Raw genomic sequence first — 224,472 nt, forward strand, 5'->3', positions numbered from 1 at the left:
GCCGAAAGCTGCGATCTTTTGCATTTATTGTGACGCAACACTCGGAGATAGAGCTTCTGGTTCCCGGTTCTGGCTCTTTCCTGTTTCTCGTCGTAATCTCAAGCCCATGCCTTTGATCACGCAGTTAATCGCCGTGCTTGTCTTCACTTGCCTGAGCTTTGCCGCTCGGGGCGAGAAATTGCGCATTGTCACGGAACCGTGGGCTCCTTACGTGTATGAGGAGAACGGCAAATCCCTCGGGCTCGACTACGAAACCACCGCGATAGTCTTCAAGCGCCTGGGGATCGAAGTCGAGTGGCAATTCCTGCCATGGAAACGTTGCCTGTCGATGCTCGAAACCGGCCAGGCCGATGGCGCCCTGGACATTTTCCACAGCGATGAGCGCGATGCGACCCTGCTCTACCCCAGCGAACCGCTCTCGGAAGTGCAATTCGTGATGTTCTACGCCAACGCACGGCCGCACCCGTTCCGCACGCTCGACGAACTGCGCGGGCTGACCATCGGCACCTCACCGGGCTACCTGTACAGCCAGAATTTCAGGGACTCGACGCTGTTCACCCGGGAACCAGCACCCAGTCATGAAGCCAACTTCGGCAAACTGGTGCGTGGGCGGATCGACCTGCTGATCACTGATCGCCGGGTCGGCCAGCATTTGCTCGACGAGCTGAACATTCGCGACAAGATCACCGAGAACCCGATCGTCATCAGCCAACAAAGCCAGTTTCTGGCAGTTCGTCGCAATGCCGGCATGGATTTGCTGGTACAGCGCTTCGGTGCCGAACTCAAACGCTTCAAACGCGAACCGGCCTACGCAGAGCTAAGCGCCCGTTATGGCGCCGACCCGGCCTCTGTCGTGAACCCGGCACGCGCCACCGCCACGACGGCGAAAACCGTTGAGCAGCAGGAAAGCGGCGCGCAGTGATTGCTCTGTTATACTCCGGCCTTCCCGCCAGGCTCACGCCCGGACGCTCGGACTTGTTCAAGGCATCTCGACCCCGCTACGGCGCAGCTTTCCAGCCCGCGCGAGCACTCCAGACGAGCTTTCAAGGCCCAGCAGGACCGGACGGGATTGCGTTCCTCTTAAACGCCATTCGCGCCAGGCAAGACTCCCATTGGGCCAAGCCCTAACTAAAACAGGATTACTCATGTCCTTTGCTTCCCTCGGTCTCTCCGAGGCTTTAGTCCGCGCCATCGAGGCAGCGGGCTATACCGAGCCTACTCCGGTGCAACAGCGGGCCATTCCCGCCGTGTTGCAAGGTCGCGACCTGATGGTCGCGGCACAGACAGGTACTGGTAAAACCGGCGGTTTCGCCCTTCCGATTCTGGAGCGGTTGTTCCCCAACGGTCACCCGGACAAATCCCAGCGTCACGGCCCGCGCCAACCGCGCGTACTGGTCCTGACCCCTACTCGCGAACTCGCGGCCCAGGTACACGAAAGCTTCAAGGTTTATGCCCGTGACCTGAAGTTCGTCAGCGCCTGCATCTTCGGCGGCGTCGGCATGAACCCGCAGGTTCAAGCCATGTCCCGTGGCGTAGACGTGCTGGTGGCCTGCCCTGGCCGCCTGCTCGATCTGGCCGGCCAAGGCAGCGTCGACTTGTCCCACGTGGAAATCCTCGTGCTGGACGAAGCCGACCGCATGCTCGACATGGGCTTCGTCCATGACGTGAAGAAGGTCCTGGCGCGTCTGCCGGCCAAACGGCAGAACCTGCTGTTCTCGGCGACCTTCTCCAAGGACATCACCGACCTCGCTGGCAAACTGCTGCACAACCCGGAACGCATCGAAGTCACGCCGCCGAACACCACGGTCGAGCGCATCGAACAGCGCGTGTTCCGCCTGCCGGCCAGCCACAAACGTTCGTTGCTGGCACACCTGATCACCGCTGGCGCCTGGGAACAGGTTCTGGTCTTCACCCGCACCAAGCACGGCGCCAACCGCCTGGCCGAGTACCTGGACAAACACGGCCTGAGCGCCGTCGCGATCCACGGCAACAAGAGCCAGAACGCCCGCACCAAAGCCCTGGCCGACTTCAAGGCCGGTGACGTGCGCATCCTGGTGGCCACCGACATCGCCGCGCGCGGCCTGGACATCGATCAGTTGCCACACGTGGTCAACTTCGAACTGCCGAACGTCGATGAAGACTACGTACACCGTATCGGCCGTACCGGCCGTGCCGGTCGTTCAGGCGAGGCGATTTCGCTGGTCGCTCCGGACGAAGAGAAGCTGCTGAAAAGCATCGAACGCATGACCAAGCAGAAAATCGCCGACGGCGACCTGATGGGCTTCGATTCGAGCGCCGTGGAAGCCGAGAAACCGGAAGTCCGCGAGCGTCCGGATGTGCGTAACCCGCGCAATCCACGTGGCCCGCGCGGCGATGGTCCGAACGGCGGCGGTGGGGGTGGCGGTCGTAAAGACAAAGGCAAGGACAAGGGCAAGGAAAAACCGGCGTCGGGCGAACGTGGCGAGCGTCCAGCCCGTCAACAAAAGCCCCGCGAAGGCACCCCGGCCCGCGAACAGCGCCAGCCAAGCCAGCCTCCACGCGCCGCGGCTGATCGCGCCCCGGACGAGTTCCTGGACGACGATGTCGATAACTTCGGTAACCGCGTCGACTACGTTCCGCAGCAGAAACCTGCCCAGGGCCGTGGTCGTCGTCCGGGTGCTCCGGCACAAGGCACGGCAGCGGGTTCGGGCGCACCACGTGGCGGCAAGCCACAGGGTCGCCAGAGCGGTCCGCGCAGCAGCGATGGCGCCAGCACCGGCACGCCGCCAGCCAAGCGCAGCGGCCCACGTAATGGCGCACCACGTGACGGCCAGGCCCGTCGCGAAGATTCGCGCAACCGCCGCCCGGCCCGTGACGAGCAGCCTCGTTCGGAACCAGCGATACAGAACCCGCGTGGCCCGGCGCCGAAGATCATGCACAAGGAGTCGAAGGCGGATCGCTTCCCGACACCTGAGCAGCTCGATCAACTGCCAAGCCGTCCTCGCGGTGAAAAACCGGCATTGCTGACCCGCAATCGCTGAGTTATCGCTGCAATAAAAATGCCCCGTACCGAAAGGTCCGGGGCATTTTTATTGACCCGCTTTTGTAGGAGCTGCCGAAGGCTGCGATCTTTTGATTTTGCTTTTTTAAATACAAGATCAAAAGATCGCAGCCTTCGGCAGCTCCTACAGGGGTTTTGTGTACGGCAATAAAAAACGCCCGCGCTCTGGAGAGCAACGGGCGTTTTTTTGTCAGGCGCGAAAGTTATTTCGCTTTGACACCTTCAAACGTTACGTACAGATCAACTGCGTCGGACGATGGGCCCAGGTCTTTCTGCTTGCCAAAATCGGAACGCTTGAGGCTGAAGGTACCCTCGAAGCCTGCACGGTAGCCGCCCCATGGATCCTTGCCTTCACCCAGGAAAGTGGCCTTGACCACGATCGGCTTGGTGACACCGAGGATCGTCAGGTCGCCAGCCACATCGGCCGTGTCTTTGCCGGCGGCGTTTTTACCGGTCGACTTGACGCTGGTGGAAACGAAGGTGGCCTTGCTGCCGTTCAGGAAGTCTTTGCTGGAGATGTGCTTGTCACGCTCAGCATTGTTGGTGAAAACGCTGGCGGTGTTCACATTGAACTCGATCTTGCTGTCTTCAGGCTTGGCGGCGTCGAAGCTGAACTTGCCGTCGATGTCCTTGAAGGTACCGGTGATGTAGCTGTAGCCCAGGTGGCTGATCTTGAAGTCAACGAAGGCGTGCTGGCCTTCTTTGTCGACGACGTAGTCAGCGGCCATTACGTTACCGGCGGACAACAGGGCGGAGCCGATTGCCAGAGCGGCCAGAGTCTTTTTCAACATACTTTGTTTTCCTTTGGAGTCGAGGTTGAACGTCAGGCTTTGCGACCCAGCATTCGCTTGAGGGTCACATCACGGTCGATAAAGTGGTGCTTCAATGCTGCCAACGCATGGAGGCCGGAAAAAATTACCAGCACCCACGCCAGGTAGAGGTGAATCACGCCAGCGGTATCTGCCTGGTCCGGTAGCCCGGAAACCAGCGCAGGTACTTCAAACAGTCCAAACACCGGGATCCCGACACCTTCTGCGGTGGAAATCAGGTAACCGGCAATCATCACAGCGAACAGACTGAGATACAGAAAGCCATGGCCGAACTTGGCGCCCAGGCGCGTCATGCGGCTATAGCTGGACAGGGTTGGCGGCGGTGGGCTGATGAAACGCCACAACACTCGCAGCAGCATCACGCCGAGCAACACCAGACCAATGCTCTTGTGCAGGTCCGGCGCGTCTTTACGCCAGGTGCTGTAGTAGTCGAGACCGACCATCCACAGCCCGAGGGCAAACAAACCGAACACGGCCAATGCCACGCCCCAATGCATGAAGATGCTGACCAAACCATAGCGGGAAGTTGAGTTACGTAGTTGCATTGCCCAAATCCTGTGAGAACTGCGACCAAGACTAAAGAGTTATCTATCGAATTAAAGCGGAAAAATTTGCTTTGAAATATCGAGAAATACGATCAAGAGTTTGAAATCGGTGAGTTAAGGAAAGATTAAAGGCGAAAGTTGGGCGGGACGCGAAACCAAATTCACAAGAACTCAATGTGGCGAGGTAGCTTGCTCCCGCTCGACTGCGCAGCAGTCGCAAACCATGTAGATAATTTCAGCTGAAAACTGCGGTTGTCGATTGTTAGGGGCCGCTTCGCAACCCAGCGGGAGAAAGCTCCCTCGCCACGGGGGATTGTTGCAGGCAAAAAAAAGCGCGGCCCTTGAGCCGCGCTTCTGTTTAACCCAAAGCCTTACTGCACTTTGGTTTCGGTAGTCGTTGCAGGCTTCTTGGCCACTTCAGCTTTTTTCGCTGGTGCCTTGGCAGGTGCCTTTTTCGCTTCAGTCTTGGCCGCTGGTTTTTTCGCCGGGGCTTTGGCCGGTGCCTTTTTGGCTGGCTCGGCTTTCACCGGTGCCGCCGGCTTCGGCGCTTCGACCGGAGCAGGTGCTGGCGTCGGTGCCGGGGCGGGTGCAGGGGCCGGAGCTGCCGGGGCAGGTTCAGGCGCCTTCACTGGCTCCGGTTTCTTCGCGTCATCCGAACCGCCAAACAGGTTGCTGAAGAAATTGCCCTTCTTCGCCGCCACCGCACCAGCGCCTGCCGCTGCAGCCGCAGTCGCTGCCGGACCGACCTTCGCCGGTTCAAACGACTTGCCCGCCGCCAGGTCTTCAACCTGACTGGCCGCGCGCTGACCGGTGCGCAGTGCACCTTCCAGAGTGCCCGGGTACATGGTATCGGTGTGCTCCCCCGCAAAGGCTACACGCTGAATCGGACGTTCCCACAGGCGCCAGAACTTGCTGATCTGACCCGGACCGAACGCCAGGTATGCGCCGCCCATCGAAGGGTCGGTGCTGTAGCGACGGATTTCATAACCGGTAAACGAGCCGCGCGCCTGTGGATAAAACGCGTGCAGGCGAATCAGTACCTGATCGACCATCTGCTTGTCGCCGAACGCCTGCATCACCCGTGCGTTGTCGCCGGACAGGTTGATCACCACGTTGGCGCCACCCTTCAAGGCAGGCTCGATCCACAACATACCGAGGCCGGTGTTGCTGTAGATCTCGCCGGACATGCGTGCTTTCGGTTCCCACACCGGGGTCTTGAACTTCAGCATGATCTGGTCGCGCCAGCCGTAGTTGGTGCCCTTGATCGCCGCCAGGTGCTGGGCGTCCAGCGACGGGGTCATCTGGATCTTGTTCAGTGCGCGCAACGGCACGGCCAGCACGACATAGTCAGCCTGATAGCCAACGCTGCCGACCTTGACGGTGACGCCGTCTTTGTCCTGGGTGATCGACGAAACCGGGGAGCTGGTCTTGATGGTTTTCAGTTGCTTGACGAAAGCCTGGGCCAGCACGGGGCTGCCACCAACCAGACGCGAAGCACGCAGGTCACGGTCGGAGACGCCACGGTAGACACTGCTTTGCTGTGCGAAGTACAGCAGCGACAGGCGCGAAGGTTCGTCATAGCGGGTACGAATCTGCTGGTTAACCAACTGACGGGCAGTGGGTGGCAGTGTCAGCCGATCCAGCCAGTTGGACACGTTGATCTGGTCCAGCGAGTGCAGCGTGTTGTTCGCCGCCGGGTTCTGCGGGTCTTCGACCGAGCGTGCCAGGTCGTCCACGGTCTTTTCGTAGCGCTTGAGCGCTTCGGCAGTGGTGGGATCCTTGGTCGCCAGGTCGGCGGCGGTGTAATACACGCCGTCGATCAGGTAGCTCGGGGTCCGAACGAATTCAGGTGCTGGCGTGGTGCTCAGCTTGAACTCCGAGACGTACTTGTTCAAAACCGGCTGGGCCTTGTCGTTGCCGATCCACTCGCTGGTCGCCATGCCGGAACGACCGCCCGGGCTCGTCTTGGCTTCCAGCAGCGTGACCTGCCAGCCCTTTTTCTGCAGTTCATAAGCAGCCGTGAGGCCCGAAACCCCGCCGCCGATCACGATCACGGTTTTATCCTTGGCCAGCGCAGACACGCTGAACAGCCCCAACATCACCAGCGCACAGGCGCGCAGCCAACCGACAGACATTCAGCGAACTCCGGAAATACACGAGAAAAATAGCGGTTTTGCGAGCCAGACGACTCAAGAACCGCGAAGGATACGTCAGCCTTCAAACGCCCGCCAGCAACGTCTATCGGCCTATACAAAGTAGCTCATTCGACACAATGGGTTGTCCCCGTGCGACGCATTGCATAGGCTTGCGCGATTGCATGTCCGCGCGCGTCACGGACCGCCTCGAGGAGAGTGAAAATGGGCCTGAATAAACAGTGGATGGAACGCGATCTCGCGGTGTTGTGGCATCCCTGCACCCAGATGAAAGATCACGAACAACTGCCGCTGATCCCGATCAAGCGCGGTGAAGGGGTCTGGCTGGAAGATTTCGAAGGCAAACGCTACCTCGACGCGGTCAGTTCCTGGTGGGTCAATGTATTCGGCCACGCCAACCCGCGCATCAACCAGCGCATCAAGGATCAGGTCGATCAACTGGAACACGTGATCCTCGCCGGTTTCAGCCATCAGCCGGTGATCGAGTTGTCCGAGCGCCTGGTGAAGATGACGCCGGAAGGCCTGACGCGGTGCTTCTACGCCGATAACGGCTCGTCCTGCATCGAAGTCGCGCTGAAAATGAGCTTTCACTACTGGCTCAACCGCGGCCAGCCGAACAAGAAGCGCTTTGTCACCCTGACCAACAGCTACCACGGCGAAACCATGGCGGCGATGTCGGTGGGCGACGTGCCGCTGTTCACCGAAACCTACAAAGCCCTGCTGCTCGACACCATCAAGGTGCCAAGTCCCGATTGCTACTTGCGCCCGGAAGGCATGAGCTGGGAAGAACACTCGCGCAATATGTTCGCGGCGATGGAACAAACCCTGGCCGAGAACCATGACACCGTTGCAGCAGTGATCGTCGAGCCGCTGATCCAGGGCGCTGGCGGCATGCGCATGTACCACCCGGTGTATCTCAAGTTGCTGCGTGAAGCCTGTGATCGCTACGGCGTGCACCTGATCCACGACGAAATCGCCGTCGGCTTCGGCCGCACCGGCACCATGTTCGCCTGCGAACAGGCCGGCATTCGCCCGGACTTCCTTTGCCTGTCCAAGGCGCTGACCGGCGGCTACCTGCCGTTGGCCGCGTGCCTGACCACCGAAGACGTCTACAGCGCTTTCTACGACGACTACCCGACCCTGCGCGCCTTCCTGCATTCCCACAGCTACACCGGCAATCCGCTGGCCTGCGCGGCGGCATTGGCGACGCTGGATATCTTCGAAGAAGACAACGTCATCGAGAACAACAAGGTGTTGGCGCAGCGTATGGCCTCCTCCACTGCGCATCTGGTCGATCATCCGAACGTCAGCGAAGTGCGCCAGACCGGCATGGTCCTGGCCATCGAGATGGTCAAGGACAAGGCCAGCAAAGAAGCTTATCCATGGCAGGAACGTCGCGGTCTGAAGGTGTTCCAGCATGCGCTGGAGCGTGGTGCCTTGCTGCGGCCGTTGGGCAGCGTGGTGTATTTCCTGCCGCCGTATGTGGTGACACCGGAGCAGATCGACTTTCTGGCTGAAGTGGCCAGCGAAGGGATCGACATTGCCACGCGTGACAGCGTCAGTGTTTCAGTCCCGAAGGACTTCCATCCGGGGTTCCGTGATCCGGGTTGACAGTCATTGCACAACCCCTGTGGCGAGGGAGCTTGCTCCCGCTGGGCTGCGAAGCGGCCCCAAAAAGAGGGACTGCTGCGCAGTCCACCGGGAGCAAGCTCCCTCGCCACAAAAGCGACTCCGATTGAATTGAGTAGAGAACCAAAATGAGACTGTCCCGCTTCTTCATCGACGCCCCCCTGAGCACCGGCGAGCACGAACTGCCCGAGGCCCAGGCCCACTACATCAGCCGCGTGCTGCGCATGGCCGAGGGCGATGCGCTGCAATTGTTCGACGGCTCGGGCCAGGAGTTTCGCGCCACGCTGGTCGAAGTCGGCAAGAAGCGCGTGGTGGTGCAAATCGATGAGCAGTTCGCCGGCCAGGTTGAGTCACCGTTGCAGATCCACCTCGGCCAGGGCCTGTCCCGTGGCGAGCGCATGGACTGGGCGATTCAGAAAGCCACCGAACTGGGCGTCACCGAAATCACACCGATTTTCAGCGACCGCTGTGAAGTCCGGCTCAAGGACGAGCGTGCCGACAAACGCCTGCTGCACTGGCGCCAGGTGGCGATCAGCGCGTGCGAGCAATGCGGGCGTTCACGGGTGCCAGTGATTCATCCGCCGGTGCTGTTGGCGGATTGGTTGAAACAGACTGAAGCTGAGTTGAAGTTGGTGCTGCATCCGGTGGCCGAGCCATTGGTGAGTCATGCCAAGCCTTCAAGCCTGGCCTTCCTGATCGGTCCTGAGGGAGGTTTGTCCGATGCCGAAGTCGAGCTGGCCAAGGCCAACCGCTTCCACGCCGCCCGCCTCGGCCCGCGGGTGTTGCGAACCGAAACGGCGCCGGTAGTTGCCCTTGCGGTTGCCCAGCAGCTTTGGGGCGATTTTTAGGCCGCCGTTGCCAGACAGCCCAGAGGACTATTGCACCGGATCACTCACTGGCTTGGCAATGATCGCCTTGAGTTCACTGGTCATCGGGAACTCAAGGTTCAAGCCCTTTGGCGGGATCGGCTGTTCAAACCAGCGTTTGTAGATACCGTTGATTTCCCCTGAACTGTAAAGATCACCCAGCGCGCTGTTAACCAGCGCAATGAATTGCGGATCGTCCTTGCGCACCACGCAGCTGTAGATTTCCCGCGACTGCTCTTCCCCGACCACCACCCACTTATGCGGGTCGTGGGCCTTGGCGCGTTCGCCGTAGAGCAGCGCATCGTCCATATAAAACGCCGCCGCCCGTCCCGTTTGCAACATCTGGAACGCTTCGCCGTGATCCTTGGCGCTAATCACGAACATGTCGATCTTGTGGTCGACGTTATAGCTCTTCAGGTAGCGCTCATTGGTGGTGCCGGCAGTGGTTACCACGTTCTTGCCACGCAGGTCGGCGAAACTCTTGATGCCGCTGTCTCTGGCCGTGAGCAACTGGCCTTTGACGTAAATGAAACCGTAGGAGAACGCCACCTGCTTCTGCCGCTCGGCGGTCACGCCTGTGGAACCACACTCCAGATCTACGGTGCCGTTCTGCACCAGCGGAATGCGGGTTTGAGAAGTCACCAGGTTGTACTGAACGTTGAGATCGGGCAACGCCAGTTGCTGCTGGATGCGTTCGACGATCTTGCCCGCCAGATCCACCGAATAACCCATCGGCTTGCCCGTGTGGTCACCCACGTAGGAGAACGGTACTGACGCATCTCGATAGCCCAGGGTGATGCTCTTGGTACTGGCGATTTTGCCCAACGTTCCGCTCAAAGGTGGTTCAGTGGCCTGGACCTGACTGCCCATCAGCAAGCCCAGGGTGCAGCCAAGCAACGTGATTTTTTTTTGCATTGTTATTCTCCGTTGTGGGTAGAGCGGTTAACGGCGGGCGGCGATCACAGTGATTTCCACCAGGATTTCAGGGCGGGCCAGTTGCGCCTGCACGGTAGTGCGGGTCGGTGCCTGGCCCGGTGACAACCACTGCGACCAGACCTCGTTCATCGCGGCGAAATCCGCGTTGATGTCCTTGAGGTAAATGGTCGCATTGAGCAGATGACTCTTGTCGCTGCCGGCCTCGGTCAACAAAGCGTCGATTTTCGCCAACACTTCACGGGTCTGGTTGCTGGCGTCAGTGGCCTCGCCCGGTACCTGTCCGGAGAGAAACACCAGATCGCCGAAAGTCACGACGCCGGACAGTCGCGAGTTGCTGTGGAGACGTTGAATGGTCATTGCAGAGTCCTCTGGAGAAACAGGAATTCACGCAGCCCGATGGCTGAAACCGTGCAGTTCGATGGAAGGTTGACCCTTGCCGATCAGCTCGCAGAGCAAGCGCGCGCTGCCACATGCCAGGGTAAAGCCCAGCGCACCATGGCCGAGATTGAGCCACAGGTTGCGATAGGCCGTGGCACCCAGCAATGGCACGCCACTGGGGGTTGCCGGACGCATTCCGGCCCATTCGACGGCCTCATCATAGGCGCCAGCATTGGCGAAGGTGTCACGAGCCTGACGCTTGATCAGGGCCAAGCGCTGCGGGTCAATCGCCGGGTCGAAACCGACGATGTCGACCATCGCCGCGATACGCAATTGCTCGCCGATGCGCGCATACACAATCTTTCGGTCGTAGTCGGTGATGCTCACATCCGGTGCCCGGTGTTCCGGGCCAATCGGTACTGTCAGGCTGTAGCCCTTGAGCGGGTACAGCGGCAATTGCAGGCCGGGTAACGCCAGCGCCGGGCTGCGATGCCCGGCGGCAATCACCAGTTGCTCCACCTCCAGGATTTCACTGCCCAATTCGATGGCGTTGACCGCGCCATTGGCGTGACGAATGCCGGTCACCGCCTGGCCCAATCGGAACTCGCAACGGCCGGAGGCTTTCAGTCGCGTTGCCAATTGCTGACAAAAGCCATGGCAATCGCCGACTTCTTCGTCCGGGGTATAAATCGCTCCGACGAAGGGTGCATCGGTTAGCGCCGGTTCCAATTGCGTACATTCGGCAGGCGACAACACCTGCTGTTGCTGCGGATCGGCCAGCCCCTTGCGGGCATGATCAAAGCTACCGGGGTTACGGAAGGTCACCAGCTTGCCGTTGCGCCGCCACTCGAAACCCGCCAGCCCATCGTCTTCTCGCCACGTCTTCAAGATGCTCTGGCTGAACAGCGCCAGCCGCAACAGATGGGCGGCATTCTCACGGTTGACCGATCGGCGGCAAGCGTTGAGGAACGACGCCATCCAGCGCCACTGTGCCGGATCCAGACGCGGACGCAGCTTCAACGGCGAGTCACCGCGCAGCATCCAGCCGATGGCTTGCAACGGCACACCGGCATCAGCCAGGGGCGCCACATAGCGATAGGACAACTGGCCACCGTTGGCGAAACTGGTTTCGCTGCCCAGGCTATCCCGGGCTTCGATCACGGTCACTTCGAATCCGTCACGCACCAGCGCATAGGCCGTTGCCAGGCCAATCACGCCACCGCCGATAATGCACACACGCTGAGCCATGTCCGTCCTTAAAACCGTTGTGAAGACGAAGTGCAGGTTAGAGCCAGGTGACAGACGCTGAACAATGCATAAAGATGCCAAACCCATAGACAAAGGTTATGGACTAGCCATGCGCCTCCGTCACATCGAGATTTTCCAGGCCATTCGCCAGACCGGCTCGATCAGCGCCGCCGCGCAGTTGCTGCACGTCTCCCAGCCGGCGGTGAGCAAGGTGCTGCAACACGCCGAGCAGCAACTGGGATTCCCGTTGTTCTTGCGGGTACGCGGTAAATTGCAAGCCACACCCGAAGCGCTGGAGTTAGAGCGCGAGGTCGACAAGGTCAGCGAAAGCCTGCAAGGCGTGCGGCGCCTGGCCCAGAGCCTGCGTCGCGAGCCGGGTCATAGCCTGCGGATTGGCGCTACCCCGGCGCTGGCCCTGTCATTGCTGCCGCCGGCCATTCACGAGTGGACCGAGCGCTATCCGGACATCGCCTGCGAACTGTCCAGCGCCCATAGCCGCGAACTGGTGCAGAACCTGCTGATGCGTGAAATTGATCTCGCCCTGACCCTGCAACGACCGGATCATCCGGGGCTCAAGGCTCAGGCGCTGGCGTCCGGTGTGCTGGTGGCTCTGGCACCATCGGGGTACTGGTCGGCGGTAGAGGCAGGCACGCCGTTGCCCCTGATGGCCCTGGCCGGCGCACCCTTGATAGGCCTGTCCAGCGCCGACCCGTTGGCGGCCCGCCTCGACAGTTACCTCGAAGCGGTCGAGCCGCCGCCCCGGGTACGCATCGCGGTGCAGACCTATTCATTGGCCCGGGCGATGGTGGAATCCGGCGCCGGTTTGGCAGTGATCGATCCGTTCACCGCACTTGGCGCCTCCTGTGCCGCGACGACGATTCGCCCGTTGACTCCGCCGCTGCCCATCACCTTGTACGCAGTCACCCGCGCTGCCGAGCCTCCTCCCCACACCTTGAATGACCTGTTGCAGGTGTTCAGCCGTCGGGCCCAGGAGCAACTGGATCGCTTGATCCCGTCGCAGCGTTAATGTGGGAACTAGCCTGTTAGCGATTGGCGGCGACGCGGTCTAAAGGACATAAAAGAAAATCGCCACAAAGTGCAGCAAACTCCCGGCGATCACGAACAAATGCCAGATCCCGTGGGCATGCCGCAGGCGATGGTCGAGGGCAAAAAAGACAATCCCCACGGTGTACAAAACCCCGCCAGTCGCCAACCACGCAAACCCGGCACTGCCCAGCGCCGCCAGCAACGGCTTGACCGCCACCAGCACAATCCAGCCCATCACCGCGTAAATCACGATCGACAGAACCCGTGCTTCGGAACGCGGCTTGATTTCCTGCAGGATGCCAATCAGCGCCAGCCCCCAAACAATCCCGAACAACGTCCAGCCCCACGGCCCGCGCAGGGTCACCAGGCAGAACGGCGTGTAACTGCCGGCGATCAGCAGGTAGATCGAAAAGTGATCGACCTTCTGCATGATCGCTTTCTTGCGCCCGCGCACGCTGTGGTACACGGTCGATGCGCTGTAAAGGGCCATCAAGGTAAAACCGTAGATCGCCACGCTGACGATCTTCCACGGGCTGCCGTCCATGCTGGCGAGCACCAGCATCCACACCACCCCGACCGTCGCCGCCACCGCCCCGACCAAATGCGTCCAGGCGTTCAATCTTTCCCCGTGATACATCGTTTACCCACCTCGACATTCATTCCCGCAGTGCGCAAGGCTCAGGCCTCAAGCGTAAAAGCGCAATGTTTCAGAAAACAAACCCTCCTGTAGGAGCCGGCTTGCTGGCGATAGGACCTCAAGTTTTACCTTGATCCTCAAGACGCCATCGCTGGCAAGCCAGCTCCCACAAAGGTCTGCGCACATCAATGTAAATAGGCACAATCGAGCCATTCGAATAAGAGTCCGCGCCATGTTGATCGACGAAGAGTTGACCCTGAAAAAACTCGAGGTGTTCCTTGCCTTCATGCGCACCGGCAACCTGGCCCGGGCCGCGGCCGAATTACAGACCAGCAATGTCAGCGTGCACCGGGCGATCCATTCCCTGGAAAGCGCCCTGCGCTGCCCGCTGTTCAAACATGAAGGCCGCAACCTGACGCCGCTGGAAAGCGCCTATGTGCTGGAAGAACGTGCGCAGAAGCTGATTCAGGACGTCGTGGAAAGCGTGCGCCTGACCCGCGAGGCCGCCGGATTTTCCGCTGAACGCTTCAAACTCGGCTCGCTGTATTCGCTGACGGTGAAGACTGTGCCGCAGCTGATCATGGGCCTGAAAATCCGCCGCAGCGAACTCAACATCGACCTGATCCTCGGCTCGAATTTCGACCTGTTGTACAAGCTCAAGAACATGGAAGTCGATGCGATCCTGGTGTCCCTGGACGACAGCATCATCGACCCGGACCTGGAGCACATTCCGCTGTTCTCCGACGATATCTTCCTCGCCACGCCCGCCGATTCGAAATTTGCCCACAGGACCGAAGTCGACCTTGCAGAAGTGCGCGACGAAACCTTCATCACCCTCACCCAGGGCTTCGCCACGCACCAGGACGGCAAACGGGTATTCGAGCAGGCGGGGTTCGAGCCGAAAGTGGCGATGCAGGTCAACGACATCTTCACCCTGCTGAGTATGGTCAGCTCGGGCGTCGGTTATGCGTTGCTGCCGGGGAGGATTGCGGCGGTGTATGAGAACCGGGTGAAGCTGATTCCATTGCAGGAGAAGTACCGGTTGCAGCAGCACATTGGTGTGGTGTTTCTCAAAGCCAAGGAGCGCGATCCAAATCTGCTGGCGTTACTGGCGGAGTGTCGGATGTATGCCAATCGCCAGGCATAAAACCCTGTGGCGAGGGAGCTTGCTCCCGCTGGGCTGCGCAGCAGACCCTTTTTTGCGGGCGCTTCGCACCCGAGCGGGAGCAAGCTCCCTCGCCACAAAAGCATTCTGGTAATTAGCCAACAATCCCGCGAACAATGAAGTACAACAACGAAGGCCCCAACAAGCACCCAAGACCGGTGTGGAACGTCGCCGTCAACGCGCCATAAGGCACCAGCCGCCGATCCGTCGCCGCCAGCCCCGCCGTCACACCGCTGACAGTCCCGGCCAAGCCGCCAAACACCATCGCCGAACGCGGGTTATCCAGGCCCATCCAGCGCGCTGCCATCGGCGTGCCGACCATCACCAGAATCGCCTTGATCAGCCCGGTGGCGATCGACAACGCCATCACATCCGAGGTCGCGCCAATCGCCGCCCCGGTCACCGGGCCGACAATGTAAGTCACCGCACCGGCACCGATGGTGGTCATGCTCACCGCATCGCGATAACCAAACACCCAGGCGATGCTCGCGCCGACAATGAACGGCAGCACCGTGCCCAACAGCAGCGCGATCACACCAATCATCCCGGCCTTTTTCGCTTCAGTGGCCTGCACTTCGAACGCCGTGGCGACGATGGCAAAGTCCCGCAGCATGGCGCCGCCCATCAGGCCAATACCGGAGAACAGCGTCAGGTCCGCCAGGCCTTTTTGCCCGCCGGTCAGGGTGCCGCCGACCCAGGCCAGGACCAGGCCAATGACAATGGCAATCGCCGAGCCGTGAATGCGCCCGAAGGTCAGGCGTTTCGAGAGGATGACCGACACCCACATGATCACGCCGACGAAGGCGAATGCAGTGACCAGGCCGTTATGTTCCAGCCCTTTCTCGATGAGATCCCACATATCAGCGACCTCCTACGGGTGTGCCAACGGGGCTCAACTCTTCGGGCTCATCGGGCAAGGGTTCGCCCTTGTGGGTCCGACTGATCAAGGCAATGGTGCAACCGCAGATCACCACCGAACCAATCGCCGCCAGCACCGCTACCGGGCCGCCGTGCAGCGCCGTGACGACGTTCTGTTGCGCGGCCATTGCCACCACCACCGGAATGTACATGGCGCCCCAGAAGCCGACGCCCATCTCGCAATCCTTGGTCATGCCGCCGCGCTTTTGCATCCACAACCGCGCGCAGATCAACAGGATCATCGCGATCCCGACCCCGCCGACATTGGACTTCACGCCCAGCAACACGCCGAGCATGTCACCCATGATCACCCCTGCCAGCGTACAAATCGCCAACAGCGCCACACCGTAAATAATCATTGTTGTTGTCCTCGAAGTGCATCGTCGAATGTTGTTTTTGTTGTTCGAAGCCTTGGGTCGAAGCTCTAGGGTTGGCGGCTTCCCTCCTCACGCAACAGCGCCTGCAAGGTATCGAGACGGGCACCGTCGAAAGCCATCACGGTGCCTTGCTCGAACATCCGGCGCGCCAGCCCGGTCAGCACCGCACCGGGCGGCAGTTCGATCTGTAGACGTACGCCGCGCTCGTAAGCGCTTTGCACCGTGCCGCGCCAATCCACCACGCGGCACATGTTGAAAGCCAGGTCGTCGCGCAAGGCTTCGGTGTTGATCACCGGCCGGGCGCGACTGCCGCTGAGGTAACCGAGGGTCGGCGTATTCAGCGGCACCTTGGCGAACGCTTCAGCCAGAAGCTTTGCGGGCGCATCCAGTAACGGGCAGTGCGACGGCACGCTGACTGCCAAGCGCTTGGCCAGCCCTGCACCGCAATCTTTCGCCAACCCGGCGACGGCTTTCATCGCGGCGTCGCTGCCTGCAATGACGACCTGGTTGTCGGCATTGATGTTGGCCAGGTAAACCGGCGTGTCGATGCTGTGCACCTGCGCCAGCAAACCTTCCACCGTCGCAAGGTCCAGACCAATGATCGCGGTCATGCCGTAGCCCCGTGGATAAGCCTGCTGCATCAACTCACCGCGCAGGCTGACCAGATGCAGCGCATCGCTGAAGCTCAACGCGCCCGCCACCACCGCAGCCGGATAGGCACCGATGGACAACCCGGCGACGTAATCGGCTGGCAACGACAACTGCCGCGCAGCCGCCACGCCGGCGATCAACAGGCACAACTGAACGGCCCGCGTCGATTGCAACGCTTCGGCAGAATCCAGCAGCAGTACATCTTCACCGAGCACGTCACTTGCTTCGTTCAACGTTTCCCGAGGCAAACGCTGAAGCATGCCCGGCTGCTGCGCGCCCTGACCGGGGAACACCAACAAGCTGCTCACGCTGCTTGCTCCTGCGGGTTCCACGGATCGAGCACCAGACAGGCCTGGCTGGCGTTTTTGAGCAACACGCGATGCGACGAACCGGCCCATTCGCGCAAGGCGACGGCACCGAATGGCGTTTGCAGTTGCATGTCCACCACACAGGTGACGGTGTCGAGCGTCGCGACCAACGCCCGGGATTCGGCACGGCTCAGCGGCTGCGGTGTACGCAGGATCAAGTCGAGGTCGCTACCTTCGTGCAACGCCGTAAAACCACTCGCCAGTTCAAACCCGGCACTGCCGCTGACACCCCAGACCCAGCCGCACTTATCCAGCATTGGCCGCAGTTGCGTCAGGGCTCGAACGGCCGGCAATTCCCGGTCGATGTCGGCGTGGCAGAGCTCTTCCGGCGATACGCGACGGCTGATCGACGCGATCGCCATCGACGTCGCATAACGCTGCTCACGCAAACGTCCACGCACGCCGACTGCAACCTGCCCTGCCACCGACAATGCGCGCCGAACCACGACTGGCTGACCGGCACGGAGGGACTCAACCACCCACGCAGGCGCATCCGCAGGCAGTTGTTCCGGGGTCATGCCCCAGAGCAGATCGTGGGCCAGAAGCATGTTCACCACTGTTCCCTCAACAACTGGCGAACCTTGCTCGACGCCGCACGATTGGCTGCGCCGAGACGACCACTCAGGTCGTGTCCCTTCGCCGCCACATCGTCGATCGCCAGATTCAGGCATTCAGTCACCCGCGCCAGATCGCTCGCCGACGGCTGTTCGATCTGCTCCACCGATAAGGTTTCCCAGAGCAAACCAAGGCTGGCATAGCTGTCGATGTCATACGCCATTGGCGGCACGCTGGCGGCCAGGGTTTCCAGTTCTTCGACGCTGCGCAGCGTCACGCGCGCCGCCGATGCCTTGCCCATGGCATGCACCATCACGCCCGGATCACGCAGGGCAATCAACCGATTAGCCTGATAACCGTGGGCGAGAAACGCCCCGGACATGGCCTTGCCCACCAGCAAACCAATCACGGCATGCCCCGCCAGACGGGCGCGAGCATAACTGTCAGCGGCACCGGCCAGGGCTTGATGAATGCCGAGTGCTTCCTCACGGCGGCCATAAGCCTGACTCGGCACATCGACGATGGCGATCACGGCGCGTTTTTGCGGCTTGTCCTGATCAGCGGCGATGACTTCATCCACAACCTTGGCCAGACCCCAGCCTTCGAGCAAACCAACCTCGCCGTTACGGGCGCGTACAAACCGATTGTCGGGATCAGCCACCACAGCGATAAACCGCACCGGTTGCTCACCCAGAAATCCATCAGCCACTTTCAGCGACGCTGTCAAACCGTCGACCGCTTTGGCGCCAGCGCTCAAGGCGTTGAACCAGTTCAAGCCTCTCAGGGAATACGAACTCATGAGCGCTCTCCTTGATACAGATCGCGAACCACTGAAGGCTCGATTTGCGGTTCGGCGTCCAGACGCGCCAGCCGTTGCAGGAACAGTTCGGCCTGAGTGCTGCGCTGCTGCGCAGGCAAACCTTGCTGGAGCAATTCGCTGACCTGTTGGCGGATCTGCGCCACGTCGTCAGAGGCGTAGCGATCTACCAGCCCTGTGGCAAAACGCTGCTCGCCACCGGTCAGGCTCCAGATAAACGGACGATCCCGGGAGTCGTACTCCTCAAGCCCGGCTTCTTGTTCAATCACTTGCGGGCCGTTCAACCCGAGGCGCGCTTCCTGGGTCACCAGCAAGTAGCTGCACAACCCGGCGGCAATCGACATGCCGCCGAAGCAACCCACGCTACCCGCAACCACACCGACCACTGGTTGGTACTGGCGCAGGTCGACAATCGCCGCGTGAATATCGGCAATCGCCGCCAACCCGAGATTGGCCTCCTGCAAACGCACGCCACCGGTCTCCAGCAGCAACACGGCTCGGGTCGCAATGCCCTTGCGGTTATCTTCGGCGGCCAGTTCCAGCGAGCCGGCAATTTTCGCCCCGCCGACTTCACCGAGGCTGCCCCCCTGGAACGCGCCTTCGATGGCGGCGATCACCACCGGCAACCCGTCAATGCTGCCCTTGGCGATGATCACGCCGTCATCGGCCTGTGGCACCACACCTTGGCGCGACAGCCAGGGCGACATGACGCGTTGGAACGGGTCGAGCAATTCACGGAACGTGCCCGCATCGAGCAAGGCTTTCGCCCGTTGCCGCGCACCGAGTTCGACGAAGCTGTGTTTGGTCAGCAACGCTGCGCTGTCAGTCATGGCCGATCTCCTCGAAGCCTTGTTCCAGACGCAGGCGCACCACACCGGGGGTCGCGCCGAAATCGTGGATATCGATGTCCATTGCCGGTGGGGTCTGCCCGTCGAACATCCGCGCAAACAGGTGCTGCCAGCGTTGTTCGCTGCCATTGACCGAGGTCTGCACGGTGATGGTCAACTTGCCGGCCTGACCCGGTTCGATCAGCACTTCCAGATCGCCCGAACCGACACACCCCACCAGCGTGCGGCCGCGAGGCGGCTGCCCGGCTGGGAATTCAAAGGATAAGGTTTCCATCAAAATGCTCCCTGGATGAGGCCGTCGCCAGACTCGATGCGGTCGATGAACAGGCAGGCTGCGAGCAGGTCGGCAGCGCCGCCGGGCGAGGCATTCAACGCGATTAATTGTTGGTCCAGCTCATGCAACCGACGACGTCCGGCGAGGCTGGCACTGCCGCCCGCGTCGAGCACCGCTTGGGCACCGAGTTGCATGGTGTGCAGGCCTTCTTCCCCGGCGCGATACAGCACGCAGGTGTCGGCCAGGTTTGTCATGATCGCCAGCAGCGCATCGAGCCGGGCGTTCTGTTCGCCATGGCCGGTAGCGCGGCTGCGTTTGAGTTGCGGCAGTGCGCGTTGGGTCACGGCCGGGAACCCGAGTTGGGCTTCTTCACGGGCACCGCGCGCGCCGTAGCGAAGAGTGACCTGCGCGCCGTGACTCAGCGGACGCGGCGCGTAACGATCATCAAGCAAGGCAAGGCGTGCGGCGCGTAGAGAAATGGAGCTCGCGGCGGTGGATTGCGGCTCAAGCGCAACCGCGACGACCAGCAAGCCCAAGGCCCAGATCGCGCCACGGTGGGTGTTCACGCCGCTGGTGGTTGCGAGCATCGCTTGCTCGCCTTCACGACCGATCAGGCCAATCGCTTCGCGCAGCGGCAAACCAATCTCACCCATCTCAATGGCGGCTTCAGCCATTTCCTTGAACGCCGGCAACAACGCCAACGCCGAGGCGTGCATCAGCCCAAGGTGCAAATCGGTGTGGGCACCGTTGCCGCGACGGTCGACCAGTGCCGGTTTCGGCGACAGGTCGGCTTCGTCGATCAGCGCGTCCACCGCCAGGTCCGCCAGCCGTTCGGCCAGGGTCAGGGTTTTCGGTTGCAGGTTGAATGCGTGCATTACCAGCTCCTGAACTTGGCGGGCGGGTTGTAGAGGCCACCCGACCACTCGACCAGATCGGCCACGCTTTTCGCCGCGAGCAGTTCGCGGGTGGCGTCGGTGCGGCGAATGCCGAGGTCTTCGGGCAAGGCGATCAAGCCTTCGCGGCGCATGCGCGCGGTGTCTTTCGGGTTGTGGCGCAAGCCGATGGCGGTGACGCCAGCGACGGCGGCGATCATCGCCTGGCGCTCTTCCAGCGAGCGCGCCTTGTACAGATAGGCGATGCCTTCTTCGGTCAGCAGATGGGTGACGTCGTCGCCGTAGATCATGATCGGCGCCAGCGGCATGCCGCTTTTCTTCGCCACTTCAACGGCGTCGAGGGTTTCGACGAAGGTCGGTTTGCCGCCCTCCTGGAAGGTCTCGACCATTTGCACCACAAGTTTCTTGCCACGTTCGAGCATCGGTTCGGCCGCGTCGCCGTGGCGCATGTCGAGCCAGGCCGGCGTGCCGTGACGGCGACCGCGTGGGTCGTGGCCCATGTTCGGTGCCCCACCAAATCCGGCCAGGCGTCCCCGGGTCACCGTGGAAGAGTGACCATCGCCATCGACTTGCAGCGTGGCGCCGATGAACAGGTCCACCGCGTACTGTCCGGCAAGCTGACTGAACATCCGGTTGGAACGCATGGAGCCGTCACGTCCGGTGAAGAACACGTCAGGCCGGGCGGCGATGTAGTTTTCCATGCCCAATTCGGTGCCGAAACAATGCACGCTTTCGACCCAGCCGCTTTCAATCGCCGGGATCAACGTCGGGTGCGGATTGAGCGTCCAGTTGCGGCAGATTTTGCCTTTGAGGCCGAGGGATTCGCCGTAGGTCGGCAGGATCAATTCGATGGCGGCGGTATTGAAACCGATGCCGTGGTTGAGCGACTGCACATTGTGTTTTTCGTAGATCCCGCGAATCGCCATCATCGCCATCAACACATGCACAGGCTTGATGTGGCGCGGGTCGCGGGTGAACAGCGGTTCGATGTAGAACGGCTTGTCAGCCACCACCACGAAATCGACCCAGGAGGCGGGAATGTCGACGCGAGGCAGTTCGCTGACGTCGTCCACCAATTGGTTGACCTGGACGATGACGATGCCGTCGCTGAACGCGGCCGGTTCGATCAGGGCGGGGGTGTCTTCGGTACTCGCGCCGGTGTAGATATTGCCAGCGCGGTCGGCCATGAAACCGGCCGAGAGCACGACGTTGGGAATCAGGTCCACCACCAGCCGTGCGTAAAGCTCGATGTAGGTGTGGATCGCGCCGATTTCCAGCAGGCCGTCTTCAAGCAATTGGCTGATGCGCAGGCTTTGGGTGCCGCCGAAGGCGAAATCGAGTTTGCGGGCGATACCGCGTTCGAACAGGTCCAGGTGCTCGGCGCGACCGACGCTGGGCATGATCATGTGCAAATCATGCAGCTTGGCCGGGTCAGCCTTCACCAGTGAACGGGAAAGAAAATCCGCCTGCTTCTGGTTGTTGCCCTCCAGCACCACGCGGTCGCCGGGCAGGATCAACGCCTCGAGCGCCGCCACGATCTTGTCGGTGGGCAACACCACACCATCGGCGAGACCTCGCACCAGTTCGAGACGCCGCTGCTTCTCGCTGCGCCGCCGCGTCCATCGCGAGTCGGGGGATATTGTTGTTGTCATGACCACTCCACGGGTTCGCTGTCGTGGGGTCACCTTAGGAGCGTTGGGTGCGGGGCATCAATCAAGCAGAGCGGTGGATTGTTACGGTCAAAGTAATGGTTGCTCAATTTGACGCTATCGCGAGCAGGCTCGCCCCACGCAGGATCTACGTCACGCATTAAACCTGTGGGAGCGAGCCTGCTCGCGATGGGGACATCAAATCGTTTCGAAGCTTCCATTAAAGAATCACAGTCCAGCCATTTGCTGCTCCACGCGGATCAACAATTGCGCCGTGCATTCCAGCAACTGCCCCAGCAACGCCTCATCTTCATCCATATAGCCTTCGTACTCCGCCAGGTTGCGTCGTTCATGGCAAAGGGCGAATAGCCGAACCTGCACTTTGCCGAAGCCCGCAGTGTGAATCAGGCACTGGAAAACCAGGTAACGCTTGTCCGAACGGTAACCACACAGCCTAAGCGCCGTCAGCGCCATCCCATGGGCAGCGTTGTAGGCCAGATCAAATCGACTTGCGAACGAAAGCGACGGGGTTAGTGCATCCTTCAAGCGATCCGTTGCCGAACGCATCAAACCCTCACATTCCTTGCGATCCGGCGCCTCGGCCTTCAATCCACCACTACGTAAAAGATTCTCCAGATTCTCGTTGCTGCCCATCCTTGGACTCCAAAGGGCTTTCACCCATCAGGTTGATCTTTTCCTGCTGCGCAACCCGCATGACGAAGCTGTTTTCGGCCGACAGTTTTGCGACCCAGTCTTCTGGGGTATAGAGCGTCGGATTAAGGGTGCGGCCCAGATGTTCTTCCAGAGGCAAGAGCCGCTCCATCACATCACTGTAGTGCAGACCTTCACCGATGAGCATGAGATCAATGTCACTGGATGCGTTTGCCTGATCCTTGGCGATGGAACCGTAAACAAACGCCCATGTGAGTTGTTCGGCGAAGGGTTGTAGCGCGTCACGTAACGGCTCGGCGATACCGAACGTTTTCCGGGTGATACCCAGTAGTTCGGTATAAATCGGGCAATCGGGATTGGCTTGATAGTGGGTCTGGTTACCCAGTCGTGACATCGTCAGCACGCCCGCTCGTTGCAAGCGTTCCAGTTCGCGCATGAGGCTGCCTTTACCGACCTGAGCCCAGCGGGCTATTTCATTGGCGTAAAAACTTCGGTCAGGTTTGCCAAACAACAGGCCCAACACTTTTTGCTGGGTAGTGGTGAACAAAGCTTCACTCAGCGACAGGTTTTCCATGGCAACAACCGAAAGTCCCAAAAAGGGAACTTTAGGTCCCCTTATGGGAATCTTCAACCTTCAGATCAACCCCGCCCCCACCAGCAATTCCTCCAACGCCAACAAATCCGGCACCTTGGCCACTTGATCACCCACCTGCACCGCCGCTTTTTCCAGCGAGCACAACGGCACGTCGACATAGCTCAACTGGCTGTCGAGCTTGTAGGAGCGTGGGATCCCCTGAATCAGCATCGCCATGAATTTCACTTCAGGCCGACCGCCCAATGCATTGAGAATGACGATCCGCGCGCGCTCGCCAATGGCGATTTTGTGGCCGCACGCCGACTCGAAACTGAGTAATGGGATCTGCCGGTTACGCCACGTCACCCGGCCGAGATACCAGGGTGGCGTATCGAGGTCGAATGCCGCCGGTTGGTAATCGATCAGCTCGGCGACCGCGACGTTGGGCAGGATCAGGTTACGGTCGGCCAGGGGCAGCAGCAGGCCGGTGAGGTTACTGGTGCGCTGGCTCATTAGCCGTTCAAGCATGGGTTTTGCTCCACAGGGCAATGCTTTCGAGCAGTACCGATTCCTGGTACGGCTTGCCGAGGTAGTCGTTGACACCGATGGCCATGGCGCGGTCGCGGTGTTTTTGCCCGGTGCGCGAGGTGATCATGATGATCGGCAGGTGCTGCAAGCGCTCATCGTTGCGCACTTGGGTCGCCACTTCGAAGCCGTCCATGCGCGGCATTTCGATGTCCAGCAGCATCACGTCCGGCAGGTGCTCTTCGAGCAGCAGCATGGCATCGACACCGTCCTTGGCCGTCAGCACGTTCATGCCGTGACGTTCGAGCAAACGGCTGGTGACCTTGCGCACGGTGACCGAGTCGTCGACCACCATGACCAGCAACGGCCGCTGCGGTTCGACCTCCAGTTCATGGGTTGCCGGGCGCTGTGGCACGCGCGCTTGCAAGGCGCGGATGGGCGCCAGCAAATCCAGAATCAGCACCACCCGGCCATCGCCCAGAATCGTCGCCCCGGACACGCCCTGCACCGCCGAAAACTGTGGGCCGAGGCTCTTGACCACGATCTCGCGGGTGCCGGCCATGGCGTCGACCTGCACGGCGATGTGGCGCTCGTTGCATTGCACCAGCAACACTGGCAGCGGCAAGCTCTGGCCCAGCAATTTTGGCCGTGGACTGGTTTTCAGCAGCTCGCCCAGATAGCACAGCTCATAGCGTTGCCCGGCGTATTCATACGTCGGTGGATCAAGGCGGAAATGCCCTTCGAGTTCATTGGGCAAGACGCGGACGATGCCTTCGATGGTGTTCAGCGGGATCGCGTATTGATCTTCCCCGCAGTGCACCATCAGCGCACGGTTGACCGACACCGTGAACGGCAGGCGAATACGGAAATGCACGCCCTGCCCAGGCACCGAGTCGATGCTCATGCTGCCGCCCAGTTGCCGCACCTCTTCATGCACCACGTCCATGCCGACGCCACGCCCGGAAATCTGGGTAATTTTTTCGGCAGTGGAGAACCCCGGTTGCAGGATGAATTGCAGTACGTCGCGGTCGCCGATTTCACTGTTCGGATCGAGCAAGCCGCGCTTGATGGCTTTGCGTCGCACTGCTTCCAGCGGCACACCGGCGCCGTCGTCGCGGATATCGAAAATGATGTCGCCGCCCTCGCGCAACAGGTCGAGGGTGATCCGTCCCTGTGCCGGTTTGCCCGCTGCGACCCGCACTTCGGCGGATTCCAGGCCATGGTCCACGGCGTTGCGCAGCATGTGCTCCAGCGGCGCGGCCATGCGTTCGAGGACGTTGCGGTCCATTTCACCCTCGGCGTTGCCGACGATGAACTCGACGTCCTTGCCCAACTCCTCGGACACCTGACGGACGATGCGCTTCAAGCGCGGCAGCATCCGTTCGAACGGCACCATGCGCGTGCGCATCAGCCCTTCCTGCAACTCGGTGTTGATGCGGCCCTGCTGCTGGAGCAGGTTTTCCGCGTCGTGGTTGCGACGGTCCAGGGTTTCCTTGAGATCGAGCAAGTCGGAGGCGGATTCGAACAAGGCGCGCGACAGTTGCTGCAATTGTGAGTGGCGGTCCATTTCCAGCGGATCGAATTCTTCGTAGCCCTGGCGTTCGGCGTCGACTTGCTGACGGCTGAGGATCCGGCCCTGGGTTTCGGTATCGAGGCGGCGTAACTGGTCGCGCATCCGCTCGATGGTGGTTTCCATCTCGTTTAGCGTCACTTGAGCATCACTGACCTGCTGCTCGATTCGCCCTCGGAAAATCGACGTCTCGCCGGCCAGGTTGACCAGATCGTCGAGCAGCTCCGCCGAGACCTTGACCATGTCTGCACCGGCGTCGGGTTGCAGTACCGGGGTTTCGGTTTTTATGGCGGCGGGCAGCACGATGGGCGCAGTGGCAGCGCCAGGCACCACCGGATGGCTGAAATTCTTGATCGCATCGATCAGTCGGTCGGCTGGCGGCAATGGCTCACCGGCACGGGTGGCGTCGAGCATTTGCGCCAGTCGGTCATGGCTGCGTTGCAGCAACTCGAACAACGCCGAAGAGGGTTTCAGAACACCCGCGGACAAGCCTTCGTAGAGGAATTCCAGTTCATGGGCCAAATCGCCGATCGGCGCGATTTCCACCATGCGCGCACCGCCCTTGAGGGTGTGCAAGTCGCGCAACAGGGTTTCCACTTCCTGACGGCTCGAAGGCTCGGCCTGCCAACGCACCAGCGCCGCACCCGAGCTTTCGATGATGTCGAAACCTTCCTCGAGGAAGATGTCCAGCAACTCACTGTCGTGATGAGTCGAGTCGTCGCTCGCGGCGGGTTCGGCAACATCGGCACTGCCCACGTGGCCTTGCCTGAACGCTCGGATCGCTTCAATCAGTTCGTTTGGGTCGCCCAAGGGTTGATGCTGTTGCAACTGTTCAAGCATCAGTGCCAGACGGTCATGGCTCTGTTGGAGCAACTGCGCCAGCTCTTCGCTTTGGCTGTAACGGCGGTCCACCAGCCCTTGGTAAAGGCTCTCCAGTTCATGGGCCAGATCGCCGACCGGTCCGACCTCGGCCATCCGCGCGCCACCCTTGAGGGTGTGCAGGTCGCGTTGCAAGGACGACAACGGTGCGGCGTTGTGCGGCTCGCTCAACCAGCGCTGCAAGGCCTGGTTGGCGCTTTCGAGGATATCCACCGCTTCTTCGAGGAAGATCGAAACGATCTCGTCGTCCAGTTCTATTGTGGGAGCTGGCTTGCCAGCGATGGGCGTTAACGATGACGCGTTTTCATTGGATAAACGTGGCGCCTGTGAATCCATCGCTGGCAAGCCAGCTCCCACAGTGGTCTGTGCCGGTTTTTCCACAGCGGTTTGTGCCAATTCGGCGGTGGCATCGGACAGGTCGCGAATGCTCAGCGAACGGCTGCCGTCGCTGCGAATCAGCCCCATCGCCGACGGGTCGAGGCTCTGGTCGAGCAAACCGTGCAAGGCGCGAATCCGCTCCGGCTGCGGGCTGACTTCCTGGCCGGCAGCCAGCTCGTCGAGCATGTTGATCAGCGCTTCGTGGGCACTTTGCGCCTCATGGAAAAACGCTTCGCTAACCGCCAGGCTGCTTTCCTCCACGGCGCCGTACAGGTCAAGCAAGGCTTCGCAGAGTTCATCCACCGGATGCAAATCGGCCAGGTGCGCGCCTTCGCCAAGAGTGGTCAATTCGTCCAGCAACGCGCTGAGTTCCTGGCGCTCGCCGGGGTGCTGTTGCCAGCGCTGCAGCAGGCTTTCGGCGTCGAGCAGGATGTCCATGCCCTGGGCCAGAAAGTTGTTGATCAACTGCGGATCGCGCTTGATCCGTAGCCCGCTGCTCGGTGTGTTCGACAGGCTGGCCAGGCGTTCGACAAGCAAGGCCTGGGTGCGCTCAATCAACGATGCAGCGTCTGGAATCTCGGCCAACGGATCGCTCTTGAGCTGGCGCAAGCCGAGCCGGAACAAGCCTTCGGCTTCCAGCAGCACTTCGACTTCATCAAGGTCGAGGGCGATTTGGTGGGCCTTGTATTCCCGGGCCAGTTGATCGAGCGGCGCGGCCAGCTCGGCAATCGGCAAAACTCCGGCCATCGATGCGCTGCCCTTGAGGGTGTGCAAGGCGCGCTGTAATTCGTCGCTGGCCTGCAACGGCACGTGCTCGGCGGCCTGATCGAGAAAGCGATTGAGACTGGCCAAGTGGGTTTCGGCTTCTTTGCGGAAGATCTCCAGCAACAGCGGATCGAGGGCCGAGACGTCCTGGGTGTCTTCATCGGCAGCCAACTCCTCGCCCTTGGCCAGGGCATGGGCGTGGGCGGCCAATTGGTCGACGTCGTTGCGCTGGCGCTGGGCGTCGGCGGCATATTCAGCCACCAGCTCCGGCAGCAGCTCCACGACCTCGCCCAGGAGTTGCTGCACCGCAGCGCCCGGCGCGACGCTGTGTTCCAGCACCCGATTAAGCAGGTTTTCCATGGCCCAGGCCAGTTCGCCCAACACCAGCGCACGGACCATCCGGCCACTGCCCTTGAGGGTGTGGAAGGCACGGCGCACCTCACTCAGGGCTGAGGTGTTTTCAGGATTGGCCGACCAACGCGGCAAGTATTCGCGAAGAATCTCAAGGACCTCGTCAGTCTCTTCGAGGAACACTTCGCGCAATTCTTCATCCACCGGCTCTTCACCGGCAGGCGGCGGCAACAGGCTGCCCGGTGTGGTCAGGGCCGGAGGGTTCAGGGCGGAAACCGGACTGGCGAGCACATCGGCCAGGGTCTGCACGATGGCCGGACCATCCAGCTCCTGCATTTGTTGCATGACCTGTGCTTCGCTGGGGCTCAACACGTCCTCAAGCACCGGCACATGCTGTTCAGAGGGGAAGAAACCGAGGGACGCCAGGCTTTGTTCGGCGATATCGAGCAACTGCTCACCCGGCGCTTCCGGGTCATCGTTGAGGCGCTCAAGGTAGTATTCGAGGCTGGCGATCACGTCGGCCAGGCTGTCCAGTTCCTGCCAACCGGGCTGCCCCGGATCAAGCAGCAGATGCTCGCGGATGAAGTGGTTGCAGGTTTCGATCAGGCCCGCCGCGCGGCTCAGCGGAATCATCGCCAGCGCACCGCGCACTTGGGTCAACAAGGCCGGCAACGCCTGCAAATGCTGGCGGTCCCAATCGGCGTCGATGTAGTCGACGATCATGTCCTTGGCCTGTTGCAGGCAGATGCGTGCTTCCTTGATCACGATCTGATGGATCTGCGTCAGGTCGGTGGTCGGCAGGCGGCTTTCTTCCTGGCTTTCGGGTTCTACGGTGCCGACCATTCCGGCCAGTGTCGCCTCGACGTAAAGCAAGGCCCCGGCGACGTCCATGAGAATCGCATCATCGGGCGCACGCTGGCCCTGGGCGAGGCTCAGCACCACCGCCAGTTGATCGATGATGACTTTGCGCGGCTGGCCGAAGCCCAGCACCGCCAGGGTGTCGGCGATTTGCCGCAGCGGTGCCAACAGGCTCTCGAGATCGGAGGTGTGTTGCCGGTCACTGCGTACGAACAGGTCAAGGCGCTCCTTGACCCGCACCAGCTCTTCGCAGAGCGCCGCCAATACCGAGCGCATGGCGTCGCGGTCAGGACCGGCCAGCCGTGCGCGTTCTTCATCGACCATCGCGCTGTCCGGCAGCGCCTCGTCCAGTCCGTAGCGATCTTTCATGGTCAGCATCTGCCCGGTGGGGTGTTCGGCTTTGGCTATGTAGAACAGCAAGCTTTTGAGCAACTCCGGCGGTGCCGGTTGATTGATTGCGCGCATGCCCTGTTCGAGCAGGCGCTTGAGTTCTTTGTCGGCGTCCTTGAACAGGCTGCGCAAGGCCGGACTGTTGGCGATAGCACCGCCGCGCATGCCCTCGACCAGCGCCGAAGCGACCTGCCACAGCGGGCTCAGGGGCGCGCTGCCGCACAGGCTTTCGAGTCGGCTGAACACGGTCGCCAGATAACCGAGATGCGTGTCGTCATCCTGCTCGCGCAGCAAACCGACCAGAGCCATCTGCAACATCTGCCGCAACTTGCGCAGCACACTCGGCAGGTCTGCCGGTTCCAGCCGCTTCAGCGCTTCTTCATCCAGCGCTGGCAGGTCGGGCAGTTGCGGGCTGAACAGGCTGGTTTCCGACAACAGACTTTCACCACGAGCACTGCGCAAATCGTTGATCAGCGGCAGCACCACCAGCGGCAAATCGCGGCGGGCGCTCTGCACCCTGTCGAGGTAGATCGGCAGCTGGCCGAGCGCTTGCAGCATCAGGTGCAGCGCCTCGTCACGATGGCTGACGCGGTTCTGTTGCAGGGCGGTGGTCAACCGTTCCATCTCTTCGGCGAGCAGGGCCGCGCCGTAGAATTCGACCATCTGCAAACTGCCGTGAACCTGATGGATGCACGCCAGGCATTCGCTCAGGGCGTGCGTCGCCTGCGGGTCATCAAGCTGGGTTTCGATCGCGTGATGAGCCTGCTTCAGCGTTTCGGCAATCTCGCCTTTGACCCATTCAAGGGCCACATAGTCGTGCCGATCACCCATAACCACTCCAGTTCCCGCTTCAGTCAAAATGCCAATCAAGACGCCAAGGCCCGAGGGCGGTTCAAGCTTCGTCCGCCACTTGCGCCTTGGCGGCCGGCAAGGTGAAACCGGACACCGAGCGCCGCAGCTGGCTGGCCATTTTCGCCAGGTTGCCGATGCTCTCGGCGGTGGCAGTGGAGCCGGACGAAGTCTGCGAGGTGATCTGCTGGATCACGTTCATCGTCAGGGAAATCTGCCCGGCAGACGACGTCTGTTGCTGGGCGGCGTTGGAAATACTCTGGATCAGCGCCGCGAGGGTTTTGGAAACCCCTTCGATTTCTTCCAGGGCCACACCGGCATCCTGCGCCAGACGCGCGCCGCGCACCACTTCGGTGGTGGTCTGTTCCATGGAAATAACCGCTTCGTTGGTGTCGGTTTGAATCGCACGCACCAGGGTTTCGATTTGCCGGGTGGCGGCGGACGAACGCTCGGCCAGCCGTTGCACTTCGTCGGCGACCACCGCAAAACCGCGCCCCGCGTCACCGGCCATGGAAGCCTGGATGGCCGCGTTAAGGGCAAGGATGTTGGTTTGATCGGCGATGTCATCGATCAGGCTGACAATGTCACCGATTTCCTGGGAAGACTCACCGAGGCGCTTGATGCGCTTGGCGGTGTCCTGAATCTGCTCGCGGATGTTGTCCATGCCGTGGATGGTGTTGTGCACGACCTCGTTGCCCTTGTTCGCGATCTCTACCGAACGCTCGGCCACCGCTGAGGATTCGGCGGCGTTGGCCGACACCTGATCGATGGACTGGGCCATGTCGTTGATCGCGGTGGAGGCTTCGGAAATCTGCTGCGCCTGATGCTCCGACGCCTGCGCCAGGTGCATGGCGGTGGCCTGGGTTTCCTGCACGGCGGCGGCGACCTGGCCAGCGGTAAGGTTGATGGTCGCCACGAGATCGCGCAATTGGTCCACGGAATAGTTGATCGAATCGGCGATAGTCCCGGTGAAGTCTTCGGTCACCGAAGCGGTTACCGTCAGGTCGCCATCGGCGAGGTCTTCGATCTCGTCGAGCAGGCGCATGATCGCGTTCTGGTTGCGCTCGTTTTTCTCGGCGGTTTCCCGCAGTTGGCGATTGGTTTCGCGCACCATCACCAGACCGATGAGGATGATCGACATCAATGCCGCCAGGCCCAGCACGTAACCACCGATGGTGTCGGTCTTGCGTCCGCCGGCAAGGTTTTCGAAACCGCTGGCCAGGTGCGAGGCTTCGTCGAGCAAGGTTTGCGACAGGCTGAAAATGTTGCTGGCCGACTCCCGGACCTTGAACAGTTCCGGCGAGGTTTCGAGGATTTCATCGACGGAGCCGGAGACGAATTCGAACAGTTCGGAAATTTCCATCAAGCGCGCACGCGCATCGCGGTCTTCGACCTGGCTGACCCGCAGCGCTGTGTTGCCCTGCAGCATGCCGTTGAGAACCTGGCCGAAACGCGCCGCATCGCGACCGAAGGCGTCAGCGGCCTGCTGTGAACTTTCGTCGCCGGACAGCACGGTATTCACCGCGCCGAGAATCCGTTCGGCCAGCAGCGATTGACGCTGGGCCATCGCCACCTGGGCCGCCGGAGCGCCGCGCTGCAAGAGGATTTCCACCACTTTTTCGTACTCGACCTGCAACTGCGGCACGGTTTCGCCCAGAGTCGAGGCGACTTGGTGCAGCGACAAAACGGTCTGTTCGCTGGAGAGGATGGCGTCGGTGTTTTTCAGCAGGCGTTCCCAGTCCATCTGCACGGCGCGCATTTCCGGACGCACCTCGGACGGTGCCGGTGGCAGGCCGGTGGCCGGGTCGCCTTTCTTCAGATAGCTCCAGCGCTGGGCAAAATCGTTGCGCGCGTCGCTGAGCAATTTGAATGCCGCGGCCTTGCCGGCGGCGGCTTCGGTGGCGTTCTTGGCGATGCGCTGGGACAGCACGCGCAGCTCACCGGCGTGGCCGATGTATTGTTTGTCGTAAGTGGCCTGGGTGTTGAGGTACGCGAAGTTGGCGAACAACAGCATGATGAAGATGATCAGTGCGATAAACAGCACGATGATCTGCGAACGACTGCGCGACCCTTCCATTGGCTTGCCTGTTTTTGCTTTTATCATCGGTCTTCGCCTGTTAATCCACGCTTTCCAAGACTTGCCCAAACCCCCTGTGGGAGCGGGCTTGCCCGCGATAGCGGTATGTCAGTCGACACATGTGTCGGCTTTGAGTCCCTCATCGCGAGCAAGCTCGGCTCCCACAGGTCCTCTGTTGTACCGGCTATAGCGCCACGTTCATGAATCCCTGCGCCCGCGCCAGCGCAAACGGGCTGAACACCTGCCAGCTCTGCTCTCGCTGAAACCGGCCCTCGATAAACGCTGAAATCGGCCCACTCGAATGATCTGCCGGCTTCAGGCTGTCCTGGGCAAAGTGCTGCAAGCCGAAGACCTCATCGACCAACAACCCGGCAAACACCTCGTTATGCTCCACCACCAACACCCGCCGTTGCTTGCGCGCCGTCGAGACTTCGTGACCAAAGAAACCGCACAAATCCATGATCGGCAACAAACGCCCACGCAAATTGGCCACGCCCTTGACCCAGGGCTTGACCCCCGGCACTTGAGTGAAGCGCGGCTCGTGCAGCACTTCACTGACTTCGCCCATGGGGGCGACGTACCAGTGCTCGCCCAGGCGAAAGCCGATGCCGCTCCAGCTATCCTGCCGGGTTGGTTGAGACGGCAGATCCGCTGCCAGCAGACGACAGCGCTGGTCGATCTGCAGCAGCAGTTCAAAAGCCGTCAGCGACTCGTTCATGGCCGGCTGATCAACCGGCCAGCACGCTGTTCAGGGTCTTGATCAGGGTTTCTTCGTCGACTGGTTTGGTCAGGTAGTCCTTGGCGCCCTGGCGCGTGCCCCAGACCTTGTCGGTTTCCTGATCCTTGGTGGTGATGATGATCACCGGGATGTGCCCGGTTTCCGGGTCTTTGGTCAACTGACGGGTCGCCTGGAAACCGTTGAGGCCGGGCATCACAATGTCCATCAGCACTGCGTCGGGTTTTTCCTGGCGGGCCAGGGCCACGCCGTCCGCGCCGTTTTCGGCTTTCAAGACTTCATGACCGTGCTTTTCCAGCATGCCGGTCAGTTTGTACATTTCGGTCGGCGAATCATCGACGATCAGAATACGTGCCATGGTCTTCCCCATTTTTCTTGTCGACATCCGGCCCGCTGGCCGAGCGTCACTGTGCGTGTCTTACTGCGGCAAAACAGCGGCGAAGCCCGGAACATGGGCCTGGATCGCGTTGAGCAGTTCTTCCTTGCTGAAAGGCTTGGTCAGAAACTGATCGGAGCCGACGATGCGCCCCTTGGCCTTGTCGAACAGCCCGTCCTTGGACGACAGCATAATCACTGGCGTGGACTTGAATGCACTGTTGTTCTTGATTAAAGCGCAGGTCTGATAGCCATCCAGACGCGGCATCATGATGTCGACGAAGATGATGCCGGGGTGATTGTCGGCAATCTTGGCCAGCGCATCGAAACCGTCGATGGCCGTGATGACCTCACAACCCACGTTCTTGAGCAGCGTTTCGGCGGTGCGGCGAATCGTCTTCGAATCGTCGATCACCATGACCTTCAAGGCGCTGGGTTGCTGGTCCATAAATGCTCTGCCGTCGCCTTTGTGAAACAATTTGTCCGTTTGGCCGCTCGAAACCCTTGAAGCTCAAGGCCCGGCGCCACTTGGCAGCCTTTTTAGCACAGTCTCCAAACGCAATCTATCGGCCGGCCCTGGCAGTGGTTTTTCCTTGACCGGGAACACACTCAGCGCCACTCTGACGCCACTTTTATATGGTCCTTACCTTCTGTAGGAGCAAGCTTGCTCGCGATGAACGTTGACATGGTCTATCTGAACAACCGCGTCGACTCTATCGCGAGCAAGCTTGCTCCTACAGACTGATTTCGCCCCCTAATTTCGAGGAAACACCCATGAGCGTTCGCGTCGGGATTGTCATGGATCCTATTGCCGGCATCTCCTATAAAAAGGATAGCTCGCTGGCCATGCTGCTGGCCGCGCAGAAGCGTGGCTGGGAACTGTTCTATATGGAACAGCGCGACCTGTACCAGGGCGAAGGTGAAGCCAGAGCGCGGATGCGTCCGCTGAAAGTGTTCGCCAACCCGGAAAAATGGTTCGAACTGGAAGCCGAGCAGGATGCGCTGCTTAGCGACCTGGACGTGATCCTGATGCGCAAGGATCCGCCGTTCGACATGGAGTTCGTTTACTCCACGTACTTGCTGGAGCAAGCCGAGAGCGCTGGCGTGCTGGTGGTCAACAAACCGCAGAGCCTGCGTGACTGCAACGAGAAACTGTTCGCCACGCTGTTCCCGCAGTGCACGCCGCCGACCGTGGTCAGCCGCCGCGCCGATGTGCTGCGTGAATTTGCCGCCAAACACGGCGACGTGATTCTCAAGCCGCTGGACGGCATGGGCGGCACATCGATCTTCCGTCACCGCGCGGGCGACCCGAACCTGTCAGTGATTCTCGAAACCCTGACCGCACTCGGCACCCAGCAGATCATGGGCCAGGCCTACCTGCCGGCGATCAAGGATGGCGACAAACGCATCCTGATGATCGACGGCGAGCCGGTGGATTACTGCCTGGCGCGTATTCCCGCTGCTGGCGAAACCCGTGGCAACCTCGCCGCTGGTGGCCGTGGCGAAGCGCGTCCGCTGAGCGAGAAGGATCGCTGGATCGCCGCCCAGGTCGGCCCGACCCTGCGCGAGAAAGGCCTGCTGTTCGTCGGCCTCGACGTGATCGGCGAGCACCTGACGGAAATCAACGTCACCAGCCCGACCTGCATTCGCGAAATCGACAATGCCTTTGGCACCGACATTGGCAGCTTGTTGATGGATGCCATAGAGAAGCAGCTGAAAGCTGCAAGCCTCAAGCGGCAAGGTTGAAGCGTGCCGAATGCAGCTTGTCGCTTGAAGCCTGGAGCTTGAAGCTAAAAACCAACATTGCGTTATCATGCCGGGCTCGTAAAAACGCGATGTTGGTTTTTTTGCCATGACCCTCCCGTCCGATCTGCCTCCCGAACTCGCCCATTACGGCGTGCGCCCGGCCGATCGCCTCGGTTTTACCCTGTTTCTGGCAGCGTTGATTCACCTCGCTTTGCTGTTGGGTGTCGGCTTTACCATGGTCGAACCCAAGCAGATCAGCAAAACCCTGGAAATCACCCTCGCCACCTTCAAAAGCGAAAAGAAGCCTGAAAAAGCTGATTTTCTTGCCCAGGAAAACCAGCAAGGCAGTGGCACCCTGGATAAAAAGGCGATCCCCAAGACCACTGAGGTCGCGCCTTTCCAGGACAACAAGGTGCAGAAAGTCACGCCACCGCCAGCCGCCAAGCCTGAAGTCCAGGAGGCTGCGCCCAAGGCCGCCGTGACCACCGTCGCGCCGAAGCCGAAAAAAGCCCCGGCGAAAACCGAAGAACCCAAACCCGTCACCAAACCCGCCGTGGCCGCGCCGACCTTCGACAGTGAACAGCTGTCCAGCGACATCGCCAGCCTGGAAGCGGAATTGGCCCAGGAACAACAGCTGTACGCCAAACGCCCGCGCATCCACCGTCTGAGCGCCGCTTCGACCATGAAAGACAAGGGCGCCTGGTACAAGGACGAATGGCGCAAGAAGGTCGAGCGCATCGGCAACCTCAATTACCCCGACGAAGCCCGGCGCAAACAGATTTACGGCAACTTGCGCCTGATGGTGTCGATCAACCGCGACGGCTCGCTGTATGAAGTGCTGGTGCTGGAGTCGTCCGGGCAACCGCTGCTGGATCAGGCGGCCCAGCGCATCGTGCGGCTGGCGGCGCCATTTGCGCCGTTTACCGGGGACTTGTCGGATATCGACCGGCTGGAAATCATCCGCACGTGGAAATTTGCGCGTGGGGATCGCCTCTCAAGCAACTGACTGAAGATCAAAAGATCGCAGCCTGCGGCAGCTCCTACATTTGGAACGCGTTTCCCTGTAGGAGCTGCCGCAGGCTGCGATCTTTTGGCTCACTCAAGCTTGTCAGTTCGCCCCTCCAACGCCACACTAGCGCTCATGAAAAACGTCAGCCCCAGCTACCTCAAGCATCACTTCCTGATCGCCATGCCGCACATGGTCGACCCGAACTTTGCGCACACCTTGACCTACATCGTCGAGCACACGGCCAATGGTGCCATGGGGCTGGTGGTCAACCGTCCGCAAGACCTGAACCTGGCCGATATCCTCGAGCAACTGCGCCCGGATATCGAACCTCCAGCGCTCTGCCAGCACGTGCCGATCTTCATCGGCGGGCCGGTGCAGACCGATCGCGGATTCGTTCTGCACCCTTCGGGGCAGAGCTTTCAGGCGACCGTTGATCTGGAAGGCGAGCTGTCCCTGTCGACCTCCCAGGACGTGCTGTTCGCCATCGCCGATGGCGTCGGTCCGGCGAAAAGCGTGATTACCCTGGGTTATGCCGGTTGGGAAGCCGGGCAACTGGAAGCCGAACTGGCGCAAAACGCCTGGCTGACCTGCCCGTTCGACGCCGACATCCTGTTCAACACCAGCAGTGAACTGCGCCTCGAAGCGGCGGCCAGACACCTGGGCGTCAACCTCAGCCTGCTCACCAGCCAGGCGGGGCACGCCTGATGGCCCTGCGGTTGATCCTGGGTTTCGACTACGGCACCAAACAAATCGGCGTTGCGGTCGGCCAGGTCATTACCGGCCAGGCCCGCGAGCTGTGCACCTTGAAAGCGCAGAACGGCATTCCCGACTGGGACCAGGTCGAAGCCCTGATTAAAGAGTGGAAGCCCGACGCCGTGGTGGTCGGCCTGCCGCTGAACATGGACGGCACCCCCAGCGACATGTGCGCCCGCGCGGAAAAATTCGCCCGGCGCCTCAACGGCCGCTTCAACCTGCCCTTCTATACTCACGACGAACGCCTGACCACCTTCGAGGCCAAGGGCGAACGCCTGGCCCGTGGCGGGCAGAAAGGCAGTTACCGCGACAACCCGGTCGACGCCATCGCCGCCGCCCTGCTGCTGCAAGGCTGGCTCGACGAAAATGGCGCGCTGTTCGAATCCTGATGCGCCCAATCCTGAAGAGTCGCAATGCGGCTCTTTTAGTAACAACCCGAGCCACCTCAAGCACAAGCCGCCTCGGGCCCAAGAAGGAGCAACCATGAGCCTGCCCAATCCCGCCGAACTGATCCGCCAGATGGCGACCGATCTCAAGGCCCACCTGGAACACCGTGGCATCAGCGAACCGCGTTACATCGGAATCCGCAGCGGCGGCGTCTGGGTCGCCCAGGCTTTGCTGAAAGAGCTGGGCAGCGCTGAACCGCTTGGCACGCTCGACGTTTCCTTCTACCGCGACGATTTCAGCCAGAACGGCCTGCACCCGCAAGTGCGCCCGTCCGCCCTGCCGTTCGAGATCGAAGGCCAGCACCTGGTGCTGATCGACGACGTACTGATGAGCGGCCGCACCATCCGCGCCGCCATGAACGAACTCTTCGACTACGGCCGCCCGGCCAGCGTGACGCTGGTGTGCCTGCTGGACCTGGACGCCGGTGAACTGCCGATCCGCCCGAACGTGGTCGGCGCGACCTTGTCCCTGGCAGCCCACGAACGGGTGAAGCTGTCCGGTCCGGAGCTTGCGCTCGAAGTGCAAGACCTCGCCCTTTAATTCGCCCTATTGAGAGTCCCCCTCGCGATGACGCCTCTAGAAACCAAGCGCCCGCTGCAGCTCAATGATCAGGGCCAGCTGCGCCACTTCCTCTCGCTCGACGGCTTGCGCCGCGAGCTGCTGACGGAAATCCTCGACACCGCCGACTCGTTCCTCGAAGTCGGCGCCCGGGCGGTGAAGAAAGTCCCGTTGCTGCGCGGCAAGACCGTGTGCAACGTGTTCTTCGAGAACTCCACCCGCACCCGCACCACCTTCGAACTGGCGGCCCAGCGCCTGTCGGCGGACGTGATCACCCTGAACGTGTCGACATCGTCGGCGAGCAAGGGGGAAACACTGCTCGACACGCTACGTAACCTGGAAGCCATGGCTGCCGACATGTTCGTCGTGCGCCACGGTGATTCGGGTGCCGCGCACTTCATCGCCGAACACGTGTGCCCGCAAGTAGCGATCATCAACGGCGGCGACGGCCGTCATGCGCACCCGACCCAGGGCATGCTCGACATGCTGACGATCCGCCGGCACAAGGGCGGTTTCGAGAATCTTTCGGTGGCCATCGTCGGCGACATCCTGCACTCGCGGGTCGCACGCTCGAACATGCTGGCGCTGAAAACCCTCGGCTGCCCGGACATCCGCGTGATCGCGCCGAAAACCCTGCTGCCGATCGGCATCGAGCAATACGGCGTGAAGGTCTACACCGACATGACCGAAGGCCTGAAGGACGTCGATGTGGTGATCATGTTGCGCCTGCAACGTGAACGCATGACCGGTGGCCTGTTGCCGAGCGAGGGCGAGTTCTATCGCCTGTTCGGACTGACCACCGCGCGCCTGGCCGGGGCCAAACCCGATGCCATCGTCATGCACCCGGGGCCGATCAACCGTGGCGTGGAGATTGAGTCGGCGGTGGCCGACGGCCCGCACTCGGTGATCCTCAACCAGGTCACCTACGGCATCGCGATTCGTATGGCGGTGCTGTCCATGGCCATGAGCGGGCAAACAGCCCAGCGCCAATTCGAGCAGGAGAACGCCCAGTGAAGCTCAGCATTCTCGGCGCACGCGTCATCGACCCGGCCAGTGGCCTGGATCAAGTCACCGATATTCACATTGAAGCCTGCAAGATCGTCGGCCTTGGCGCCGCGCCGGCCGGTTTTGTCGCCGTCGACACCATCGACGCCCAAGGCCTGGTAGCCGCTCCCGGCCTGGTTGACCTCAACGTCGCCCTGCGCGAACCGGGTTACAGCCGTAAAGGCTCGATCGCCAGCGAAACCCGCGCCGCCGCCGCTGGTGGCGTGACCAGCCTGTGCTGCCCGCCGAAAACCAAACCGGTGCTGGACACCTCGGCGGTGGCCGAACTGATCCTCGACCGCGCCCGCGAGGCCGGCAACGCCAAAGTCTTCCCGATCGGCGCCCTGAGCAAAGGCCTGGATGGCGAACAGCTGGCCGAACTGGTCGCGTTGCGCGATGCCGGCTGCGTGGCCTTCGGCAACGGATTGGAGAGCTTCCGCAATACCCGCACCCTGTGCCGGGCGCTGGACTATGCGGCGACCTTCGACCTGACGGTGATTTTCAATTCGCAGGATCATGACCTGGCCGAAGGTGGGCTGGCCCATGAAGGCCCGACCGCCAGTTTCCTCGGTTTGCCGGGCATTCCGGAAACGGCCGAAACCGTGGCCCTGGCGCGGGATCTGCTGTTGGTCGAGCAAACCGGCGTGCGCGCGCACTTCAGCCAACTCACCAGCGCTCGCGGTGTGGCCCTGATCGCCCAGGCCCAGGCACGTGGTCTGAAGGTTACGGCGGATGTGGCGTTGTACCAACTGATCCTGACCGATGAAGCGCTGATTGATTTCAGCAGCCTCTATCACGTCCAGCCACCACTGCGCACCCGCGCCGACCGTGAGGGTCTGCGTGCGGCCGTGAAGTCGGGCGTGGTTTCGGCGATTTCCAGCCATCACCAACCCCACGAGCGCGACGCCAAACTGGCGCCGTTCGGTGCCACCGAACCGGGCATCAGCAGCGTTGAGTTGTTGTTGCCACTGGCGATGACACTGGTGGAAGACGGTCTGCTGGACTTGCCGACGCTGCTGGCGCGCCTCGGTGCCGGGCCTGCCGAAGCTTTGCGTCTGCCGGCGGGCAAACTGGCGGTGGGTGGCGCGGCGGATATCGTGCTGTTCGACCCGGCGGCTTCGACCGTGGCCGGTGAGACCTGGCGGTCCAAGGGCGAGAACTGCCCGTTCATTGGGCACAGCTTGCCGGGCGTAGTGCGCTACACACTGGTGGATGGGCGGATCAGCCACCAGGCATAAGACCGCGTCGCCCCAATCGCCAGCAAGCCGACTCCTGCGGAATTTGTAGGAGCCGGCTTGCTGGCGATGCTTTTACTGGAAGGCGCCGCGATTCTGCGCGTTGCGCACGGACACCTGATCATTCAACGTCCAGAAGTCATACAGCACCCCCACGAAGAACAACCCGCCCGTCACCAGGTACAGCAGCCCGCTGATCCATTTCCCTTGATACATCCGGTGCACGCCGAACACGCCAAGAAACGTCAACAGAATCCACGCGACGTTGTATTCGATCGGCCCGGCCGTGAACCGAAAGTCTGCTTCACGGTCCATGGACGGGATCAGGAACAAGTCGATCAGCCAGCCGATGCCCAGCAAACCGAAAGTGAAGAACCAGATCGTTCCAGTCACCGGTTTGCCGTAATAGAAGCGGTGAGCGCCGGTAAAGCCGAAAATCCACAGCAGATATCCGATCACTTTACTGTGCGTGTCTTGATGCGGAACGGGGGACTGATAGGTGTTCATGGATGACCTCGATTCACACGATAGATAAATATTCTTTAAATCTTTGTGACTTTTTTACGATCACCCGACGTATGGCAAATGCTACTTTGTCCACCGTCGAAGCCCCGTGGCGTCTGCGTTCTGTCCGACAATTGCGTCAATTTGCCGCTTATTTGGTTCCGTTGACCACAAGTTGAATCGACCAACGGCCTCGGAAGGGACAAAAAAGCTGTTATAAAGTTGCGCGTTCACACATTCGAGCCCTGCCTAATGCGTTCATTTTTCAAGACATGGCTAACCATTTGCCTTTTGATGCCACTGGCCGCCCACGCCACCAATCGTGAGCAACGTCTTCCAAACGTTAATGGTTACACCCCAAAATCCCACGCTTCTGCCCCTTCCAGCAAAAGCAAAAAAACGGTCAAGCTCGCGCCTCAGCTGACCAGCAACAGCAGCCTGGTCCCGCCGATGGCGACCAAGGAAAGCAGCAACGTGCTGAGCCGCGCTGTTAACGTCCTCGGTACGCCCTACCGTTGGGGCGGCAGCAGCCCGAGCAAAGGCTTCGACTGCAGCGGCCTGGTGAAATACGCGTTCAACGACGCCACGTTTGACCTGCCACGCACCTCCAATGCCATGGCCAGCGGTCACGGCGAGAAAGTCGATCGCGAAGACTTGAAGCCGGGCGACCTGATTTTCTTCAACATCAAGAGTCGCCGAGTCAATCACGTTGCCATCTACTTGGGCAACGACCGCTTCATCCACGCACCGCGCCGTGGCAAGTCGGTCTCCATCGACACCTTGAAGAAACCGTATTGGGAAAAACACTACGTAGTGGCCAAGCGGGTTCTTCCAAAAGAACAGAACGCGATGCGGGTTGTTCAGCGCTGATTTGAAAGCGCCCGTCCTCTGAGGCGGGCACTTGTGGCGAGGGAGCTTGCTCCCGCTGGATTGCGAAGCGACCCCAAAAAACGCGAGCGCTGCGCACTCGAGCGGGAGCAAGCTCCCTCGCCACAGTGCTGTATTCCATCCCTCAAAAATTGTCCGGTGACCGCGCCTTCTCCCGCGCGTGCTCACGACTGACCAGCCCTTTGGTCACCAAATCCTTCAAACCCATATCCAGCGTCTGCATCCCCAGCGATCCTCCTGCCTGAATCGACGAGTACATCTGCGCCACCTTGTCTTCGCGGATCAGGTTACGAATCGCCGACGTCCCCAGCATGATCTCGTGGGCAGCAATGCGCCCACCGCCGATCTTCTTCACCAGCGTCTGCGACACCACCGCCAGCAACGACTCGGAAAGCATCGAGCGCACCATGGATTTTTCGTCCCCCGGAAACACGTCCACGATCCGGTCGATGGTTTTCGCCGCCGATGTGGTGTGCAGCGTGCCGAACACCAGGTGACCGGTTTCGGCGGCAGTCAGGGCCAGGCGAATGGTTTCCAGATCGCGCATCTCCCCCACCAGAATCACGTCCGGATCTTCTCGCAGCGCCGAGCGCAGGGCCGTGGCGAAGCTGCGGGTATCGCGGTGCACCTCACGCTGATTGATCAGGCATTTGCGAGATTCGTGGACGAACTCGATGGGGTCTTCGATGGTGAGGATGTGGTGATGGCGATGGTTGTTCAGGTGATCGATCATCGCCGCCAGCGTGGTGGACTTGCCGGAGCCGGTGGGGCCCGTCACCAGCACCAGGCCACGGGGTGCGTCGGTCATCTTGCGGAATACGTCGCCCATCCCCAGCTCCTCCATGCTCAGGACCCTGGAGGGAATCGTACGGAACACCGCGCCGGCACCGCGGCTCTGGTTGAAGGCATTAACCCGAAAGCGCGCCACGCCGGGCACATCAAAGGAAAAGTCGGTTTCCAGGTGCTTTTCGAAGTCGACCCGCTGGGTGTCGTTCATGATGTCGTAGATCAGCGCCTGTACTTCCTTGTGATCCAGTGCCGGTAAATTGATCCGCCGCACATCGCCGTCGACACGAATCATCGGCGGCAGGCCGGCGGACAGATGCAGATCGGAAGCTCCTTGTTTGGCGCTGAACGCCAGCAGTTCAGTGATATCCATAGCGCTCCTCAATTCCAGTAGAATGCCGCGAACCTTCAGCCGCTGGCGCCAAATCCTGCCTGAAAAGTCGCCGAGCGATGATCAGGCAAGGCAAAAGTCAGCGAAGAAGCGGAGTTGACGTCAGTCAATGAGCATTCTGAGGTGACTTTTAACGCCGCATGATCGAGTGCAGGCACTTTTTCAGGCAGGATTTGATGTCCACCATAGCAGACAACATTTCACTGGTTAGTTCGCGCATACACGCTGCAACACTCGCCGCCAACCGCGCCGAAAACAGCGTCCAGCTGCTGGCCGTAAGCAAGACCAAACCCGCACAAGCCCTGCGTGAAGCCTATGCCGCCGGCCTGCGCGACTTTGGCGAGAACTACTTGCAGGAAGCACTGGGCAAACAGCTCGAATTGGCCGACCTGCCCTTGATCTGGCACTTCATCGGCCCCATTCAATCGAACAAGACTCGCGCCATTGCCGAGCATTTCGACTGGGTGCATTCCGTGGATCGTTTGAAAATCGCACAACGCCTTTCCGAACAACGTCCTGCCGATCTGCCACCGTTGAACATCTGCATCCAGGTCAACGTCAGTGGTGAAGCCAGCAAATCGGGCTGTGCCCCGGCCGATCTGCCGGCCCTGGCCAATGCCATCAGCGAGCTGCCGCGCCTGAAGTTGCGCGGGTTGATGGCCATTCCCGAGCCGACCGAAGATCGCGCCGCACAGGATGCCGCCTTTGCTGCCGTGCAAAGCCTGCAAACCAGCCTCAATTTGCCGCTCGACACACTTTCCATGGGCATGAGCCACGACCTCGAGTCGGCCATTGCCATGGGCGCCACGTGGGTGCGGATCGGTACCGCCCTGTTTGGTGCCCGCGACTATAGCCAACCATGATCCATGGCTGACTCTTCTATTTATAAGGACCTGACATGAGCAAGACGCGTATTGCCTTTATCGGTGCCGGCAACATGGCGGCCAGTTTGATCGGCGGCCTGCGGGCCAAAGGTCTGGACGCCGCGCAGATCCGCGCCAGCGATCCGGGTGAAGAAACACGTGTGCGCGTGAAGGCCGAGCACGGCATAGAGGTGTTCGCCGACAACGCCGAAGCCATCCAGGATGCCGACGTGGTCGTACTGGCGGTCAAACCCCAGGCGATGAAATCCGTTTGTGAGGCGATCCGTCCGAGCCTCAAACCGAATCAACTGGTGGTGTCGATTGCCGCCGGCATCACCTGCGCCAGCATGAACAACTGGCTCGGCGCCCAGCCGATCGTGCGCTGCATGCCCAACACCCCGGCGCTGCTGCGCCAAGGCGTGAGCGGCTTGTTCGCCACCGCCGAAGTGAATGCCGATCAGCGCCAGCAAGCACAAGAGCTGCTGTCGGCTGTGGGCATCGCCCTGTGGTTGACCGAAGAACAGCAACTGGATGCCGTCACTGCCGTGTCCGGCTCCGGCCCGGCGTACTTCTTCCTGCTGATCGAAGCCATGACCGCTGCCGGGGTGAAACTCGGGCTGCCTGCGGACATTGCCGCGCAACTGACCTTGCAGACCGCATTGGGCGCTGCGCACATGGCCGTGGCCAGCGATGTTGACGCCGCAGAACTACGTCGCCGCGTCACCTCGCCTGCGGGCACCACTGAAGCGGCGATCAAGTCGTTCCAGGCCGACGGGTTCGAAGCATTGGTAGAAAAAGCACTCGGCGCCGCTGCGCACCGCTCCGCCGAAATGGCTGAGCAACTCGGCCGCTAATCAGCTCTTACAAAGGAATCAATAATGCTCGGACTCAATGACGCTGCCATTTTTGTGATTCAAACCCTGGGCAGCCTGTATTTGCTGATCGTACTGCTGCGGTTCATCCTGCAACTGGTGCGGGCGAACTTCTACAACCCGCTCTGCCAATTCGCCGTGAAGGCCACTCAACCATTGCTCAAGCCACTGCGCCGGGTGATTCCGAGCATGTTCGGGCTGGACATGTCGTCGCTGGTCTTGGCGCTGATCGTGCAAATGGTACTGTTCGCGGTGATCCTGCTGCTTAGCGGCTACTCGGTCGACGTACTGTTCCTGGCGCCGTGGGCCTTGATCGGCATCTTCGCGTTGTTTTTGAAGATTCTGTTCTGGGCAATGATCATCAGCGTGATCCTGTCCTGGGTCGCTCCGGGCAGCCACAACCCGGGTGCGGAACTGGTCCAGCAAATCACCGAACCGGTACTCGCGCCGTTCCGCCGGATCATCCCGAACCTGGGCGGCCTCGACATCTCGCCGATCTTTGCCTTCATCGCGTTGCAATTGCTGCAGAGCTGGCTGATTCCGCGCCTTGCTTACTACGCGTTGATGCCGAAGGAATTGTTCGGGCTGATCTAAGACCGCGTTATCGTTCATCGCCAGCAAGCCGGTTCCTACAAGGGTACGCGTTCCCCCTGTAGGAGCCGGCTTGCTGGCGATGGTAGCGCCTCGGTCTAACAGGGAAACAATAAGCCCCGGCCTTTGCTTGCCGCTAACCCCACTGGTCTTTAGACTTACGCCTCATTTCAACGAGAGCAGGGTCGATGCCAGCTGCCTTTCCCCCCGATTCTGTTGGTCTGGTGACGCCGCAAGTGGCGCACTTCAGCGAACCCCTGGCATTGGCCTGCGGTCGTTCGCTTCCGGCCTATGACCTGATTTACGAGACCTACGGCACGCTGAACGCCACGGCGAGCAACGCCGTGCTGATCTGCCACGCCTTGTCCGGCCACCACCACGCGGCCGGCTATCACAGCGCCGACGACCGCAAACCCGGTTGGTGGGACAGCTGCATCGGCCCCGGCAAGCCCATCGACACCAGCAAGTTCTTCGTGGTCAGCCTGAACAACCTCGGCGGCTGCAACGGCTCCACCGGCCCGAGCAGCGTCAACCCGGAAACCGGCAAGCCGTTCGGCGCCGATTTCCCGGTGCTGACAGTCGAAGATTGGGTGCACAGCCAGGCGCGTCTCGCCGACCTGCTCGGCATCGGCCAATGGGCCGCCGTCATCGGCGGCAGCCTGGGGGGTATGCAGGCCTTGCAGTGGACCATCACCTACCCGGATCGCGTGCGGCACTGCCTGGCCATCGCCTCGGCGCCCAAGTTGTCGGCGCAGAACATCGCCTTCAACGAAGTGGCGCGCCAGGCGATCCTGACAGACCCCGAGTTCCACGGCGGTTCGTTCCAGGAACAAGGCGTGATCCCCAAGCGTGGGCTGATGCTGGCGCGGATGGTCGGGCACATCACCTACCTGTCCGACGACTCCATGGGCGAGAAATTCGGTCGCGGCCTGAAAAGCGAGAAGCTCAATTACGACTTCCACAGCGTTGAGTTCCAGGTGGAAAGCTACCTGCGCTATCAGGGAGAAGAGTTCTCCGGACGTTTCGACGCCAATACCTATCTGTTGATGACCAAGGCGCTGGACTACTTCGATCCGGCAGCGAATTTCGACGATAACCTGGCAAAAACCTTCGAAAACGCCAAAGCCAAGTTCTGCGTGATGTCGTTCACCACCGACTGGCGCTTCTCCCCTGCCCGTTCCCGGGAACTGGTGGATGCGCTGATGGCCGCGCGCAAGGACGTCTGCTACCTGGAAATCGATGCACCCCAGGGCCACGACGCCTTCCTGATTCCGATCCCACGCTATTTGCAGGCGTTCGGCAATTACATGAACCGCATTACGTTGTGAGAAAGCCATGAGAGCTGATCTGGAAATCATCCAGGAATGGATCCCCGCTGGCAGCCGCGTGCTCGACCTCGGCTGCGGCGACGGCGAACTGCTGACCTGGCTGCGCGACAACAAACAAGTCACCGGCTATGGCCTGGAAAACGACCCGGACAACATTGCCGAGTGCGTGGCCAAAGGCATCAACGTCATCGAGCAGGACCTGGACAAGGGCCTGGGTAACTTTGCCAGCAACAGCTTCGACATCGTGGTCATGACCCAGGCACTGCAAGCGGTGCATTACCCGGACAAGATCCTCGATGAAATGCTGCGGGTCGGCCGCCAATGCATCATCACCTTCCCCAACTTCGGCCACTGGCGCTGCCGTTGGTACCTGGCGAGCAAGGGGCGGATGCCGGTTTCCGAGTTCCTGCCGTACACCTGGTACAACACGCCGAACATCCACTTTTGCACCTTCGCAGACTTTGAAGCCTTGTGCCGCGAACGTGAAGCCAAGGTCATTGATCGGCTTGCCGTGGATCAACAGCATCGGCACGGGTGGGCCAGTAAGCTATGGCCTAATCTGTTAGGTGAGATCGGTATTTACCGCGTCAGCAGCCCGGGGCTTGCAGACCACAAGGTCGCGGTCTGAATCACCACTTTTCGAGGAGAATGATCATGGGTCGTCTAGCGCTGCTTTTGCTTACCGCCTGCCTGAGCGTCACCGCCATGGCCGCTGATGCCATCAAAGGTGAACGCCAGGAAAAATTCGGCGATGTGACGGTGCACTACAACACGTTCAACTCCACCTTCCTGACACCCGACATCGCCAAAGCCGCGGAGCTCACCCGCAGCAAGAACCAGGGCGTGATCAACATTTCGGTGCTCAAGGACGGCAAGCCGCAGATGGCCCAGGTCAGCGGTACGATCAAAGACCTGACCAGCCAGAGCGTGAACCTGAACTTCCGCCAGATCACCGAGCAAGGCGCGATTTACTACATCGCCCAGTTCCCGGTGGAACAACAGGAAACCCGCACCTTCGACATCAAGGTGCAGACCGGTGACAAAATCAACACCATCAATTTCAACCAAGAGCTCTTCCCCGGCGAATGATCAATTTCACGCAACTCGTATTGGCCAGCCATAACGCCGGCAAACTCAAGGAACTCCAGGCCATGCTCGGCGACTCGGTGCAACTGCGCTCGATCGGCGAGTTCAGCCAGGTCGAGCCTGAAGAAACCGGCCTGTCGTTCGTCGAGAACGCCATCCTCAAGGCCCGTAATGCCGCGCGTATTTCCGGCTTGCCGGCGCTGGCCGACGATTCCGGGCTGGCGGTGGATTTCCTTGGCGGGGCACCGGGCATCTACTCGGCACGTTATGCCGACGGCAAGGGCGACGCGGCGAACAACGCCAAATTGCTCGACGTGTTGAAGGACGTACCCGAAGCCGAACGCGGCGCGCAGTTTGTCTGCGTGCTGGCGCTGGTGCGGCATGCCGATGATCCGCTGCCGATCCTCTGCGAAGGCCTGTGGCACGGGCGCATCCTGACCGAGGCCAGCGGCGAACACGGTTTTGGCTATGACCCGCTGTTCTGGGTGCCGGAGCGCGATTGCTCCAGCGCCGAGTTGAGCCCGGGCGACAAGAACCAGATCAGCCACCGCGCCCGTGCAATGGATCTGCTGCACCAGCGTCTGGGCTTGAAATGACCGGTGAATCATCCGCGTCGCCGCTGATCTTCGGCGGCGACGCACAATCGCCTCGGGCGGCCCTGCCTGTGCTGCCGCCCTTGGCGCTGTACATCCACATTCCGTGGTGTGTACGCAAATGCCCTTATTGCGACTTCAACTCCCACACCGCCAGCCCCGTTTTGCCGGAAGAAGAGTACGTCGACGCGTTGCTGGCAGATCTCGATCAGGATCTGCACGCCGTTTACGGCCGCGAACTGAGCTCGATTTTCTTCGGTGGCGGCACGCCAAGCCTGTTCAGCGCCGAAGCCTTGGGGCGTTTGCTCAAGGGCGTCGAACAGCGCATCGCGTTTGCCAGTGACATCGAAATCACGCTGGAAGCCAATCCGGGGACGTTCGAGCAAGACAAGTTCGTGGCGTACAGGAAACTGGGGATCAATCGCCTGTCGATCGGCATCCAGAGTTTCCAGCAGGAAAAACTCCAGGCCTTGGGCCGCATCCACAACGGCGACGAGGCGGTACGCGCCGCAGGGATGGCGCGTCAGGCCGGGTTCGATAACTTCAACCTGGATTTGATGCATGGCTTGCCAAATCAGTCCCTGGACGATGCCCTCTCCGACCTGCGCACCGCTATCGCCCTGAAGCCGACACATTTATCCTGGTATCAACTGACCCTGGAGCCGAACACGGTGTTCTGGAACCAGCCGCCGACGCTGCCGGAAGACGACACGCTGTGGGACATTCAGGAGGCGGGGCAAGCGCTGCTGGCCGAACACGGTTACGCGCAATACGAAGTCTCGGCTTATGCCCAGCCCGGTCGTCCGGCGCGGCATAACCTAAATTACTGGAGTTTCGGCGACTTCATCGGCATCGGTGCCGGTGCGCACGGCAAGCTGAGCCATCCGGACGGGCGCATCGTGCGTACCTGGAAAACGCGCCTGCCGAAGGATTACCTCAACCCGGCGAAAAGCTTCCAGGCTGGCGAGAAAGCCCTGGCCAACGACGAGATGCCGTTCGAATTCCTCATGAACGCCTTGCGCCTGACCGATGGCGTCGAATCGCGCCTGTACCCGGAACGCACCGGCCTATCACTGGAAAGCCTTGCCGAAGCTCGCTGCGAAGCCGAACAAAGCGGTCTGTTGCAGGTCGAACCGTCACGTCTGGCGGCCACCGAGCGCGGACAGCTATTCCTCAACGACTTGCTGCAGAAATTTCTGAGCTGATTTCAGCCTTAAGGGAAAACGAATGGATTTGGTACTCGACCTGCTCGCCACCGTGTCTCGCTGGAGCCGCAGCAACCTCTCGGAAATCGCCCTGGCCCTGGTGGGTTGCCTGCTGGTGCTGTTTGGTGCGGATTTCAAAGGCTGGGTCGAGCAACGCCTGGGCAGCATCGCCGGCGCCTTGCGCGTACCGCTGATGTCCCTGCTGTGCATGGTCGGCAGCGGGGCTGCGCTGATCTACGCCACGCCGTGGATCGTCAAAGGCTTGAGCCAGTTCAACAACTACAGCCTGGCGCCGGTGTTGTTGGTGGTGTTGGTGTTGATTGGCGTCGTCGCAGACCGCCGCTGATTTCCAGACACAAAAAAACCTGTAGGAGCCGGCTTGCTGGCGATGGTGTGTCAGTGGACATTGATGTGTCTGACACCCATCGCCAGCAAGCCGGCTCCTACAGGTTTGGATCGTGACGCTTAAGACTGTTTTTCGAACTTCAAATCCCACACGCCATGCCCAAGTCGTTCGCCACGGCGTTCGAACTTGGTGATCGGCCGCTCGGCCGGGCGTGGTACGCACTTGCCGTCTTCAGCCAGGTTGCGGTAACCCGGCGCAACGCTCATCACTTCCAGCATGTATTCGGCATACGGCTCCCAGTCGGTGGCCATGTGCAGAATGCCGCCAACCTTCAACTTGCTGCGCACCAGCTCAGCGAACGATGCCTGAACGATACGACGCTTGTGGTGACGGCTCTTGTGCCACGGGTCCGGGAAAAACAGCATCAGGCGATCCAGGCTGTTGTCGGCGATGCAGCGGTTAAGCACTTCAATCGCGTCGCAATCGTAGACCCGCAGGTTGGTCAGGTCCTGAGTCAGCACGCCATTGAGCAACGCACCCACGCCCGGACGGTGCACTTCCACGCCAATGAAATCCTGCTCCGGCGAAGCGGCGGCCATTTCCAGCAGCGAATGGCCCATGCCGAAACCGATTTCCAGCGAGCGCGGTGCCGAGCGACCGAACACCTGGTCGAAGTCCACCGGCGCGTCGGCCAATGGCAGCACGAACAGCGGCGTGCCCTGCTCCAGGCCTTTTTGCTGGCCTTCGGTCATGCGCCCGGCGCGCATCACGAAACTCTTGATGCGGCGGTGTTGGCGCTCGTCGCCTTCTTCCGTCTGGATTGGCGTGTCGTTCGATTCAGTCATCAATGGCTCTTACTTGATCAGACCATCCAGCGGCGAAGAGGCGCTGGCATAGAGTTTTTTCGGCATGCGGCCGGCGAGGTAGGCCAGGCGGCCCGCGACGATCGCGTGTTTCATGGCTTCGGCCATCATGATCGGCTGCTGGGCGTGGGCGATCGCCGAGTTCATCAGCACCGCGTCACAGCCCAGTTCCATGGCAATGGTAGCGTCGGAAGCGGTACCGACACCGGCATCCACCAGCACCGGGATCTTGGCTTCTTCAAGGATGATCTGCAGGTTGTACGGGTTGCAGATCCCCAGGCCCGAACCGATCAGACCGGCCAGCGGCATCACCGCGATGCAGCCGATTTCCGCCAATTGACGAGCGATAATCGGGTCATCACTGGTGTAAACCATCACGTCGAAGCCTTCCTTGACCAGCGTTTCAGCGGCCTTGAGGGTTTCGATCACGTTGGGGAACAGGGTTTTCTGGTCAGCCAGCACTTCCAGCTTCACCAGGTTGTGGCCATCGAGCAGCTCACGAGCGAGGCGGCAGGTGCGCACGGCTTCGATAGCGTCGTAGCAACCGGCGGTGTTCGGCAGGAAGGTGTAGCGATCCGGCGACAGCACTTCGAGCAGGTTCGGCTCGCCCTCGATCTGGCCAAGGTTGGTGCGACGCACGGCGAAGGTGACGATCTCGGCACCCGAGGCCTCGATGGCCAGACGGGTTTCTTCCATGTCACGGTACTTGCCGGTACCGACCAGCAAACGCGACTGGTAAGTACGACCGGCCAGGACGAAAGGCTTGTCGCTACGAACGATGCTCATGGGAAATCCTCTGTAGGGGTGAGGGTCTTGCAGAATTCTCGGCCCATACGGGCCAAACGGCTAGCCGCCGCCGATGGCGTGCACGACTTCCACGTTGTCGCCGTCGTTGAGCGTGGTGTCTGCATGCTGACTGCGCGGAACGATATCCAGATTGAGCTCGACCGCCACCCGGCGTCCGGTCAAGTCCAGACGGGTCAGCAGGGCCGCAACGGTTTCACCGTCGGGCAGTTCAAAGGATTCGCCGTTCAACTGAATGCGCATGCCGGATGCCGCCATCATTTTTAGGGGCTGGCATTCTAGCCCGATCAGTCAGGCCGACCCAAGCCATTCGTCTTGTAATGGTCGGACGCACGATGCTCTTGTAGAAGCCGGCTTGCTGGCGATGCAGGCAACTCGGCAGCTCTGTATCACCGCGGCGCCTGTATCGCCAGCAAGCCGGCTCCTACAGATCAGGTCAGACGCCAGGCGGCGAGGCCGAGGCAGAACCAGCCAATCAGGAATGCAAGGCCGCCGAATGGCGTGATGATGCCTAGCTTGCTGACACCGGTCAGCGTCAATACATAGAGGCTTCCGGAAAACAGCAAAATGCCAATGGCAAAGGATGCGCCGGCCCATGTGACCAGCCGACCCGGAATCTGTGTGGCCAGCAGCGCCACGCCAAACAACGCCAGGGTGTGCACCAGCTGATAGGTGACGCCGGTATGGAAAATCGTCAGGTATTCAGCGCTCAAACGGTTTTTCAGGCCATGGGCGGCGAATGCGCCAAGACCGACACCGGTGAAACCGAAAAAAGCGGCCAGCATCAAAAAGCCACGCAGCATGAAGAACTCCAGTCAGACTCGATCAACAGGGTCTGTATAATGGCCCGCTCAATGGGTTCGGCCAAGCCATCTCTATGCTGCGTATCTATTTCCGTCGTTTCACCAAGGCCGTGCTCTGGTTCATGGGCGGCAGCGTATTGCTGGTGCTGATTTTTCGCGTGGTGCCGCCTCCCGGGACAACGCTGATGGTCGAGCGCAAGATCGAATCCTGGATCGACGGCGAGCCTATTGACCTGCAACGCACATGGAAGCCGTGGGATGAAATCTCCGACGACTTGAAAGTCGCGGTGATTGCCGGTGAAGACCAGAAATTTCCCGAGCATTGGGGCTTTGACTTCGGCGCGATCCAGAAAGCCCTGGCCCACAATGAGCTCGGCGGCACCATCCGCGGTGCAAGCACCCTGAGCCAGCAAGTCTCGAAGAACCTTTTCCTGTGGTCCGGCCGTAGCTGGATTCGCAAGGGTCTGGAAGCCTGGTTTACCGCGTTGATCGAAGTGTTCTGGCCCAAGCAGCGAATTCTTGAGGTGTACCTCAACAGTGTCGAGTGGGATGACGGCGTGTTTGGCGCCGAAGCCGCAGCGCGGCATCACTTCGGCGTTGGCGCCAGGTCATTGTCTCGGCAACAGGCCAGCTTGCTGGCAGCGGTGCTGCCTAACCCGCGAGTGTGGAGCGCGAGCCATCCGACCAATTACGTGGCCCGGCGCGCGGGCTGGATACGGCGGCAGATGAGTCAGTTGGGTGGTGACAGTTATCTGGTTGGCCTTAACGATTCGCGCCGGGCGCCTTGGGCGCAATAACATCGCCGCCCTGTAGGAGCTGGCTTGCCAGCGATTTCGATTTGTCTGATACACCGTGCCGCCTGGATCGCCAGCAAGCCGGCTCCTACAAAAAGCTGCGCTGAACCCAAGTTTCGTACACAAACAAAAACGCCCCGATCGATGATCGGGGCGTTTTTTTGTTGCTGCTTTGCCGGTTATGCGGCGATCGACAACTTGAGCTTGTTCATCGCGCTCTTCTCAAGCTGACGAATACGCTCGGCCGACACGTTGTACTTCTGCGCCAGGTCGTGCAGCGTGGCTTTCTCTTCAGCCAACCAGCGCTGATAAAGGATGTCACGGCTGCGGTCGTCCAGCACTTCCAGCGCTTCGTGCAGGTTGTGGTTGGAGTTGTCGCTCCAGTCGGCATCTTCCAGTTGACGGGCCGGGTCGTACCGGTGGTCTTCCAGATAGTTGGCCGGCGACTGGAAAGCACTGTCATCGTCAGCTTCTGCCGCCGGATCGAAAGCCATGTCATGGCCGGTCAGGCGACTTTCCATCTCACGCACTTCCCGAGGCTCTACGCCGAGGCTTTCCGCCACACGGTGGACTTCCTCGTTGTTCAGCCACGCCAGACGCTTTTTCTGGCTGCGCAGGTTGAAGAACAACTTGCGCTGGGCCTTGGTGGTTGCAACTTTCACGATGCGCCAGTTGCGCAGGATGAACTCGTGAATCTCAGCCTTGATCCAGTGCACCGCAAAGGACACCAGGCGTACGCCCATTTCCGGGTTGAAACGCTTCACAGCCTTCATCAGGCCGACGTTGCCTTCCTGGATCAGGTCAGCCTGAGCCAGACCGTAGCCGGAATAGCTACGGGCGATATGTACGACAAAACGCAGGTGGGCGAGCACCATCTGCCGAGCCGCCCCCAAATCCTGCTCATAATAGAGACTCTCGGCCAGTTCACGCTCCTGCTCCGGCGTCAGCAATGGAATGCTGTTGACGGTGTGCACATAAGCCTCCAGGTTCGCACCCGGGACCAGAGCATATGCAGGTTGCAAAGAATTGGTCATACGAAAAAACCTCCCACTTACAAACTCGTGCAGTTCAGCACTGCGAAAATTGACCGGAAACCGAAAGACAAGTTCCCAAAAACGCTGAAAGGTCAATACGAGCAAAATGATACTACTTAGGCGCAAGCTCCCTCAGGTGGCGTGCGACTGCAATCCATGCACCGATATACCCCAACAGCACCGCGCCAAGCAAGAGAGACAGACCGTCGGCAACTGGCACTCCAGCCAGCGCAAAATCACTGCCGTATAAACCGGCCAGACCAACCACCGCGTCGTTCAGCCAGTTGAGGCCGAACGCAAGCACACCCCAGGAAAGAATCCCCGCACCGAAGCCATACAGCGCGCCCATGTACAGAAAGGGCCTGCGCACATAACTGTCAGTGCCGCCGACCAGTTTAATCACTTCTATCTCGGTGCGGCGGTTTTCAATATGAAGACGAATGGTATTGCCTATCACCAAAAGTAATGCAGAAACCAGAAGCACGGTCAGACCGAAGACAAAACGATCACCCAGCTTGAGGATGGCTGCCAGACGCTCGACCCAGACTAGATCAAGCTGCGCCTGTTGTACCTTCGGCAGCTCGGAAAGTTTTTGTCTTAATGCTTCAAGCGCAGGCTTGTCGACTTCGTTCGGTGTCACCAGGACCACGCCGGGCAGCGGATTTTCCGGCAGTTCCTTGAGCGCTTCACCCAGGCCGGACTGTTGCTGGAACTCTTCCAGCGCCTGATCCCGCCCCACGTATTCAGCCTCGGCCACGCCAGGCATGCCTTTGATCTGCTCGCGCAACGCTTCGCCTTGCGCAGGGCTTGCCTCGATTTCCAGATACAGGGAAATCTGCGCCGCTCGCTGCCAGGAACCGCCCAGGCGTTCGACATTACTTAGCAAAAGTGACAGCCCCATGGGCAAGCTCAGCGCTACTGCCATCACCATGCAGGTGAAAAAACTGCCGATGGGCTGTTTGCCCAAACGACGCAAGCTGTCCAGCAAGCTGGCGCGATGACTTTCGATCCAGGCGCGGAACAGCGTGGCGAAGTCCGGCCCGTCATCGTCGTCGCGTTTTTTTTTGGTCGGTTGAGGGTCGGCGGCTTTTGGCGCCACACGCTCGGACACTTTTGGACTGCGAGTTGCACTCATACTCCAGCCTCCCCGTCGCCGATCAATCGACCACGTTGCAGGGTCAGCATGCGGTGGCGCATGCGGGCGATCAGTGCCAGGTCGTGACTGGCGATCAACACGCTGGTGCCCAGACGGTTGATGTCTTCGAACACGCCCATGATTTCTGCCGCCAGGCGCGGGTCGAGGTTACCGGTCGGTTCGTCCGCCAGCAGCAGGGCCGGGCGGTGAACGATGGCGCGGGCAATGCCGACACGCTGTTGCTGACCGGTGGACAGGTCGCCAGGGTACAAATCGGTCTTGTCCGAGAGCGCCACGCGCTCCAGGGCCGAATCCACGCGCTTGGCGATTTCAGCCTTGGACAGACCAAGAATCTGCAACGGCAGCGCGACGTTGTTAAACACCGTGCGATCGAACAGCAACTGATGGTTCTGGAACACCACGCCGATCTGCCGACGCAGAAATGGAATCTGTGCGTTGCTGATGGTGCTCAGATCCTGCCCGGCCAGCAGCAATTTGCCGGTGGTTGGACGCTCCATCGCCAGCAGCAGGCGCAACAGGGTGCTTTTACCGGCGCCAGAATGGCCGGTGACAAACAAAAACTCGCCCCGACGGACTCGAAAGCTCAGCTCATGCAAGCCGACGTGACCGTTCGGGTAGCGTTTACCGACCTGTTCGAAACGAATCATGAACGCTCCCGCTCGGCAAATAGTGCCTGGACAAAGGGTTCTGCTTCAAAGGTGCGCAAATCGTCGATGCCTTCGCCGACGCCGATGTAGCGAATCGGTAGACCGAACTGCTTGGCCAGGGCGAAAATCACCCCACCCTTGGCGGTGCCATCAAGCTTGGTCAGAGCCAGGCCGGTCAGTTCGACGGTCTGGTTGAACTGTTTGGCCTGGTTGATGGCGTTCTGGCCGGTACCGGCGTCGAGCACCAACAACACCTCGTGCGGCGCGTCGGCATCGAGTTTGCTGATGACCCGGCGAACCTTTTTCAGCTCTTCCATCAGGTTGTCTTTGGTGTGCAGGCGGCCGGCGGTATCGGCGATCAGTACATCGATGCCACGGGCCTTGGCGGCCTGCACAGCGTCGAAGATTACCGAAGCCGAGTCGGCACCAGTGTGCTGGGCAATGACCGGAATCTTGTTGCGCTCACCCCAGACCTGCAATTGCTCGACCGCTGCGGCGCGGAAAGTGTCGCCGGCAGCGAGCATGACTTTCTTGCCTTCCAGCTGCAGCTTCTTCGCCAGCTTGCCGATGGTGGTGGTCTTGCCGGCGCCGTTGACGCCAACCACCAGAATCACGAACGGCTTGTTCTGCGAGGAGATTTTCAGCGGCTGCTCGACGGGCTTGAGCATCGCCGCCAGCTCGGCTTGCAGGGATTTGTACAGTGCATCGGAATCGGCCAGCTCTTTGCGCGCGACCTTCTGGGTCAGGCGCTGAATGATCACCGACGTGGCTTCGACGCCGACGTCGGCGGTCAGCAGGCGGGTTTCGAGGTCATCGAGCAATTCGTCATCGATGGCTTTCTTGCCCAGAAACAGGCTGGCCATGCCTTCGCCGATGCTGGCGCTGGTCTTGGACAGGCCTTGCTTGAGGCGGGCGAAGAAACCGGCTTTGGTTTCTTCGGTGCGTACCGGTTCTACCGGGGCTTCGACGGGGGCGGCGACAACCGGGGTAATAACAGGTGCAGGTGCAGGTGCAGGTGCAGGTGCAGGTGCAGGTGCAGGTGCAGGTGCAGGCTCTGGCGCTTGAACAATCGGCGCAACGGGCGGAGAAACGAATGCAGGGACCGCCGGCTCAGGCGCAACTTCAACGACTGGCGCAACAACCGGTTCAACCACTGGCGCGTGAATCGGCTCCGGCGCCAAAACAGCCTGCGCAGGAATCGGCGGCGTCACATGCGGCGCCTGCTCTTCGACCAGCGCCACCGGCTCTTCCGCCACCGGCAACGTCAGCCAAGGCTCAGCGGCCGGGGTCAGCGGCAGTTCGGCCACGATTTCAGGTTCAGGCTCGGCTACCGGCTGCAGCACCGGCTCGGCGATTGGCAACACAACGGGCGCTGGCTCTGCATCTATTACCGGCGCGGGAGTCGGCTCAGGAAGTGGCTGTGGCTGTTCGACGACGGGTTCCTGCGGTTTTTTACGCAGCCATCCGAACAGGCTTTTCTTTTCGCCAGCCGCAGCTGGGGTCTTCTTGTCGTCGTTGGAACCAAACATGGAGGACGGCTATCTCACGGTAGCGACGCGCCAATGGCGCCCCGGCAAATAAAAATTCGATGCAGAACAGACTGCGATTGACCCAGCTTGTTCACGCGCAACATTTTGTCGAGGTACCAACAGCACCTCAAAGGTCGATTAATACGAAGGACTGGAACGGCATCGTCGGCGAAAACACAGAGTTTAGCTGACAAACTCAAAGCTTCTGCCGGTAACCCATACAACCTTCCGGCCGATCAAAGGCCTGATAGGCGTGGCCGCCAGTAAAACGGATCAGTATCCTAGCACCCTCTCGCCCGCTGACGCTAAGAACAAGCGGGCAGCCCCAAAGGTTTAAAAACGAATGAATGCTCTAGCCCGCCGCGCCGCAGGCCTGCTGCTCAGCACAGTTTGCCTGCCTCTTTCAGCCCTGGCTGCCGACCCGCAACCCACCCATGAATTCACCCTCGACAACGGATTGAAGGTCGTCGTGCGCGAAGACCATCGTGCGCCGGTGGTGGTTTCCCAGGTCTGGTACAAAGTCGGCTCCAGCTACGAGACGCCCGGTCAAACCGGTTTGTCCCACGCACTGGAACACATGATGTTCAAGGGCAGCGAGAAAGTCGGCCCCGGCGAAGCCTCGCTGATCCTGCGCGACCTCGGCGCCGAAGAGAACGCTTTCACCAGCGACGACTTCACCGCGTATTACCAGGTGCTGGCCCGCGACCGTCTGGGTGTGGCCTTCGAGCTGGAAGCTGACCGCATGGCCAGCCTGCGCCTGCCGGCCGACGAGTTCGCCCGGGAAATCGAAGTCATTAAAGAAGAACGTCGCCTGCGCACCGACGACAAACCGATGTCCAAGGCCTATGAGCGCTTCAAGGCCATGGCTTACCCGGCCAGCGGCTATCACACGCCCACCATCGGCTGGATGGCGGATCTGGATCGCATGAAGGTCGAAGAGCTGCGCCATTGGTACCAATCCTGGTACGTGCCGAATAACGCCACGCTGGTGGTGGTTGGCGACGTGACCCCGGACGAAGTCAAAACCCTGGCCCAGCGCTACTTCGGCCCGATCGCCAAACGCGACGTGCCATCAGCGAAGATTCCGCTGGAACTGGCCGAGCCCGGCGAACGCCAGATCACCCTGCACGTGAAGACCCAATTGCCCAGCCTGATGCTGGCCTTCAACGTGCCGAGCATCGCTACCGCCGAAGACAAACGCTCGGTGAATGCCTTGCGCCTGATTTCGGCCCTGCTCGACGGCGGCTACAGCGCACGTATCCCGACGCAACTGGAACGCGGCGAAGAGCTGGTGTCCGGTGGATCGTCGAGCTACGACGCCTACACCCGTGGTGACAGCCTGTTCACCTTGTCGGCTTCGCCAAACACGCAGAAAAACAAAACCATCGACCAGGCGGAAGCCGGTTTGTGGAAGCTGCTCGAACAGCTGAAAACCACTGCGCCGTCCGCCGAAGAACTGGAGCGCGTGCGTGCACAGGTCATCGCCGGACTGGTCTACGAGCGCGACTCGATCACCAGCCAGGCCACCGCTATCGGCCAACTGGAGACCGTCGGCCTGTCCTGGAAACTGATGGACACCGAACTCGCCGATCTGGAAAGCGTGACACCGCAAGACATCCAGAACGCCGCCAAGCTGTATTTCACCCGCGAACGTCTCAGCGTCGCCCATGTACTGCCAGAGGAGACGACTCATGAGTGAGCGTAAAAAACCACGCCTGGCCCTGCTCGGCCTGATCGTCGTCGCCCTGATCGGGTCCGCCGCGTTCTATTTCTCGAAAACCGATGAGTCCAATGCCAGCGAAGCGCTGGACAAAGCCAAGGCCAGCCAGAAGCTGCAATCGCTGACCGAACTCAACGGCAAGGCGCCGAGCCATCGCAAACTCGACGTGCAGACCTGGAACACCGCCGAAGGCGCCAAGGTACTGTTTGTCGAAGCGCGTGAGTTGCCGATGTTCGACATGCGCCTGATCTTTGCCGCCGGCAGTAGCCAGGACGGCGACGCGCCCGGTTTGGCACTGCTAACCAACGCCATGCTTAACGAAGGCGTGGCCGGCAAGGACGTCAGCGTCATCGCCCAGGGCTTCGAAGGCCTGGGCGCCGATTTCGGCAATGGCGCTTACAAAGACATGGCCGTTGCGTCCCTGCGCAGCCTCAGCGCTGTGGATAAACGTGAACCGGCGTTAAAGCTGTTTACCGAAGTCGTCGGCAAACCCACCTTCCCTGCCGACTCGTTTGCCCGTATCAAGAACCAGATGCTCGCCGGTTTCGAGTATCAGAAACAGAACCCCGGCAAACTGGCCAGCCTGGAACTGATGAACCGCTTGTACGGCGATCATCCGTACGCGCATGCCAGCGACGGCGCCGCCAACACCGTTCCAGGCATAACCGTTGCGCAATTGCGGGCCTTCCACGAGAAAGCCTACGCAGCAGGCAACGTGGTGATCGCGCTGGTTGGTGACTTGTCCCGCGCCGAAGCCGAAGCCATTGCCGCGCAGGTTTCCGCTGGCCTGCCCAAGGGCCCGGCGCTGCCGAAGATCGCACAACCGGCCGAACCCAAGGCCAGCATCGGTCACATCGAATTCCCGTCGAAGCAGACCAACCTGATGCTCGCCCAACTGGGCATCGACCGTGACGATCCCGACTACGCGGCACTGTCCATGGGCAACCAGATTCTTGGCGGCGGCGGTTTCGGTACTCGACTGATGAGCGAAGTGCGCGAGAAGCGTGGCCTGGCTTACGGCGTGTATTCGGGCTTCACCCCGATGCAGGCGCGCGGCCCGTTCCTGATCAACCTGCAAACCCGCGCCGAAATGAGCGAGGGCACCCTGAAACTGGTGCAGGACGTTCTCGCGGACTACCTTAAAACCGGGCCGACCGAAAAAGAGCTCGACGACGCCAAGCGCGAACTGGCTGGCAGTTTCCCACTGTCCACCGCCAGCAACGCCGATATCGTCGGCCAACTGGGCGCCATCGGCTTCTATAATCTGCCGCTGAGTCATCTGGAAGACTTCATGCAACAGTCCCAGAACCTGACCGTCGAGCAAGTCAAAGCTGCACTGAACAAACACCTGAGCACGGACAAAATGGTCATCGTCAGCGCTGGCCCGACCGTGCCGCAAAAGCCGTTACCGGCCCCTACTGATAAACCTGCCGAGCAACCGCTCGGGGTTCCGGAGCATTAATGGCTACTTCCCGTCCTAAAAAACCTGTTCACAACGTGCACAACGGCGTGAACCAATTGCGCATCATCGGCGGCGAATGGCGCAGCCGTAAGCTGAGCTTCCCTGATGCCCCAGGCCTGCGCCCGACGCCGGACCGCGTGCGTGAAACCCTGTTCAACTGGCTCGCGCCTTATGTTCCCGGCGCCAAGGTGCTCGATCCGTTCGCCGGCAGCGGCGCGCTGTTTCTCGAAGCCTTGTCCCGTGGCGCCGCCATGGGCCAGGCGCTGGACTCCAGCAGCCTTGCGGTATCCAGCCTCAAGGAACACTTGGGCACGCTGCGTTGCACCACAGGCCAGGTGCAGACCGCCGATGCGCTGCGCTATCTGGAAACCCAGCCAGCGGTTGCTTACGACCTGGTGTTCCTCGATCCGCCGTTCAACCAGAACCTGCTGCCCACTGTTTGCACATTGCTCGAAGAGCGCCAATGGCTGGCCGAAGAGGCATGGGTGTACACCGAAAGCGAAAGCGCGCCGTCGACCCTCGGCCTGCCGGGCAACTGGCGCCTGCACCGGGAGCAAAAATCCGGACGGGTCTACTATTCGTTGTGGCAACGTATGGCAGAGATCACCGGCTGATCGGCCTGCCTGAACAAGGCGCACGCCTCATCGCAGGCATGCGCCGCTGCTTCGAGAACAATCGTGTCCCATCCGTCAGAACGCTTCACCCCCGCCTTCGGCCTCGGCAACCCGCACTTGCAGACCTTGTGGGGGCCGCTGTGGCGCAAAACCACGCACATCGAGCGCGAGCGCGAACGCTTGTGGCTTGAGGATGGCGACTTCCTCGATCTCGACTGGCACGGCCCGCACAGCGCCGAAGCGCCGTTGGTGTTGGTGCTGCATGGCCTCACCGGTTCATCGAATTCGCCGTACGTGGCCGGCATGCAAAAGGCGCTCGGGAATCAGGGTTGGGCCAGCGTCGCGCTGAACTGGCGTGGTTGCTCAGGCGAACCCAATCTGTTGCCGCGCAGCTACCATTCCGGCGCCAGTGAAGACCTGGCCGAAGCCATCAAGCACCTGCGGGCCAAACGGCCACTCGCCCCGCTGTATGCGGTTGGATATTCCCTGGGCGGCAATGTCTTGCTCAAGCATCTGGGCGAGACCGGCAGCGACAGTGGCGTGCTTGGTGCCGTGGCGGTGTCGGTGCCGTTTCGTCTGGACCAGTGCGCCGACCGCATCGGCCAAGGTTTTTCCAAGGTCTATCAGGCGCACTTCATGCGCGAGATGCTGGCCTATATCAAGAACAAGCAGCGGCAATTCCAGCATGACGGGCGTGAGGATGGCCTGGCGGCATTGGCCGCGCTCGGCTCGTTGGAAAACATGCGCACGTTCTGGGACTTCGATGGCCGCGTGACCGCGCCACTGAACGGTTACGTGGATGCCGAGGATTACTACCGTCGTGCTTCCAGTCGCTACTTCCTTGGGGAAATACGTACGCCGACCCTGATCATTCAGGCAGCGGACGATCCCTTCGTTTTTCCCCACAGCCTGCCGCACGCCGATGAGTTATCCGCCTGCACGCAATTCGAGTTACAGGCCAAGGGCGGTCATGTCGGATTCGTCGACGGCTCTGTCCGTCAGCCGGGCTACTACCTCGAACGGCGCATTCCTCAATGGCTGACCACCGCAGGTCGCGGGTAAGCAATGACCAGCGATCAGGGCGAGTCCATTCACTTCTGGCAAACCGCACCGCTGGCCGGAGTCGAGTTGTTATCGGCGCGCTACATCGATCACCGTTTCGCGCCCCATGTGCATGACGGTTACGTGATCGGCATGATCATGGCCGGCGCCCAGCGTTACCGCTATCGCGGCGCCGAGCATCTGGCGGGCAGCGGCACGCTGGTGCTGATCAACCCTGATGAACTGCACACCGGTCACAAGGGCACGGAGGACGGCTGGCTGTACCGGGCGTTTTATCCGGACAGCGGGCAGATTCTGTCGCTGCTGGCCGAACTCGAACTGCCGACCCACAATCTCCCGGCGTTTGGCGCCACGCTGTATCGCGACGCGGATCTGGTGAACGGTTTCTGCCAGCTGCATCGGCTGTTGGAAAGCCCAGCCACGGCATTGCAACAACAAACCGCCTGGCGCGAGCTGATGCTGTCGCTGCTGCAGCGTCACGGGTCGGTGCCTGATGCCGGCAAACCTGGCAAGGAACACCGGGCGGTGACGTTGGCCAAGGACTTGCTGCAAACGCAATTGGCCGCGCCACCCTCGCTGGAAGAACTGGCGGCGGCGGTGAACCTGTCGCCTTTCCATTCGCCCGTGTATTCCGTCGTGCTACCGGCATGCCGCCGCACACCTGGCTGATGCAGCAGCGCATCGCCCGGGCGCGGGCGTTGTTGCAGAGTGGTGTTTACCGCTGGAAGTGGCGACGCAATTGGGTTTTGCCGACCAGAGTCATCTGAGTCGGCAGTTCAAGCAGGTGTATGGGGTGGGGCCGGGGGCGTATCGCAGTGCCGGGCAATCACTCAAGAAATCAATACGACTGTAGGAGCTGGCTTGCCAGCGATGAACGATAACGCGGTCATCCTGAAGTACCGCGTCGCTTCTATCGCTGGCAAGCCAGCTCCTACAGAAGCGTGCGTTTATTCGCCTGTTGCGATTGCGCGTGAAGGATCATTGATCCACTCACTCCACGATCCCGCATACAACGCCCCCAACGGATAACCCGCCAGACACAACGCAAACAGGTTGTGACAAGCCGTCACGCCTGAGCCGCAATACGCCACCAGATCATTCGGCGAGCGGACACCCAACTTCGCGGCAAAGCGCTGCTTGAGCTGATCGGCCGGCAGAAAGCGTCCGTCGCTGCCAAGGTTGTCGGTGAACGCGGCACATTGCGCGCCGGGGATGTGTCCGGCAACCGGGTCGATCGGCTCCACTTCGCCCTTGAAGCGTGGCAAGGCGCGGGCGTCGAGCAAGGTCAGTTCGGGTTTGGCGAGACGCTTCTGCAACCGTTCTGCACTGAGCAGCAACGAATCGTCAGGCTTGCCGGTAAATGACCCGCGGGTGATCGACGGCGCATCCAGGCTCAACGGCAAACCGGCCGCGTGCCAGGCCTTGAGCCCGCCATCGAGGATGAACACGCCATTACGTTTGCCCAGCCAGGCCAGCAGCCACCAAGCCCGCGCAGCGAAGGCACCCGGGCCGTCGTCGTACAAAACCACTTCACTGTCAGCGTTGATACCCCAGGCTTGCAAGCGCTCGATCAAGTCGCCCGGTTCCGGCAACGGATGACGCCCGGTCACGCCCTTGACCACCTTCCCGCTGAGATCACGCTCAAGATCGGCAAAACTCGACCCGGCGATGTGTCCTTCGGCATAGCTGCGCTGACCGTAATCCGGGTCTTCGAGGGCAAAACGACAATCCAGAATCACCAGCCCCGGCTGGTCCTTTTTCAGGTCCAGTGCTTGCGGGCTGATCAGTTGCGCAATGGGCATAACGGGCTCCTGTGATTGGGCGAAACCCGATCCTACTGCACTTCTTCCAGCGCTTGGGCCAGCGGCACGTAAAATTCTTCGAACAAGGCATTCACCTCGGCCCGGGACTGATCGGTGACGAACCCGGCCTCCAGCACCAGTACCTGATACACCCCGCGTTTAATCGCTTGCTCTCTGAGATGGGTGGAGTTTTCCCGCGTGGTGCACAGAAATCGCACCCAGGATGTGAGGATGATCCAGGCATTGAGCGTCAGGGATTCGATCTGCACCCGGTCCATCTTGAGGATACCGGCCGCAACGAAGCCTTCGTAGATGTGCGTGCCCTGGATCAGGCAACGCTGGGAAAACCGTCGGTAGCGCGCAGCCAGATCAGAATCGCTATCGAGCAAGTGCTCAAGATCGCGATGCAAAAACCGGTAGCGCCACATCGCCGAGAGCAATTCCTTGAGGTAGAAACGCTTGTCTTCCACCGTGGCGGCGCGGCCCTGGGGCGGGCGCAGGAAGCTGTCCACCAGGCTTTCGTATTCACTGAACAGCACGGCGATGATCGCCTGCTTGTTGGGGAAGTGGTAATACAGGTTTCCCGGAGAAATCTCCATGTGGGCAGCAATGTGATTGGTGCTGATGCTGCGCTCGCCCTGCTGATTGAACAGCTCCAGGCTGTTCTGCACGATGCGCTCGCTTGTTTTTATCCGTGGGGCCATGGCTTGAGCTTAACTTCAGAGTGCGTTGCCGGGCATCTTACGACCTATCCGCCAGGGGATAAAACAAAGCTGCGCCAGGATGTCATTTGACTTTCTAGAGCATAGACTCTAAAAAGTCCCTCATTACAATAAATCCGGAGCCGACCATGACTGCTGACATTTCCTACCTGCAGAACCTACAGCAGCCTTTGGAACAGCTCCAAACCCTGTTCGACGCGCAACGCGCGGCCTATGCCGCCAACCCGATGCCGCCCGCCGCTCAGCGCCAGCAATGGCTCAAGGCGCTGAAGGATTTGTTGAACACTGAGCGTCAGGCCTTGATCGACGCGATCAGCCAGGACTTCAGCCATCGCAGCGCCAACGAAACCCTGCTCGCCGAACTGATGCCCAGCCTGCATGGCATCCACTACGCCAGCCGGCATCTCAACGGCTGGATGAAGCCGTCGCGGCGCAAAGTCGGCGTAGCCTTCCAGCCAGCCTCGGCGAAAGTGATTTACCAGCCGCTGGGTGTGGTCGGGGTGATCGTGCCGTGGAACTACCCTTTGTATCTGGCCATCGGGCCTTTGGTCGGCGCGTTGTCGGCGGGCAATCGGGTGATGCTCAAACTCAGCGAATCGACGCCAGCCACCGGTTTGCTGATGAAGCAATTGCTGGCTCGAATCTTCCCCGAAGACCTGGTCTGCGTGGTGCTGGGCGAGGCCGATATTGGTGTGGCGTTTTCGCGCCTGCGCTTCGATCATTTGTTGTTCACCGGCGCCACCAGCATTGGCAAACATGTAATGCGCGCGGCGGCGGAGAACCTGACGCCAGTGACTCTGGAACTGGGCGGCAAATCCCCGGCTATCGTTTCTCACGATGTGCCCCTCAAGGACGCCGCCGAACGCATCGCTTTCGGTAAAACGCTCAACGCTGGCCAGACCTGCGTGGCCCCGGATTACGTACTCGTTCCGGAAGAGCGCATCGGCGCTTTCGTCGAGGCTTATCGCTCGGCCGTTCGAGGGTTTTATCCGACCTTGGCAGACAACCCGGACTACACCGCGATCATCAACGACCGACAACTGGCGCGTCTCAACGGCTACATCAGCGATGCCACCGATAAAGGCGCGCAGCTGATTTCGCTGTTCGAGCAAGGTCAGGGACGCCGCATGGGGCATAGCCTGCTGCTCAATGTCAGCGACGACATGACCGTGATGCAGGACGAAATCTTCGGCCCATTGCTTCCGGTCGTGCCGTACAAGGATCTGGATCAGGCGTTTGCCTACATCAACCAGCGCCCTCGCCCACTGGCGCTGTACTACTTCGGCTACGACAAGCGCGAGCAAAATCGCGTCCTCCACGAAACCCACTCGGGCGGCGTGTGCCTCAACGACACCCTGCTGCACGTTGCCCAGGACGACATGCCATTCGGCGGCATCGGCGCCTCGGGCATGGGGCATTACCACGGCCACGAAGGCTTCCTGACCTTCAGCAAGGCCAAGGGTGTGCTGATCAAACAGCGCTTCAACGCGGCGAAGCTGATCTATCCGCCGTACGGCAAATCCATTCAGAAACTGATCCAGAAGCTGTTTATTCGCTAACGATCCACACCGTCGGGTAATAACAAGAATGAGCCCAAGCCTGTCCGAAACTCCCGCGCTGTCACGGCGCGGCCTGCTTAAATTCAGCCTCGGCGCCAGCGCCTTTCTCGCCACCGCCGGGTTGGGGGCCAGCCTCAGCGGTTGCTCGTCGAATGTTGCGGCTAGCGGTTTTACAGCCCTGCGCAGTGGCGATCTGTTGTTTCTGCGGGCACTGGTCCCGGTGATGCTTGAAGGTGCCGTGGCTGTTGAACGCATGCCCGACGCCATCGAAGGCACCCTCAAGAGCCTGGATTACAGCCTCGATCACCTGTCGCCGGAAATGCTCAAGCTGACCCGGCAACTGTTCGACGTGCTCGGCATGGCGGTGACCCGCGGGCCGCTCACCGGGATCTGGGGCAGTTGGGAAAACGCCAGCGCTGACGAAATCCGGCACTTTCTCGATCGTTGGGAAAACAGCTCGTTGAGTCTGCTACGCATGGGTCACAGCTCGTTGCTGCAACTGGTGATGATGGCCTGGTATGGGCGCAAGGAATCGTGGGCGCATTGCGGGTATCCCGGGCCGCCAACCGTTTGAAATCGAGTCGCCCCATTCGCGAGCAGGCTCGCTCCCACAGGGGATCGCGTAACCCTTGTGCTCGCGATGGCGTCAGCCGCCTCACCACTGCATCCAAAACCATAACAACAAGAGAGTCTTAAGATGCCCGTACCCGACCCGTTCCGCGAAGGCATGGCCCGTGGCTGGAAAACCTACAACGGCTCGCAACTGAGCCAGGACCTGAGCCTCGAAGCGGATGTGGCGATCATCGGCAGTGGCGCCGGCGGCGGGACCACAGCGGAAATCCTCAGCGCAGCCGGGTACAAAGTGCTGCTGATCGAGGAAGGCCCGCTCAAGACCAGCACCGACTTCAAGCTGCTTGAAGACCAGGCCTACGCCAGCCTCTATCAGGAAGGCATCGGCCGCATGAGCAAGGACGGCGCGATCACTATCCTCCAGGGGCGCGCCGTGGGCGGCACCACACTGATCAACTGGACCTCCAGCTTCCGCACGCCGCAGCCGACCCTTGAACACTGGGCCAAAGAACACAACGTGAAGGGCCACTCATCGACGGAAATGGCGCCGTGGTTCGAGAAAATGGAACAGCGCCTGGGCGTCGCGCCGTGGATGGTCCCGCCCAACGCCAACAACGACGTCATCCGCAAAGGCTGCGAAAAACTCGGGTACAGCTGGCATGTCATCCCGCGTAATGTGCGCGGCTGCTGGAACCTCGGCTACTGCGGCATGGGCTGCCCGACCAACGCCAAACAATCGATGATGGTCACAACCATTCCCGCCACCCTGGAAAAAGGTGGCGAGCTGCTCTATCTGGCCCGTGCCGAAAAACTCGTGATCAGCGGCGATAAAGTCACCGGGCTGCAATGCGTGGCGATGGACGAGCGTTGCGTCGAACCCACAGGGCGCCGCATCACGGTGAAAGCGCGGCATTACGTGCTGGCCGGTGGCGGCATTAACAGCCCGGCGTTGCTGTTGCGTTCCGACGCACCGGATCCGCACAAACGCCTGGGCAAACGCACCTTTCTGCATGTGGTGAACATGTCCGCCGGTTTGTTCGACGAGGTGATCAACCCGTTCTACGGCGCGCCGCAGTCGATCTACTCCGACCATTTCCAATGGCAGGACGGCACCACCGGCAAGATGGCCTACAAACTGGAGGTCCCGCCGCTGCACCCGGCACTGGCGGCGACGCTGCTTGGGGGTTTCGGTCAGGAGAATGCCCAGCACATGGCCAACTTGCCACACACCCACGCCATGCTCGCGTTACTGCGCGACGGCTTTCACCCGGACAGCCCCGGTGGCAGCGTCGAGCTGCGCAGTGACGGCACGCCGGTGCTCGATTATCCGGTTTCGCCTTATGTCTGGGACGGTCTGCGCCGGGCATTCCACAGCATGGCCGAGATTCAGTTCGCCGGTGGCGCCAAGGCCGTCATGCCGATGCACGCCGATGCTCGTTATGTGAAAACCCTGGGCGAAGCGCGCATGTTGATCGATGGCTTGAGCCTGGAGTTGTACCGAACGCGGCTGGGCAGCGCGCATGTCATGGGCGGTTGCGCGATGGGCGAAGATCCGAAAACTGCCGTGACCGACAGCCTCGGCCGGCATCATCAACTGGGCAATCTTTCGATACACGACGGCTCGCTGTTCCCTACCAGCATTGGCGCAAACCCGCAGTTATCGGTCTATGGACTGACGGCGCAACTGGCGACTTCACTGGCCGAACGTTTAAGAAACTCATGAAAACGACGATTATTCCCATCGTCTATAGTGCTTTCTTACCCAACAGGCGACTTTCCCGACCGGGAAGGCTGCGATACCATCCGACTCCCCAACGCACTCCCGCCAGGACGCCGCGATGAACCGAGTGTTGTACCCAGGTACCTTCGACCCTATTACCAAGGGCCATGGCGATCTGGTCGAACGCGCCTCGCGCCTGTTCGATCACGTGATCATTGCCGTCGCCGCCAGCCCGAAGAAAAACCCGTTGTTTCCTCTGGAACAGCGTGTGGAGCTGGCCCGCGAGGTCACCAAACATCTGCCGAACGTTGAAGTCGTCGGCTTTTCGACGCTGTTGGCGCATTTCGCCAAAGAGCAGAATGCCAACGTGTTCCTGCGTGGTCTGCGCGCCGTGTCGGATTTCGAATACGAGTTCCAGCTGGCCAACATGAACCGCCAATTGGCGCCGGATGTGGAAAGCCTGTTTCTTACCCCATCCGAGCGTTATTCGTTCATTTCCTCGACGCTGGTCCGTGAAATTGCGGCCCTGGGCGGCGATATCACCAAGTTCGTGCACCCTGTGGTGGCCGATGCCCTGACCGAACGTTTCAAGAAGTAATCCCGATCTGTAGGAGCCGGCTTGCCGGCGATCAATGCAACGCGGTGCACCTGACACACCGCCTTCGCCAGCAAGCCGGCTCCTGCAGTACGTCGCACCTGCGTGCAACGCAGGCGCCAATGCGGCACAATTACGCGCATTGATTTATTGCGCCCGGGCCTGCCGCCCCGGCTGGAGTTAGCATGTCCCTGATCATCACCGACGATTGCATCAACTGCGACGTCTGCGAACCCGAGTGCCCGAACGCCGCCATTTCCCAAGGCGAAGAGATCTACGTGATCGACCCGAACCTGTGCACGCAATGCGTCGGTCACTACGACGAACCGCAGTGCCAGCAGGTCTGCCCGGTGGATTGCATCCCGCTGGACGAAGCCCATCCGGAGACTGAAGAGCAGTTGATGGAGAAGTACCGGAAGATTACCGGCAAGGCTTGAAAACCTTAAAAGATCGCAGCCTTCGGCAGCTCCTACAGAAATTCACGTTCCATGTAGGAGCTGCCGAAGGCTGCGATCTTTTGATCTTGATTCACTCCCGCCGCTCAAACCCCTCCCCGACACACCCCAGACACCGCACAAACGCCGCCTTAGCCGGATCAGCCACCAACGCCTGCCCCGCATCGCCCACTCCGCCGCCCAACGCCGTAAAAGGCAACGACACCACAAACACCCCGGCTCCAATCACCGTCGCCACGACCAGCAACGGCCGGGCAATCAGCAGGTCGCCAATCATCGCGTAAGCCGGTGGATTCTGGATGGTGTAACGCGGATCGCCGCTGCCACTGTTGGCGACGGCTGACGCGCAGATGCTCAACAGCAATGCGGCGACAAGGGTTCGAAACAGGATCATGGCGCGGTCCTTCGGCTAGACAGTCAGAACACTGACTATAGACCGCAGGCGTTTCAGCTCTGGCAGCGCGGGCAAAAGACGCTGGCGCGCTGCCCGAGTTTCACTTCCCGCAATTGCGTGCCACAGACCTTGCACGGTTCAGCGCCGCGGCCGTACACGAACAATTCCTGCTGGAAATAGCCCGGCTGACCGTCACCACCGATAAAGTCCCGCAGCGTCGTACCGCCGCGCTCGATGGCGGCAGCCAGAATGCGTTTGATCTCGATCGCCAGTTTCAAATAGCGCGCCCGGGAAATGCTCTTGGCTTCCCGGCGCGGATCGATACCCGCGGCGAACAGCGCTTCGGTCGCATAGATGTTGCCGACGCCGACCACCACCGCGTTGTCCATGATGAACGGCTTGACCGCCATCGAACGCCCACGGGACTGCTGGAACAAGCGCTCGCCGTCAAACAGGTCGGTCAGCGGCTCCGGCCCCAGGCGAATCAGCAGTTCATGGTTGAGCGGGTCAAGGCTCCAGAGCATCGCGCCGAACCGTCGCGGGTCGGTGTAGCGCAGGGCCAGGCCCGACTCCAGTTCGATGTCCACGTGCTCATGCTTGGCCGCCGGCATGCCGACTTCCACCAGACGCAAATTCCCCGACATGCCCAAGTGGCTGATCAACGTGCCAACTTCGGCATTGATCAGCAGGTACTTGGCGCGACGCTCCACCAACACGATGCGTTGGCCGGACAACCGGATATCCAGGTCTTCGGGGATCGGCCAGCGCAGACGCCGATCACGCACGATCACCCGGCTGACGCGCTGGCCTTCCAGGTGCGGCGCGATGCCGCGACGGGTGGTTTCGACTTCTGGCAGTTCAGGCATGGCGCTCTCGAATCAGGCACTCGTATAAGAAGAAGGTCCGAGACTCAGCGGTGCGTGCCGAGGTCGCGGATCGTCTGTTTGAGCGTCTCGAAATCGTAATCCGAGAGGCCGACGTAATCGAGCACCAGATGCGCGATGCTGTTCCACTCGTGGTCCTCGGTCTGGTTGCCCAACACCCGGTAGGACGCACAAATGTGCTCGGCCATTTTCAGGATTGCCAACAGGTTCTTCAACGAGCTGTTGCGCGACGACTCATCGCTGAAAATCGCCAGGGCGTTGTGGTGATTGGCGATTGCCGCGGACACATGATCCGGCAGGCGCCAGGACTTGGCCGTGTAATAACCGACCACCGCGTGGTTGGTATTAAACGCCTGGTTCTCCGTATCCACTACCCGGCATTCAGCGCTGGCACTGGCGTAAGCCTGCTCCAAAACGGTCATGTAGTTGGGGAAGCGCTGCAACATCAGCGGCACGCCACAGTCGTGGAACAGGCCCAGCGCGTAAGCCTCGTCGCCATTCTGCACACCGATGCGCTTGGCCAGCGTCAGGCAGGTCATCGCCACATCCTGGGCGGTGTCCCAGAAACGGTTCAAGGTGACGATGGTGTCGTCGTTCATCTCGCCCTTGATCGATTGCGCGTTGATCAGGTTGATGATCGACCGGCTGCCGAGCAAATTCACTGCGCGCTGGATCGAAGCGATCTTGTTGCTCAGCCCGTAATAGGGCGAATTGACGATTTTCAACAACGAGCCTGAGAGACCTGGATCCTGGGAGATCAGCTTCGCGATCACCTCCAGATCCGGGTCGGGCATGTACTGCTCCATCTGCAGATCCACCATGATCTGCGGTTGGGCCGGCACACTGATGCCTTGCAGGGATTGCTGGATTTGTTCGGGAGTCAGCTCTTGGGACATAAGTACACACTCTGGGCCAGGCACCGATTCTAGCTTTTATAAATTGGATCCGACACCTTGAGCCGCTGTCGCGCCCAAAGTTTTATCCAGTACCTTCGAGCTGAAAACACTCTCTGTGGCGAGGGAGCTTGCTCCCGCTCGCCTGCGAAGCAGGCGCACCTACTGATGATTGTGACGGCTTCGCCACCCAGCGGGAGCAAGCTCCCTCGCCGCATGTCCACTCGCCGGCCAATCCTTGAGCGCAACACGCTATACTCCCGCTCTTTTTTCCGGAGCGACGTCATGTCCCTGCCTAGCCTGCGCCTCAAAGCCAACGCCGACCGTCGCCTGCGCAACGGCCACTTGTGGGTCTACAGCAACGAAATCGACGTGGCCGCCACCCCGTTGCACGGCTTCAAGGCCGGCGATCAGGCGATCCTCGAAGCCGCTGGCGGCAAGCCACTGGGCATCGTTGCCATGAGCCCGAACAACCTGATTTGCGCCCGTTTGCTGTCGCGCGACATCAAGTTGCCGTTGGACAAGTCGCTGCTGGTGCATCGTTTGAACGTCGCCCTGTCGCTGCGTGATCGCCTGTTCGACAAGCCGTTCTATCGCCTGGTCTACGGCGATTCCGACCTGCTGCCAGGTCTGGTGGTCGACCGTTTCGGCGACATCCTGGTGGTGCAGATCGCCTCGGCGACCATGGAAGCTCATAAAGACGACGTGATTGCGGCGCTGACCCAAGTGCTCAAGCCAAGCGGCATTCTGTTCAAGAATGACTCCGCTGCCCGTGATGCCGAAGGCCTCAATCGCTACGTCGAAACCGTGTTCGGCCTGGTGCCGGAGTGGGTTGCGCTGGAAGAGAACGGCGTGAAATTCGAAGCCCCGGTCATCCAGGGCCAGAAAACCGGCTGGTTCTACGACCACCGCATGAACCGCGCCCGCCTGGCCCCGTATGCCAAGGGCAAACGGGTATTGGACCTGTACAGCTACATCGGTGGCTGGGGCGTGCAGGCTGCGGCGTTCGGCGCCAGCGAAGTGTTCTGTGTCGACGCATCGGCCTTCGCCCTCGACGGCGTCGAGCGCAACGCCGCGCTGAACGGCTTCGCCGACAAAATGACCTGCATCGAAGGCGACGTCTTCGAAGCCCTGAAAGAGCTGAAAGCCAGCGAAGAACGTTTCGACGTGATCGTCGCCGACCCACCGGCGTTCATCAAACGCAAAAAAGACATGAAGAACGGCGAAGGTGCCTATCGCCGCCTGAACGAGCAAGCCATGCGCCTGCTCAGCAAGGACGGCATCCTGGTCAGCGCTTCGTGCTCGATGCACCTGCCGGAAGACGATCTGCAGAACATCCTGCTGACCAGCGCCCGTCACCTGGACCGCAACATCCAGATGCTTGAGCGCGGCGGTCAAGGCCCGGATCACCCGGTGCACCCGGCCATCGCCGAAACCCGCTACATCAAGAGCATCACCTGCCGGTTGCTGCCTAACAGCTAACCCCTACCCCCTGTAGGAGCGAGCCTGCTCGCGATAAAACGCAAAGACACCGCGGACAACCAGATACACCGCGTAATCGTTGACGTTTTTCGCGAGCAGGCTCGCTCCTACAAAGGTTTCAGAAATCGCCCACGCTCGCCTGCATTGACTTGCCTTTCCATCAAATCAATCCTCGTTCATACCTCACGGAACGAGTGCGCTGATCGATGTCCCATGCCGAAAGCAGCCAAGAAAAGCCGTTAATCGTCCTGTTACTGATGACCATGACACTGCTGAGTGTCTTCCCGTTGGACGTGGTTCTTCCTTCCTTTCCCGACCTGTCGGACTTCTTTCAAATCCCGCCGCCCGACGTGGCCCTGTCTGTCAGCCTGTTCGCCGTCAGCCTGGCATTTTCCGTGATGCTGGTTGGGCCGCTGTCGGACATGTGGGGCCGCAAGAAGCTGTTGCTGGGAGGTATGGCCCTCGCGGTGATTGGCGCGATTGGGTGTGCAGTGTCCAGCGAGTACAGCTGGTTTCTAGGGTTTCGTGTGATCCAGGCAATCGGTTGCGGGGCCTTTTCGCTGTCACACGCGCTGGTGCAGGATCTGTTCACAGGTCATGCAAGGCAGCGACTCAGGATCTGGATGGTGACCGCGAGTGGCGTATTCATTTCAATTTCGCCGCTGCTGGGGACCTGGCTGCAATTGCAGTTGGGCTGGCAGGGCAGCTTTTATGTGTTTGTCACCCTCGCTGTTCTAGTCTGGTTAAGCGCCTGCCGGCTGCTCAAGGAGTCCTCGTCTATCCGCACAGCATCCCGTGGGGGATTTTTCCGCGCTTACTGGCATGTCTGCTCAGATGTTCGCTTTATGAGTTACTGGCTGATTTCCGCCCTCGCCTTCGCCTGTCATTTTTCGTTCATCGTCACATCACCCATTATTTTCATGGAACATCTGGCCCTTTCACCCTACGAATACGCCTGGGCGTTGTTGCTGTACGGCGTTGCGTATGTAGGCGGCGGCGCAATAGCCAACGTCCTGCATCAGCGTCTGCAGGCCAACACTCAGATAATTGTTGGCCTGGGGTTGATCGCGGTTTCGGGTGCGGTGATGCTGTGGCTGACCCGCCACTTCGGTCTCTCTGCCGCGACGGTGCTGATGTCCATGCTGATTTGTACGATCGGCACCACGATTACCCGACCCATCGTCAACTCCAAGGCCATGAGCATTCATCCGGAATATGCCGGGACCTCGACCTCGGTCGGCGGTGTGCTGATGTTCCTTAGCGGTGGCGTGATCAGCACGGTGATCAACCGGGTACCTGAGGACCTGATTACCGCTCTGGCCATTGGCTTCCTGACATTGAGCGTCGCAGGCCTTGGACTGAATGCAATGATCAACCAACGGAATAAACAGGCACTCGATATCGGCTGACACCTGCCAGTCGTCATCCCGCACGCTCCGTCAACACGGGATCAACGCTTCCCGGCATTCCCTCCAGCCGCCAGCCGTGTAGAATCGCGAGATTCATCGCCAGTCATCCCCCGGCGGGTTTATGAGCTCAAGCTGAAGCGCGCGGCGATCCCGCAAAGTTATCGGCAACTTCCGGACACACGGCCATTTCTGAGTGTTCCAGACGTCAATAGAAGCTCACTTCCCTTTTGATACCTGATTAGCCGCCCGGAGTGCTTCATGCCTGATTACCGCTCGAAAACATCCACCCACGGCCGCAACATGGCCGGTGCCCGCGCACTGTGGCGCGCCACGGGGATGAAAGATGACGACTTCAAAAAGCCGATCATCGCCATTGCCAACTCCTTCACCCAGTTCGTACCGGGCCACGTCCACCTCAAGGACCTGGGCCAACTGGTCGCCCGCGAAATCGAACGCGCCGGCGGTGTGGCAAAAGAATTCAACACCATCGCTGTCGACGACGGCATCGCCATGGGCCACGACGGCATGCTGTATTCGCTGCCGAGCCGCGAGATCATCGCCGACTCCGTCGAGTACATGGTCAACGCCCACTGCGCCGACGCCATCGTCTGCATCTCCAACTGCGACAAGATCACCCCGGGCATGCTGATGGCGTCCCTGCGCCTGAACATTCCAGTGATCTTCGTCTCCGGCGGCCCGATGGAAGCCGGCAAGACCAAACTCGCTTCCCACGGCCTCGACCTGGTCGACGCCATGGTGATCGCCGCCGACTCCAGCGCTTCTGACGAGAAAGTCGCCGAGTACGAGCGTAGCGCCTGCCCGACTTGCGGTTCGTGCTCCGGCATGTTCACCGCCAACTCGATGAACTGCCTGGTCGAAGCACTGGGCCTGGCATTGCCGGGCAATGGTTCGACCCTGGCCACCCACAGTGACCGCGAGCAGCTGTTCCTGCAGGCCGGCCGCACCATCGTCGAGCTGTGCAAGCGTTACTACGGCGAGAACGATGAGTCGGTGTTGCCGCGCAACATCGCCAACTTCCAGGCCTTCGAAAACGCCATGACCCTGGACATCGCCATGGGCGGTTCCACCAACACCATCCTGCACTTGCTGGCCGCAGCCCAGGAAGCCGAGATCGATTTCGACCTGCGCGACATCGACCGTCTGTCCCGGCACGTGCCGCAACTGTGCAAGGTCGCGCCGAACATTCAGAAGTACCACATGGAAGACGTGCACCGTGCCGGCGGGATCTTCAGCATCCTCGGCTCGCTGGCCCGTGGCGGCTTGCTGCACACCCAGCTGCCGACCGTGCACAGCCGCAGCATGGAAGAAGCCATCGCCAAGTGGGACATCACCCAGACCAACGACGAAGCGGTGCACCACTTCTTCAAGGCCGGCCCTGCGGGCATCCCGACCCAGACCGCGTTCAGCCAGTCGACCCGCTGGGAAACCCTGGACGACGACCGTGAAAACGGCTGCATCCGCAGTGTCGAACACGCTTACTCGCAAGAAGGCGGCCTGGCCGTGCTGTACGGAAACATCGCCCTCGATGGCTGCGTGGTGAAAACCGCGGGCGTCGACGAGTCGATCCACGTGTTCGAAGGCAACGCGAAGATCTTCGAAAGCCAGGACAGCGCCGTGCGCGGCATCCTCGCCGATGAAGTGAAGGAAGGCGACATCGTCATCATTCGCTACGAAGGCCCGAAAGGCGGCCCGGGCATGCAGGAAATGCTCTACCCGACGTCCTACCTGAAATCCAAAGGCCTGGGCAAAGCCTGTGCCCTGCTCACCGATGGCCGTTTCTCCGGCGGTACTTCGGGTCTGTCCATCGGCCACGCTTCGCCTGAAGCGGCCGCTGGCGGTGCGATCGGTCTGGTGCAGGACGGCGACAAAGTGCTGATCGACATTCCGAACCGTTCGATCAACCTGTTGGTCAGCGACGAAGAACTGGCCGCGCGCCGCGTCGAGCAGGACAAGAAAGGCTGGAAACCGGTTGAAGTGCGTCCACGTAAAGTGACCACTGCCCTGAAGGCCTACGCCCTGCTGGCGACCAGCGCCGACAAAGGTGCTGTGCGTAACAAGGCGATGCTCGACGGGCTGTAAGGCTTAACCGTCGAACAAAAAAATACCCCGCCAAGTGCGGGGTATTTTGTTTCCACAGATCCCCTGTTGGAGCTGCCGCAGGCTGCGATCTTTTGATCTTGTTTCTTGAAATCAAAGTCAAAAGATCGCAGCCTGCGGCAGCTCCTACAGGGGATTGTGTCGTCGCACGATTGTAGGAGCCGGCTTGCTGGCGATGCAGGCACCTCGGTGTTACTGAATCTCTTGCGGTGTGACGATCACCCAGTTCTTGTCCGCCGTCACCGGCAACCCTTCCTTGGCCTGCGCCGCAGCGTGCTTGGCCATCATGCCCTGGATCTGGGTCATGTACTTGTCCTTGCGGTTGACCCACAAATGGATGCCGCCCTTGGCCACGTCGACATCGTGGAACAGCATGTAGCCGTCGCTGGTTGGCGTATCACCGCCCACCAGCACCGGTTTTTTCCACTCATCGATGTAGGTCAGGATCGCCGCGTGCTTGCCGGCCATCCAGGTCGCCGGGGTCCACAGGTACGGGGTCAGTTCGAGGCCGAGGTTGGCCTTCTCGTCATACTTGCCGGCAGTGATTTGCTTGCGTGCGGTGGTCAGCTCGCCAGTCTGTTGGTCCTTGAGCAGCAGCGACACGCCGATCACGTTCTGCGGTTTGACGTTGTAGCCGTACTTCGGATCGGCCGCGACCATGCGCACCAGTTCTTCGGAGGCGGCGGTCATCACGTAGACCTCGATGCCGTTTTCCATCAGCTTGTTGTACAGCTCTTGCTGGCCGGTGAAGATTTTCGGCGGGTTGACGTCCAGCTTCTTGACCACATCGCCTTCGTAATACGTGGCAGGCACCGGTTTGCCGGACGCCATCAACTCGTCGACATAGCCCTTGAGTTCCTGGAGCGTGAAGCCGGAGAACACTTGGGCCACCCATGGATAACACACCATGTCGTCGACTTCACACAGGCGGTAGTAATAGCTGAACAGGCTTTCCTTGTGGTCGGCGGTGTCCTTGAACGGCATCAGCTTCAGGGAGGGGTCGAGTTTGTCACGGGTGATCAGGCCCTTGTTCTCCATGAAGGGCAGCAACGACTCTTCGAGGTCGTAGCGGTAACTGGTGTTGTCCATGTCGAACACCGCGTAGTTACCCTTGTTGGCGTTGGCCGCGATCATCGCGTCCAGCGCCTTGGCCTGATCGGCTGGCCAATGTTTCAAATCCGTAGCAAATACCTGCCCGGCGAGGCCAAGACAAATCGCAGCAGCCAAAAATTTCGGTGCGAACCTCATTGGCATATCTCCCTGAATGAAAGACATCGACGCTAACAAATTAGTGTGACAGTCCTCGTCTGTCAGCGACCGCCAGCGTGCCTTTCGCGCCAGCTGCATCCCCCACAGCGACATTGGCTTATTCCAAAAACGACAGTCACCAGACGTTTTTGATATTAATTCATTGGAAATCAAGCTGTTAGGCTTGCCGGTTCGCAGCTGCCCCGGAAGGTGGCTGGCACAAGTCACTTTCGGAGTCCTTATGAATCTGCCGCTGATTCTCAATCTGCTGGTATTCCTCGCTCTACTTTTTGGTCTCGCACAAACCCGCCACACCACCTGGAGCCTGGCGAAAAAAGTCCTGCTCGCTTTGGTGCTGGGCGTGGCGTTCGGTGTGGCGCTGCACACTGTCTACGGTGCCGGCAACCCGGCGCTGAAAGCCTCGATCGGCTGGTTCGATCTGGTGGGCAACGGTTACGTGCAATTGCTGCAAATGATTGTGATCCCGCTGGTGTTCGCCTCGATCCTCAGCGCCGTGGCTCGTCTGCACAACGCCTCGTCGCTGGGCAAGATCAGTTTCCTGACCATCGGCACGCTGCTGTTCACCACCGCCATCGCGGCGCTGATCGGCATCGGCCTGACCAACCTGTTCGGCCTGACCGCCGAAGGCCTGGTCGCCGGCACCCAGGAAATGGCGCGCCTGCAAACCATCCAGACCGATTACGCCGGCAAGGTCGCCGACCTCAATGTGCCGCAGCTGCTGCTGTCGTTCATCCCGCAAAATCCGTTCGCCGACCTGGCGCGGGCCAAACCGACGTCGATCATCAGCGTGGTGATCTTCGCTGCGTTCCTCGGTGTCGCGGCGCTGCAACTGCTGAAGGATGACGCGGAAAAAGGTCAGAAAGTGATCAACGCCATCGACACTCTGCAAGCCCTGGTGATGCGCCTGGTGCGTCTGGTGATGAAGCTGACGCCCTACGGCGTGCTGGCGCTGATGACCAAAGTGGTCGCCGGTTCCAACCTGCAGGACATCATCAAGCTCGGCAGTTTTGTCGTGGTTTCCTACATCGGCCTGGGGCTGATGTTTGTAGTCCATGGCCTGTTGGTGTCGGCGGCCGGGATCAATCCGCTGCGTTTCTTCCGCAAGATCTGGCCGGTGCTGACGTTTGCGTTCACCAGCCGTTCAAGCGCCGCGACGATCCCGTTGAGCATCGAAGCGCAGACCAGCCGTTTGGGCATTCCGCAGTCCATCGCCAGTTTCGCCGCTTCGTTCGGCGCGACGATTGGCCAGAACGGCTGTGCCGGTCTGTACCCGGCGATGTTGGCGGTGATGGTTGCGCCGACCGTGGGCATCAACCCGCTGGATCCGCTGTGGATCGCGACGCTGGTGGCGATTGTCACGCTGAGTTCGGCCGGTGTCGGTGGTGGCGCGACGTTTGCTGCGTTGATCGTGTTGCCGGCGATGGGCTTGCCGGTGTCACTGGTGGCGTTGTTGATTTCGGTTGAGCCGCTGATTGATATGGGGCGCACGGCGTTGAACGTGAGTGGTTCGATCAGCGCGGGGGCGATTACCAGTCAGCTGATGCAACAGACGGATAAAGAGCTGCTGGATGCGGATGAGCATTCGGCGTTGGCTCACGCTTGATCGGCGCCTGATAGACCGCTATCGCTGGCAAGCCAGCTCCCACAAGGATCATGGTGTTCACACAATTTGTGTTTCACCTCGACACGGTGGGAGCTGGCTTGCCAGCGATGCTTTTTAAGCCTTTTCCCAGACTTCGAAGTTGTACGCCGGCTTATCCCCTTCCGCCGGATTTTCGATGTTCGACACCAATTTCCATTGGCCCACATCAAACTCCGGAAACCACGCATCCCCTTCCGGGCTCAACGCCACGCGGGTCAGGTACAAACGATCCGCCTGGGCCATCCCTTGCGCATACAACTGCGCGCCGCCAATCAGCATCAGCTCATCGACGCCTTGTTCCTTCGCCCATTCCTCGGCGCGTACCACCGCGGCTTCCAGCGACGGATAAACCTCTGCGCCTTCGAGCACCAGGTCCGCCTGACGGCTGACCACGATGTTCAAGCGCCCCGGCAGCGGGCGACCGAGGGAATCCCAGGTCTTGCGCCCCATGATGATCGGCTTGCCGAGCGTGGTGGCCTTGAAGTATTTGAAGTCCCCCGGCAAGTGCCAGGGCATGCTGTTGTCGACGCCGATCACACGGTTTTCACCGAGGGCTGCGATCAGGCTGAGGGGGAGTGATTTAGTCATGTTGGCGAGGATACCAGAGCCTCGCTTTCGCGGATAAGCGCCGCAACGGTTATGCTCACAGCTCATTTGAGCGACGGGATGCCGCGTGACTGAACTGAATAACCTATGGCTGACAGAAACCATCCGCCTGCGCGAAGAACACGCAGGTCCCCTGGAGGATCTGGAAGCCAACCGACTGGCCCGCAGCGCAGGCGGCGATTTGCCGTCGCGCATTCAACGCCGCGCCCTGTGGCTGGCGGACCGCGATGGCCTGAGCGATGCGCTCAAACACTGGCTGCAAGGCGCACGACTGGCGCTGATCGTCATGGCGGTGCTGGCCGTGGTCAGCGGCGCCGGCCTGGCGTTTGCCGCACTCGGCGACGGCCAAACACCGGTGAACGTGTTCTGGGCCTTGGGCAGCCTGCTCGGGCTGAACCTGATTCTGCTGCTCAGCTGGGCCGTGGGCCTGGTGTTTGCCGGCGAACACGGTGCAACACTGGGACGCTTGTGGCTGTGGCTCAGCGAGAAACTCGCCCGCGACGCCAAAGCCGCGCAATTGGCGCCGGCGCTACTGCTGTTGTTGCAGCGTCAGAAACTCAATCGCTGGGCCATCGGCGTGCTGGTCAACGGCTTGTGGCTGCTGGCGATGCTCAGTGCGCTGGTGATGTTGCTGACGTTGATGGCGACCCGGCGCTACGGTTTCGTCTGGGAAACCACCATTCTCGGCGCCGATACTTTTATCGCCCTGACCCAAGCCCTCGGCGCGTTGCCTGCCATGCTCGGTTTCAGCATTCCAACCGTGGAGATGATCCGCGCCAGTGGCGATTCAGCGCTAAACATCGAAAGCGCTCGCCAGGCCTGGGCGGCGTGGCTGGTGGGCGTGTTGCTGGTCTACGGAGTTTTGCCGCGCCTGCTGTTGGCGCTGTTTTGTCTGTGGCGCTGGAAATCCGGGCAAGCTGCGTTGCATCTGGACTTGAACCTGCCCGGTTACGCGCAACTGCGCGAACGGTTGATGCCCACCAGCGAACGTCTGGGGATCAGTGATGCGGCGCCTGAGCAACTTCATCGGGTCGAAAGTGGCGTCAGCGAACAGCAAAGCGACGGTGCTCTGTTGGTCGCCATCGAACTGGACGACGACCGCCCGTGGCCGCCGCAATTGCCGAACAACGTGAGCAACGCGGGCGTTCTCGACAGCCGCGAATCGCGGCACAAACTCCTCGAACAGTTGAGCCGTTTTCCACCCGCGCGACTGGCGATTGCCTGCGATCCACGGCGCTCGCCGGATCGCGGCAGTCTGGCCTTGATTGCCGAACTGGCTCGCAGCGCCAGCGCCACCCGCGTCTGGCTGCTGCAAGCGCCGCCCGGTGAAGCGCTGGACGCCGACCGCCTCGGCGATTGGCATGCGGCGCTGCGACAGCTTGAGTTGCCGTTCGCCGATTGCGCGCCGTTGAATTGGCTGGAGACGGGTCATGACTAAGCCGTTGAAACTTGCTGTCGTCGGCCACACCAACGTCGGCAAAACCTCGTTGCTGCGTACCCTGACCCGCGATGTCGGATTCGGCGAAGTGTCCCATCGCCCCAGCACCACGCGGCACGTCGAAGGCGCACGCCTGTCGGTGGACGGCGAACCGCTGCTCGATCTCTACGACACGCCGGGCCTGGAAGACGCCATCGCCCTGCTCGATTATCTCGAACGCCTGGAACGGCCCGGCGAAAGACTGGACGGCCCGGCGCGACTGGCCCGCTTCCTCGATGGCAGCGAAGCGCGGCAGCGTTTCGAACAGGAAGCCAAAGTCTTGCGCCAGCTATTGGCTTCGGACGCCGGTCTCTATGTGATCGATGCCCGGGAGCCGGTGCTGGCCAAGTATCGCGATGAGCTGGAAGTGCTCGCCAGTTGCGGCAAACCGCTGCTGCCGGTGCTGAATTTCGTCAGCAGCGCCAACCACCGCGAACCGGCCTGGCGTGAAGCGCTGGCGCGGCTGGGTTTGCATGCTCTGGTGCGTTTCGACAGCGTCGCGCCCCCGGAAGATGGTGAGCGTCGACTCTATGAAAGCCTCGCCCTGCTGCTGGAAACCGCGCGGCCGCAACTGGAACGTTTGATCGCCGATCAGCAAGCCCAACGCCTGGCGCGTGAACAAAGTGCCGCGCGGCTGATTGCCGAATTATTGATCGATTGCGCAGCCTGTCGACGCAGCGTGGTCAGCGAAGCCGAGCAGGAACAGCAAGCCATCAGCGAACTGCGCAAAGCGGTGCGCCAACGGGAACAGCGCTGCGTCGAGTCCCTGCTCAAGCTTTACGCGTTCCGCCCGCAGGATGCTGCCGCCAGCGATCTGCCGCTGCTTGATGGCCGCTGGGGCGATGACCTGTTCAACCCCGAAACCCTAAAACAATTGGGCGTGCGAGTCGGTGGCGGCATCGCTGCCGGGGCCGCCGCCGGAGCCGGAGTCGATCTGCTGGTCGGCGGCATCACCCTCGGCGCCGCCGCACTGGCGGGTGCCATCGCCGGCGGTGCCCTGCAAACCGCCCGCAGTTATGGCAGCCGCTTGCTCGGCAAGCTCAAGGGCCAGCGCGAGCTGACCGTCGATGACAACGTGCTGCGACTGTTGGCCCTGCGGCAACGGCAACTGTTGCAAGCGCTCAATGCTCGCGGGCACGCGGCGATGGACAGCATTCAGGTGGCCACGCCCCAGGACAAGACCTGGCGCGAAGGCAAGTTGCCCGAGGCCCTGAACAAGGCCCGGGCGTATCCGCAGTGGTCGTCGCTCAACCCGCATCCGAAGCTGAATCAGGCGGAGCGGCAGGAGCAGATCGAGGTTCTGGCGCAGCAGTTGTAGAGGTCGGACTGTTTGTATTGTCTGGACTGGCCCCATCGCGAGCAGGCTCACTCCCACATTGGAATGCGTTCCCCTGTAGGAGTGAGCCTGCTCGCGATGGCCGTGACGCGGTTTCGAACATTGATCACTGCCGATCCAACTTCAGGTATTCCCGCACCAACGCATTGACCCGAGTCCGATCCGTGCGATTGGCACGGCCGTCGTTGTCCACATCGGTGCACAGCACATTCTCGAAAGCGCCATCGTTGTCGAGGTCATGAACAGCAGCCTTGTAGGCAATGTTCGAACCTTCATGGAAATGCAGCCGCACCGAGTCCGGCGATCCGTCGGCGGTGGGGTTCAGCGAAAACATACGCAGATGCCGTTCCTCACCTTCACCGTCGTTGAACCATCTGCACTTGAAGTAATGAGTGCCGAAGGTTTTCAGCCGCAGAACTTCATCGTCCGTCGCTTCACGCAGCCATAGTTCATCTTGAAAAAACTGCAACCGCAGCGTATCTGCAACCCCTTTTCCGCTTCGATCCTGTGCAATCACCTTCAAAAAACGCATCCATTCGCCTCCTTGGGAAAAGCTCAGCTTGAGCGCTGCCAACAAGGCGAACCATGCGCGTTTTCTCTATCCGCCGTCAGACTCTTCAGCAGACCTCGCGGGACAAGACGGCGACGGCCTTGCGCTTCAACACGCCAAGATCAATCACCGGCACATGCATCTCCTTGGCCAGCTCATCCCACTGCCGCATGCGCAAACTGACCTCACACAACGGGTCCTTTTCAAACACCTGCGCCTCAGCCTCAGTCATCACCCCTCCCTGATATTCCAGGGTTCGGCGACTGGCTTCGCTCAAGCGCTCGTAATAACCAGGCTCCCTGAGCGTCAGATAACGCTTGGCCTGGACGTGGTATTCCACCAGCCGCGCCATGCGCTCACTGAATCCAATGTTGCGCAGGTAGTCGGCGCCCAGACGCTCATGGCTGACCACACCGAAACCGCCCATGTTTTCGGCGTTCTCGGCGCAGATATGCCCGATGTCGTGAAAGAACGCCGCCAGGACCACTTCGTCATCGAAGCCCTCGGCCATCGCGTATTGCGCGGCTTGGGACATGTGTTCGATTTGCGACACTGGCTCGCCGATGTAGTCGCTGGCGCCAAAGCGTTCGTACAGGGCGAATACCTCGGCGATCACTTGATCGTTGCGGCCCATCGAAAATCCCCCAATCAGTGAAATTTGTGGTGAAGGGTAGACCGCTATCGCTGGCAAGCCAGCTCCCACAGGGTTCACTGGTGTTCACACATTTTGCGCTTAACCTCGTCCATTGTAGGAGCTGGCTTGCCCGCGATGAGGCCCGTCAGCCAATAAAGAGCTTACTTGGCCGCCACTTTCTCGGACTTGCCGTCATAGCGCTTGCGCCATTCGGTCAGGATTTCATCGCGGTTCTTCGAGGCCCAGGCAAAGTCGTTCTTGATCAAACGTTGCTCATAGTCCGCCGGCAATTCGGTCTGCGGCTTGGCGATGCCGGGTTGAGCGAGGACGGCGAAGTTTTCTTTGTACAACTCCATCGCCTCAGGGCTGGCCGAGAAGTCCGCCAGTTTTTTCGCCGCGTCTTCGTGTGGCGTGCCTTTGATCACAGCCGTCGCTTCGATCTCCCAGCCCAAGCCTTCTTTCGGCAGGATGATGTCCAGCGGCGCGCCCTGGCGTTTCAGCTGAACGGCCGGGTACTCGAAGGAAATACCGATCGGGAACTCGCCCGCCGCTGCCAGTTTGCAAGGCTTGGAACCGGAGTGAACGTACTGGCCGATGTTCTGGTGCAGGCCATCCATGTACGCCCAGCCCTGTTTCTCGCCGAAGGTTTGCAGCCAGGCGCTGACGTCGAGGAAACCGGTGCCCGAAGATGCCGGGTTGGGCATGACGATCTTGCCTTTGTATTCAGGCTTGGTCAGGTCCTGCCAGCTCACCGGTTTGCTCAGTCCCTGCTTCTCCGCTTCGACGGTGTTGAAGCAAATGGTCGCGGCCCAGACGTCCATGCCGACCCAGGCTGGCGGGTTGGCGGCGTCGCGGTAGTTGCCGCCGATCTTGCCCAGGTCTTTTGGCGCGTAGCTTTGCAGCATGCCTTGCTGGTCGAGGATCGCCAGGCTCGAAGCGGCCAGGCCCCAAACGGCATCAGCTTGCGGGCGTTCTTTTTCGGCCAGCAGTTTGGCGGTGATGATGCCGGTGGAGTCGCGTACCCATTTGATCTCGACGTCCGGATTGGCCTTTTCGAAGGCTTCTTTATAGGTCTTCAGTTGTTCGGCTTCGAGGGCGGTGTACACCGTCAACTCGGTTTTCGCCGCGAAGGCGTTCAGGCTGAAAGCGGTGAGGACAGCAGCGGCCAGGGCCAGGGGCTTGAACATGATCTTTTCCTGTTTTGAGTTGAGGGGTTGTACGGAAATCAATGACCGGGCGCGGTCTGCCGCCAGGCCTGTGAGCGGCGCAACAAACCGCGCGAAGCCCAGGCCAGCAGCAGCGAGACGCCCGCCGAGGTGAACAAAATCAGGGTCGACATCGCCGCCGCGCCGCCGACATTGCCGGCGTCATCCATGTTCAGCACCGCCACCGCCGCGAGAATGGTGTCGGGGCTGTAGAGGAAGATCGCCGCCGAAACCGTGGTCATGGCCGAGACGAACAGGTAGCGCACGATGTCCAGCAGCGCCGGCAGGCAGATCGGCACGGTGACGCGTAGGTAGTGTCGGTACAGCGGCGCCTTGAGCGACAACGCGGCGGCTTCGAACTCGGCATCGAGCTGGCGCAACGCGGTGGTGGCGGTCATTTGCGCGGTGGTCAAATAATGAGCAATGGTGCAGACCACCAGCAGGGTCATGGTCCCGTAGAGCACGTGCAGCGGGTTGCCGGTGAGGTTGAAGAAGAAAACGTAGCCCAGCCCCAACACCAGACCCGGCACTGCCATCGGCACGAAACTGAGCATGCGCAGGGTCAGGTTCAGTCCGCGTTGGCCCCTGGTTTTTTCCATCAGATAGGCGCCGGTGAAAATCAGCACGCTACCGATCAGCGCCGTGCACAAGGCCATCTTCACGCTGTTGCCGTAGGCCAGCCAGCCACCGCCTGCGGTGTCGTTGAATTGGTAGTGGTTAAGCGACAATGACAGGTTGTACGGCCAGAACTTCACCAACGACGAGAACACTGCCATGCCGAACACCAGCAGCAACGCTGCACTGATCAACAGGACGATGGCCAGGTAGCAACCGTCGCGCAGCTTCGACGGCACCGGTTTGAACACTTGCGCCCGGCCGCTCATGGAGTCGCCGTGACGCCGACGCAACCACGCATCGACACCGAAGCTGAACAGCGCCGGCAGCAACAGCACCATGCCGATCAACGCACCGCGACCGAATTGCTGTTGGCCGACCACGGCTTTGTAAGCCTCCAGCGCCAGCACTTGGTAGTCGCCACCGACCACCACCGGCACACCGAAGTCGGTGATGGTCAGGGTGAACACCAGACAGAACGCGGCGAACACCGCCTGACGGGTCGCTGGCCAGGTGATGCTGCGGAAGGCTTTCGCCGGACTGGCGCCCATGCTGGCAGCGGCATCGAACAGTCGCGCATCCGCTAGAGACAATGCCGACAGCAAAATCATCAAAGCGTGTGGGAAGGTGTAGATGACCTCACCCAGAACAATGCCCCAGAAGCCGTAGATATTGTCCGAGAGCAAACCGCGCAGCATGCCCTGGTTGCCGAACAGGTAAACCAGTGCAATCCCCGGCAGCATCGATGGCGCCATCAGTGGCAGCAACGAGATGCCGCGCCAGATGCCCTTGCCCGGAATCATTGTGCGTTGCAGGGCGTAGGCAAACAGGTAGGCCAGCGGTACGACGATGGCCGCAACGCTGAGGGAAACCTTCAAACTGTTGCCCAGCAACCAGTGGAAGTTTTCACTGGTGACCAACTCACGAGCAGCGACCCAACCACCGCCCTGCCCGGCCTCGGAACTGAAACCTCGCCAGAAAATCGCCAACAACGGCATCAGCACCGCGACGCCGAGCAACACCAGCAAAAGCACTTTGCCGCCCACCACAAAGATCCGGTCGCCGATCTCGGCGCGAGAAACCTGCCGAACCTGCTTGTGCGGAATCGGCAGCGCGATGTTCGCGCTCATCAGGCAAACACCTGCAGGCTGCGCGGCGGCAAGGCGACCATGATTTGCTGCGAGCCCAGGCGCGGCATGGCTTCCGGCGCCAGTTCGGCCAGCAAGGCATGGCCCGGCAGTTGATCGAGTTCAAAGCTCATGCGGCAGCGGTTGCCGAGGAACGTGATCTCGCGAACCTTGGCCGGGAACAGGTTTTCTTCGTGCACCGGCGGGTTGACGTTGATCGCTTCGGGGCGGCAGAACAAACGGCCCGAAGCGTTCTTGGCGCTGCCGTCAGGCAGGCGCAGGTTCATCCCGCCGACCTGAGCGTGACTCTCGCTGTTGCGCTGGAACGGCAGCCAGTTGCCCTGGCCGACGAACTCCGCCACGAACGGCGTGGCCGGGCGGTTGTAGATTTCCTGCGGCGTGGCGTATTGCTCGACCTTGCCGTTATTCATCACGGCGATGCGGTCGGCCATCAGCATGGCCTCGTCCTGATTGTGCGTGACCATCAGGGTGGTGACGCCGAGGTTGCGTTGCAGTTGACGCAATTCGGTGCACAGATGCTCGCGGACCCGAGCATCGAGGGCCGACATCGGTTCGTCGAGCAACAATAGCGAAGGCGCCGGTGCCAGGGCGCGCGCCAGTGCTACACGTTGCTGCTGACCGCCGGACAACTGGCCGGGGTACTTTTTCTCACTGCCGCTCAGGCCGACCAGTTCCAGCATCTGACCGACACGCTGGCGCACTTCATCGCGGCCACTGCCGGTGAGGCCGTAGGCAATGTTCGCTTCGACGGTGAGATTGGGGAACAACGCGTAGGACTGAAACAGAATCCCGTAGTCCCGGGCCTGCGGCGCCAAATGGGAAACGTCTCGATCGCCGAGGTACAACTCGCCGCTGTCCTGCTTTTCCAGACCGGCGATGCAGCGCAGCAAGGTGGTTTTACCGCAGCCCGAAGGGCCGAGCAGGCACACCAGTTCGCCAGCCGCCACGTCGAGGGACACGTTGTCCAGCGCAGTGAAGGCGCCGAAGCGTTTCTGCACGCCGCGCACTTTCATCGGCGCACCGGGGTTGGTCAGGGCAGTTGCGATCGCGTTGTTCATGGACGGGCCTCATCTAGCAGATGAAGCCATCCTAGGGTTGTAATGAGTCCGTCATATGGCAGTAAGGCAAAAACGGCTGATAGTGGTATTCGAGGATTTTGGATGAGCACGTCAAGCAATGATTAATCTGTGGCGAGGGAGCTTGCTCCCGCTGGACTGCGCAGCAGGCCCGATTTTTGGGGCCGCTTCGCGACCCAGCGGGAGCAAGCTCCCTCGCCACAAAAGATCTATGCCGGAGACATTTCCTGGGCCAACCCCAGAAACGCCGCCGGCAACCGCGCGCCTTTTCGCTCCTTGAGGCAGTACAAATACTCCGGCAGCAAAGGCGCATTCTCGATGGTCAGCACCCGCAACTGCGGATCGTGCGGCACTTCCTGGCGGGCTATGAGGCTGATGCCGATGTTGCGCAGCACCGCCTCGCGGATCGACTCGCGACTGCCGATCTCCAGCAACGGCCCGATACTGACTCCGGCGCCAGCCAGCAACTCTTCGGTCATGCGCCGGGTGGTCGAACCCGATTCACGCATCAACAAGGTATGCCCCGCCAACGCGCTGAGCGGCACATGGTCGTGCACCGCCAATGGATGATTGCGATGCACCGCCAGCACCAGCGGATCGCTGCCGAGCACCCGCCGGATCAGCCGCGCATCCTCCAGCAACTGCGAGGACGCCGCGACATCCACCCGGTATTCCTCCAGCGCTTCGAGCACCTGCTGGGAATTGCCGATCTCCACCGACACTTCCACCTGCGGCAGGCGCTCGCGAAAGGTCTTCACCAGGTCGAGGATGTAATAAGGAGCCGTGGCCGCGATGCGCAACGTGCCCTGGACCTGACCGCTGTTACGCAGGAAAAACTCGATGTCGGCTTCCTGCTGCATCAGCGCCTTGACCATCGGCAACAGCCGCGCACCTTCATCACTGACACTGAGGCGACGACCGCCGCGGTAGAACAGTTCAACCGAGTACTGACTTTCGAGATTGCGAGTCTGCGTCGTCACCGTGGGTTGGCTCAAGCCGAGCTTCTTCGCCGCCAGGGTGATGCTGCCCAGGCGGGCCACCATGTAAAACGCCTTCAGCTCGGCACTCAGCACAACCATCCCTCATCGTCTATTTACGCAACAGGCGCAAACCGTTGAACACCACCAACAGGCTAACGCCCATGTCGGCAAACACCGCCATCCACATGGTAGCGAGCCCGGCGAAGGTTACCCCAAGAAAGATCGCTTTGATCACCAAGGCCAATGCGATGTTCTGTTTGAGGATGCTCGAGGTCTGGCGCGACAGACGAATAAACGCAGGGATCTTGCGCAGATCGTCGTCCATCAAGGCGACATCGGCGGTTTCGATGGCGGTATCGGTGCCCGCAGCGGCCATGGCGAAACCAATTTCTGCGCGTGCCAGTGCCGGCGCATCGTTGATGCCGTCGCCGACCATGCCGACGTGATGGCCCTGTGCATAAAGTGCTTCGATGGCTTGCAGCTTGTCGGTCGGCAGCAGATCGCCTTGCGCCTGATCGATACCGACTTGCGCGGCAATCGCCTGGGCGGTGTGGACGTTGTCACCGGTCAGCATCAGGGTTTTGATACCCAGGTCATGCAGTTGCTGGATCGCCTCGCGGCTGGATTCTTTCACCGTGTCGGCCACCGCGAACAGCGCCAACGGGCCGGAAGAGTCGAGCAGCAGCACCACGGATTTACCCTGTTTTTCCAGGGCGAAGAGCTTCTCTTCCAATTCCGGCGAGCAGAGGTTCAGCTCTTCCACCAGACGATGGTTGCCCAAGTGATAGGTCTGACCGTTTATTTCACCGCGCACCCCGCGACCGCCCAGTGCTTCGAAGTTATCCACAATCAACGATGCGTGTTGTTTATCCACAGCCGCATTGGCGATGGCCAGCGACACCGGGTGATCCGAGCGAGCGGCCAGTGCTGCGGCAATCGCCGGGGCGGATTCATCAGCCGTTGGGTCGAGTGACAGGTAATCGGTCTGCACCGGTTTGCCGTGGGTGATGGTTCCGGTTTTATCCAGCGCCAGGTAATCGAGCTTGTAACCGCCCTCCAGATAGACGCCGCCCTTCACCAGAATGCCTTTGCGCGCCGCTGCGGCGAGACCGCTGACGATGGTCACCGGGGTGGAAATCACCAGCGCGCATGGGCACGCCACCACCAGCAACACCAGTGCGCGATAAATCCAGTCGAACCACAATGCGCTCATCAACAGCGGTGGAATCACCGCCACCGCAAGCGCGAGGATGAACACGGCCGGAGTATAGATTTTCGAAAACTGATCCACGAATCGCTGGGTCGGCGCCCGCGCGCCTTGGGCCTGTTCGACGGCGTGAATGATCCGCGCCAGAGTCGAATTGCTCGCCGCAGCCGTCACGGTAAATTCCAGAGAACCGGCCTGGTTGATGGTGCCCGCGAACACCTTGTCGCCGATGCTCTTCTCCACGGGCAGGCTTTCACCGGTGATCGGCGCCTGATCGATGGTTGAACTGCCTGACACGACTTCGCCGTCCAGACCGACGCGCTCGCCGGGCCGTACCCGCACCCGCGCACCGAGATCGATAGTCTTAACGTCTTGCGCCATCCAGCTGCCGTCGGCCTGCAACACCGTGGCCTGCTCTGGCGTCATCTGCATCAGGCCGCTGATGGCGTTGCGCGCCCGGTCTAGGGATTTGGCTTCGATCAATTCGGCAACAGTAAACAGGAACATCACCATCGCCGCTTCCGGCCACTGCCCGATCAGGATCGCGCCGGTGACCGCGATGCTCATCAAGGCGTTGATGTTCAGATTGAGATTTTTCAGGGCGATCCAGCCCTTCTTGTAAGTACCGAGGCCGCCGCTGAGGATCGAGATCAGTGCGATGACCGCCACCACCCAATTCGGCGCGGCGCCGGTGAAGTGGATCACCTCGGCCAGCAGTGCGCCGACTCCGGACAGCGCCAGTGGCCACCAGTGTTTTTTCTCCGGCGCCGGGGCGGGCGTTTCAATGCCCTGCTCCAGCGGCTCGGCGTGCATGCCGAGGGACTTGATGGCGTCGATGATCGGCGAGGTACTCGGCAGGTCGTGGGTCACGCCCAGTACCCGGTTGATCAGGTTGAATTCCAGTTGCTGCACGCCCGCCAGTTTGCCGAGCTTGTTCTGGATCAATGTTTGCTCGGTCGGGCAGTCCATGGCCTCGATGCGGAAACTGCTCAGCTGCGCGCCGGCGGTCGGCGTTTCGCTCAACTTGATCAACGACGGCGCCGCCGCTTTGGCGGAACAGCAGGAATCCCCGTGGCCGCCATGCGCGTGTTTCTGCACAGGCTGCAGTTTGTGGCTGTGATCGTGATCAGCCTCGGGTTTGTGGATGTGAAGGGAATCGCTCATCGGGTCGCGTCCTTGAAGGTGCCTGTTGCCAAGTAAAGACCCTGTAGCCACTATAGGGTCAAGCACCCATTTGGAGACTGCCGTCATGAAGATTGGAGAACTGGCCAAACTCACCGACTGCGCCGTGGAGACCATCCGCTACTACGAGCGCGAAAACCTGCTGCCCGAGCCGGCCCGCAGCGACGGCAATTACCGCGTCTACACCCAGGCCCACGCCGAGCGCCTGACCTTCATCCGCAACTGCCGCACCCTCGACATGACCCTCGAAGAAATCCGCAGCCTGCTGGCGTTTCGCGACAGCCCGCAGGATCAATGCGAGAGCGTGAATGCGCTGATCGATGAGCACATCCATCACGTCAGGGCGCGGATCGATGGTTTGCTGGCATTGCAGGCACAACTGCTCGACCTGCGCCAACGTTGTGGCGAAGGGCCGGATGTCGATCAATGCGGGATTTTGCAGCGGTTGGAGGTGAGTGGCGGGGTTGTGGCGACAGAAGTAGAACACTCCCATGTGGGCCGCAGTCACGGCCATTAAAAGCACCGCATCACACTGTAGGAGCTGCCGAAGGCTGCGATCTTTTGATCTTGATCTTCGGTCGCGTCAACGTTGCACAAGATCAAAAGCCTAAGATCAAAAGATCGCAGCCTTCGGCAGCTCCTACAGGGGGTGTGTCAGACCGCCATCGGCGCGGTCATGGGTGCGTGGTGCTCGTAGCCTTCCAGCGAGAAATCGCTCGGCTCCACCAACTCCAGCCACTCCGGCTGATATACACCCGTCTTCGCAAACTCCGGCACACGATCACTGATCACCAGTTTCGGCATCGGGAACGGCTCGCGCTTGAGCTGTTCGTTCAGCATGTCCAGGTGGTTTTCGTAGACGTGGGCGTCGCCGATGAAATAGGTGAACCAACGCGGCGTATAGCCGGTCAGGCGACCGATCAGGCTCAGCAGCGCCGCGCCTTCGGTGAGGTTGAACGGCGTGCCCAGGCCCAGGTCGTTGGAACGGATGTAGAGGGTCAGGGAAATCTCCTTGGTCTCGACATTCGGGTGGAACTGGTACAGCAGATGGCATGGCGGCAGGGCCATTTCATCGAGTTGGGCGACGTTCCAGCCGTGGAACAGAATACGACGGCTGCCCGGGTCCTTGATGATGGTGTCGACGCACTGGCGCACCTGGTCGATGGCTTTGTAGAGCACCACGTAGGCCTGGCCGTCTTCTTCGCCTTCGGCGATCTGGCGGTAGCCTTGCTTCAGGGTCTGCTCGATGGCGGCCGGGTTGCTGACCGGGATCTGCTTGTACGCCGGCCATTTGCGCCATTGCACGCCGTAGATCTCGCCGAGGTCGTCCTCGCCCTGACGGAACGGGTTGGCCAGCCACTGGGCGTTTTCGTTGGCATTCTGGTCCCAGACCTTGCAGCCCAGGGCACGGAATTCAGCGGCGTTGTTCACGCCACGCAGGAATCCACACATCTCGCCGATGGCGGATTTGAAGGCCATCTTGCGGGTGGTGATCGCCGGGAAACCTTCCTGCAGGTCATACCGCAGCATCGCGCCGGGAAAGCTGATGGTGTTCACGCCGGTGCGGTTGGCCTGTTTGGTGCCGTTCTTGATGACGTGGGCGACCAGTTCGAGATATTGCTTCATGAGTTACCTGTGTCCTTGAACCCGCAGCCGTCGCTGCGGGATTCGAATTTATACAGCAGCCGCTGGAGTCGCCGGGGCGCGGTGATACGCCAGCCAGATCAGGAACAGCCCGCCGACGATCATCGGTACGCACAGCACCTGACCCATGGTCAGCCAGTTCCAGGCCAGATAGCCCAGTTGCGCGTCCGGTACGCGGACGAATTCGACGATGAAACGGAAGATGCCGTAGAACAGCGCGAACATCCCCGACACCGCCATGGTTGGCCGCGGCTTGCGCGAGAACAGCCAGAGGATCAGGAACAGCGCGACGCCTTCCAGGGCGAACTGATACAGCTGCGACGGGTGACGCGGCAACTGCGCCGGATCGCTGAACGGCGGGAAGACCATCGCCCACGGCACGTCGGTCGCCTTGCCCCACAACTCGGCATTGATGAAGTTGCCGATGCGCCCGGCGCCCAGGCCAATCGGCACCATCGGTGCAACGAAGTCCATCAGCTGGAAGAACGACTTGTTGTTCTTTTTGCCGAACCACAACGCCGCCAGCATCACGCCAATGAAACCGCCGTGAAACGACATGCCGCCCTTCCACACTTCGAAAATCAGCGTCGGGTTGGCCAGGTAAGCGTGCAGATCGTAAAACAGCACATAACCCAAGCGGCCGCCGACAATCACCCCCATCGACATCCAGAACACCATGTCGGAGAGTTTCTCCTTGGTCCAGGTCGGGTCGAAGCGGTTCAACCGGCGGGACGCCAGCAGCCAGGCGCCGCCGATACCGATCAGGTACATCAGGCCGTACCAGTGGATTTTCAGCGGACCGATGGCCAGGGCCACCGGGTCGATCTGCGGGTAAGGCAGCATTGCGACTCCTCATGAGTTCAAATCAATTCCCGGGCGACGCTGCCACCTCAGGATTAAGCCAGGATTGTGTTGCGCGTCAGAGCAGGAAACTCAGGCCGACGCAGAACAGCAAAGCGGCAAACAGTCTTTTCAGCAACTTCGGCGACAACCGGTGGGCCAGCTTCGCGCCGAGACGGGCAAAAACCATGCTGGTCAGGGCAATGCCCAGCAGCGCCGGCAAATAAATAAAACCGAGACTATGGGCCGGCAGCAACGGATCGTGCCAGCCCAGAATCATGAAACTTAATGCACTTGCCAAAGCGATCGGCAGGCCGCAGGCCGATGAGGTCGCCACGGCTTGCTGCATCGGCACGCTGCGCCAGGTCAGGAACGGCACGGTCAGCGAACCGCCGCCAATACCGAAAATTGCCGACGCCCAGCCAATCACACTGCCGGCCAGGGTCAGACCGACTTTACCCGGCACCGTTCGGCTGGCCTTGGGTTTGACGTCCAGCGCCAGTTGCGCGGCGATGACCAAGGCGAACACACCGATGATTTTCTGCAAATTCGGCCCGGAGATCGCTTCGGCGGTCAGCGCGCCGAAACCGGCACCGATCAGAATGCCCACGGTCATCCAGACGAAAATCGGCCAGCGGACCGCGCCGCGACGGTGATGCTCGCGCACGGCGTTGACCGAGGTGAAGATGATCGTCGCCAGGGACGTGCCGACGGCCAGGTGGGTCAGGATCGACGCATCGAAACCTTGCAGGGTAAAACTGAACACCAGCACCGGGACAATGATGATCCCGCCGCCCACGCCGAACAGCCCAGCCAGCACCCCGGCACAAGCGCCGAGCGCCAGATAGAGCAGAAATTCCATGCTGTTTCCCCACCCATCCCCAAAACCGGAGCCGCATGGTAACGGATGCATGGCCTTGCGCTCCACTGGATGGCGATGGATACCCGCACGATGACTGCGTAGAGTGGGTAAAAAAACACACAAGGACTGCCTTATGTGCCTGATTGTTTTCGCTTGGCGACCGGGTCACGCCCAGCCGCTGATCGTCGCGGCCAACCGCGATGAATTCTATGCCCGCCCCAGCCTGCCACTGGCGCAATGGCCGGAAGCGCCGCAGGTCCACGCCGGTCGCGACCTGGAGGCTGGTGGAACCTGGCTCGGCGTCGGCGCCAACGGGCGCTTCGCCGCGCTGACCAACATCCGTGATCCGCATCAACCGCCGGGGCGCCGCTCTCGCGGTGAATTGGTCGCGGGCTTTCTCAGCAAAGACATGCCAATTGACGACTATTTAGACGACGTTGTCGCCCGTTCGCCCGAATATGGCGGTTTTAACTTGCTGATCGGCAACAACAACGAGCTGTGGCATTTCAATGCGCGGGAATCGGAAGCGGTGATGTTGCCACCGGGGATTTACGGGCTGTCGAACGCCGGGCTGGATACGCCGTGGCCGAAACTGCTGAAAGCTCGGGCCGCGTTGAGCGAAGTGCTGGATGATCCACAACCTCAAGCGCTGTTGGCCTTGCTAAACGATCCGCAGACCGCACCGTTCGCCGAACTGCCGGACACCGGCGTGGGGTTGGCGACCGAGACGTTGTTGTCGAGTGTGTTCATTGCCAGCCAGAGCTATGGAACGCGGGCGAGTACGGCGTTGATTGTTCAGGCAGATGGCACGCGGCATTTGGTCGAACGGAGTTTCGGGCCGTATGGCGGGCATTTGGGGGAAGTGGAAATTTTAGTTTAGGCGGTGGCTGGACCGGCCCCATCGCTGGCAAGCCAGCTCCCACAGGGATCTTTGGTGTGAATGCGATTTATGCTACACAGCAGGACCTTGTGGGAGCTGGCTTGCCAGCGATGGGGCCATCAGCGTTTCAGAGAGGCTTGATCGCCGCCGGATTGATCATCCGCGACAACCCAAGGTTTTTCAGCGCCAGTTGCAGCGAGCTGTGGATCACTTGCGGGTTGTCGATGGTCATCAGCTCGGCCAGCAACTCCTTGGCCTTGCTCAGGTTGATCTGGCGCAGCATCCATTTCACTTTCGGCAAGTTGGTGGCGTTCATCGACAGGCTGTCGAACCCCATTGCCATCAACAACACCGCCGCCGCCGGATCACCGGCCATCTCGCCGCAGATGCTTACCGGTTTGCCTTCGGCATGGGCGTCGCGCACCACGTTCTGCAGCGCTTGCAGCACCGCCGGGTGCAGGTAGTCGTAGAGATCGGCCACCCGTGGGTTGTTACGGTCCACGGCCAGCAGGTACTGGGTCAGGTCGTTGGAGCCCACCGAAAGGAAATCTACCTGGCGCGCCAGTTCCTTGGTTTGGTATACCGCCGCGGGAATCTCGATCATCACGCCAATCGGCGGCATCGGCACGTCGCAGCCTTCGTCGCGTACTTCACCCCAGGCGCGGTGGATCAGGTGCAGCGCTTCTTCCAGTTCATGAGTACCGGAGATCATCGGCAGCAGAATGCGCAGGTTGTTCAGGCCTTCGCTGGCCTTGAGCATGGCGCGGGTCTGCACCAGGAAGATTTCCGGGTGATCGAGTGTGACGCGAATGCCGCGCCAGCCGAGGAACGGGTTGTCTTCCTTGATCGGGAAGTAGGACAGTGACTTGTCGCCGCCGATGTCCAGGGTGCGCATGGTCACTGGTTGCGGGTGGAACGCGGCCAGTTGCTCGCGATAGATCGCCAGTTGTTCCTTTTCGCTCGGGAAGCGCTGGTTGATCATGAACGGCACTTCGGTGCGGTACAGGCCAACGCCTTCGGCACCGCGCTTCTGTGCCCGCGCCACATCCGCAAGCAGGCCGGTGTTGACCCACAGTGGCATGCGATGGCCATCGACCGTGATGCACGGCAGATCGCGCAGCGCATCGAGCCCGAGGGCCAGTTGTTTCTCTTCCTCGACCACTTCGGCGAACTGCTTGCGCAGGACGTCGCTCGGGTTGGTATAGACCTCGCCGTGGTAGCCATCGACGATCATCTGAATGCCGTCGACTTTGGAATACGGCAGGTCGACCAGGCCCATCACCGTCGGGATGCCCATGGCACGCGCCAGGATCGCCACGTGGGAGTTGCCGGAGCCGAGTACCGAAACCAGACCCGCCAGCTTGCCTTCCGGCACCTCGCCGAGCATCGCCGGCGTCAGTTCTTCGCTGATCAGAATGGTGTTGTCGGGGTAGACCAGGGTTTGCTGGCGCTCTTCCTGCAAATAGGCGAGCAGACGGCGACCGAGGTCTTTGACGTCCGAGGCGCGCTCACGCAGGTAGGCGTCGTCCATCAATTCGAAACGGTTGACGTGATCGGTGACCACCTGACGCAACGCGCCCTGGGCCCACTGACCGGTCTTGATTACAGTGGTCACTTCACTGCCAAGCGCGGCGTCGTCGAGCATCATCAGGTAGACGTCGAACAAGGCGCGCTCTTCCGGGCGCAACTGCGAGGCTAGCTTGGTGGACAACGCGCGCATGTCGGCGCGCACGCCTTCGATGGCGGTCTTGAACAGCCCGAGCTCGGCGTCGATGTCGGTGATGGTCTTGTCCGGCACCACGTCCAGATCGGCCGGTGGCAACATGACCACCGCGGTACCGACCGCCGCACCCGGCGAGCCCGGCACGCCGACGAACTTGGCTTCCTGGATGCCCTTGCCCTGACGGCCCAGGCCACGGATCGAACCGGTGGCTTCGGCATGGGCAATAACGCCGGCGAGCTGCGCGCTCATGGTCACGAGGAAGGCTTCTTCACCTTCGTCGAACTGGCGGCGTTCTTTTTGCTGAATGACCAACACGCCGACGACGCGGCGGTGGTGAATGATCGGCGCCCCGAGGAACGAGGCGTAGCGCTCTTCACCGGTCTCGGCGAAGTAGCGGTAGCGCGGGTGATCCGCAGCGTTTTCGAGGTTCAGGGGTTCTTCACGCGTGCCGACCAGGCCGACCAGACCTTCATTGGGCGCCATGCTGACCTTGCCGATCGAGCGCTTGTTCAAGCCCTCGGTGGCCATCAGCACGAAACGGTTGGTCTCGGGATCCAGCAGGTAGACCGAGCAGACCTGGCTGCCCATGGCCTCTTTGACGCGCAACACAATAATCCCCAACGCCGCCTTGAGATCCTTGGCGGAGTTAACTTCCTGGACGATCTTGCGCAGCGTATTGAGCATGGCTCGGGGTCGAACTCCGTCGTCAGTCGCGCGCTAAAAGGCGCGGGGCAAGCTCTTTGAGAGCGCGGCGATAAACCTCGCGCTTGAATGTCACCACCTGGCCCAACGGATACCAATAGCTGACCCAGCGCCAGCCATCGAATTCCGGTTTACCGGTCAAATCCATCCGCACCCGCTGCTCGTTGGAGATCAGGCGCAGGAGAAACCATTTCTGTTTCTGGCCGATGCACAGCGGTTGGCTGTGGGTACGGACCAGACGTTGCGGCAAACGATAGCGCAACCAGCCCCGGGTGCAGGCGAGAATTTCAACATCTTCGCGCTCCAGGCCCACTTCTTCGTTCAACTCGCGGTACAAGGCGTCTTCCGGCGTCTCCTGGGGGTTGATCCCGCCTTGAGGAAACTGCCAGGCATCTTGATTGATACGGCGAGCCCATAGCACCTGTCCGGCATCATTCGTGAGAATGATCCCGACATTAGGACGGAAACCATCGGGGTCGATCACGGCAACAACCTCGCAAACGCATGTCGCCGCATTGTTCCACAAAGGTTGTGAAGGCAGCAACGCGCCGGCCTACCTTATGTGCACTCTTGTGAAAAGTCCGTATTCTGGACGCCTTTCTACAGACTTTTCAGCGAGTAACTGCAATGCGGCTGGCTTTATTCGACTTGGACAACACGCTTCTGGGCGGCGACAGCGACCACGCCTGGGGCGATTACCTTTGTGAGCGCGGCTTCCTCGACGCCGTCGCCTACAAGACCCGTAACGACGAGTTCTATCAGGACTACCTGGCCGGCAAGCTGGATAACGCCGCCTACCTGAACTTCTGCCTGGAAGTGCTCGGCCGCACCGAAATGGCCACGCTGGATCAGTGGCACAGCGACTACATGCGCGACTGCATTGAGCCGATTGTGTTGCCCAAGGCCATCGAACTGCTGGCCAAGCACCGCGATGCCGGCGACAAACTGGTGATCATCACCGCCACCAACCGCTTCGTGACCGGCCCGATTGCCGTGCGCCTGGGCGTCGAAACCCTGATCGCCACCGAATGCGAAATGCAGGACGGTCTCTATACCGGGCGCAGCACTGATGTGCCGTGCTTCCGTGAAGGCAAGGTGACGAGGTTGAATCGTTGGCTGGAAGAGACCGGGTTTTCGCTGGAAGACAGCTACTTCTATAGCGACTCGATGAATGATTTGCCGTTGCTGGAGCAGGTGGCGAATCCGGTGGCGGTTGATCCTGATCCGAATTTGCGGGCCGAGGCCGAGAAGCGTGGGTGGCCGGTGATCAGTCTGCGCGATTGAAGACGCCATCGCTGGCAAGCCAGCTCCCACAGGTTTCTCGGGTGTTCACAAAATCTGTGTTCACTGAAGCTCACTGTGGGAGCTGGCTTGCCAGCGATTGCAGCAACGCGGTCTAAACCGGCTTGGCACCCATCAACCCGGCAATCGCGATAAAGCAGACAAAGCTGAACACCGCCAAGGCCAAGGTAAATTTCCCCGCCCCACCCGGCGCCTTGCGCAATTTGTTGAGCCGCACCAGCAACCAGAACCACGCCAGGGCCGCCACGGTGTAAAGCACGCTCGACGCCAAAAGCCAGGTCTGCCCCAGCGGCCAGCCCACCAGGTGCACCATCCCCCAGCCGGTAAACGGCATGCTCAGCAGCGCCAACCCCATCAACAGCCAGACGAACACCCGCGGCCTCTGCAGGGTTCGGCTTCCTGCCGTCGCATCGCCAGTGCGCCGCGTTTGCCAGACCCATATGCCCAAGCCCAGCGCACAGCCCAACAATATTGCCGTCGCCGCGGTGTGCGCCATTTTCAGGGCCGTTAACGTTTCCATGGTTCGAATTCCTTATGCCTTGCCCATCAGCGTAGCCGTTCAGCCAAGAAACAGCTGATAGGCCGGGTTGTCGGTTTCGTCCCAGTACGGGTAGCCGATTTCTTCCAGCGCTGCGGGCACCAGATGACGTTCATCGTGGGGCACTTGCAGGCCCGCGACCACGCGCCCATCCGCCGCGCCATGGTTGCGGTAGTGGAACATCGAGATGTTCCAGCGCCCGCCGAGCTTGTTGAGGAAGTTGAACAACGCCCCCGGACGCTCCGGGAATTCGAAGCGCAGGATCACTTCATCGACCACATGCGCCGCACGGCCACCGACCATGTGACGAATGTGCAACTTGGCCAGTTCGTTGTCGGTCAGGTCGACGACCGGGAAACCCTGCTCGCCGAGGCTGGCAATCAGCGCACTGCGCGGGTCGGTATCCGGATGCGTCTGCACGCCAACGAAGATGTGCGCTTCGCTGCCGGTGTTGTAGCGGTAGTTGAATTCAGTGATCTGACGCTTGCCGATGGCTTCGCAGAACGCCTTGAAGCTGCCCGGTTTCTCGGGGATGGTCACGGCGATGATCGCTTCACGGCCTTCGCCCAGCTCGGCGCGCTCGGCCACGTGGCGCAAGCGATCGAAATTGACGTTGGCGCCGGAGTCGATGGCCACGAAGGTGTGACCGGTAACACCGCGCTGCTCGACGTACTTCTTGATCCCGGCTACACCCAGGGCGCCGGCCGGCTCAGTGATTGAGCGGGTATCGTCGTAGATGTCCTTGATCGCGGCGCAGATCTCATCGGTGCTGACCGTGATCACTTCGTCGACATAATCTTTGCAGATATCGAAGGTGTGCTGGCCGATCTGCGCCACGGCCACGCCGTCGGCGAAGATGCCCACGGTCGGCAGCACCACGCGCTCACCCGCGGCCATGGCGACTTGCAGGCAGTTGGAGTCGTCCGGTTCGACGCCGATGATCTTGATGTCCGGGCGCAGGTATTTGACATACGCCGCGATGCCGGCGATCAGCCCGCCGCCGCCCACCGGGACGAATATCGCATCCAGACGCCCAGGGTGCTGACGCAGAATCTCCATGGCCACCGTGCCCTGCCCGGCAATGGTGTGGGGATCGTCATAGGGGTGAATGTAGACGTAGCCTTTTTCGTCGACCAGTTTCAGCGAGTAGGCCAGGGCTTCCGGGAACGAATCGCCGTGAAGCACCACTTTGCCACCGCGCGAACGCACGCCTTCGACTTTGATTTCCGGCGTGGTCTTGGGCATGACGATGGTCGCTTTCACGCCCAACACCTTGGCCGCCAGGGCCAGGCCTTGCGCATGGTTGCCCGCCGACGCGGTGACCACGCCACGGGCGCGTTCTTCATCGCTCAGCTGCGTGAGCTTGTTGTAAGCGCCGCGAATCTTGAACGAGAACACCGGCTGCAAGTCTTCGCGCTTGAGCCAGATTTCATTGCCCAGCCGCTCAGAGAGCTGACGGGCAGTCTGCAATGGGGTTTCTACGGCAACGTCATAAACGCGCGAGGTGAGGATCTTTTTGACGTACTGTTCAAGCATCGGAAAGCATCACTGAGCGAGTTGGGCAGGGCCAAGGAGTCTAACCCGGCTTTTGGGCGGGCGACCACACTAAACAGGTGGTTTTAAGGCCGGCACGCACACTGTGACGAGGGAGCTTGCTCCCGCTGGAGCGCGAAGCGGTCCCCCCCATTCTTTCAGACACACCGCATGCACAGGGTTTACGACTGCTGCGCAGCCGAGCGGGAGCAAGCTCCCTCGCCACAAAAGCCAATCTATGCCGCCCGCCAATCGGGCAATGACCTTCCCACCCCTGAAGCCTATAATGCTGGCCTTTCGTTTCCCCTCTTCGGCACCTCGGAGCCCGCATGACCCAGGATCAACTCAAACAGGCAGTGGCTCAGGCCGCCGTCGACTTCATCCTCCCGAAACTCGACGACAAGAGCATCGTCGGTGTCGGCACCGGCTCCACCGCCAACTGCTTCATCGACGCCCTGGCCCAGCACAAGGGTGCATTCGATGGCGCGGTTGCCAGTTCCGAAGCCACCGCCGCGCGCCTCAAGGGCCACGGGATTCCGGTGTACGAACTGAACACCGTCAGCGACCTGGAGTTCTACGTCGATGGCGCCGATGAAAGCGACGAGCACCTGAACCTGATCAAGGGCGGTGGCGCAGCCCTGACCCGCGAGAAGATCGTTGCGGCCGTGGCCAAGACTTTCATTTGCATCGCCGACGCCAGCAAACTGGTGCCGGTCCTCGGCGCGTTCCCGCTGCCGGTGGAAGTAATCCCGATGGCCCGCAGCCACGTGGCTCGCCAACTGGTGAAGCTCGGCGGCGACCCGGTCTACCGCGAAGGCGTGCTGACCGACAACGGCAACATCATCCTCGACGTGTTCAACCTGCAGATCACCAACCCGGTGGAGCTGGAGACGCAAATCAATGCGATCGTCGGCGTGGTCACCAATGGTTTGTTCGCGGCGCGTCCGGCGGATTTGTTGTTGCTGGGGACCAGTGAAGGGGTGAAGACCCTGCGCGCTCAGTAACAAACACGCAAATCCACTGTGGGAGCGGGCTTGCCCGCGATGGCGGCCTACGAGTCAACATTGATGTTGAATGTGATGGCCTCATCGCGGGCGAGCCCGCTCCCACAGGATTTTGTGGTGCTGTCAGTTTTGCAGTGGTTTTTTGAAGACGTAAAACAGGTTCGGCTCGCTCACCAGGTACATCGTTCCATCGTCATCCATGGCGATGCCTTCCGCTTGCGGCACGGTCTTTTGCAATCCTTGGCGCCCCTTGTTCAGCGACATGGTGCTCAACGGTCGCCCGTCCACATCCAGCTCCAGAATCAGCCGCGACTCGTCGGACAGCGCCAGCAAGTGGCCGCTGCGCTCGTCGTATTGCAGGCTCGACAGGTCGCGCACGAACATCCCCGCGTCACGCTTGGGGTTGTTGATCACGTGCACCGCGTAGGATTTTTCCGGATTGAAATGCGGAAACCCGTGCACTTCGTAGATCAGCATCGGGTCGCGCTCCTTGGCGACGAACAGGCGCTTGCCCACCGAATCGTAGGCCAAGCCTTCGAACCCCTTGTTGCTGCTCATGTGCACGCCGAGGGTCATTTGCTCGGCGTCCGCCGCGTCGAGGAAAGTGGTGTCATGTTCCAGATGAATCTTGATCAGGCGCTGCTGATACTCGTCGGTGATGACGTAGGTGTCGGCGCTGATGAATTCAACGGCTTCAGGGTCGCCAAAACCAACCAGGGCGACACGGCGCAAGATCTTGCCGTCGAGGGACAACTCGATCAGCTCGGAATTTTGATTGGTGACGGTGAACAGGCTTTTGCGCACCGGGTCGTAGGTCAGTGCTGAAACATCGTCGTCCAGACCTTCGATGACTTGCGCCTCCACGGTCACCTGATACTGGTCCAGGCCAATGGACTGCGTGCTCAACGGCTGCCAAAGCGTGTGCAAATTGAACCAGGCTCGCTCAAACAGGCGCAGGTATTGGCCGATCGCAATCAACACGATCAGGGCAATCACCGCAAAGATGAGCATCAGGGGTTTGGGACGGGCAAGTCGACGCATTCGGGCGGGCTCGGAATCAAAACAGGCGGATGAAATATCACGCCTGTCTGAATTGAAGCTTAATGGCCATTCGCCCGTTCCTACAACCAATGGCCAAATCACCTACAACCGACGACGATTATTTCTGTTTTTCGAAGCGGTAGAACAGGTTCGGCTCGCTCACGAAGTACAGCGTACCGTTTTCATCCATGGTCACGCCTTCGGCGCGGGGGATGGTCTTTTTCAGGCCATTCAAGCCACCGAGCAGGGCCATGAAACTGACCTGCTCGCCCTTCTCGTCCAACTCCAGCAACAGGTGTGAATCGGCGGACAACACCAGGGTGTGACCCGTCCGGGGATCGATGGCCAAGGCTGACAGGTTGCGGATGTCCAGCTCATCGCTGGCAAGCTTTTGCTTGTCTCCGGTCAGCGTTTGGCTACCGTCACTTTTCCAGGTGAAGAGCGCCGGTGGACGTTCTTCACCCAGAAGCAGTTGCTGATTGCGCGGGTCAAAGGTAATGGCTTCGAAGGCCTTGTTCTGATCTTTCGACGGGCCGAGATCGTATTTAGGGAAGTCGGCGAAATTCAGCTCACGGGTATCGGCATCAACTTTGACGATCGAGATAAAGTGTTCGCGCTCATCGACAATCGCCAGCAAACCGTTGCCCAGCACGGTCACCCCTTCCGGGTTGCTCCAGCCCACCAGTGGCATTTTGCGCAGCACGTCGCCCTGCAAAGACAACTCGGCCAGGAACGGATTCTTGCCCATGACCGAAAACAGGGTCTTGGTCTGAGAGTCGTAGGCAATGTCCGACGCCTCGTCTTTTTCCATGCCCGGGAGCGGCTTGGCGTCGATCACCACCTGGTAATCCGGCAACCAGACACTCTCCTGACGCTCGGCGGGGCTTTCGAAACCCTCCTTCACCCACAGCACGCCACGGTCATCCCAATGCATGGCAAACGCGAGGCCGTATGCGGCGGCGGCGACCAGCAAAAGCCAGGAATACCAACGCATGGCGAAGCGCGAGCGGCGGGCAGTTTTAAGCGTGGGCAGGGGTTGGGTGGCCATCGAGGGAACGCTTCCAGAAATTCAGGCTATGGGTAATAGCACAATTGAGGTCGGCTCAGACGCCGAAAGCGCGAGAATTATCCAGACTCGATGTGAAAAAAACGGGAAATGGCGGGATTGCCCTGTGCAGGCAGAACAACAACCCTGTAGGAGCTGGCTTGCCAGCGATGGCGGTGTAACAGTCAACGTGAATGTTGAATGTAAGGGCCTCATCGCTGGCAAGCCAGCTCCTACAGGGTTTTGTATTGGCTTAGCGAACGCTGCTGGTGAAGCTGCTGGCGCCTGGCAGTTCCAGAACGATTTCATCACCGACATTCAGCGGGCCAACGCCCACCGGCGTGCCGGTGAGAATCACGTCGCCGGCCTGCAGCGAGAAACAGCCAGCCATGTGCTGGATCATCGGCACGATCGGATTGAGCATCGCGCTGCTGTTACCGTCCTGGCGCACTTCGCCGTTGATGGTCAGGCGAATGCCGATGTCGGTCAGGTCAGCGAAGGTGCTGCCGGACACGAACGGGGCAATCACTGCTGCACCGTCGAAGGACTTGGCGATTTCCCACGGCAAACCCTTGGATTTCAGCTCGGCTTGCTTGTCGCGCAGGGTCAGGTCCAGGGCCGGAGCGAAACCGGAGATGGCATCCAGCACTTCTTCACGGCTCGGTTTGGTCGACAAAGGTTTGCCGATCAACACCGCGATTTCCGCTTCGTAATGCACCGAACCGCGCTCGGTCGGAATGCTGAAACCACCTTCCAGCGGCACCACACAACTGCCCGGCTTGATGAACAGCAGCGGCTCGGTCGGCACCGGATTGTCCAGTTCCTTGGCGTGTTCGGCGTAGTTACGGCCAATGCACACCACTTTCCCCAACGGGAAGTGAATACGCGTACCGTCGACATACTGGTGCTGATAGCTCATTACCGACTCCTGCTTTCCTGCACTTAAGTTAGAAAATCAAACAGCGAAAATCTTGCCCGGGTTCATGATGCCGTTCGGGTCGAACACCGCTTTGACGGCTTTCATGTACTCGATCTCAACCGGCGAACGGCTGTAGGTCAAGTAATCACGCTTGGTCATGCCCACGCCGTGTTCGGCGGAAATCGAACCGTTGTACTTCTCGACGGTTTCGAACACCCACTTGTTGACGGTGGCACACTTGGCGAAGAACTCGTCCTTGCTCAGGTTATCCGGCTTGAGAATGTTCAAGTGCAGGTTGCCGTCGCCGATGTGGCCGAACCAGACAATTTCGAAGTCCGGGTAATGTTCGCCGACAATCGCGTCGATTTCCTTCAGGAACGCCGGGACTTTCGATACGGTGACCGAAATGTCGTTTTTGTACGGCGTCCAGTGGGAAATGGTTTCGGAGATGTATTCGCGCAGCTTCCACAGGTTTTGCAGTTGGGTTTCGCTCTGACTCATCACGCCGTCAAGTACCCAGCCCTGCTCGACGCAGTGCTCGAAGGTTTCCAGGGCATGGTTGGCCACTTCTTCGGTGGTCGCTTCGAATTCCAGCAGCGCGTAGAACGGGCAATCGGTTTCGAACGGCGCCGGAACGTCGCCGCGCCCCATGACCTTGGCCAGGGCCTTGTCGGAGAAAAATTCGAAGGCCGTCAGGTCAAGCTTGCTCTGGAAGGCATGCAGCACCGGCATGATCGAGTCGAAATCGGCGGTGCCGAGGACCATGGCGGTGAGGTTTTTCGGCGCGCGGTCGAGGCGCATGGTCGCTTCAACGACGAAACCGAGGGTACCTTCGGCGCCGATGAACAGCTGACGCATGTCGTAACCGGTGGCGTTCTTGATCAGGTCGCGATTCAGTTCCAGCACGTCGCCCTTGCCGGTGACGACTTTCATGCCGGCGACCCAGTTACGGGTCATGCCGTAGCGAATGACCTTGATCCCGCCGGCATTAGTGCCGATATTGCCGCCAATCTGGCTCGATCCGGACGAGGCGAAGTCAACCGGGTAGTACAAGCCTTTTTCTTCAGCGACGTTCTGCAACTGCTTGGTGACCACGCCCGGCTGACAAACGGCGGTGCGGTCGGTGAGGTTCACGTCGAGGATCTGGTTCATGTAGTCGAACGACACGACCACTTCGCCATTGGCGGCCACAGCAGCGGCAGAAAGCCCGGTACGACCGCCGGACGGCACCAGCGCGACGTTGTGTTTATTGGCCCACAGGACAATGGCCTGGACCTGCTCGGTGGTCTTCGGGAACACGATGGCGGTTGGGGCCGGGGCGAAATGCTTGGTCCAATCCTTACCGTAAGCATTCAGGGAGTCGGCATCGGTCAGCACCTTGCCAGGCTCAACCAGGGTCTTCAGCTCTTCAATCAAGGCAGGATTGGTCATCGACAGAACTCTCGAACAATTCATGGTCATCCTGAGAACGCTTCACGTCGCAGGAATGAGTGTTTAGCGGGGTGCATATGCTAGCATACCGACCCCGCAGCATAGTGCCCAACGGCTGTTCTGCGGCGACGGCATTCTTGTCGTCCGGGTCAGCGTCTGCTGGCTACTTCCTGCCATTTTTCTCCGGGATACAGGTTTACGCAGATGAGCAAGACTTCTCTCGATAAGAGCAAGATCAAGTTCCTTCTTCTCGAAGGCGTCCACCAATCGGCTGTCGACGTCCTCAAGGCGGCGGGCTACACCAGCATCGAGTACCTCACGGGTTCTCTGCCGGAAGCCCAGCTCAAGGAAAAGATCGCTGATGCTCACTTCATCGGCATTCGCTCCCGCACTCAACTGACCGAAGAGATCTTCGATCACGCGAAGAAGCTGGTGGCTGTCGGCTGTTTCTGCATCGGCACCAACCAGGTCGACCTGAGTGCGGCTCGCGAGCGCGGCATCGCCGTGTTCAACGCCCCGTACTCCAACACGCGCTCCGTTGCCGAGCTGGTACTGGCCGAAGCGATCCTGTTGCTGCGCGGCATCCCTGAGAAGAACGCTTCCTGCCACCGTGGCGGCTGGATCAAGAGCGCGGCCAACTCCTTCGAAATCCGTGGCAAGAAGCTGGGCATCGTCGGCTACGGCTCGATCGGTACTCAACTGTCGGTCCTGGCTGAAGGCCTGGGAATGCAGGTGTACTTCTACGACACCGTGACCAAGCTGCCACTGGGTAACGCCACCCAGGTCGGCAACCTGCACGAGCTGCTGGGGATGTCCGACATCGTGACCCTGCACGTTCCGGAAACCGCTGCGACCCAGTGGATGATCGGCGAGAAAGAAATCCGCGCCATCAAGAAGGGCGGCATCCTGATCAACGCCGCACGCGGCACCGTGGTCGAGCTGGATCAGCTGGCTGCTGCGATCAAGGACAAGCACCTGATCGGCGCCGCCATCGACGTATTCCCGGTGGAGCCACGCTCCAACGACGAAGAGTTCGAGAGCCCGCTGCGTGGCCTGGACAACGTGATCCTGACTCCGCACATCGGTGGTTCCACCGCCGAGGCGCAGGCCAACATCGGTCTGGAAGTGGCGGAAAAACTGGTCAAGTACAGCGACAACGGTACTTCGGTATCGTCCGTGAACTTCCCGGAAGTGGCCCTGCCGGCTCACCCTGGCAAGCACCGCCTGTTGCACATCCACGAAAACATTCCGGGTGTGATGAGCGAGATCAACAAGGTCTTCGCCGAAAACGGCATCAACATTTCCGGTCAGTTCCTGCAGACCAACGAGAAAGTCGGCTACGTGGTTATCGACGTAGACGCCGAATACTCGGAACTGGCGCAAGAGAAGCTGCAACACGTCAACGGCACCATCCGTAGTCGCGTACTGTTCTAAGAGCAGAATGCAGCTGTAAAAAAGGGAGCCCCTCGGGGCTCCCTTTTTTTATTTCACATTGACGGTGATCTTCTCGGAAACGATCGGCGGATCGAACGGCATGTGGCCGCTATCGCCCAACTCCAGTTGCAAGGTGTGCTTGCCCGGCGTGAGCTTTACTTCAGCCTGGGTCTGCGCCTTGCCGAAGTGCAAATGGTTGGCATCGTTCGGGATCGGCTGACCGGCCGCCGGCAGTTCGTCGACATCGATCAGCAAGTGATGGTGGCCGGTGTTCTTGGTGACATCACCCGCTGGCGCCAGCGCAATGTCCTTGACGGCGAATTTGACCACGACCGTTTGTGGAACCGTCGCCCCGTCCGCGGGAGAAACGATGTGTACTTCTGCACCTTTCGGGGCCGGTGTAGCCGCACTGGCCAGTACCGAAACGCCCATCAGCAGGCCAGCAAAAGCAGCACGTGACATAAAGGTTTTCATTCTCTTCTCCAGTTTTTCCGTAAAATCCGCGTGACCATGACAACTTCATGGTCAATCGTTGTCGAAGGCACTCGACAACCATAGCAAAGCGAGCCTGATCCAGAGCGTCGCGATAATGAATTCAAGGAGTGACCATGCGCTTTCTGCCTGGCCTGATCTGTCTGCTACCCCTTTTGAGCCCGTTGGCTCATGCCGAACTGATTGACGACGTGAACGACCGCGGCGAATTGCGCATTGCCATTGAGGCTAATACACCGCCCTTCAACTTCAAGAAAGACGAAAAGCTTGAAGGCTTCGAAGTTGAATTGGGTCAGCTGCTCGCCCAGGAGCTGGATGTGCGGGCCGACTTTGTCGTCACCGACGCCAGCGATCTGCTCAATGGAGTGGAAAGCGGCAAATACGACGTCGCCATCAATCACATTACACAGACCCCGGCGCTGACGGATCGTTTCGACTTCAGCGAGCCTTACCTCAAGACCAACGCGCAATTGATCGCGCACAAAGAAGAACCACAATCCATTTTGCTGGTGCAGTCGCTGACGGAAGAAAAGCCCAAGGCAAACCCGGCCGTTGACCTGGCGATTCCGTTTCAGAAGGGAAATCCTGCGTTCCACGCCAGTCTGGAAAGTGCGCTGCAACGGATCAAGACCGATGGCCGAATGGAAAAGCTGGTGGATAAGTGGTTCGGGGCGGACTCGGCTTCTCAGCTGAAACCTTGAAACCGCCACCATCAACTGTAGGAGCCGGCTTGCTGGCGATAGCGTTGTGACAATCAATATAAACGTTGAAAGTTGCACCGCGATCGCCAGCAAGCCGGCTCCTACAGGGGAGGTGTCAGTTTTGTAGAGCGGCGGCCGCTTCAGCCAGCTCCAACTCACTGAACACCTGCACCCCATGGCGCTCGAGCAGCGCCGCTGTCACGCCCTCGCCACTGACCTTCACCCCACTGAACGTCCCGTCATAGGTCAGCAGATTGCCGCAGGATGGGCTGTTGGCCTTGAGCACCGCGATGCGGATGCCGTGCTGTCGTACCAGTTCCAGCGCCTGATAAGCCCCCGACAGAAACTGCGCGCTGACGTCTTCGCCCTCGGTCGTAATCACCTTCGCCTGACCATCAAGCACTTCAGCGCCCTGCCCGCCGGGAATCTCCGCAGCCGCCCGCGGTGTCGGCAAGCCACCGGCAACTTCAGGGCACAACGGCACCACTCGACCTTCATCAATCCAGGTCTGAAGCTGATCGAACGGCCCGCTGGCCCCGCCGTCGTAACGTACGCGGTGGCCGAGCAGGCAGCGGCTTACCAGAATTTTCTGCATGATCAGAACGGCTCGTTGCCCCGACGCCGGAACCAGCCGGTCAATGACAGGCGTTCGCGGGTTGCGGGTAATACTTCGTGAGGGACCTCACCCGAGAGGAACACCACCAGGCATCCGCCGGTTGGCACCACATCGTATTCCGCGCCTTCATTCAGGTACATGCGCAACTGACCACCGTGTTCAGGCAGCCAGGCGTCATTGAGGTAGACCACCGCCGACACCATGCGCCGGTCATCATCGCGAAACCGGTCGACGTGCTTGAGGTAGAACGCACCGGGCGGATACATCGCGAAATGGCTTTCGAAATCTTCCAGGCCCAGGAACAGACCACGGTTCATCGCCTCGCGCAGGCTGTCCATCAACCCCAGATAGCTGTCGCAAGCCTCGACCTGCCCGGGCTCGAGCCACTGGATGTGATCGCCGCGAATGCCCTCGCGAATCTCCGAGGACGGGCCACGCCCCACGGCCGCCGGGGCCAATTCACCTTCGGCAGCACGTTTACGGCACTCGGCCGCCAGCGCTCGGGTCAGATCCAGAGGAAGGAAAATATTCTGCTGTGACCAGCCGTTGGCAGCCAGGTCGTCGACGATTCGTAACAGCAGCGGGTGATCAGAAGGTATTTGCATGGCGCGCATAGTATTCCTGCGCCTGGAAATCCGACAGAGCCACGCAGCGGGTTGATACGAATTCTCGACAAGTCCCTATGCCACACGGAGAATAGTCGCCTGCTGACAGGAGTCCTTATGCGCCGTTTGCTTTTCTCTCTGCTGATGTTCTGCGTTTTGCCCGCCTGGGCAGACGGCCACGACCAGTTGTACAAGGTCGCCGGCTGGCCGGAACAACGCGCGCATTTCAACGACGCCCTCTCGGCCGCCCAGCAACGCTACCAGGGCAGCCTGCCACCGGCGGTGTTCCAGGCATTGGTCGACAACAGCAATCAGCGTTTCGACCCCAAGGCTGTAGACCAGCGTGCCGAAGCACAACTGCGCAAGAATCTTGCCGATCCGAAACCGGCACTGGCGTTTTTCCAATCCCCATTGGGCAAGAAAATCGTCGCCGCCGAATTGCTGGCGACCCGTCGCGATCAACTGGCGAAAAATGCCAAGGGCTTGCCGAAGATGGCGGCCAGCGACAGCCGCGTGCTGATCATCGGCCACCTTGCCCAGGCCCTGCCCGCTCGCGAGGCCGGCGCGGAAGTCAGCCTGGCGATTGCCGGTGTCGCCGCCGACAGCCTGAGTTCAATGATCCCCGGCCTGCTCGGCGCCGGTCAGGCGCAAGGCATGTTGAACGGCCAGCGCCAGCGCTTGATGGAGCAGATCGGTAGCGATCTGAACAACACGCTGCTGTATGTCTATCGTGATCTGTCGGACGAGGAGCTGGAAGAGTTCGCCACGTTTGCCGAGTCGGCCGAGGGCAAGGCGTATTACCAGGCGGCGCTGGCGGCGATTCGGGCGGGGTTGGCGGTCGGGCAGAGTACTTCCAACCTGACCCAGTGATTTGTGGCGCCTGATAAGTCGCCATCGCGGGCAAGCCCGCTCCCACAGGGCATGCGTCAATGTTGAGATTGCGCAAATCCTGTGGGAGCGGGCTTGCCCGCGATAGGGCCATAGGGGTCGCTAAAGATTCCGCCCCTTGATCCGCTTGGTCAAAAACCCGAAATACTCCCCCCGCAACACCAGCGCCTCATTCGCCAGATGATGCCGCCCCTCAGGCAGCATCAAAACCTGCGGCCGATCAAACTTGCCGCGCAACACCTCAAGGTTATGCTCCCAATCCACCGTCATGTCCGCCTGCCCCTGCACAATCAGCGGCCGCCGGGTGCTGACCGGCGCGGCCTCGACGCGTTTGATCCAGCGCGCCAACGCCCCCACCCAAGCCGTCGGTAACCGCAACGGTTGCAACGGATCGGCTTGCAGGAACGGCAAAAAATCCGGGTCGTTGGAGTTCTCGCTGAAGCGCCGGGCGATGGCTTTGACGAAAGGCCTGAGCAGGTAGTAGCTCAATTGCGACCAGCCCCACGCTCGCGGTCGTACCAGCGGCGCCAACAAAATCACCTGGCCCTGGGCTGGACTGTTCGCCCCGGCATTGAGCACATGATCGATGACGATCGCCCCGCCCGTGCTCTGCCCGCACAAGTGCCACGGTTGCGGCAGGTCGAGGGATAACGCTTCAGTGAACAAGCCTTGCAACGTGTCCTGATACTCGGCGAAATCCTTGATGCTCGCCCGCTCGCCACTGGACAGACCATGCCCCGGCAAGTCGCAGGCAATCACCGCAAAACCCTGGTCCAGCGCCCACTCGATCACGTGCCGGTAGAGCCCGGTGTGATCGTAGAAACCATGGAACACAAATAGCGTCGCCTTCACCCGCTCGGGCCACCAGACCTGGCTGACCACCTCATAACCGTCGACCTGAAATCGCCCCAGGCCACTGCGAACATTGCGAGACGAAAAATCCAGCCCATAAAAACGCTGATACGCCTGTGCTTCCGCTGACAACGGTTGCCCCTGCGCCAATGGCCGAAGGCTGGCGCGCAGATGATCAGGGTCGAAGGTGGCAGACATGGACGATTCCAGAGCGCGAAACGGACTTAATGGATCTGCGATATTCATCTGTCGCGGCAAGCATGGCAAGCTAGCCGACTTTCAAGGAGTGAACCCATGCGCTCGCCCGTCCGATCCACCCTGTTTGTCAGCCTGCTCGCCTTGATATGCGTCGCGGTGCTGTGGGCGGCTTATGACTGGTTTCAAGGGCGCTATCTGCGGGCATTCAGTTCGCATACCGCGGTGTTCTCCGGCGACCCGCTGCGCCTGCCCGACACACTCGCCGGCCCCGGCGCCATCCGCCTCGTGCATTTCTGGGACCCGGCCTGTCCGTGCAACGTCGGCAATCAACAGCACCTCGGCGAGCTGGTCGAGGAGTACGGGCCGCAAGGCGTCGAGTTCTACTCGGTGCAAAAACCTGGCAGCCACGGCCAATTGCCGAGCACGTTGAGCAACCTGAAAACCATCACTGTCCTGCCCGGTTCCGAGCAAATCCCCGCCAGCCCGGCCGTGGCGATCTGGGATCGCAATGGCAAACTGGCCTACTTCGGACCGTACAGCGAAGGCCTCACCTGCAATTCGAGTAACAGTTTTATCGAACCAATACTGCAAGCGTTGAACGAGGGTCGTGAAGTGAGTGCCACGCACACACTGGCAGTGGGTTGTTACTGCGCTTGGCCGGTCGATACGCCGGACTGAGGAAAAACCTCGCAATACGAATCCCTCCTACGGGCGATGGGCCAAATCGACCCGCCGTGTTAAACAGTGGCACCAGGGAACAGCTGCCACTTATAACAACAAGGAGTCACCATGAAACGTAGCCTGACCGCTCTCGGTTTGCTGATCGTCGCGCTCGCCGCAGCAGGCGGCTGGTACGTCTACAGCAAGCAACCGACACGCCAGGGCATGGTGGAACTGCAACACCTGCAAGGTTCGGTCACCGTGCGCTACGACGAGCGCGGCATCCCGCACATCCGCGCCGAAAACGAAACCGACCTGTACCGCGCCCTCGGCTATGTCCACGCCCAGGACCGGCTGTTCCAGATGGAAGTCCTGCGCCGCCTCGCCCGGGGCGAACTGGCCGAGGTGCTGGGCCCGAAACTGCTCGACACCGACAAGCTGATGCGCAGCCTGCGGATCCGCGAACGTGCCGAAACCTATCTGGCGAAACTGGACCAGCAATCGCCGGCCTTCATCGCCTTGCAAGCCTATCTGGATGGCATCAACCAGTATCAGGACACCCACGCCAAACCCGTAGAGTTCGACGTGTTGGGCATTCCCAAGCGCCCGTTCACGGCCCAGGACACCATCAGCATCGCCGGTTACATGGCCTACAGTTTCGCCGCGGCGTTCCGCACCGAACCGCTGCTGACATTTGTGCGCGATCAGTTGGGCGCGGACTACCTGAACGTCTTCGATCTCGAATGGCAACCCAAAGGCGTACTGGCCAAGCATCAAAGCGGCGCCGCACTGTCTCTGGCCAGCAGCGACTGGAAGGATCTGAACGCCCTCGCCCGCCTCAGCGAACAGGCGCTGGCCGACAACGGCCTGCCGCAGTTCGAGGGCAGCAACGCCTGGGTCGTCGCCGGCAGCCGTACCAAAAGCGGCAAGCCACTGTTGGCCGGTGATCCGCACATCCGCTTTTCCGCGCCGTCGGTGTGGTACGAAGCGCAGCTCTCGGCGCCGGGTTTCGAACTCTACGGCCACTATCAGGCCTTGATGCCATTCGCCTCGCTGGGCATGAACCGCGACTTCGGCTGGAGCATCACCATGTTCCAGAACGACGACCTCGACCTGATTGCCGAGAAGGTCAACCCGGACAATCCCAATCAGGTCTGGCATCGCGGCATGTGGGTGGACATGGTGACCAGCGAACAACAGATCGCGGTCAAGGGACAGGCGCCGGTGACGCTGGTGCTGCGCCAGTCGCCCCACGGCCCGATCGTCAACGATGCGCTGGGCAGTGGCGTTGGCAAGACGCCGATCGCCATGTGGTGGGGCTTTCTCGAAAGCCAGAACCCGATCATCGAAGGCTTCTACCAGCTCAACCGCGCCGACACCCTGGCCAAGGCTCGCACGGCAGCGGCGAAGGTCCAGGCGCCCGGCCTGAACATCGTCTGGGCCAACGCCAAGGGCGACATCGGCTGGTGGGCGGCGGCGCAATTGCCCAAGCGGCCTGCGGGCGTGCGTCCGTGGTTCATCCTCGACGGCAGCACCGCCGAGGCCGACAAGGACGGGTTCTACCCGTTCAGCGCCAACCCGCAGGAAGAAAACCCGGCGCGGGGCTATATCGTCTCGGCCAACTTCCAGCCGGTGTCGCCGACAGGGATGGAAATCCCCGGTTATTACAACCTCGCCGACCGTGGTCAGCAGCTCAATCAACAGCTCAGCGACAAGAACATCAAGTGGGATCTGGACGCCAGCCAGAAGCTGCAACTGGGCACCACCACCGGCTATGGTCCGCGACTGTTGGCGCCATTGCTGCCGGTGTTGCGCACGGTCGTGACCGATCCCGACGAGCTGAAACTGGTGGAGCAACTGGCCCAGTGGAAAGGCGACTATCCGCTGGAATCCACCAGCGCCACGCTGTTCAACCAGTTCCTGTTCAACCTGGCTGACGCGAGCATGCACGATGAGTTGGGCAATGACTTCTTCGAAACGCTGCTCTCGACCCGGGTGATCGACGCCGCGCTGCCACGCCTCGCAGCGAATGCTGATTCTCCGTGGTGGGATAACCGCAACACCCTCGGCAAGGAAACCCGAGCCGATACGGTCAAGGCGGCATGGCAGGCCAGCATCGCTCATCTCAAAACCACGCTAGGTACAGATTTCGCGCAATGGCAGTGGGGCAAGGCGCACACGCTGACCCATGGTCATCCGCTGGGGCAGCAAAAACCGCTGGAGCGGATTTTCAACGTCGGCCCGTTCGCGGCGCCCGGCACTCATGAAGTACCGAACAACCTCTCGGCCAAGATTGGCCCGGCACCATGGCCAGTGACTTACGGTCCATCGACCCGACGCCTGATCGACTTCGCCGACCCGGCCCACAGCCTGACCGTCAACCCGGTCGGCCAGAGCGGCGTGCCGTTTGACAGTCACTATGACGATCAGTCCGAAGCGTACATCGAAGGGGTTTACTACCAGGCGCATCTCAATGATGAAGAGGTGACGGCTAATACGCGCAGTACGTTGAAGCTGTTGCCGGCGCGCTAAACCATAAACTCTGATTGACTGGGAGGGCCTCATCGCGGGCAAGCCCGCTCCCACAATGACTGGTGTAGATCGACAATTTTACGAACAACCCAAAACCTGTGGGAGCGGGCTTGCCCGCGATGAGGCCCGAAATACCAAAGCAAAATCCAGAATCAAACCATCGCCGCAAAGTTCACCCTGAACTGCTGCGGCGTCACGCCCAGCCTGCGGTTGAACACACTGCGCATATGCTGGGCATCGCGAAACCCGCACTGGTAGGCCACGGTCTTCAGCGGTGAACTGGTGCTCTCCAGCATCACCCGCGCCGCATCCACCCTCGCCCGCTCGACGAATTCGGCCGGGGTGATTTTCGCCTCCTTGGCAAACACCCGGGAAAAATTGCGCGCGCTCATGTTGGCGGCGCTGGCCAGATCAGCGATGGTCAGGTCGCCGGTGAGGTTGGCCAACACATAGTGCTGAACCATCGCTACCGCTGAGGTCGGTTCGGCATGGGGCGTGAGGAACGGGCTGAATTGTGACTGGCCGCCCGAGCGCTGGGTGAACACCACCAGTCGCTTGGCCACGCTCAATGCGACTTCCGGCCCGTGGTCGCGTCCCAGCAAGAACAACGACAAATCGATCCCCGCCGTGACCCCGGCCGAGGTATAGAGCCCGGCGTCCTGCACGTACAAGCGATCAGCCTCGACCCGCGTCATTGGGTATAACGCCGCCAGTGCCGCCGCGTCACCCCAGTGAGTGGTCACCGTACGCCCCTGCAGCAATCCCGCCCGCGCCAGCATGAATGCACCGTTACAGATCGATCCGAAGCGCTGCGCCCGCGCGCAGGCATCGCGCAACCAGGCATCGAACGCGGCGCCGAAATCCATGAACGGCAACTGCGGGCCACCCGCCACCAACAGCAAGTCGTAGGCCTGCAATGCTTCACTGAAATGTCGATGGGCGTTCAGTGACAAACCGTTGGAACACGCCATCGTTCCGCGCTGCACACCAATGACCTCAAGCCGATAATGATCCTCGGAGTCGAGGAACCGATTGGCTTCGGAAAACACATCCATGGGGCCGGTGACATCCAGCGACTGGACGCCGGCGAACACCACGATGGCAACGGTTTTCTGCATGGTTAGAAAGGCCTCTATGGAATAACGCGTACCTGTGGCGAGGGAGCTTGCTCCCGCTCGGCTGCGCAGCAGTCGCAAAACCTCCAGACACGCCGCACCTGAAGATCTCGATTGCAGAATTTGGGGCCGCTTCGCAGCCCAGCGGGAGCAAGCTACCTCGCCACAAGAGCTCATTCGCCACGACCCAACTTAGCCAATCCAGTCCCAACAAGCGAGGTTGGCGCAATATGCACCCGGATTGGCCGGGATCGCAGCCATCGATCGATTGTCCGGTTTCTGGTCGGCGAACAGACTGGATTCCTCAGCGCCGCCACGGCGTTCACCCCGAGGAATCTCCGATGAGCACCACCATTGCCGGTATCAAAATCCCTGACAGCGCGCTGGCCAAAGCCACCACCGAATACATCCGCGACATCGAATCCGACTTGCTGTATCACCACTCGCGCCGGGTGTTCCTGTTCGGGGCGCTGAGCGGCGAGCGCAAGCAACTGGCCTACAATCCGGAGCTGCTTTATGTCGGTGCAATGTTCCATGACCTGGGCCTGGTGGAAGGTTACCGCAGCGACAACGAACGTTTCGAAGTCGATGGCGCCCACGCGGCGGCAGCGTTCCTCAAGCCTTTCGGGTTTAGTGACGACGATATCGAGCAGGTCTGGCTATCGATTGCCTTGCACACCACGCCCGGCGTTCCACAACACTTGCGGCCGACCGTCGCGCTGGTGACCGCCGGTGTTGAGATGGACGTGTTGGGCATGGACTACGCGGCGTTTTCCAGCGTGCAGCGTGATGCGGTGGTGCATGCGCATCCACGGGGCGAAGGGTTCAAGGAGTGCATCATCTGCGCCTTTGCCGACGGCTTGCGCCATCGTCCGCAGACCACGTTCGGTAACGTGAAGACGGATGTGCTGGTGGATCAGGAGCCGGGGTTCAAGCCGATGAATTTTGTCGACGTCATCCGCAAATCCCCTTGGGTTGCGTAAATCCCCTGTAGGAGCCGGCTTGCTGGCGATGGTGTGTCAGTCGAAATCAATGTGACTGACACACCATCGCCAGCAAGCCGGCTCCTACAGAGGTTTCCGGTTCAGGCCGCTTCCGGCGCCTGCGCGCGACGCACGTCCGGTTGCTTCCACGAATCGGCCGCGCTTTCTTCGATGGCTTGCTGGATTGCACGCTTGCGCGCTTCTTCAGCGCGACGGCTGAAGAACCAGACCAGGAAGGTCATCAGCGACACCGCCAGCAGAATCAGGCTGGCCACGGCGTTGATCTCCGGCTTCACGCCCAGTCGCACCGCCGAGAACACTTCCATCGGCAGCGTGGTGGAACCCGGGCCCGACACGAAGCTCGCCAACACCAGGTCATCCAGCGACAGGGCAAACGACATCATGCCACCGGCGCCCAGGGATGGCGCGATCATTGGAATGGTGATCAGGAAGAACACCTTCCACGGCCGCGCACCAAGGTCCATGGCCGCTTCTTCGATGGACAGGTCCAGCTCACGCAGGCGCGCCGACACCACCACCGCCACATACGCCGCACAGAACGTCGTGTGGGCGATCCAGATGGTGACGATGCCGCGTTCCTGCGGCCAGCCGATCATCTGCGCCATGGCCACGAACAGCAGCAACAGCGACAGGCCGGTGATGACTTCTGGCATTACCAGCGGCGCAGTGACCAAGCCACCGAACAGCGTGCGACCCTTGAAGTGGGTGATGCGGGTCAGGACAAACGCGGCCAATGTACCCAGCGCCACCGCCGCAATCGCCGTGTAGCAGGCGATTTCCAGCGAGCGCACCACCGAACCCATCAGTTGCGTGTTATCCATCAGGCCGACGTACCACTTGATCGACCAGCCGCCCCACACCGTCACCAGTTTGGAGGCGTTGAACGAGTAGATGACCAGGATCAGCATCGGCGCGTAGATGAACAGCAATCCCGCTACCAGCATGAAACTCGAGAAACGGAAGCGCTTCATTCCTTGCCCTCCATCTCTTTGGCTTGGCTACGGTTGAACAGGATGATCGGCACGATCAGGATCGCCAGCATCACCACCGCCAGGGCAGACGCCACCGGCCAGTCACGGTTGTTGAAGAACTCTTGCCACAGCACTTTACCGATCATCAGGGTTTCCGGGCCGCCGAGCAGTTCCGGGATCACGAACTCACCCACCACCGGGATGAACACCAGCATGCAGCCGGCGATGATGCCGTTTTTCGACAGCGGAATGGTGATCTTCCAGAAGCTGTTGAACGTGCTTGAGCCCAGGTCCGACGCGGCTTCCAGCAAGCTGTTGTCGTGCTTCACCAGGTTGGCGTACAGCGGCAGGATCATGAACGGCAGGTACGAATAGACGACGCCGATGTACACCGCGAGGTTGGTGTTGAGGATTTGAAGCGGTTCGTCGATCCAACCCATGGTCATCAGGAAACCGTTGAGCAGACCGTTGTTGCTGAGGATGCCCATCCACGCGTAGACGCGGATCAGGATCGCAGTCCAGGTCGGCATCATGATCAGCAACACCAGCACCGTTTGCAGCTCTTTGCGGGCGCTGGCGATGGCGTAGGCCATCGGGTAGCCGATCACCAGGCAGAGGATGGTGCTGATCAGCGCCATCTTCAACGAGCCGAGGTACGCGGCGATGTACAACTCGTCGTCGCCCAGCATCGCGTAGTTGCCGAGGTTGAGCAGCACCTGCAACTTCTGTTCGGCGTAGCTGTAGATTTCGGTGTACGGCGGGATGGCCACGTCGGCTTCGGCGAAGCTGATCTTCAGGACGATGAAGAACGGCAACATGAAGAACAGGAACAGCCAAATGAACGGAACCCCGATGACCAACTGGCGGCCACCGGGAATTATTCGATTGAGGCGGCGTTTGAATTTGCGCATGTTCATGAGCGAAGTACCACGCCGCTATCGTCTTCCCAATACACGTAAACCTGATCACCCCAGGTCGGACGAGCACCACGACGCTCGGCGTTGGCCACGAACGACTGGACGATCTTGCCGCTCGGCAACTCGACGTAGAACACCGAGTGGCCGCCGAGGTAAGCGATGTCGTGGACCTTGCCGCTGGACCAGTTGTATTCGCAGGTCGGCTGGGTCGGCGTGACGAGCAGTTTTTCCGGACGGATCGCGTAGGTCACGGATTTGTCTTGCACCGAAGTGCTGATGCCGTGGCCCACATAAATCTTCCGGTCGAGGTCCTTGCAGGTGATGATCGCGTGGCCCTCGGCGTCGTCGATCACTTCACCGTCGAAGATGTTGACGTTGCCGATGAATTCGCAGACCAGGCGGCTGGTCGGGGTTTCGTAGATGTCGATCGGACTGCCGATCTGGGCGATCCAGCCCAGGTGCATGATCGCGATGCGCTCGGCCATGGTCATGGCCTCTTCCTGGTCGTGGGTCACCATCACGCAGGTTACGCCGACGCGCTCGATGATCTCGACCAGCTCAAGTTGCATTTGCGAACGCAGCTTCTTGTCCAGCGCGCCCATCGGCTCGTCGAGCAGCAACAGCTTCGGTCGCTTGGCCAGCGAACGGGCCAGGGCCACACGCTGGCGCTGGCCACCGGACAACTGATGCGGCTTGCGCTTGGCATACTGGCTCATTTGCACCAGCTTGAGCATGTCGGCCACGCGGGCATCAACTTCAGCAGCGGGAAGCTTGTCCTGCTTGAGGCCGAAAGCGATGTTCTGCGCCACGGTCATGTGCGGGAACAAGGCGTATGACTGGAACATCATGTTGATCGGCCGCTCGTACGGCGGCATGTCGGTGATGTCTACGCCATCGAGGAAAATGCGCCCCTCCGTGGGCCGTTCGAAACCTGCGAGCATGCGCAGCAGGGTGGACTTGCCCGATCCCGAACCGCCGAGCAGGGCGAAAATCTCGCCTTTCTTGATTTCCAGGGACACATCGTCCACGGCAATCGTCTCGTCGAACTTCTTCGTGACCCGGTCGATTTTGACCAGCACCTGTTTAGGTGACTGGTCGCCCTCGAGGGCTTTCTTATAGGCGCCGGAGGCAACTGCCATTTACGAAACTCCCAGAAAAAAAGAGTGCAGTTCGCTCAAGGTGAGCCAACCTTGGATAGTTTGAGCCTTGAAGCTATTTGCCCGACTTGACCTTGGTCCAGCTGCGGGTCATCAAACGTTGAATGTTTGGTGGTAACTCGATGGACACGTAGGTCTTGTCGAGGACGGCTTGCGGTGGATAAACCGCTTCGTCGGTGCGAATGGACTGTTCCATCAGTTTGTCCGACCCCGGGTTAGGGTTGGCGTAGCCGACGTAATCACTGACCTGGGCGATCACCTCAGGTTTCAGCAAATAGTTGATGAACGCATGAGCCTCTTTGACGTTGGCCGAGTCTTTTGGAATCGCCAGCATGTCGAACCAGAGCGCGCCGCCTTCTTTCGGAATCGAGTAGGCGATGTTCACGCCTTTCTTGGCTTCTTCGGCGCGGTTCTTGGCCTGGAACATGTCGCCGGAAAAACCGATGGCGATACAGATATCGCCGTTTGCCAGATCAGCGATGTATTTGGAAGAGTGGAAGTAAGTCACGTAAGGCCGCACCGCCAGCAACTTGGCTTCGGCCTTTTTGTAGTCTTCGGGGTTAGTGCTGTTGGCATTCAGGCCCATGTAGTTAAGGACCGTCGGCATCATTTCATCGGCGGAATCGAGGAACGCTACGCCGCAGCTGTGCAGTTTCTTGATGTTCTCCGGTTCGAAGACCGCTGCCCAGGAGTCGATCTTGTCGACGCCCAGCACTTCCTTGATCTTGTCGACGTTGTAACCGATGCCGTTGGTGCCCCACAGGTACGGTACGGCGTACAGGTTACCCGGATCGTTTTGCTCCAGGCGCTTGAGCAGCACCGGGTCGAGGTTCGAGTAGTTCGGCAATTTGGACTTGTCGAGTTTCTGGAAGGCACCGGCCTTGATCTGTTTGCCTAGGAAGTGGTTGGACGGCACGACTACGTCATAACCGGTACGTCCGGCCAGCAACTTGCCTTCCAGGGTTTCGTTGGAATCAAAAACGTCATACACCGGTTTGATCCCGGTCTCTTTCTGGAAGTCGGCCAGGGTGGTCTCGCCGATATAGTCCGACCAGTTATAAATATGCACGGTACCGGCAGCTTGAACATTGACGGCAAGCGTCAACCCGGCAGCGACCAGCATGGCATTGCGCAACATAGAAAAAATAGGCAAGTGGAGGTCCTCTAAAATTAGTTGGGCCCAAGTTGCCCCGTGTTACATGACAGCCGTGGCTGCCTGGCAACAAAACCGGCGCGCAACTTACCCTCGAAAAACCGTTCCAGCAAAACTTTCTGTCATTTAATTAATCCTGTTGCCGCCACCGCGCAGGCAGCGACAACAGGTTATTGCCTCAAACCGGCTTATTTACCGGATTTGATCTTGGTCCAGCTGCGCGTCAGGATCCGCTGGGTGGCGGCCGGCAGGTCGGCAATCGCGTACAGCTTGGCCAGCACGTCCGCTGGCGGGTAGATGCCTGGGTCGTCGGTGATTTCTTTTTCAACCAACGGGGTGGCCGCAGCGTTACCGTTCGGGAAACGTACGGCGTTGGTGATTTCAGCCATGATTTCCGGCTTCTGCAGGAAGGTCATGAACTTGTAGGCGCCTTCGACGTTTTCGGCATCTTTAGGGATGGCGACCATGTCGTAGAAGCTGCCGGCACCTTCTTTCGGAATGTTGTAGCTGACTTTGACCTTGTCACCGGCTTCTTCCGCGCGGGACTTGGCCTGGTAGATGTCGCCCGAGTAACCCACGGCTACGCAGATGTTGCCGTTGGCCAGGTCGGAGATGTACTTGGACGAGTGGAAGTAGCCCACCGAAGGACGAATTTTCAGGAACAGCGCTTCGGCTTCAGCCAGTTGTTTTTTGTCCTGGCTGTCGGTTGGGTAGCCCAGGTAATGCAACGCCACCGGAATCATCTCGGTCGGCGAGTCGAGGAAACTGATACCGCACGACTTCAACTTGGCGGCGTTTTCAGGTTTGAACAGCAGGTCCCAGGAATTGGTCGGTGCATCGGCACCCAGTGCAGCCTTGACCTTCTCGGCGTTGAAGCCGATGCCGATCGAACCCCACATGTACGGGAAGGCGTGTTCGTTGCCCGGGTCGCTGACCGATACCGCTTTGAGCAGGTCGGTGTTCAGGTTTTTCCAGTTAGGCAGCTTGGACTTGTCCAGCTTCTGGTAGACGCCTGCCTTGATTTGCTTGGCCAGGAAGTTGTTCGACGGGACGACGATGTCGTAACCGGACTTGCCTGCCAGCAACTTGGCTTCGAGGGTTTCGTTACTGTCGAACACGTCGTAGACGACTTTGATACCCGACTCGTCTTCGAACTTCTTGATGGTGTCCGGGGCGATGTAATCGGACCAGTTATAGACGTGCAACACCTTGTCGTCCGCCTGAACCGCACCCGCCATAATGCCCATCAGGGACATGGCGAGGAGTGTCTTGCCAGCAAGCTTTTTTCCTAATGCCTTCATGCGTAATGCTCCAAATTTTTCTTTTTTGAACCACTTTGTTCAGCGGCCGAACCCGGACAACTGGAACCGCGGCTAGTCTGGCAAGATCCGAGGCGGTCTTTCAAGGAAAGGCCAGCCTTTCTGACGGCTCTGAGCGAAAGTTTCATGACTCCCGCTCAGAGCCTAGCACTTAGCCCTGCAACGCACTCAGGGTCAGGTCCAGGCACTTGCGCGCCTTGGCAACCAACTCATCGATTTCCGCCGGCGTGATCACCAGCGGTGGAGCGATGATCATGGTGTCGCCCACGGCGCGCATGATCAGCCCGTTATCGAAGCAGAACTGCCGGCAGATCATGCCGACTCCCTTGCCTTCGTAGCGCTTGCGAGTGGCTTTGTCCTGAACCAGTTCGATGGCCCCCAACAGACCTACTCCACGAACTTCGCCCACCAATGGATGATCGTTCAGTTCCCGCAGACGCTTTTGCAAATACGGTGCCGTTTCGTTGTGCACGCGTTCGATAATTTTTTCGTCGCGCATGATGCGGATGTTTTCCAGCGCCACCGCCGCAGCCACCGGGTGACCGGAGTAGGTGAAGCCGTGGTTGAAATCACCACCTTCGTTGAGCACGTCCACCACTTCGTCCCGCACGATCAGGCCACCCATCGGGATGTAGCCGGAAGTCAGGCCTTTGGCGATGGTCATCATGTCGGGCTTGAGGCCGTAGAAATCGCTGCCGAACCACTCACCAGTGCGGCCGAAACCACAGATCACTTCGTCCGCCACGAACAGGATGTCGTACTTGGCGAGGATTTCCTTGATGCGCGGCCAGTAGGTCTCTGGCGGAATGATCACGCCGCCCGCGCCCTGGATCGGCTCGGCAATAAAGGCACCGACGTTGTCGACGCCGACTTCCAGGATCTTTTCTTCCAGTTGATTGGCCGCCCAGACACCGAACTCTTCCGGGGTCATTTCGCCGCCTTCGGCGAACCAATAAGGCTGCGCAATGTGAACGATGCCCGGGATCGGCAAGTCGCCCTGTTCGTGCATGTACGTCATGCCGCCCAGGCTCGCGCCGGCCACGGTGGAACCGTGATAGCCGTTCTTGCGGCTGATGATGACTTTCTTCTTCGGCTGGCCCTTGATCGCCCAGTAGTGACGAACCATACGCAGCATGGTGTCGTTGCCTTCGGAGCCGGAACCGGTGAAGAACACGTGGTTCATGCCTTCCGGGGCGATGTCGGCGATGGCCTTGGCCAGTTCCAGTACCGGTGGGTGAGCGGTCTGGAAGAACAGGTTGTAATACGGAAGTTCGCGCATTTGCTTGCTGGCGGCATCGGCCAGTTCATCGCGACCGTAACCGATGGCCACGCACCACAAGCCGGCCATGCCGTCGAGGATCTTGTTGCCTTCGCTGTCCCACAGGTAGACGCCCTTGGCGTTGGTGATGATCCGCGGGCCTTTCTCTTTCAGCTGCTTGAAGTCGCTGAACGGCGCCAGGTGGTGATCATTGCTCAGGGTTTGCCATTCACGGGTTTGCGGGTTGTTGCTGGTCATACGAATCTCCTAAAAAAATCCAGGTGAAGGCGCCGCCGGATGACAACGGCGCCCGGCGCATCAGACGGCAAAAAGCAGGAATTCCCGTTCCCACGAACTGATGACGCGCTTGAAGTTTTCATGCTCGGCCCGCTTGACCGCGACGTAGCCAGTGATGAAATTTTTGCCCAGGTACTTCTCGATGGTTGAGCTGTTTTCCATGCGCTCCAACGCATCTTCGATGGTCAGTGGCAGGCGCAGGTTGCGGCGTTCATAGCCACGACCCACCACCGGTGCGCTCGGGTTGAGGCCCTCGACCATGCCGATGTAGCCGCAGAGCAGGCTCGCGGCAATTGCCAGGTACGGGTTGGCATCGGCGCCCGGCAGGCGGTTTTCCACCCGGCGGTTTTGCGGCCCGGCATCCGGAACCCGCAGGCCCACGGTGCGGTTTTCTTCGCCCCACTCCACGTTCACCGGTGCCGAGGTGTCCGGCAGGAAGCGGCGGAACGAGTTGACGTTGGGCGCGAACAGCGGCAACAGCTCGGGAATGAGTTTCTGCAAGCCACCGATGTGGTGCAGGAACAACTGGCTCATGGTCCCGTCTTCATTGGAGAAGATGTTCTTGCCGGTTTCGAGGTCGATGATGCTCTGGTGCAAGTGCATGGCACTGCCCGGCTCGCCGGTCATGGGCTTGGCCATGAACGTGGCGGCCACGTTGTGCTTGAGCGCCGCCTCGCGCATGGTGCGTTTGAACACCAGGATCTGGTCCGCCAAGGACAAGGCATCGCCGTGACGGAAGTTGATTTCCATCTGCGCCGTGCCGTCCTCGTGGATCAGCGTGTCGAGGTCCAGCTCCTGCAATTCGCACCAGTCGTAGACGTCTTCGAACAGTGGATCGAATTCGTTGGCCGCTTCGATGGAGAACGATTGGCGACCGATTTCCGGGCGTCCGGAACGGCCGATTGGCGGTTGCAGCGGATAGTCCGGGTCGTCGCTGCGCTTGGTCAGGTAGAACTCCATTTCCGGCGCCACGATCGGCTGCCAGCCCTTGTCGGAATAGAGCTTCAGGACCTTCTTGAGCACGTTGCGCGGCGACAGCTCGATCGGGTTGCCCTGCTTGTCGTAGGTGTCGTGGATGACGATGGCGGTCGGCTCGATGGCCCATGGCACCAGGTACACCGCGCTCTGGTCGGGACGGCAGATCATGTCGATGTCGGCCGGATCGAGCAGCTCGTAATAGATGTCGTCTTCGACGTAATCGCCGGTCACGGTCTGCAACAACACACTTTCTGGCAGGCGCATGCCCTTTTCGGCGATGAATTTGTTGGTCGGCGAAATCTTGCCCCGGGTAATCCCGGTCAAGTCGGCGATCATGCATTCGACTTCTGTGATCTTGCGGTCTTTCAACCAATCGGTGAGCTGGTCGAGGTTGTGACTCATAAATGCCTCTAGGCTTTGAGTTTCCTGGCTCTCGTGAGTCAGGCGATGTTTGACGCATCGGCGTCGCGTTGAAATGCGTGCATGCGACAGGCTATCGTGTTTTTTCCAAACCGCGCGCCAAACGCCGGGCGTGCAGAATCGCGAGCGGAGTACTGAGCGATAGCCAAGCCGCTATAGTGAATCGGTTCTATATTGAATGGAGTAACCCTAAAGGGGGTGCTCTCGCAACCGTCCAGAATATCGGACGGGGACGGTCGATCCATCACGGACGGGAGGATGACCGACGAGCCCGAAGCCATTGAGGCCACGGCGCGAACAGAATTGTCGCCACTGATGTGATAAGCATTCAGACCGTTCTGCATAGAGCAGTCGGTGACGCCGCTTAACGGCAGGCGAGACATGAAGCACCCCGGTATTATTGCTGTTATGGGTTTGATTCGAGCTTAGCCTTGTTCATTTTTTTACACAACACCCCCGTAAAAAATACAACACGGCCCGCTCAAGACTGCGGACGTCATAGTGCCAAGGGGCATAAAAACGCCCCAAAGTGCCTCAAAAAAGCCACGCGAGCGCTTTTTTAGGGCAAAAAAGGCCTTGCTTGACTTCGGCATGCCGTTCGGGTTGACTGGAATCCGAAGAGATCAATGATTGATATTTTTAACAACAAAGGTGTTGCATCATGTCGGTACCCCCGCGTGCCGTTCAGCTTAACGAAGCGAACGCGTTCCTTAAGGAACATCCTGAGGTTCTGTACGTTGACCTTCTGATTGCGGATATGAATGGTGTGGTGCGCGGCAAGCGCATCGAACGCACCAGCCTCCACAAGGTTTACGAGAAAGGCATCAACCTGCCGGCCTCTCTATTTGCTCTGGATATCAATGGTTCTACGGTGGAAAGCACCGGCCTGGGCCTGGACATCGGTGATGCTGACCGAATCTGCTATCCAATCCCCGACACCCTGTGCAACGAGCCATGGCAGAAGCGCCCGACCGCGCAACTGTTGATGACCATGCACGAACTGGAAGGCCAGCCATTCTTTGCCGACCCGCGGGAAGTGTTGGCTAATGTCGTGCGCAAGTTCGACGAGATGGGCCTGACCATCTGCGCCGCGTTCGAACTGGAGTTCTACCTGATCGACCAGGAGAACGTGAACGGTCGCCCGCAACCCCCCCGCTCGCCAGTGTCCGGCAAACGTCCGCACTCGACACAGGTCTACCTGATCGACGACCTCGACGAATACGTCGACTGCCTCCAGGACATTCTGGAAGGCGCGAAAGAGCAAGGCATTCCGGCCGACGCCATCGTCAAGGAAAGTGCCCCGGCGCAGTTCGAAGTGAACCTGCACCACGTGGCCGACCCGATCAAGGCTTGCGACTACGCCGTGCTGCTCAAGCGCCTGATCAAGAACATCGCCTACGACCATGAAATGGACACCACCTTCATGGCCAAGCCTTACCCAGGCCAGGCGGGTAACGGTTTGCACGTCCACATCTCGATTCTCGACAAAGATGGCAAGAATATTTTTGCCAGTGAGGATCCCGAGCAGAACGCCGCGCTGCGTCACGCGATCGGCGGTGTGCTCGAGACCCTACCAGCGCAGATGGCTTTCCTCTGCCCGAACGTCAACTCCTACCGTCGTTTCGGCGCACAGTTCTACGTGCCGAACTCGCCGAGCTGGGGCCTGGACAACCGCACCGTGGCCCTGCGCGTACCGACTGGCTCCGCCGACGCGGTACGTCTGGAACACCGCGTTGCCGGCGCCGATGCCAACCCGTACCTGCTGATGGCTTCGGTCCTGGCGGGCGTGCACCACGGCCTGGTCAACAAGATCGAGCCTGGCGCTCCGGTCGAAGGCAACAGCTACGAGCAGAACGAGCAAAGCCTGCCGAACAACCTGCGCGATGCACTGCGTGAGCTGGACGACAGCGAAGTCATGGCCAAGTACATCGATCCGAAGTACATCGATATCTTCGTCGCGTGCAAAGAGAGCGAGCTGGAGGAGTTCGAACACTCCATCTCCGACCTTGAGTACAACTGGTATCTGCATACCGTTTAAGCGGCTGCAGTAAAAAGAACGCCGTTGGCTGTTAAGGCCCACGGCGTTTTTTTATGGCCGCCTTCGGCGGATCGCTGGCAAGCCAGCTCCCACAGTGTCTTGTGGTGCAGGCGGATCTCGCTTCCACAGCAGATCCTGTGGGAGCTGGCTTGCCAGCGATGGCGTCCTGGCAGACAACACAGATGCCTGCTCGTACAATGCCCCCTGCCCCGCAGGAGACTCCAATGACGCGCACCGCCACCCTTCGCAAACCCCGCGCACGCAGCCAGGCGCGGATCGATTCGATCCTCGATGCCGCCCGCACGCTGTTGGCCGCCGAGGGTGTGGCCAGTCTGTCGATCTACAGCGTCGCCGAGCGCGCGGAGATTCCGCCCTCCTCCGTCTACCACTTTTTCGCCAGCGTCCCGGCCCTGCTCGAAGCCTTGACCGCCGACGTCCACGCCGCATTCCGCGCCTGCCTGCAAGCGCCCATCGACCATCACGCCCTAAACGGCTGGCGTGATCTGTCGCGACTGGTGGAACAGCGCATGCTGGCGATCTACAGCGAAGACGCCGCCGCCCGCCAATTGATCCTCGCCCAGCACGGCCTGACCGAAGTCACCCAGGCCGACCGCCAGCACGACATCGAACTGGGCGACCTGATGCACAAGCTGTTCGATCATCACTTCGAACTGCCGAAGTTGCCGGGTGATGTCGATGTATTTGCATTGGCGATGGAACTGGGTGATCGCGTTTATGCGCGCTCGGTGCAGCAGCACGGGCAGATTACGCCGCGCATGGCTGAGGAAGGGATGCGGGTGTTTGATGCTTACCTCGGCTTGTACTTACCGCCCTATCTGCACAAGCGCGCTGAACCTGCCTGATTTTTATCCGCCTCACCGGCCCCATCGCGAGCAGGCTCACTCCCACATTGGATTGGTGTTGAACACAAATTGTGTGGCCAACCCAAAACCCTGTGGGAGTGAGCCTGCTCGCGATGGTCGCGCCGCGGTCTCACTGTCTTTCCACGTCCTTACAACTTGGCGATCGACACCTCGGTGGATTTCACGAACGCGATCACTTCGCTGCCAACCGCCAGTTCCAGCTCTTTCACCGAACGGGTGGTGATGACCGAAGTGACGATGCCGGAAGCGGTCTGCACGTCGATTTCCGACAGCACGTCGCCGAGGACGATTTCCTTGATGGAGCCTTTGAACTGGTTGCGTACGTTGATGGCTTTGATAGTCATAGTTATTTCTCCTGGGGTCGAAATGAGCTGTAAGCGGCAAGCTACTAGCCGCAAGTAAAAGAGCTACTTCTACTTGCAGCTTGCGGCTCGAAGCCCGCAGCTGCTTCTATTGCGCCCACCGCAACTGCGTAGGCAAGGGTGAAACAGGTTCCGGCTCCGGCGGTTGACCCGGGAGCGACAGCACGCGGTTGAGGACTTCGGTTTCCAGCGCCGCCAGCCGATGGGAACCGCGGACCCGAGGGCGCGGCAGTTCCACGTACAGGTCGAGGCCGACTTCGCCGTCTTCGATCAGGATCACCCGATCGGCAATCGCCACCGCTTCACTGACGTCGTGGGTCACCAGCAACACGGTGAAGCCGTGCTTCTGCCAGAGCCGTTCGATCAGTTGCTGCATCTCGATTCGCGTCAACGCATCCAGCGCGCCCAGCGGTTCGTCGAGCAACAGCAAGCGCGGCTGATGGATCAGCGCACGGGCCAGCGCCACACGCTGCTTTTGTCCACCGGACAATGCCGCCGGCCATTCATTGGCGCGATCCGCCAGACCGACCGCTTCCAACGCTTCCAGCGCCTGTGGCCGCCAGTTGCCCGAGAGGCCGAGGCCAACGTTGTCGATGATCTTTTTCCACGGCAGCAAACGCGCTTCCTGGAACATCAGGCGAGTGTCTTCACGCGCCTCGCTCAGCGGTGCGGAACCAGCGAGCAATTCACCGCCGGTGGGCTGATCGAGACCAGCGAGCAAGCGCAGCAAGGTGCTTTTGCCGCAACCGCTACGACCGACTACCGCAACGAACTGGCCCGCCGGAATGTGCAGATCGATCTCGCGCAGCACCTGCCGCGAGCCAAAGGTTTTTTGCAGATTGCGCACTGCCAGCGGGATCCCGCGCAGCAAGCGTGGAGGTTGTTGAGCCGTCATGCGGCACCCCCTTTGACGACCTGATAGGCCGGATGCCAGCGCAGCCACACGCGTTCAAGTCCACGGGCTGCGAGGTCGGCGAGTTTGCCGAGCACCGCGTACATCAGAATCGCCAGCACCACCACGTCGGTCTGCAAGAATTCGCGGGCATTCATTGCCAGATAGCCAATGCCGGAGCTGGCGGAAATGGTTTCCGCGACGATCAGCGTCAACCACATGAAGCCCAGGGCGAAGCGCACACCGACCAGGATCGAAGGCAATGCACCCGGCAGGATCACCTGACGGAACAGGCTGAAACCGGACAAGCCATAGCTGCGCGACATCTCCACCAACGCCGGATCGACGTTGCGGATGCCGTGGTAAGTGTTGAGGTAAATCGGGAACAACGTGCCCAACGCCACCAGGAAAATCTTCGCCGACTCATCGATGCCGAACCACAGGATCACCAGCGGAATCAACGCCAGGTGCGGCACGTTACGGATCATTTGCACCGAACTGTCGAGCAGGCGTTCGCCCCATTTCGACAGGCCAGTGATGAAGCCCAATACCAGCCCGATGCTGCCACCGATGGTGAAACCCAGCGCGGCACGCCAGCCACTGATCGCCAGGTGCGTCCAGATTTCGCCGCTACGTACCAGACTCACACCGGCCTCGATCACCGCGATCGGTGCCGGCAGAATCCGCGTCGACAACCAGCCCGCCGACACCGACAACTGCCACACCGCCAGCAGCAACACCGGCAACGCCCAGGGCGCGAGGTTGTGAATGATTTTCTTCATGGCGCGCCTCAGCTCTGCGACGCGGCTTTAGGGAGGATGTCGTTGGCCACCATCTCGCCGAACGGACTGACGTAACCGGCGCTTTTCGGCAACTCGGGACGTTCGATATCGAGGTGCGGGAACAGCAACTCGGCAACGCGATACGACTCTTCCAGGTGTGGATAACCGGAGAAGATGAACGTGTCGATGCCCAGGTCCGCATACTCCTTTACGCGGGCCGCGACGGTCGGTCCATCGCCCACCAACGCCGTACCGGCACCGCCGCGCACCAGGCCGACCCCGGCCCATAGGTTAGGGCTGACTTCCAAGTTGTCGCGACTGCCGCCGTGCAGCGCAGCCATGCGTTGCTGGCCGACGGAATCGAAGCGCGCCAGTGAAGCCTGGGCGCGAGCGATGGTGTCGTCGTCCAGGTGCGAGATCAGTCGATCCGCCGCTTGCCAGGCCTCGGCGTTGGTTTCACGAACGATCACATGCAGACGAATGCCGAAGCGCACGGTGCGACCGAGCTTCGCGGCTTTGGCGCGCACTTGTTCAATCTTCTCGGCAACAGCCGCCGGAGGCTCACCCCAGGTCAGGACCATTTCCACTTGCTCTGCTGCCAGGTCCTGCGCCGCTTCCGACGAGCCGCCGAAGTACAGCGGTGGACGCGGTTGCTGGATCGGCGGATAGAGCAACTTGGCGCCCTTCACGCTGATGTGCTGGCCGTCGTAATCCACGGTTTCGCCTTCCAGCACGCGACGCCAGATGCGGGTGAACTCCACCGAAGCCTGATAGCGCTCTTCGTGACTGAGGAACAGGCCATCGCCTGCCAACTCTTCCGGATCACCACCAGTCACCAGGTTGAACAGCGCGCGGCCGCCGGACAAACGATCCAGGGTCGCCGCCTGACGCGCCGCCACCGTCGGGGAAATGATCCCGGGGCGCAGGGCGACAAGGAACTTCAAACGCTGGGTCACCGGGATCAGCGACGCCGCCACCAGCCACGAGTCTTCGCAGGAACGACCGGTAGGAATCAGCACCCCGCCGAAGCCGAGGCGATCCGCCGCTTGCGCGACTTGTTGCAGGTAACCGTGGTCGACGGCGCGAGCGCCTTCGGCGGTGCCAAGGTAATGGCCGTCGCCGTGGGTAGGCAGGAACCAGAAGATATTGAGGCTCATGGAGTGGTCTCCTTGGGGATTCTAATTACTGGGCTTTGGCAACGGCCGCCGGTGGCGTCCAGATCACGTCTTTGATGCTCAGCGGCTTCGGAATCAGCTTGAGCTGGTAGAAGCTGTCGGCGATTTTCTGTTGCGCGGCGACCACTTCCGGGGTCAGGAACAGCGCGCCGTAACCTTGGCGTTTCACCGAAGTCAGGGTGATGTCTGCCGGCAGGCCGAGCAGTGGCGAAACCTGTTTGGTCACGTCTTCCGGGTTGGCCTTGGACCATTCACCGACGGCGCGCACTTCTTCCACGAGGGTCTTGATCACCTCAGGATTTTTCTGCGCGTAAGGCTTGGTCGCCAGGTAGAACTGATGGTTATCGACGATGCCCTGACCATCGCGCAGGGTGTGCGCTTGCAGCTGCTGCTCGGCGGCGGCCTGGTACGGGTCCCAGATGACCCAGGCGTCGACGCTGCCACGTTCAAACGCGGCGCGGGCATCGGCCGGCGGCAGGAATACGGTCTGGATGTCGGAGTACTTGAGGCCGGCGTCTTCCAAGGCGCGGACAAGCAGGTAGTGCACATTGGAGCCTTTGTTCAGGACGACTTTCTTGCCCTTGAGGTCCGCCACCGATTTGATCGGCGAGTCCTTCGGCACCAGGATCGCTTCGCTGTGCGGCGCAGGTGGTTCGTAAGCGACGTAGAGCAGATCAGCACCTGCCGCTTGAGCGAACACGGGCGGGGTTTCGCCGGTGACGCCGAAGTCGATGGAGCCGACGTTCAGGCCTTCGAGCAGTTGCGGGCCACCGGGGAATTCAGTCCATTGCACGTCCACGCCTTGGGCAGCGAGGCGTTTTTCCAGGGTGCCTTTGGCTTTGAGCAGCACCAGGGTGCCGTATTTTTGATAGCCGATTCGCAGGGTTTCAGCTTGAGCTTGAGTAATGGCGCCGAAGGCTACAGCCGCTGCAAACAGAGCGACCAGACCACGACGCAAAATAACAGGGCGCATGGCGCTCTCCTTTTTGCAGTTGGGTTGGCTGCACCTGCTTGCCCGTTAGCGGGCGAGTAAGGCCAGTACATCAATATCGGTGTGGCTTAAATGCTCCAGCGAGCACTCAACAAACGTTCGTTCAACAGGTTTGGGTCGAGCGGCTTGGGCCGTCGCGCCATGGCGCTGAAAAACAACTCCAGCGACTCATTCAGTCTTTGTTCCAGCTCCGGCGCCAACTGCGCCTGGGCACTGCCTTCGCCATAAGCGATCTGGCTGTCCACGGCGAAAATCCCGTGGAGCATTTCCTGGGCTTTCAACGCTGACAACACAGGTTTGAGCGCGTAATCCACCGCCAGCATGTGAGCGATGCTACCGCCGGTAGCCATTGGCAAAACCACTTTGTGTGCCAGGGCGCGTTCGGGGAGCAAGTCCAGCACGGTTTTCAATGCGCCGGAGAACGATGCTTTGTAAACCGGCGTGGCAATCAGCAGGCCATCGGCGTTTTCAATCTGTTGCAGCAGGTCGATCACCTTCGGGCTGTCGAAGCGTGCGTGCAGCAAGTCTTCGGCCGGGAAGTCCCGTACCTGGTAACTCACCACTTCCACACCTTGCTCCTGCAACCAGCGTTGAGAGCGGTCCAGCAGCACCCCGGAACGGGAGCGTTGGCTCGGACTGCCACCGAGTGAGACGACCAGCATTCAGACACTTCCTTAAACGGTGTGGGCGATTCGCGGGCTGCGATCTCGCTTTGATGGGAGTGACCTTAACAGGTGATTGTTATATCCATAAATCATATTTATTCATTTGGTTATGCGTTTAGGAGATATGAAAATCAGCTTCTTCCAGGCAAAAAAACAGGCCGTTAAAACGGCCTGAAATCCCCTGCTTTGTGGATTTGTGCAAACCCCTATAGGAGCTGGCTTGCCAGCGATGGCGCCATGTCTGACACCGCGCTGCATTAATCGCCAGCAAGCCGGCTCCTACAAAAGTGATTAACGATTTGGCTGCGGCGTCAGGCGCAGATACGGTTTCACCGCCCGATAGCCTTTCGGAAAGCGTCGCTTGATTTCATCTTCATCCTTGAGCGATGGCACGATCACTACGTCATCACCGTCCTGCCAATTGGCCGGAGTGGCCACTTTGTGGTTGTCAGTGAGTTGCAGCGAATCAATCACCCGCAGGATTTCGTTGAAGTTACGGCCAGTGCTCGCCGGGTAGGTGATGGTCAAGCGAACCTTTTTGTTCGGGTCGATCACGAATAGCGAACGTACGGTCAAGGTGTCGTTGGCGTTGGGATGGATCAGGTCGTAGAGATCGGAGACCTTGCGGTCGGCGTCGTCGAGGATTGGAAAGTTGACGACGGTGTTCTGGGTTTCGTTGATGTCTTCGATCCAGCGGTGGTGCGAATCCACCGGGTCGACGGATAGCGCGATGGCCTTGACCCCACGCTTGGCGAATTCATCTTTCAACTTGGCGGTGAAGCCGAGTTCGGTGGTGCACACCGGGGTGAAGTCAGCCGGGTGGGAAAACAGCACGCCCCAGCTATCGCCCAGCCACTGGTGGAAACGGATGGTGCCGGCGCTGGATTCCTGTTCGAAGTCGGGGGCGATATCGCCGAGTCTGAGGCTCATGGTGCTGCTCCTTGTGAGTGCTTGATGAGCTCAACTGTGCCTGTGTTTTTTATCTATTAAAAAGAATAAATATAAATTTATTTAGACCCAAAAAGAATATTAAAGATCTGTTCACTGGACTCTCCTGCGCATCCCGCCGAACATCGACCATAAGGTTCGAGAAGGCCTTGAGTTGCTGCAAAAGAGGGAGTTTCAAGGCGGGATTACGGGGGTGACCCCGTCTTGAAACGCAAAAGCCCCGCCCGGCGTAATGCCGGGCGGGGCTTTTTTTGTTTATGCGAACCCTGTTACAACAGCGGGATCGAGTAGCTGACGATCAGGCGGTTTTCGTCCTGGGAACGGGTGTTCGGCAGGTCGGTACGCCAGGTGGCGTTTTTCCACATCAGGCCGAGGTTTTTCAACGCGCCGGACTGAACAACGTAACCCACGGTCAGGTCGCGTTCCCACTCGGAAGCGCCGTTGGCGGCTTGACGACCGGCAGCGTTGACGGTGTCGATGTCATCGCCATGCAGATAAACCACACCCGCCGTCAGGCCAGGTACGCCGACCTTGGCGAAGTCATAGGAGTAGCGGGCTTGCCAGGTTTTCTCGCCGGCACGACCGAACTTCTGGATTTGCGAGTCGGTGATGGTGTAGTTCGACGAACCGTCGCCCTGGTTCAGCCAAGGGAAATCGCTGCTGCCGTTGCTGACCTGATAACCGCCACCGAAGGTGTGGCCGGCCACGGTGTACAGGAACAGGCCGCTGTACAGGTTGTTGTCGACTTTGCCTTTACCGTTAGGCGCGTTGTAATTACCGGTGGTGTAGTACGACGAATCGTGACCGTTGGCGCCGTCATCGGAGCTGTTGAAGTAACGGAAGTCGGACTTCAACACGCCCGGGCCGATGGCCCAGTTGTGCACCAGACCCAGGAAGTGCTGCTTGTAGAAGTCTTCCAGCTTGCCGTAGTAGTACTGGGCAGTCAGGTCCTTGGTGAGTTTGTAGTCACCACCGGCGTAGATGAACTTGTTGCTGTCACGTGCTGCGGCGGTACGACCATTGGCACCGGAGATCGACAGCTGTTGGTTGTTGCTCGAGTTACGACCTTTGACCTGCTCGATCTGACCGCCGACCAGGGTCAGGTCCTTGATGTCGCCGGAAGTGATCTGGCCGCCTTGCCAGGTTTGCGGCAGCAGACGACCGTCGTTGGTCACGATGACCGGGTTTTTCGGCTGCAAGGTACCCAGTTTCAGCTCGGTCTGGGAAACCTTGGCCTTGGCGGTCAGGCCCAGGCTGGAGAAGTCATCAACCGATTCACCGTTGGACTTGGTCGGGAACACAGTGCCGCCGTAAGCGTTGCCGCTCCCACCGTTGGTGCCGCCGCCCGAATCCAGCTTCACGCCCAACAGGCCGATCGCATCAATACCAAAGCCAACCGGGCCTTGGGTGTAACCGGAGATGAAACGCAGATCGAAGCCTTGGCCCCATTCTTCGTTCTTGTTCGGCTCGGCGCTACCGTCACGGAAGTCCTGGTTGATGTAGAAGTTACGCAGACCCAAAGTAGCCTTGCTGTCTTCGATGAAACCGGCGGCGCTCGCTTGCTGCGCCAAAACCCCTACGGCCACAGCCAGGGCCAAGGTGGACTTGTTCATTGTTTCGCTCCTATCGTTTTCTAATTTTGTGTTGCTGGTCCCGGGTCGTTTGCCCTGGATCCGCAGACGCGAAAAATCGCGTCAACCTCTCTAAATCGCAGGTCTTGCCGCAAAGGGGCACTTCGGCACAAATCTCAAAAGAATTACCAGATTCTTTTTAATGCCTTTGGGCTATATACCTTCCCAGCACAGATCCGAGGTATCGGCTAAAAAGCTGATTCCTTAACCTGATCGATTGCCGAGGAGTGAAATCGTCATTTCCGAACTCGTCGCGAGCCGGAATGCTCACTTTATTCGTTTGAGCAAAAAGCTAAAAAGAATAAAAAATAATCATCTGTGCGATTTATGGAATATAAAAACGCACGCGAAAAAAAGCCCCGCCAGTCGACGGGGCTTTTTCCGGGGGCGCAGCTTACATGAAGCTGTAGGTGTAGTTGAAGATCACACGGGTCTGATCCTGGTCAGCGGTGCTGGTGTTGCCACGATACATGCCGTGACGCAGCGTCGTACCGAACCCTTTGAGCATACCTGTCTGGATCACGTAGTCCACACGCAGGTCGGTTTCACGCTCGTTCAGGTCCTTGCCCACGCCGTTCGTGGCCTTGATGTCCTGACCGTACAAGTAAGCAGCCGAGGCTTTCAAACCTGGAACACCGAGCGAAGCGAAGTCATAGGAATACTGACCGTACGTGGTGTTTTCACCAGCGCGGATGAAGCTGCCCACAGTGGCGTCCGTGAACGAGTAGAAGCTGGCGCCGCCGGCACCTTCGTTACGACCGTTGCCATCAACAACGTTGCCCTGGTTCAAGAAAACAAAGCCGCCGTCATCGCTGACACGCTGATGCCCGAGCAGGAAAGCGCTGCCGCCCAGGGTGTAGGTGAACGTGGCGCTCCAGGTCTGGTTATCGACCTCGCCCAGGTTCTTGGCGTAGCCATTGTTATTGTTAAAACGGTAGCCAGCATCGCCGTTCTTGCCGTCGGAGCCGCTGTCGAAATAACGCAGGTCGGTCTTGAACGACTGATTGGCGGCGATCGGGTAAACGTGCACCAGGCCAAGGAAGTTCTGCGTGTAGTAGTTTTCCAGGTTGGCGTAGTAGTACTGCAACAGCAGGTCTTTGGTTACCTTCCAGTCAGCGCCCGCGTAGCGGAACTGGTTGCTTTCCTCAGTACCACCCGCCACAGCCAAACCAGTGCTATTGGTGGAAGCGCGTCCCACCGCGTGCTCCAACTGACCCACGTTGAAGGTCACGTTGTCGATTTCCTTCGAGGTGATGGTGCCACCCTCAAAGGTTTGTGGCAGCACGCGGCTGTCGTTCGCGATCAGGATCGGCATGTTCGGCTGCAGAGCGCCACCGAGGTGGGCCTCTGTCTTCGAGAAGCGCGCCTTGACGTTGCCCGCCACACGGCTCCATTCATCCGTTGCCGATCCATCGGAATCGCTTGGGCTGAAGGTGTTGTTGTCCGGGTGATGGCCCTTGCCACCGTCCAGGTGGATACCCACCAGCGCCTGGGCGTCGAAACCAAAACCGACGGGGCCTTGAGTGTAGCCCGAGAGGAAATCGAACTTCAGACCTTGAGCGGCCTCTCGCTGCCGGTTGGCAGGAATCTTGGCGCCTTCACGGTTATCGGCATCGAAATAATAGGTGCGCGAACTGACGGATGCCTTGCTGTCTTCGATGAAACCTGCGGCGCCTGCCTGCTGCGCCAAAACCCCTACGGCCACGGCCAAAGCCAAGGTGGACTTGTTCATTGTGAAGCTCCTCTCGATTCTAATTCTTGTGTTCCTGGTCTCGGGTCGTTGCCCAAAATCCTAAGATTCGCGATTAGCGCCGTAGCGTGACCCACAAGTCAATCGTAACCATGTGTGTCTACGACCATAGTCTAATCCCCCGATTTTTGGTCCATGCAGGGTCATGAGCACGTCATAAACCTGAAAAGAAACTGCAATCTCTTTTCTCATACCGTTTAGGAATTTAGCTCCCCAACTACAGACCCGCGGAACAGAGCGGGCGGCTCATAAGCCAATTCCTAAAGGGTATTTATTCGTCCTTTTTTAGATCGTTTAGCGTTGACGCAATTCGGAAATAATTCCTTTACCGAAACGCGGTTCCTGCCAATCAGACGCGCACTATCCGATCCATTTGTTACAGTTTATGTATCGTTGAAATTTCTTTCCGCGCACGGCGATGCCACCCAAGTTCGGGCAACGAAGTTTCTGGAGGAACACGCGAAGGTTGAAATGCGAACCACTGTGGCGAGGGAGCTTGCTCCCGCTGGAGGCCGAGGCCTCCCAATCACGGTAACGCGCAGCGTCAGGAATTACGCGTCGCCGGGGTTGGGGCCGCTGCGCGACCCAGCGGGAGCAAGCTCCCTCGCCACAAAAGCCAATGCGTCAAAGAGTCTTTTCGAAGATCTTCGAATTACGCTGATAGTTGTACAGCGACGCCCGGGCCGACGGCAGGCGCTCGACGCTGCTCGGCACGAAGCCACGCTCACGGAACCAGTGGGCGGTGCGGGTGGTGAGGACGAACAAGGTCTTCAAGCCCTGCGCCCGCGCGCGGGTTTCAATACGTTCCAGCAGTTCATCGCCGCGACCGCCATGACGGTACTCCGGGTTCACCGCCAGACACGCCAGCTCACCGGCATCCGAATCGGCAATCTGGTACAGCGCCGCGCAGGCGATGATCATGCCTTCGCGTTCGACCACGCTGAATTGCTCGATTTCACGCTCCAGCACCTCGCGGGAGCGCCGTACCAGAATCCCCTGCTCTTCCAGCGGACTGATCAAATCCAGCAATCCGCCGACGTCTTCGATGGCCGCTTCGCGCACCACTTCGAACTGCTCCTGCGCGACCAGCGTACCGCCACCGTCGCGGGTGAACAGTTCGGTCAGCAGCGCGCCGTCCTCGGCATAGCTGACGATATGGCTGCGGGCCACGCCGCCACGGCAGGCCTCAGCGGCGGCATCCAGCAGCTCCGCTTGATAGTTGCTGCCCAGACGCTGCAAGTGCGCCGGCACCTGCTGCGGACGCAGCTCACGTACCAGGCGACCGTTTTCGTCGATCAGGCCCTTTTCCTCGCCGAACAGCAACAACTTGTCCGCGCCCAGATCGATGGCCGCGCGGGTGGCGACGTCTTCGCAGGCGAGGTTGAAAATCTCGCCGGTCGGCGAATAGCCCAGCGGTGACAGCAGCACGATGGAGCGTTCATCCAGCAGGCGATTGATGCCCTTGCGGTCGACCCGACGCACTTCGCCGGTGTGGTGATAGTCGACCCCTTCGAGCACGCCGATAGGCCGCGCGGTCACCAGGTTGCCGCTGGCCACCCGCAGGCGCGAGCCCTGCATTGGTGAGGAGGCCATGTCCATGGACAGCCGTGCTTCGATGGCGATGCGCAACTGGCCTACGGCATCGATCACGCACTCAAGCGTTGCAGCATCGGTGATGCGCATGCCGTGGTGATAATGCGGGGTCAGTCCACGCGCAGCGAGACGCGCTTCGATTTGCGGGCGGGAACCGTGAACCAACACCAGCCGCACACCCAGGCTGTGCAGCAGCACGAGGTCGTGGACGATATTGCCGAAGTTTGGATGCTCAACGCCGTCGCCGGGCAGCATGACGACAAAGGTGCAATCGCGGTGGGCATTGATGTAAGGCGAAGCATGACGAAGCCAATTGACGTATTCGGGCATGAACCTGGGCCTGTAATAAATAGCAGCCGAAAAAAAGGGCGGATCAGAAAACGCACAGCGGGCTGATGGTTATCGTCGGAACAGGCTTGGCGACACGCGCGCTCTCCTCATGAATACGGGTTTGAACATCGGCAATTTATACATGAAACCTGTAGGAGCCGGCTTGCTGGCGATAAAACGATGACGCGGTTTCTCTGATGGACCGCAGCGTCCGCATCGCCAGCAAGCCGGCTCCTACAAGTTGGGTTGCGTTTGGGCCGGTGTCAGGCAGTAATGTTCAATCAACTGACGTAATAGATGCACCGTAGGTTGCAAACGTGACATTTCGAGGTATTCCCCCGGCTGGTGGGCGCAGGCGATATCGCCAGGGCCGAGCACCAGTGTCTCGCAGCCAAGACGCTGAAGATAAGGTGCTTCGGTGCCGAACGCCACTGCTTCGGCGCTATGACCGGTGAGCTTTTCGGCGATCCGCACCAGTTCCGCGTCCTCGGCCTGCTCGAACGGTGGCACTTCGGGGAATAGCGGCGCGTAATCGATCTTGACCTGATGGCGCTCGGCAACCGGATTGAGCTTCTGCAGAATCGCCGCGCGCAGGGCTTTGGGGTCCATGCCCGGCAACGGCCGCAGGTCGAATTCCAGCGAACACTGTCCACAGATGCGATTAGGGTTGTCGCCGCCATGGATGCAGCCGAAATTCATCGTTGGCATCGGCACACTGAATTGTGGATTGCGAAATTCGCGCTGCCACGCCAGACGCAAGCCGCGCAGTTCGCCGATGGCATCATGCATGGCTTCCAGGGCGCTGTGGCCCAGGCGCGGGTCCGAGGAGTGGCCGCTCTGCCCGAGAATGTCGATGCGCTCCATCATGATGCCTTTGTGCATGCGGATCGGCTTGAGCCCGGTCGGCTCGCCGATCACCGCCGCACGGCCCAGCGGTCGCCCCGCCGCGGCCAACGCCCGGGCGCCGGACATCGAGCTCTCCTCATCGCAGGTGGCGAGGATCAGCAGCGGTTGCTTGAACGGTTGATCGAGCAGCGGTTTGACCGCTTCGATGGCCAAGGCGAAAAAGCCTTTCATGTCGCAACTGCCGAGGCCGACCCAGCGGCCATCGACTTCGGTGAGTTTAAGCGGATCGGTCTGCCACAACGCGCCGTCGAATGGCACGGTGTCACTGTGCCCGGCCAGCACCAGCCCGCCGGGGCCGGAGCCGAAACTGGCGAGCAGATTGAATTTGCCGGGGCTGACCTGCTGGATATCGCAGGCAAAACCCAGGTCGCCGAGCCACGCGGCCAACAGGTCGATCACCGGTCGATTGGATTGATCGAGGCTCGCCTGGGTGCAACTGACCGACGGTGCAGCGATCAATGCAGCGAACTGATCTTTCATGGACGGCAAAGGCATCGCTGGCTCCAACTCCCGAATTGAAGTCCATCATAGAACCATCCGGCGACAGGAATAAACCGTTGCGGCGCGAAGCGCGGGTGAGTCCTGTACACTGCACGACCTTGGCAGCCACACATTCCCCCGGCTGCGCTCCCGATCCTGGATTTTCCGGCCATGCAGAAAGAAACCGAAATCAAACTCCGCGTCAGCCGCGAAACCCTCGCCGCCCTGCGCGAGCACCCGTTACTGAAAAAACGCAACAAAAGTGGCTGGGAACGCCGTGAGTTGATGAACCAGTACTTCGACACGCCCGAGCGTGACCTGGCACGCGCCAAGGTTGCCCTGCGCCTGCGCAAGGACGGTGAAGAAGTCATCCAGACGCTGAAGACCCGTGGCCAGAGCGTCGCCGGTCTGTCCGAGCGTAACGAGTACGACTGGAACCTGCCCAAAGCCAAGCTCGACGTGAAGAAACTCGACGGCGAATGCTGGCCTGAAGAGCTTGCTGAGCTGGACAAGAAAACCCTCAAGCCGATCTTCACCACTGATTTCGTCCGCGAGCGCGCGGAGATCGCCTGGGGCCGTGGCAAGACCAAAGTGGTCATCGAAGCCGCGCTGGACCTGGGCCACGTGGTGGTCGGCAAGCAGAAAGAAGAAATCTGCGAGCTGGAACTGGAACTGCGCGAAGGTGAACCCGCCGCGTTGCTGGAACTGGCCGCCGAACTGGCCGCGACTCTGCCATTGATGCCATGTGACATCAGCAAGGCCGAGCGCGGTTATCGTCTGTACGACGCCAACAGCTATTCGCTGAGCCTGCCGGCGCCGCAGATCACCGCTGAAACCCCACTGGACGACGCCTTCGCCGCCCTGAGCTGGCACCTGCTGGGCAGCAGTCAGCGTCTGGCCGAGCAGTACCGCTTCAATGGTCACTGGCGCCTGCTGCAGGACTGGGTGGAAAACCTCGCCGAACTGCGTGCGCTGGTCAGCAGCCTCGGTCAAGCCGCGCCGCGTCAATCGACCCATGACCTGCGCGTCGCGCTGGATGCCTTGCTCGAAGACTGGCGTCCGCTGGTCCAGGCCGGTCTGGAAGATGAAGACGTGCGCAAAGCCGCGCCGGAGCAGTTCCTCGAAGAACTCGAAGACCCGCGTTGGGGCCTGTTCTCGCTGACCACCTCGCGTTGGTTGCTGGCCCGCACCTGGGCGGCTGACCGCAACGTTCGCGGCAATCGCCAGGGCGCCGCGCAACTGGGTAGCTGGTTGCCACGTCTGCTGGGTGAAGAGGCGACGTCCCTGCAATTGCAGCGCTACCAGCAACAGCCGGAAGACCTCGCCGAGCAACTGCCGCGCATCGAACGCATCCAGGCCTGGTTGCACCATGCGCGCAACGTGCTGGAGATCCCGGAAATGGATCGCCTGTATGGCGAGTTGAACAAACTGGCGCAACTGGCCAACGAGCCGACGATCACTGATGAACTGCTCGATGCGCGCAAGCAGCAGGCGATCGCGGTTTATCAGAATCGTGCGTGGAAGATGCTTCTGCGTATGTAACCCTGTGGCGAGGGAGCTTGCTCCCGCTGGAGGCCGAAGGACTCCCAATTCCGACAAACGCCGGTTTTGGGGTCGCTTCGCAACCCAACGGGAGCAAGCTCCCTCGCCACAAAGGCAATTACCGCACCACCGGCAAACTGGTGGTCGACTTGATCTCCGACAACGCGACAATCGAATTGACCTCCTGAATCCCCGGCACCAGCGACAGCTTCTCAAAGAAAAACCGCTCATACGCCTCGATGTCCGCCGCGACAATCCGCAGCATGAAGTCCACCGCCCCCATCAGCACATAACACTCCAACACCTCGGGAAAACCGCGAATCGCCTCGGTGAATTCGGTGAAGTTCGAACGCCCGTGAGCGTTGAGTTTTACTTGGGCGAAGATCTGCGTGTTGAGGCCGATTTTCTTGCGGTCGAGCAAGGTCACCTGGCCGCGAATGATCCCCTCCTCTTTCATCCGCTGAATCCGCCGCCAGCACGGCGACTGCGACAATCCCACCTGTTCGGCAATCTGCGCGCTGGAAAGCGAAGCGTCCTCTTGCAGCAACGCGAGAATCTTGCGGTCGTAGCTGTCCAGTTCGCTCTGCATAAAAAAACCTTCAACTGATCATTCTGTGAATTACATGATTCGGCAATGCCGCATTACGCCTAATCATAGATAAGAAATGCCCCGCCCCGAATGTAAAAATTTCTCCACTCAGTCTGGAGACCGACCATGCCGCATCTGGAAGCCGTAACCACCCCGCTCACCCGCGCCGATGTCTGGAACGCCGGCAACACTCACTGTCGCGTTCGCTACCAATTGTTGGCCGAAGCTGAACCGGATTTGCTGTGCCGCGCACTCAACCTGTTCGCCTTACAGTGCCTGACGCCGGAACAGGTGAACGTGCAACGCCACGATGATTTGCTGACGATCGACATCGTCATGGATGGCTTGAGCTGGCACCGCGCCCAGGTGATTGCGGAAAAACTTCGTAACCTGATCAGCGTCTGCTCGGTTGATCTGCAAGCGGCTGATTCTGCGTGGGCTGAAGCGGCACAGGCGGCGGGCTGAAAAACCCCGATACGGCTTCGTCGGGTAGTGGCCCAACGGTGTGTGGGGTCACGACTATCCTTTGCGCACTGTTGTTCAAAAGGAGCCCGCATGTCCGTTCAACTCGCCCTTCAGGACCGCTGGCTGGATCTCAATGATTTGCTGCGTGAACTGGTCGCCCAAGGCTTTATCAGCCAGGACGCCGCCGAACACGCGCTCAATGCCCGTCGCCGCCACGCCGCCAATGGCCAGATGCACCCACTGGAATTCATCGCCAGCCAACAACTGGACGACCTCAGCCGCCCCGGTAAACACCTCGACCTCGAAAGCCTGACGTTGTGGCTGTCGCAACAGGCCGGCCAGCCTTACCTGCGTATCGATCCGCTGAAGATCAACGTTGCGGCCATCACGCCGCTGATGTCCTACGCCTTCGCCCAACGCCACAAGATTCTCGCGGTGTCTATCGACCGCGACGCCGTGACGGTGGCCAGCGCCCAGCCCTACGTCAACGGCTGGGAAGCCGACCTGACCCATGTCCTGAAGCTGCCGATCAAGCGCGTAGTGGCCAACCCGGTGGACATCCAGCGCTTCAGCGTGGAGTTTTTTCGCCTGGCCAAATCGGTCACCGGCGCGAACACCGCCGATCAGCAAATGAACACCCTGGGCAACTTCGAACAGTTGCTCAACCTCGGCGCCAGTGACCAAGAGCCGGACGCCAACGACGCGCACATCGTCAACATCGTCGACTGGCTGTTCCAGTACGCCTTCCAGCAGCGCGCGAGCGATATCCACATCGAACCCCGGCGCGAACAGGGCACCGTGCGTTTTCGCATCGACGGCGTGCTGCACAACGTCTATCAATTCCCGCCGCAAGTGACCATGGCCATCGTCAGTCGCCTGAAAAGCCTGGGACGGATGAACGTCGCGGAGAAACGCAAACCCCAGGACGGCCGGGTGAAGACCAAGACCCCGGAGGGCGGCGAAGTCGAACTGCGGCTATCGACGTTGCCAACGGCCTTTGGCGAAAAAATGGTCATGCGGATCTTCGACCCGGAGGTGCTGCTCAAGGATTTCGATCAGCTGGGTTTCTCCGCCGACGACTTGCGCCGCTGGCAGGACATGACCCGCCAGCCCAACGGCATCATCCTGGTCACCGGGCCGACCGGTTCCGGCAAGACCACCACGCTCTACACCACGCTGAAGAAACTGGCGACGCCGGAGGTCAACCTCTGCACCATCGAAGACCCGATCGAGATGGTCGAGCCGGCGTTCAACCAGATGCAGGTCCAGCACAACATCGACCTGACGTTCGCTGCCGGCGTACGCGCACTGATGCGGCAAGACCCGGACATCATCATGATCGGCGAGATCCGCGACCTCGAAACCGCGGAAATGGCGATTCAGGCTGCGCTGACCGGTCACCTAGTGCTGTCGACGCTGCACACCAACGATGCGCCAAGCGCGATCAGCCGCCTGCTGGAACTCGGTATGCCGCATTACCTGATCAAGGCCACGGTGCTGGGCGTCATGGCCCAGCGACTGGTGCGCACCTTGTGCCCGCACTGCAAGGCCCCGCAAGCCTTGGCCGAAGAGGACTGGCAAACCCTGACCCGGCCCTGGCAAGCACCGCCGCCCAGCAACGCGCAACGGGCGATCGGCTGCCTGGAATGCCGCGACACCGGCTATCACGGCCGCGCCGGGGTGTACGAAATCATGCAACTGACCGATGGCGTGAAGGCGCTGATCAATCCCGACACCGACTTGCTGGCAGTGCGGCGCCAGGCGTTCAAGGAAGGCATGCGCAGCCTGCGACTGTCGGGGGCACAGAAAGTCGCGGCGGGTTTGACGACGATCGAGGAGGTGCTGCGGGTGACGCCGCAGAGTGAGCAGAAGTAGCCTGGTCGCCAGGGAACTCGATGGGGGGGCGACAATCCAACACCGCAGTTAATCAGTGGAGTCACCCCCTATGCGTCTCAAACTTGCTGTCGCTACCATCGCCCTGTTGTCCCTGCCTGTCGGTTCGGCGATGGCCGATAGCTTTTGGCGTAACGTCATTTCGTCCGGTGCAACCACCGGTTCGACCTACCTGACGTTCAAGGATCACAAGCTGATCGTCGCTGCCCAGGACGATGCTGGCAGTTTTGTCGCCAGTGACGGCGGCATCCGCGGCCCATACCTGGAAGCGGCCATGCAGAAAGTCCGCGCCGACAATCCGGGCCTGCAGGCCACGGATATGGAATTGGCGAATGCGATTTTGGCGAAGAATGCCGTGGCGTCGGAATAAGCCAGGTTGCTGAACAAAAATGCCGCTCACATGAGCGGCTTTTTTTTGCCAGACACAAAACCCTTGTAGGAGCTGGCTTGCCAGCGATGGCGGCGTGTCAGTCATCGGTGATGTTGGATGTGCCGGCCTCATCGCTGGCAAGCCAGCTCCTACAGGGACTTGTGTATTTCAGCGATATTCATCCAGCGGCACACACGCACAAAACAGATTCCGGTCGCCGTAAACGTTATCCACCCTATTCACCACCGGCCAATACTTGTGGGCCTTGGTGTGCTCATCCGGCGTCACCGCCTGCTCAATACTGTAAGGCCGTTCCCACACGCCAGTGATGTCCGCCAACGTGTGCGGCGCACGCTTCAATGGGTTGTCCTCGGCCGGCCAGTTGCCGTTCTGCACCTCGGTAATCTCTGCGCGGATGCTCAGCATCGCGCCGATAAAGCGGTCCAGCTCAGCCTTCGATTCACTCTCGGTCGGCTCGACCATCAACGTCCCCGGCACCGGGAACGACATGGTCGGCGCGTGGAAGCCGTAGTCCATCAGGCGCTTGGCCACGTCCTCTTCACTAATACCAGTCAGCGCCTTGAGTGGCCGCAGGTCGAGAATGCATTCGTGGGCCACCCGCTCGTTGCGCCCGGAATAGAGCACGGGAAATGCGCCGGACAGGTGCCGCGCCAGATAATTTGCGGCGAGGATCGCCACTTCACTGGCGTCGGCCAGTTGCGGCCCCATCATGGCGATGTACATCCAGCTGATCGGCAAAATGCTCGCGCTGCCCCACGGCGCCGCACTGACTGCGCCGTTCTGCGGCAGCGGCCCGTCGATCGGCACCACCGGGTGGTTGGCCACGAATGGTGCCAGGTGCGCGCGCACGCCAATCGGCCCCATGCCCGGCCCACCGCCGCCGTGAGGAATGCAGAAGGTTTTGTGCAGGTTCATGTGTGACACATCGGCGCCAATGTCCGCCGGGCGCGCCAGCCCGACCTGGGCATTGAGGTTGGCGCCATCCATGTACACCTGACCGCCGTGACTGTGGATAACTTCGCAGATTTCGCTGATGCCCTCTTCGTACACACCGTGAGTCGACGGATAGGTCGCCATCAGACAGGCAAGCTTGTCCCCGGCGTGCGCAGCTTTTTCTTTCAGGTCTTCCAAATCGACGTTGCCCGCCTCGTCGCACTCGACAATCACCACGCGCATCCCGGCCATTTGCGCCGAGGCCGGGTTGGTGCCGTGGGCCGATGACGGAATCAGGCAGATATCGCGCCCACCCTCCTGGCGGCTCTCGTGGTATTTGCGGATCGCCAGCAGCCCGGCGTACTCGCCTTGGGCACCGGAGTTGGGTTGCATGCAGATCGCATCGAACCCGGTGATCGCGCAGAGCCAGCGTTCCAGTTCTTCGATCATCAACGAATAGCCGACGGCTTGCTCCTTCGGCGCAAACGGATGCAGGTTGGCGAACTGCGGCCAGGTAATCGGGATCATCTCGCTGGTGGCGTTGAGCTTCATCGTGCAGGAGCCCAGCGGGATCATCGATTGATTGAGCGCCAGATCCTTGTTTTCCAGTTGTTTGAGATAGCGCAGCATCTCGGTTTCGCTGTGGTGAGCGTTGAACACCGGGTGGCGCAAATAGGGCGAGGTGCGCGAAAGCGCCTCGGGAATGCCGGCAGCCAGGGTTTCAGCGTCCAGTTCGTCGACGTTGAGCCCATGATCGGCGCCGAGGAACACATCGAACAGTTTCGCCACCGTGGTTTCGTCAGAGGTTTCGTCAAGGCTCAAGCCGAGTTGACCACGGCCCAGGATGCGCAGGTTGATCTGTGCGGCTTGGGCGCTTTCGATAATTGCGGTCTGGGTACCGCCGACTTCCAGAGTCAGCGTGTCGAAGAAGTGCTGGTTGAGGCGGGTAATCCCCTTGCGCTCAAGGCCGGTGGCGAGGATGCAGGTCAGTCGGTGCACTCGTTGGGCAATTCGTTTCAGCCCTTCGGGGCCGTGATAGACCGCGTAGAAACTGGCGATGTTGGCCAGCAGCACCTGCGCGGTGCAGATGTTCGAGTTGGCCTTTTCACGGCGAATATGTTGCTCGCGGGTTTGCAGCGCCATGCGCAGGGCAACGTTGCTGCGGGCGTCTTTTGACACGCCGATGATGCGCCCCGGAATCGCGCGTTTGTACTCGTCGCGGCTGGCAAAAAACGCCGCGTGTGGCCCGCCGTAACCCATGGGCACGCCGAATCGCTGGGACGAGCCGAACACCACGTCAGCGCCCAACTCTCCCGGCGGGGTCAGCAACAGCAGGCTCAGCAGATCGGCAGCAACACACGCTAAAGCCTGTTGCGCATGCAAATGATCAATCAACGGGCGCAGGTCACGGATCTCGCCATGAGTGTCGGGGTATTGCAGCAGCGCGCCGAAGACCTGGTGCTGTTTCAAGTTATCCACAGCGTCGACGATCAGCTCGAAACCGAAGCCTTCGGCGCGGGTCTGCACCACGGAAATGGTCTGCGGATGGCAGTTTTCGTCGACAAAGAACAGATTGCTTTTCGACTTGGCGACCCGCTTGGCCAGGGCCATGGCTTCCGCCGCCGCGGTGGCTTCGTCCAGCAGCGAAGCGTTGGCCAGTTCCAGGCCCGTGAGGTCGATGGTCAATTGCTGGAAATTCAGCAGCGCTTCGAGCCGCCCTTGGGCGATTTCCGGTTGATAGGGTGTGTACGCGGTGTACCAACCGGGATTTTCCAGCACGTTGCGCAGGATGACGGTTGGCGTCAGCGTGTTGTGATAGCCCATGCCGATCAGGCTGGTCCAGACCTGGTTCTGCTCGGCGTAGCCCCGCAGCTTGGCCAGTGCGGCTTCTTCATCAAGGGCCGGCGGCAGGTCGAGTGGCCGGTTCAGGCGGATTCCCGGTGGCACTGTCTGTTCGATCAGCTCGACCCGACTGCCAAGGCCGAGGCTGTCGAGCATCGCCTGTTGCTCGGCGGCATCGGGGCCGAGGTGGCGGCGAAGAAAAGCATTGGGATCGCGTAACTGGCTCAGGGACGGCAACTGGGACATGACGGGCTCTCTCTTGACTGGCGCTCAGCGTCGATGCAACACGGTCAAACCAGCATAGCAGTCGATGGAAGATCAAAAGATCGCAGCCTTCGGCAGCTTCTACATTGAACCGCGATCCCCTGTAGGAGCTGCCGCAGGCTGCGATCTTTTAGCGCCCACAAAAAAGCCCCGACAAGTCGGGGCTTTGGGGATGACGCCTGAAGGCTTACTCGCCGATGGCGGCCTTGTAACCCGCTGCATCAAGCAGCTTTTCCAGGTCAGCGGTGTTGCTTGGCTTGAGTTTGAAGATCCACGCGCCGTACGGGTCGGAGTTGAGCAACTCAGGTTCAGCGCTCAGTTCTTCGTTGATCGCAATGACTTCACCGGCAACTGGGGAATAGATATCGGAAGCGGCTTTAACCGACTCCACCACACCGGATTGATCACCGGCGGCAAAGACGTTGCCGACTTCGGTCAGCTCAACGAACACCACATCACCCAGCGCTTCCTGCGCGTGATCGCTGATGCCCACGGTGACGGTGCCATCGGCTTCCAGGCGAGCCCACTCGTGACTCTCGGCAAAACGCAGGTCGGCAGGGATATCGCTCATGTTCTGTGTCCTCAAGAAATTGGTCGGCGGTCGATGCCGCCAGAAAAGGTTAGATCAAGGTTTTGCCATGGCGTACGAAGGTCGGTTTGACCACTCGGACCGGGTACCACTTGCCACGGATTTCCACTTCTGCGCGGTCGGCAGTCGCCATCGGCACGCGCGCCAGTGCAATCGACTTGCTAAGCGTAGGAGAGAAACTACCACTGGTGATCTCTCCTTCGCCAACATCGGCGATACGGACCACTTGATGAGCGCGCAAAACCCCGCGCTCTTCAAGGACCAGACCGACCAGTTTGTGCTGTATGCCACCGCTGCGCTCGGCTTCCAGAGCCTTGCGACCGATGAACTGGCGAGTGGCCGGTTCCCAGGCAATGCTCCAGGCCATATTGGAGGCCAGCGGTGAAACGTCTTGATTGATGTCCTGGCCGTAGAGGTTCATGCCGGCTTCTACCCGCAAGGTATCCCGCGCGCCAAGACCGATCGGGGAAATACCCGCCCCCACCAGATCGTTAAAGAATCCCGGTGCCTGATCGGCCGGCAAAATGATTTCCAGACCGTCTTCGCCGGTGTAGCCGGTGCGCGCGATGAACCAGTCACCGTCGGGCAGGCCTTCGAAAGGTTTGAGTAGCTGGATCAGATTGGCGCGGGACTGGGTCACCAGTTCGGCCACTTTGTGCCGGGCGTGGGGACCTTGAATGGCCAGCATCGCCAGCTCGGAGCGCTCGCTGAGCTGCACCTCGAAACCATCGAGATGGGCCTGCATCCACGCCAGGTCCTGGTTGCGGGTGGAAGCGTTGACCACCAGGCGATAACCGTCATCAAGGCGATAAACGATCATGTCGTCGACGATGCCGCCGCGCTCATTGAGCATGCTGCTGTACAACGCACGGCCGGGGCTGTGCAGGCGTTCGACGTCATTGGCCAGCAAATGCTGGAGCCAGGCTTTGGCCTGCTTACCGACGACATCGATCACGGTCATGTGGGATACATCGAAAACACCGCAATCGCGGCGCACCTGATGGTGTTCCTCGACCTGCGATCCATAATGCAGAGGCATATCCCAACCGCCAAAATCGACCATCTTCGCGCCGAGGGCGAGATGAAGGTCATACAGAGGCGTACGCTGTCCCATGGGTTTCTCCTTCCGGGCGTGGCGAAGGTGCGGGTGAGAGCCATTGGAGTGAAAGCCTTGTAATTAAAGGCCTTCAGCCGATTTTCACAACCTTGTCTGTCAGACGTACCGCACCGAATGCCGCGCATTGTAGCCGCAAGGTGTAGGACTGGCACCTAGCTGTTTCGATGCGCTGAACGCCGGATCAATCCGATGACCGGTAGCAGCCCGACCAAAACCAGGGTCAAGGCCGGCAAAGATGCCCTCGCCCACTCTCCCTCGCTGGTCATTTCAAAGATCCGCACTGCCAGCGTGTCCCAGCCAAACGGGCGCATTAACAGGGTCGCGGGCATTTCCTTGAGCACGTCGACGAATACTAGCAGCGCCGCACTCAACGAACCGGGCAGCAACAGCGGCAGATACACTTTGAAAAACAGTCGTGGCCCACTGACACCCAGGCTACGTGCCGCTTCGGGCAAAGATGGCCGTATACGCGCCAGGCTACTTTCCAGCGGCCCGTAAGCCACGGCGATGAAGCGCACCAGGTACGCCAGCAACAACGCCGACAGGCTGCCCAACAGCAGCGGCTTGCCAGCCCCACCGAGCCAACCGGAGAGCGGGATCACCAGCTCGCGATCCAGGTAACTGAACGCCAGCATGATCGATACCGCCAGCACCGAACCGGGCAAGGCGTAGCCAAGATTGGCCAGACTGACCCCGGAACGGATCGCCCGGGTCGGCGCCAAACGTCGGGCAAAGGCCAACACCAAGGCGACGCTCACCGTGATCAACGCCGCCATCGCGCCCAGGTACAAGGTATGGACGATCAGCCCGGCGTAACGCTCATCCAGATCCAGACGACCGCGCTGCCAGAACCACACCAACAGTTGCAGCATCGGAATGACGAAAGCGCAGGCGAACACCAACCCGCACCACGTCATGGCCAACAGCGCCTTGAAGCCATGCAGGTGATACAGCGCCTTGACCCGCGGGCGCTCGTTGCTCGCCCGGTTGGCACCGCGAGCACGCCGCTCGCCGTACAGCACGACCATCACCACCAGCAGCAACAGGCTGGCCAGTTGCGCGGCGGTGGACAGGCTGAAGAATCCGTACCAGGTCTTGTAGATAGCGGTCGTAAAAGTATCGAAGTTGAACACCGACACCGCGCCGAAATCGGCCAGGGTTTCCATCAGCGCCAATGCCACGCCCGCACCGATGGCCGGCCGTGCCATGGGCAACGCCACCCGCCAGAACGCTTGCCATGGTGATTGCCCGAGGACGCGTGCCGCTTCCATCAGGCCTTTGCCTTGGGCCAGGAACGCCGTGCGTGCCAACAGATAAACGTAGGGGTAAAAAACCAGCACCAGAACCAGGATCACCCCGCCCGTAGAGCGCACCCGCGGCAAACGCAGGCCTGTCCCGAACCACTCGCGCAGCAGGGTTTGCACGGGGCCGGCGAAATCCAGCAGGCCGACAAAGACAAACGCCAGCACGTAGGCCGGGATCGCAAACGGCAGCATCAGCGCCCAGTCCAGCCAACGGCGGCCGGGGAATTCGCAGAGGCTGGTGAGCCAGGCCAGGCTAACCCCGAGGACCGTGACGCCGACACCGACGCCCAACACCAAAGTCAGGGTATTGCCCAGCAGACGCGGCATCTGGGTGTCCCAGAGGTGGGACCAGATCTGTTGATCGATAGTTTGCCAGGACAGCAGCAGGACACTCAGCGGCAACAAGACCAGCGCAGCGATGGCGAAGACCAGGGGATACCATCGGCGTTGGGCGGGGTGGGCCACAGACAAGCTCTCGCGGAAAAATCGTGCAGTGTAGGGAAAACGCAAAAAGATCGCAGCCTCCGGCAGCTCCTACAGGGTGATCACCGACCCAATGCAGGAGCTGCCGAAGGCTGCGATCTTTTGATCTTTTAAACCAGCAGGCTTAGTTCCAGCCAGCCCGATCCATCATGCGAATCGCTTCAGCCTGACGCTTGCCTGCGACTTCCACCGGCAAGGTGTCAGCCACGAACTTGCCCCATGCCGCGACTTCCGCAGACGGCTGCACCGTCGGGTTCGCCGGGAATTCCTGATTCACGTCAGCGAAGATTTTCTGCGCCTCAGGCGTGGTCATCCACTCCACCAAGGCCTTGGCCGCTTCCGGGTGCGGAGCGTGTTTGGTCAGGCCGATGCCCGACAAATTCACGTGCACGCCACGATCCGCCTGGTTCGGCCAGAACAGTTTCACCGGCAGCTCAGGTTTCTGCTTGTGCAGGCGACCGTAGTAGTAGGTGTTGACGATGCCAACATCACACTGACCCGCACTGATGGCTTCGAGGACCGCAACGTCGTCGGAGAACACATCAGTCGACAGGTTGTTAACCCAGCCTTTCAGGATCTTTTCAGTTTTTTCCGCGCCGTGGACTTCAATCATGGTGGCGGTCAGCGACTGGTTGTAGACCTTCTTCGCCGTGCGCAGGCACAGGCGACCTTCCCAATTCTTGTCGGCCAGTGCTTCGTAGGTGGTCAGTTCGCCCGGTTTCACCCGATCGGTGGAATAGGCGATGGTCCGCGCCCGCAAGCTCAGGCCGGTCCAGGCGTGGGAGGCCGCGCGGTATTGCAGCGGAATGTTGGCATCGATGGTTTTCGAGGTGAATGGCTGGAGGATGCCCATTTGCTCGGCTTGCCAGAGGTTGCCGGCATCGACGGTAAGCAGCAGGTCGGCGGTGGCGTTCTCGCCCTCGGCCTTGATCCGCTGCATCAGCGGCGCTTCCTTGTCGGTGATGAACTTCACCTTCACGCCGGTTTTGGCGGTGTAGGCATCGAAGACCGGTTTGATCAGCTCGTCGATACGCGAGGAATAAACCACCACCTCGTCAGCAGCCTGGGCGGTGGTGCTGCCGATCAGGGTCAGGGCCAGTGCGGTCAGTAGACGCTTCGGTGCCAACATGGGAGCGGTCTCTCGATTGAAAAAGTGAGGCCAAATGATAAGGACTCACATTTGCCTTCTCAATCGGACAGTTCGCGGAGGAGTTACCAGATGTTGCACAGGATTCGACGCAACCCTGTAGGAGCTGCCGCAGGCTGCGATCTTTTGATCTTGATCTTTAAAAAAGCAAAATCAAAAGATCGCAGCCTTCGGCAGCTCCTACAGGGCCGAGTCAGCGCTTGGCGAGTGCGGGGAGATCGCCGATCAGTCCGAGGGCTTCGCGCACGAACAACGCCTTGGCTTCCGGCATCTGGTCGACCATTTTCAACCCGGCATTGCGCAACCAGCGCACCGGCAACGGGTCGGCCTGGAACAATCGCTCAAAACCTTCCATCGCCGCCATCAACGCCAGGTTGTGTGGCATGCGTCGACGTTCGTAACGGCTGAGGACTTTCTCGTCCGCCAAGCGCTCGCCACGAGTCGCCGCTCGCAGCAATTCTTCGGCGAGCACGGCGGCATCGAGGAACCCAAGGTTCACGCCCTGCCCGGCCAACGGGTGAATGGTGTGCGCGGCATCACCGATCAGCGCCAGGCCTTCGGCAACATAACGCTTGGCATGGCGTTGGCGCAGTGGCACGCACAGACGCGGGTCAGCGCTGAGCACAGTGCCGAGACAACCTTCAAAGGCCCGCTCCAGCGCGCGACAGAAACCTTCGTCATCCAGCGCCATCAGGTGTTCGGCTTCGCTCGGCGTGGTCGACCAGACGATCGAACACCAATCCTGCTGCCCATCGCGTTCCAGCGGCAGGAACGCCAGCGGACCGTTGTCGGTGAACCGTTGCCAAGCGGTCATTTGATGAGGTTTTGAGCTGCGCACGCTGGTGACGATGGCGTGGTGCAGATAATCCCACTCGCGCGTCGCAACGCCCGTCAGGCGACGCACCGCCGAGTTGGCACCATCCGCCGCGATCACCAGCGGTGCGCGTAAGGTGCGGCCATCGGCGAGGGTCAGCAGCCAGTCATCACCGGAGCGGCGCATCTGCTCAAGGCGTGCGTTGGCCAGCATGCCCAGATCACAGTCGTGCAAGCGATCGAGCAAGGCGTCCTGAACAACGCGATTCTCGACGATGTGGCCCAGCGCATCAGCGTGCACGCTGGTCGCCGAGAAATGGATTTGCCCGGTGCCGCTGCCGTCCCAGACGTGCATGTCGCTGTAGGGACTGCTGCGGCGGTTGGCGATGCCTTCCCACACGCCCAGACGTTCGAGAATGCGCTGGCTGGCGGCGGACAAGGCGCTCACCCGCGGTTCGAAGGGCGCCTGAGCGTCAAACGGTTTGACACTCATGGGGCTGCCGTCCAGCAACAGGACTTCCAGCCCGCTGTCTTGTAACGCCAACGCCAGGGCGCTGCCGACCATTCCGGCCCCGACAATCAGCAGATCTGCGCGCATTTCCATGCTTTAAGCCTGTCTCGCTTGCGGCTTGAGCCGCACGTAAAGGGTTTTTCCAACACGCGCTACCAGATGGCCAGCGCCGTCGTGAATATCGACCTGCAATTGCGGCAGGTATTTTTCGCCACCTGCCGTCTGCCGCCGGATCTCGTCGAGCAAGGTGTCGTCGATGTTGAATCGTGCAAACACCGGACCTTTGCCCGGCGCGATGAAATCGATGTCGGCAGCCTTGTCCCAGACGATGTAATTGCGCCCGAGGTTTTCCATCAGCATCAGCATGAAGAACGGGTCAACCATCGAATACAGGCTGCCGCCGAACTGGGTGCCTACGTAATTGCGGTTGTACCAGCTCAGACCCATGGACACCTGAACGTCACGGAAATCATCACTGATGTGCCGCACCCGAACCCCGGCGCCGAGGTACGGCGGGTAGAAATTCATGAAGCAACGCATCAACCGCGCCTTGCCGAACGTCTGGGTCAGCCACTTAAACATCAGGACGCGTACCCAAACCCATGGCCTGCCGGGCGAACCAGCGCTTGGCCGGTGGCAGCAGATCGAGGCCGAGCAGCCCAAGATTGCGGCCCATGGAAACCAGTGGCTGGGTGCTGCCGAACAAGCGCGTGACCTGATCGGAGAAGCCCACGGTCAGGTTCTGATCCAGACGCTGGCGTTCTCGATAGGCCTGCAGTGTCGCGAAATCGCCCAACGGCTGATCACTGGCGAGCAGCGCGTCGGCTAACGCCTGGGCGTCACGCAGGGACAGGTTGAACCCCTGACCGGCAATCGGATGCAGGCTGTGCGCCGCGTTGCCGAGGATCGTCAGATGCGGTCGCACCTGCTCTTCGGCCTCCACCAACGACAGCGGATACAAGTGACGCGCGCCGACTTGCTTCAACGTGCCGAGGCGATAACCGAACACGCCCTGCAATTCGCTGAGGAAACTCCGTTCATCAAGGTCCGCCAGACGTTGCGCGTCCATCCCCAGACGAGTCCAGACCAGCGCACAGCGGTTATCCGGCAACGGCAGCAATGCCATCGGGCCGTCGTCGGTAAAGCGCTCGAACGCCATGCCGTTGTGGGCTTCGCTCGGGGTGATATTAGCGATCAGCGCGCTCTGGTTGTACGGGCGTTTCTTGACGCCGATCCCCAGTTGCTCGCGCAAGCCTGAACGGCCGCCATCGGCAAGCACCGCGAGGTCGCATTCCAGCGTTGTCTCGTCGTTGAGGGTCAGGCGATAGCCGTCGGTGAGCGGTTCCATGCGCGTGACTTCCGCCGGGCAACGCCAGCTGATCACGTCCTTGTCCAGGCCTTGCCACAGGCATTGGCCGAGCCAGGCGTTCTCCACCACGTAACCCAGTGCCGGAACGCCTTCTTCCATTGCCGACAGCCGCGCCGTGGAAAAACGCCCACGGTCAGAGACGTGAATCTGTTTGATGGGCTCGGCGCGGCGGGAGATTTCCTGCCAGACGCCCAGGCGCTGATAAATCTGCCGCGCACCGAAAGATAGCGCCGTGGAACGCGCGTCATAGCTCGGTTGATAGGTATCGCCGGGAGCGAACGGCTCGATCAGTACGATCTTCCAGCCACGGGCCTTGGCCCCGGCCTGCAAGGCCAACGCCAGGCTGGCACCGACCAGGCCGCCACCGATAATCGCCAGATTGACTCGACTCATGCCGCTTGTGTCCGTGCATGCGCCATCAGCGCCTCGATCTCGGCGACGGTTTTCGGTACGCCTTTGGTCAGGATTTCACAGCCGGTTTTGGTGACCACTACGTCGTCCTCGATGCGCACGCCAATGCCGCGCCATTTCTTAGCCACGCTCTGATTGTCCGGAGCGATGTAAATCCCCGGCTCCACCGTCAGCGCCATGCCGACTTCCAGCACGCGCCATTCACCGCCGACCTTGTATTCGCCGACGTCATGCACATCCATGCCCAGCCAGTGGCCGGCGCGGTGCATGTAAAACGCTTTGTAGGCTTCGCTCGCGATCAATTCGTCAACGTCGCCCTGCAACAGTCCCAAGTCGACGAGGCCGGAGGTAATCACCCGGACCGTCGCTTCGTGCGCCTGATTCCAATGCTTGTTCGGAGCGATTTCGGCAAACGCAGCTTCCTGGGCAGCCAGTACCAACTCGTAGATCGCCTTCTGTTCCGCGGAATACCTGCCGTTGACCGGCCAGGTGCGGGTGATGTCGCTGGCGTAGCAGTCGATCTCGCATCCGGCGTCGATCAGCACCAGATCGCCGTCCTTGAGCACCGCGTCATTTTGCTGGTAATGCAGGATGCAGCTGTTGCGCCCCGCCGCGACAATCGAACCGTAGGCGGGCATCTTCGCCCCGCCTTTGCGGAACTCGTAATCGAGCTCGGCTTCCAGGCTGAACTCATACAACCCGACACGGCTAGCCTGCATCGCCCGCACATGCGCCTGGGCGGAAATCCGTGCGGCTTCGCGCATCACCTTCACTTCTGCCGCCGATTTATACAGGCGCATGTCGTGAAGCAGATGATCCAGGGCAACGTATTCGTTCGGCGGCTGGGCGCCGAGATTGGCTTTGGAGCGGATCACATTGATCCATTCCATCAGGTGCCGGTCGAATTCGGGGTTGCTGCCCATGGCCGAATACACCCTGTCGCGACCTTCGATCAGGCCCGGCAGGATGTCGTCTATATCAGTGATAGGAAAAGCGTCGTCGGCGCCGAAGTCGCGGATTGCGCCTTCCTGCCCGGCGCGCAGACCGTCCCACAACTCTCGCTCGGCGTTGCGCTCACGGCAGAACAGGATGTATTCGCCATGCAAGCGCCCTGGGATCAGGACCAGTACGGCCTGAGGTTCGGGAAAACCGCTGAGGTACTGGAAGTCGCTGTCCTGACGGTAAACGTGCTCGACGTCGCGATTGCGGATAGCCACCGCGGCGGCGGGCAGGATAGCGATGCTGTTGGGTTCCATCTGCGCCATCAAGGCCTTGCGGCGACGGCTGTATTCCGATTTAGGGATATGAATCATGGGCAGATGGCGTTCCCCTGGCATTGATCAGTGCAGCGACGGTTTGGCGGCAGCCGGCGCGTCCGGCTTCTTGGTTTCGGAGAACAGCAACAGCGGCGCGACGCGCAGGTATTCCATGACTTCCATATAGTCGCTTTCGCCGTCGTCGGACTCTTCCAGTGCGTCTTGCACCTGGGAAATGGCCGCCAGATCCTGCAGCACCTCGGTAGCTTCGGCGCTGAGGGCGCTGCTGTCGCGGCAGTTCAGGCCGAAACCGCTGAGGAAGCCCTGGCACCACTCGCCCAGTGCAGCGGCACGTTCGGCCAGCGGGGCATCGTCGGTTGGCAACAGCAGCACGACGGTGACGTCGTCGCCAGTGAGCTCGCCCTTGACCATCTCTTGCAGGCCGATCAGGGCGTTGCGGACGTTGTCCTGCGGCTCGCTTTCGAGCAGTTCGGCGGCATCAATCAGCCAACCCTCGGCGTCGAAACCGGCGCCGGCGCAGCTGCGGCCGAGCAGCAGGCCGTGCAGTTCGGCAGGCGAGACGTTATGACCGCTGGACGTCAGCAGGGTGGCGAAGGCTTGGTACGGGGAATTCTGAATGGGCATGGGCAGCTAGGCGCCAGACGGCGCTATGTCTAGAATGAAGGCCTTGTATCCTACAACGACTGCCCTGTAGGAGCGAGCCTGCTCGCGATGGTCGTCGACGATAACGCCGGGTACCTGACACCCCGCGGCGTTCTCAGGCTCATCACGAGCAGGCTCGCTCCTACAGTCCAACCCCATCAGACAGTGAAGACAATGGAAGACACCGACCTGCAAGCGCTGATGGCCAGACTCGAATTGCTGATTAGCCGAGTCGAGCAACTTAAGAGCCAAAACGGACTCTTACTAGCTCAGGAAAAGACCTGGCGCGAGGAACGCGCTCACCTCATTGAAAAAAACGAAATCGCCCGGCGTAAGGTCGAATCGATGATTTCGCGCCTCAAGGCCCTGGAGCAAGACTCATGAGTTCAAGCAATAGCGTCACCGTGCAGATCCTCGACAAAGAATATTCGATCATCTGCCCCCAGGAAGAACGCAGCAACCTGGTGAGCGCCGCCCGTTACCTGGACGGCAAGATGCGCGAAATCCGCAGCAGCGGCAAAGTCATCGGCGCCGATCGCATCGCCGTGATGGCCGCGCTGAACATTACCCACGACCTGCTACACAAGGAAGAACGCCCGGATATTCAGGCCAGCGGTTCGACCCGCGAGCAGGTACGCGACCTGCTGGATCGCGTCGATCTGGTGCTCGCGACCGATCCGGACGTCACCAAAGGCTGATTCGCGCCACCGCTTGCGTTATACTCGCATCACTCCCTGGGGTGCTTGCCAGTTGGCGATGTCCCTGAGCCGATTTGCTATACCCTGGAGGTTGCACGTTGGGCTGGTGTGCATGTCCGCTAGACGGAAAGCCTTAAAGCCTACTGCATCTTCCACCTTGAACTTTCGGGTTCAAGGGCTAAGTCGACAGCGGTACATCCGGGGAGCCTGATTCCAGTCCGATGCCGGTTTAAATACCGGCATCGGCGTTTTTACAGATCCGCTTTTTTACAGATACGCTTTCCGTACCTGTCCTGCCGAAGCCCGAATCCATGACCGAACCTGCGCTGCTCCCTCGCCCGCAACTTCGACGCATGCTGCGCAAGGCCCGCCGCGCACTGACACCCAGCCAACAGCGCCAGGCTGCTCGCGGGTTGTACAAGCAATTGGCCCAGCAACCGCTGTTTCGCCGCGCAAAACACATTTCTCTTTATTTGCCGACCGACGGTGAAATCGACCCGCGCCTGTTGCTGCGTGCCGCTCAACGTCGCGGCAAGGCCACCTATCTGCCGGTATTGAGCGCCTGGCCGCGAACCAAAATGGTGTTCCAGCGGATTCGTCCCGGCGAGAAACTCAAACCCAATCGCTTCCGCATTCTCGAACCCCGGCACAACCTCGCCCGGCAACGTAAAGTCTGGGCGCTGGATCTTGTGCTGCTGCCGTTGGTAGGGTTTGACGATGTTGGCGGGCGCCTGGGCATGGGTGGCGGCTTTTATGATCGCAGTCTGGCTTATCTGGCGCGCCGTAATGACTGGCGCAAGCCGACGTTGCTGGGGCTGGCCCATGAATGTCAGAAGGTGGAACGATTGGCTCAAGCGAGCTGGGATGTACCGTTGCAAGGAACGGTGACGGACAAGGCCTGGTATTACGCAGGCTAGACGCCACTGGAATCAGCGGCGTCGGAAAGAAAGGCTCAGCGCTTGAACGCGGTCGACTGCTGTTGCAACTGTGCCACTTCGACCGGTGCATCGGTCTTGTTGGCCCACAGGCTTTGGGCATAGCCAGTGGTTACGACGCCGAGGCCGAACAAAATGACCAAAATCCATAGTAAATCCGGTTTGCGTTTCATCGATTGCCCCCCAAAGGCACATCAACACGATGACAGCAGCGGTTTCCGTTTTGTAGGCCGTGCAGCAGCGTCAAGCTCTAAAGGCCGGCATTTTGCGGCAACGTGAACCGCTGCGCAAATGCTGGCGTCAACCGACTGTCGGTTTGTCATAAAATTGCCCGACAACCTGCCCACTGACCTCGCAAGGAGCAAAAAACATGGCTTATTGGCTGATGAAATCCGAGCCCGACGAACTCTCGATCAAAGGCCTGGAGAAGCTCGGCCGAGCGCGCTGGGACGGGGTTCGCAACTATCAGGCGCGTAATTTTCTGCGGGCGATGGCGGTAGGAGACGAGTTCTTTTTCTACCACTCCAGCTGCCCCGAGCCGGGGATTGCCGGGATCGGCAAGATTGTCGAGGCGGCTTACCCGGATCCGACGGCGCTGGAGCCCGAGAGCCATTACTTCGATCCAAAGGCCACTGCAGAGAAAAATGCCTGGAGCGCGATCGATGTCGAGCACGTCGAGACGTTTCCCAGGATATTGAAGCTGGATTATCTCAAGCAGCAGACGGCGTTGGCTGAGATGCCGCTGGTGCAGAAGGGCTCGCGGCTGTCGGTGATGCCGGTGACGGCTGAGCAGTGGGCGGCGGTTAAAGCTTTGCGTTGAAACGCCAAAAGATCGCAGCCTTCGGCAGCTCCTACAGGAGTACGCGTTACCTTGTAGGAGCTGCCGAAGGCTGCGATCTTTTGATTTTCAATCAGAGAAAGTAAGTCTTATTGAATGATCAGGTTGTTGAACAACAAATCCTCAACCACCGGCTTGCCGGTTTCGTCGTTCATGACTTGCTGGGTTTGCTTTAACGCTTCCTGACGCAGTTTTTCCTTGGCTTCGACGTTGTTCATCGTTTCGGTGGTCTGCTGGGCAAACAACGCCACCAGTTGATTGCGAATCAACGGTTCGTTGGCTTTCACTGCTTTGGTCGCCTCATCACCGGTCACCCGCAACGCCACATCAGCCTTGTAGACCTTGAGCTTCGGCGTGCCGTCCAGCCCATAGTTGCCCACGAATGGCGGGCTCAGGGTTATGTAATTGACCTTCGGCGCCGCATCTTCCTTGGCCTCTTCGGCCACCGCTGCCACAGGCAGGGACAGGGCCAGCATCAACATGATCCACGCTTTCACAATTCGCTCCTTATCCGGTTTGCGGCCTAGCATAACGACCCGCCGCTCAAGCACAAGCTTATGGCTGACTATCAGGGTCGGGCATGCTCGTTGACCCATCGACTCACACACCTACACTTATCGGCCATCACTCCCAAAGGAATAGCCCTGATGAAAGCCGTGCTGTGCAAAGCCTTCGGCCCTGCCGAATCGCTGGTGCTGGAAGACGTCGCCAGTCCTGTCGCGAAGAAGAACGAAATCCTGCTGGACGTGCACGCCGCCGGGGTGAATTTCCCGGACACGCTGATCATCGAAGGCAAGTATCAGTTCAAACCACCCTTCCCGTTTTCCCCGGGTGGCGAAGCGTCTGGTGTTGTCAGCGCGGTGGGCGAGAAGGTCAGTCACCTGACAGTCGGGGACCGTGTCATGGCCCTTACCGGCTGGGGCAGCTTTGCCGAGCAGGTCGCCGTACCGGGTTACAACGTGTTGCCCATTCCACCCTCCATGGACTTCAACACCGCCGCCGCCTTCAGCATGACCTACGGCACCTCGATGCATGCGCTCAAGCAACGCGGCAACCTGCAACCGGGCGAAACCCTGCTGGTGCTCGGCGCCTCCGGCGGTGTCGGCCTGGCCGCTGTAGAAATCGGCAAAGCCATGGGCGCCCGCGTCATCGCCGCCGCCAGCAGCGCCGAAAAACTCGCCGTGGCCAAGGCCGCAGGTGCCGATGAACTGATCAACTACAGCGAAACCAGCCTCAAGGACGAAATCAAACGCCTGACCGACGGCCAGGGCGCCGACGTGATCTACGACCCGGTGGGCGGTGACCTGTTCGACCAGGCCATCCGCGCCATCGCCTGGAACGGTCGCTTGCTGGTGGTCGGCTTCGCCAGCGGCCGCATCCCGGAGCTGCCGGTGAATTTGGCGCTGCTCAAGGGTGCAGCGGTGCTCGGCGTGTTCTGGGGCTCGTTTGCCCAACGCCAACCTCAAGACAACGCCGCGAACTTCCAGCAACTGTTTGGCTGGTTCGCCGAAGGCAAGTTGAAGCCGCTGGTGTCGCAGGTGTATCCCCTGAGCAATGCGGCGCAGGCGATCAATGATCTGGGGCAGCGTAAAGCGGTCGGGAAAGTGGTGGTTCAGGTTCGCTGAATCTGTGCATGACAAAAAAGGCCAGAACAACTGACATGGTTGTTCTGGCCTTTTCGCTTATATGACTAGAGCAACTTCCGAATATCCTGCGGCAAATACCTCACGTACCTGGAAACAGGGTTATTCAGACACTCCCTGACGATGATCGGCACCTTTCTGTTCAGCTTGGCTATCAACGCCAGACGTCGTTCATCGGTCAGCGTTGTCACAGAAAACGCGTTCGACAGATAAGCACGCGTGTAGTGGAACGCGGGAGTGTCTACCCAAGCGAGTTCCGGGGTACGAACGGTGATCTCGTTGAGATCCCGACATTTCAATTCCTTGAGCCATTTATTGAGGTGAATAGGCAGCGACCAATCGTATCCAAAAACCATCGGCGCAATCACTTCTTGCTCGGCGGGTTTCTCACCTTCGACCGTCCATGCCTTGAACCGCCACTGATCTATCGCAACCCTGGTCGCCTCCGCCAGGTCAGGATGATCGCTTTGCAGAATGCTCACCTTGCTCACCGAACCATCGGCACTGACTGTAAATTTGACCCGCACATCACCGATGATCCCGGCCCGTTGCAGTGCCGGCGGGTAAATGGGCTTGGGATTGTTCTCCGGTATCAGGAAAACCTCCCCGGCCCGGATTTCACCAGATATCGCCAGCATGAGCATCAACACAAACCACCGCATAAACCCTCCCCTTCGCACCTGAAATGCCATGTCTGGCAGCAGGACAAAGGGTAAAGATCGAGGGCTTTGAGCTGAAGGTCATGGCTTCCGGGAAAAGCGCAGGACATTTCCCAAAGTCCCGCCTTAATTCGGACAATTCAGATGCATTAAAACGATGGAGTGAACATTTCCTACGCTTGTCTCAGACAAGCGGAGCACTCGTTTGCTCGAGCTTTGATTTGCAGCGCTTGAGCCGCGCCTCCAGATTCCGGTCTGGCATGGCATGGCTACGCAAGGCGTGGGCGGTCTGTTCGACATAATCGCGAGTGGTGCCGTAGCGCCCGCAAGCGTTTTCGAACACGTGGCTCAGCACGTGGTCCGGCAAGTTGCCGGCATAACTGGGCAGATGCCGCTCCAGAACAAACCCCAGCGCCTGAACCTGGCTGCCGTCTTCAAGTCGGCAGTTGAGCCAGTGCGGGCGATAGGATGGGAATGGCATTTCCCTTTTCCACAGCGCATACAGCGAAGCGTCCAGTTGTTCTTCCGGCAAGCGGTAGGCAAAGCCGCTGCATGAACCACCGCGATCCAGGCCAAACACCAGGCCGGGCATTTCCGGCGTGCCGCGATGTTCGTGGGACCACAGGTATAAACCGCGATGGTAGCCATGCACCCGCCCGCGAACCCGTTCAACCGCCGTGCACTCGGGACGCCAGATCAGTGAGCCGTAAGCAAACAACCACACCGGCCCACCCTTGTGGCGCGCCATGGTCGATTGCATTGAGCTGAGTAATTGTTCGTGCGTGAGCTGCGGCCCCAGATCGAGCCGCGGAGGGTAAGCCAGATTCAAAATGGACGATTCAATGGCGCTCATGGCGATTAGCGTTCAGCTCCCCGCGGGTGAAGAATTACTTAATAGAACGCACCGCTGTAACAATAAGGCACATATGTTTTAAGGCAATTTAAGTGCCATGGCACAGTTCTTAATTAATTGCCTGATTGGAATATAACCTACCGGCATTTATATGATTTTATAAATACCGATAGGCTATATAGAGAGTTATAACCTGTAGGAGCGAGCCCTGCTCGCGATGGTCGTAAAACGATTACGATGGAAACCTGATACCCCGCGGTGCTCTCAGGTTCATCGCGAGCAGGCTCGCTCCTACAGTGGAGAACAGCATCAGGATCGCAGCACGAGAGCGAGGTTCAGGAGCGTGGGGCGTAGGCAAATACGTCGGCGCGCATTTGATGGGCGTCCATCCCGGCCTCGACCAGCGCATCCAGCGTGCCGTAGACCATGGCCGGTGAACCACTGGCGTACACGTGCAAGGTCTTGAGATCGGGAAAGTCTTCGCAAACGGCTTCATGCAACATGCCGCAGCGCCCCTGCCAACCGCATTGATCGCTGACGACTTTATGCAGGAACAGGTTGGGCAGCTTCAGCCACTCGTCCCAATGTTCGATTTCATAAAAGTCTTCAGGGCGACGCACGCCCCAGTACAGGTGCACCGGATGTTTGAAGCCCGTGGCGCGGCAATGCTCGATCAGGCCATGGACCTGGCCCATGCCAGTGCCCGCAGCGATCAACACCAACGGACCGTCGGGCAACTCGGCCAGGTGCGTATCACCGAACGGCATGTCAATGCGCACCATCGTGTCGCGTTGCAGCTGTTCGATCAGGTTCAGTGCACTGGCTTCGCGCGCCAGCACATGGATTTCCAGATCACGCCCGGAGGACGGCGCCGAGGCCAGGGAAAAGGACGACTTGTCGCCGTTGTCCCGATGAATCATCAGGTACTGACCGGCGTGATAACGCGGTGGCTTGCCGGCCGGTGCCCGCAGTCGCACCCGCCAGGTATCACCGCCGACGTCGGTGCAGCTGGTGACCTGACACGACAGACTGCGCACCGGCAATTCTCCCAGCGCGAGCACGCCATCCCACAGCACGATGCAGTCTTCCAGCGGCTCTGCTATGCAAGTGTAGAACTCGCCATGGTCACGCACATTGCCCGCCTGCTTGACGCGCCCTTCCACCAGCAACGCGGCACACACGTGGCAGTTGCCGTTGCGACAGCTTTGCGGGCATTCATAGCCCAGACGGCGTGCGCCATCGAGAATCCGCTCGCCGGGCAAAATATCCAGCACCGCGCCGGAGGGCTGCAAGGTTACACGCATCAATCTATTCCTAACTGATTCCAGATGGCATCGATCCGCTGGGTCACGGCTTCGTCCTTGACGATTACCCGGCCCCACTCGCGCGTGGTTTCGCCCGGCCATTTATGCGTGGCATCGAGCCCCATCTTCGAGCCCAGGCCGGACACCGGCGAGGCGAAGTCGAGGTAATCGATCGGTGTGTTTTCGATCATCACCGTGTCGCGCTTGGGGTCCATGCGCGTGGTGATGGCCCAAATCACATCGTTCCAGTCACGTGCGTTGATATCGTCGTCAGTGACGATAACGAACTTGGTGTACATGAACTGTCGCAAAAACGACCAGACACCGAGCATTACCCGCTTGGCATGACCCGGATACGACTTCTTCATGGTCACGACGGCCATGCGGTACGAGCAGCCTTCGGGCGGCAGGTAGAAGTCGGTGATCTCCGGGAACTGCTTCTGCAGAATCGGCACGAACACTTCGTTCAGCGCCACGCCGAGAATAGCCGGCTCATCCGGCGGACGGCCGGTGTAGGTGCTGTGGTAAATCGGTTTGGTCCGGTGGGTGATGCGCTCGACGGTGAACACCGGAAAGCTGTCGACTTCGTTGTAGTAACCGGTGTGGTCGCCGTACGGGCCTTCATCGGCCATTTCGCCCGGATGGATCACGCCTTCGAGGATGATTTCGGCGGTGGCCGGCACTTGCAGGTCGTTGCCCCGGCACTTCACCAACTCGGTGCGGTTACCGCGCAAGAGACCTGCGAAGGCGTATTCGGAGAGGCTGTCGGGCACCGGGGTCACGGCGCCAAGGATGGTCGCCGGGTCAGCACCCAGCGCCACGGCCACCGGGAACGGCTGGCCCGGATGCTTCTCGCACCACTCGCGGTAATCCAGTGCGCCGCCACGGTGGCTCAGCCAGCGCATGATGACTTTATTGCGGCCAATCACTTGCTGACGGTAGATGCCGAGATTCTGCCGGTCCTTGTTCGGGCCTTTGGTGACGGTGAGGCCCCAGGTGATCAGCGGCGCAACGTCGCCCGGCCAGCAGGTCTGCACCGGCAGTTTCGAGAGATCGACGTCGTCACCTTCAATGACCACTTCCTGGCAGATCGCGTCTTTGACGACTTTTGGCGCCATCGAGATGATCTTGCGGAAAATCGGCAGCTTGGACCAGGCGTCTTTCAGACCCTTCGGCGGCTCGGGCTCCTTGAGGAATGCCAGCAGCTTGCCGATCTCGCGCAACTCGCTGACCGCTTCGGCGCCCATGCCCAACGCTACGCGCTCGGGGGTGCCGAACAGGTTGCCGAGCACGGGAATGTCAAAACCCGTGGGCTTTTCGAAAAGCAGGGCCGGGCCCTTGGCGCGCAAGGTGCGGTCGCAGACCTCGGTCATTTCGAGCACTGGGGACACCGGAACCTGGATGCGCTTGAGTTCGCCGCGCTGTTCCAGGCCGCTGATAAAGTCGCGCAAGTCGCGATACTGCATGCGTAAGCCTCGTGTTGGCCGTGGCGTTCGGGGCAGGCAGTTTAGCGCCGAACCCTTCGGTTCAGAACCACGAACTGCCGCTTGATCAAAAATCAGATAGCAAAAAGCCGGGTTTCCCCGGCTTCTTGGCCTGTTCGACTTACTTGCGTTTCATCGACAGGAAGAACTCATCGTTGGTCTTGGTCGTTTTCAGCTTGTCGACCAGGAACTCGATGGCAGCGACTTCGTCCATCGGGTGCAGCAGCTTGCGCAGAATCCACATGCGCTGCAACTCGTCGTCAGCGGTCAGCAACTCTTCGCGGCGGGTGCCGGACCGGTTGATGTTGATGGCCGGGAACACGCGTTTTTCAGCGATACGACGATCCAGAGGCAGCTCCATGTTGCCGGTGCCTTTGAATTCCTCGTAGATCACTTCGTCCATCTTCGAGCCGGTCTCAACCAGCGCGGTGGCGATGATGGTCAGCGAGCCGCCTTCTTCGATGTTCCGCGCGGCGCCGAAGAAACGCTTCGGTTTCTCCAGGGCGTGGGCATCGACACCACCGGTGAGCACTTTGCCGGAGCTCGGGATCACGGTGTTGTAGGCACGGGCCAGACGGGTGATGGAGTCGAGCAGGATCACCACGTCCTTCTTGTGTTCGACCAGGCGCTTGGCCTTCTCGATCACCATTTCGGCAACCTGCACGTGGCGGGTTGGCGGCTCGTCGAACGTCGAGGCAACCACTTCGCCGCGCACGGTGCGCTGCATTTCGGTTACTTCTTCCGGACGTTCGTCGATCAGCAGTACGATCAGATGAACTTCAGGATTGTTACGAGCGATGTTTGCCGCGATGTTCTGCAGCATGATTGTTTTACCGGCTTTCGGCGGTGCAACGATCAGACCACGCTGGCCTTTGCCGATCGGGGCGCACAGGTCGATGACACGACCGGTCAAGTCTTCAGTGGAACCGTTACCGGCTTCCATCTTCATGCGCACAGTCGGGAACAGCGGGGTCAGGTTCTCGAAGAGAATCTTGTTTTTCGCGTTTTCCGGACGGTCGAAGTTGATCGTGTCGACCTTGAGCAGCGCGAAATAACGCTCGCCTTCCTTCGGAGGGCGGATCTTGCCAACGATGGTGTCACCGGTGCGCAAGTTGAAGCGACGGATCTGGCTCGGCGAGACGTAGATATCGTCTGGGCCGGCGAGATAGGAGGCGTCTGCAGAGCGGAGGAAGCCGAAGCCGTCCTGGAGAATCTCCAGCACGCCATCACCGGAGATTTCCTCGCCGCTTTTCGCGTGCTTTTTCAGCAGGGAGAAAATCACGTCCTGCTTGCGCGAACGGGCCATATTTTCTATGCCCATCTGTTCGGCCAATTCGAGCAGTTCGGTAATCGGCTTTTGCTTGAGTTCAGTCAGATTCATATAGGAATGACGTAATCATTTATGGAGGGGGGAAATTAAGCTTTTGGCTTAATGAGGCCGCGCCGCGGAGAAGGCGACAGGATCGCGTACTTATTCGAAAAGGAGAGCGTCGGCGACGGCTAGCAGGGGGCACTGGAGAAACCAGCGCGGGGCCGAATGTAACACCTGAGTTTCGGAGCGTCTAGCCCTCAATAACGAAAAAGCCCCGCAATATGCGGGGCCTTTCTTTGACACGCTACAACGACGCTTAGATGTTGGCGTCGAGGAAAGCCGCCAGCTGCGACTTCGACAGTGCGCCGACCTTGGTCGCTTCAACGTTGCCGTTCTTGAACAGCATCAGGGTCGGGATACCACGCACGCCATGCTTGGCCGGGGTTTCCTGGTTTTCGTCGATGTTCAGTTTGGCAACGGTCAGCTTGCCTTTGTAAGTCTCGGCAATTTCGTCCAGAACAGGAGCGATCATTTTGCAAGGGCCGCACCACTCAGCCCAGTAATCGACCAGTACAGCGCCTTCAGCCTTGAGTACGTCGGCCTCGAAGCTAGCGTCGCTAACGTGTTTGATAAGATCGCTGCTCATGGAATTCTCCAGGGTTGTAAGCAAAAAAACGTGGCCCATCATAGCCGCCCTTCCCCTGTTCAGGAAGCCGCAGATGATTGAGTCTCGCTATGGTGGTCCATGAGTTTGGGTATAGCCCAAGTCACGCCGTGGCGGGAGCGACGAATGCAATGCCGGTGCGCAGCGCAGCGTTGCGTACGTGTTCGTGCATGGCCTTCTGCGCGGCCCCGGAGGCCCGCCGGGCCAGCGCCCGAAGGATTTTGCGGTGTTCCTGCCAGGTTTCCATGGCGCGCTCTGCCCGGATGAACGGCAGCTTCTGGCTCTCGAGGAAGATGTCGGCGCTGGCAGTCAGGATGCTCAGCATCGCCTGATTGCCGCTGGCAAGAAGGATGCGTCGGTGAAATTTGAAGTCCAGGCGTGCTGCCGCATCGAAGTCTCCGGACTTCAGTTCATTGCGCATCGCGGCAACATTGTCTTCCAGCGCATCGAGTTCATCGGTACTCAAGGTCACGGCGGCCAATCCGGCGGCGAACCCCTCCAGCGCATAGCGCAACTGGAAGATATCCAGCGGCGAAGCCTGGGCCGCGAACGGCCAGCCGGGCGCCGCATCGCCGCGCGGCAGCTCCACCGGTGCCTGCACGAACACGCCTTTGCCCGGCTGGATACTGATCACCCCCAGCGCACTGAGCGACGACAACGCCTCCCGCAATGACGCCCGACTGACGCCCAATTGCACGGCAAGGTCCCGTTGCGAAGGCAACGCATCCCCCGGCCCGAAACCCTGCTCGGTAATCAGTTTGCGGATGGCTTGCAGCGCCACTTCGGGTACGGCACGGGAGATCGAGTTCATGGTTTTCCAGACGAACCAGGCCAATGTGCGGCCAGTTGTAAAGCTATTCGCCGCGTCCGGCAAGTCGTGCCCCATGGGGGTTCGGGAATTTTCACAGGTGCGCTATCGAGGTGCGAAACAACACCTGACTGTTCAGACCAGTAAGACCTTGAGACGCCAGCAAAACCGAGGCCTGCCGACCCGAATAGCCCATGTTGGCATGGCCCATGCTCTGTCGAATCGCAGAATTCACACCTCGCCGATTCGGAGATTTGCCATGACCCAGCGTTACAGCGCCCTCCTCGCTGCCCTGTTTGCCAGCCTGATGCTGAGCCAGGCACCCGCCCACGCCGACGGTCTGGAGGATGTGGTCAAGCGCGGCGTCCTCAAGGTCGCCGTGCCACAGGACTTCCCGCCCTTCGGCTCGGTCGGGCCGGACATGAAGCCGCGCGGCCTCGACATCGACACCGCCAAACTGCTGGCCGACCAGCTCAAGGTCAAACTCGAACTGACCCCGGTCAACAGCACCAACCGCATTCCGTTCCTGACCACCGGCAAGGTCGACCTGGTGATTTCCAGCCTCGGCAAGAACCCCGAGCGCGAAAAAGTCATCGATTTCTCCCGTGCCTATGCGCCGTTCTACCTCGCCGTATTCGGTCCGCCAGACGCCGACATCAAAAGCCTGGACGACCTCAAGGGCAAGACCATCAGCGTCACCCGTGGCGCCATCGAAGACATCGAGCTGACCAAAGTCGCCCCTGAAGGCGTGACCATCAAGCGCTTCGAAGACAACAACTCGACCATCGCTGCCTACCTGGCCGGTCAGGTCGACCTGATCGCCAGCGGCAACGTGGTGATGGTGGCGATCAGCGAGAAGAGCCCGAAACGCGTGCCTGCACTGAAAGTGAAGCTCAAGGATTCGCCGGTCTACGTCGGTGTGAACAAGAACGAGCCGGCGCTGCTGGACAAGGTCAACCAGATCCTCGTCACCGCCAAGAGCGACGGCGCGCTGGAGAAAAACGCCATGACCTGGCTGAAAGAACCGCTGCCGGCCGACCTCTGATCCGGCACGCAGGAGACACGTTATGGCTTATCAGTTCGATTTCTTGCCGGTGGTGCAAAACACCGATCTGCTGTTGCGCGGTGCGTTGTTCACCCTGGAGCTGACGGCCATCGGCGCGGTGCTCGGGGTGGGCCTGGGCATCGTTGGGGCACTGGTGCGGGCGTGGAACATCCGCCCGTTCGCCGGCATCTTTGGCGTTTACGTCGAGTTGATCCGCAACACGCCATTCCTGGTGCAGTTGTTCTTTATCTTCTTCGGCTTGCCGTCACTGGGCGTGCAGATTTCCGAATGGCAGGCCGCCGTGCTGGCGATGGTGATCAACCTGGGGGCCTACTCCACCGAGATCATTCGTGCGGGCATCCAGGCGATCCCCCGGGGTCAGCTGGAAGCCGCCGCGGCGCTGGCGATGACGCGCTTCGAAGCCTTTCGCCACGTGGTGTTGCTGCCAGCACTGAGCAAGGTCTGGCCGGCCCTGAGCAGCCAGATCATCATCGTCATGCTCGGTTCGGCGGTCTGCTCGCAGATCGCCACCGAAGAGCTGAGCTTCGCCGCCAACTTCATTCAATCGCGCAACTTCCGCGCCTTTGAAACCTACGCCCTGACCACGCTGGTCTACCTGTGCATGGCGCTAATGATCCGCCAACTACTGAACTGGATCGGCCGCCGCTACATTGCAAGGAGTGCCCAATGAGCGATTTCACCTTTTGGGACATCGTGCGCAACCTGCTCACCGGCCTGCAATGGACGCTGGCGCTGTCGCTGGTGGCGTTCATTGGCGGCGGGCTGATCGGCCTGTTGATCATGGTCATGCGCATTTCCAACAAATCTCTGCCACGCAACTTCGCCCGGACCTACATCGAACTGTTTCAGGGCACGCCGCTTTTGATGCAGCTGTTTCTGGTGTTTTTTGGCGTGGCGTTGGCCGGAATCGAGATTTCGCCGTGGATGGCGGCGGCGATCGCGCTGACGCTGTTCGCCAGCGCTTACCTGGCGGAGATCTGGCGCGGCTGCGTCGAATCAATCCCCAATGGCCAGTGGGAAGCCTCGTCGAGCCTGGCGCTGAACCCGCTGGAGCAATTGCGCTACGTGATCCTGCCGCAGGCCTTGCGCATCGCTGTGGCACCGACCGTGGGCTTCTCGGTGCAAGTGGTCAAAGGCACCGCCGTGACCTCGATCATCGGTTTCACCGAACTGACCAAGACCGGCGGCATGCTCGCCAACGCTACGTTCGAACCGTTCATGGTCTATGGCCTCGTCGCCCTCGGCTACTTCTTGCTCTGCTACCCCTTGTCGCTCAGCGCGCGCTATCTGGAAAGGAGACTGCATGCCTCTGCTTAGAATTTCCGCTCTGCATAAATTTTACGGCGACCACCATGTGCTCAAAGGCATCGACCTGAGCGTCGAGGAAGGCCAGGTGGTGGCGATCATCGGGCGCAGCGGCTCGGGCAAATCGACCTTGCTGCGTACCCTCAACGGGCTGGAATCGATCAACGACGGCGTCATCGAAGTCGACGGCGAATACCTCGACGCCGCCCGCGCCGACCTGCGCAGCCTGCGGCAGAAAGTCGGCATGGTGTTTCAGCAGTTCAACCTGTTCCCGCACCTGACCGTGGGCGAAAACGTCATGCTCGCGCCGCAAGTGGTGCAAAAAGTCCCGAAAGCCAAAGCCGCCGAACTGGCGCGACAGATGCTGGAGCGGGTCGGGCTCGGGGAGAAATTCGACGCCTTCCCGGACCGCTTGTCCGGCGGGCAGCAACAGCGAGTGGCGATTGCCCGCGCCCTGGCGATGTCGCCGAAAGTGCTGCTGTGCGATGAAATCACCTCCGCCCTGGACCCGGAACTGGTCAACGAAGTGCTGAGCGTGGTCCGGCAACTGGCCAAGGAAGGCATGACGCTGATCATGGTCACCCACGAAATGCGCTTCGCCCGGGAGGTTGGGGACAAGTTGGTGTTCATGCATCAAGGCTTGGTGCATGAGGTCGGCGATCCGAAAGTGTTGTTTGCCAATCCACAGACGGCGGAATTGGCGAATTTCATTGGGACCGTCGAGGCAACAGGCTAATTATCTGTGGCGACGGAGCTTGCTCCCGCTCGGCGGCGCAGCGGTCGCAAAACCTCTACTCGCGATTTCCAGCTGAAATCGGGGTGTAGGTCTTTAGGGCCGCTTCGCAGCCCAGCGGGAGCAAGCTCCCTCGCCACAAGAGTTGTGTTGGATCAAGGCTTTGAACACTGCGCGTTGGCGTCAGCGTTTGATCGTGGCACGATGTCAGGGTTATCGACCGAGACCCCCACACCATGCCGCTATCCCAAGCCAAGAATCTGTCCCTGATCGCCGCAATCGACCTGGGCTCCAACAGCTTTCACATGGTCGTGGCAAAGGCCCAGAACGGCGAAATCCGTATTCTCGAGCGTCTCGGGGAGAAGGTTCAGCTCGCCGCCGGCATCGACGACGAGCGCAAGCTCAGCGAAGAATCCATGCAACGCGGGCTCGACTGCCTGAAACGCTTCGCCCAACTGATCAACGGTATGCCGCCCGGCGCCGTGCGGATCGTGGGCACCAACGCCCTGCGTGAGGCCCGTAACCGCAACGAATTCATCCACCGCGCCGAAGAAATCCTCGGCCATCCGGTGGAAGTCATCTCCGGCCGTGAAGAAGCGCGTCTGATTTACCTCGGTGTGTCCCACACCCTCGCGGACACCCCGGGCAAACGTCTGGTGGCCGACATCGGCGGTGGCAGTACCGAGTTCATCATCGGCCAGCGCTTCGAACCGCTGCTGCGCGAAAGCCTGCAGATGGGTTGCGTCAGCTTCACCCAACGCTATTTCAAGGACGGCAAGATCACCCCGGCCCGCTACGCCCAGGCGTACACGGCGGCGCGGCTGGAGATCATGAGCATCGAACACGCCCTGCACCGCCTGACCTGGGATGAAGCCATTGGCTCCTCGGGGACCATCCGCGCCATCGGCCTGGCCCTGAAGGCCGGCGGTCACGGTGCGGGTGAGGTGAACGCCGAAGGCCTGGCCTGGCTCAAGCGCAGACTGTTCAAACTCGGCGATGTCGAGAAAATCGACTTCGAAGGCATCAAGCCGGATCGCCGCGCCATTTTCCCGGCTGGCCTGGCGATTCTCGAAGCCATCTTCGACTCCCTCGAACTGCAACGCATGGATCACTGCGAAGGCGCCCTGCGCGAAGGCGTGCTCTACGACCTGCTGGGTCGTCACCATCACGAAGACGTGCGCGAGCGTACGCTGACCTCGCTGATGGAGCGTTATCACGTCGACCTGGAACAGGCGGCGCGGGTTGAACGCAAGGCCCTGCACGCCTTTGATCAGGTGGCCAAGGATTGGGATCTGGACGACGAAGACGGCGTTTGGCGCGAGCGGCTTGGCTGGGCGGCCAAGGTCCATGAAGTGGGCCTCGACATCGCGCACTATCACTACCACAAGCACGGCGCCTACCTGATCGAGCACTCGGACCTGGCCGGGTTCTCCCGCGAAGACCAACTGATGCTCGCGCTGCTGGTGCGTGGCCACCGCCGCAACATTCCCAAGGACAAGTTCGCCGATTTCGGTGAGGACGGCATCAAGCTGATTCGCCTGTGCGTGCTGCTGCGCTTTGCGATTCTGTTCCATCACATTCGCGGCACTCAGCAAATGCCTCAGGTGGTCCTGCAAGCCAACGGCGACAGCCTCGACGTGCTGTTCCCGGAAAAATGGCTGGACGAAAACCAGCTGACCCAGGCCGACTTCGCCCTCGAAGCGGAATGGCTGACTCGCGTGAATTTCGTGCTGAACGTGCGCTGAAACGCGGTCCTTATTCATGCGGTGACTGGACGATCGCCATCGCTGGCAAGCCAGCTCCCACAGAAACGGGGATGGCTGCAGTCACTGCCCTGCAGGAGCTGCCGCAGGCTGCGATCTTTTGATCTTGATCTTAAAAACAAGATCAAAAGATCGCAGCCTTCGGCAGCTCCTACAGGGGGATCATCGTTCTGTAGAAACAAAAATGGCGATCCCTGGGGATCGCCATTTTTTATTGCCCGACGTTTTTAACGCACCGCCAGGATCGGGCTACCCAAACGCTCCAGCAACGTAGCCTGCGCACTGCGCGGGTTCTGGTTGCCGGTCGGTGTGTTGCGGATGTAACGGCCGTCCGACTGCAGGCTCCAGCTGTGGGTGTTATCGGTGAGATACAGCTCCAGCTCTTTCTTGACCCGCATGATCAGCTTCTTGCCTTCCACCGGGAAGCACGTCTCGACGCGCTTGTCGAGGTTGCGCTCCATCCAGTCGGCGCTGGAGAGGAACATCTGCTCGTCGCCGCCATTGAGGAAGTAGAAGACCCGAGTGTGTTCCAGGAAACGACCGATGATCGAGCGCACGTGAATGTTGTGCGAAACCCCGGCGATGCCCGGCCGCAGGCAGCACATGCCGCGCACCACGAGGTCGATGCGCACGCCCGACTGACTGGCCTTATACAACGCGCGGATGATCTTCGGATCGGTCAGCGAGTTGAACTTGGCAATGATGTGCGCCGGTTTGCCATCGAGGGCGAACTGGGTCTCGCGGGCAATCATGTCGAGCATGCCCTTCTTCAGGGTGAACGGCGCGTGCAGCAGCTTCTTCATGCGCAGCGTCTTACCCATGCCGATCAACTGGCTAAACAGTTTGCCGACGTCTTCGCACAAGGCGTCGTCGGAAGTCAGCAGGCTGTAGTCGGTGTACAGGCGGGCGTTGCCGGCGTGGTAGTTACCGGTGCCGAGGTGCGCGTAACGCACGATTTCACCGGCCTCGCGGCGCAGGATCAGCATCATCTTGGCGTGGGTCTTGAAGCCGACCACGCCGTAGATCACCACCGCACCGGCCGCTTGCAGACGGCTGGCCAGTTGCAGGTTGGACTCTTCGTCAAAGCGCGCTCGCAATTCGATGACGGCGGTCACTTCCTTGCCGTTACGCGCCGCGTCCACCAGTGCATCGACGATTTCAGAGTTGGCGCCCGAGCGGTACAGCGTCTGGCGTACGGCCAGAACGTGCGGGTCTTTGGCAGCTTGGCGCAGCAGGTCAACCACCGGAGTAAACGACTCGAACGGGTGCAGCAACAGAATGTCCTGCTTGCTGACCACGCTGAAAATGTTCTCGCTGTTCTGCAGCAATTTCGGAATCTGCGGCGTGAACGGCATGTATTGCAGCTCGCGCTGACTATCGAGGCCAGTGATGCTGAACAGCCGCGTCAGGTTGACCGGGCCATTGACCTGATACAGCTCCGACTCGCTCAGGTTGAATTGCTTGAGCAGATAGTCAGACAGGTGTTTCGGACAGGTATCAGCCACTTCCAGACGCACCGCATCACCGTAGCGACGGGAGAACAACTCGCCGCGCAGGGCGCGGGCCAGGTCCTCAACGTCTTCGGAGTCCAGCGCCAGGTCGGCGTTTCGGGTCAGGCGGAACTGGTAGCAGCCCTTGACCTTCATGCCCTGGAACAGGTCATCGGCGTGGGCGTGGATCATCGACGACAGGAAAACGTAGTTGTCGCCAGCCCCACCGACCTCTTCCGGAACCTTGATTACCCGCGGCAGCAGGCGCGGTGCCGGGATGATCGCCAGGCCGGAGTCGCGACCAAAGGCGTCGATGCCTTCAAGTTCGACGATGAAGTTCAGGCTCTTGTTCACCAGCAACGGGAACGGGTGCGTCGGGTCGAGGCCGATCGGGGTGATGATCGGGGCGATTTCGTCGCGGAAATAACGGCGGACCCAAGTCTTGAGCTTGGTCGTCCAGTGCCGGCGACGGATGAAGCGGACCTGATGTTTTTCCAGCTCCGGCAACAGAATGTCGTTGAGGATCGCGTACTGGCGGTCAACGTGACCGTGCACCAGTTCGCTGATGCGGGCCAGGGCCTGATGCGGTTGCAGACCGTCGGCACCGGCCTGTTCACGGGCGAAGGTGATCTGTTTCTTCAGGCCGGCGACACGAATTTCGAAGAACTCGTCCAGGTTGCTGGAGAAGATCAGCAGGAACTTCAGCCGTTCCAGCAACGGATAGGACTCGTCCAGCGCCTGTTCCAGCACGCGGATGTTGAACTGCAGTTGCGACAACTCGCGGTGGATGTACAGGCTGCTGTCATCCAGGCCGGGAATGGCAATCGCTGGCGCCGCCGGGGCGGGCTCGGTTACCGCCGCCGGGGGAGCAGGCTCCAGCTCCGGCGGGGTTTCGGCGATTTGCTCCACCACAGGTTGAGCGTCTTTTACGGCAACTTCAGTGAGTCCTTCGGTATTCATCACATGTTCCTGGGAGGGCTATTTTTGCTCTCGTAACAATTGAGCGGCACGAACGGCAAAGTACGTCAGGATGCCATCAGCGCCCGCACGTTTAAAGGCGGTCAGGGATTCGAGGATAACCCCTTCGCTCAACCAGCCATTCTGGATTGCGGCCATGTGCATGGCGTACTCGCCGCTGACTTGATAAACAAAAGTCGGCACTTTGAATTCTTCTTTGACCCGGCAAAGGATGTCCAGATACGGCATGCCTGGCTTGACCATGACCATGTCCGCGCCTTCTGACAAGTCCGCCGCCACTTCGTGCAGGGCTTCGTTGCTGTTGGCCGGGTCCATCTGATAGGAGGCCTTGTTGGCCTTGCCCAGGTTCAGCGCCGAACCGACCGCGTCGCGGAACGGGCCGTAATAGGCGCTGGCGTACTTCGCCGAGTAGGCCATGATCCGCACGTTGACGTGACCGGCCACTTCGAGGGCCTCGCGGATCGCCTGGATGCGGCCGTCCATCATGTCCGACGGGGCCACTACCTGGGCACCGGCTTCGGCGTGGGACAGGGCTTGCCTGACCAGTGCGTCGACGGTGATGTCGTTCTGCACATAGCCTTCTTCGTCGAGGATACCGTCCTGGCCGTGGGTGGTGAACGGATCGAGCGCGACGTCGGTGATCACACCCAACTCTGGGAACTGCGCACGCAAGGCGCGGGTGGCACGCTGGGCGATACCTTCGGGGTTCCAGGCTTCAGCGGCGTCCAGAGACTTGAGTTCGGGTGGCGTCACCGGGAACAGCGCCAGCGCCGGAATCCCCAGATCGACCCACTTGGCCGCTTCTTCCAGCAACAGATCGATAGTCAGGCGTTCGACGCCCGGCATCGAAGCGACCGCTTCACGACGGTTTTCACCGTCCAGCACAAAAACCGGCAGGATCAGGTCATCGACAGTCAGTACGTTTTCACGGACCAGACGACGCGAGAAATCATCGCGACGATTACGGCGCAGGCGGGTTGCAGGGAACAAACGGTTGGCGGGGGTAAAGCTCACGGCAGACTCCTGAGCCCGCTGGCGTGCGAGCGTAACAGTTATAAGCGGCCATTATGACGAACGTGTGACACTTATGTGCACGCTGCGACAGGTAGCCGCTTTCCATTGTCCTTGTAGGAAATGTTCACGTCGAGACACATTTGGACACTTTCCTGAATGTGTACGAAGGGTTAGGCTGCGCGTTCATTTCGCCAGCACCCAGACAATGCTCCAACAATTTCTGCATGACTTCGGCTACTTTGCCCTGTTTCTCGGCACGTTCTTCGAAGGCGAAACCATTCTGGTGCTCGCAGGCTTCCTCGCGTTCCGTGGATACATGGACATCAACCTGGTGGTGGTCGTGGCGTTCTGCGGCAGTTATGCCGGCGATCAGCTGTGGTACTTCCTGGGACGCAAGCACGGGCGCAAGTTGCTGGCGCGCAAACCGCGCTGGCAGATGATGGGTGACCGGGCGCTGGAACACATTCGCAAGCATCCGGACATCTGGGTGCTGAGCTTCCGCTTCGTCTACGGGCTGCGCACGGTGATGCCGGTGGCCATCGGCCTGTCGGGCTATCCACCGGGTCGCTACTTGCTGCTCAACGGCATTGGCGCAGCGATCTGGGCCACCGCACTGGCAGCCGCCGCCTATCATTTTGGCGCAGTGCTGGAAGGAATGCTCGGCAGCATCAAGAAATACGAGCTGTGGGTGCTCGGCGCCCTCCTCGTTCTGGGCCTGGGCCTGTGGCTACGCCGCCGTTTCAAGAACGCCCGCCTGGCCAAGAAGATCTACGCCGACGAGCAGGCCCTGAAAGCCGAACAGGCCAAGACCAGCGAAACTAAGCCAGTCGAGTGAAGCGGTTTCTGCAGCAGTAGAGACCGATTCCGCTGAGCAGGCTGTAACTGAGCAAACCAACCCAGCCCGCCGCGCTGGCCGGCCACAGCCCCACCAGCGGCGCCAGCCACACCAGCGGCACGTTCGACGCCAGCCGCAGCAGCTCCAGCTTCAACGCCCACGGGCGATTCTCCAGGGCTACGCCCAACACAAACAAACCCAGCGCCACCGCACTCCAGCCCAATACCAGGGCACCGGTCGGCAGGCTCGGCTCCAGATTCATCAAATAGCTGCCCAGCGCAATGTAGACGCAGAACTGCAACGCGACGTAGAGCTGCTGACGCCCGTCCAACGGCACTTCAAATTTGCGGAACTGGCTCAGGTCCGGCTTGTTCATCGGGTATTTGGCCGCCACATCCGCCGGCCGCCACCCGGTGCGCATGAACCAGATCCGCAGCTTGTCCCAGGTGCTTTCGGTACGCCGCGCATCCGCCCACAACTGCGCGTAGAACTGCACGTTGGCCCAAATCGGATTCCAGCTCGCCAGCGGCGTGGTCACGCCGAAAATCACCGGTTCGTTGTCGTCCTCTTCCTGGAACGAGCCAAATAGACGGTCCCAAATAATGAACACCCCGCCGTAGTTGCGATCCATGTAGAGAGCGTTCTGTGCATGGTGAGCCCGATGATTGGACGGCGTGACGAAGAACCACTCGAACCAGCCGAGTTTGGGAATGTGCCGGGTATGCACCCAGAACTGATACAGCAGATTCAGCGCGGCGACGCTCACAAACACCAGCAGCGGCACGCCGACAACGGCCATGGGCAGGTAGAAGATCCAGCTCAGCAGGAACCCGGTACTGGTCTGGCGCAGGGCGGTGGAGAGGTTGTAGTCCTCGCTCTGGTGATGCACCGAATGTGCGGCCCAGAGAATGTTGCGTTCATGGCCCATGCGATGCAGCCAGTAGTAGCAGAAGTCATAAAGGACGAAGGCGAAAATCCACACCCACACGCTATCGGCGGAAAGCTCGAACAGTGCCAGATGCTTCAGGGCAAACGCGTAAGTGACCAGGCCCACGCCCTTGGTCAGCAGGCCCGTAGTGGTCGACAACACACCGGTGCTGATGCTGTTGATCGCGTCCGCCACCCGATAGTTGCTCACCTCGCGCCAGCGGTCGGCCGCCAGTTCGATGGCAATCAACACAAAGAAAAACGGCACCGCATACAGAATGAAGTCCATGACGCGCCCTGATCGGAATCTTGAGGACAGATGCTATGTGTAGCCGCGAATTAACCCTATGGCAACGAGTGACAAATTAGTGGACATTTAACGCCATGAATCTGGAGAAAAGCCCATGAGCAAAAAAGTTGCAGTGATCCTTTCCGGCTGTGGCGTATACGACGGCGCCGAGATCTACGAAAGCGTGATTACCCTGTTGCGTCTGGACCAGCGTGGCGCGCAGGTGCAGTGCTTTGCCCCGAACATCGCGCAATTGCATGTGATCAACCACCTGACCGGCGAAGAAATGCCCGAGTCGCGCAATGTGCTGGTGGAATCAGCGCGCATTGCCCGTGGCGAGGTCAAGGATATCCGCGAGGCAGACGCTGAGGAATTCGATGCGTTGATCGTCCCCGGTGGCTTCGGATCCGCCAAGAACCTTTCCAACTTCGCCATCGAAGGGACGAGCTGCACCGTACAACCGGATGTGCTGGCATTGACCGAAGCCTTTGCCGAGGCTGGCAAACCGGTCGGCCTGATCTGCATCTCGCCGGCGCTGGCGGCAAAGATCTACGGGCCGGGCGTGACCTGCACCATCGGCAACGACACAGAGACGTCTGCAGCCTTGAACAAGATGGGCGCCACTCATAAGGATTGTGCGGTCGGTGACATCGTCGAAGACAAGGCACGCAAACTGGTGACGACCCCAGCCTACATGCTGGCGCAATCGATCAGCGAAGCGGCGTCCGGGATCAACAAACTGGTCGACCGTGTGCTTGAACTGACTCACGAAAACGACGCCTGATCCCTCGCGGTGGCGAGGGAGCTTGCTCCCGCTCGGCTGCGCAGCAGTCGTAAAAACGATTGCTGCGACTTTTCTGAAAGTTGTCGTGGAAGGTCCTGGGGTTGCTTCGCAACCCAGCGGGAGCAAGCTCCCTCCCCACAAAGGCTGCATTCGCTCAGGGTTTACGGGATAGGCGGGTCAAAATCCGATCCAGCGCATTGGCAAACGCCTGCTTCTCCCGCTCGCCAAACGGCGCGGGCCCGCCGCTCATTTGCCCCTGCTCACGCAAATCGGTGAACAGGTTGCGCACAGCCAGGCGATCGCCCATGTTCTGCGCATCGAACTCCTTGCCCCGCGGGTCCAGCGCTGCGACGCCCTTCTTCACCAGGCGATCGGCCAGCGGCACATCGCTGCAAATCACCAACTCGCCGGGGACCGCGTGTTCCACCAGGTAGTCGTCGGCCGCATCCGGGCCGCTCGGCACCACGATCAACTTCACCAGTGCCAGGCCTGGCTTGATCTGTGGCTGCCCCGCCACCAGCACCACTTCAAACCGGCGCTTGAGGGCGAACTTCACCACCAGTTCCTTGGCCGCCCGGGGGCAGGCGTCGGCATCGATCCAGACACGCATGTTTTTTTACCTCTTAAAGCAAAAGATCGCAGCCTTCGGCAGCTTCTACATAGGGTCAACTTACACCTGTAGGAGCTGCCGGAGGCTGCGATCTTTTTAAGGATCACTCGATCAGGAAACCTGCACCCGCCGCTTCTCAGCCATGCGGCTACGGCTATACAGCACGATGATCGCAATCAACGCCACCGCCTGGGCACTCAGCGAATACGCATCCGCATGAATCCCCAACCAGTCGAACTCAAAGAATGGCACCGGCCGCGTGCCGAAAATCCCGGCTTCCTGCAACGCCTTTACACCATGCCCGGCGAACACCACCGAGAGTGCGCACAGCAGGCCAGCATTGATGCTGAAGAACAGTGCCAGCGGCAGTTTTGCCGAGCCGCGCAGGATCACCCAGGCCAGACCGACCAACAGCACCAAGGCCGTCGCACCACCCGCCAGCACCGCGTCATGGCCCGCAGGACCGGCCTGCAACCAAAGGGTCTCGTAGAACAGGATCACTTCGAACAGTTCGCGATACACCGAGAAGAACGCCAGGATCGCAAAGCCGAAACGCCCGCCACCGCCCACCAGGCTGCTCTTGATGTAATCCTGCCAGGCCGCGGCGTGACGCCGGTCGTGCATCCATACGCCGAGCCACAACACCATGACGCTGGCAAACAACGCCGTCGCGCCTTCCAGCAATTCGCGCTGCGAGCCGCTGACATCGATCACATACGCCGCCAGCGCCCAGGTTGCCAGACCGGCCAACAGCGCCAGCCCCCAACCGACGTTGACGCTGCGCACCGCCGATTGCTGGCCGGTGTTGCGCAAGAACGCGAGGATGGCGGCCAGCACCAGGATGGCTTCCAGGCCTTCGCGCAACAGGATCAACAAGCCGGAGATGTAACTCAGGGACCAGCTCAAACCATCGCTACCCAACAACTCGGCGGAGGCTTTCAACTTGGCCTTGGCGTCATTCAGACGCTGCTCAACTTGATCCAGCGGCAAACCATCCTGCAACGACTGACGGTAAGCCATCAGCGATTTTTCCGTGTCTTTACGCACGTTGGCGTCGACGTTGTCCAGAGAGCTTTCAACCAGTTCGAAACCTTCCAGATAGGCCGCTACCGACAAGTCATAGGCCTGATCGTGATCGCCGGCACGGTAGGCCGCGACGCTCTTGTCCAACGTGGCGGCGGTGTAATCGAGCAACTGCGCCGGGCCACGCTTGACCTGCGGCGGTTGCGCCCGTTGTGCGCGGAAAATGGCTGCCGCTTGCGGGCCATCGGCGGCCTGCACCTCGGCCGGGGTCTGACGGGCCAGATCGGCAATGTTGTAGGCCCTTTCGCCGCTGACAGTCGCCGGATCGGCGCTGAAGCTGCCAATGTAGGTCGCCAGGTCCCAACGCTGACGATCATCCAGTTGATCGCCGAACGCCGGCATATCGGTGCCTTCGACGCCAAGGCCTACGGTGTTGTAGATGGCGTAGAGACTCAGGTGATCCAGGCGCGCGTTGTCACGCAGATTGGCCGGCGGTGGCGTCATACCGACGCCCGCAGGACCGTCGCCAGCGCCTGCATCGCCATGGCAAACCGAGCAATGCTGGGCATACAGCGGCGCGCCGCGAGTCGGGTCCGGGGTGATGATCGGCGCCTGGCTGACTTCATAGGCCACGGCCAGTTTCGCGCCAAGCTGCCGCGCCTGACGGGCGACGTCCGCGCCGTCCTGACGCGCGGTGAGTGCCTCGCGCAACTGACTGATGCCCTGCTCCAGCGCTGGCTTTTCCGGTTTGGCCGGCATAGCGGCCACCAAGCCTTGCAACGCCTGAGCGAATTCCAGCTGTTCGCGGTATTCGGACTCGTTGACGACCTTGCCTGCCTGCACCGCTTCCGGGTAGTCCGCGCCGATGTAGTCGAGTAAGTGCAAAGCTTGCGGTGCGCCTTCCACCGTGTCGGCCAGCAGATTAAAACTGCACAGGGCAAACACCGGCGCTATCAGCCAGGCCAGGAATCGGGACGGGGCAATCATGAATGAATCTCAATTGGAAACACGAAGTAACATATTGTTCCCTCCCAATGACTTTCACTCAAGCTTTGTTATGGATTCCGAATCAGGCCTTAAACGAAAAAGGCGACCTGAATAGGTCGCCTTTTTTCTATCTGATGGCTCTATACCGCAGCTTTGCGCAACGTTGCCATGAACGCTGCGGCGCCAATGAACAGGCCGGCAAAGGTCCGGTTCATGCGTTTCTGCTGCTTGGGTGTACGCAACAAGCGCAGCACCTTCGACGCCAGGCCGGTATAGCCCGCCATGACAATCAGATCGACGCAGATCATCGTTACACCGATCACCACATACTGAATAAGCAGCGGAGCGTGCGGATTGATGAACTGCGGGAGCACCGCCAGCATGAAAACCAGCGCCTTGGGGTTGCTGATATTCACCAGGAAGCCACGGAACACCAAGGCCATCGGTTTGCCAATCTGACGCACCGCGGCGTCATCGCTCATGTCGCTGGGCAGCGCACGCCATTGCTTGATCGCCAGGTAAACCAGGTACGCCACACCGAACCATTTGATCGCATAAAAAGCGCTGGCCGATGCCGTGAGAATCGCGCCAACCCCGGCGCCGACGATCGCGATCTGCACCGCCAGGCCCAGTTGCAGGCCCAGGGCATTCCAGTATCCGCGCCAGAAACCGTATTGCAGACCGCTGGACATCGACGCAATGGCGCCGGCACCGGGGGAAAGACTGATCACCCAGCAGGCGGCGAAAAACGCCAGCCATGTTTGAAGATCCATTGCACACCTCAACTCGTACTCGTGACAGACGTCTAAGCTAATGCGGCTTTGGGTCGATGACTACCGATTTTTTGTAGGACATGGCGACTGTTAACAACCAAAGCAAAAGATCGCAGCCTTCGGCAGCTCCTACAGGGAACGCATTCCAATGTAGGAGCTGCCGCAGGCTGCGATCTTTAAGCTTCTAGAGCTGGCTTATTTCTCAAACCCGCTCGACGGAAACACATCCGTCCCGCGCCAACGCCGAACCGAACGCTGGAAGAACAAGCTATTGGGCACTTGCACCATGGCGCTACCCGTACCGAGCTCTTCGGCCTCGATCAACGTGGTGTACAGCAGATTGATCGCGATCACCCGGCCTTTCACGCCAGGCTTGTCGGTGGTGTCCACCAGTTCGACCACATCGCCAAGACGAAACGGGCCGACGGTAAAAATCAGGATGGCGCAGAGCAAATTGGAGAGCACGCTCCACATGGCGAAGAACGCCACCGCCGCCACCGCGACAAAACCGGACAACGCCGTCCAGAGCACCGTGGCCGAAACGCCGAGGCGCTCCAACACGAAAATCAGCGCGCTGCCCATGATCAGCCAGCGCAAACCACCGCGCAGCGGCATTAACAACTGCGGCGGAAACGGATAGCGCTCACCGAGACGGGTCAGGCACTTGGCGACGAAACGCTGGGTGATGTAACCGGCCAACAGGATCAGCAGGATTTGCACGCCGAGCCAAATCGGCTCGACCCACATCGCCGGCAACGGCAGCTTGAAGGCGTCCATCAGGACAGCGCCTCCAGCTCCGCCTGCATGCTTTCCAGCAGTTCCAGGGCTTCCATCCAGGCTTCTTCCAGCTCCGCTTCACGCACCTTCAGCTTGGCCTGTTCGGCCAGCAAATCACGCAATTCGTTCTTGCGAGCGGGTTCGTAGATATCGCTATCACCGAGGCTGGCATCGATCTTCGCCAGTTTTTCGTGAAGCTTGCCCAGTTCGGCTTCGAGCTTGTCAGCCTCGCGCTTGTGCGGCGCCAGTTGCTGGCGCAGTGCAGCCGCGGCCTGACGCTGGGCTTTCTTGTCGGTCTTGTCCGGATTCACCGGTGTGTTGCTGACCGGCGCGTTGCGCTGGCGGTACTCCACCAACCAACGGGTGTAGTCCTCCAGGTCGCCATCGAACTCTTCGACCTTGCCGTCCGCCACCAGGTAGAAATTATCGGTGGTGCTTTTGAGCAGGTGACGGTCGTGAGAGACCACCAGTACCGCGCCACTGAATTCCTGTAGGGCCATGGTCAGTGCCAGGCGCATTTCCAGGTCCAGGTGGTTGGTTGGTTCGTCGAGCAGCAACAGGTTCGGCCGATCCCACGCGATCAAGGCCAACGCCAGACGCGCCTTTTCACCACCGGAGAAATTAAGCACTGGCTCGTCGATTCGCGCACCACGGAAATCGAAGCCGCCGAGGAAGTCGCGCAGGGTCTGCTCGCGCTCAGTCGGTGCCAGGCGCTGCAAGTGCAGCAATGGGCTGGCCTTGGAGTCCAGAGAGTCCAATTGATGCTGGGCGAAGTAACCAACCACGGTGTTCTCGCCACGGGTCAACCGACCCGACAGTGGCGACAGCTCGCCTGCGAGGTTTTTGATCAGGGTCGATTTACCGGCACCGTTCGGGCCGAGCAAACCGATCCGCGCACCCGGGGTCAGTTGCAGCTTGACCTTCTCCAACACGGCTTTGTCGCCGTAACCCAGGCGAGCGTCAGACAGGTCGATCAGCGGGCTGGAGATCTTCTGCGATTCGCGGAAGACGAAATCGAACGGCGAATCGACGTGGGCTGCGGTCAGCTCCTCCATGCGCTCCAGCGCCTTGATCCGGCTCTGGGCCTGGCGGGCCTTGGTGGCCTGGGCCTTGAAGCGGGCGATGTAGCTTTCCATGTGCGCACGTTGCACCTGCTGCTTCTCGTAGGCCTGCTGTTGCTGGGCCAGACGTTCGGCACGGGCGCGTTCGAAGGCGCTGTAGCCACCGCGGTACAAAGTGATCTTGCGCTGATCGACGTGGGCCACATGATCGACCACGGCATCAAGGAAATCCCGGTCGTGGGAGATCAGCATCAAGGTGCCGGGATAGCTTTTAAGCCACTCCTCCAGCCAGATGATGGCGTCGAGGTCCAAGTGGTTGGTCGGTTCGTCGAGCAGCAACAGGTCCGATGGACACATCAAGGCCTGCGCCAGGTTCAGACGCATCCGCCAGCCACCGGAGAAATCGCCTACTTGCCGATCCATCTGCTCGTTGGTGAACCCAAGGCCGGCCAACAACTTGCGCGCCCGGGCGTCGGCGGTGTAACCGTCGGCGCTGTCGAGTTCCGAGTGCAGGCGGGCCTGAGCGGCACCGTCATGGGCCGCTTCGGCTGCCGCCAGGTCGCGTTGCACCTGGCGCAGGCGCAGGTCGCCATCGAGCACGTAGTCGACCGCGAGGCGCTCGAGCGTGTCGACCTCCTGGCGCATATGGGCGATACGCCAGTCGGCCGGCAGGAAGCAATCACCCGAGTCCGGGTGCAGCTCGCCCCGAAGCAAGGCGAACAAGCTCGATTTGCCGGCGCCGTTGGCACCGATGAGGCCGGCTTTCTGGCCGGCGTGCAGCGTCAGCTCGGCGTCTTCTAGCAGACGTTGCGGGCCACGCTGTAAAGTCAGGTTCTGAAGTCGAATCATAATGGCGGCGGAGTCTAACAGCTTCGCTCGCAACTGGCGCGAGTAGCACTATGTCCTCTGACCTGTGGAGCTTTTCCCTGGCGACTTATGCCCGTCCGGGTGTTGAACAAGCCTGTCTGCAATTGCAGTCGGCGGGTGTCAACGTGTGTCTGCTGCTGTGCGCAGCTTGGTTGGGACAGCGGGGAACAGCCTGCAATGAGCAACGTTTGCGGCAACTTCGCAGTGTGGTTGATCCTTGGGACGCCGATGTCGTGCAGCCGCTGCGCGAGTTGCGCATGCAATGGAAAGCCCTCGCCACGCAGGACGCCGATCTGAATGCGCTGCGCGAACAGGTGAAGAATCTGGAATTGGAAGCCGAGCGAACTCTGTTGTTACGACTTGAGCGAATATCAGAGGGTTGGCCGCAAGATGCCGCGACCGATCTTTCAGTCTGGCTGGAAGGTGTAGCGGCGGGCGCCGTTCACCTGGACCGCGACGCGCTGCATCAGCTGCGCGTCGCGGTAACCGGCACTTAGGAAGCGCTGGTTGGGGAGGTGCTGTTGCTCGACGGCGCAACTGGCGTTGGCGCAGTGGTAGCAGTCGAGGTCGTTGCTGTCGGCGCAGGAGCAGCCGATGCAGATGGCGCTGGCGACGCTGGCTTGGCAGCAGGAGCCGGCGTCGGCTTGGCAACAGCGGCCGGTTTTTTCACGGCTGGCCTGGTTGCTGGTTTTGCAGCTGGTTTTGCAGCGGCTGGTTTTGCAGCGGCTGGTTTGGCTGCTGGTTTCGCTGCGGCAGGTTTTGCGGTAGTGGCTGGCTTGGCGGCAGCCGTCTTGGCAGCAGCAGGTTTCGCAGCAGAGGCTGGCTTGGCAGCAGCAGTTTTAGCAGCTGGTTTTGCGGCAGGTTTGGCTGCAGTTTTTGCCACTGGCTTAGCGGCTGGTTTTGCAGCTGGCTTGGCAGCAGTTTTAGCTGCGGCAGGTTTTGCGGCCGGCTTGGCAGCAGGTTTTGCAGCAGCAGTTCTAGTCGCTGGTTTTGCGGCTGGTTTGGCAGCTGCGGTTTTCGCCACGGCGGGTTTCGCAGCAGCAGTTCTTGCGGCCGGTTTGGCGGCAGCTGTTTTGGCAGCGGCTGTTTTGGCAGCAGGTTTGGCAGCAGCAGCAGTTCTGGCAGCCGGTTTTGCAGCGCTGGCCGCGACTGGTTTTCTCGCCGCAGGTTTCGCAGCAGGTTTGGCTGCGGCTTTCACCGGTGCCTTGGCGGCAGGTTTGGCGGCAGGCTTGGCCGGTGCTTTTGCAGCAGCCGGTTTGGCAGCGGCTTTCTTCGCAGGGGCCGCAGCAGGCTTGGCCGAACGCAGGGACAACGCCTTGCCGACAGCCTCCTGTACACGGCCGATGCCCTGGGCCAATTTCAGGCTTTCTTGAGCATCGCGCTTGAGTTGCAGAATGTAGCCGCGAGTGTCCGACTGACGCTCCTTCAGGGCATCAAGCAGGTCTTCCAGATCCTTCACTCCGTCTTTGGCTTTGGCTTGTGCCTTGGCCTTGCCGGCGGCTGCGGCGTCCTGCAATTTGGTGCGGGATTTATGCAATTTTTCCTGCGCTTTTCCGCGCTGCTTTTCCAGTTTGGCGAGCAGTTTTTCAGCATCAGCCAAGGCTTCGGAACAAGCGGTTTCCAGATGCTCGAGCAAGCTGCCCGAGAGTTGTTGGAGTAAGTGCAACGGGGTATTTACAGGCTTCTTGGTGGCCGACATGGTTTACCTCCTGGCTGACGTGGGTGCGGCTCATACTAGACCTCTGCTGTTACCGCCGCTAGGGCATCTTGACAGTATCGAAAGCGATGCGTTGCAACGAAGCGAAAATGTTCTGCGCTTGCGCAAAAGCAGTTCACCGTTGAAGGCATTCCCACTGGCATAATCGCCCGCATCTCAGGTTGGAGAGTGCCCATGTCGCGCTACTTTTTTTTATCGCTGTGTGTGATTTTTTCCGCAACCCACGCTGCTGAAAAAACGCCGGAAAATGACGCACACGATCTTGCTTACAGCCTGGGCGCGAGCCTTGGTGAACGCTTGCGCCAGGAGGCTCCCGACCTGCAACTCCAAGCGCTGGTCGAAGGTTTGCAACAGGCCTATCAGGGCAAGCCACTGGCGTTGAAAGACGAGCAGATCGAACAGATTCTGAACGAGCACGAAGCCCGGATTGCGATGCAGTCTCCTGCGCCGCAAAGCGAACTGGCGCTGGAAAACGAGCAGCGCTTTCTCGCCGCGGAAAAAACCAAACCCGGCGTTCGTGAGTTGGCGGACGGAATTTTGCTGACAGAGTTGACGCCGGGTACCGGTGCCAAAGCCGGACCCAACGGCAAGGTGCAAGTGCTGTACATCGGTCGCCTGCCCGACGGTACCGTGTTCGACCAGAACAGCCAGCCGCAGTGGTTCAGTCTCGATAGCGTGATCAGCGGCTGGCGCAGTGCATTGCAGCAGATGCCGGTCGGCGCAAAATGGCGACTGGTGATTCCATCAGCCCAAGCCTATGGCGCCGAGGGCGCCGGCGACTTGATTGCACCCTTCACGCCTCTGGTCTTTGAAGTCGAATTACGCGGCGCTACAGGCTGAATGGCGGAAATGAAAAACGGCGCGCAGAGCGCACCGTTTTCAGATTTTGCGGGACCGGAGGATCAGGCCTGAACCGGATCTTCTTCCTTGTGAGCGGTGTGGAGCACTTCGATCAGGCAGTCTTCGAGCTCGAAGCGTTCATGCAACAGCCCGCCCAGCTCCTTGAACTTCTCTGCTACACACTTCCCTTCATCGCACAGGTCATTGAATGCGAGCAGCTTCTCGGTGATGACATCAATGCGCGGATAGATGGTTTCTGCCAATTCCAGACCACGCTTGTCATTGAAAGCCTTGGCTTCACCGGTGAGCTGTTCGTAGATCTCGAAATGCCCGGCAGACACATAGTCGACCAGCACGCCGCAAAACTCCTGCAAGGGCTTGCGGTTTTCACCCAGCGCCTCGGGTTTGGCGCCGAGAGCATCGTAAGCCCGAACCAGTTCGTGACGTTCCTGCAACCAGCGATCGATCAGCAGATGTACTCCACCCCAACGTTCCTGAGCATTCTGACAACTTTCGAGCATGGCGATCTCTCTTCCCTTGTGGGTCATGCTGCCCTACACCCGTCGCAATCCTGAAGTCAGGAGTCGGCCAGGCAGAGCGTCATCGAGCAACATAATTCCAATGACACGTGCGGGCCAGATTATGCCCGCACGACGGTGGCTTCAAGGTACTCAGACGATAAAGTTCATACAAGTGTTTAATCGCGTACCAGGGTCTGGTGCGACGACTCGCCGCTGAGCGGTCGCTGGAAGCTGATCCAGACAAGCCGCAAGAGTTGATAAACACTCAGAATCACCATCCCGACGAAGAACAGCAGACTCCACTCCGGGATGCTCAGGTCGAACAGCGTCCAGGAAATCTGTGCGCAATCGATGGTGCCCCTGAACATCTCCTGAACAACACACATCCACGGCGCACTGGCGAACAGATCCCCCAGACTGGGCGCACAGGACGCTAGTTGGTGCACCGGATCGTTTTGCAACAGCACCTGTCGCCACGCCGTGGCAGTACCGGCCAGGCTGCTGGCCAAGCCAATCAACCAATACAAAAAAGATCCAACGCGACCGGGGCCATGTACTGATGCCACCAGGCAGATTCCTGTCAGCAGCGCCAGGCAAACCCGTTGCATCAGGCACAAGCCACATGGCTTGAGACCGACTGCATACTCCAGGTGATAGGACACGCCCAAGACCAGTGCGCCTGCAATGAAAACCGTGAAGAACAAGGAGCGTGAACAGCCCAAAGACATGGCTTTTCCGTAACAGTAAGAGACCGACAGCTACGGTAGAGGAAAGCGCGACAGCCTTTCAAGGCTGGCCGGCGGGGACAGTTCAGCAGGGGTGTAGGGAATTCCCGACAGAAGCTAGAGGATCAGGTGTAGTCCTTTGTAGGACTCTGCTGAAGACGCGTCTGGGACGGAAAATTCCGACATTGAAATGCACATTTTTTGGGGCGGGAGATTGCCTGTGGCGAGGGAGCTTGCTCCCGCTCGACTGCGCAGCAGTCGCGAAATCAAACTTCCCTCTATCCTGAAAAAACGGCCCAGCGGGAGCAAGCTCCCTCGCCACAGGTTATTTCGTCAGCCGTTGCTGCGCAGCTCAGGCATGAACCGGCACCGGCAGTGGCGCCGCCAGCAAGCGCTCATCCAGCAAACCAAGACCTTCCTGGAACAGTTGATTGCTGCGCTCGGTATCACCCATTTGCGCCAGCAGGCGTGCCAGTTCGGCGCACGCTTCCGGATTGCGCTGCACACGCAGGCTGCTTTCCAGGTAGTCCCGGGCCTTGCCCCACAGGCTGGTTTGCAGACACAGGCGACCCAGTGTCAGCAACAGGCTTGGATCCGCCGGATGATCCTTGAGCCAACCTTCGGCGAGTTGCAGCTGACGTGCCGGATCAGCACCGCGCACCAACCCGTAAAGACGCGCCAGGTGGCTGTCGTACTTGCGCTTGAGTGCGGTGCGCAGGACTTCTTCGGCCTCGGCTTGAGCGCCCAATTGCCGCAGTTGATCGGCATAGGCGAGAACCAGTGCCGGCTCCTGACGCTGACTCGAAGTCAGTTGCTGCCAGGCGCGATTGAGTGACTGCAAGCCGACAGTTCCGTCCGCTTCCTGATGCGCTGCCAGTGACAGGTTCTCGCCCCAGGCACGGCGCTCCAGCTCTGCCAGTTCAGCCGGTGGCAGGACCTTATCCTTGCGCAACTCTGGTAGCAGGCGAATTACCGCCGACCATTCGCCGCGCTGCTGGTGCAGGCGCTGCAATTGGCGCAGGGTCTGTGCGTTATGGGGGTGACGTTCGTGCATTGCCTGAAGAGTCGCCAGGGCGCCTTCGGTATCGCCGCGATCGGTCTGCAATTGCGCGTGGTTCAAGGCGATCGCCAACTCGGCCTGGGGCTGACGCTCCAAGGCGCGCTCCAGCAGATTGTCGCTTTGCTCGTAATGACCTTGTTCGTTCGCGGCGCGGGCGGCACCGAGGTAATACAGCAATGGCTGATGCTCGGCTTCGGCAGCCCGAGACAAATGACGCTGCGCGCTGGCCCAACGACCTTCCGCCAGATCCAGCTGACCGTGTTCGATTGCCACCTGCACCCGACGGCTGCGATTGCGCCGCGACCAGGGATTGACCACACCGCTGGACGTCATCACCAATTCGATCAACGCCTTGATGCCCCAGATCACCAGCCAAAGCACGGCGATCAGCGCCAGTGTCGCCCACAGGCTCGATTCGTAGCGGAAGGACTTGTAGGCGATCAGCACGTAGCCGGCGTGCTCGGCAATCGCCAACCCCAGCGCGGCCGCGGCGGCGATGACCAGGAATACGATCACATACAGGCGTTTCATGGCGTGGCCTCCTGCGTGGTATTCGCGGCAGGTTTGGCCAGTGGCTTGATCGAGTCCTCGGCATTGACGTTACGTCGCTCCAGGTAACCCTGCACCGCACTCAGTGTGCCGGCCAGGTCCGGGGTGACGACGGTGACGGGTTGTTTGCTCAATTCGGCCACCTGCTCGAGCATCACTTTGCTCTGCGGATTGTCCGGATTGAAATTGCCCTTGAGCACGTCCCGCGCCTCATCCAACGCTTGGGAGTAAACCGCCGCCTGCCCATTGAGCGCGGCCCATTGTGCCTGCTCCAGCGCCAAGCTAAGTGCGAGGCGCACTTGGCTCAGACTTTGTCCGGCAAGCAACGGACGAACATTTTTATCGGCATTGAAATCGATACGGATGTAACGCGAAATCTGATCCCACCATTGCGCCCAGCGACTCGCGCCATCGCCATCGGCGGTCAGGCCGAGCAAGGATTCGCCCCGGTCCTTGTACTCGGGCGCCAGCTCGGTCAGGCCCGTCACGCGGTCTCGCAGTGCACCCAATTGCAGGAACAGACCGGTGCGATCCGGTTGCTCGGTGCTGCGCAAGGCCACCAGGGTTTTCGCCACTTGTTCGCGAGCGGCAAAGGAGCCGGGATCGTTCTGTTCACGGAGAATTTCGTCGGCACCCTGGACCAGGGCCTGGGCGCTGCTGATGTCCTGCAAGGCCGAAAGACGCAGGCTGGCCAGACGCAGCAAGTGCTCGGCCTCGGCCAGACGCCAGTCCTTGCGGCTGGCGCCGAGGACGGTTTCCAGACGTTGACTCAGGCGTTGCTGATCGCCCTGCAACTGCGCCACCAGGCGGCTGCGTTCTTCAATCACATCGGCAGCCGGCAGCTGGTCCAGGCGTGCGCTCAGACGCTGTTCATTGAGCTTGAGACTTTGCGCCTCATCACTCAATGCCTGCACTTGACTCAACTGCTGTTGATTAGTCGCTTGCAGGTGGCGCACCTGCCAGACTCCCCAACCACCGACGGCAACTCCGGCAGCCCCGAGCAGCAGCGCGACGATTGCCAGCCCGTTGCCTTTGCGCTGCTCTGCGGCAGGAGGTGGAGTTTCAACCGGCGCATCGAGCACTGGCTGGACGTCATCTTTAGGCAAGGCTGTTTCGCTCACGTATCCATCCTTTGCATTAGAGAACGGCCACGGGATGCTCCCGTAACGCCGTCAGCAAAGCCGCGGCACTGGCGCCGCGGCAATCCACAACTGTCAGGGCCCCGGCGGCACGTGCCAGCTCGGCGACCCTGGGGCTTGGTACAAACAACGGCAACTGCGCCAACTGCGGCCAGGCATCGCCGGCCAATTGATGCAGATGCTCAAAACCCTGTCCACTGCTGACCACCAGCCCGTTCAGGCGTTCCGCCCTGATGCGGTCAGGCAGCGTTGCCGGCGGGTATTGCGGCAGCTCGCGACGGTACAACTCCAGATACTCGACACTAGCACCTAGCTCGCGCAAACGCTCCGCCAGCAACTCGCGCCCGCCCTGCCCGCGCATGATCAGCACACGCGGACCCGGTCGGGCGATAGCCTCGCGCAATGCCGGGAGTTGAAGCAAGGCTTCGCTGTCATCGCCTTCCGCCGGGAAGCTTGTGTCCAGCTTGTGATCTTCGAGAATCTGCGCCGTCGCCGCACCGACGCTGAACCACTTCACACGCGGTAAGTTCGACCCCATCTGATCGAGCAGATCGACGCCGATCCGGGCGGCCGGTTTGCTGACCACGATCACTGCGCAGTAACGATCCAGATCCCGGATCACGCCGCGCATTGTGTCAGTCGCGGGGATCGGCTCTATGTCCAAAAGCGGCAAGCTGCTGCTGAAAATCCCCTGTTCGGCCAGAACGCTGCTCAGCGCTGCCGACTCATCCGCCGGACGCGTCAGCAGCAGGCGCCAGTTCGTCACTCGTGACCTGCCTCGCCATAGACCGCCTTGAGAATGTCATTGGCGCCCTGGCTCAAAAGGTCTTCGGCCACTTGCACACCCAGCGCCTCGGCATCGGCACGTGGTGCACGGGCCTGTGCACTGAGCAACAAACCACCACTCGGATCGCCCACCAGGCCACGCAACCAGATCTGTTCGCCTTCAAGCACGGCGTAGCAGGCGATCGGCACTTGGCAGCCGCCATTGAGGTGTTTGTTGAGAGCACGTTCGGCGGTGACGCGGGTGGCGGTGTCCTGATGGTGCAGCGGCGCCAGCAGCGCGTGAATCTCGCTGTCGGCGGTTCGGCATTCGATGCCCACCGCGCCCTGGCCACCGGCCGGCAAGCTGTCGTCGACGCTGATGGCCGAAGTGATGCGATCTTCAAAGCCCAGACGAATCAACCCGGCGGACGCGAGGATGATGGCGTCGTATTCGCCGGCATCGAGCTTGGCCAGGCGAGTGTTGACGTTGCCGCGCAGGAAGCGGATTTCCAGGTCCGGGCGACGGGTCAGCAACTGGGCCTGACGGCGCAGGCTCGACGTTCCGACAATGCTGCCTTGCGGCAACTCATCCAGGCTGGCGTAAGTGTTGGAGACGAATGCATCGCGTGGGTCTTCGCGCTCGCAGATACAGAACAAACCAAGGCCTTCAGGGAAGTCCATCGGTACGTCTTTCATCGAATGCACGGCGATGTCGGCTTCATTTTCCAGCAGCGCGGTTTCCAGTTCCTTGACGAACAGGCCTTTGCCACCGATTTTCGACAGCGGCGAATCGAGCAGCTTGTCGCCACGACTGACCATCGGGACCAGCGTCACGAGCAGGCCGAGGTGGGCCTCCTCCAAACGGGCTTTGACGTATTCGGCCTGCCACAGGGCGAGAGCACTTTTGCGGGTGGCGATGCGGATTTCGCGAGAGGACATGGATCAATCCGTACTGAATAGATGCGACGGATAATAACAGCTCAGCCAAATCCACTTTGACTTGTATCAGATACTGCTCGGCCTCCCTGGCCCCGGGTCTCCGGCAATCGGGTGTGAAATCCGCCTGCGACCAGCGAATTAAAGCTGTTGCATCATTTTTCGAACGCCGGCCACATGGCGCCGGCTGACGATCAGGGCGTCACCGTTCAACCCTTTGAGGAACAGCTGGAAATGCCCCAGAGGCGTTCGTTGCAGGCGCTCGATGCGCTCGCGAGCGACCAGGGCGTTGCGGTGGATGCGCACAAACCGGTCGCCGAATTCATCTTCCAGCGCCTTGAGCGGTTCATCCAGCAACACTTCGCCGGTCTCGTGGCGCAGGGTCACGTACTTGTGATCGGCGATGAAATAGACCACCTGATCCAGCGGGATCAACTCGATGCCCTTTCGGGTTCGGGCACTGATGTGGCTGCGTGGGCCACTGCCGCTTTCAGCAGCAGGTCGAGTCAAAGCCGAAAGTTGCACACGATTGGGGCGCTCGGCTTTCTTTAATGCATCATGTAAATGTTCAGTTCTCACAGGTTTCACCAGATAGCCTACGGCGCTGGCCTGTAAGGCTTCCACGGCAAATTCATCGGAACCTGTGCAAAACACCACGGCAGGCGGGGTTTCGCGTTCGCACAGTCGCGCTGCCACTTGCAGGCCATCGAGGCCTGGCATGCGGATATCGAGCAGGACGATATCCGGTTTGTGGCTGTCGATCAGTGCCAACGCCTCTTCGCCGTTCGTGGCGCTCGGCTCCAGGACGCTGTATCCCTCGAGTTCACCAACCATTTGGCTCAGGCGCTCGCGGGCAAGGGGGTCGTCATCAACGATCAGGACATTCATATTGCGCTGGATTCCTGCGTGAGTCTCGCACAAGGATAGCGTAGACAGGGGAAGTGACGTCTGTCACCGCGATCCACGCTAAGACTAGCGCGAGCGTGAAAAAGTGCCGCTGGTCGGGCAGCTAAATTTTCATCTGCCGGGCGATTAGCGGCCCAGGCCCGCTTTGGCGACACATCGCCACAGGGTTTGCTGATACGCAATATGAACACCCCCTCTTCTTATAGTCCTCTCGCGCACCGAGAAGTGCGCTGATCCTACTGTCCAACTGTAGACGGTTGCCGGAACGATATTGCTCAAATGAAAAATATCGTTGTACTAATAGGGAAAACTGTTGGAGCGAGCCTGCTCGCGATGAACCTGAGGGCCACGGGTTTATTCAAAAAGCACGCGTGATCGTTAACATCCATCGCGAGCAGGCTCGCTCCCACATGAGAAAACCAGTCGACCAGTGCCAGCGACAGGATTGGCAACCCTGTTATTATCCGCGGCAGCTTTCAACGCCATCTTTTTTCAGCCGATACGAGCGAATTCATGAGCACTGACAAGACCAATCAGTCCTGGGGCGGCCGCTTCAGTGAACCCGTCGACGCCTTCGTCGCCCGCTTCACCGCCTCCGTCACCTTCGACCAGCGCCTGTATCGCCACGACATCATGGGCTCGATCGCCCACGCCACCATGCTGGCAAAGGTCGGCGTGCTGACCGATGCCGAGCGCGACAGCATCATCGATGGCCTGAAGACCATCCAGGGTGAAATCGAGGCCGGCCAGTTCGACTGGCGCATCGACCTCGAAGACGTGCACATGAACATCGAGGCACGCCTGACCGACCGCATCGGCGTGACCGGTAAAAAGCTGCACACCGGCCGCAGCCGCAACGACCAGGTAGCCACCGACATCCGCCTGTGGCTGCGCGATGAAATCGACCTGATCCTCGGCGAAATCACCCGCCTGCAAAAAGGCTTGCTGGAACAGGCCGAGCGCGAAGCCGGCAGCATCATGCCGGGTTTCACTCACTTGCAAACCGCGCAGCCGGTGACCTTCGGGCACCATATGCTGGCGTGGTTCGAAATGCTCAGCCGCGACTACGAGCGTCTGGTCGACTGCCGCAAGCGGACCAACCGCATGCCACTGGGCAGCGCCGCGCTGGCCGGCACCACGTACCCGATCGATCGTGAATACACCGCGCAACTGCTGGGCTTCGATGCGGTGGGCGGCAACTCGCTGGACAACGTGTCCGATCGTGACTTTGCTATCGAGTTCTGCTCGGCCGCCAGCATCGCGATGATGCACCTGTCGCGCTTCTCCGAAGAGCTGGTGCTGTGGACCAGCGCACAATTCCAGTTCATCGATCTGCCAGACCGTTTCTGCACCGGCAGCTCGATCATGCCGCAAAAGAAAAACCCGGACGTTCCGGAACTGGTGCGCGGCAAATCGGGCCGTGTGTTCGGTGCCTTGATGGGCCTGCTGACCCTGATGAAAGGCCAGCCTCTGGCCTACAACAAGGACAACCAGGAAGACAAGGAACCGCTGTTCGACGCCGCCGACACCCTGCGCGATTCTCTGCGTGCCTTTGCCGACATGATCCCGGCAATCAAACCCAAGCACGCCATCATGCGCGAAGCGGCCCTGCGCGGTTTCTCCACTGCCACCGACCTGGCTGACTACCTGGTACGTCGCGGCCTGCCGTTCCGTGACTGCCACGAAATCGTTGGCCATGCGGTGAAGTACGGCGTGGACAGCGGCAAGGACCTGGCGGAAATGAGCCTGGAAGAACTGCGCAAGTTCAGCGACCAGATCGACCAGGACGTATTCGCCGTGCTGACCCTGGAAGGTTCGGTCAATGCCCGTGACCACATCGGCGGCACTGCGCCAGCGCAGGTGAAGGCCGCCGTTTCGCGCGGTCAGGCGCTGCTCGCCAGCCGTTAAGACGACAGCAAATATGAAGCCCGATGGCCAAAACCATCGGGCTTTCCCTCTCAGCGATTCGAATTCCCCACTGCCCGCACCCGCTTAAGAAAAGCAGGCGCCTCCGCCTGTCTGTCAGCGGCGACTATTCTCACGTTCGGATTCTCGCCCAAGTGCTCCAGCAACGCCTTGGCACCTGGCATGTCGGACAAGAAGTCGATGTCGAACAAGCGCTTTCCGACGTCTACGGCCAGGTCAACACTGTATAGAAAATACAAATCGGCAAGCGTGAAGTGCTCTCCTGCCACATATGGCGCAAACCGCGCACGTTGCTTCAAGGCCGTAAACCCTTTGATCAGATCCCGCTGTGCCTTGGCCTTCAGCTCCTCGGGAGTCGGCCTGCCGTCGAAAAACACTTCGACGTAACAGACACGCGCCGGCAGCTCGATGTACAACTCGATTTCTTTGGCCAGTGCTCGAACACTTGCCCGCGCAAACGGATCGGTCGGCAATAGCGCTTTGCCTGACTGGGTCTCTTCTATGAAGTCGAGGATGGCGTCCGTTTCGCTTACAAAGCCCTGCTCGGTCTCCAGGACCGGAACCTTCCCTCGGGGGCTGACGGCGAGAATGTCCGGATTCTGGCAACCATGAAACGGCACGGTTTCAAAAGGCACACCTTTTTCCAGGAGTGCCAACTTGACCATATTGAAATAGTTACTCGCCGCAAAACCATAAAGTTTGAGCATTACCGGGTCTCCTTGACCGCGACGTTTCCTGATCGGAAAACGATTCGATGCTCAAGGTAAACACTGTCCAGAACCGGGGAAGATTTTGGTTATTACCACGTACGACGAAATCGCCTGAAGGTGTTGGCCGACTTGGGTGTGGGCAATGTAGGACAAGAGATTGCGAATCTCCTGACACGTACTGATCACACCCGTCAGACGCCTCCGCAACTACTTCTTGGACGCGACCATCGCCATAAACGCCGGCATTGCCGCTTCCTTGTCCGCCGCAATCCGCTGCACGTTCGGGTTTTGCTCCAGACGCTCCAGCAACGCCTTGGCCGCCGGCAGTTCGGCCAACAGATCGATATCAAACAGCTTTTTCGCCACTGCACAGGCCAGCGGCACGCTGTACAGGAAATACAGATCCGCCACGCTCAAACTGTCGCCCGCCACATAAGGGCTGAACTTGCCGTGCCTGCCCAGGGAGGCAATGCCCAGCAATAGCTCGGTCTTGGTCTTTTCCTTGATCGCATCAGGCAGCGTCATGCCGAAAAATGCTTGCGGATAGCAGGCCCGGCCCGGCAGTTCGATGTAAAGTTCGATTTCCTTGGCCAGCGCGAGCACCTGCGCCCGTTCGAAAGGATCGCTCGGCAGCAGCGGCGTGCCTTTTTGGCTTTGCTCGATGTATTCGAGAATCACGCTGGTTTCGTTGATGAAACCCTGTTCGACACCCAGCACCGGCACCTTGCCGCGCGGACTGATGACCAGCGCTTCAGGCGCCTGGCCAGCGTAAAACGGCACCTCTTCGAACGGCAGTCCCTTTTCCAGCAGCGCCAGCTTGACCATGTTGTAGTAGTTGCTGACGGAAAATCCATAAAGCTTGAGCATCACAAAGCCTCCAGGCCGTGCAGGGGTTGGCAGTGCCTTTTATAGAACGCCGGGACGGTTCTTGCCAGCAGCATCACGGCGCTGAATGCAGGTAAACTGGCCGCCTTTCCTTGAGGAGCCTGCCATGAGCGAGCCAACAGATATCGACAGCGACGAAGAAGAATTCACCGAGAACACGCTGATCGAGGCCATTGAAAACCAGATTGAGAGCGACAACCCGCCGGCCGCCAAAGCGACCTTCAACAAGCTGACACTGGTGGGTTACGAGCGCGAGGAAATCCTCAACCTGATGGCTCACGTTTTGGCGGTGGAAATCGACGCGATCCTCGAAGAAGACCGCGCGTTCAATACCGAATGGTATGAAGCTGCACTGCGTGCGTTGCCGGAATTGCCGCCGGAAAAGAAATAAGATCAAAAGATCGCAGCCTTCGGCAGCTCCTGCAGGGATCGTATTTCATGTAGGAGCTGCCGCAGGCTGCGATCTTTTTTTTGCGGTCTACACTCTATTAACCCCGCTGCCGCCGCATTCAACCGGGGAATGCATCCCATGGCGAAAAAACCCTGTCGCGAGCACTGGACATGCCGGGCAAGTGGGCTCACCTTAGGGGCGCTGTCGTCCAATTCCTAGAAAGTCTGGAGTCCTTATGTCGCTTACCCCTGAGTTGGTTGCCGAACTGGAAGTCCTCGCACTCTTCAACCTGGACAGTTCCCAGGAAGGTTTGAAAATTCATCAGACCGCTGCCCCGAAACACATTGCCGCTGCCAAACGCTTGCATGAAAAAGAACTGATCGACCAGCCCGATGGCGGCTACCTGACTAGCCTGGGTCGTGATGCTGCGCAAAATGTACAAACCGTTCTGACCATCCTGAGCGTCCAGGAAACTGCCTGAATTCCCCGCATCGCCCACGGAAACCCCAGGCTCGGGATTTCCGCGGGCACGGCCTGACAACGGCCGTCGCCATACGGTAAAAATCTGACGCCAGAAAAACAAAATCAGCTTAAAAGTCCCGGGACCAAGGCGCTACACTCCCCATACCCGAGAACCCCGATTCCGAGCCCCTGCGAGCCGGTTTGAGCTGACATGACCCGCACCCACGAAATCCGCCCCGATCTGGACGAGGGAATCGACCGCAAGGTTCTCAGCCAACTGCGCGCACGTTTCCTGAAGCTCAACGAGGGCCGCATGGCGCGCGCCATGGAAGGATTGTCGACCCGGCAGCAAGGGGTGCTGAACCTCCTCCCGCTGTTTTTCCACGTCAATCATCCGCTGTTGCCGGGTTACGTTTCCGGCAGCACGCCGGCCGGACTGTCGAACTACGAACCGGACGCCAATGCCCTCGCCGAAGCCCAGCGCCTGACCCGCTCGTTTTCCTACAAGCCGCGCCACGGCAGCAACCCGCCACGCCCGATTCACGGCCTGTTCCTGATGGGCAGCCTCGGCACACTGGCCCAGGCCGACCAGAGCGACATGGACGTGTGGGTATGTCATGCGCCCGATTTGAGTGAGCAGGAGCTGTCCGAACTGCGCAAAAAGTGCCAGTTGCTGGAAACCTGGGCCGCCAGCCAGGGGGCCGAGGCGCATTTCTTTCTGATCGAGCCGACGCGCTTCGTACTGGGTGAGCGCGACAATCAACTCAGCTCCGAAAACTGCGGCACCACTCAGCACTATCTACTGCTGGACGAGTTCTACCGCACTGCGATCTGGCTCGCCGGGCGCACGCCGATCTGGTGGCTGGTGCCCGTTTATGAGGAAGCGAATTACGACCGCTACACCCACACGCTGCTGTCCAAGCGCTTCATCCGCACCGACGAAACCCTGGACCTGGGAAATCTGGCGTACATTCCTCCCGGCGAATTCATCGGTGCCGGGCTCTGGCAGCTGTTCAAGGGTATCGAGTCGCCTTACAAGTCGGTGCTCAAGCTGTTGCTGACCGAGGTTTACGCCAGCGAACATCCGAGGGTCCAGTGCCTGAGCCTGCGCTTCAAACAAGCGGTGTTCGCCAATCGGCTCGACCTCGATGAACTGGACCCATACGTCGTGGTTTACCGGCGTATCGAGGAATACCTCATCGCCCGTAACGAGCCGGAACGGCTGGAATTGGTGCGACGCGCGCTGTACCTGAAGGTCAATCGCAAGCTCACCGTCGGTAGTGGCCGCACCCAGAGTTGGCAACGCTCGTTGCTTGAACGCCTCGCCCACGAATGGCAATGGGACCCGCGGCAACTGGCGCTGCTCGACAGCCGCAGCCAATGGAAAGTCCGCCAGGTCAGCTCGGAGCGCCGGGCTCTGGTCAACGAACTGAATTACAGCTACCGCTTCCTGACTCAGTTTGCCCGCAATGAACAGACCGTCAGCCTGATCAACAAGCGTGACCTCAGCGTGCTGGGTCGACGCCTGTACGCGGCGTTCGAGCGCAAGGCAGACAAGGTCGAGTTCATCAATCCGGGCATCGCCCCGGATTTGGCCGAAGACACCCTGACGCTGGTCCATGCACCGAACAAAAAAGAGCCGACGCAAAATCAGTGGGGCTTGTACAACGGCAGCCTGACCGCGCTTGAGTGGGAGCATTTCGCCCCGATCAAACGCAGTCGCCATCTGCTCGAACTGCTCACCTGGTGCCACCGCAACGGCGTGATCGACAGCAGCACCCGCCTCGCCTTGCACCCCGGCAGCAGCGACTTGAGCGAGTTCGAACTGTTCAACCTGCTCGGTAGCCTGCAACAGACTATTCCCCTGCCCTTGCCGACCGTCGCGGAGGAACCATTGCTGCGTGCCGCCGTGCCCGGCAACGTGCTGATGCTGGTGAACGTCGGTGTCGACCCGCTCAAGCACCACCGCGACCTGAACATCCTGATGACCACCGAGCGCACCGACTCACTGAGTTACGCCGGCGTCCGGGAAAACCTGGTGCTGACCCTGGACCAGGTCACGCTCAATAGCTGGAACGAAGTGCTGGTCAATCACTTCGACGGACCACACGCCCTGCTCGACTGCGTGCGTGACTACCTCAACAACCTGCCGAGCGGGCCGCAGCAGCCCCGACTGCGCGTGCGTTGCTTCTGCCATAACCGCGCGCAGTTCATTGCCCAGCGGGTCGAAGGGATCCTTGACATTGCGCAGAACCTGCTGCTGAGCAAACTCAATTACCGCTACCTGATTCAGGTCCAGCAGCATTACCACGTGCTGGAGTTGGTGCCCGGCCAGGTCAATCACGTTGCGCTTGCCACCTTGCCGGCGCTGTTCGATTACCTGGGTGAGGAACAGGCTCGTTACAGCCCATTGCACCTGGACCCGATGGCGCTCGAAGACCACGACCTGGCAATGCTTCTGCCCATGGGCCAGCGGGGTTGCATTCAAGTGTTCTACCGGATCAACGAAGCCCAGGCCGATCTGTACGTACTCGATGAATTCAACGCGTTGTGGCAGCAGCGTTTGCCCTGGCATGACGAGCAAAGCCTGCTGGTTCCGTTGCAGCGATTCCTGCAGTCGATCCAGTACCGACGCGATGCGTTGCTGCCGATGGATGCGACTTCCCCGCAGAATCTGGAGACGTTGTATTACCAATTGTTGCCTTCCGGCCCGGGCCGAGCGCGTCGGGTCGACGCGAGGCCGCCACCACAAAACCCGGTCAACAAGCCGTTCTACGACGTGCAGGCGATCGTCGGCAAAGCGGCGCCCGGCACGGTGCACGTCACGTTGTATTGCAATCAGCGGGAATTTTCAGAGTTGGAACATGGCGACCAACTGTTCAGTGTGGTCGCCCGGGAAATCATCGAGCAGCGCCGCGAGACCGAGCGCTATCGCTGCTACATCACCGACCTGGACTTGTCGGGCCTGATAGGTGATGGGCAGAGTTCGAGCAATTTGTATCTGCGTTACAAGGCCGACCTGGAGCGCGCATTGAACGAGGCGCTCGCGCAGGTCTGAGCGGTCGTTACTCTGGGAAGTCGCCGCCATGGGCTGGTTGAGATTCAACTTCCAGCAAAGTCAGTTTCAGGGTTTTGCCACCCGGAGCCGGCCAGTCGATGTGCTGGCCAACTTTCAGGCCCAGCAGTGCACTGCCCACTGGCGCCAGGATGGAAATCCGTCCCTCGTCGGCGTTGGCATCCTTCGGATAAACCAGGGTCAGGTGATAATCCTTGCCACTGCTTTCTTCACGGCAGTGCACGCGGGAATTCATGGTCACGACATCGGCGGGCACTTCATCGTGACCGACCAGTGTATCGGCGCGATCCAGCTCGGTTTGCAGCGCGATAACGCCCGGCAGCGTGTCATCCAGGCTGTCGATCAGACGCTCCAGACGCTGTACGTCCAGACGGGTAAGGGTGATGGAAGGTGCGGTCATGATCAGGGCAGACTCCTTTCTTCTGCACGAAAAAAGCAAAACCCCGCCAGAAAAAGGCGGGGTTTTCACAAGGCCTCGATGGGTTGAGGCGTATCCGGACACTAACACAGCTCAAAAAATATACAAGTCGCCACCAGACAGCGCGCACTCCCTGTGGGAGCCGGCTTGCTGGCGATAGGATTCCGGACGTTACAGCGCCCTCCTGGCCGCCATCGCTAGCAAGCCAGCTCCTACAGAAGATTGGCGTTGACCTTGCGATTGGAGGCCTGGGCGCAGATGACCCGACGGCGCTCGTCATCGGCCGAACGCCATTCGCGGATGTCTTCGACATGACGGAAGCAGCCCAGACAGACCTTCTGCTCATCCAGCCGGCACACGCCGCTGCACGGCGAAGGGACGGCCGGGCTGACGTTGCTGTAAAGCGGCTTCGGTGGGCGGACGGGTGCTGACTGGGTCACGACGTTACAGGCCTTCGAAATCGAGTTCGACACCGGCCTGCTGATTGACGATGCGTTCGAGCATCTCGCCCAGTTGCTCTTCGCTCTTGTCGCACATCCAGCGCTCGCTTTCTTCGTCGTAGTCGAAGTGGAAGCCACCGGACACCGCCGCCAGCCACAACTGACGCAGCGGCTCCTGCCGACTGAAGATCAACTGGCTGCCGTTTTCGAACTTGACGGTCAATACACCGGCCGAGCTTTCGAGATCGATATCCAGGTCGCTCTCGTCAAAGATGTCCTCCAGTGTTTGCTGGGTGGCATCGACCAGATCGTGGAAACGGGCTTCGGACAAACTCATTACGGCAACCTCAAAAAGTGTCTGATCAGGCTCAAGCGCCGCAAGATACGGACGAGCCCCGCTGATTGCAAAGGATAACGATCATGGGCCGATATAGGTACATCAAACACGGTTCCGGTGGGAGCGGGGTTGTGTGGCGAGGGAGCTTGCTCCCGCTGGGTCGCGAAGCGACCCCGAAAGCATTGCGCCTGCTTCGCAGTCGAGCGGGAGCAAGCTCCCTCGCCACACAAGCCCGCTACCACAATGGATTGCGCGCGACTTACCTGCATCAAGCCAAGGCCCGCCGGACGGGCGGTTCGTTGCATAGGCAAGCTGCCGGGTGGCCGGTATACTCCGGCGCAATTAATGCATTTTCAAGGATTTCGCCATGAAGCGCCTGATCTCTTCCCTTGCTGCGCTCCTCGCGGTTGCCTGCCTTGTGTCGGCCTGCGGTCAAAAAGGCCCGTTGTACCTGCCCGACGAAGACCAGGACCCTGCAGAGCAGGCCCAGTCCTCGCAGAAGCAGCCGTCCAAGGCCCACAAGCACGACGTCTACCAATAAGGGAACCTCATGGACGCTTTTAACTACCGTGACGGTGAACTGTTCGCGGAAGGTGTTGCCCTGTCTGCCATCGCCGAGCGCTTTGGCACACCGACCTACGTTTACTCGCGCGCCCACATCGAAGCCCAGTACCTGGCTTACGCCGATGCGCTGGCCGGCATGCCGCACCTGGTCTGCTTCGCGGTCAAGGCCAACTCCAACCTGGGTGTACTGAATGTCCTGGCGCGCCTGGGCGCCGGTTTCGACATCGTCTCCCGTGGCGAGCTGGAACGCGTACTGGCCGCTGGCGGCAGCGCCGACAAGATCGTGTTCTCCGGCGTCGGCAAGACCCGTGACGACATGCGTCGCGCCCTTGAAGTCGGCGTGCACTGCTTCAACGTCGAATCCACCGACGAACTGGAACGCCTGCAAGTGGTGGCCGCCGAGCTCGGCGTTCGCGCGCCGATCTCGCTGCGCGTCAACCCGGACGTCGATGCCGGCACCCACCCGTACATTTCCACCGGTCTCAAAGAGAACAAGTTCGGCATCGCCATCGCCGACGCCGAAGACGTGTACGTGCGCGCCGCGCAGTTGCCGAACCTGGAAGTGGTCGGCGTCGATTGCCACATCGGCTCGCAACTGACCACCCTGCCGCCGTTCATCGACGCTCTCGACCGCCTGCTGGGCCTGGTCGACCGCCTCGGCGATTGCGGCATCTACCTGCGCCACATCGATCTCGGTGGTGGCCTGGGTGTGCGTTATCGTGATGAAGAGCCGCCATTGGCCGCCGACTACATCAAGGCCGTGCGCGAACGTCTCGACGGTCGTGATCTGGGACTGGTGTTCGAGCCGGGTCGCTTTATCGTCGCCAACGCCGGCGTGCTGCTGACCCAGGTCGAGTACCTCAAGCACACCGAACACAAAGACTTCGCCATCGTCGACGCGGCCATGAACGACCTGATCCGCCCGGCGCTGTACCAAGCCTGGATGGATGTCACCGCCGTACGCCCGCGCACCTCCGCTGCCCGCGCCTACGACATTGTTGGCCCAATCTGCGAGACCGGCGACTTCCTGGCCAAGGATCGTGAACTGGCCCTGGAAGAAGGCGACCTGCTGGCCGTGCATTCGGCTGGCGCCTATGGGTTTGTCATGAGCTCCAACTACAACACCCGCGGTCGTGCCGCTGAAGTGTTGGTGGACGGTGATCAGGCATTTGAAGTGCGTCGCCGTGAAACGGTAGCCGAGTTGTTTGCTGGCGAAAGCCTGCTGCCGGAGTAAAACCATGCTGCTGCGTTTTACCAAGATGCACGGCTTGGGCAATGACTTCATGGTCCTCGACCTGGTCAGCCAGCACGCGCACATTCTGCCCAAGCACGCCAAGCTGTGGGGCGATCGGCACACTGGCATCGGTTTCGACCAGTTGCTGATCGTCGAAGCACCGAGCAACCCGGACGTGGATTTCCGCTATCGGATCTTCAACTCCGACGGCTCGGAAGTGGAACAGTGCGGCAACGGTGCGCGCTGCTTCGCCCGCTTTGTGCTCGACAAACGCCTGACCGCTAAACGGCAGATCCGTGTCGAAACCAAAAGCGGCATCATCGAACTGGATGTGCGCAGCGACGGGCAGATCGGCGTGAACATGGGTGCCCCGCGCCTGGTGCCAGCGGATATTCCGTTTCAGGCGCCTGAACAGGCGTTGAGCTATCAGGTCGACGTCGACGGTACGCCGGTCGAACTGGCCGCGGTGTCCATGGGCAACCCCCATGCGGTGCTGCGAGTCAGCGATATCAACAACGCACCGGTGCATGAGCTGGGGCCGAAAATCGAACATCACCCGCGCTTCCCGGCACGGGTCAATGTCGGTTTTCTAGAGGTCATCGACCGGGGCCGCGCGCAGTTGCGCGTCTGGGAACGCGGCGCCGGGGAAACCCAGGCCTGCGGCACCGGCGCCTGCGCCGCTGCCGTCGCTGCGATCAGCCAGGGGTGGATGGATTCGCCGCTGTTGATCGACCTGCCAGGCGGGCGCCTGTCCATTGAATGGGCAGGCCCTGGCCAACCGGTGTTGATGACCGGCCCGGCAGTCCGTGTATACGAAGGACAAGTACGTCTTTGAGTGAGCCAAAACCATGACCGATAAGCCTCAGGTACCCGCCCGACAGTCCGACGAATCGCCGTCCGAGAGCCTGGAGGCGGCGGCGATTGCCGCGTACCTGGAGGCTCATCCGGACTTCTTCGTCGAGCACGAAGAACTGCTGCCGGCAATGCGCATTCCCCACCGCCGCGGCGACACCGTGTCGCTGGTGGAACGGCAGATGACCATCCTGCGCGACCGCAACATTGAGCTGCGTCATCGTCTTTCGCACTTGATGGACGTGGCCCGCGACAACGACCGACTGTTCGAAAAAACCCGCCGACTGATCCTCGCACTGATGGACGCCGCCACGCTGGAAGACGTGGTGATGTGCGTCGAAGACAGTTTGCGCCAGGACTTTCAGGTGCCCTTCGTCAGCCTGATCCTGCTCGGCGACAACGCCATGCCGGTCGGCCGCTGGGTGACCCACGCGGACGCCCAGGTGGCCATCGGTGGCCTGTTGCTGGAAGACAAAAGCGTCAGCGGCAGCCTGCGCGAACATGAACTCGACTTCTTGTTCGGCGAAGAGCAGCGCAAGCAAATCGGCTCCACCGCCGTCGTCGCCATCAGTCACCAGGGCATCCACGGCATCCTCGCTATCGCCAGCCGTGATCCGCAGCAATATAAAAGCTCGGTGGGCACGCTGTTCCTCAGCTACATTGCCGAAGTCATGGGCCGCGTGCTGCCACGGATCAACAACTCCCTGCGCTCGGTTCGCTGATCATGGAACGACAACTGGACGCTTACTGCGAACACCTGCGCAGTGAGCGACAGGTGTCGCCGCACACGCTGTCGGCCTACCGCCGCGACCTCGATAAAGTGCTGGGCTGGTGCGTCAAACAGAACATTGGCAGTTGGGCCGCCCTGGACATCCAGCGCCTGCGCAGCCTGATCGCCCGCCTGCATGCACAAGGTCAATCGTCCCGCAGCCTGGCGCGACTGCTGTCGGCGGTGCGTGGGCTCTATCACTACCTGAACCGCGAAGGCCTGTGCGATCACGACCCGGCCAACGGCCTGGCGCCGCCCAAGGGCGAACGCCGCCTGCCGAAAACCCTCGACACCGACCGCGCCCTGCAATTGCTGGAAGGTGGCGTGGAAGACGACTTTCTCGCGCGTCGGGATCAGGCGATTCTTGAGCTGTTCTATTCTTCCGGCCTGCGGCTTTCGGAACTGACCGGGCTCAATCTCGATCAGCTTGATTTGGCGGACGGTATGGTCCAAGTGCTCGGCAAAGGCAGCAAAACCCGCTTATTGCCGGTAGGAAAAAAAGCTCGAGAAGCGCTGGAGTTGTGGTTGCCATTGCGAGCCATGGCCAACCCGGCGGACGACGCCGTGTTTGTCGGCCAGCAAGGTCGACGCCTCGGCCCGCGGGCGATCCAGCTGCGGGTAAAAGCAGCGGGCGAGCGCGAACTGGGGCAAAACCTGCACCCACACATGTTGCGACACTCCTTCGCCAGCCACTTGCTGGAGTCCTCGCAGGATCTGCGCGCGGTGCAGGAATTGCTCGGCCACTCGGACATCAAGACCACCCAGATCTACACCCACCTGGACTTCCAGCACCTGGCCAGCGTCTACGACAGCGCTCACCCACGGGCCAAACGCATTAAAGGCGATGATTCATGACTCTCCAACTGATCACCTTCGACCTCGACGACACCCTGTGGGACACCGCCCCGGTGATCGTCAGCGCCGAAGCCGTATTGCGTGAATGGCTGACTGAACATGCACCCAACTTGGGCGCGGTGCCGGTGGAGCATTTGTGGGCCATTCGCGAACGCATCCTGAGCATCGAGCCGAACCTCAAGCACCGCATCAGCGCTTTGCGTCGCCGCGTGTTGTTCCAGGCTCTGGAAGAAGCAGGCTATGCCCACGCAGTCGCTTCCGAGTTGGCCGACCAAAGTTTCGAAGTGTTTCTGCATGCACGGCATCAGCTGGAAATCTTCCCGGAGGTGCAACCGACCCTCCAGGCACTGGCCAACCATTACACCCTCGGCGTGGTCACCAACGGCAATGCTGATGTGCGACGGCTGGGGTTGGCGGACTACTTCAAGTTTGCGCTGTGCGCGGAAGACATCGGCGTCGCCAAGCCAGATGCGCGACTGTTCCATGAGGCGTTGCAACGCGGAGGTGCGACCGCCGAGACGGCGGTGCATATCGGCGATCATCCGGGCGATGACATTGCCGGGGCGCAGCAGGCGGGGTTGCGGGCGATCTGGTTCAACCCTGCGGGAAAAACCTGGGAAGCCGAGCGCCTGCCCGATGCGGAAATTCGCAGCCTGACCGAACTGCCGGCGTTGTTGGCGCTCTGGAATGCCAGCGCAGCATCACCTCTGTAGGAGCCGGCTTGCTGGCGATCACGGTTCATCATTCAACAACGATGTTGCCTGACCTGGCGCCATCGCCAGCAAGCCGGCTCCTACAGGGGTTACGCAGGATTTTGTTTGAGGCATGAAAAAGCCCGCAGCGACGGCGGGCTTTTTCAGCAAGCAGGTAGCCGCCTCAGATAGGCCGGCTACCGTACTTGTTATCCGGCTTCTTGGGCGGATCGGCGACCACGTTGGCCTCCACTTCCTGCACCTTGCCACCACGCGCAAGGAACTCTTCCATGGCCTTGGCCAGGGCGTCGCGCTCCTTGTTCTTGGCTTCGACACTCGGCAGCTCATCGACCGATACCGCTGCCTTGGCTTTGCCTTTGGCAGTCGGCGCGGGCGCATCACCGCCGTCGTCGTCAGCAACGTCTTCCGCTGCTGCTTCCAGGCCTTCTTCGGCCTCGTCTTCGTCGCCTACTTCGAGGTCGTCGTTTTCCAGATCATCGTCGCTCATGTTCTACCTCATGACTTGCGAAAAGCAGATTAGTTATAGCCCAGCTTTGCCCTCTGTCGAAGGCTGCCGGAAAAAAATCAACAACCGCTGCTGACCAGCGGTTATGCCCCTTCACCGTGCACGGTGGCGAGGACTTTACGAGCACCGCCATGATCACGGTGCTCGCCCAGATAAACGCCTTGCCAGGTCCCTAACGCCAGTCGGCCCGCCGAGATCGGCAAACTGAGCTGACAGCCAAGCACGCTGGCCTTGAAGTGCGCCGGGAGGTCGTCCAGGCCTTCGTCGTTATGCTCATATCCGTCTGTTCCTTGTGGGATCAGACGATTGAAAAATCGTTCGAAGTCGCGACGTACCGCCGGATCGGCGTTCTCGTTGATGGTCAACGACGCCGAGGTATGCTGCAGCCACAAATGCAACAGACCGACCCGACACGCCTTGAGTTCAGGCAGGCCGGCGAGTAACTCGTCCGTTACCAGATGAAAGCCCCGGGGCCTCGCCCGCAGGGTAATCAGAGTCTGTTGCCACATACAGTTCTCCGCACGTTCGGGGCGCATTCTAGCGCGCTCTGGGAAAAAACAAAGGCCCTAATATTCCTTCTATCCTGTAAGCCATTGGCGGCACAAAAACACTCGTCGTAAACGTCGTAAAAGCTGTAAGAAAAAACCTTTCAGCGCTTCCTTTGATGACAAATTCCAGACAAAAAAATGCCCGGCAAGCCGGGCAAGTTTTTTATGCGCGTACTTACAAGTTGTAGCCGCGTTCGTTGTGAAGCGCCAGATCGATACCGACAGCCTCTTCTTCTTCAGTGATGCGCAGACCCATGACGGCATCCAGCACCTTGAGAATGATGAAGGTGACGATCGCGGTGTAGATCACCGTGAAGCCCACGCCTTTGCATTGAATCCACACTTGTGCGGCGATGTCGGTCACGGTGCCGAAGCCACCCAGGGACGGTGCAGCGAACACACCGGTCAGGATCGCGCCGAGGATACCGCCGATACCGTGTACGCCGAAGGCATCCAGGGAATCGTCATAGCCGAGTTTGCGTTTCAGGGTGGTTGCGCAGAAGAAGCACACCACACCAGCTGCAAGACCGATCACCAGAGCGCCCATCGGGCCTACGGTGCCAGCCGCCGGGGTAATCGCAACCAGGCCAGCAACCACACCCGAAGCAATACCCAGTGCGCTTGGCTTACCGTGGGTGACCCACTCAGCGAACATCCAGCCCAGTGCAGCGGCAGCGGTAGCGATTTGTGTAACGAGCATCGCCATGCCGGCGGTGCCGTTGGCCGCAGCAGCGGAACCGGCGTTGAAACCGAACCAACCGACCCACAGCATCGCCGCGCCCATCAGGGTATAGCCGAGGTTGTGCGGCGCCATCGGCGTGGTCGGGAAGCCTTTGCGCTTGCCCAGTACCAGGCAGGCAATCAGACCGGCCACACCGGCGTTGATGTGCACCACGGTGCCGCCAGCGAAGTCGAGCACGCCCCAGTCCCACATCAGGCCGCCGTTGCCGGACCAGACCATGTGCGCGATCGGTGCATAAACCAGGGTGAACCAGATGCCCATGAAGATCAGCATCGCGGAGAACTTCATCCGCTCGGCGAAGGCACCGACGATCAGCGCTGGGGTGATGATGGCAAAGGTCATCTGGAAAGTGATGAACACCGCCTCAGGGAACAGCGCTGCCGGGCCGGTCAGGCTGGCTGGCGTGACACCGGCGAGGAACGCCTTGCCCATGCCGCCGAAGAACGAGTTGAAGTTGACGACGCCCTGCTCCATGCCCGTGGTGTCGAACGCGATGCTGTAGCCATAAATGACCCACAGGACGCTGATCAGACCGGTAATGGCGAAGCACTGCATCATCACGGAAAGAATGTTTTTCGACCGAACCATGCCGCCGTAGAACAGCGCGAGGCCGGGAATGGTCATGAACAGCACGAGGGCTGTCGAGGTCAACATCCAGGCGGTGTCGCCGGAGTTGAGGACTGGAGCTGCCACTTCGTCTGCCGCCATGGCCAGGCTGGGCATTACGAGGGACAACAGGGCTCCTAGCCCTGCGAATTTACGCAGAGTCATATTGTTTTCTCCTGGGGCGTTGGGTTTGTGGCGGCTTAGATTGCGTCGGTATCGGTTTCGCCGGTACGGATGCGAATCGCCTGTTCCAGATTGACCACGAAGATCTTGCCGTCACCGATCTTGCCGGTGTTGGCGGCCTTGGTTATCGCCTCGATAACCCGGTCGAGATCCTTGTCGTCAATGGCGACATCAATCTTCACCTTTGGCAGGAAATCGACCACGTACTCCGCGCCGCGATACAGCTCGGTGTGACCCTTCTGCCGACCGAAGCCTTTTACTTCAGTAACGGTAATGCCCTGCACGCCGATCTCGGACAACGACTCGCGCACGTCGTCCAACTTGAACGGCTTGATGATGGCAGTGACTAGCTTCATGAAAACTCTCTCCCGAATTGGTGGACTTGCCCCAGGAAAACAAACCCGTCTCAAGTCTAAGCGCAGTGCCTGGCTTTGTAACGCATCGTCGGCCTTACTTGCCCGTCCGACGCCAGCTAACCGCTCCTTGCGAAACACTCCCCGCGTTTCGTTCGGCGCACTGCATTCGTCACAGCGACTGCATCAGTGCATGGGTCATCAGGGGCTAAGCAGAAAGCTTGCCATCTCCAGAATTTTCACTGATTTCAAGCCTTTGCCCTCTGATCGTAACCACTTCGCAACAACACTCGGCTCGTTACGCACAACAACGGTGCGACGCCGTCCGTCTGCATGCGCGAAAAGCGTGCATCCCTTGCCTGCGAATTTGACTATAGACACTGCGTGATACACTGCCCGCCATTGATACCAGGACATTTCCCATGCTCGCGCCCAAAGACTTCCTCGACGCCCTGACGGGCACCGCCTCCCGCCTCTTCAGCGGCGACACCCCACTGCCGAAAGCAGAGATCGAAAGTCAGTTCAAAATGTTGCTACAGAGTGGCTTCAGCAAACTGGATCTGGTGAGCCGGGAAGAGTTTGATAGTCAGATGGTCGTACTGGCGCGGACACGGGCACGGTTGGAGGCACTTGAGGCCAAGGTCGCTGAGATGGAAGCGAAGCTAAACCCACCAGCACAAACCGAATAACTGCAGGAGCCGGCTTGCTGGCGATCGCGTTTGATCATTCAACAACGATGTTGACTGACTTGTCGCCATCGCCAGCAAGCCGGCTCCTACAGGTTAAGCACCTGCAACATCCAGTGAAGGTTTGCCTCCTCAACCGCCCCGCCAGAATCTCCCCCGCCAACTACCCTTGAAAAACCCGCAGGAAGCGGCCCCCTGTACAATTCAAGGAACGACCATGTCTCTCGCCATCGTCCACAGCCGCGCCCAGGTGGGTGTGGAAGCGCCTGCTGTTACCGTCGAAGTCCATCTGGCCAACGGCTTGCCGTCGCTGACCATGGTCGGCCTGCCCGAGGCCGCGGTGAAGGAGAGCAAGGATCGGGTGCGCAGTGCGATCATCAATTCGGGGCTGCAATTTCCGGCACGGCGGATCACGCTCAATCTGGCCCCGGCGGATTTGCCCAAGGATGGCGGGCGGTTCGATTTGGCGATTGCCTTGGGGATTCTTTCGGCCAGTGTGCAGGTGCCGGCGTTGACGCTGGATGATGTGGAGTGTCTGGGAGAACTGGCGCTGTCAGGCGCGGTGCGGGCGGTTCGTGGGGTGTTGCCAGCGGCATTGGCGGCGCGCAAGGCCGGGCGTTCGTTGATGGTGCCGCGGGTGAACGCCGAGGAGGCCTGTCTCGCGTCGGGACTGAAGGTGATTGCGGTGGATCATCTGCTGGAAGCCGTCGCCCATTTCAACGGGCACACGCCGGTTGAACCGTATGTCTCGGATGGTTTGATTCACGCGAGCAAGCCCTACCCCGATTTGAATGAAGTACAGGGGCAGCAAGCTGCCAAACGGGCGCTGTTGATTGCTGCAGCGGGGGCGCACAACTTGCTGTTCAGCGGGCCTCCAGGTACCGGCAAGACGCTTCTGGCGAGCCGCCTGCCAGGATTGCTGCCACCGCTGAGCGAAAGCGAAGCTCTGGAAGTGGCGGCAATTCAGTCAGTCAGCAGTTGCACGCCGTTGAGCCATTGGCCGCAGCGCCCGTTCAGGCAACCCCATCACTCTGCCTCCGGCCCGGCGTTGGTTGGCGGCAGCTCGAAACCACAACCCGGCGAGATCACACTTGCTCATCATGGCGTGCTGTTCCTGGATGAGCTGCCAGAGTTTGATCGCAAGGTGCTGGAGGTTTTAAGGGAGCCACTGGAATCCGGCCATATCGTGATTTCGCGGGCGAAAGATCGTGTTCGGTTTCCGGCGCGTTTTCAGTTGGTGGCGGCGATGAATCCGTGCCCCTGTGGATATCTTGGTGAACCCACTGGGCGGTGCTCTTGCACACCTGACATGGTTCAGCGTTATCGCAACAAACTCTCAGGACCGTTGCTGGATCGGATCGACTTGCACCTGACCGTGGCGCGGGAGGCCACCGCGTTGAATCCGGCAGTGAAACCAGGAGAGGACAGCGCCAGCGCAGCAGCACTGGTCGCTGAGGCTCGCGAACGACAGCAAAAACGTCAGGGCTGCGCCAACGCTTTCCTTGATCTGCCGGGGGTTCGTCGGCACTGCAAGTTATCCACAGCCGATGAGCATTGGCTGGAAAACGCCTGTGAACGGCTAACCCTTTCGCTGCGTTCGGCGCACCGGTTGCTGAAGGTAGCGCGGACGTTGGCGGATCTGGAGCAGGTCGAAGGGATCAGCCGCGAGCATCTGGCCGAAGCATTGCAGTATCGGCCGGCGACGCAATAAGTGCCGACACCGCGTCGCTCCCATCGCGGGCAAGCCACGCTCCCAGAGGTTCAGCGTGCTTCACACGATTGCAGACCAACAAACCCTGTGGGAGCGGGCTTGCCCGCGATGGCGATTTCAGCCGCGCCTCAACGGAAGCGGTCAACCTCGGAACGCAAATCCGCCGCCAGTTTCTCCAGCTCTTTAGCAGTGACCGCCAGGTTGGACACCACCTCACGCTGCTCACTGTTGGCCAGGGCAATACTCTGCAAATTGCTGCTGAGCAAAGTCGCAGTGCTGCTCTGCTCCTGAGTCGCCGTGGTAATCGCAGCAAATTGCTGACCGGCCGAGCGGCTTTGTTCGTCGATCCGCGCCAGTGCCGAAGCCACGTTGGCATTGCGCGACAAGCCTTCCTGCATCAGCACATTGCCCTGCTCCATGGTGCTAATGGCGTTGCCGGTTTCCTGTTGGATGCTCTGGATCATCACGGAAATTTCGTCCGTGGCCTGACGGGTCCGCGAGGCCAGGTTGCGCACCTCATCTGCTACTACGGCAAAACCACGACCCTGCTCACCGGCGCGAGCGGCTTCGATCGCAGCATTCAGCGCCAGCAGGTTGGTCTGTTCGGCAATCGAGGTGATCACACCGACGATGCCGCCGATTTCCTGGGAGCGTTGACCCAAGGTGTTGATCACCGTCGCCGTGCTGTTCAACGCACCGGCGATTTGCTCCAGCGACGAGGACGCTTCGTCCATGGACGTGCGACCGATCTGGGTTTGCTGTGCGTTTTCCTGGGCCAGACGCTGGGTGCTGCCCATGTTGTCGGCGATGTTCAGGGACGTGGCGCTGAACTCTTCCACGGCCCCGGCCATGCTGGTGATTTCGCCGGATTGCTGCTCCATGCCTTCATAGGCGCCACCGGACAAACCGGACAAGGCCTGAGCGCGGCTATTGACCTCCATCGAGGCGTTGCGGATGTGCTCGACCATGGTCGACAGCGCTTGGCTCATCTGATTGAAAGCGCGGGCCAGCTGGCCGATTTCGTCGTTGCTCGACACGCTCAGGCGCACGCTCAGATCACCGGCACCCAACGCCTCGGCCTGACGTACCAGATCACCCAGCGGCGCGAGTTTGCTGCGCAGCAACCAGACCGCTGAACCCACCGCGATCAGCATCGCCAACAGACTGCCGATGGCCAATTGAATGCCGACGCTCCAGGTCACGGCGCTGATCTCGGTTTTCGGCATGCTCGCCACCACCGACCACGGCCCGCCTTCGAACGGCACGGCCACGCTATAGAAATCTTCGGACTTGTCGCTCCAGAAATCTCCCTTGCCTGGTGTTTTCGCCAAGCCGTTGATGGTCGCAATGGCCTGATCCGGTACTTGCACCCCGGCAATCGGCACCAGCCACTTGTTCTGCTCGTCCAGCAACGCCAGAGAACCGGTCTGACCGATGCGGAAACGCTTGAGGTTTTCGAACTGCGCTTTCTGCGCGTCGGTGTAATCAAATCCTACAAACAGCACGGCGATGACCTTACCGCCGCCATCCCGCACGGGGGTGTATTGCGTCATATAGAAACGATCAAACAGCAGCGCGCGTCCGACATAGCTCTGCCCCGCCATCAAGCGTGCATAAGCCGGGTTGGCGTGATCGAGCAGCGTACCGATAGCCCGATTGCCATCCTGCTTGGTCAAGGATGTGCTGACGCGAATGAAGTCTTCACCGCTGCGCACGAATACCGTGGCCACCCCCGCAGTCAATTGCTTGAACTCGTCCACTTCGTTGAAATTATTGTTCAGTACGTCGCTGCCCAGGTGCAGCCCCGGCGTCTGAGTACCCGCGACGGCCACCGGCTCATCCGGGTGCACGCTCAGGCCGGCACTGAAACGCTTCTCGAACAGACCGGCGAGACGCTGGGTGCTCTCACGCAACGTGCCGTGAAAGGTGCTCAATTGATCGGCCAGCAACCGGGCCTCGCTGGCCAGGTGCTCTTCGCGGGTAGCGAGGTTGGCGGTATCCAGCGAGCGCAGGGCGAACACGCTACTGCCAGTGATGACAATCGCTAGAATCACGGCGAGCGCGAGACCAAGCTGTGAAGCGATCCGGGCACGAGGTTGAGACATGACAGCTCCTGGCCGAGCAGCCAGATCATCCTGATCGCAGCGCATACTCAGCAAAATTTCTAATAATGGGGAAAGCATCGAACCTGCACGAAGGTTCCATGTGCAGATATTCGGCGGCCAGCGGGAATACTTGAGCAATTAACCGGGATATGGCTCAAGGCCGCTACTGCGGCGGCTTCATCGTTTCAGCTCAAGTGCTCGACATCGGGCAATTCCATGGCCCTGACTTCGTTTTGCAGGAAGTCGCTGAGCCGGCGCATCCGCTCACCGCCGGGGCGGGTTTTCGGCCAGACCAGGTAATATTTCTCACCGCTGGCAACGGCGGTCGGCCACGGCAGACTCAGACGTCCCTGGGCCACATCCTCCGCCACCATCAGCAAATCGCCCATGGACACGCCGTAACCTCGGGCGGCCGCGATCATGCCCAGCTCCAGCGTGTCGAACACCTGCCCGCCCTTGAGCGACACCTGCTCGGCGAGCCCCATGCGCTCCAGCCAATTGCGCCAGTCGCGGCGGTCCGGTGTCGGGTGCAGCAGTTCGGTGTTGACCAGACGCGCCACATCCCATGGCTGATCGTTCAGGAGATTGGGCGCGCCCACCGGGATCAATTCCTCGGGGAACAGGTAACTCGCCTCCCAATCCGGAGGGAAATGTCCGTTGCTCAATAACACTGCGCAATCGAACGGCTCATCGTTGAAGTCCACCGAATCGATATCCATCCAGGCGCTGGTCAATTGCACCTCGTTGCCCGGCTGCAAATGGCGGAAGCGACTGAGGCGCGCAAGCAGCCAGCGCATGGTCAGGGTCGACGGGGCTTTCATGCGCAGGATGTCGTCTTCGGCGCGCAAGGTATTGCAGGCTCGCTCCAGGGCAGTGAAGCCCTCGCGAATGCCCGGCAACAGCATTCGGGCTGACTCGGTCAGCTGCAAATTGCGACCACTGCGGTGAAACAAGCGGCAGGCAAAATGCTCTTCGAGCGTACGAATATGCCGACTGACCGCACTTTGGGTGATCGACAGCTCTTCAGCGGCACGGGTGAACGAACTGTGCCGCGCCGCTGCTTCGAATGCGCGCAGGGCATACAAGGGAGGAAGACGACGTGACATTGGGAAAGCTCCTACAACCGAATTCGGCCACCCTAGCAGAAACTTGCCAGCATGAGTTTGACTCATGCCATCCATCCTTTTTATCCCTTTGTGCAAACCCCGCAGAGCGCCGAGAATCGACGCTTTCCTGTTCTCTCTGACCATCGAGCGTGATGACCATGCAGCATCCAGCGCGTATTGAACTCTGGGCCATCCTGCGGCTGGCGGGGCCGTTGATTGCCTCGCAGTTGGCGCACATGCTGATGGTCCTCACCGACACTTTGATGATGGCGCGCTTGAGTCCCGAGGCACTGGCCGGCGGCGGTCTCGGCGCTGCGACCTATTCCTTCGTATCGATTTTCTGCATCGGCGTGATTGCGGCGGTCGGCACATTGGTGGCGATCCGTCAGGGCGCGGGCGACATTGTCGGCGCGACCCGGTTGACCCAGGCCGGATTGTGGCTGGCGTGGTTGATGGCGTTGGTCGCCGGTTTGCTGTTGTGGAATCTGAAACCGGTGTTGCTGTTGTTCGGCCAGACCGAAAGCAACGTGCAGTCGGCCGGACAGTTTCTGATTTTCCTGCCGTTCGCCTTGCCCGGCTACCTCAGCTTCATGGCCTTGCGCGGCTTCACCAGCGCCATTGGCCGCGCGACGCCGGTGATGGTCATCAGCCTGGGCGGTACGGTGGCCAACTTCCTGCTCAACTATGCATTGATCACCGGCATGTTCGGCCTGCCGAAACTGGGCTTGATGGGCATCGGCCTGGTCACGGCGATCGTGGCCAATCTCATGGCACTGGCGCTGGCGTGGCACATTCGCCGGCATCAAGCTTATGACGCTTATCCGCTGCGTCAGGGACTATCGCGGCTGAACCGGCAATACCTGAAAGAGCTGTGGCGCCTGGGCCTGCCGATTGGCGGCACCTATGCGGTGGAAGTCGGGCTGTTTGCCTTCGCGGCGCTGTGCATGGGCACCATGGGCAGCACGCAATTGGCGGCACATCAGATCGCCCTGCAAATTGTTTCCGTGGCGTTCATGGTCCCGGCGGGGATTTCCTACGCGATCACCATGCGCATCGGCCAGCACTACGGCGCCGGGCAACTGCTGGACGCGCGACTGGCCGGACGGGTCGGCATCGCCTTCGGTGCGGCGGCGATGCTGTGCTTTGCCATGGTGTTCTGGCTGCTGCCGAATCAGTTGATCGGCCTGTTTCTCGACCACAACGACCCGGCGTTCCGTGACGTCATCAACCTGGCGGTAAGCCTGCTGGCAGTGGCGGCGTGGTTTGAACTGTTCGACGGCACGCAAACCATCGCCATGGGCTGCATCCGCGGGCTCAAGGATGCCAAGACCACGTTCCTCGTTGGACTGGGTTGTTACTGGCTGATTGGCGCACCGGCCGCGTGGTGGATGGCGTTCCATTTGAATTGGGGGCCGACGGGCGTGTGGTGGGGGTTGGCGTTGGGCCTGGCGTGTGCGGCGGTGAGTCTGACGTTGGCGTTTGAGTGGAAGATGAAGCGGATGATTCGGCGCGAGCCGGCGGCAGAGAATGGTTTCCAGATGGCCCAGCCTGACTGAAATCCGCCTTGCTTTTGTGGCGAGGGAGCTTGCTCCCGCTCGGCTGCGGAGCAGTCGCAAAGCTTTTGGGGTCGCTGCGCGACCCAGCGGGAGCAAGCTCCCTCGCCACAAAACCGCGTTCTTACAGGTTTTACGGTTAAACCACGATTTCCAACGGCGCCTGCTGACTGCTGCCGAACGTCAAGTACTCCACCAACTCCGCCAACGGCAACGGCTTGCTGATCAGGTAACCCTGCACCTGATCGCAATCAAACCCACGCAACAAGTCCAGCTGCTCCGGCGTTTCTACCCCTTCAGCAACCACTTCCAGATTAAGGTTGTGCGCCAGGTTGATCATGGCGTGGACCAGTTTGCGGTTCTCTTCCCGTTGTTCCATGCCGCCGACAAAGCTCTTGTCGATCTTCAGCAAGGTGATCGGCAGGCTGTTGAGGTGCACGAACGATGAAAACCCGGTGCCGAAGTCATCGAGGGAGAAGCGCACGCCGAGGCGCCCCAGAGCGTCCATGGTCTGCTTGACCAGATCACTGCGGCGCATGACCGCGGTTTCAGTCAATTCGAATTCCAGCCACTGCGCCTCGACACCGCGCTCTGCAATCAGTCGGCTCAGGGTCGAGAGCAACTGGCTGTCCTGAAACTGGCGGAACGACAGGTTGATCGCCATGTGCAACGGTGGCAGACCGCGTTCGCGTAACGCCTGCATGTCGCGCAACGCTCGGGAAATCACCCAGTAGCCGAGTGGCACGATCAAACCGCTTTGCTCGGCCAGCGGCACGAATTCGCTTGGCGGCAGCAAGCCGCGCTCACTGTGACGCCAGCGCACCAAAGCTTCGAGACCGACGATTTGCCCGTCCTCAAGGTTCAGGCGTGGCTGGTAATGCAGCTCCAGCTCATCGCGGCGTAACGCCCGGCGCAACTCGGTTTCGAGGTCGGCGATGCTGCGGGCATTGCGGTTGATGCGTTCGTTGAAGATGTGAAAGGTGCAACCCTGGGTGCTCTTGGCTTGTTGCATGGCGATGTGTGCGTGCCACATCAACGGATCGGCACCGGCCTGGGCACGGGCGTGGGCAATGCCGAGGCTGGAGCCGATCAACAGGCTTTCACCGTCGACCCAATAGGGTTCGGCCAGCGCTTCGGTAATGCGTTCGGCCATCCATTCGGCGCGCTGTGGAGCGCGGCGGGTGTCGATCAGCAAGGCGAATTCATCGCTGCCCAGTCGTGCCAGTTGATCGCCGGCCTCAAGCTGGCTTTTGAGCCGCGCAACCACTTGCAGGATCAAACGATCACCGGCCTGGTGGCCGAGAGCATCGTTGGCGTGACGGAAGTTGTCGAGATCGAGGTGGCCCAGTGCCAGGCCGCGCCCCTCGTTTTCCGCCAGTCGCGCTGTCAGCAAGGTCTGAAAACCCTGGCGGTTGGCGATGCCGGTCAGCGGGTCTTGTTCGGCCAGGCGTTGCAGAGTGGTTTCCAGCACGCCACGTTCACGCACATGCCGCAGGCACCGGCGCAGCATGCCCGGGTCGAGATGGTCGCGGACCAGCCAGTCGCTCACACCGTCAGGCGCAAACTGTGGTTCATGTTCGAGCAACAACACCGTTGGCAGACTGCAACGGCCGGGTGCCGGCTGAAGTGCCGGGATCGTCAACAACACCGCACTGCGGTTGTCTTCAAACAGGCTGCTGACCGACTCCCAACTCGGCGCGCTGATGAGCACGGCCGAGCTCCCCATCGGAGCCAGACACTCGCGCAACAACGCTGCCCACGCTGGCTCTTCGGCCAGTAGCAGCAAACGCAAGGGTTCGACAGGCGTAGACAAGCTAGCTCCCTAGACTCTGCAAAGATGTAGGCGACCGGCATTATGCCGTGCCGATAACTAATGACAATGACATCAGTTATCAAACGAGACCTTTGTATCCGGAATTACGAACATTAGCCGCAATTTCCTTGCGCATCCTGCGTGAAAGTATCAAAACCGGCAAATATAGATAGCGTTGTGCGTCACAAGTCGGACAGAGCAGCACAATTCGCTGAGCCTGTTAAAATGCCGGCCCATTTCGTGACTGACTCCTGAATTTACGTATGTCCCGACTCAATCCCCGGCAGCAAGAAGCCGTGAACTACGTCGGCGGCCCTCTATTGGTGCTCGCCGGTGCTGGCTCCGGCAAGACCAGCGTGATCACGCGCAAAATTGCGCACCTGATCCAGAACTGCGGCATCCGCGCCCAGTACATCGTCGCCATGACCTTCACCAACAAGGCTGCGCGGGAGATGAAGGAGCGGGTCGGCACCCTGCTGCGCGCCGGCGAAGGCCGTGGCCTGACGGTCTGCACGTTCCACAACCTGGGCCTTAACATCATCCGCAAGGAACACGTGCGGCTGGGCTACAAACCCGGTTTCTCGATCTTCGACGAGACCGACGTGAAAGCCTTGATGACCGACATCATGCAGAAGGAATACTCGGGCGACGACGGCGTCGACGAGATCAAGAACATGATCGGCGCCTGGAAAAACGACCTGATCCTGCCGGCCCAGGCCCTGGAAAACGCGCGCAACCCCAAGGAACAGACCGCTGCCATCGTCTACACCCACTATCAGCGCACGCTCAAGGCGTTTAACGCGGTGGACTTTGACGACCTGATCCTGCTGCCGGTGAAGCTGTTCGAAGAACACGCTGACATTCTGGAAAAATGGCAGAACAAGGTGCGCTACCTGCTGGTGGACGAATACCAGGACACCAACGCCAGCCAATACCTGCTGGTAAAGATGCTGATCGGCAAGCGTAACCAGTTCACCGTGGTGGGCGACGACGACCAGTCGATTTACGCCTGGCGCGGCGCGCGGCCGGAAAACTTGATGTTGCTCAAGGAAGACTATCCGTCCTTGAAAGTGGTGATGCTGGAGCAGAACTACCGCTCCACCAGCCGCATCCTGCGTTGCGCCAACGTGCTGATCTCGAACAACCCCCACGAATTCGAAAAGCAGCTGTGGAGTGAAATGGGCCACGGCGACGAGATCCGGGTGATCCGCTGCCGCAACGAAGACGCCGAAGCCGAGCGCGTGGCCGTGGAAATCCTCAGCCTGCACTTGCGCACCGACCGCCCTTACAGCGATTTCGCGATCCTGTATCGCGGCAACTACCAGGCCAAGCTGATCGAGCTGAAATTGCAGCACCATCAGGTGCCGTATCGCTTGTCCGGCGGCAACAGCTTCTTCGGGCGCCAGGAAGTGAAGGATCTAATGGCCTACTTCCGCCTGATCGTGAACCCGGACGACGACAACGCCTTCCTGCGGGTGATCAACGTCCCTCGCCGGGAAATCGGTTCGACGACGCTGGAGAAACTGGGCAACTACGCCACCGAGCGAAAAATCTCGATGTACGCCGCCACCGACGAGATCGGCCTGGGCGAGCATCTGGACAGCCGCTTCACCGATCGCCTGTCACGCTTCAAGCGCTTCATGGACAGGGTGCGCGAGCAATGCGCCGGCGAAGACCCGATCTCGGCCCTGCGCAGCATGGTCATGGACATCGACTACGAGAATTGGCTGCGCACCAACAGCTCCAGCGACAAGGCGGCCGACTACCGAATGGGCAACGTCTGGTTCCTGATCGAGGCGTTGAAAAACACCCTGGAGAAAGACGAAGAAGGCGAGATGACCGTCGAAGACGCCATCGGCAAACTCGTCCTGCGCGACATGCTGGAGCGCCAGCAAGAAGAGGAAGACGGCGCCGAAGGCGTGCAGATGATGACCTTGCACGCCTCCAAGGGCCTGGAATTCCCCTACGTGTTCATCATGGGCATGGAAGAGGAAATCCTCCCGCACCGCTCCAGTATCGAAGCCGACACCATCGAAGAAGAGCGCCGCCTGGCCTACGTGGGCATTACCCGCGCGCGCCAGACCCTGGCTTTCACCTTCGCCGCCAAGCGCAAGCAGTACGGCGAAATCATCGACTGCGCGCCGAGCCGCTTCCTCGATGAACTG

Annotated in this window: 214 protein-coding genes, 1 other RNA gene and 1 pseudogene (1 of these 216 only partly in view); 85 read left to right on the top strand and 131 right to left on the bottom strand. The window is 60.3% G+C overall.

Annotated elements, in window-relative coordinates:
• Positions 1-106 precede the first annotated feature (106 nt).
• On the top strand, positions 107-922 hold the full coding sequence (locus NL64_RS07510) for a substrate-binding periplasmic protein (RefSeq protein WP_034147513.1): 816 nt from the start codon (positions 107-109) through the stop codon (positions 920-922).
• Positions 923-1,145: 223 nt separating this feature from the next.
• Positions 1,146-3,020 (top strand): DEAD/DEAH box helicase, encoded by a 1,875-nt coding sequence (locus NL64_RS07515; RefSeq protein ID WP_034147514.1) that lies wholly within the window; start codon positions 1,146-1,148, stop codon positions 3,018-3,020.
• A 223-nt stretch (positions 3,021-3,243) separates the two neighbouring features.
• Here NL64_RS07515 and NL64_RS07520 read toward each other — a convergent pair whose 3' ends face one another.
• The 3 genes from NL64_RS07520 to NL64_RS07530 form a co-directional block, all read right to left on the bottom strand.
• Positions 3,244-3,831: a YceI family protein gene (locus tag NL64_RS07520; protein ID WP_034147515.1), complete on the bottom strand. Its 588-nt coding sequence runs from the start codon at positions 3,829-3,831 to the stop codon at positions 3,244-3,246.
• Positions 3,832-3,863: 32 nt separating this feature from the next.
• Positions 3,864-4,415: a cytochrome b gene (locus NL64_RS07525; protein WP_034147516.1), complete on the bottom strand. Its 552-nt coding sequence runs from the start codon at positions 4,413-4,415 to the stop codon at positions 3,864-3,866.
• Positions 4,416-4,786: 371 nt separating this feature from the next.
• Positions 4,787-6,550, bottom strand: coding sequence for a flavin monoamine oxidase family protein (locus NL64_RS07530; protein ID WP_034147517.1), 1,764 nt, complete (start codon positions 6,548-6,550; stop codon positions 4,787-4,789).
• A 222-nt stretch (positions 6,551-6,772) separates the two neighbouring features.
• On the opposite strand from NL64_RS07530, the gene NL64_RS07535 reads away from it, so the two are divergent.
• Together NL64_RS07535 and NL64_RS07540 are read left to right on the top strand one after the other, a co-directional pair.
• The gene (locus NL64_RS07535) at positions 6,773-8,179 is read left to right on the top strand and encodes an adenosylmethionine--8-amino-7-oxononanoate transaminase (protein ID WP_034147518.1); all 1,407 of its coding nucleotides are present in this window, start codon (positions 6,773-6,775) and stop codon (positions 8,177-8,179) included.
• Positions 8,180-8,325: 146 nt separating this feature from the next.
• A complete protein-coding gene (locus tag NL64_RS07540; RefSeq protein WP_034147519.1) occupies positions 8,326-9,045 on the top strand; it encodes a 16S rRNA (uracil(1498)-N(3))-methyltransferase in 720 nt (239 codons plus the stop codon).
• 27 nt (positions 9,046-9,072) lie between these two features.
• Here the strand turns inward: NL64_RS07540 and NL64_RS07545 are convergent, their stop codons facing one another.
• The 3 genes from NL64_RS07545 to NL64_RS07555 form a co-directional block, all read right to left on the bottom strand.
• Positions 9,073-9,933, bottom strand: coding sequence for a transporter substrate-binding domain-containing protein (locus tag NL64_RS07545; RefSeq protein ID WP_253277066.1), 861 nt, complete (start codon positions 9,931-9,933; stop codon positions 9,073-9,075).
• A gap of 72 nt (positions 9,934-10,005) precedes the next feature.
• A complete protein-coding gene (locus tag NL64_RS07550) occupies positions 10,006-10,356 on the bottom strand; it encodes a RidA family protein (protein WP_034147521.1) in 351 nt (116 codons plus the stop codon).
• A gap of 27 nt (positions 10,357-10,383) precedes the next feature.
• Positions 10,384-11,625 carry a D-amino acid dehydrogenase gene (locus NL64_RS07555; RefSeq protein ID WP_034147522.1) on the bottom strand — a complete coding sequence of 414 codons (1,242 nt, stop codon included), beginning with the start codon at positions 11,623-11,625 and terminating at the stop codon, positions 10,384-10,386.
• A gap of 109 nt (positions 11,626-11,734) precedes the next feature.
• Between NL64_RS07555 and NL64_RS07560 the strand changes: the two genes are divergently transcribed.
• Entirely contained in the window at positions 11,735-12,652 is a 918-nt protein-coding gene (locus tag NL64_RS07560) for a LysR family transcriptional regulator (RefSeq protein ID WP_034147523.1), read from the top strand.
• A 39-nt stretch (positions 12,653-12,691) separates the two neighbouring features.
• On the opposite strand, the gene trhA is transcribed toward NL64_RS07560, so the two are convergent.
• Positions 12,692-13,309: a PAQR family membrane homeostasis protein TrhA gene (trhA, locus tag NL64_RS07565; protein WP_034147524.1), complete on the bottom strand. Its 618-nt coding sequence runs from the start codon at positions 13,307-13,309 to the stop codon at positions 12,692-12,694.
• Positions 13,310-13,541: 232 nt separating this feature from the next.
• On the opposite strand from trhA, the gene NL64_RS07570 reads away from it, so the two are divergent.
• A complete protein-coding gene (locus NL64_RS07570; RefSeq protein ID WP_034147525.1) occupies positions 13,542-14,456 on the top strand; it encodes a LysR family transcriptional regulator in 915 nt (304 codons plus the stop codon).
• A gap of 112 nt (positions 14,457-14,568) precedes the next feature.
• On the opposite strand, the gene madM is transcribed toward NL64_RS07570, so the two are convergent.
• The 17 genes from madM to pilG all read right to left on the bottom strand — a co-directional run bounded on the left by madM (position 14,569) and on the right by pilG (position 33,271).
• Complete coding sequence (gene madM, locus NL64_RS07575; RefSeq protein ID WP_034147526.1) at positions 14,569-15,333, bottom strand: malonate transporter subunit MadM; 765 nt, start codon at positions 15,331-15,333, stop codon at positions 14,569-14,571.
• A 1-nt stretch (position 15,334) separates the two neighbouring features.
• Entirely contained in the window at positions 15,335-15,751 is a 417-nt protein-coding gene (madL, locus tag NL64_RS07580) for a malonate transporter subunit MadL (RefSeq protein ID WP_034147527.1), read from the bottom strand.
• A 65-nt stretch (positions 15,752-15,816) separates the two neighbouring features.
• Positions 15,817-16,728: a malonate decarboxylase subunit epsilon gene (gene mdcH, locus NL64_RS07585; RefSeq protein WP_034147528.1), complete on the bottom strand. Its 912-nt coding sequence runs from the start codon at positions 16,726-16,728 to the stop codon at positions 15,817-15,819.
• Positions 16,725-17,345 carry a malonate decarboxylase holo-ACP synthase gene (locus NL64_RS07590; RefSeq protein WP_034147529.1) on the bottom strand — a complete coding sequence of 207 codons (621 nt, stop codon included), beginning with the start codon at positions 17,343-17,345 and terminating at the stop codon, positions 16,725-16,727. The genes mdcH and NL64_RS07590 overlap by 4 nt, the downstream gene beginning before the upstream one ends.
• Positions 17,339-18,142 (bottom strand): biotin-independent malonate decarboxylase subunit gamma, encoded by an 804-nt coding sequence (gene mdcE / locus NL64_RS07595; protein WP_034147530.1) that lies wholly within the window; start codon positions 18,140-18,142, stop codon positions 17,339-17,341. Before mdcE ends, NL64_RS07590 begins: the two co-directional genes overlap by 7 nt.
• On the bottom strand, positions 18,139-18,990 hold the full coding sequence (locus NL64_RS07600) for a biotin-independent malonate decarboxylase subunit beta (protein ID WP_034147531.1): 852 nt from the start codon (positions 18,988-18,990) through the stop codon (positions 18,139-18,141). Before NL64_RS07600 ends, mdcE begins: the two co-directional genes overlap by 4 nt.
• A complete protein-coding gene (locus NL64_RS07605; RefSeq protein WP_034147532.1) occupies positions 18,983-19,282 on the bottom strand; it encodes a malonate decarboxylase subunit delta in 300 nt (99 codons plus the stop codon). Before NL64_RS07605 ends, NL64_RS07600 begins: the two co-directional genes overlap by 8 nt.
• Complete coding sequence (locus NL64_RS07610) at positions 19,282-20,157, bottom strand: triphosphoribosyl-dephospho-CoA synthase (RefSeq protein WP_034147533.1); 876 nt, start codon at positions 20,155-20,157, stop codon at positions 19,282-19,284. The genes NL64_RS07605 and NL64_RS07610 overlap by 1 nt, the downstream gene beginning before the upstream one ends.
• Complete coding sequence (gene mdcA / locus NL64_RS07615; RefSeq protein WP_034147534.1) at positions 20,157-21,827, bottom strand: malonate decarboxylase subunit alpha; 1,671 nt, start codon at positions 21,825-21,827, stop codon at positions 20,157-20,159. Before mdcA ends, NL64_RS07610 begins: the two co-directional genes overlap by 1 nt.
• A gap of 225 nt (positions 21,828-22,052) precedes the next feature.
• Positions 22,053-22,478 (bottom strand): hypothetical protein, encoded by a 426-nt coding sequence (locus NL64_RS07620; RefSeq protein WP_034147535.1) that lies wholly within the window; start codon positions 22,476-22,478, stop codon positions 22,053-22,055.
• Complete coding sequence (locus tag NL64_RS07625; RefSeq protein ID WP_034147536.1) at positions 22,441-23,070, bottom strand: nucleotidyltransferase domain-containing protein; 630 nt, start codon at positions 23,068-23,070, stop codon at positions 22,441-22,443. Before NL64_RS07625 ends, NL64_RS07620 begins: the two co-directional genes overlap by 38 nt.
• A gap of 60 nt (positions 23,071-23,130) precedes the next feature.
• A complete protein-coding gene (locus tag NL64_RS07630) occupies positions 23,131-23,598 on the bottom strand; it encodes a chemotaxis protein CheW (protein ID WP_034147537.1) in 468 nt (155 codons plus the stop codon).
• Positions 23,591-29,617 carry an Hpt domain-containing protein gene (locus tag NL64_RS07635; RefSeq protein ID WP_034147538.1) on the bottom strand — a complete coding sequence of 2,009 codons (6,027 nt, stop codon included), beginning with the start codon at positions 29,615-29,617 and terminating at the stop codon, positions 23,591-23,593. Before NL64_RS07635 ends, NL64_RS07630 begins: the two co-directional genes overlap by 8 nt.
• Before the next feature lie 61 nt (positions 29,618-29,678).
• Entirely contained in the window at positions 29,679-31,739 is a 2,061-nt protein-coding gene (locus NL64_RS07640) for a methyl-accepting chemotaxis protein (RefSeq protein WP_034147539.1), read from the bottom strand.
• 157 nt (positions 31,740-31,896) lie between these two features.
• Positions 31,897-32,430: a chemotaxis protein CheW gene (locus NL64_RS07645; RefSeq protein WP_034147540.1), complete on the bottom strand. Its 534-nt coding sequence runs from the start codon at positions 32,428-32,430 to the stop codon at positions 31,897-31,899.
• A 10-nt stretch (positions 32,431-32,440) separates the two neighbouring features.
• Positions 32,441-32,806: a twitching motility response regulator PilH gene (gene pilH / locus NL64_RS07650; protein WP_034147541.1), complete on the bottom strand. Its 366-nt coding sequence runs from the start codon at positions 32,804-32,806 to the stop codon at positions 32,441-32,443.
• Between the two features lie 60 nt (positions 32,807-32,866).
• The gene (pilG, locus tag NL64_RS07655) at positions 32,867-33,271 is read right to left on the bottom strand and encodes a twitching motility response regulator PilG (RefSeq protein ID WP_034147542.1); all 405 of its coding nucleotides are present in this window, start codon (positions 33,269-33,271) and stop codon (positions 32,867-32,869) included.
• A 326-nt stretch (positions 33,272-33,597) separates the two neighbouring features.
• Here pilG and gshB point away from each other — a divergent pair, with 326 nt between their 5' ends.
• The 7 genes from gshB (at position 33,598) to NL64_RS07690 (ending at position 39,618) form a co-directional block, all read left to right on the top strand.
• Positions 33,598-34,569 carry a glutathione synthase gene (gshB, locus tag NL64_RS07660; RefSeq protein WP_034147543.1) on the top strand — a complete coding sequence of 324 codons (972 nt, stop codon included), beginning with the start codon at positions 33,598-33,600 and terminating at the stop codon, positions 34,567-34,569.
• Between the two features lie 106 nt (positions 34,570-34,675).
• Entirely contained in the window at positions 34,676-35,575 is a 900-nt protein-coding gene (locus NL64_RS07665) for an energy transducer TonB (RefSeq protein ID WP_034147544.1), read from the top strand.
• Between the two features lie 135 nt (positions 35,576-35,710).
• On the top strand, positions 35,711-36,283 hold the full coding sequence (locus NL64_RS07670; RefSeq protein ID WP_034147545.1) for a YqgE/AlgH family protein: 573 nt from the start codon (positions 35,711-35,713) through the stop codon (positions 36,281-36,283).
• A complete protein-coding gene (ruvX, locus tag NL64_RS07675) occupies positions 36,283-36,720 on the top strand; it encodes a Holliday junction resolvase RuvX (RefSeq protein WP_034147546.1) in 438 nt (145 codons plus the stop codon). Before NL64_RS07670 ends, ruvX begins: the two co-directional genes overlap by 1 nt.
• 94 nt (positions 36,721-36,814) lie before the next feature.
• On the top strand, positions 36,815-37,318 hold the full coding sequence (pyrR, locus tag NL64_RS07680) for a bifunctional pyr operon transcriptional regulator/uracil phosphoribosyltransferase PyrR (RefSeq protein WP_034147547.1): 504 nt from the start codon (positions 36,815-36,817) through the stop codon (positions 37,316-37,318).
• A 27-nt stretch (positions 37,319-37,345) separates the two neighbouring features.
• Complete coding sequence (locus NL64_RS07685; RefSeq protein WP_007939362.1) at positions 37,346-38,350, top strand: aspartate carbamoyltransferase catalytic subunit; 1,005 nt, start codon at positions 37,346-37,348, stop codon at positions 38,348-38,350.
• The gene (locus NL64_RS07690) at positions 38,347-39,618 is read left to right on the top strand and encodes a dihydroorotase (protein WP_034147548.1); all 1,272 of its coding nucleotides are present in this window, start codon (positions 38,347-38,349) and stop codon (positions 39,616-39,618) included. The genes NL64_RS07685 and NL64_RS07690 overlap by 4 nt, the downstream gene beginning before the upstream one ends.
• A 72-nt stretch (positions 39,619-39,690) precedes the next feature.
• On the opposite strand, the gene NL64_RS07695 is transcribed toward NL64_RS07690, so the two are convergent.
• On the bottom strand, positions 39,691-40,122 hold the full coding sequence (locus NL64_RS07695) for an NINE protein (protein ID WP_034147549.1): 432 nt from the start codon (positions 40,120-40,122) through the stop codon (positions 39,691-39,693).
• 249 nt (positions 40,123-40,371) lie between these two features.
• Between NL64_RS07695 and NL64_RS07700 the strand changes: the two genes are divergently transcribed.
• Positions 40,372-40,989, top strand: a complete 618-nt coding sequence (locus NL64_RS07700) for a C40 family peptidase (RefSeq protein WP_034147550.1) — start codon at positions 40,372-40,374, stop codon at positions 40,987-40,989.
• Positions 40,990-41,131: 142 nt separating this feature from the next.
• On the opposite strand, the gene NL64_RS07705 is transcribed toward NL64_RS07700, so the two are convergent.
• Positions 41,132-42,166, bottom strand: a complete 1,035-nt coding sequence (locus NL64_RS07705; RefSeq protein WP_034147551.1) for a type IV pilus twitching motility protein PilT — start codon at positions 42,164-42,166, stop codon at positions 41,132-41,134.
• A 194-nt stretch (positions 42,167-42,360) separates the two neighbouring features.
• Between NL64_RS07705 and NL64_RS07710 the strand changes: the two genes are divergently transcribed.
• From NL64_RS07710 to NL64_RS07750, 9 genes are all read left to right on the top strand, one after another.
• Positions 42,361-43,047 (top strand): YggS family pyridoxal phosphate-dependent enzyme, encoded by a 687-nt coding sequence (locus NL64_RS07710; RefSeq protein ID WP_034147552.1) that lies wholly within the window; start codon positions 42,361-42,363, stop codon positions 43,045-43,047.
• A 35-nt stretch (positions 43,048-43,082) separates the two neighbouring features.
• Positions 43,083-43,901 carry a pyrroline-5-carboxylate reductase gene (proC, locus tag NL64_RS07715; RefSeq protein ID WP_034147553.1) on the top strand — a complete coding sequence of 273 codons (819 nt, stop codon included), beginning with the start codon at positions 43,083-43,085 and terminating at the stop codon, positions 43,899-43,901.
• 24 nt (positions 43,902-43,925) lie between these two features.
• Positions 43,926-44,513 carry a YggT family protein gene (locus tag NL64_RS07720; protein WP_020797373.1) on the top strand — a complete coding sequence of 196 codons (588 nt, stop codon included), beginning with the start codon at positions 43,926-43,928 and terminating at the stop codon, positions 44,511-44,513.
• Positions 44,514-44,698: 185 nt separating this feature from the next.
• Positions 44,699-45,838: a homoserine O-succinyltransferase MetX gene (gene metX, locus NL64_RS07725; RefSeq protein ID WP_034147554.1), complete on the top strand. Its 1,140-nt coding sequence runs from the start codon at positions 44,699-44,701 to the stop codon at positions 45,836-45,838.
• A 7-nt stretch (positions 45,839-45,845) separates the two neighbouring features.
• On the top strand, positions 45,846-46,466 hold the full coding sequence (metW, locus tag NL64_RS07730) for a methionine biosynthesis protein MetW (protein ID WP_034147555.1): 621 nt from the start codon (positions 45,846-45,848) through the stop codon (positions 46,464-46,466).
• Between the two features lie 26 nt (positions 46,467-46,492).
• The gene (locus NL64_RS07735) at positions 46,493-46,927 is read left to right on the top strand and encodes a DUF4426 domain-containing protein (RefSeq protein WP_034147556.1); all 435 of its coding nucleotides are present in this window, start codon (positions 46,493-46,495) and stop codon (positions 46,925-46,927) included.
• Positions 46,924-47,520 (top strand): RdgB/HAM1 family non-canonical purine NTP pyrophosphatase, encoded by a 597-nt coding sequence (gene rdgB, locus NL64_RS07740; protein ID WP_034147557.1) that lies wholly within the window; start codon positions 46,924-46,926, stop codon positions 47,518-47,520. The genes NL64_RS07735 and rdgB overlap by 4 nt, the downstream gene beginning before the upstream one ends.
• Positions 47,517-48,722, top strand: coding sequence for a radical SAM family heme chaperone HemW (gene hemW, locus NL64_RS07745; protein ID WP_034147558.1), 1,206 nt, complete (start codon positions 47,517-47,519; stop codon positions 48,720-48,722). The genes rdgB and hemW overlap by 4 nt, the downstream gene beginning before the upstream one ends.
• Positions 48,723-48,744: 22 nt before the next feature.
• On the top strand, positions 48,745-49,068 hold the full coding sequence (locus tag NL64_RS07750) for a DUF3392 domain-containing protein (protein ID WP_034147559.1): 324 nt from the start codon (positions 48,745-48,747) through the stop codon (positions 49,066-49,068).
• Positions 49,069-49,187: 119 nt separating this feature from the next.
• Here the strand turns inward: NL64_RS07750 and trmB are convergent, their stop codons facing one another.
• From trmB to NL64_RS07770, 4 genes are all read right to left on the bottom strand, one after another.
• Positions 49,188-49,913 (bottom strand): tRNA (guanosine(46)-N7)-methyltransferase TrmB, encoded by a 726-nt coding sequence (gene trmB, locus NL64_RS07755; protein ID WP_034147560.1) that lies wholly within the window; start codon positions 49,911-49,913, stop codon positions 49,188-49,190.
• Positions 49,914-49,922: 9 nt separating this feature from the next.
• Positions 49,923-50,717, bottom strand: coding sequence for a thiazole synthase (locus tag NL64_RS07760; protein ID WP_032884143.1), 795 nt, complete (start codon positions 50,715-50,717; stop codon positions 49,923-49,925).
• A gap of 60 nt (positions 50,718-50,777) precedes the next feature.
• Entirely contained in the window at positions 50,778-50,978 is a 201-nt protein-coding gene (gene thiS / locus NL64_RS07765) for a sulfur carrier protein ThiS (RefSeq protein WP_007953386.1), read from the bottom strand.
• Between the two features lie 188 nt (positions 50,979-51,166).
• Positions 51,167-51,538 carry a DUF423 domain-containing protein gene (locus tag NL64_RS07770; RefSeq protein WP_034147561.1) on the bottom strand — a complete coding sequence of 124 codons (372 nt, stop codon included), beginning with the start codon at positions 51,536-51,538 and terminating at the stop codon, positions 51,167-51,169.
• A gap of 74 nt (positions 51,539-51,612) precedes the next feature.
• Here NL64_RS07770 and mtgA point away from each other — a divergent pair, with 74 nt between their 5' ends.
• Complete coding sequence (gene mtgA / locus NL64_RS07775) at positions 51,613-52,335, top strand: monofunctional biosynthetic peptidoglycan transglycosylase (RefSeq protein ID WP_034147562.1); 723 nt, start codon at positions 51,613-51,615, stop codon at positions 52,333-52,335.
• A gap of 176 nt (positions 52,336-52,511) precedes the next feature.
• Here the strand turns inward: mtgA and rpoH are convergent, their stop codons facing one another.
• The 4 genes from rpoH to ftsY all read right to left on the bottom strand — a co-directional run bounded on the left by rpoH (position 52,512) and on the right by ftsY (position 56,698).
• Positions 52,512-53,366 carry an RNA polymerase sigma factor RpoH gene (gene rpoH, locus NL64_RS07780; RefSeq protein ID WP_007897890.1) on the bottom strand — a complete coding sequence of 285 codons (855 nt, stop codon included), beginning with the start codon at positions 53,364-53,366 and terminating at the stop codon, positions 52,512-52,514.
• A 112-nt stretch (positions 53,367-53,478) separates the two neighbouring features.
• On the bottom strand, positions 53,479-54,501 hold the full coding sequence (gene ftsX / locus NL64_RS07785; RefSeq protein ID WP_034147563.1) for a permease-like cell division protein FtsX: 1,023 nt from the start codon (positions 54,499-54,501) through the stop codon (positions 53,479-53,481).
• Positions 54,498-55,169, bottom strand: coding sequence for a cell division ATP-binding protein FtsE (gene ftsE, locus NL64_RS07790; protein ID WP_034147564.1), 672 nt, complete (start codon positions 55,167-55,169; stop codon positions 54,498-54,500). The genes ftsX and ftsE overlap by 4 nt, the downstream gene beginning before the upstream one ends.
• Positions 55,166-56,698, bottom strand: coding sequence for a signal recognition particle-docking protein FtsY (gene ftsY / locus NL64_RS07795; protein WP_034147565.1), 1,533 nt, complete (start codon positions 56,696-56,698; stop codon positions 55,166-55,168). Before ftsY ends, ftsE begins: the two co-directional genes overlap by 4 nt.
• A 343-nt stretch (positions 56,699-57,041) precedes the next feature.
• On the opposite strand from ftsY, the gene NL64_RS07800 reads away from it, so the two are divergent.
• The 5 genes and pseudogenes from NL64_RS07800 to NL64_RS07820 all read left to right on the top strand — a co-directional run bounded on the left by NL64_RS07800 (position 57,042) and on the right by NL64_RS07820 (position 62,409).
• A complete protein-coding gene (locus tag NL64_RS07800) occupies positions 57,042-58,397 on the top strand; it encodes a M16 family metallopeptidase (protein ID WP_034147566.1) in 1,356 nt (451 codons plus the stop codon).
• Positions 58,390-59,880 carry a M16 family metallopeptidase gene (locus NL64_RS07805; protein ID WP_034147567.1) on the top strand — a complete coding sequence of 497 codons (1,491 nt, stop codon included), beginning with the start codon at positions 58,390-58,392 and terminating at the stop codon, positions 59,878-59,880. The genes NL64_RS07800 and NL64_RS07805 overlap by 8 nt, the downstream gene beginning before the upstream one ends.
• Positions 59,880-60,494: a 16S rRNA (guanine(966)-N(2))-methyltransferase RsmD gene (gene rsmD, locus NL64_RS07810; protein ID WP_034147568.1), complete on the top strand. Its 615-nt coding sequence runs from the start codon at positions 59,880-59,882 to the stop codon at positions 60,492-60,494. Before NL64_RS07805 ends, rsmD begins: the two co-directional genes overlap by 1 nt.
• Before the next feature lie 63 nt (positions 60,495-60,557).
• Complete coding sequence (locus NL64_RS07815; RefSeq protein WP_034147569.1) at positions 60,558-61,556, top strand: hydrolase; 999 nt, start codon at positions 60,558-60,560, stop codon at positions 61,554-61,556.
• 3 nt (positions 61,557-61,559) lie between these two features.
• A pseudogene (locus tag NL64_RS07820) lies at positions 61,560-62,409 on the top strand (AraC family ligand binding domain-containing protein).
• Between the two features lie 94 nt (positions 62,410-62,503).
• Here the strand turns inward: NL64_RS07820 and NL64_RS07825 are convergent.
• Both NL64_RS07825 and NL64_RS07830 read right to left on the bottom strand, forming a co-directional pair.
• Positions 62,504-63,358, bottom strand: coding sequence for a sulfurtransferase (locus NL64_RS07825; RefSeq protein WP_034147570.1), 855 nt, complete (start codon positions 63,356-63,358; stop codon positions 62,504-62,506).
• Positions 63,359-63,390: 32 nt separating this feature from the next.
• The gene (locus NL64_RS07830) at positions 63,391-64,062 is read right to left on the bottom strand and encodes a TetR/AcrR family transcriptional regulator (protein WP_034147571.1); all 672 of its coding nucleotides are present in this window, start codon (positions 64,060-64,062) and stop codon (positions 63,391-63,393) included.
• A 146-nt stretch (positions 64,063-64,208) separates the two neighbouring features.
• Here NL64_RS07830 and NL64_RS07835 point away from each other — a divergent pair, with 146 nt between their 5' ends.
• The 5 genes from NL64_RS07835 to NL64_RS07855 all read left to right on the top strand — a co-directional run bounded on the left by NL64_RS07835 (position 64,209) and on the right by NL64_RS07855 (position 68,961).
• The gene (locus NL64_RS07835; protein WP_034147572.1) at positions 64,209-65,639 is read left to right on the top strand and encodes a coniferyl aldehyde dehydrogenase; all 1,431 of its coding nucleotides are present in this window, start codon (positions 64,209-64,211) and stop codon (positions 65,637-65,639) included.
• Between the two features lie 28 nt (positions 65,640-65,667).
• Positions 65,668-66,213: a hypothetical protein gene (locus NL64_RS07840; protein WP_034147573.1), complete on the top strand. Its 546-nt coding sequence runs from the start codon at positions 65,668-65,670 to the stop codon at positions 66,211-66,213.
• Positions 66,214-66,336: 123 nt separating this feature from the next.
• Positions 66,337-67,932: a GMC family oxidoreductase gene (locus NL64_RS07845; RefSeq protein ID WP_034147574.1), complete on the top strand. Its 1,596-nt coding sequence runs from the start codon at positions 66,337-66,339 to the stop codon at positions 67,930-67,932.
• A gap of 115 nt (positions 67,933-68,047) precedes the next feature.
• On the top strand, positions 68,048-68,527 hold the full coding sequence (gene coaD / locus NL64_RS07850) for a pantetheine-phosphate adenylyltransferase (protein ID WP_007939322.1): 480 nt from the start codon (positions 68,048-68,050) through the stop codon (positions 68,525-68,527).
• 182 nt (positions 68,528-68,709) lie between these two features.
• Positions 68,710-68,961, top strand: a complete 252-nt coding sequence (locus tag NL64_RS07855; RefSeq protein ID WP_003195146.1) for a YfhL family 4Fe-4S dicluster ferredoxin — start codon at positions 68,710-68,712, stop codon at positions 68,959-68,961.
• Between the two features lie 91 nt (positions 68,962-69,052).
• Here NL64_RS07855 and NL64_RS07860 read toward each other — a convergent pair whose 3' ends face one another.
• From NL64_RS07860 to NL64_RS07870, 3 genes are read right to left on the bottom strand one after another with little or no spacing between them, the layout of a single operon-like run.
• Positions 69,053-69,373 carry a hypothetical protein gene (locus NL64_RS07860; protein WP_034147575.1) on the bottom strand — a complete coding sequence of 107 codons (321 nt, stop codon included), beginning with the start codon at positions 69,371-69,373 and terminating at the stop codon, positions 69,053-69,055.
• 53 nt (positions 69,374-69,426) lie between these two features.
• The gene (mutM, locus tag NL64_RS07865; RefSeq protein WP_034147576.1) at positions 69,427-70,239 is read right to left on the bottom strand and encodes a bifunctional DNA-formamidopyrimidine glycosylase/DNA-(apurinic or apyrimidinic site) lyase; all 813 of its coding nucleotides are present in this window, start codon (positions 70,237-70,239) and stop codon (positions 69,427-69,429) included.
• A 44-nt stretch (positions 70,240-70,283) separates the two neighbouring features.
• Positions 70,284-71,099, bottom strand: a complete 816-nt coding sequence (locus NL64_RS07870) for an HDOD domain-containing protein (RefSeq protein ID WP_172668652.1) — start codon at positions 71,097-71,099, stop codon at positions 70,284-70,286.
• 336 nt (positions 71,100-71,435) lie between these two features.
• Here NL64_RS07870 and NL64_RS07875 point away from each other — a divergent pair, with 336 nt between their 5' ends.
• From NL64_RS07875 to ilvD, 3 genes are all read left to right on the top strand, one after another.
• Positions 71,436-72,632, top strand: a complete 1,197-nt coding sequence (locus NL64_RS07875) for a class I SAM-dependent rRNA methyltransferase (protein WP_034147578.1) — start codon at positions 71,436-71,438, stop codon at positions 72,630-72,632.
• A gap of 206 nt (positions 72,633-72,838) precedes the next feature.
• A complete protein-coding gene (locus tag NL64_RS07880) occupies positions 72,839-74,041 on the top strand; it encodes an MFS transporter (RefSeq protein WP_034147579.1) in 1,203 nt (400 codons plus the stop codon).
• A gap of 258 nt (positions 74,042-74,299) precedes the next feature.
• Positions 74,300-76,141, top strand: a complete 1,842-nt coding sequence (gene ilvD / locus NL64_RS07885; RefSeq protein ID WP_008048311.1) for a dihydroxy-acid dehydratase — start codon at positions 74,300-74,302, stop codon at positions 76,139-76,141.
• A gap of 210 nt (positions 76,142-76,351) precedes the next feature.
• Here ilvD and NL64_RS07890 read toward each other — a convergent pair whose 3' ends face one another.
• Positions 76,352-77,407 carry a phosphorylcholine phosphatase gene (locus tag NL64_RS07890; RefSeq protein WP_034147580.1) on the bottom strand — a complete coding sequence of 352 codons (1,056 nt, stop codon included), beginning with the start codon at positions 77,405-77,407 and terminating at the stop codon, positions 76,352-76,354.
• 241 nt (positions 77,408-77,648) lie between these two features.
• Here NL64_RS07890 and NL64_RS07895 point away from each other — a divergent pair, with 241 nt between their 5' ends.
• Positions 77,649-79,031 (top strand): L-cystine transporter, encoded by a 1,383-nt coding sequence (locus NL64_RS07895; RefSeq protein WP_034147581.1) that lies wholly within the window; start codon positions 77,649-77,651, stop codon positions 79,029-79,031.
• A 114-nt stretch (positions 79,032-79,145) separates the two neighbouring features.
• On the opposite strand, the gene NL64_RS07900 is transcribed toward NL64_RS07895, so the two are convergent.
• Positions 79,146-79,658 carry a dihydrofolate reductase gene (locus NL64_RS07900; protein WP_034147582.1) on the bottom strand — a complete coding sequence of 171 codons (513 nt, stop codon included), beginning with the start codon at positions 79,656-79,658 and terminating at the stop codon, positions 79,146-79,148.
• 85 nt (positions 79,659-79,743) lie between these two features.
• Between NL64_RS07900 and NL64_RS07905 the strand changes: the two genes are divergently transcribed.
• Both NL64_RS07905 and NL64_RS07910 read left to right on the top strand, forming a co-directional pair.
• The gene (locus NL64_RS07905) at positions 79,744-81,114 is read left to right on the top strand and encodes a DUF2868 domain-containing protein (RefSeq protein WP_034147583.1); all 1,371 of its coding nucleotides are present in this window, start codon (positions 79,744-79,746) and stop codon (positions 81,112-81,114) included.
• The gene (locus NL64_RS07910; RefSeq protein ID WP_034147584.1) at positions 81,107-82,471 is read left to right on the top strand and encodes a GTPase/DUF3482 domain-containing protein; all 1,365 of its coding nucleotides are present in this window, start codon (positions 81,107-81,109) and stop codon (positions 82,469-82,471) included. The genes NL64_RS07905 and NL64_RS07910 overlap by 8 nt, the downstream gene beginning before the upstream one ends.
• 124 nt (positions 82,472-82,595) lie before the next feature.
• On the opposite strand, the gene NL64_RS07915 is transcribed toward NL64_RS07910, so the two are convergent.
• The 7 genes from NL64_RS07915 to NL64_RS07945 all read right to left on the bottom strand — a co-directional run bounded on the left by NL64_RS07915 (position 82,596) and on the right by NL64_RS07945 (position 91,068).
• Complete coding sequence (locus NL64_RS07915; protein WP_253277063.1) at positions 82,596-83,063, bottom strand: hypothetical protein; 468 nt, start codon at positions 83,061-83,063, stop codon at positions 82,596-82,598.
• A 43-nt stretch (positions 83,064-83,106) separates the two neighbouring features.
• Positions 83,107-83,673 carry a phosphonate degradation HD-domain oxygenase gene (locus tag NL64_RS07920; protein ID WP_034147586.1) on the bottom strand — a complete coding sequence of 189 codons (567 nt, stop codon included), beginning with the start codon at positions 83,671-83,673 and terminating at the stop codon, positions 83,107-83,109.
• Positions 83,674-83,834: 161 nt separating this feature from the next.
• Entirely contained in the window at positions 83,835-84,860 is a 1,026-nt protein-coding gene (locus NL64_RS07925) for a putative 2-aminoethylphosphonate ABC transporter substrate-binding protein (RefSeq protein ID WP_034147587.1), read from the bottom strand.
• Between the two features lie 38 nt (positions 84,861-84,898).
• The gene (locus tag NL64_RS07930) at positions 84,899-86,623 is read right to left on the bottom strand and encodes a putative 2-aminoethylphosphonate ABC transporter permease subunit (protein WP_034147588.1); all 1,725 of its coding nucleotides are present in this window, start codon (positions 86,621-86,623) and stop codon (positions 84,899-84,901) included.
• Positions 86,623-87,699, bottom strand: a complete 1,077-nt coding sequence (locus NL64_RS07935) for a putative 2-aminoethylphosphonate ABC transporter ATP-binding protein (RefSeq protein WP_034147589.1) — start codon at positions 87,697-87,699, stop codon at positions 86,623-86,625. Before NL64_RS07935 ends, NL64_RS07930 begins: the two co-directional genes overlap by 1 nt.
• A gap of 227 nt (positions 87,700-87,926) precedes the next feature.
• Positions 87,927-88,790, bottom strand: a complete 864-nt coding sequence (locus tag NL64_RS07940) for a LysR family transcriptional regulator (RefSeq protein ID WP_034147754.1) — start codon at positions 88,788-88,790, stop codon at positions 87,927-87,929.
• Positions 88,791-88,806: 16 nt separating this feature from the next.
• Positions 88,807-91,068, bottom strand: coding sequence for a heavy metal translocating P-type ATPase (locus NL64_RS07945; RefSeq protein ID WP_034147590.1), 2,262 nt, complete (start codon positions 91,066-91,068; stop codon positions 88,807-88,809).
• An 85-nt stretch (positions 91,069-91,153) separates the two neighbouring features.
• Between NL64_RS07945 and cadR the strand changes: the two genes are divergently transcribed.
• Positions 91,154-91,603: a Cd(II)/Pb(II)-responsive transcriptional regulator gene (cadR, locus tag NL64_RS07950; RefSeq protein WP_034147591.1), complete on the top strand. Its 450-nt coding sequence runs from the start codon at positions 91,154-91,156 to the stop codon at positions 91,601-91,603.
• Between the two features lie 137 nt (positions 91,604-91,740).
• Here the strand turns inward: cadR and NL64_RS07955 are convergent, their stop codons facing one another.
• The 3 genes from NL64_RS07955 to NL64_RS07965 all read right to left on the bottom strand — a co-directional run bounded on the left by NL64_RS07955 (position 91,741) and on the right by NL64_RS07965 (position 94,432).
• Positions 91,741-92,712, bottom strand: coding sequence for a thymidylate synthase (locus tag NL64_RS07955; protein WP_034147592.1), 972 nt, complete (start codon positions 92,710-92,712; stop codon positions 91,741-91,743).
• Between the two features lie 48 nt (positions 92,713-92,760).
• Positions 92,761-93,573 (bottom strand): prolipoprotein diacylglyceryl transferase, encoded by an 813-nt coding sequence (gene lgt, locus NL64_RS07960; RefSeq protein ID WP_034147593.1) that lies wholly within the window; start codon positions 93,571-93,573, stop codon positions 92,761-92,763.
• 76 nt (positions 93,574-93,649) lie between these two features.
• Positions 93,650-94,432 carry a sulfite exporter TauE/SafE family protein gene (locus NL64_RS07965; RefSeq protein ID WP_034147594.1) on the bottom strand — a complete coding sequence of 261 codons (783 nt, stop codon included), beginning with the start codon at positions 94,430-94,432 and terminating at the stop codon, positions 93,650-93,652.
• A 133-nt stretch (positions 94,433-94,565) separates the two neighbouring features.
• Between NL64_RS07965 and NL64_RS07970 the strand changes: the two genes are divergently transcribed.
• On the top strand, positions 94,566-95,312 hold the full coding sequence (locus tag NL64_RS07970; RefSeq protein WP_034147595.1) for an NRDE family protein: 747 nt from the start codon (positions 94,566-94,568) through the stop codon (positions 95,310-95,312).
• A 127-nt stretch (positions 95,313-95,439) separates the two neighbouring features.
• On the opposite strand, the gene ptsP is transcribed toward NL64_RS07970, so the two are convergent.
• On the bottom strand, positions 95,440-97,719 hold the full coding sequence (gene ptsP, locus NL64_RS07975) for a phosphoenolpyruvate--protein phosphotransferase (protein ID WP_034147596.1): 2,280 nt from the start codon (positions 97,717-97,719) through the stop codon (positions 95,440-95,442).
• Between the two features lie 22 nt (positions 97,720-97,741).
• The gene (locus tag NL64_RS07980) at positions 97,742-98,221 is read right to left on the bottom strand and encodes an RNA pyrophosphohydrolase (RefSeq protein ID WP_007897732.1); all 480 of its coding nucleotides are present in this window, start codon (positions 98,219-98,221) and stop codon (positions 97,742-97,744) included.
• A gap of 143 nt (positions 98,222-98,364) precedes the next feature.
• Here NL64_RS07980 and NL64_RS07985 point away from each other — a divergent pair, with 143 nt between their 5' ends.
• Positions 98,365-99,021 carry an HAD family hydrolase gene (locus tag NL64_RS07985; RefSeq protein ID WP_034147597.1) on the top strand — a complete coding sequence of 219 codons (657 nt, stop codon included), beginning with the start codon at positions 98,365-98,367 and terminating at the stop codon, positions 99,019-99,021.
• 112 nt (positions 99,022-99,133) lie between these two features.
• Here NL64_RS07985 and NL64_RS07990 read toward each other — a convergent pair whose 3' ends face one another.
• Complete coding sequence (locus NL64_RS07990) at positions 99,134-99,559, bottom strand: DUF2269 domain-containing protein (protein ID WP_034147598.1); 426 nt, start codon at positions 99,557-99,559, stop codon at positions 99,134-99,136.
• A 39-nt stretch (positions 99,560-99,598) separates the two neighbouring features.
• The gene (gene ilvA, locus NL64_RS07995) at positions 99,599-101,113 is read right to left on the bottom strand and encodes a threonine ammonia-lyase, biosynthetic (protein WP_034147599.1); all 1,515 of its coding nucleotides are present in this window, start codon (positions 101,111-101,113) and stop codon (positions 99,599-99,601) included.
• Between the two features lie 326 nt (positions 101,114-101,439).
• On the opposite strand from ilvA, the gene rpiA reads away from it, so the two are divergent.
• Positions 101,440-102,114 carry a ribose-5-phosphate isomerase RpiA gene (rpiA, locus tag NL64_RS08000; protein WP_034147600.1) on the top strand — a complete coding sequence of 225 codons (675 nt, stop codon included), beginning with the start codon at positions 101,440-101,442 and terminating at the stop codon, positions 102,112-102,114.
• Positions 102,115-102,237: 123 nt separating this feature from the next.
• Here rpiA and NL64_RS08005 read toward each other — a convergent pair whose 3' ends face one another.
• The 4 genes from NL64_RS08005 to NL64_RS08020 form a co-directional block, all read right to left on the bottom strand.
• Entirely contained in the window at positions 102,238-103,155 is a 918-nt protein-coding gene (locus NL64_RS08005; RefSeq protein ID WP_034147601.1) for an SdiA-regulated domain-containing protein, read from the bottom strand.
• A 118-nt stretch (positions 103,156-103,273) separates the two neighbouring features.
• Positions 103,274-104,203: an SdiA-regulated domain-containing protein gene (locus NL64_RS08010; RefSeq protein WP_034147602.1), complete on the bottom strand. Its 930-nt coding sequence runs from the start codon at positions 104,201-104,203 to the stop codon at positions 103,274-103,276.
• 250 nt (positions 104,204-104,453) lie between these two features.
• Entirely contained in the window at positions 104,454-105,119 is a 666-nt protein-coding gene (locus NL64_RS08015) for a fumarylacetoacetate hydrolase family protein (protein WP_008026071.1), read from the bottom strand.
• Positions 105,120-105,155: 36 nt separating this feature from the next.
• Positions 105,156-106,550 (bottom strand): FAD-binding oxidoreductase, encoded by a 1,395-nt coding sequence (locus NL64_RS08020; protein ID WP_034147603.1) that lies wholly within the window; start codon positions 106,548-106,550, stop codon positions 105,156-105,158.
• A 204-nt stretch (positions 106,551-106,754) separates the two neighbouring features.
• Between NL64_RS08020 and serA the strand changes: the two genes are divergently transcribed.
• A complete protein-coding gene (serA, locus tag NL64_RS08025) occupies positions 106,755-107,984 on the top strand; it encodes a phosphoglycerate dehydrogenase (protein ID WP_034147604.1) in 1,230 nt (409 codons plus the stop codon).
• A gap of 48 nt (positions 107,985-108,032) precedes the next feature.
• Here the strand turns inward: serA and NL64_RS08030 are convergent, their stop codons facing one another.
• Entirely contained in the window at positions 108,033-108,458 is a 426-nt protein-coding gene (locus tag NL64_RS08030) for a DUF4399 domain-containing protein (protein ID WP_034147605.1), read from the bottom strand.
• A 134-nt stretch (positions 108,459-108,592) separates the two neighbouring features.
• Here NL64_RS08030 and NL64_RS08035 point away from each other — a divergent pair, with 134 nt between their 5' ends.
• Positions 108,593-109,177: a transporter substrate-binding domain-containing protein gene (locus NL64_RS08035; RefSeq protein ID WP_034147606.1), complete on the top strand. Its 585-nt coding sequence runs from the start codon at positions 108,593-108,595 to the stop codon at positions 109,175-109,177.
• Positions 109,178-109,292: 115 nt separating this feature from the next.
• On the opposite strand, the gene NL64_RS08040 is transcribed toward NL64_RS08035, so the two are convergent.
• Entirely contained in the window at positions 109,293-109,772 is a 480-nt protein-coding gene (locus NL64_RS08040; protein WP_034147607.1) for a DUF523 domain-containing protein, read from the bottom strand.
• 2 nt (positions 109,773-109,774) lie between these two features.
• Positions 109,775-110,407: a 2OG-Fe(II) oxygenase gene (locus NL64_RS08045; protein ID WP_034147608.1), complete on the bottom strand. Its 633-nt coding sequence runs from the start codon at positions 110,405-110,407 to the stop codon at positions 109,775-109,777.
• A 108-nt stretch (positions 110,408-110,515) separates the two neighbouring features.
• Between NL64_RS08045 and NL64_RS08050 the strand changes: the two genes are divergently transcribed.
• Positions 110,516-111,268: a DUF2059 domain-containing protein gene (locus NL64_RS08050; protein WP_034147609.1), complete on the top strand. Its 753-nt coding sequence runs from the start codon at positions 110,516-110,518 to the stop codon at positions 111,266-111,268.
• A gap of 120 nt (positions 111,269-111,388) precedes the next feature.
• Here the strand turns inward: NL64_RS08050 and NL64_RS08055 are convergent, their stop codons facing one another.
• On the bottom strand, positions 111,389-112,336 hold the full coding sequence (locus NL64_RS08055; RefSeq protein ID WP_034147610.1) for an alpha/beta hydrolase: 948 nt from the start codon (positions 112,334-112,336) through the stop codon (positions 111,389-111,391).
• A 96-nt stretch (positions 112,337-112,432) separates the two neighbouring features.
• Between NL64_RS08055 and NL64_RS08060 the strand changes: the two genes are divergently transcribed.
• Together NL64_RS08060 and NL64_RS08065 are read left to right on the top strand one after the other, a co-directional pair.
• Positions 112,433-113,014 carry a DUF6436 domain-containing protein gene (locus tag NL64_RS08060; protein ID WP_034147611.1) on the top strand — a complete coding sequence of 194 codons (582 nt, stop codon included), beginning with the start codon at positions 112,433-112,435 and terminating at the stop codon, positions 113,012-113,014.
• 111 nt (positions 113,015-113,125) lie between these two features.
• Positions 113,126-115,528, top strand: a complete 2,403-nt coding sequence (locus tag NL64_RS08065) for a penicillin acylase family protein (RefSeq protein WP_034147612.1) — start codon at positions 113,126-113,128, stop codon at positions 115,526-115,528.
• A gap of 152 nt (positions 115,529-115,680) precedes the next feature.
• On the opposite strand, the gene NL64_RS08070 is transcribed toward NL64_RS08065, so the two are convergent.
• Positions 115,681-116,646: a GlxA family transcriptional regulator gene (locus tag NL64_RS08070; RefSeq protein WP_034147613.1), complete on the bottom strand. Its 966-nt coding sequence runs from the start codon at positions 116,644-116,646 to the stop codon at positions 115,681-115,683.
• A 338-nt stretch (positions 116,647-116,984) separates the two neighbouring features.
• Between NL64_RS08070 and NL64_RS08075 the strand changes: the two genes are divergently transcribed.
• On the top strand, positions 116,985-117,626 hold the full coding sequence (locus NL64_RS08075) for an HD domain-containing protein (RefSeq protein WP_034147614.1): 642 nt from the start codon (positions 116,985-116,987) through the stop codon (positions 117,624-117,626).
• A 101-nt stretch (positions 117,627-117,727) separates the two neighbouring features.
• On the opposite strand, the gene NL64_RS08080 is transcribed toward NL64_RS08075, so the two are convergent.
• The 8 genes from NL64_RS08080 to NL64_RS29425 form a co-directional block, all read right to left on the bottom strand.
• On the bottom strand, positions 117,728-118,618 hold the full coding sequence (locus tag NL64_RS08080) for an ABC transporter permease subunit (protein ID WP_034147615.1): 891 nt from the start codon (positions 118,616-118,618) through the stop codon (positions 117,728-117,730).
• Positions 118,615-119,496: an ABC transporter permease subunit gene (locus NL64_RS08085; protein ID WP_172668653.1), complete on the bottom strand. Its 882-nt coding sequence runs from the start codon at positions 119,494-119,496 to the stop codon at positions 118,615-118,617. The genes NL64_RS08080 and NL64_RS08085 overlap by 4 nt, the downstream gene beginning before the upstream one ends.
• Positions 119,497-119,531: 35 nt before the next feature.
• Complete coding sequence (locus tag NL64_RS08090) at positions 119,532-120,674, bottom strand: ABC transporter ATP-binding protein (RefSeq protein ID WP_034147617.1); 1,143 nt, start codon at positions 120,672-120,674, stop codon at positions 119,532-119,534.
• A 73-nt stretch (positions 120,675-120,747) separates the two neighbouring features.
• Positions 120,748-121,845, bottom strand: a complete 1,098-nt coding sequence (locus NL64_RS08095; RefSeq protein ID WP_034147618.1) for a polyamine ABC transporter substrate-binding protein — start codon at positions 121,843-121,845, stop codon at positions 120,748-120,750.
• A 188-nt stretch (positions 121,846-122,033) separates the two neighbouring features.
• Complete coding sequence (locus NL64_RS08100; RefSeq protein WP_034147619.1) at positions 122,034-123,146, bottom strand: polyamine ABC transporter substrate-binding protein; 1,113 nt, start codon at positions 123,144-123,146, stop codon at positions 122,034-122,036.
• 169 nt (positions 123,147-123,315) lie between these two features.
• Positions 123,316-124,680 (bottom strand): aspartate aminotransferase family protein, encoded by a 1,365-nt coding sequence (locus NL64_RS08105; protein ID WP_034147620.1) that lies wholly within the window; start codon positions 124,678-124,680, stop codon positions 123,316-123,318.
• A gap of 60 nt (positions 124,681-124,740) precedes the next feature.
• Entirely contained in the window at positions 124,741-126,099 is a 1,359-nt protein-coding gene (locus NL64_RS08110) for a glutamine synthetase family protein (protein ID WP_034147621.1), read from the bottom strand.
• A 38-nt stretch (positions 126,100-126,137) separates the two neighbouring features.
• Positions 126,138-126,500 carry a hypothetical protein gene (locus tag NL64_RS29425; RefSeq protein ID WP_080757895.1) on the bottom strand — a complete coding sequence of 121 codons (363 nt, stop codon included), beginning with the start codon at positions 126,498-126,500 and terminating at the stop codon, positions 126,138-126,140.
• 278 nt (positions 126,501-126,778) lie between these two features.
• Between NL64_RS29425 and NL64_RS08115 the strand changes: the two genes are divergently transcribed.
• Together NL64_RS08115 and NL64_RS08120 are read left to right on the top strand one after the other, a co-directional pair.
• Complete coding sequence (locus NL64_RS08115) at positions 126,779-128,155, top strand: glutamine synthetase family protein (RefSeq protein WP_034147622.1); 1,377 nt, start codon at positions 126,779-126,781, stop codon at positions 128,153-128,155.
• 224 nt (positions 128,156-128,379) lie between these two features.
• Positions 128,380-129,018, top strand: coding sequence for a TetR/AcrR family transcriptional regulator (locus NL64_RS08120; RefSeq protein WP_034147623.1), 639 nt, complete (start codon positions 128,380-128,382; stop codon positions 129,016-129,018).
• A gap of 149 nt (positions 129,019-129,167) precedes the next feature.
• On the opposite strand, the gene NL64_RS08125 is transcribed toward NL64_RS08120, so the two are convergent.
• From NL64_RS08125 to argE, 11 genes are all read right to left on the bottom strand, one after another.
• Positions 129,168-129,383, bottom strand: coding sequence for a TOBE domain-containing protein (locus NL64_RS08125; protein ID WP_007967989.1), 216 nt, complete (start codon positions 129,381-129,383; stop codon positions 129,168-129,170).
• 106 nt (positions 129,384-129,489) lie between these two features.
• Complete coding sequence (gene ssuB, locus NL64_RS08130) at positions 129,490-130,296, bottom strand: aliphatic sulfonates ABC transporter ATP-binding protein (protein WP_034147624.1); 807 nt, start codon at positions 130,294-130,296, stop codon at positions 129,490-129,492.
• On the bottom strand, positions 130,293-131,075 hold the full coding sequence (gene ssuC, locus NL64_RS08135; protein ID WP_034147625.1) for an aliphatic sulfonate ABC transporter permease SsuC: 783 nt from the start codon (positions 131,073-131,075) through the stop codon (positions 130,293-130,295). Before ssuC ends, ssuB begins: the two co-directional genes overlap by 4 nt.
• A gap of 8 nt (positions 131,076-131,083) precedes the next feature.
• Positions 131,084-132,232, bottom strand: a complete 1,149-nt coding sequence (gene ssuD / locus NL64_RS08140; protein ID WP_007939251.1) for an FMNH2-dependent alkanesulfonate monooxygenase — start codon at positions 132,230-132,232, stop codon at positions 131,084-131,086.
• A gap of 25 nt (positions 132,233-132,257) precedes the next feature.
• Positions 132,258-133,223, bottom strand: a complete 966-nt coding sequence (locus tag NL64_RS08145; RefSeq protein WP_034147626.1) for a sulfonate ABC transporter substrate-binding protein — start codon at positions 133,221-133,223, stop codon at positions 132,258-132,260.
• 86 nt (positions 133,224-133,309) lie between these two features.
• Entirely contained in the window at positions 133,310-133,903 is a 594-nt protein-coding gene (gene ssuE, locus NL64_RS08150) for an NADPH-dependent FMN reductase (RefSeq protein ID WP_034147627.1), read from the bottom strand.
• A 294-nt stretch (positions 133,904-134,197) separates the two neighbouring features.
• Positions 134,198-134,836, bottom strand: coding sequence for a peroxiredoxin (locus tag NL64_RS08155; RefSeq protein WP_034147628.1), 639 nt, complete (start codon positions 134,834-134,836; stop codon positions 134,198-134,200).
• A gap of 287 nt (positions 134,837-135,123) precedes the next feature.
• Positions 135,124-136,467: an OprD family porin gene (locus NL64_RS08160; protein ID WP_034147629.1), complete on the bottom strand. Its 1,344-nt coding sequence runs from the start codon at positions 136,465-136,467 to the stop codon at positions 135,124-135,126.
• A 412-nt stretch (positions 136,468-136,879) separates the two neighbouring features.
• On the bottom strand, positions 136,880-138,217 hold the full coding sequence (locus NL64_RS08165; RefSeq protein ID WP_034147630.1) for an OprD family outer membrane porin: 1,338 nt from the start codon (positions 138,215-138,217) through the stop codon (positions 136,880-136,882).
• Between the two features lie 642 nt (positions 138,218-138,859).
• Positions 138,860-140,158, bottom strand: coding sequence for an amino-acid N-acetyltransferase (argA, locus tag NL64_RS08170; RefSeq protein WP_034147631.1), 1,299 nt, complete (start codon positions 140,156-140,158; stop codon positions 138,860-138,862).
• 234 nt (positions 140,159-140,392) lie between these two features.
• Positions 140,393-141,559, bottom strand: a complete 1,167-nt coding sequence (gene argE / locus NL64_RS08175; protein ID WP_034147632.1) for an acetylornithine deacetylase — start codon at positions 141,557-141,559, stop codon at positions 140,393-140,395.
• Between the two features lie 156 nt (positions 141,560-141,715).
• On the opposite strand from argE, the gene NL64_RS08180 reads away from it, so the two are divergent.
• Positions 141,716-143,086, top strand: a complete 1,371-nt coding sequence (locus tag NL64_RS08180) for a CYTH domain-containing protein (protein WP_034147633.1) — start codon at positions 141,716-141,718, stop codon at positions 143,084-143,086.
• Positions 143,087-143,204: 118 nt separating this feature from the next.
• Here NL64_RS08180 and NL64_RS08185 read toward each other — a convergent pair whose 3' ends face one another.
• Positions 143,205-143,675, bottom strand: a complete 471-nt coding sequence (locus tag NL64_RS08185) for an Lrp/AsnC family transcriptional regulator (protein WP_034147634.1) — start codon at positions 143,673-143,675, stop codon at positions 143,205-143,207.
• Between the two features lie 126 nt (positions 143,676-143,801).
• Between NL64_RS08185 and NL64_RS08190 the strand changes: the two genes are divergently transcribed.
• The 3 genes from NL64_RS08190 to NL64_RS08200 all read left to right on the top strand — a co-directional run bounded on the left by NL64_RS08190 (position 143,802) and on the right by NL64_RS08200 (position 146,403).
• Complete coding sequence (locus NL64_RS08190) at positions 143,802-144,140, top strand: hypothetical protein (protein ID WP_034147635.1); 339 nt, start codon at positions 143,802-143,804, stop codon at positions 144,138-144,140.
• 90 nt (positions 144,141-144,230) lie between these two features.
• Positions 144,231-146,015, top strand: coding sequence for a GspE/PulE family protein (locus NL64_RS08195; protein WP_034147636.1), 1,785 nt, complete (start codon positions 144,231-144,233; stop codon positions 146,013-146,015).
• Positions 146,016-146,085: 70 nt separating this feature from the next.
• Entirely contained in the window at positions 146,086-146,403 is a 318-nt protein-coding gene (locus tag NL64_RS08200; RefSeq protein ID WP_010466645.1) for a DUF2388 domain-containing protein, read from the top strand.
• 168 nt (positions 146,404-146,571) lie between these two features.
• On the opposite strand, the gene gcvP is transcribed toward NL64_RS08200, so the two are convergent.
• The 10 genes from gcvP to NL64_RS08250 form a co-directional block, all read right to left on the bottom strand.
• Positions 146,572-149,445 (bottom strand): aminomethyl-transferring glycine dehydrogenase, encoded by a 2,874-nt coding sequence (gene gcvP, locus NL64_RS08205; RefSeq protein ID WP_034147637.1) that lies wholly within the window; start codon positions 149,443-149,445, stop codon positions 146,572-146,574.
• 205 nt (positions 149,446-149,650) lie between these two features.
• A complete protein-coding gene (gene gcvH / locus NL64_RS08210; RefSeq protein WP_034147638.1) occupies positions 149,651-150,034 on the bottom strand; it encodes a glycine cleavage system protein GcvH in 384 nt (127 codons plus the stop codon).
• Between the two features lie 49 nt (positions 150,035-150,083).
• Positions 150,084-151,166, bottom strand: coding sequence for a glycine cleavage system aminomethyltransferase GcvT (gene gcvT / locus NL64_RS08215; protein WP_034147639.1), 1,083 nt, complete (start codon positions 151,164-151,166; stop codon positions 150,084-150,086).
• 155 nt (positions 151,167-151,321) lie between these two features.
• Complete coding sequence (locus NL64_RS08220; protein ID WP_034147640.1) at positions 151,322-152,938, bottom strand: ABC transporter permease; 1,617 nt, start codon at positions 152,936-152,938, stop codon at positions 151,322-151,324.
• Between the two features lie 142 nt (positions 152,939-153,080).
• The gene (locus NL64_RS08225) at positions 153,081-154,085 is read right to left on the bottom strand and encodes an extracellular solute-binding protein (RefSeq protein WP_034147641.1); all 1,005 of its coding nucleotides are present in this window, start codon (positions 154,083-154,085) and stop codon (positions 153,081-153,083) included.
• A 211-nt stretch (positions 154,086-154,296) separates the two neighbouring features.
• Positions 154,297-155,514 (bottom strand): 2-octaprenyl-3-methyl-6-methoxy-1,4-benzoquinol hydroxylase, encoded by a 1,218-nt coding sequence (locus NL64_RS08230; protein WP_172668654.1) that lies wholly within the window; start codon positions 155,512-155,514, stop codon positions 154,297-154,299.
• 9 nt (positions 155,515-155,523) lie between these two features.
• Positions 155,524-156,009 carry a DUF4442 domain-containing protein gene (locus NL64_RS08235; protein ID WP_034147643.1) on the bottom strand — a complete coding sequence of 162 codons (486 nt, stop codon included), beginning with the start codon at positions 156,007-156,009 and terminating at the stop codon, positions 155,524-155,526.
• Positions 156,002-157,189, bottom strand: coding sequence for a 2-octaprenyl-6-methoxyphenyl hydroxylase (ubiH, locus tag NL64_RS08240; protein ID WP_034147644.1), 1,188 nt, complete (start codon positions 157,187-157,189; stop codon positions 156,002-156,004). Before ubiH ends, NL64_RS08235 begins: the two co-directional genes overlap by 8 nt.
• The gene (gene pepP, locus NL64_RS08245) at positions 157,186-158,520 is read right to left on the bottom strand and encodes a Xaa-Pro aminopeptidase (protein ID WP_034147645.1); all 1,335 of its coding nucleotides are present in this window, start codon (positions 158,518-158,520) and stop codon (positions 157,186-157,188) included. The genes ubiH and pepP overlap by 4 nt, the downstream gene beginning before the upstream one ends.
• A 27-nt stretch (positions 158,521-158,547) precedes the next feature.
• Positions 158,548-159,108: a YecA family protein gene (locus NL64_RS08250; RefSeq protein WP_034147646.1), complete on the bottom strand. Its 561-nt coding sequence runs from the start codon at positions 159,106-159,108 to the stop codon at positions 158,548-158,550.
• A gap of 192 nt (positions 159,109-159,300) precedes the next feature.
• Here NL64_RS08250 and NL64_RS08255 point away from each other — a divergent pair, with 192 nt between their 5' ends.
• From NL64_RS08255 to NL64_RS08265, 4 genes are all read left to right on the top strand, one after another.
• Complete coding sequence (locus NL64_RS08255; RefSeq protein ID WP_007942437.1) at positions 159,301-159,510, top strand: TIGR02449 family protein; 210 nt, start codon at positions 159,301-159,303, stop codon at positions 159,508-159,510.
• Positions 159,507-159,824 carry a cell division protein ZapA gene (locus NL64_RS08260; RefSeq protein WP_008055229.1) on the top strand — a complete coding sequence of 106 codons (318 nt, stop codon included), beginning with the start codon at positions 159,507-159,509 and terminating at the stop codon, positions 159,822-159,824. The genes NL64_RS08255 and NL64_RS08260 overlap by 4 nt, the downstream gene beginning before the upstream one ends.
• 30 nt (positions 159,825-159,854) lie before the next feature.
• A non-coding RNA gene (ssrS, locus tag NL64_RS29435) (6S RNA) lies at positions 159,855-160,033 on the top strand.
• A 102-nt stretch (positions 160,034-160,135) separates the two neighbouring features.
• On the top strand, positions 160,136-160,741 hold the full coding sequence (locus NL64_RS08265) for a 5-formyltetrahydrofolate cyclo-ligase (protein ID WP_032831317.1): 606 nt from the start codon (positions 160,136-160,138) through the stop codon (positions 160,739-160,741).
• A 35-nt stretch (positions 160,742-160,776) separates the two neighbouring features.
• On the opposite strand, the gene NL64_RS30355 is transcribed toward NL64_RS08265, so the two are convergent.
• Positions 160,777-160,932 (bottom strand): hypothetical protein, encoded by a 156-nt coding sequence (locus NL64_RS30355; RefSeq protein ID WP_008048702.1) that lies wholly within the window; start codon positions 160,930-160,932, stop codon positions 160,777-160,779.
• 197 nt (positions 160,933-161,129) lie between these two features.
• Here NL64_RS30355 and NL64_RS08270 point away from each other — a divergent pair, with 197 nt between their 5' ends.
• Positions 161,130-161,579: an EVE domain-containing protein gene (locus NL64_RS08270; protein ID WP_034147647.1), complete on the top strand. Its 450-nt coding sequence runs from the start codon at positions 161,130-161,132 to the stop codon at positions 161,577-161,579.
• A 107-nt stretch (positions 161,580-161,686) separates the two neighbouring features.
• Here the strand turns inward: NL64_RS08270 and NL64_RS08275 are convergent, their stop codons facing one another.
• The gene (locus tag NL64_RS08275) at positions 161,687-162,094 is read right to left on the bottom strand and encodes a flagellar basal body-associated protein FliL (RefSeq protein WP_034147648.1); all 408 of its coding nucleotides are present in this window, start codon (positions 162,092-162,094) and stop codon (positions 161,687-161,689) included.
• A 150-nt stretch (positions 162,095-162,244) separates the two neighbouring features.
• On the opposite strand from NL64_RS08275, the gene NL64_RS08280 reads away from it, so the two are divergent.
• Positions 162,245-163,222, top strand: coding sequence for an NADPH:quinone oxidoreductase family protein (locus NL64_RS08280; RefSeq protein ID WP_034147649.1), 978 nt, complete (start codon positions 162,245-162,247; stop codon positions 163,220-163,222).
• A 65-nt stretch (positions 163,223-163,287) separates the two neighbouring features.
• Here the strand turns inward: NL64_RS08280 and NL64_RS08285 are convergent, their stop codons facing one another.
• The 7 genes from NL64_RS08285 to NL64_RS08315 all read right to left on the bottom strand — a co-directional run bounded on the left by NL64_RS08285 (position 163,288) and on the right by NL64_RS08315 (position 170,327).
• Positions 163,288-163,902 (bottom strand): energy transducer TonB, encoded by a 615-nt coding sequence (locus tag NL64_RS08285; protein WP_034147650.1) that lies wholly within the window; start codon positions 163,900-163,902, stop codon positions 163,288-163,290.
• Between the two features lie 181 nt (positions 163,903-164,083).
• Positions 164,084-164,752: a gamma-glutamylcyclotransferase gene (locus tag NL64_RS08290; protein ID WP_034147651.1), complete on the bottom strand. Its 669-nt coding sequence runs from the start codon at positions 164,750-164,752 to the stop codon at positions 164,084-164,086.
• A gap of 335 nt (positions 164,753-165,087) precedes the next feature.
• A complete protein-coding gene (locus NL64_RS08295; protein ID WP_034147652.1) occupies positions 165,088-166,056 on the bottom strand; it encodes a CDP-6-deoxy-delta-3,4-glucoseen reductase in 969 nt (322 codons plus the stop codon).
• Entirely contained in the window at positions 166,056-167,522 is a 1,467-nt protein-coding gene (gene ubiD, locus NL64_RS08300) for a 4-hydroxy-3-polyprenylbenzoate decarboxylase (RefSeq protein WP_034147653.1), read from the bottom strand. Before ubiD ends, NL64_RS08295 begins: the two co-directional genes overlap by 1 nt.
• Positions 167,523-167,661: 139 nt before the next feature.
• Entirely contained in the window at positions 167,662-168,921 is a 1,260-nt protein-coding gene (rho, locus tag NL64_RS08305) for a transcription termination factor Rho (protein ID WP_003206716.1), read from the bottom strand.
• 247 nt (positions 168,922-169,168) lie between these two features.
• Positions 169,169-169,498, bottom strand: a complete 330-nt coding sequence (gene trxA, locus NL64_RS08310; RefSeq protein WP_003206727.1) for a thioredoxin TrxA — start codon at positions 169,496-169,498, stop codon at positions 169,169-169,171.
• 121 nt (positions 169,499-169,619) lie between these two features.
• Positions 169,620-170,327, bottom strand: a complete 708-nt coding sequence (locus NL64_RS08315; protein ID WP_034147654.1) for a FadR/GntR family transcriptional regulator — start codon at positions 170,325-170,327, stop codon at positions 169,620-169,622.
• A gap of 256 nt (positions 170,328-170,583) precedes the next feature.
• On the opposite strand from NL64_RS08315, the gene NL64_RS08320 reads away from it, so the two are divergent.
• The 5 genes from NL64_RS08320 (at position 170,584) to ppx (ending at position 175,173) form a co-directional block, all read left to right on the top strand.
• Entirely contained in the window at positions 170,584-171,369 is a 786-nt protein-coding gene (locus NL64_RS08320; RefSeq protein WP_034147655.1) for a transporter substrate-binding domain-containing protein, read from the top strand.
• A 22-nt stretch (positions 171,370-171,391) separates the two neighbouring features.
• On the top strand, positions 171,392-172,060 hold the full coding sequence (locus NL64_RS08325) for an amino acid ABC transporter permease (RefSeq protein WP_034147656.1): 669 nt from the start codon (positions 171,392-171,394) through the stop codon (positions 172,058-172,060).
• Entirely contained in the window at positions 172,057-172,707 is a 651-nt protein-coding gene (locus tag NL64_RS08330) for an amino acid ABC transporter permease (protein WP_034147657.1), read from the top strand. The genes NL64_RS08325 and NL64_RS08330 overlap by 4 nt, the downstream gene beginning before the upstream one ends.
• Positions 172,694-173,431: an amino acid ABC transporter ATP-binding protein gene (locus NL64_RS08335; RefSeq protein ID WP_034147658.1), complete on the top strand. Its 738-nt coding sequence runs from the start codon at positions 172,694-172,696 to the stop codon at positions 173,429-173,431. Before NL64_RS08330 ends, NL64_RS08335 begins: the two co-directional genes overlap by 14 nt.
• 233 nt (positions 173,432-173,664) lie before the next feature.
• Complete coding sequence (ppx, locus tag NL64_RS08340) at positions 173,665-175,173, top strand: exopolyphosphatase (protein WP_034147659.1); 1,509 nt, start codon at positions 173,665-173,667, stop codon at positions 175,171-175,173.
• A 245-nt stretch (positions 175,174-175,418) separates the two neighbouring features.
• Here the strand turns inward: ppx and ppk1 are convergent, their stop codons facing one another.
• Positions 175,419-177,641: a polyphosphate kinase 1 gene (ppk1, locus tag NL64_RS08345; RefSeq protein WP_034147660.1), complete on the bottom strand. Its 2,223-nt coding sequence runs from the start codon at positions 177,639-177,641 to the stop codon at positions 175,419-175,421.
• Positions 177,642-177,659: 18 nt separating this feature from the next.
• Entirely contained in the window at positions 177,660-178,673 is a 1,014-nt protein-coding gene (gene hemB, locus NL64_RS08350; RefSeq protein ID WP_034147661.1) for a porphobilinogen synthase, read from the bottom strand.
• Between the two features lie 205 nt (positions 178,674-178,878).
• On the opposite strand from hemB, the gene NL64_RS08355 reads away from it, so the two are divergent.
• Entirely contained in the window at positions 178,879-179,508 is a 630-nt protein-coding gene (locus tag NL64_RS08355; protein WP_034147662.1) for a DedA family protein, read from the top strand.
• On the opposite strand, the gene NL64_RS08360 is transcribed toward NL64_RS08355, so the two are convergent.
• A complete protein-coding gene (locus NL64_RS08360) occupies positions 179,492-180,724 on the bottom strand; it encodes a sterol desaturase family protein (protein WP_034147663.1) in 1,233 nt (410 codons plus the stop codon). The genes NL64_RS08355 and NL64_RS08360 overlap by 17 nt on opposite strands.
• Positions 180,725-180,839: 115 nt before the next feature.
• Between NL64_RS08360 and elbB the strand changes: the two genes are divergently transcribed.
• Positions 180,840-181,508, top strand: coding sequence for an isoprenoid biosynthesis glyoxalase ElbB (gene elbB / locus NL64_RS08365; RefSeq protein WP_034147664.1), 669 nt, complete (start codon positions 180,840-180,842; stop codon positions 181,506-181,508).
• A gap of 154 nt (positions 181,509-181,662) precedes the next feature.
• On the opposite strand, the gene NL64_RS08370 is transcribed toward elbB, so the two are convergent.
• The 5 genes from NL64_RS08370 to NL64_RS08390 form a co-directional block, all read right to left on the bottom strand.
• Positions 181,663-182,118: a YaiI/YqxD family protein gene (locus tag NL64_RS08370; protein WP_034147665.1), complete on the bottom strand. Its 456-nt coding sequence runs from the start codon at positions 182,116-182,118 to the stop codon at positions 181,663-181,665.
• Positions 182,119-182,229: 111 nt separating this feature from the next.
• Positions 182,230-184,128, bottom strand: coding sequence for an FTR1 family protein (locus NL64_RS08375; RefSeq protein WP_034147666.1), 1,899 nt, complete (start codon positions 184,126-184,128; stop codon positions 182,230-182,232).
• A 140-nt stretch (positions 184,129-184,268) separates the two neighbouring features.
• On the bottom strand, positions 184,269-184,901 hold the full coding sequence (gene rhtB / locus NL64_RS08380) for a homoserine/homoserine lactone efflux protein (RefSeq protein WP_034147667.1): 633 nt from the start codon (positions 184,899-184,901) through the stop codon (positions 184,269-184,271).
• Between the two features lie 195 nt (positions 184,902-185,096).
• Positions 185,097-185,678: a mechanosensitive ion channel family protein gene (locus NL64_RS08385; protein WP_034147668.1), complete on the bottom strand. Its 582-nt coding sequence runs from the start codon at positions 185,676-185,678 to the stop codon at positions 185,097-185,099.
• Positions 185,678-187,588, bottom strand: coding sequence for an ATP-binding cassette domain-containing protein (locus tag NL64_RS08390; RefSeq protein WP_034147669.1), 1,911 nt, complete (start codon positions 187,586-187,588; stop codon positions 185,678-185,680). The genes NL64_RS08385 and NL64_RS08390 overlap by 1 nt, the downstream gene beginning before the upstream one ends.
• Positions 187,589-187,638: 50 nt before the next feature.
• On the opposite strand from NL64_RS08390, the gene NL64_RS08395 reads away from it, so the two are divergent.
• Positions 187,639-188,103: a TIGR02444 family protein gene (locus tag NL64_RS08395; protein ID WP_034147670.1), complete on the top strand. Its 465-nt coding sequence runs from the start codon at positions 187,639-187,641 to the stop codon at positions 188,101-188,103.
• On the opposite strand, the gene NL64_RS30470 is transcribed toward NL64_RS08395, so the two are convergent.
• Positions 188,100-189,305 (bottom strand): AlgP family protein, encoded by a 1,206-nt coding sequence (locus NL64_RS30470; RefSeq protein WP_080757898.1) that lies wholly within the window; start codon positions 189,303-189,305, stop codon positions 188,100-188,102. The two genes, NL64_RS08395 and NL64_RS30470, sit on opposite strands and share 4 nt — an antisense overlap.
• Before the next feature lie 192 nt (positions 189,306-189,497).
• Here NL64_RS30470 and NL64_RS08410 point away from each other — a divergent pair, with 192 nt between their 5' ends.
• Positions 189,498-190,163 carry an FKBP-type peptidyl-prolyl cis-trans isomerase gene (locus NL64_RS08410; RefSeq protein WP_034147671.1) on the top strand — a complete coding sequence of 222 codons (666 nt, stop codon included), beginning with the start codon at positions 189,498-189,500 and terminating at the stop codon, positions 190,161-190,163.
• A gap of 62 nt (positions 190,164-190,225) precedes the next feature.
• Here NL64_RS08410 and NL64_RS08415 read toward each other — a convergent pair whose 3' ends face one another.
• The 7 genes from NL64_RS08415 to NL64_RS08445 form a co-directional block, all read right to left on the bottom strand.
• Positions 190,226-190,684 (bottom strand): Rsd/AlgQ family anti-sigma factor, encoded by a 459-nt coding sequence (locus NL64_RS08415; RefSeq protein ID WP_034147672.1) that lies wholly within the window; start codon positions 190,682-190,684, stop codon positions 190,226-190,228.
• 176 nt (positions 190,685-190,860) lie between these two features.
• Positions 190,861-191,412 carry a disulfide bond formation protein B gene (locus tag NL64_RS08420; RefSeq protein ID WP_034147673.1) on the bottom strand — a complete coding sequence of 184 codons (552 nt, stop codon included), beginning with the start codon at positions 191,410-191,412 and terminating at the stop codon, positions 190,861-190,863.
• A 349-nt stretch (positions 191,413-191,761) separates the two neighbouring features.
• Complete coding sequence (locus NL64_RS08425; protein WP_034147674.1) at positions 191,762-193,000, bottom strand: heme biosynthesis protein HemY; 1,239 nt, start codon at positions 192,998-193,000, stop codon at positions 191,762-191,764.
• Positions 192,997-194,139 (bottom strand): uroporphyrinogen-III C-methyltransferase, encoded by a 1,143-nt coding sequence (locus NL64_RS08430; protein WP_034147675.1) that lies wholly within the window; start codon positions 194,137-194,139, stop codon positions 192,997-192,999. The genes NL64_RS08425 and NL64_RS08430 overlap by 4 nt, the downstream gene beginning before the upstream one ends.
• 16 nt (positions 194,140-194,155) lie before the next feature.
• The gene (locus tag NL64_RS08435; RefSeq protein WP_034147676.1) at positions 194,156-194,923 is read right to left on the bottom strand and encodes a uroporphyrinogen-III synthase; all 768 of its coding nucleotides are present in this window, start codon (positions 194,921-194,923) and stop codon (positions 194,156-194,158) included.
• The gene (gene hemC, locus NL64_RS08440) at positions 194,920-195,861 is read right to left on the bottom strand and encodes a hydroxymethylbilane synthase (RefSeq protein WP_034147677.1); all 942 of its coding nucleotides are present in this window, start codon (positions 195,859-195,861) and stop codon (positions 194,920-194,922) included. The genes NL64_RS08435 and hemC overlap by 4 nt, the downstream gene beginning before the upstream one ends.
• Before the next feature lie 138 nt (positions 195,862-195,999).
• Complete coding sequence (locus NL64_RS08445; protein WP_034147678.1) at positions 196,000-196,746, bottom strand: LytR/AlgR family response regulator transcription factor; 747 nt, start codon at positions 196,744-196,746, stop codon at positions 196,000-196,002.
• Between the two features lie 531 nt (positions 196,747-197,277).
• Between NL64_RS08445 and argH the strand changes: the two genes are divergently transcribed.
• Complete coding sequence (argH, locus tag NL64_RS08450; protein WP_034147679.1) at positions 197,278-198,672, top strand: argininosuccinate lyase; 1,395 nt, start codon at positions 197,278-197,280, stop codon at positions 198,670-198,672.
• A gap of 50 nt (positions 198,673-198,722) precedes the next feature.
• Here argH and NL64_RS08455 read toward each other — a convergent pair whose 3' ends face one another.
• Both NL64_RS08455 and NL64_RS08460 read right to left on the bottom strand, forming a co-directional pair.
• Complete coding sequence (locus tag NL64_RS08455) at positions 198,723-199,397, bottom strand: glutathione S-transferase family protein (RefSeq protein ID WP_034147680.1); 675 nt, start codon at positions 199,395-199,397, stop codon at positions 198,723-198,725.
• Between the two features lie 210 nt (positions 199,398-199,607).
• Positions 199,608-200,267, bottom strand: a complete 660-nt coding sequence (locus tag NL64_RS08460; protein WP_034147681.1) for a glutathione S-transferase family protein — start codon at positions 200,265-200,267, stop codon at positions 199,608-199,610.
• A gap of 124 nt (positions 200,268-200,391) precedes the next feature.
• Between NL64_RS08460 and NL64_RS08465 the strand changes: the two genes are divergently transcribed.
• From NL64_RS08465 to NL64_RS08475, 3 genes are all read left to right on the top strand, one after another.
• Positions 200,392-200,676 (top strand): hypothetical protein, encoded by a 285-nt coding sequence (locus NL64_RS08465; protein ID WP_008024357.1) that lies wholly within the window; start codon positions 200,392-200,394, stop codon positions 200,674-200,676.
• Between the two features lie 235 nt (positions 200,677-200,911).
• Entirely contained in the window at positions 200,912-201,157 is a 246-nt protein-coding gene (locus NL64_RS08470) for a TIGR02647 family protein (protein ID WP_034147682.1), read from the top strand.
• A gap of 192 nt (positions 201,158-201,349) precedes the next feature.
• On the top strand, positions 201,350-204,196 hold the full coding sequence (locus tag NL64_RS08475) for a class I adenylate cyclase (RefSeq protein WP_034147683.1): 2,847 nt from the start codon (positions 201,350-201,352) through the stop codon (positions 204,194-204,196).
• 7 nt (positions 204,197-204,203) lie between these two features.
• On the opposite strand, the gene rnk is transcribed toward NL64_RS08475, so the two are convergent.
• From rnk to cyaY, 3 genes are all read right to left on the bottom strand, one after another.
• The gene (gene rnk / locus NL64_RS08480) at positions 204,204-204,614 is read right to left on the bottom strand and encodes a nucleoside diphosphate kinase regulator (RefSeq protein ID WP_034147684.1); all 411 of its coding nucleotides are present in this window, start codon (positions 204,612-204,614) and stop codon (positions 204,204-204,206) included.
• Positions 204,615-204,844: 230 nt separating this feature from the next.
• Positions 204,845-205,072: a DUF1289 domain-containing protein gene (locus NL64_RS08485; protein WP_034147685.1), complete on the bottom strand. Its 228-nt coding sequence runs from the start codon at positions 205,070-205,072 to the stop codon at positions 204,845-204,847.
• 4 nt (positions 205,073-205,076) lie between these two features.
• The gene (cyaY, locus tag NL64_RS08490) at positions 205,077-205,409 is read right to left on the bottom strand and encodes an iron donor protein CyaY (protein ID WP_034147686.1); all 333 of its coding nucleotides are present in this window, start codon (positions 205,407-205,409) and stop codon (positions 205,077-205,079) included.
• Between the two features lie 367 nt (positions 205,410-205,776).
• On the opposite strand from cyaY, the gene lptM reads away from it, so the two are divergent.
• The 6 genes from lptM to NL64_RS08520 are packed head-to-tail and all read left to right on the top strand — an operon-like array spanning position 205,777 to position 210,396.
• Positions 205,777-205,950, top strand: a complete 174-nt coding sequence (gene lptM, locus NL64_RS29445; RefSeq protein ID WP_034147687.1) for an LPS translocon maturation chaperone LptM — start codon at positions 205,777-205,779, stop codon at positions 205,948-205,950.
• A 9-nt stretch (positions 205,951-205,959) separates the two neighbouring features.
• Positions 205,960-207,207 (top strand): diaminopimelate decarboxylase, encoded by a 1,248-nt coding sequence (lysA, locus tag NL64_RS08500; RefSeq protein WP_034147688.1) that lies wholly within the window; start codon positions 205,960-205,962, stop codon positions 207,205-207,207.
• 4 nt (positions 207,208-207,211) lie between these two features.
• Positions 207,212-208,042: a diaminopimelate epimerase gene (gene dapF / locus NL64_RS08505; protein ID WP_034147689.1), complete on the top strand. Its 831-nt coding sequence runs from the start codon at positions 207,212-207,214 to the stop codon at positions 208,040-208,042.
• 13 nt (positions 208,043-208,055) lie between these two features.
• Positions 208,056-208,781, top strand: a complete 726-nt coding sequence (locus NL64_RS08510; protein ID WP_034147690.1) for a DUF484 family protein — start codon at positions 208,056-208,058, stop codon at positions 208,779-208,781.
• A 2-nt stretch (positions 208,782-208,783) separates the two neighbouring features.
• Positions 208,784-209,683 (top strand): tyrosine recombinase XerC, encoded by a 900-nt coding sequence (xerC, locus tag NL64_RS08515; RefSeq protein ID WP_034147691.1) that lies wholly within the window; start codon positions 208,784-208,786, stop codon positions 209,681-209,683.
• Positions 209,680-210,396: an HAD family hydrolase gene (locus NL64_RS08520; protein WP_034147692.1), complete on the top strand. Its 717-nt coding sequence runs from the start codon at positions 209,680-209,682 to the stop codon at positions 210,394-210,396. The genes xerC and NL64_RS08520 overlap by 4 nt, the downstream gene beginning before the upstream one ends.
• A 163-nt stretch (positions 210,397-210,559) precedes the next feature.
• On the opposite strand, the gene sutA is transcribed toward NL64_RS08520, so the two are convergent.
• The 4 genes from sutA to glnK form a co-directional block, all read right to left on the bottom strand.
• A complete protein-coding gene (sutA, locus tag NL64_RS08525; RefSeq protein ID WP_034147693.1) occupies positions 210,560-210,883 on the bottom strand; it encodes a transcriptional regulator SutA in 324 nt (107 codons plus the stop codon).
• 101 nt (positions 210,884-210,984) lie between these two features.
• Positions 210,985-211,410, bottom strand: a complete 426-nt coding sequence (locus NL64_RS08530) for a secondary thiamine-phosphate synthase enzyme YjbQ (protein ID WP_007989493.1) — start codon at positions 211,408-211,410, stop codon at positions 210,985-210,987.
• 214 nt (positions 211,411-211,624) lie between these two features.
• On the bottom strand, positions 211,625-212,962 hold the full coding sequence (locus NL64_RS08535) for an ammonium transporter (protein WP_034147694.1): 1,338 nt from the start codon (positions 212,960-212,962) through the stop codon (positions 211,625-211,627).
• A 35-nt stretch (positions 212,963-212,997) separates the two neighbouring features.
• On the bottom strand, positions 212,998-213,336 hold the full coding sequence (gene glnK / locus NL64_RS08540) for a P-II family nitrogen regulator (RefSeq protein WP_002555808.1): 339 nt from the start codon (positions 213,334-213,336) through the stop codon (positions 212,998-213,000).
• Between the two features lie 419 nt (positions 213,337-213,755).
• On the opposite strand from glnK, the gene NL64_RS08545 reads away from it, so the two are divergent.
• Both NL64_RS08545 and NL64_RS08550 read left to right on the top strand, forming a co-directional pair.
• Complete coding sequence (locus NL64_RS08545; protein ID WP_034147695.1) at positions 213,756-214,022, top strand: accessory factor UbiK family protein; 267 nt, start codon at positions 213,756-213,758, stop codon at positions 214,020-214,022.
• Positions 214,023-214,236: 214 nt separating this feature from the next.
• Positions 214,237-215,730 (top strand): YifB family Mg chelatase-like AAA ATPase, encoded by a 1,494-nt coding sequence (locus NL64_RS08550; RefSeq protein WP_034147696.1) that lies wholly within the window; start codon positions 214,237-214,239, stop codon positions 215,728-215,730.
• Positions 215,731-215,858: 128 nt separating this feature from the next.
• On the opposite strand, the gene NL64_RS08555 is transcribed toward NL64_RS08550, so the two are convergent.
• The gene (locus NL64_RS08555; RefSeq protein WP_034147697.1) at positions 215,859-217,835 is read right to left on the bottom strand and encodes a methyl-accepting chemotaxis protein; all 1,977 of its coding nucleotides are present in this window, start codon (positions 217,833-217,835) and stop codon (positions 215,859-215,861) included.
• A gap of 185 nt (positions 217,836-218,020) precedes the next feature.
• Positions 218,021-218,941 (bottom strand): LysR substrate-binding domain-containing protein, encoded by a 921-nt coding sequence (locus NL64_RS08560; RefSeq protein WP_034147698.1) that lies wholly within the window; start codon positions 218,939-218,941, stop codon positions 218,021-218,023.
• Between the two features lie 158 nt (positions 218,942-219,099).
• Here NL64_RS08560 and NL64_RS08565 point away from each other — a divergent pair, with 158 nt between their 5' ends.
• Entirely contained in the window at positions 219,100-220,497 is a 1,398-nt protein-coding gene (locus tag NL64_RS08565; RefSeq protein WP_034147757.1) for a NorM family multidrug efflux MATE transporter, read from the top strand.
• 136 nt (positions 220,498-220,633) lie between these two features.
• Here the strand turns inward: NL64_RS08565 and NL64_RS08570 are convergent, their stop codons facing one another.
• Positions 220,634-222,307, bottom strand: a complete 1,674-nt coding sequence (locus NL64_RS08570; RefSeq protein WP_034147699.1) for a putative bifunctional diguanylate cyclase/phosphodiesterase — start codon at positions 222,305-222,307, stop codon at positions 220,634-220,636.
• Between the two features lie 263 nt (positions 222,308-222,570).
• On the opposite strand from NL64_RS08570, the gene rep reads away from it, so the two are divergent.
• Positions 222,571-224,472: the 5' portion of a DNA helicase Rep gene (rep, locus tag NL64_RS08575; RefSeq protein WP_034147700.1), read on the top strand. It continues 108 nt past the right edge of the window; only the first 1,902 of its 2,010 coding nucleotides appear in the window; its start codon is at positions 222,571-222,573; its stop codon lies beyond the right edge, outside the window.

The organism is Pseudomonas fluorescens, assembly GCF_000802965.1.
GTDB classification, from domain to species: domain Bacteria; phylum Pseudomonadota; class Gammaproteobacteria; order Pseudomonadales; family Pseudomonadaceae; genus Aquipseudomonas; species Aquipseudomonas fluorescens_A.

What these genes read in the sequence shown, in the direction of transcription:
- NL64_RS07510 (WP_034147513.1), top strand. Translation starts at nt 107, where the DNA reads ATGCCTTTGATCACGCAGTTAATCGCCGTGCTTGTCTTCACTTGCCTG.
- NL64_RS07515 (WP_034147514.1), top strand. Translation starts at nt 1,146, where the DNA reads ATGTCCTTTGCTTCCCTCGGTCTCTCCGAGGCTTTAGTCCGCGCCATC.
- NL64_RS07520 (WP_034147515.1), bottom strand. Translation starts at nt 3,831, where the DNA reads ATGTTGAAAAAGACTCTGGCCGCTCTGGCAATCGGCTCCGCCCTGTTG.
- NL64_RS07525 (WP_034147516.1), bottom strand. Translation starts at nt 4,415, where the DNA reads ATGCAACTACGTAACTCAACTTCCCGCTATGGTTTGGTCAGCATCTTC.
- NL64_RS07530 (WP_034147517.1), bottom strand. Translation starts at nt 6,550, where the DNA reads ATGTCTGTCGGTTGGCTGCGCGCCTGTGCGCTGGTGATGTTGGGGCTG.
- NL64_RS07535 (WP_034147518.1), top strand. Translation starts at nt 6,773, where the DNA reads ATGGGCCTGAATAAACAGTGGATGGAACGCGATCTCGCGGTGTTGTGG.
- NL64_RS07540 (WP_034147519.1), top strand. Translation starts at nt 8,326, where the DNA reads ATGAGACTGTCCCGCTTCTTCATCGACGCCCCCCTGAGCACCGGCGAG.
- NL64_RS07545 (WP_253277066.1), bottom strand. Translation starts at nt 9,933, where the DNA reads ATGGGCAGTCAGGTCCAGGCCACTGAACCACCTTTGAGCGGAACGTTG.
- NL64_RS07550 (WP_034147521.1), bottom strand. Translation starts at nt 10,356, where the DNA reads ATGACCATTCAACGTCTCCACAGCAACTCGCGACTGTCCGGCGTCGTG.
- NL64_RS07555 (WP_034147522.1), bottom strand. Translation starts at nt 11,625, where the DNA reads ATGGCTCAGCGTGTGTGCATTATCGGCGGTGGCGTGATTGGCCTGGCA.
- NL64_RS07560 (WP_034147523.1), top strand. Translation starts at nt 11,735, where the DNA reads ATGCGCCTCCGTCACATCGAGATTTTCCAGGCCATTCGCCAGACCGGC.
- trhA (WP_034147524.1), bottom strand. Translation starts at nt 13,309, where the DNA reads ATGTATCACGGGGAAAGATTGAACGCCTGGACGCATTTGGTCGGGGCG.
- NL64_RS07570 (WP_034147525.1), top strand. Translation starts at nt 13,542, where the DNA reads ATGTTGATCGACGAAGAGTTGACCCTGAAAAAACTCGAGGTGTTCCTT.
- madM (WP_034147526.1), bottom strand. Translation starts at nt 15,333, where the DNA reads ATGTGGGATCTCATCGAGAAAGGGCTGGAACATAACGGCCTGGTCACT.
- madL (WP_034147527.1), bottom strand. Translation starts at nt 15,751, where the DNA reads ATGATTATTTACGGTGTGGCGCTGTTGGCGATTTGTACGCTGGCAGGG.
- mdcE (WP_034147530.1), bottom strand. Translation starts at nt 18,142, where the DNA reads ATGAGTTCGTATTCCCTGAGAGGCTTGAACTGGTTCAACGCCTTGAGC.
- NL64_RS07600 (WP_034147531.1), bottom strand. Translation starts at nt 18,990, where the DNA reads ATGACTGACAGCGCAGCGTTGCTGACCAAACACAGCTTCGTCGAACTC.
- NL64_RS07605 (WP_034147532.1), bottom strand. Translation starts at nt 19,282, where the DNA reads ATGGAAACCTTATCCTTTGAATTCCCAGCCGGGCAGCCGCCTCGCGGC.
- NL64_RS07610 (WP_034147533.1), bottom strand. Translation starts at nt 20,157, where the DNA reads ATGCACGCATTCAACCTGCAACCGAAAACCCTGACCCTGGCCGAACGG.
- mdcA (WP_034147534.1), bottom strand. Translation starts at nt 21,827, where the DNA reads ATGACAACAACAATATCCCCCGACTCGCGATGGACGCGGCGGCGCAGC.
- NL64_RS07620 (WP_034147535.1), bottom strand. Translation starts at nt 22,478, where the DNA reads ATGGGCAGCAACGAGAATCTGGAGAATCTTTTACGTAGTGGTGGATTG.
- NL64_RS07625 (WP_034147536.1), bottom strand. Translation starts at nt 23,070, where the DNA reads ATGGAAAACCTGTCGCTGAGTGAAGCTTTGTTCACCACTACCCAGCAA.
- NL64_RS07630 (WP_034147537.1), bottom strand. Translation starts at nt 23,598, where the DNA reads ATGCTTGAACGGCTAATGAGCCAGCGCACCAGTAACCTCACCGGCCTG.
- NL64_RS07635 (WP_034147538.1), bottom strand. Translation starts at nt 29,617, where the DNA reads ATGGGTGATCGGCACGACTATGTGGCCCTTGAATGGGTCAAAGGCGAG.
- NL64_RS07640 (WP_034147539.1), bottom strand. Translation starts at nt 31,739, where the DNA reads ATGATAAAAGCAAAAACAGGCAAGCCAATGGAAGGGTCGCGCAGTCGT.
- NL64_RS07645 (WP_034147540.1), bottom strand. Translation starts at nt 32,430, where the DNA reads ATGAACGAGTCGCTGACGGCTTTTGAACTGCTGCTGCAGATCGACCAG.
- pilH (WP_034147541.1), bottom strand. Translation starts at nt 32,806, where the DNA reads ATGGCACGTATTCTGATCGTCGATGATTCGCCGACCGAAATGTACAAA.
- pilG (WP_034147542.1), bottom strand. Translation starts at nt 33,271, where the DNA reads ATGGACCAGCAACCCAGCGCCTTGAAGGTCATGGTGATCGACGATTCG.
- gshB (WP_034147543.1), top strand. Translation starts at nt 33,598, where the DNA reads ATGAGCGTTCGCGTCGGGATTGTCATGGATCCTATTGCCGGCATCTCC.
- NL64_RS07665 (WP_034147544.1), top strand. Translation starts at nt 34,676, where the DNA reads ATGACCCTCCCGTCCGATCTGCCTCCCGAACTCGCCCATTACGGCGTG.
- NL64_RS07670 (WP_034147545.1), top strand. Translation starts at nt 35,711, where the DNA reads ATGAAAAACGTCAGCCCCAGCTACCTCAAGCATCACTTCCTGATCGCC.
- ruvX (WP_034147546.1), top strand. Translation starts at nt 36,283, where the DNA reads ATGGCCCTGCGGTTGATCCTGGGTTTCGACTACGGCACCAAACAAATC.
- pyrR (WP_034147547.1), top strand. Translation starts at nt 36,815, where the DNA reads ATGAGCCTGCCCAATCCCGCCGAACTGATCCGCCAGATGGCGACCGAT.
- NL64_RS07685 (WP_007939362.1), top strand. Translation starts at nt 37,346, where the DNA reads ATGACGCCTCTAGAAACCAAGCGCCCGCTGCAGCTCAATGATCAGGGC.
- NL64_RS07695 (WP_034147549.1), bottom strand. Translation starts at nt 40,122, where the DNA reads ATGAACACCTATCAGTCCCCCGTTCCGCATCAAGACACGCACAGTAAA.
- NL64_RS07700 (WP_034147550.1), top strand. Translation starts at nt 40,372, where the DNA reads ATGCGTTCATTTTTCAAGACATGGCTAACCATTTGCCTTTTGATGCCA.
- NL64_RS07705 (WP_034147551.1), bottom strand. Translation starts at nt 42,166, where the DNA reads ATGGATATCACTGAACTGCTGGCGTTCAGCGCCAAACAAGGAGCTTCC.
- NL64_RS07710 (WP_034147552.1), top strand. Translation starts at nt 42,361, where the DNA reads ATGTCCACCATAGCAGACAACATTTCACTGGTTAGTTCGCGCATACAC.
- proC (WP_034147553.1), top strand. Translation starts at nt 43,083, where the DNA reads ATGAGCAAGACGCGTATTGCCTTTATCGGTGCCGGCAACATGGCGGCC.
- NL64_RS07720 (WP_020797373.1), top strand. Translation starts at nt 43,926, where the DNA reads ATGCTCGGACTCAATGACGCTGCCATTTTTGTGATTCAAACCCTGGGC.
- metX (WP_034147554.1), top strand. Translation starts at nt 44,699, where the DNA reads ATGCCAGCTGCCTTTCCCCCCGATTCTGTTGGTCTGGTGACGCCGCAA.
- metW (WP_034147555.1), top strand. Translation starts at nt 45,846, where the DNA reads ATGAGAGCTGATCTGGAAATCATCCAGGAATGGATCCCCGCTGGCAGC.
- NL64_RS07735 (WP_034147556.1), top strand. Translation starts at nt 46,493, where the DNA reads ATGGGTCGTCTAGCGCTGCTTTTGCTTACCGCCTGCCTGAGCGTCACC.
- rdgB (WP_034147557.1), top strand. Translation starts at nt 46,924, where the DNA reads ATGATCAATTTCACGCAACTCGTATTGGCCAGCCATAACGCCGGCAAA.
- hemW (WP_034147558.1), top strand. Translation starts at nt 47,517, where the DNA reads ATGACCGGTGAATCATCCGCGTCGCCGCTGATCTTCGGCGGCGACGCA.
- NL64_RS07750 (WP_034147559.1), top strand. Translation starts at nt 48,745, where the DNA reads ATGGATTTGGTACTCGACCTGCTCGCCACCGTGTCTCGCTGGAGCCGC.
- trmB (WP_034147560.1), bottom strand. Translation starts at nt 49,913, where the DNA reads ATGACTGAATCGAACGACACGCCAATCCAGACGGAAGAAGGCGACGAG.
- NL64_RS07760 (WP_032884143.1), bottom strand. Translation starts at nt 50,717, where the DNA reads ATGAGCATCGTTCGTAGCGACAAGCCTTTCGTCCTGGCCGGTCGTACT.
- thiS (WP_007953386.1), bottom strand. Translation starts at nt 50,978, where the DNA reads ATGCGCATTCAGTTGAACGGCGAATCCTTTGAACTGCCCGACGGTGAA.
- NL64_RS07770 (WP_034147561.1), bottom strand. Translation starts at nt 51,538, where the DNA reads ATGCTGCGTGGCTTTTTGATGCTGGCCGCTTTTTTCGGTTTCACCGGT.
- mtgA (WP_034147562.1), top strand. Translation starts at nt 51,613, where the DNA reads ATGCTGCGTATCTATTTCCGTCGTTTCACCAAGGCCGTGCTCTGGTTC.
- rpoH (WP_007897890.1), bottom strand. Translation starts at nt 53,366, where the DNA reads ATGACCAATTCTTTGCAACCTGCATATGCTCTGGTCCCGGGTGCGAAC.
- ftsX (WP_034147563.1), bottom strand. Translation starts at nt 54,501, where the DNA reads ATGAGTGCAACTCGCAGTCCAAAAGTGTCCGAGCGTGTGGCGCCAAAA.
- ftsE (WP_034147564.1), bottom strand. Translation starts at nt 55,169, where the DNA reads ATGATTCGTTTCGAACAGGTCGGTAAACGCTACCCGAACGGTCACGTC.
- ftsY (WP_034147565.1), bottom strand. Translation starts at nt 56,698, where the DNA reads ATGTTTGGTTCCAACGACGACAAGAAGACCCCAGCTGCGGCTGGCGAA.
- NL64_RS07800 (WP_034147566.1), top strand. Translation starts at nt 57,042, where the DNA reads ATGAATGCTCTAGCCCGCCGCGCCGCAGGCCTGCTGCTCAGCACAGTT.
- NL64_RS07805 (WP_034147567.1), top strand. Translation starts at nt 58,390, where the DNA reads ATGAGTGAGCGTAAAAAACCACGCCTGGCCCTGCTCGGCCTGATCGTC.
- rsmD (WP_034147568.1), top strand. Translation starts at nt 59,880, where the DNA reads ATGGCTACTTCCCGTCCTAAAAAACCTGTTCACAACGTGCACAACGGC.
- NL64_RS07825 (WP_034147570.1), bottom strand. Translation starts at nt 63,358, where the DNA reads ATGCCCATTGCGCAACTGATCAGCCCGCAAGCACTGGACCTGAAAAAG.
- NL64_RS07830 (WP_034147571.1), bottom strand. Translation starts at nt 64,062, where the DNA reads ATGGCCCCACGGATAAAAACAAGCGAGCGCATCGTGCAGAACAGCCTG.
- NL64_RS07835 (WP_034147572.1), top strand. Translation starts at nt 64,209, where the DNA reads ATGACTGCTGACATTTCCTACCTGCAGAACCTACAGCAGCCTTTGGAA.
- NL64_RS07840 (WP_034147573.1), top strand. Translation starts at nt 65,668, where the DNA reads ATGAGCCCAAGCCTGTCCGAAACTCCCGCGCTGTCACGGCGCGGCCTG.
- NL64_RS07845 (WP_034147574.1), top strand. Translation starts at nt 66,337, where the DNA reads ATGCCCGTACCCGACCCGTTCCGCGAAGGCATGGCCCGTGGCTGGAAA.
- coaD (WP_007939322.1), top strand. Translation starts at nt 68,048, where the DNA reads ATGAACCGAGTGTTGTACCCAGGTACCTTCGACCCTATTACCAAGGGC.
- NL64_RS07855 (WP_003195146.1), top strand. Translation starts at nt 68,710, where the DNA reads ATGTCCCTGATCATCACCGACGATTGCATCAACTGCGACGTCTGCGAA.
- NL64_RS07860 (WP_034147575.1), bottom strand. Translation starts at nt 69,373, where the DNA reads ATGATCCTGTTTCGAACCCTTGTCGCCGCATTGCTGTTGAGCATCTGC.
- mutM (WP_034147576.1), bottom strand. Translation starts at nt 70,239, where the DNA reads ATGCCTGAACTGCCAGAAGTCGAAACCACCCGTCGCGGCATCGCGCCG.
- NL64_RS07875 (WP_034147578.1), top strand. Translation starts at nt 71,436, where the DNA reads ATGTCCCTGCCTAGCCTGCGCCTCAAAGCCAACGCCGACCGTCGCCTG.
- NL64_RS07880 (WP_034147579.1), top strand. Translation starts at nt 72,839, where the DNA reads ATGTCCCATGCCGAAAGCAGCCAAGAAAAGCCGTTAATCGTCCTGTTA.
- ilvD (WP_008048311.1), top strand. Translation starts at nt 74,300, where the DNA reads ATGCCTGATTACCGCTCGAAAACATCCACCCACGGCCGCAACATGGCC.
- NL64_RS07890 (WP_034147580.1), bottom strand. Translation starts at nt 77,407, where the DNA reads ATGAGGTTCGCACCGAAATTTTTGGCTGCTGCGATTTGTCTTGGCCTC.
- NL64_RS07895 (WP_034147581.1), top strand. Translation starts at nt 77,649, where the DNA reads ATGAATCTGCCGCTGATTCTCAATCTGCTGGTATTCCTCGCTCTACTT.
- NL64_RS07900 (WP_034147582.1), bottom strand. Translation starts at nt 79,658, where the DNA reads ATGACTAAATCACTCCCCCTCAGCCTGATCGCAGCCCTCGGTGAAAAC.
- NL64_RS07910 (WP_034147584.1), top strand. Translation starts at nt 81,107, where the DNA reads ATGACTAAGCCGTTGAAACTTGCTGTCGTCGGCCACACCAACGTCGGC.
- NL64_RS07920 (WP_034147586.1), bottom strand. Translation starts at nt 83,673, where the DNA reads ATGGGCCGCAACGATCAAGTGATCGCCGAGGTATTCGCCCTGTACGAA.
- NL64_RS07925 (WP_034147587.1), bottom strand. Translation starts at nt 84,860, where the DNA reads ATGTTCAAGCCCCTGGCCCTGGCCGCTGCTGTCCTCACCGCTTTCAGC.
- NL64_RS07930 (WP_034147588.1), bottom strand. Translation starts at nt 86,623, where the DNA reads ATGAGCGCGAACATCGCGCTGCCGATTCCGCACAAGCAGGTTCGGCAG.
- NL64_RS07935 (WP_034147589.1), bottom strand. Translation starts at nt 87,699, where the DNA reads ATGAACAACGCGATCGCAACTGCCCTGACCAACCCCGGTGCGCCGATG.
- NL64_RS07945 (WP_034147590.1), bottom strand. Translation starts at nt 91,068, where the DNA reads ATGAGCGATTCCCTTCACATCCACAAACCCGAGGCTGATCACGATCAC.
- cadR (WP_034147591.1), top strand. Translation starts at nt 91,154, where the DNA reads ATGAAGATTGGAGAACTGGCCAAACTCACCGACTGCGCCGTGGAGACC.
- NL64_RS07955 (WP_034147592.1), bottom strand. Translation starts at nt 92,712, where the DNA reads ATGAAGCAATATCTCGAACTGGTCGCCCACGTCATCAAGAACGGCACC.
- lgt (WP_034147593.1), bottom strand. Translation starts at nt 93,573, where the DNA reads ATGCTGCCTTACCCGCAGATCGACCCGGTGGCCCTGGCCATCGGTCCG.
- NL64_RS07965 (WP_034147594.1), bottom strand. Translation starts at nt 94,432, where the DNA reads ATGGAATTTCTGCTCTATCTGGCGCTCGGCGCTTGTGCCGGGGTGCTG.
- NL64_RS07970 (WP_034147595.1), top strand. Translation starts at nt 94,566, where the DNA reads ATGTGCCTGATTGTTTTCGCTTGGCGACCGGGTCACGCCCAGCCGCTG.
- ptsP (WP_034147596.1), bottom strand. Translation starts at nt 97,719, where the DNA reads ATGCTCAATACGCTGCGCAAGATCGTCCAGGAAGTTAACTCCGCCAAG.
- NL64_RS07985 (WP_034147597.1), top strand. Translation starts at nt 98,365, where the DNA reads ATGCGGCTGGCTTTATTCGACTTGGACAACACGCTTCTGGGCGGCGAC.
- NL64_RS07990 (WP_034147598.1), bottom strand. Translation starts at nt 99,559, where the DNA reads ATGGAAACGTTAACGGCCCTGAAAATGGCGCACACCGCGGCGACGGCA.
- ilvA (WP_034147599.1), bottom strand. Translation starts at nt 101,113, where the DNA reads ATGCTTGAACAGTACGTCAAAAAGATCCTCACCTCGCGCGTTTATGAC.
- rpiA (WP_034147600.1), top strand. Translation starts at nt 101,440, where the DNA reads ATGACCCAGGATCAACTCAAACAGGCAGTGGCTCAGGCCGCCGTCGAC.
- NL64_RS08005 (WP_034147601.1), bottom strand. Translation starts at nt 103,155, where the DNA reads ATGCGTCGACTTGCCCGTCCCAAACCCCTGATGCTCATCTTTGCGGTG.
- NL64_RS08010 (WP_034147602.1), bottom strand. Translation starts at nt 104,203, where the DNA reads ATGGCCACCCAACCCCTGCCCACGCTTAAAACTGCCCGCCGCTCGCGC.
- NL64_RS08015 (WP_008026071.1), bottom strand. Translation starts at nt 105,119, where the DNA reads ATGAGCTATCAGCACCAGTATGTCGACGGTACGCGTATTCACTTCCCG.
- NL64_RS08020 (WP_034147603.1), bottom strand. Translation starts at nt 106,550, where the DNA reads ATGACCAATCCTGCCTTGATTGAAGAGCTGAAGACCCTGGTTGAGCCT.
- serA (WP_034147604.1), top strand. Translation starts at nt 106,755, where the DNA reads ATGAGCAAGACTTCTCTCGATAAGAGCAAGATCAAGTTCCTTCTTCTC.
- NL64_RS08030 (WP_034147605.1), bottom strand. Translation starts at nt 108,458, where the DNA reads ATGAAAACCTTTATGTCACGTGCTGCTTTTGCTGGCCTGCTGATGGGC.
- NL64_RS08035 (WP_034147606.1), top strand. Translation starts at nt 108,593, where the DNA reads ATGCGCTTTCTGCCTGGCCTGATCTGTCTGCTACCCCTTTTGAGCCCG.
- NL64_RS08040 (WP_034147607.1), bottom strand. Translation starts at nt 109,772, where the DNA reads ATGCAGAAAATTCTGGTAAGCCGCTGCCTGCTCGGCCACCGCGTACGT.
- NL64_RS08045 (WP_034147608.1), bottom strand. Translation starts at nt 110,407, where the DNA reads ATGCGCGCCATGCAAATACCTTCTGATCACCCGCTGCTGTTACGAATC.
- NL64_RS08050 (WP_034147609.1), top strand. Translation starts at nt 110,516, where the DNA reads ATGCGCCGTTTGCTTTTCTCTCTGCTGATGTTCTGCGTTTTGCCCGCC.
- NL64_RS08055 (WP_034147610.1), bottom strand. Translation starts at nt 112,336, where the DNA reads ATGTCTGCCACCTTCGACCCTGATCATCTGCGCGCCAGCCTTCGGCCA.
- NL64_RS08060 (WP_034147611.1), top strand. Translation starts at nt 112,433, where the DNA reads ATGCGCTCGCCCGTCCGATCCACCCTGTTTGTCAGCCTGCTCGCCTTG.
- NL64_RS08065 (WP_034147612.1), top strand. Translation starts at nt 113,126, where the DNA reads ATGAAACGTAGCCTGACCGCTCTCGGTTTGCTGATCGTCGCGCTCGCC.
- NL64_RS08070 (WP_034147613.1), bottom strand. Translation starts at nt 116,646, where the DNA reads ATGCAGAAAACCGTTGCCATCGTGGTGTTCGCCGGCGTCCAGTCGCTG.
- NL64_RS08075 (WP_034147614.1), top strand. Translation starts at nt 116,985, where the DNA reads ATGAGCACCACCATTGCCGGTATCAAAATCCCTGACAGCGCGCTGGCC.
- NL64_RS08080 (WP_034147615.1), bottom strand. Translation starts at nt 118,618, where the DNA reads ATGAAGCGCTTCCGTTTCTCGAGTTTCATGCTGGTAGCGGGATTGCTG.
- NL64_RS08090 (WP_034147617.1), bottom strand. Translation starts at nt 120,674, where the DNA reads ATGGCAGTTGCCTCCGGCGCCTATAAGAAAGCCCTCGAGGGCGACCAG.
- NL64_RS08100 (WP_034147619.1), bottom strand. Translation starts at nt 123,146, where the DNA reads ATGAAGGCATTAGGAAAAAAGCTTGCTGGCAAGACACTCCTCGCCATG.
- NL64_RS08105 (WP_034147620.1), bottom strand. Translation starts at nt 124,680, where the DNA reads ATGACCAGCAACAACCCGCAAACCCGTGAATGGCAAACCCTGAGCAAT.
- NL64_RS08110 (WP_034147621.1), bottom strand. Translation starts at nt 126,099, where the DNA reads ATGAGTCACAACCTCGACCAGCTCACCGATTGGTTGAAAGACCGCAAG.
- NL64_RS29425 (WP_080757895.1), bottom strand. Translation starts at nt 126,500, where the DNA reads ATGTCTCGCCTGCCGTTAAGCGGCGTCACCGACTGCTCTATGCAGAAC.
- NL64_RS08115 (WP_034147622.1), top strand. Translation starts at nt 126,779, where the DNA reads ATGTCGGTACCCCCGCGTGCCGTTCAGCTTAACGAAGCGAACGCGTTC.
- NL64_RS08120 (WP_034147623.1), top strand. Translation starts at nt 128,380, where the DNA reads ATGACGCGCACCGCCACCCTTCGCAAACCCCGCGCACGCAGCCAGGCG.
- NL64_RS08125 (WP_007967989.1), bottom strand. Translation starts at nt 129,383, where the DNA reads ATGACTATCAAAGCCATCAACGTACGCAACCAGTTCAAAGGCTCCATC.
- ssuB (WP_034147624.1), bottom strand. Translation starts at nt 130,296, where the DNA reads ATGACGGCTCAACAACCTCCACGCTTGCTGCGCGGGATCCCGCTGGCA.
- ssuC (WP_034147625.1), bottom strand. Translation starts at nt 131,075, where the DNA reads ATGAAGAAAATCATTCACAACCTCGCGCCCTGGGCGTTGCCGGTGTTG.
- ssuD (WP_007939251.1), bottom strand. Translation starts at nt 132,232, where the DNA reads ATGAGCCTCAATATCTTCTGGTTCCTGCCTACCCACGGCGACGGCCAT.
- NL64_RS08145 (WP_034147626.1), bottom strand. Translation starts at nt 133,223, where the DNA reads ATGCGCCCTGTTATTTTGCGTCGTGGTCTGGTCGCTCTGTTTGCAGCG.
- ssuE (WP_034147627.1), bottom strand. Translation starts at nt 133,903, where the DNA reads ATGCTGGTCGTCTCACTCGGTGGCAGTCCGAGCCAACGCTCCCGTTCC.
- NL64_RS08155 (WP_034147628.1), bottom strand. Translation starts at nt 134,836, where the DNA reads ATGAGCCTCAGACTCGGCGATATCGCCCCCGACTTCGAACAGGAATCC.
- NL64_RS08160 (WP_034147629.1), bottom strand. Translation starts at nt 136,467, where the DNA reads ATGAACAAGTCCACCTTGGCCCTGGCTGTGGCCGTAGGGGTTTTGGCG.
- NL64_RS08165 (WP_034147630.1), bottom strand. Translation starts at nt 138,217, where the DNA reads ATGAACAAGTCCACCTTGGCTTTGGCCGTGGCCGTAGGGGTTTTGGCG.
- argA (WP_034147631.1), bottom strand. Translation starts at nt 140,158, where the DNA reads ATGCCCGAATACGTCAATTGGCTTCGTCATGCTTCGCCTTACATCAAT.
- argE (WP_034147632.1), bottom strand. Translation starts at nt 141,559, where the DNA reads ATGCCTTTGCCGTCCATGAAAGATCAGTTCGCTGCATTGATCGCTGCA.
- NL64_RS08180 (WP_034147633.1), top strand. Translation starts at nt 141,716, where the DNA reads ATGCAGAAAGAAACCGAAATCAAACTCCGCGTCAGCCGCGAAACCCTC.
- NL64_RS08185 (WP_034147634.1), bottom strand. Translation starts at nt 143,675, where the DNA reads ATGCAGAGCGAACTGGACAGCTACGACCGCAAGATTCTCGCGTTGCTG.
- NL64_RS08190 (WP_034147635.1), top strand. Translation starts at nt 143,802, where the DNA reads ATGCCGCATCTGGAAGCCGTAACCACCCCGCTCACCCGCGCCGATGTC.
- NL64_RS08195 (WP_034147636.1), top strand. Translation starts at nt 144,231, where the DNA reads ATGTCCGTTCAACTCGCCCTTCAGGACCGCTGGCTGGATCTCAATGAT.
- NL64_RS08200 (WP_010466645.1), top strand. Translation starts at nt 146,086, where the DNA reads ATGCGTCTCAAACTTGCTGTCGCTACCATCGCCCTGTTGTCCCTGCCT.
- gcvP (WP_034147637.1), bottom strand. Translation starts at nt 149,445, where the DNA reads ATGTCCCAGTTGCCGTCCCTGAGCCAGTTACGCGATCCCAATGCTTTT.
- gcvH (WP_034147638.1), bottom strand. Translation starts at nt 150,034, where the DNA reads ATGAGCGATATCCCTGCCGACCTGCGTTTTGCCGAGAGTCACGAGTGG.
- gcvT (WP_034147639.1), bottom strand. Translation starts at nt 151,166, where the DNA reads ATGGGACAGCGTACGCCTCTGTATGACCTTCATCTCGCCCTCGGCGCG.
- NL64_RS08225 (WP_034147641.1), bottom strand. Translation starts at nt 154,085, where the DNA reads ATGTTGGCACCGAAGCGTCTACTGACCGCACTGGCCCTGACCCTGATC.
- NL64_RS08230 (WP_172668654.1), bottom strand. Translation starts at nt 155,514, where the DNA reads ATGCGCGCAGATCTGCTGATTGTCGGGGCCGGAATGGTCGGCAGCGCC.
- NL64_RS08235 (WP_034147643.1), bottom strand. Translation starts at nt 156,009, where the DNA reads ATGTTTAAGTGGCTGACCCAGACGTTCGGCAAGGCGCGGTTGATGCGT.
- ubiH (WP_034147644.1), bottom strand. Translation starts at nt 157,189, where the DNA reads ATGAGTCGAGTCAATCTGGCGATTATCGGTGGCGGCCTGGTCGGTGCC.
- pepP (WP_034147645.1), bottom strand. Translation starts at nt 158,520, where the DNA reads ATGATTCATATCCCTAAATCGGAATACAGCCGTCGCCGCAAGGCCTTG.
- NL64_RS08250 (WP_034147646.1), bottom strand. Translation starts at nt 159,108, where the DNA reads ATGCCCATTCAGAATTCCCCGTACCAAGCCTTCGCCACCCTGCTGACG.
- NL64_RS08255 (WP_007942437.1), top strand. Translation starts at nt 159,301, where the DNA reads ATGGAAGACACCGACCTGCAAGCGCTGATGGCCAGACTCGAATTGCTG.
- NL64_RS08260 (WP_008055229.1), top strand. Translation starts at nt 159,507, where the DNA reads ATGAGTTCAAGCAATAGCGTCACCGTGCAGATCCTCGACAAAGAATAT.
- NL64_RS08265 (WP_032831317.1), top strand. Translation starts at nt 160,136, where the DNA reads ATGACCGAACCTGCGCTGCTCCCTCGCCCGCAACTTCGACGCATGCTG.
- NL64_RS30355 (WP_008048702.1), bottom strand. Translation starts at nt 160,932, where the DNA reads ATGAAACGCAAACCGGATTTACTATGGATTTTGGTCATTTTGTTCGGC.
- NL64_RS08270 (WP_034147647.1), top strand. Translation starts at nt 161,130, where the DNA reads ATGGCTTATTGGCTGATGAAATCCGAGCCCGACGAACTCTCGATCAAA.
- NL64_RS08280 (WP_034147649.1), top strand. Translation starts at nt 162,245, where the DNA reads ATGAAAGCCGTGCTGTGCAAAGCCTTCGGCCCTGCCGAATCGCTGGTG.
- NL64_RS08285 (WP_034147650.1), bottom strand. Translation starts at nt 163,902, where the DNA reads ATGCGGTGGTTTGTGTTGATGCTCATGCTGGCGATATCTGGTGAAATC.
- NL64_RS08290 (WP_034147651.1), bottom strand. Translation starts at nt 164,752, where the DNA reads ATGAGCGCCATTGAATCGTCCATTTTGAATCTGGCTTACCCTCCGCGG.
- NL64_RS08295 (WP_034147652.1), bottom strand. Translation starts at nt 166,056, where the DNA reads ATGCGTGTAACCTTGCAGCCCTCCGGCGCGGTGCTGGATATTTTGCCC.
- ubiD (WP_034147653.1), bottom strand. Translation starts at nt 167,522, where the DNA reads ATGCAGTATCGCGACTTGCGCGACTTTATCAGCGGCCTGGAACAGCGC.
- rho (WP_003206716.1), bottom strand. Translation starts at nt 168,921, where the DNA reads ATGAATCTGACTGAACTCAAGCAAAAGCCGATTACCGAACTGCTCGAA.
- trxA (WP_003206727.1), bottom strand. Translation starts at nt 169,498, where the DNA reads ATGAGCAGCGATCTTATCAAACACGTTAGCGACGCTAGCTTCGAGGCC.
- NL64_RS08315 (WP_034147654.1), bottom strand. Translation starts at nt 170,327, where the DNA reads ATGAACTCGATCTCCCGTGCCGTACCCGAAGTGGCGCTGCAAGCCATC.
- NL64_RS08320 (WP_034147655.1), top strand. Translation starts at nt 170,584, where the DNA reads ATGACCCAGCGTTACAGCGCCCTCCTCGCTGCCCTGTTTGCCAGCCTG.
- NL64_RS08325 (WP_034147656.1), top strand. Translation starts at nt 171,392, where the DNA reads ATGGCTTATCAGTTCGATTTCTTGCCGGTGGTGCAAAACACCGATCTG.
- NL64_RS08330 (WP_034147657.1), top strand. Translation starts at nt 172,057, where the DNA reads ATGAGCGATTTCACCTTTTGGGACATCGTGCGCAACCTGCTCACCGGC.
- NL64_RS08335 (WP_034147658.1), top strand. Translation starts at nt 172,694, where the DNA reads ATGCCTCTGCTTAGAATTTCCGCTCTGCATAAATTTTACGGCGACCAC.
- ppx (WP_034147659.1), top strand. Translation starts at nt 173,665, where the DNA reads ATGCCGCTATCCCAAGCCAAGAATCTGTCCCTGATCGCCGCAATCGAC.
- ppk1 (WP_034147660.1), bottom strand. Translation starts at nt 177,641, where the DNA reads ATGAATACCGAAGGACTCACTGAAGTTGCCGTAAAAGACGCTCAACCT.
- NL64_RS08355 (WP_034147662.1), top strand. Translation starts at nt 178,879, where the DNA reads ATGCTCCAACAATTTCTGCATGACTTCGGCTACTTTGCCCTGTTTCTC.
- NL64_RS08360 (WP_034147663.1), bottom strand. Translation starts at nt 180,724, where the DNA reads ATGGACTTCATTCTGTATGCGGTGCCGTTTTTCTTTGTGTTGATTGCC.
- elbB (WP_034147664.1), top strand. Translation starts at nt 180,840, where the DNA reads ATGAGCAAAAAAGTTGCAGTGATCCTTTCCGGCTGTGGCGTATACGAC.
- NL64_RS08370 (WP_034147665.1), bottom strand. Translation starts at nt 182,118, where the DNA reads ATGCGTGTCTGGATCGATGCCGACGCCTGCCCCCGGGCGGCCAAGGAA.
- NL64_RS08375 (WP_034147666.1), bottom strand. Translation starts at nt 184,128, where the DNA reads ATGATTGCCCCGTCCCGATTCCTGGCCTGGCTGATAGCGCCGGTGTTT.
- rhtB (WP_034147667.1), bottom strand. Translation starts at nt 184,901, where the DNA reads ATGGATCTTCAAACATGGCTGGCGTTTTTCGCCGCCTGCTGGGTGATC.
- NL64_RS08385 (WP_034147668.1), bottom strand. Translation starts at nt 185,678, where the DNA reads ATGGACGCCTTCAAGCTGCCGTTGCCGGCGATGTGGGTCGAGCCGATT.
- NL64_RS08390 (WP_034147669.1), bottom strand. Translation starts at nt 187,588, where the DNA reads ATGATTCGACTTCAGAACCTGACTTTACAGCGTGGCCCGCAACGTCTG.
- NL64_RS08395 (WP_034147670.1), top strand. Translation starts at nt 187,639, where the DNA reads ATGTCCTCTGACCTGTGGAGCTTTTCCCTGGCGACTTATGCCCGTCCG.
- NL64_RS30470 (WP_080757898.1), bottom strand. Translation starts at nt 189,305, where the DNA reads ATGTCGGCCACCAAGAAGCCTGTAAATACCCCGTTGCACTTACTCCAA.
- NL64_RS08410 (WP_034147671.1), top strand. Translation starts at nt 189,498, where the DNA reads ATGTCGCGCTACTTTTTTTTATCGCTGTGTGTGATTTTTTCCGCAACC.
- NL64_RS08415 (WP_034147672.1), bottom strand. Translation starts at nt 190,684, where the DNA reads ATGCTCGAAAGTTGTCAGAATGCTCAGGAACGTTGGGGTGGAGTACAT.
- NL64_RS08420 (WP_034147673.1), bottom strand. Translation starts at nt 191,412, where the DNA reads ATGTCTTTGGGCTGTTCACGCTCCTTGTTCTTCACGGTTTTCATTGCA.
- NL64_RS08425 (WP_034147674.1), bottom strand. Translation starts at nt 193,000, where the DNA reads ATGAAACGCCTGTATGTGATCGTATTCCTGGTCATCGCCGCCGCGGCC.
- hemC (WP_034147677.1), bottom strand. Translation starts at nt 195,861, where the DNA reads ATGTCCTCTCGCGAAATCCGCATCGCCACCCGCAAAAGTGCTCTCGCC.
- NL64_RS08445 (WP_034147678.1), bottom strand. Translation starts at nt 196,746, where the DNA reads ATGAATGTCCTGATCGTTGATGACGACCCCCTTGCCCGCGAGCGCCTG.
- argH (WP_034147679.1), top strand. Translation starts at nt 197,278, where the DNA reads ATGAGCACTGACAAGACCAATCAGTCCTGGGGCGGCCGCTTCAGTGAA.
- NL64_RS08455 (WP_034147680.1), bottom strand. Translation starts at nt 199,397, where the DNA reads ATGCTCAAACTTTATGGTTTTGCGGCGAGTAACTATTTCAATATGGTC.
- NL64_RS08460 (WP_034147681.1), bottom strand. Translation starts at nt 200,267, where the DNA reads ATGCTCAAGCTTTATGGATTTTCCGTCAGCAACTACTACAACATGGTC.
- NL64_RS08465 (WP_008024357.1), top strand. Translation starts at nt 200,392, where the DNA reads ATGAGCGAGCCAACAGATATCGACAGCGACGAAGAAGAATTCACCGAG.
- NL64_RS08470 (WP_034147682.1), top strand. Translation starts at nt 200,912, where the DNA reads ATGTCGCTTACCCCTGAGTTGGTTGCCGAACTGGAAGTCCTCGCACTC.
- NL64_RS08475 (WP_034147683.1), top strand. Translation starts at nt 201,350, where the DNA reads ATGACCCGCACCCACGAAATCCGCCCCGATCTGGACGAGGGAATCGAC.
- rnk (WP_034147684.1), bottom strand. Translation starts at nt 204,614, where the DNA reads ATGACCGCACCTTCCATCACCCTTACCCGTCTGGACGTACAGCGTCTG.
- cyaY (WP_034147686.1), bottom strand. Translation starts at nt 205,409, where the DNA reads ATGAGTTTGTCCGAAGCCCGTTTCCACGATCTGGTCGATGCCACCCAG.
- lptM (WP_034147687.1), top strand. Translation starts at nt 205,777, where the DNA reads ATGAAGCGCCTGATCTCTTCCCTTGCTGCGCTCCTCGCGGTTGCCTGC.
- lysA (WP_034147688.1), top strand. Translation starts at nt 205,960, where the DNA reads ATGGACGCTTTTAACTACCGTGACGGTGAACTGTTCGCGGAAGGTGTT.
- dapF (WP_034147689.1), top strand. Translation starts at nt 207,212, where the DNA reads ATGCTGCTGCGTTTTACCAAGATGCACGGCTTGGGCAATGACTTCATG.
- NL64_RS08510 (WP_034147690.1), top strand. Translation starts at nt 208,056, where the DNA reads ATGACCGATAAGCCTCAGGTACCCGCCCGACAGTCCGACGAATCGCCG.
- xerC (WP_034147691.1), top strand. Translation starts at nt 208,784, where the DNA reads ATGGAACGACAACTGGACGCTTACTGCGAACACCTGCGCAGTGAGCGA.
- NL64_RS08520 (WP_034147692.1), top strand. Translation starts at nt 209,680, where the DNA reads ATGACTCTCCAACTGATCACCTTCGACCTCGACGACACCCTGTGGGAC.
- sutA (WP_034147693.1), bottom strand. Translation starts at nt 210,883, where the DNA reads ATGAGCGACGATGATCTGGAAAACGACGACCTCGAAGTAGGCGACGAA.
- NL64_RS08530 (WP_007989493.1), bottom strand. Translation starts at nt 211,410, where the DNA reads ATGTGGCAACAGACTCTGATTACCCTGCGGGCGAGGCCCCGGGGCTTT.
- NL64_RS08535 (WP_034147694.1), bottom strand. Translation starts at nt 212,962, where the DNA reads ATGACTCTGCGTAAATTCGCAGGGCTAGGAGCCCTGTTGTCCCTCGTA.
- glnK (WP_002555808.1), bottom strand. Translation starts at nt 213,336, where the DNA reads ATGAAGCTAGTCACTGCCATCATCAAGCCGTTCAAGTTGGACGACGTG.
- NL64_RS08545 (WP_034147695.1), top strand. Translation starts at nt 213,756, where the DNA reads ATGCTCGCGCCCAAAGACTTCCTCGACGCCCTGACGGGCACCGCCTCC.
- NL64_RS08550 (WP_034147696.1), top strand. Translation starts at nt 214,237, where the DNA reads ATGTCTCTCGCCATCGTCCACAGCCGCGCCCAGGTGGGTGTGGAAGCG.
- NL64_RS08555 (WP_034147697.1), bottom strand. Translation starts at nt 217,835, where the DNA reads ATGTCTCAACCTCGTGCCCGGATCGCTTCACAGCTTGGTCTCGCGCTC.
- NL64_RS08560 (WP_034147698.1), bottom strand. Translation starts at nt 218,941, where the DNA reads ATGTCACGTCGTCTTCCTCCCTTGTATGCCCTGCGCGCATTCGAAGCA.
- NL64_RS08565 (WP_034147757.1), top strand. Translation starts at nt 219,100, where the DNA reads ATGCAGCATCCAGCGCGTATTGAACTCTGGGCCATCCTGCGGCTGGCG.